The organism is Enterococcus sp. AZ179 (genome assembly GCF_050498885.1).
Classification (GTDB): Bacteria; Bacillota; Bacilli; order Lactobacillales; family Enterococcaceae; genus Enterococcus_D; species Enterococcus_D entomosocium.
Genome location: NZ_JBMHEO010000001.1, coordinates 1,095,001 through 1,325,686 on the forward strand (window position 1 = coordinate 1,095,001; position 230,686 = coordinate 1,325,686).

Genomic DNA, 230,686 nt, shown 5'->3' on the forward strand with positions numbered 1-230,686 from the left:
ATCCGCGATTACTAGCGATTCCGGCTTCATGTAGGCGAGTTGCAGCCTACAATCCGAACTGAGAGAAGCTTTAAGAGATTAGCTTAGCCTCGCGACTTCGCAACTCGTTGTACTTCCCATTGTAGCACGTGTGTAGCCCAGGTCATAAGGGGCATGATGATTTGACGTCATCCCCACCTTCCTCCGGTTTGTCACCGGCAGTCTCGCTAGAGTGCCCAACTAAATGATGGCAACTAACAATAAGGGTTGCGCTCGTTGCGGGACTTAACCCAACATCTCACGACACGAGCTGACGACAACCATGCACCACCTGTCACTTTGCCCCCGAAGGGGAAGCTCTATCTCTAGAGTGGCCAAAGGATGTCAAGACCTGGTAAGGTTCTTCGCGTTGCTTCGAATTAAACCACATGCTCCACCGCTTGTGCGGGCCCCCGTCAATTCCTTTGAGTTTCAACCTTGCGGTCGTACTCCCCAGGCGGAGTGCTTAATGCGTTTGCTGCAGCACTGAAGGGCGGAAACCCTCCAACACTTAGCACTCATCGTTTACGGCGTGGACTACCAGGGTATCTAATCCTGTTCGCTCCCCACGCTTTCGAGCCTCAGCGTCAGTTACAGACCAGAGAGCCGCCTTCGCCACTGGTGTTCCTCCATATATCTACGCATTTCACCGCTACACATGGAATTCCACTCTCCTCTTCTGCACTCAAGTCTCCCAGTTTCCAATGACCCTCCCCGGTTGAGCCGGGGGCTTTCACATCAGACTTAAGAAACCGCCTGCGCTCGCTTTACGCCCAATAAATCCGGACAACGCTTGCCACCTACGTATTACCGCGGCTGCTGGCACGTAGTTAGCCGTGGCTTTCTGGTTAGATACCGTCAAGGGATGAACGTTCTACTCTCATCCTTGTTCTTCTCTAACAACAGAGTTTTACGATCCGAAAACCTTCTTCACTCACGCGGCGTTGCTCGGTCAGACTTTCGTCCATTGCCGAAGATTCCCTACTGCTGCCTCCCGTAGGAGTCTGGGCCGTGTCTCAGTCCCAGTGTGGCCGATCACCCTCTCAGGTCGGCTATGCATCGTTGCCTTGGTGAGCCGTTACCTCACCAACTAGCTAATGCACCGCGGGTCCATCCATCAGTGACGCAAAAGCGCCTTTCAACTTTCTTCCATGCGGAAAATAGTGTTATACGGTATTAGCACCTGTTTCCAAGTGTTATCCCCTTCTGATGGGCAGGTTACCCACGTGTTACTCACCCGTTCGCCACTCTTTTTCTTTCGGTGGAGCAAGCTCCGGTGAAAGAAAAAGCGTTCGACTTGCATGTATTAGGCACGCCGCCAGCGTTCGTCCTGAGCCAGGATCAAACTCTCATAATGATTTGTTTGAATGACCATACGGTCATTAAGCTCATAAAAATTAACTTTGCTAGCTATTGCTTGCATGTATTTGTTTCAATAAATTGAAACGTCCTACACATTGGTTCGTTTGCTTGCTTTGTTCAGTTTTCAAAGGTCTACAGTGCTGTGTTAGCAACTTTTATATCATATCAGAGCGACGTTTGATTGTCAACTCTTTTTTAAAAAGTTTTTTTCGCTCGTTGTTTTTCAACTTCGCAGCGGCTGTCTCAGCGACTTCATTAGAATAACAAATGATTTGTTATTTGTCAACAACTTTCTTTAATTAATTTTGTTGATGTATCAACGTCGATTAACTATTTTAAAATTGCGACTTCGTTATAATATCATCTGTCGAGCTGTGCGTCAACCACTTTTTTCAATTCTTTTTACGAATTCATTTCAGTCATTTGGCACATGTAATAATATACCAACTAAATCCCTTGCGGTCAATCATTTTCTATGGCTTTTTTTAATTTTTACAAACCCGTCTAATCACATTGAATCCAGCTTTTATCGTTCGCATTTAATCCGTTTTCTAGCAATTACCCTGGCTTTTCCCCCTCTAATTCCTCACTGTTTTTCTCCCTGATCCAGTAGACAATAAAAAAGCCGCCCATCTCTTGCGAGTGGACGGAGCTTTTTTATCTCATTGTCGGGAATAATAAAACGTCACGAATCGATTGTGCATCGGTCAACAACATCACTAAGCGGTCGATCCCGATCCCTAATCCACCAGTTGGCGGCATACCGTATTCAAGTGCTTCTAAGAAATCTTCATCCACCCCATGGGCTTCATCATTTCCTGCTTCGCGCTCTTTTTCTTGTCCTTCAAAACGTTCTCTTTGATCGATTGGGTCATTCAATTCCGTGAAGGCATTCGCAAATTCACGACCAACGATAAATAATTCAAAGCGATCCGTAAAGCGTTCATCTTCTGGATTCTTTTTCGCTAATGGCGAAACTTCCACTGGATGACCAAAGACAAAGGTTGGCTGCTGTAACGTTTCTTCAACAAATGTCTCAAAGAATTCATTGATGATATGGCCAACAGTCATGGCATCAGTGATTTCAACATGATGTTCTTTCGCTAAACTACGCGCTTCTTCAACGGACATTGGTTGCCAGAAATCAACACCTGTTTGATTTTTGATTGCATCGACCATATGGATTCGTGCAAAGTCGCTAGCTAAATCGACTTCTTGTCCATCGTATTGGATCGTTGCTGTATGCAAGACTTTTTCAGCAGCATTACGGATAATGCCTTCGGTTAGATCCATCACATCTTTAAAATCTGTATATGCCGTATACGCTTCTAGCATCGTAAACTCAGGGTTATGGGTCGTATCGATTCCTTCATTTCGGAAAACGCGGCCGATCTCATAAACTTTTTCCATGCCGCCCACGATCAATCGTTTTAAGTGAAGCTCAAGAGCGATCCGTAAATACAGATCCATATCTAAAGCATTATGGTGGGTAATGAAGGGCCGAGCCGCTGCACCACCTGCTTGATTATGCAATACTGGCGTTTCGACTTCGATATACCCATGACCGTCAAGGTAACGACGAATTTCGCTGATGATTTGGCTTCGTTTCATGAAACGATCAAAGCTTTCTTTATTACTGATCAAATCCAAGTATCGTTGACGGTAGCGTTGTTCTACGTTCGTCAAGCCATGGTATTTGTCAGGCAATGGACGCAATGCTTTTGATAAAATCACGATTTCTTTGGCTTTGATGGTCACTTCGCCGGTATCGGTCTTCATGATCTCGCCAGATACGCCGAAGAAATCACCTAAGTCTGCGTGTTTGAATACTTCGTAAGGTTCGTCCCCTACTTGGTCTTTACGTACATATATTTGAATACGGCCTTCGCGGTCTTGTAAATGCGCAAAACCAGCCTTTCCTTTTCCACGTTTTGTAACGATTCTTCCTGCAATGCTTGCTGAAAGATTCATTTCGGCTAATTCTTCTTTGGTTCTTTGATCAAATAACTCATGTAACTCGGCAGAATTATGGGTGCGTTCGAATCGCTTGCCAAAAGGATCAATGCCTTCTTCCCGTAGTTTTTCCATCTTTTCACGGCGAACCAACATTTGATCATTCAATTCTTCTTGTGTTTGTCGTTCCTCTGTCACGAGTTTTCCTCCATTCTTAACTTGGGTTTCCTTCTTATAATGCCAATGATGACGCAAAAAATCAAGCCGAACTTTCGAATCGACTTGATTTGTTTCTTATTCCTTAAGAGTTGCTACCGGCTGTTTTTCGGTCTTTTCCACAAATGCATCTAATAAATCAAAAATCGTCTGCTTATCTTCTGCTTGATTGATAGCTGCCTTCACTTTGGCTGCCCGCGAAATACCTTTTAAGTAGTACGCAGCATGTTGGCGGAATTCTCGCGAAGCGATTTTTTCCCCTTTTAGATCAGCCAACCGTTCTAAATGAAGTTTCGCTGTCGAAATTTTTTCTCGTGGTGTTGGTTCCGGCAATAACTCGCCTGTCTCTAAGTATTGCTTGGTGCGGTGGATCATCCACGGATTGCCTAAGGCTGCCCGTCCGATCATCACTGCATCGGCGCCGACTTCTTCCAACATTCGTTTCGCATCTTCAGGGGTTTTGACATCGCCATTGCCCATAAAGGGAATCGTGATACTTTGCTTCACTTGTTTCAAAACGTCCCAATCAGCCGATCCTTCATACATCTGTACACGGGTTCTGCCATGCATACCGATTGCTGCGGCACCCGCTGCTTCTGCGGCCTGGGCATTCTCAACCGCAAAGACGTGCTGCTCATCCCAGCCGATCCGCATTTTGACGGTAACGGGCTTGTCGATCGCACTGGAAACAGCATGAACCATTTCATAAACCTTGTCGGGATCTAAGAGCCACTTCGCACCAGCTTCTGCTTTGATGATTTTGTTTACAGGACACCCCATATTGATATCAATGATATCGGCAGTTGTGTTCTCTGCGACAAATTGCGCTGCTTCTACTAAGGATGCTTTATTCCCACCAAAAATCTGAATACTAAGAGGATGCTCCGTCTCGTCAATAAACAGCATCTCAAGGGTCTTCTTATTACGCAGTTGAATTCCTCGATCACTGATCATCTCACAGACGACTAAACCCGCGCCAAATTCTTTGACTGTCACACGAAACGCAGAATTGGTGATCCCTGCCATTGGCGCAACGACGACGCGGTTGGGAATCTCAACCGAACCGATCTGCCATGTCTGTCTATCTTTCACTTACGCTTCCGCCTCTTTCTTCAACGCCGCCAGTTCCGTTTCATCAAAATGATACTTGTTGCCACAAAACGAGCAGACTGCCTCTGCCCCGTGGTCTTCATCGATCATCGCTTGGATCTCGTCAGCCCCTAAGGTGATGATCGCTGTCGCAAATTTTTCTTTCGTGCAATCACAATGGAACTGAACTGGCATTTTTTCTAGTACTTCGATTGTCGTGTCTGGCAACAATGTCGCTAAGATCTCTTCTGGTGATTGGCCTTCATCGATCAAGGTTGATACTCGAGGCAATTCTCCCAAACGTTTTTCGATGGCATCAATGATCTCTTCACTGGCACCAGGCATGATCTGTAGCATAAACCCACCGGCTGCCCGAATCGAATCATCGGTTTCTACTAATACACTCAGACCAACAGCAGAAGGAATCTGTTCTGACACTGCTAAATAATAAGTAAAGTCTTCCCCAAGCTCCCCCGAGACGATCGGTGTTTGTCCAGAGAAGGGTTCTTTTAGCCCTAAGTCTTTGATCACGGTAAAGATCCCTTGGTCACCCACTGCGCCCCGAACATCCAATTTCCCTTGAGGGTTCAACGGCAGACTGATCTGCGGATTTTTTATGTATCCTTTTACGTCCCCACGACCATTGCTGTCTACGACGATTGCCCCAGCAGGACCATTTCCTTGAATTTTGACGGTCAATTTGTCTTCCCCTTTTAAGGTACTGCCTAATAACAAACTTCCCACCATCGCTCGCCCTAAAGCAGCGGATGCCGTATTCCATGTTTCATGGCGTCGTTGTGCTTCGGCGATCGTTTCTGTTGCCGATACTGCATATGCTCGGACGAAGCCGTCATATGCTAGTGCTTTTACTAAATAATCCTTCATCTTGATTCTCCTTTTTATTCATTAATGAATCATACTAGGAAGCGCCGCTTTTTTCAACTGAATGTGTTTGAATTTAAGGAAAGTCTTCTTAAATAGAAACAAAAAGGCGCCGAGTTTCCTCGGCGCCTTGATACGTCTTGTTTTAGGCGTTATCATCTTTGTTTTCTTGATCAGTCGGTTGGCTTTCGCTATTGCGGCGAACGTCTTCCAATTGTTGATCAAAATCGTTTGATGATGCATCTTCGCTGTGTTTTTCTGCAGCTTGCTTCTCTGCATCTTTTTCTTCCAGCGCACGTTTCGCTTCTTCAAACGTTTGGGCTTTTTCACTAGGATACTCAGAGCTTTCAGTCCCTGCAGGCATTTTGCCTTCTTCAAACAAGGATTTGATTGCTTTAGCATCCAATGTTTCATGTTCAAGTAGTTTTTCAGCGATCAATTTGTGTTGGGCACGATGTTCTTCAATGATTTCATGGGCTTTTTGATGGGCATCCATTAAAATCTTGCGAACTTCTTGATCAATTTCAAAGGCAACTTGTTCAGAGTATGCTTTTGTTTGACCGTAATCGCGACCGACAAAGACTTGATGGTTTCCTTCATATTGAACTGGACCTAATTTATCGCTCATTCCATATTCTGTCACCATGCTTCTTGCAAGAGCAGTTGCTTGTTCAAAGTCATTGGAAGCCCCCGTTGATTGCACACCGAAGATGATTTCTTCAGCCGTACGTCCACCTAGCAAGCCAACGATTTGTTCAAACATATCTTCTTTAGTCATCAAGAATTGATCTTCTTTCGGCAAGGCGATCATGTACCCACCAGCACGCCCCCGAGGAATGATGGTTACTTTGTGTACCACACGGGCACGACTCAAGACTAAACCAACAATGGTATGTCCTGCTTCATGGTAAGCAACCATTTCACGTTCGCGTTTGTTGATGACCCGGTCTTTCTTCGCAGGACCAGCGATCACGCGGTCTTCTGCTTCATCGATATCTGAAGCATCGATTTTTTTCTTGTTACGACGAGCAGCAACTAAGGCGGCTTCGTTCAAGACGTTTTCCAGATCCGCACCGGCAAAGCCCGGTGTTTGTTGGGCAACGACTTTCAAATCAACATCATCTGATAAAGGTTTGTTCCGAGCATGAACACGGAGGATTGCTTCACGGCCTTTCACGTCTGGACGACCAACTAAAATCTGACGGTCAAAACGACCTGGACGCAGCAACGCTGGATCTAGAACATCCGAACGGTTCGTTGCGGCAATGACGATCACGCCTTCATTCCCATCAAAACCATCCATCTCAACCAATAATTGGTTCAATGTTTGTTCCCGCTCATCATGTCCGCCACCCATACCAGCACCACGTTGGCGACCGACGGCATCGATTTCATCGATAAAGATGATGGCTGGTGCATTTTTCTTCGCTGTTTCAAATAAGTCACGTACCCGGCTTGCACCGACACCGACAAACATTTCAACGAAATCTGAACCAGAGATCGAGTAAAACGGTACGCCAGCTTCACCGGCAACGGCTTTGGCTAGCAACGTTTTCCCGGTTCCCGGAGGTCCCTCAAGTAAGACACCTGCTGGGATACGGGCACCTAATTCAACGAAGCGTCGAGGATCTTTCAAGAATTCCACGACTTCGACAAGTTCTTGTTTTTCTTCTTCTGCACCGGCTACGTCTGAAAAACGTACGCGGTTGGCTTTTTTGTCCGCTTCTTTGGCTTTTGATTTGCCAAAGTTCATCACACGGCCGCCACCGCCACCGCCGCCGCCTTGTTGGCTCATCATCATATAGAAGAAGAAAATGATGATCACAAGTGGTAAGAAGCTAACCAAAAGCGATAACCAAATACCACTGTTGGATTCTTCTTCGATGGTAGTTTTGACCCCTTGTGCTGAGGCCAGACTGGTGACTTCGCTCAGCGTAGAATCATTTGGTAAAATGATCGTTGAAAAGCGGGTCGAACTCGCCTGTGTATTGCCTAAAACAGACAAGCTGTTGTCATTGCTGACAGTTTGTTCTTCATTGTATTCACCCACGATTCGATAAACACCGTTAGCGGGTTGGACAGTAAATTGTTTGACCTTCCCGTCTTTCAGTTGTTCTGTAAACGTGGAGTACTCGATCGTTGGGGTCTGCTGATTGCCATTTCCAAAAATGAAATAAACGACCATGACCATCGCCAACAAGACAAGTACATAATATAAGGTATTTTTTACCATACCGTTATTTTTCTTATTCATGCGTACCTCCCTGGCTATTTTGTTTTATCAATCCTGACCATTTAATTGTATCACAATTGATTTAGAACAGTCACTAATTTGACTGATAAACACTAGGTTTTAAGACGCCAACGTAAGGTAAGTTTCGATATTGCTCTGCATAGTCCAGTCCATATCCAACAACAAACTCATTTGGCACATCGAAGCCGACGTAATCAGCATCAATCTCAACAACACGGCCTTCCGGCTTATCTAATAACGTCACGATTTTCACTGATTTCGCTTTACGGTATTTGAATAGATCTACCAGATAAGCCAACGTGCGACCGCTGTCAATGATGTCTTCAACGATCAAAAGATCGCGGCCCTCAACATTTGTATCTAAATCTTTAATGATTTTGACTTCTCCAGATGAAATCATGGCATTGCCATAACTTGAGACATCCATGAAGTCTAACTCCAAGTAACAATCCATCTCACGAACGATGTCTGCCATGAAAGGAACGGCACCTTTCAGTACACCTACGACTAGAGGATTTTTATCCGCATAAGCCGCCGTTAATTCTTGACCAAGTTCCACACAACGATTTTTGATTTCGTCACGGGAAATCAAAATTTTCTCAATATCTTTATCTAGCATAAAGTTCTCCTTCCAACTCTTACTTCTGATATTTATAAAGAAGTATGTAGTGTATTTTATCAGTTTCTGGCGCAATACTCAAATAGGAAAATGCATGAGGTAGTAAGGCAATCACCTGTTTATCAAGGTTTGTGACGACCCAACTTTTTTCTCGCTCTTCATTAGGAATTTTTGAATCGATAAAAAAACGACTGATCTTTTTGGTCAGGCCACGCGCCAAGCGGATTCGGTCTCCTGGCTGACGCTTACGTACGATCAGCTCAGAGGAATAGTTTAGCGGTAAATCTTGGGAAAACTCTGACCAATTTGTGATTTTTTTGGGAATATGCTGTTCATTTATCGGAAAATACCCAATCCATTCCTTTTCAGAAAGATAGATCCCCTCCCCTAAAACCAGACGCTGACTGACTTCTGTCAACGGCGTTGCAGGCTTTTGGGAAACAGCTACAGGTTCCAATAATAATTGGTCATAACTGCGCCGCAGCTGCCACTGTTTGTGCAATGCCAATTGCCATTGCCCTTTATTTTCGTCTAGCAGACGCAATAACTGCGGCAGCTGTTTTTGATTGAGTGGCTGCTTTGTAAAAACTTCTGCTTGATGCAAAAACCCCGCATAGAAAAAATAGCGCTGCGCCGGTGAAAACGTCGGCAGCTGTTGCAGATCGATCACTAAGCGAGTAGCTTGCTGTTGAACGAACGCAGACAACCATTGCTGCTGCTCTTGCTGGATCAACTGATTGGCGAACTGCATTTCTACAGAAAGCTGTTGAAAATGTGGCAGCAGTTGCGGATTTTCTGCTTTTAATGCCGGCACTACTTGCTGGCGTAGTCGGTTTCGCAAATACAGCGGTTCGTGATTGCTTTCATCTTCAAAGTAGGGAATCTGCTGTGCTTGCGCATAGTCGTAAATCGCTGTCTTACTGACACTAAGCAACGGCCGCAACAGGACTCCTGTGTGAAAAGTTTGCTGCTGTTGCATCCCGCCAGCCGATTGCAAGCGGCCTTCTCGCATCATCTTCATCAGCATCGTTTCTACTTGGTCATCACTGTGGTGAGCAGTCAGCAAAACATCATAGCCTTCTTGGGACATGACATCGGCAAAAAACGTATAGCGAAAGTCCCGAGCGCTAGCTTCTATGCCAGTTTCTGGCGGATTTTCCCAGCACCGCTCATAAAAAGGAATGCCGCGTTCTTGGCAGTACTGCCGTAAAAAAGCAGCTTCCTCAGCAGATGCAGGACGCAATTGATGGTTTACATGTGCCACACCAAAGACCTGCTCTTTTTGCATTTCGGGAAACAACTGACAAAAGACCTGCAGCAAGACCATGGAGTCGACTCCCGTCGATACCGCCAGCAAAAAGCGGCGTTTTTTTTCAGGATCGATGGCAGTGAGTTGCCCTCGAACGGTTTGAATGACCATCATTTGCCCTCCTTCTCATTTGGTAGACCCACAAGAAAGAAAGCTGAAACAAAACGAACCAACAGTTTTGTTTCAGCTTTTTCCAACTTGCTATTCATGTTTAGTTACGGCGTCCGCCGCGGCCACCGCGTTTTCCTTCTGTATTTCGACGTAATGATGAAAGACGATCATCACTATCTTTTAGAAAAGAACTCATCAATGAATCGAAGTCTTGTTTATTTACATTCGTAGTTTGATTGCGTGAAAAAGATTTTTTCGGATTTGGTCGATTGAATTCTTTTTTCGGGTATTCACGTTTTTCTTCCGGCTTATCTTCTGCTTTGCGGATCGATAGTCCAATTTTTCCATCGTTGCCGATTGCCGTAACAAGTACTGTCACTTCATCCCCAACAGACAACACGTCGTGAATGTCTTTGACGAATCCGTTTGATACTTCACTGATATGCACCAAACCAGTTTTCCCTTCACCAAGATCAATGAACGCACCAAAATTTGTAATACCAGACACTTTGCCCTTTAGTTTCGCTCCAACTTCGATTGACATATAAAAAATGTTCCTCCTAATTTTTACCCATTTAAAATAATTCAAACTACTGCGCTGAGTAGGTATGACATTGCTTAATCTTGTGACTCTGTGGATGATGATTCTTGTTCGCTTTGCGCAGAACGCTCATTAGTGTTTTGAGAATCCGTTCCATCTGGCAAGACAGGATAAATTTTTTCGCCATCTTTTGAGTAGAAGAATCGGCTGCGGGCCAATTTTGCCACATACTCATCGTCTTGCAATAAGGCAACATCTCGCTCCAATGAAGCCACTTTTTGTTCAGCTTCTTTTTGTTCGGCGACTGTTTCCGCCTTGTATTCCTTTAGTTTTTGCAGGCGCATTTGGTCGTTAAACATCTGAATCCCCACGACTGCAAATATCGCTAATGCCGCCACGAAAAACGCCACCAGCCGACGTCGGCGAAACACGACTTGCCGCCGCTCTTTTTCAAACTTGGCAAATTGCTCTTTCGCATAATCGGTCTGCAATAGTTCTATTTTTTTATTTGATTCTTTTGCCACCTGAACTCGCTCCCGTCGCTGTCTTTGTTTTTTACATTATACCAACATCCGCAAAGCTTGTCTAACTGAAAATGCCGTAAAAATCAAGCATTTTCTGAGATTCTTTCCTCTGAAACAATCTCATACATTTTTGCAGCGTCTTCTTTTTTCGTCGATTCATGCAATTCATTGACTTTTACTTCCAAGACCTTATTCCCGAACTGAATACGCATAGTATCGCCTACTTTGACGTCACTGCTTGACTTGGCTAATTTGCCGTTGATCTGAATGCGTCCCTTGTCTGCCACTTCTTTGGCCACAGAGCGACGCTTGATGATGCGGGAGATTTTAAGAAATTTATCTAATCTCATGTTTTTCACCTCTTCTTAATAGTTTCTTTCCAAATGGAACTAACAGCCATTCGCGAATCGTTAACAATTTGATTTTGATCGCTGCCCCGATAAAGGCTGCGCCTCCCAAACCGACACCGCCTAGGCAAAAAATCAGCGCCTGTAGTCGATGGGTCAAAGGACCGTTCAATAAGATCGCAACGAAGCTATAATATAAGAATAGCACGCTTGCCATGATCCCTAAACAAAGAAATAATTTTTTTCCATAATTTCCTTCATACCAAAAGCGATTGATGCTACTTTGTGCTCGACGCTGTTCGGAAACCACAAAACAGCATAAGGTCGCGCCTAACCCCAACAGCGTACTGATACTTGCTCCTGCAGTCCCATAAGAAGCGGTCAGCGGCCACATCGATAGACATTTGACTAAAAGACCAATTCCCGCAGCGAGCAAGCCGAAGGTATAGGTATTGCGACTTTGTTGAATGCTTTGATAGGCTTGGATCGTCGCCATCAGAGCGATGGAAAAGACAAACAATACCAGCGCCGCATTGCCAGATCCGTCTTTAAATAAAGCAAAGTTGATATAAGGCAGCAAAATCGCTAACCCTACCGCAGAAGCCGAAGCAATCCCGATCGTTAGGCGCAAATACATTTTTGCCGACTTTTCAAACAGCTGCTGATTTTTTACCGTCAAATACTTGGTCAACGTTGGCAAAAACGTCGAGCTTAACGCCATCGCCACCACAAGACCTAGTTGGACGAGGGGTTGTCCGCGATCATAGATCCCTTTCGAAATCCGGGCTGCTTGTGCCGTCAATCCCCCCGCTTCTAGCGCATTGGTCAATAAAAACGAATCCGCTAACTGGAACAAGATCAAATAGCCGCTATAAATCGTCAACAGACCGCCTTCTAAGAAGAACCGTTTTTTCAACGAGGCGGATAAACCAGCGGTATTTTCTCCTGTACGGGTGACTGGTTTATGCCATAGCGATAGGCGTTTGCCGTTGATTTGTCGGCTATAATAACTTAAAATCCACCACGCCGCAAGGCCCCCGACTAAGGCACCCATCATGGCGACAGTCCCCGTTTGATAAATCGTCCAGCCCAATTGCTGGAAAGCTGCCGCAGCACCTAAAATCACACCAACTCTAAGCAGCTGCTCTACAACTTGAGACACTGCGGTTGGCACCATTTGTAGATTTCCTTGAAACATTCCTCGATAAAAGGTCAAGGGTGGGACAAACAAAAAGGTAAAGGAAACGACTCGAATCAAGCCTGCCAGTTGATGGTCCCCCATCACTTGCGCGATTGGACCGGCAAATAAAAAGGTCACAGCCCATAAGCCAATCGCCGACCAAAGCACATAAGACGTCAACGCTTGCAGCCGCTCCTTGCTTTTCAAAGGATCAGGTTCTTCAGCAACAATGCGGGAGATAAACTGCGGCAAACCTGACAACGCCAAAGTCATTGCCAATCCATAAATCGGATAGACCTGTTGATACACATAAAACCCTTCGTCGCCTACCAGGTTCTGAAAAGGGACCCGATAAACGGCACTTAAGATTTTTGCGATAAAGGAAGCGATCGTTAAAATAAACGCCCCTTCCATCGTACGCTTCAATTGTGATTTCGGCATCCCTCTGGTTCCTTTCTAGCCTTGGCTGGCGTATTTTTGTTCCCGTAACGCTTTGACAAAATCTTGGATTTCTAATAGCCAGGTGCTTTCTTTCATCACTGGCGGAATCTGTAATTTAATGGTCATTTGCTCATGATCGACACCCATCGTGGCTTTTAATTTAGTGGCTTTCAATGCTTCAAACAGCTGCTCCACCGAATAATTTTTCGTGCCGACTTTACTCAAAGTAAACGACACCGTCTGTTGCTGCTTGCGGATAGTTTCTAACAAGGCACGATCGCCGTTCATTTTGATCTCGCCCACCGTTAAGAGGTGCGCCACTTCTACAGGGTATTCTCCGAAACGGTCTAATAAATCATCTTGAAGTTCATCAACTGCTTCTTGTGATTCCAGCTCACGAATTCGTTTATAGATCTCGATTTTTTGCCGTTCGTCTTCAATATACGAAGTCGGTAAGTAGGCATCGATCCCCAGATCGATCTCAACGGTCGTTTTTTCTGTTTGGGTATTTTTCCCTTGTTTACGAGTGACTGCTTCCGACAGCATTTGTGAGTACATGTCAAACCCGACTGCATCGATAAAGCCGTGCTGTTGCGCCCCCAATAGATTTCCTGCCCCACGAATCGAAAGATCTCGCATCGCGATTTTGAATCCTGAACCTAACTCCGTAAAGTCCTTAATGGCTTGCAGCCGTTTTTCACTGACTTCGTTCAACACTTTTTGCTGTTCATACATGAAATACGCATAAGCGACTCGATTGCTCCGACCGACACGGCCACGCAACTGATACAACGTCGAAAGCCCCATGTAATCGGCATTTTCCACAAACAACGTATTGGCATTGGGAATATCCACACCGGTTTCAATGATCGTCGTCGTCACCAACACATCGTATTGCCCTTCAATAAAGTCAAACAGGGTATTTTCCAATTGGATCTCGGTCATTTGCCCGTGGGCATAAGCGATTCGTGCATCTGGCACTAACGCCTGCAGTTCTTCGACTTTTCGCTCGATCGTATCGACACGATTATAGAGATAAAACACTTGGCCCCCGCGTGCCATCTCCCGTTGGATCGCTTCTCGCACCGCTCCTGGATTCATCTCCATCACATAGGTTTGGATCGGGTAACGATTTTCCGGTGGTGTTTCGATCACAGATAGGTCCCGCACGCCCAGCATCGACATATGCAATGTTCTTGGGATCGGCGTTGCCGTCAACGTCAACACATCGACTTGCGAACGCAGTTGTTTCAAGCGCTCTTTGTGTTTGACCCCAAAACGTTGTTCTTCATCGATCACCAACAAGCCTAAATCAGCAAACTCGACATCTTTTGACAATAATCGGTGGGTCCCCACCAAAATATCGACTTGCCCTTTGCGCACTTGCTCGATTGTTTCATTCTGCTGTTTTTTCGTCCGAAAACGACTCAGCACCCCAACATTGACGGGGAATCCTTCAAAACGATCGACCATCGTTTCATAGTGCTGCTGCGCCAAGATCGTTGTCGGCACTAAGAAAGCCACTTGTTTGCTTTCTTTGATCGCTTTAAAAGCAGCCCGCAGCGCCACTTCTGTTTTCCCAAAACCGACATCTCCAACTAACAAACGGTCCATTGGCTTTTCTTTTTCCATATCCCGCTTGATCTCTGCCGTACTGCGCAGCTGATCATCGGTTTCCGAATAAGGAAAGGCATCTTCAAATTCTTTTTGATAGGCATCGTCTGGTTGAAAGGCATAGCCTTTTTCTGATTCGCGTTTGGCATACAATAAAATCAAATCATCTGCGATGTCTTCAATTTTAGCCGTCACTTTGCGCTTGGTCTTCGCCCACTCACTGCCGCCTAATTTATTGATTTTCGGTGTTTTCGATTCGGAAGCCACATATTTTTGAATCAAATTCAATTGGGTGACTGGAATAAAGAGCTTGTCTTCGTTTTGGTACAAGATCGTCATATAATCTTGATGGACGCCATCGACTTCTAAGGTTTCCATGCCGATGTACTTCCCGATCCCATGATTCGCATGGACGACATAATCGCCGGCTTTTAACTCATTGTAGCTTTTGAGACGTTCCGCATTGGTGACATTTTGCCGGCGGGCTCTTTTTTTGTTCATCTTTTGGAAAATTTCTTTTTCTGTAACCACCACTAGCTTGTCTTGCGGCATTTCAAAGCCGCTTTGCAAACGTTCCACCACGATTTGGGTGCGTCCCGTAAACAGGCGGTCTTGTTGCGTCTGCACGGCATAGATATCATGATCTCGCAGATCTTGCTCTAACTTCTTGGCCCGTTCTTGGTCACTGACCAGAAAAATCACCGTTTGCTGTTGCTTCTCCCAGCGATCAATCTCAACTTTCAAGAGACCCATTTGGCTGAAAAACTGCTGCATCGGCCGGTATTGGAATTGATGGATCGCTTGGAAGCGAATGTTCCCCATTCCTTTTTGGAATAAAGAAAAGAAGCTGGTCACAAAGGTTTCTTTTTGCAGCAGTTGATGGACATCTATCCCGAATTGCTGTTCAGAAAAGACCCGCAGCTCCGCTAATTTTTGGGTATGCCACTCCGCTTCTTCCCGTTCTATCTCACGATTGGTCTCCATGATCCGAGCATAATCATCGATCATCAAAAAGGCGTCTTCAGAAAAATAATCTAAGACACTCGTTTGCTGACGATAAAGCAAATCCGTGTAATAACGGGCACTTTCACCGGGAATCCCCGCTTGCCATTGGGAGGCCAATTGGCCGAAATAGTCTTCTAAAAAGGCGCGATCGGTTGCTTCTTTGGTGACTGCCAACCGTTTGTTCAATAATTCTTGCAGCTGCTTTTGCCCCGCCGCTAAATCTTCCGCTGAGAAAACCAATTCGGTAGTCGGTAAAATAGCCACTTGCTGCAGCGTTTCCACTGAGCGTTGCGTTTCCACGTTGAAAGAACGCATCGAGTCGATTTCTACATCGAATAACTCGATCCGTACGGGGTATTCGGCATTTAATGGATAAATATCGAGGATGCTCCCACGAATACTGAATTCGCCGGGTTTGCCAATCATTGACTGCCGTTCGTAACCCATCAAGATCAATTGTTGCGGCAAACGCTCTAAATCGATCTCATCGCCGATTTGCCATTGGAATTGGTTGGCTAACCAGGTTTTCTTTTCAGGCAAATACTTTCGCAAAGCCGCCACCGGCAACACATAGATCCCAGTTTTTCCTTGAGAAACAGCATTCAGCGCTGCCACTCGTTCTTCTCGTGCTTCTGGTGAAGAAAAAGCCATTTCGGCTGACAACACTTCGTCCACTGGGAAAACATAGACATCATCCGTCACGTTGCGCAGATCTTCGGCTAGTTGATTCGTATAATACAGATTTGGTGTCACCACGATCACTTGTTTTTGAAATGCCTGATACACACCGGTGATCGCCAATGTTTTTGCCGATCCAGCTAGACCGGTCAGTAATTGCCGGGGGGCCTGTTCACGTAAACCTGCATGCCAAGCCGCCACTGTCGGCACTTTATTTATTAATTCAATTAAATCCATCTCGGCCCTCCTTAGTTAAATCGATTCATTGTGGCAAGAAAGTCGCCGTTGGTCAAGTAATCACTACTTGCCTCGACCGCCTTATCAATACTTTGTAAAACGATGGGCAGATCGTCTTTTGCAAAAGGACTCAGTACATGATTGACCACGGTTTGTCCTGGACGTGGCCGATCGATCCCGATTTTGATGCGGTCAAAGACTGTCGAGTCCAAATGCGCGATCAAACTCTTGATTCCATTGTGTCCCCCCGCACTGCCTTTTTGGCGCAAGCGGATTTTCCCTAATGCTAAATCAAGGTCATCATAGACCACTACTAATTCTTCTTGATAGATGCCAAAATAGGTCATCAACGGACCTACCGAACGACCGGATTCATTCATGAAGGTTTGCGGTTTGACCAAAAGGATTTTTTCACCCTTCAAGAAAAACTCTGCCACTTCTGCTTCAAAAGCCGACTTTTTAAAGGTTGCTTGGTACTTTTGTGCCAAGGCATCCACTACCATAAAGCCAACATTGTGTTTGGTTTTCTCATATTTTTTGCCGGGATTTCCCAAGCCTACAATCATTTTCATTTTTCGATTACGCTCCATTATTTCTAGTTTCAAGCTGATTCTTCATCTATTTTATCGGTTTTCTTATCCAAACACAAAATACTGGGCACACAAATGCGCCCAGTTCTTTTGCTGAAATAATTATAACACGAAATGGACTGTTATGGTGGCGTCCTCTTGCTCAGTTTTTATCTTTCTTAACGAATCTTAATAAAACGTTGATATATCCTCTTTTTGACGTAATAACAAAGAAAGCATTTACAACTGAAACAGCGATATTTTGTGTAATATTGTTGTGCAAATCACATGACAAATATACTTGAAAATGGTAGGATGATAGCGAGTAAAACAATTATGCGGAAGGAATGATACACAGATGACTGCAAAAACGAACAAAAAAGATCACCAAAAGGTAATTCTTGTTGGAGACGGTGCGGTTGGCTCTAGTTACGCGTTTGCGCTGGTGACCCAAAACATTGCGCAAGAAGTCGGAATCATTGATATAAATACAGCAAAAACAGAAGGCGACGCAATTGATTTGTCCCATGCCTTGGCCTTTACTTCCCCTAAAAAAATCTATGCCGCTTCTTATGAAGATGCACATGATGCTGATTTAGTCGTTATTACAGCTGGTGCGCCTCAAAAACCAGGTGAAACCCGCTTAGATTTGGTTCATAAAAACTTGAAAATCAACCGGGAAGTAGTTACCCAAATCGTTGATTCAGGTTTTAACGGAATCTTCTTAGTAGCAGCGAACCCAGTCGATATTTTGACTTACTCGACTTGGAAATTCTCAGGCTTCCCGAAAGAACGCGTCATCGGTTCAGGTACTTCTTTAGACTCTGCACGTTTCCGTCAAGCTTTGGCTGAATTAGTCGATGTTGATGCCCGTAACGTCCATGCCTATATCTTAGGCGAACACGGGGATTCAGAATTCCCTGTTTGGTCTCATGCCAACGTAGCCGGCTTGCAAATCTATGAATGGGTCAAAAATAACCCAGACATCGATGAAGAAGCAATGGTCAACATTTTCTTCAGTGTTCGTGATGCAGCCTACACCATCATCGAGAAAAAAGGTGCGACCTTCTACGGGATCGCGGTAGCCTTAGCACGGATCACTCGTGCGATCTTAGACGATGAAAATGCTGTTTTACCATTGTCTGTGTACATGAACGGCGAATACGGCTTAAACGACTTGTACATCGGTGCGCCTGCAGTTATCAACGCCCAAGGGATTCAAAAAGTGATTGAGATCCCATTGACGGATGGTGAAAAAGACCGGATGGCCGCTTCTGCAAAACAATTAAAAGATATTCTTGATGAAGCTTTTGCGAAACTAGATGCAGAAGACAATCAATAATTTCTTTCACTTCGTTTAGCTAGTCAACTATGCCACTGAACGAACCTTACAGCTCACTCTTTTTCAGAACAATTTGATCAAGATGATTTGCTGCGGTTCGTTCAGTTTTTTTATGCAAAGAAATGCTTTTCTACAGCTTAGCTAAAGATAGTTTAAGAATTTTCTATTTTTCATGGAAGTTTCATTTGCCATATTCGCTTTCTTGGGGGAATATGGTATGATTTAAGCGTTATTATCTATTATGCCATTAGAAAAAAAGGAGTAGTTGAATGACTCGTTCAAACAAACATACTGACGCCAAGAACAATACCAAGAAAATTGTTCTGATCGTTGTGGCTGCTATATTAGTAGTGATCGCTGGCGGCTATACCTACCGAAGTACATATTATGCAAACCGTTTTTTACCAAAGACTGAAATCGATGGGATCGACATCAGCAACAAAACTGTTGCCGAGGCCAATGCCCTGCTGCATGACCGCTATTCGCAAGAAGATTTCACCATCAAAGAAGGCGATAGCGAATGGAAGACAATCAACCTTGCTCAATTTGGGTTACAAACGGATTTCACCGATGAGCTGCAATCGTTAAAAGATGAACAGAACCAGTGGAGTTGGGGAATGGCTTATGTTTCCGCTGCAGAAGAAAAAACACTGGACAATCTCTCGGTGGATCAAGATACGCTAAACAGCGAAACGGATACGATTCAAAAGGAACTAGAAACTTTAAATGAGGATCGTACCAAGTCAGCCGATGCAACATTGGAAAAAGGCGAAGACGGCTTTTCTATCAAACCAGAAGTTGACGGCGATGCCATTGATGTGGACAAAGCAGTAGCGGACTTACAAGAAGCCATCGTCAGTGGCGAAAAGGAATTAAATCTCGTCGATTACGTCACAAAACCAAGTGTGACCGCTGATGATCCTGATCTAACCAAAGAAATGGATTCGTTGAATAAAATCGCCAAAGTAACCGGCAATTATACGATCAACGGAAACACGTTTCAAATTCCAAGAGAATCGATCATGGATTGGCTCTCTTACAAAGATGGCAACACCACGATCGACGAAGACAAAGTAAGAAGTTATGTCGCTTCGATCGGAGAGCAATACAACACCAGCACCAATTCTTCGACCTTCAAGAGTACCAAACAAGGTGAAGTAACGGTTCCAGCCGGCACCCTCAGCTGGACGATCCAAACCGATGCGGAAACAGAAGCATTGATTGAGGCGTTAAAAGCCGGCGAAGACTTCACGCGCACACCGATCGCTCAAGGAAGCACCGATGCTGGCAGCCCGTTATTTGGCAACACGTATATCGAAGTTGATTTGAAAAACCAACACATGTGGTATTACAAAGATGGCGAGCTGGTGCTAGATACGAAAATTATTTCTGGAAAACCAGCCACACCAACGCCAACTGGTGTCTTCTATGTCTGGAACAAAGAAGAAGATGCAACCTTGATCGGTGAAGATTATGCGTCCCCTGTTGATTACTGGATGCCGATCGATTGGACCGGTGTCGGAATCCATGATTCTGATTGGCAAACGGAATACGGTGGTGATCTTTGGAAAACCCGCGGCTCTCACGGCTGTATCAATACTCCGCCAGGCGTGATGAAAGAATTGTACAGCAAAGCCGAAGTCGGGACACCCGTGATCGTGATTTAATGAAAAAAAGAGTCAAACCTTTTTATAGATGAACCAAAAGCCGCAAAAAAAATTCTTTTGCGGCTTTTTTGTTGTTTCCCATATGTTCCTGTTTACAAAGCATCATTTAATTAATATACTTAATTAATCATATTAATTAAAAAGGAGAATCACTTTGGAAAAAGTTGTCTTTATTGATCGTTCTACTTTAGCTGGAAGTCTGATTAAAATTTTCGCCCGCAACATCCAAATGCTGTCCGAGGATCAAATCAGCGTGACTGTTGTGACACCAGAACGTCTGATGAATTATCGTTTTTCGCAAGAAAAAATCGTTTTGGTCGATCCTTTGCTTTCTTTAACAGATCCGATGATCAAGCAGGCCATCCCGCCGCGAATCAAGCGCCTGTCATTTCCCATCAATCATTACAGCGGCATGAATGCTGAAGCCATTCTAGAATTGATCCAACAAGCATAGCCTAAAAAAGGCCGACAGAAACCAATGGTTTCTGCCGGCCTTTTCTCATGCCACTTGCCCTCTGCTAGACAATCGCCTCTTCTTGTTCTAACAAAGTAACTTGTTCTCCTTTGTCTTGTAGCGCAGCGACGTGCATCGTGCCCCACTGGCAAAGGGTATCCAATAAGCTGCCTAACGTTTCTCCATATTCACTCAAGGAATACTCAACTTTGGGTGGTACTTGATTATAGGACTTGCGGGTAACGATATCAGACTCTTCTAATTCCCGCAATTGCTGCGTCAACATTTTCTGACTGATGCCAGGAATTTTTCGCCGTAAATCACTAGGACGCAATGCCCCATGGCGTAAATTACAAAGAATGATTGGTTTCCATTTCCCGCCGATGACATCCATCGTTGCTTCTACACCGATATTATAAATTTTTTCTTCCATTTTTTTCACCTCATCAAGTTTGTAAACACACAAATGTTACCAAAAGGTGTGTATCAAACAAAAAAGTACGTACTATACAACCTTACCTCCTCATTATATGATGATTACAGAAAAAAATAAAGGAGATGTTTTTATGATCGAAAAATTATCGGATACCGTTACACTGAACAACGGCAGCAAAATCCCCGGTTTGGGGTTAGGTGTCTTTCAAATCCCTGAAGCTGAAACAGCAGAGGTCGTGAAACAGGCCATTATCAATGGGTATCGCCTGATTGATACGGCGGCTATTTACGGCAACGAAACAGGAACAGGGGAAGGAATCAAACAAGGCTTACAAGAAACGGGGTTGGCTCGTGAAGAACTCTTTGTCACTTCCAAACTTTGGAACGATCATTTAACTTATGATGAAACGATCCATGCTTTCAATGAAAGTTTGGCCCGCTTAAACCTCGAGTATCTCGACTTGTACTTGATCCATTGGCCGGGAAACCAGGCATTTCAAGAGTCATGGCGCGCCTTGGAAGACTTGTATGCCGCTGGAAAAATCAAAGCAATCGGGGTCAGCAACTTCCAGATTCATCACTTGGAGCAACTATTGGCCGCTGCTAAGGTCGTTCCTGTCGTCAATCAGATCGAACTGCATCCCAAACTTACGCAGCAAGACCTGCGGGACTTTTGTGCTGAAAAGGGGATTGCGATCCAAGCTTGGTCACCTTTGATGCAAGGCAAACTGCTGAAAGAGGAAACCGTCTTGGCGATCGCCGATGCACAGCAAAAATCAGCGGCACAAGTGCTTTTACGCTGGGCTATCCAACAAGGAATCTTAGTCAATGTCAAATCGACACACCCTGAGCGAATGCGCGCCAATGCAGCGATTTTTGATTTCCATTTATCAGAAGATGAAATGGCTCGCTTGAACGCATTAAATGAGGACCTGCGAGTGGGTCCAGATCCAGACACATTCGATTTTCATTAACCAAACGATATACTAAACAAAACCTTAGGAGGAAGTATAATGACAAACACAAACACAGGCTTTTCAATGGTGAACCACGTGGGAATCACCGTCAGCAATCTCGAACGTTCCATCCAATTTTATGAAGCATTAACTGGAAAGAAAATCGCCAATCAAGATACGATCGGTGGCAAACGAATGGCGCAAACGCAAGGTTTAGAGGATACATTGATCAAATACGCCAATCTTCATTTAGACAATCTCAACATCGACCTTTTAGAATACGTCGAACCAAAATCCAACAAAGCTAGCTATTCCAATGAGCAAATCAGTGCCATGCATCTTTGTTTTGAAGTCGAAAATATTGATGAAGCCGTTGCTCGTCTAAAAGCCATCGGGGTTGAACCTGACGGTACCCCAATCGTTTTTGAAGAACAAGATGGTTTAAAAAGCGGCTTCGGGACAGGTGTTGCCTACTTTACAGATCCAGATGGTACCAATCTTGAACTGATTGCACCAAAAGGACCATTTCAACGCGGATAATTGAAAAAGGGATGGCGACTTATAGCGCCCTCCCTTTTTATTTACGCAAAACTATCTATTTTTTCAATAGTTCCCCTTCATAGAACCCTTTACAGCGAGTACAATAAATAGATAATCCTTTTTATTCGCTGATTTTCCCAACAAACCTCGCTTGAAAGGAAGTGATCTCGATCGATATTGGTCTTTTGTTGTTGATTTTTACGGGTATTTTTTTCATCGTCTTCCGGTTCTTTTACCGAGAAGAACCCAATTATATATTCGGCTTTCGCACCAAGCGCAGTACAGCCAGTGTCAGCAATTGGCGTTTTTCCCAGCAGTGGTTCTCCCTGTTGGCGATGCTCTTTTTAGGTGGGGTCATTTTGCTGCAGCGCAACGAGCTGATTGAAGAGAAATTTTACCAGATAGCCGTCCTTGGCAGCTATCTTCTGGCAGCACTGCTGGTAGAAATAGCGCTGTATCTCAAAGATTCACGCTCGAGCACCAAAAAGTAAGACAAAAAGACATTCCGGCGAATGTCTTTTTCTATTCTTTATTTTGACTATGGATCGTGATCCCCAACACCAGGGTTAAAATTCCTGAAACCACCCAGATGGTGCGGTGGAATAAGAAAATCCCCAGCAAGCTGCTTAAAACCGCCCCAAAAAAGAAACCGCCGATGATCAAGGAAATAGAAATGATCTTGGGTGTCACTGATCGGTCCTGCTTAAACCCGCGCAAATACAAGTAATCAGCCAGCGAACGTAAATTGCCAGTGGTCATCGTGGTAGCATAGGGCATCCCTGCCAATCGCCGATAGGCGGCATATTGAATTGCTGCAAAAAAAGATAACCCGGAATCAACCAGGACATTGGGTAAAGAACGCGCAAAAAAGCCCAGAACCAAAATACCGACCGCTTCAAAGATCAATGCAGCATTTTGCCAAACGATCCAACCACCAGTCGGAAAATGATGCTGCAGATAATTCGTCACCACGATCCCCACTAAAAACATACAGATTGGTGGCAGATACCGAAAGGCTTGTTCAAACTGCCCCGTTGAAAGATTGATCCCTAATAAAATAACATTCCCCGACTGCATGCTCGCAAACACTTCACCGTGAAAGAGATAGGTATAGGCATCTAAAAAGCCGCCAGCCATCGCGAGAAGAACCCCCACCGGCAAACTTTCATGCACGACAAACTCGGTTTTGCCTTTGACACTACTCAAACTTTTTTCCATTGGTTTCGCCTCTTGTTTTTTATACTTTCTAACAGCTTAACGCTTAAAAACGCCGACAACTCGTTATGTTTTGCGGCGTTTAGGTGACTTTTTCGATAACTGACAAATCAACCACCCCAAAAGAACGGCGGTCAGTGCTCCAGCTGAATCCAGCATGACATCTTGAAAAAGCGGCGTCCGTCCTCCCGTCAGCATTTGATGGTATTCATCGATCCCAGCATAGCCGGTAGCTGCTAACCAAGCAAAAAAAGCGGCTTGCCAATACGGCGTACGGCGATACACGAGAACGAAGAACAGACTGCCCCCTAAGACAAAATAGGTAAAGAAATGCGCGCCTTTACGAATGAAAAATTCCACAAATGAAAAATAGCCTTTTTCCGCAATACTGATCTCCGAACCAGCATAGGAAAAAGAAATCTTCTCTAGCCACTCTTTCAATGGTTCATTTTTTAAGATTCGTGAAAGCAACCCGATTTGTGATTGCTGCTCATAGGTTTGTGAAGAACTGATAAAGAGGATGACCATAACCGCAAGTGCGATACAAAAGTAAAAATTCGGTTCTTTCAGTAATTTTTTCATAGTTTTCACTCCTCATTTTCCTATCTTACCATTTTCATTTGGTGATGCAACTGTTTTTCCAGCAAACCGTGGTGACATTGCACACACAAAAAGAGTGCTTCCGTGAAGATTAGAAGCACTCTTTCTTTTTAAAAATAGCCATCGGTATGAAAAGCCGTCACCCGTTTGGTTGTGAGATTTTGGGGCTTGTGACGTTCAGCTCCTTCAACGATTCTCAGGGCTGTTTTGCGTTTTTTTCTCCAGTAAACAATGACGAACCCATCTCGTAGCCTTCTACATAATGGTTCAACCGATCGACGACCTCTGCTGCCGCTTCTTGTGACGGCGTGATGATCAATAAAATATCAAACCCTGCAATCGTGCCGACAATTTCTGGTAGCTCCATTTCATCAAGATAATTGGCGATCACATCGGCGCCGTTTTCAGCCGTATGAACGACAACTAAAAAGTCAATCTGCGTAATCTTTTTTAGGTACTCATACATCGAAAACGCAATTCTGTCTTCTAGATCCTGCTCTTTGGATTCAAAGATCGAATAATACGGCCGACCGTTTTTAGCATACGTTTTAGCGATGTTCATTTCCCGCATGTCTCTAGAAATCGTGGCTTGGGTAGCTGAAACATTTTCTTTTTTTAATAAATTCATCAATTCTTCTTGAGACTCAATCCGATGTAGGACAAAGAGTTTTTTGATAATTGCTTGTCGCTCTTTTTTTTTCATTTACTTGATCCGCTCCTCTCAAGTCGCCTCGCTTACTGAAATAGTTGATCCGTCTCGTTCACATCTTGAAACGTAGCTTACAAGAACAACATTGAGAAGATTAAAATGGCAAGATTGGAAATTCCGATAACCAGTAACGGTTTGCGCATAAAGCGGGTCCAAGTGGAATAGTTGACCCGAGCCAGCTCCAATCCCCCCATCACGACGCCAGAAGTTGGTGTGATCAAATTCACTAATCCGCAACCAGCAGTAAAGATCATCACCATGACGTTCGGATTGAGTCCGATGCTTTGCGCCAAGGCCCCCATGATCGGGATCGATACATACGCTAGTCCGGAAGTCGATGGAATCAAGAACGATAAGAGCAGATACAAAATGTAGGCGCCAATCACAAACAGGACAGGTGATAGACCTTCTAAAAGATGGGAAGCCCGATCCAAAATAAACAGATCCAAGTACGTCGTTTGCATAATGTAGGAAGCACCCCGTGCCACAACGATGATCAAGACAACGGATAAAATGTCTTTGACCCCATCGATAAAGTTGGTCACGATTTCTTTTTCTGAGAATCCTTGAATCAACGCAATGATGATACTGATGTAGAAGAACCACATGGCCAAATCACCAAAATACCATTCACCGAAGCTATTGCCGGTCAAAAAGGCGGTCCAACCGTCAAACACATGGATATCAAAGTCGCCCCAAGGAATCAAGGAAACCACCATGATCACAAAGGATAAACCAAAAATCGTCAAAATCAGGCGATGTTTTTGCGTAAACACCAAGGCTTCGTTCGTGTCTTTGACAAAATGTTCTTCCATTTCTTTTTGCTCTTGCAGCGATAAGATCGTGGAGCCTTTGTCGGCTTTGACTTTTTTGGCATAAGACATCACCACAAAGATACAGTATGCGGTCGTGACTAACCAAAGCAATGCCCCGACTACTAAGATCGTGCCATTGTTTGGGGCAATATCGATGCTTCGCAAGGCATCCATCGCAACGCCGGTCGCAAAGGGATTGACGGTGGAGCCAATCACGCCGGCACCAGCACCCAGCATAACGGTTCCTGCTGCGACGATCGTATCAAAACCTGATGCCACCATCGTTATTGCTAATAAGGAATAAAAAGGAATCGTTTCTTCCGCCATTCCATAAGTGGAGCCGCCGATCGAAAACAAGATCATTAAAATCGGAATCAAAATCAACTCATTGCCTTTGAGTTTTTTGACCAAATGCTGAATCCCGGCTTCCAAAGCGCCTGTTCGCGTGACGATATTCAAAAAACCACCCAAACAGAGAATAAACACACAGATCTCGATCGCATCACGAAATCCGTTAAAAGGCGCCATAAAGAAATCAGAAAACTTGGCACCCACCACTTGGCTGACCATCTCTTCTTGGCCTGCTGGTAAAGAAGGCGCAAAAGGCTGCCCTGCTAAGAGCCAGGAAGCGACCGTCAAGGCGATAATGATCAGAAATAAGATACTGAATGATGTCAGCGACTTTTTTTCTTTTTGTTTTTTTTTCATCTGTGTTCCCCCTTTTTTGAATCGATCCTATTTGCTGCCAGCCATTACTTGGCAACATGAGAAAAATAATCTTGGTCATAAATAATGAGTTCTTTGTAGCGATAATAAATCTTTCTTTTATGCACGAGCGCCTTGAGCGTTTGACTGACTGTCTCTCGCGTCGTTCCACTGTACTTGGCTATATCATTGATAAAAACTGGAAAAGGGATGCGAATCTGCTCACCTTGTGTCTGCCCATGCTCGATCATCAAAAGACCAATCGTATTAACGACTCTTGTTTGCGCGCTGGAGGTGACACAATACTCGACACGGCGTCTTTGCTTTTCCAACTGCCGGCTCATTTGCTGATTGAGCCACAGCAACTGACTTGTAGACGAAACGACTAGCGGTTCAAACAGTGACATCGCTGCAAACTGCACGACAATGTCTGTTGCAGCGAATGCCGATACATCATAGTTGTCTCTTTCAAACAAGCCAATCAAAGGAAATAACTGATCTGGCCCAACAAAATCTACATAACAATAGGAATCAGTTCCGTCGGTCTTTTCGATCCGCACAAGTCCTTCTATCACAAGGAATATCCGATCTCTTACGTCGCCTTCATAAAAAAGCACTTGACCTTTTTTGTACGTACGGCAGTAAATATGCTCTTTCAAACGCTGCTGATTTTCTTCTTCCAGCCATTGAAAGCTGTTCGCTCTTGTTGATGGATCTTTTATTTGGTGGTCGATCATTTTTCTCACTCCAATGTTTTGGGTCTTGCTTTGCTGCTTCGCTTACTTCCAGGTGATCTGCGTGCCAGCATCATCGATAGCTGCCAGCTTGTCTAAAGAAGTAATCACTGCCCGTTTTTCCGCCCCCATTTTGACAAAGTTCAAAGCGGCTTGTACTTTCGGCAACATACTACCTGGTGAAAAATGGCCTTCATCGACATAGGTTTCCAATTCCGCGGCGGTCACATGATCCAACCACTGCTCACTTTCCTTGCCAAAGTTCAAAGCGATTTTTTCTACGCCCGTTAAAATGATCAGCTGATCCGCATCGACTAATCGAGCCAATTTTTCAGAAGCAAAATCTTTATCGATCACGGCTTCAACACCCAGGCCATTGTCTAGCACGGGAATGCCGCCGCCTCCTGCACAAATGACGATCGTGTTTTGTTCAATCAGCGCTTTGATGCTGGCAACTTCTTGGATCGCTTGTGGTGCAGGACTAGCCACGACTTTCCGCCAGCCACGACCAGCATCTTCCCGGTAGATGGCATCTGAAGCCGCCATGGCTTCTTTGGCAGCCGTTTCCGTTAAGAACGGCCCGATTGGTTTTGTCGGATGGGCAAATGCTGGATCTTGGGCATCGACTGTAATTTCCGTGACCACAGTCACCACCGGCTTCGCTATTTGTGCTGCTTTCAACTGGATTCTCAGCTCATTTTGCAACCAATAGCCAATACTGCCTTGGGTCATGGCGACACAGGTATCTAAAGGCATTGCTGGGTTTTTGCTAGAATCGCTCGCTTGCTGCTGCAAAACCAGGTTTCCCACTTGGGGACCATTCCCATGAGTAATGATCAAATTGACGTCTTTTCGGATCAAGGGAATCAGGTAGTCCACGGTCTGTTTGAGTCGCTCTTTTTGCCCTTTGGCACTGGCATCTTCTGCTAAGATGGCGTTGCCGCCAAGGGCGACAACGATCGTTGGTTTCTTTTCACTCATCTGCTCACTGCTCCTTCTCACACTCTAGGAATAAATAGATCGCCTAATGTTACTGCCATGATCGCTTTGATCGAGTGCATCCGGTTTTCAGCCTCTTCAAATTGACGACCCCAGTGACTACGGAAAATATCGTCTGTGATCTCCATTTCAGAAATGCCAAATTTTTCTTCGATCATTTTTCCATACGTCGTATTCGTATCATGGAACGCTGGCAAGCAGTGCAGCACGATCAAGCCATCGTCTTGTTTTCCGGTGGCCATCACCATTTCGCGGTTGATCTGGTAATCTTTCAACAGCTTCACCCGCTCTTCGAACTGGTCTTCTTCCCCCATTGACACCCAAACATCGGTATACAAGACGTCTGCATCTTTGACGCCTTTTTGGATATCATCTGTTACCATCAACTGACTGCCAGATTCTTTAGCAAATTTGTTGGCATAGTCTGTCACTTCTTGCGCTGGGAAAAGTTCTTTTGGTGCACAGATACGAACGTTGACCCCTAAAATTGCCCCCGTCACTAACAAACTATTCGCCATATTGTTCCGGCCGTCGCCCACATAAACTAGCGTAATGTTTTCCAAGGTGCCGAAGTTTTCTTTGATGGTCATAAAGTCAGCGATCATTTGGGTTGGGTGCCATTCATCGGTTAAGCCATTCCAAACAGGAACACCGGAGAATTTGGCTAAATCTTCAACGACTTGTTGACTGAATCCACGAAACTCAATACCGTCAAACATGCTGCCTAAAACTTTTGCTGTATCTTCGACAGATTCTTTTTTGCCTAGCTGAATATCATTCGCGCCTAAAAATTCTGGATGGGCACCAAGATCGATGGCAGCTGTCGTAAAGGCCGCCCGTGTCCGAGTCGATGTTTTTTCAAACAAAAGGGCAATGTTCTTGCCTTCTAAATAACGATGAGAAATATTTTGTTTTTTCAATTGTTTTAAATAGATTGAAAAATCAATGAGGTATTCTAACTCGGCTTTCGTAAAATCTTTTTCTGCTAAAAAACTTCTTCCTTTAAATACTTGTTCCATCGATGATTCCTCCTCTGATTTAAATATCTTCTCTAACAAATGGCATGCTCATGCAACGAGGACCGCCACGACCACGAACCAATTCACTGCCGGAGATTTTGTGCAATTTGATACCGGCTTCTGCCAACTTCTGATTGGTGATGGTATTGCGGTCATATACGACGACTTCGCCAGGTGCGATCGTCAAGGTATTGGAACCGTCATTCCATTGTTCCCGAGCTGCTGCAATCAAATCACTGCCGCCGCAACGAATCAATTCAACCGTATTTAGTTCTAGATAGCGACATAAAATATTTTCCAACGTGTCCTTTTCTTCTTTGATCGTCACCCCATCACCTGCTCGTGAGATTGAATAAACCGTCAGCTCTCCTTCGATTTCTGGATGGATCGTAAACTTGTCATGATCGACCATTGTAAATACCGTATCTAAATGCATGAATTTGCGCTCTTGACCAATGTCAAACGCTAGAACATACTCAAAGCTTGGCTCATTTTCGAACACTTTGCGGGCCAGCTGCTCAATCGAAGCGGCATCCGTTCGTTGCGAGATACCAATCGCCAACACATGTTTTGACAGAACTAATTCGTCGCCACCTTCGATGCGGGTTGGTTGGGCGCGATCATAAAGCATATGAGGCGGATTTTGCTGGAACATTGGATGATGAGCAAAAATATATTTGCCGTATAACGTTTCGCGCCGTCTTGTTTCTGAATACATGCGATTCAAGGATACTCCGTTACCAATCGTCGCAAAGGGATCTCGTGTAAAATACAAATTCGGCATTGGATCGATCAGAAATGGGTATTGATCATCCACGGTCCCAGCGAGGCTCTGGGTATTTGGCAGCTCCAGTTCATTTTTGGCTAAACCAGCCATAGTTTTGTCGATCAGTTCCCGATCATTGTCACAAGACATAAAATAATCCGTGACTTCTTTGATGATCTCAGGACTTTGGATTGTAGTTTCCGCTAAATAATCCTTGAGAAATTGCTGTTTGATTTCTGGTGACGTGAGCGATTCAGCAGCTAAATCTTCTAGATACAACACCTCCACATCATTTTGACGTAGGACTTCCGCAAACCGATCATGTTCTGCTCTGGCTTGTTCCAAAAAAGGAATATCATCAAATAGCAGGCGGTTCAAATGATCAGGAACAAGGTTCTCCAATTCCCGACCAGGGCGGTGAAGCATGACTTGCTTCAATCGTCCAATCTCTGAAAAAACATGAATAGCATTTGGCATTTTTCTTCCTCCTTCTTCTGTTTACACCTCTATGCTACCTAATTGTATACGCTTTCGCAGTGGTATATTTCGTGTTCTTTTCGCAAAGGATTTGGCATTATGCATGAAAAAGCGAATATCGCTCATCAGGCGTTTTTTTACTCGCTGTTTTTTTTCATATGTAATATTTATCCATCGATTTTTTTCTAAGAATTTGATGAGGATGTGATAGTTTTTTTATTTTTGACGTTTTTCCGCCCTATCAATAGATCAAGGAGATATACATTCCATTTTTTGTTTTTGGTACAGTTTCATCAAGAACCCTTATTTCATAAGGATTCTGATGGTTGCGACCAAATTTCGTTATGCTATACTTAATAAGATCGAAGGAAAAGAAAGGGGTTTGATAGGAATGACCTATTCAATCAATTGGAATCTGGAAACAATCTTTCCGGGAGGCAGCGATTCTGTTCAATTAAAAGAACGCATGAGCCAACTGGAAGAACAAATTGCAAATTACCGAACAACAGTCGATGCATGGTCGCCCAACAGCGAAGACGATGCAGCAAAATTAGAAGAGTTACTTGATTTATCCGCAACTATTAGTCAAGGATTTTCACAATGCGGCAGCTTTATCAATGCCTTGCTTTCAGCGAATGTCAATGACAGCAAAGCCAAAATCCTGACGGGTGACCTCTACGCAAAATTGCCAGCACTGCAAGCAGCACAAACCGTTTTCTCGAAAAAATTGACAGAAATTTCTGAGGATGATTGGACAGCACTAGTTAAAGCGGAAAACTTAGCACCTGTCGCTTTTCGTTTAAGCGAGATTCGCCGCGACGGCAAAGAATTATTATCCGAAGCAGAAGAGACCATCATCAACACTTTAAATTTAGATGGCTTGAATGCTTGGAGCCAACATTACGATACGATCGTTGCCTCAATCGAAATTCCTTTCCTTCAAGAAGACGGCACGACGATCAAGTTTTCAGCTGGTCAAGCCTTCAATAAAATGATGGGCGATCCTGATCCGGAAGTTCGTGCGCGTTTATTCGACACTTGGGAAAAGACTTGGGCAGAAAAAGAAGACCTCTTTGCGGATACCTTGAACCACTTAGACGGTTTCCGCCTTTCTACCTTCAAACTTCACGGTGTCACTGATTACTTGAAGGAACCATTAGAATACAATCGTCTGCAAAAAGCGACATTGGATGCTATGTGGGGCACAATCCAAAAGAACAAACAGCCAATCGTTGATTTCTTGACTCGCAAAGCCCAGCTTTTCGGCAAAGAAAAAATGGAATGGCAAGACCAAGATGCGCCAATCATCCTTGGGGACATGGAAGAAAGAACCTACACCTTTGATGAAGCAGCTGACTTTATTTTGACCAACTTCCGTAAGTTCAGTCCGAAAATGGCTAACTTTGCCCAAGTTGCTTTTGAAAAAAGCTGGATCGAAGCAGAAGATCGTCCCGGCAAACGTCCTGGCGGCTATTGCACCAGCTTGCCAGAAACCAAAGAGTCACGTATTTTCATGACCTACAGCAATTCAGTCAACGAAGTAGCGACGCTTGCCCATGAGCTAGGTCACGCGTTTCACAGCAGCGTTCTTTGGGAGCTGCCAGAATTAAACCGCAACTATGCCATGAACGTTGCCGAAACAGCAAGTACCTTTGCTGAATTGATCGTTGCTGATGCAACCCTCAAAGAAGCAACGACAAAAGAAGAAAAAATCAATCTATTGGATGCTAAAATGCAAAATGCGATCGCGATGTTCATGAACATCCACGCACGTTTTATTTTTGAGAACAGCTTCTATCAAGCTCGTCAAAAGGGCTTGGTTTCAGCGGAACAAATCACGGAAATGATGACTGCGGCGCAAAAAGAAAGCTATGCGGATGGGTTAGCGACTTATCACCCACATTTCTGGGCAGCCAAATTGCACTTCTTTATTGACGATGTGCCGTTCTACAACTTCCCTTATACCTTTGGTTACCTCTTTAGTATGGGGATCTACGCGTATGCCAATGAAAAAGGGTCTAGCTTTGAAGAAGAATACATTGCTTTATTGCAAGATACTGCTTCAATGACGACGGAAGAACTGGCGCAAAAACACCTTGGTGTCGATTTAACGAAACCAGACTTCTGGCAAGCAGGGATCGACATGGTCCTAAAAGATGTTGCCAGCTTTATGGAATTGACTGAAGACTATATCTAAAAGAAAAAACCCTCTTCCAACAAGACGCTTGGAAGAGGGTTTTTCTATCAGGCATTCAATAAAGTTAAGCCAATCGTTAAGTAGCCGGCGTATAAACACCAAATCAAATAAGGAATAAACAAGTACATCGCTTTTTTGTCGATGCGAGCAAAGAGGATCATACAAATAATCACTGATAACACTAACAAGACAATAATGACCGTTCCTGCCCAGTAAGCATTCCAGCCAAAGAAAACGATACTCCAAAAGAAGTTTAATACTTGCTGGATCGCAAAGAAGATGTAGGCATTCTTTTTAAGCGCTGGATTGACTTTGGCGACGATCAACAGATACAACGCCGTTCCCATAAAGGCATACAAAATCGTCCAAACGATCCCAATGATCCCGCCAGGAGGGGCTAAAAAGGGTTTTTCCATTTGCGCATACGTTCCGGCAATGTCCCCTGCAAACAAACTCGATATGATTCCTGTTGCTTCAATGCCGATTACACAGACCAGCCAAATTAAAAATTTCATGTTCTCCACTCCTTCTTTTTTTCATAACTCACTAGTTTCATCGTACCATCGAATCGAAAAAAAGCAGAATAGAACGCTTAAAAAAAGAAACGGCCGTGTGGACGTTTCTTTCTTATTCCTTTCGATTTATGCTGCTTGTTCCCCTTCTTGGGCTTCTTGCTTGACTAGGCCTGCGTCATAAGAACGAGCGAATGGGAAGTAGATCAAAAAGGCAACGCCTGCACATAAGAAAGCACAAACTGCGGCTTTCCAATCGCCTCCACTTCCAATAAATGCGCCGATGCCGATTGGAGAAGGCCATGGCATTTGGGCGATCATCGGTCGAATGATTTCCAATTCGATCGCAAAATAGGCAATCGATGCGGATGCCATCGGTGCTAAGAAAAAGGGAATCGCTAAGAAAGGATTATAAATCAAAGGAATCCCGAAAATCAACGGCTCGTTAATATTGAATAATGCTGGAATGATCGAAGCTTTTCCTAACACTCTTAATTGTTTTGATTTCGCCAGATAAACCAAGAATAAAGCGAGACCTAGCGTTGCCCCTGAACCACCGACGGTCACATACGCATTGTTAAACTCACCAGCTAATGCAAAATTGGCGCCCTCAGCATTGGCTGTCAAATTGCCTAAGGTGATTGGCGTCAATACAGAGAAAATGATATTTGCGCCATGAATCCCTACTAACCATAATGCACTGACTAAAAAGTAAATCACCATCAAACCTAACCAACTGTTGGTCAAATTGGTAACAAACCCAAAAGGTACCGCAATGATTTGGAAAATATCCGTTCCTGCTGCAACTAATGCGCCATTGATGATAAGAACCGTGAAGGCCACAACAAAGGCGGGAATCAATGCTGTAAAGGCACGGGCAACCCCTAATGGGACTTCTTCAGGCATTTTGATGACCCATTTTTTCGTCACACATAAACGGTACAACTGAACGGCCAACACCGCCATAATGATACCGGTAAATATCCCGGTCGTTCCTAAACGCTCCACCCCGTCGCCACCGATCGCCCAGCCATTGATGATGGCATTTTCTTGATCGGTGATCCGTGACATGTTGCCATCCACAATCATCAATTGTGGGATCGACATGAAAAAGGCAAACATCGATAGTAACGCCCCACTCATAGGCGCAAGATCCAACTCTTCTTCTTCCGCATAGATCTTGGTGTATTCATAGCCGAGAACGATACAAAAATATAATGCCAAAAGTCCCATTGTCGTGCTGTTTGCCAGCATATACAATTCACTGACTCTGAAAAAAGTATTATTGAAGAAATCTTCTAAAAAGGTAAAGGTCTGCGGCAATACATTGATAACTAAAAACATCGAGCCAACGATCGTAAAAGGAATCGAAGCCATCCCAGCAGCCATGATGGCACGTACGATTTTGAACTGTGCCACTTTTCCTAACGGTCCCATGACGGCCGTTTCTAAGAGACTGAACAACTTGCTATTTGATTGTTCCATAATGTAACTACTTCCCTTCAATGAGTTTTTGGTATTCTTTAATATATCCATAATACGTATCTTTTTTGCGACGGATCTTATTCACACGCTGCAAACATAGCGCAGCTAACGTTAGCCCCACACTAAGCCAGAGTGTAAGAATGCCTCGATTGTGCAGTGTATTATCAAGAAAAGGAAAAACGAATGAAAACAGAGGAGAGAAGAAACAAACGGCGCATAAAAGGAGATTCATCGTCAGTTGACAAAGATAAAACAAGCGCGTCCACCGCAGTTTTTCTGCTATTTGCTCTGAGTGGCTGCCATAAAGGCGCACGTATTCTCCAATTGCCGAAATAGCCAAAACCAACAGCGCCAGCGGAAGAATCAGGAGTAGGGCATTGCTGGCCATCGCAGCCAATAACCAATAAAGATTTGCAAAGAAAAACACTGCTAATACATACCTTAGAAATAAAAAGCGATTAAACCGAAAATTTTTTTCTGCCATTTTTTTCTGTTGTTCTTGATTGGTCATTTGTTTCCTTCCTTTCTACCGCTCTCGCTGGTATAACGCCAGCATTTCAATCGCCACTTCTCGCAAAGTCATCGTTGTCATTAGATGATCTTGTGCATGGACCATGATAATCTCCATGTCGATTTTTTCGCCGCTGGCGTATTCTTGTAATAAGCCCGTCTGTGCTTTATGGGCCTCTACTAGTGCTTCATTTGCTTGATCCAGTTTTGCTTGTGCTGCTTCAAAAGTTCCTTGGCGCATCTCTTGGAATGCTTCATGAACGATTGTCCGAGCATCCCCGCTGCTAAGAATGATTTGAAAAGCGGTCTCTTGTAATTTTTCTGATTCCATTGTTCTTTCTCCCTTACATGTGCTATATATGTGCTTCTAGGTGATACCCAATAAAACATTTCATAAAATGTTCAAAATCACCACTTGCTATGAGTGCATCTTTAAATGATTCATCTTCAATGATCGGTACTAACAGTTGGCTGATTTTGTTCAATTCTACTTGCCCCAATCGATCAGGGGAAAGTAAGAAAATCAGCTGGATCTGGTCATGCTCGTCATCCCATTTTATGCCTTGTTTTAGTATAGCAACGGCCGCATAAGCATCATTGGTGATCGGTTCAATGGGGTGCGCCACCGCCAAATGATCCGAAAAAGCTACTGAGCTATAGGCTTCTCGTAAAGCAAGCTGCTTGCCTAGCGCTTCTTTCACTGAACGTTTTTCCAAGCCTTCAATTTTCGTCAGCAACTGATCCATAACAGTTGCTTTGTCAGTCTCTTCCTCTATCAGCAGAAAAAGTTCTGAGCGAAAGCTGGTCTCAATCAATTCCCGCTCCTTGTCAGATAAAGATTTCGGCTGTTGTTTCAGTATGCTACCATACTGTTTTTTGATTTTATACTGCTTCAACTGGCGATTGATTTTTTGGATATCTTTTTTATCTAAAAAAACACTGACGGTGACGATGGGGATATTTAGAACCACATCTGGTACTTTGATGGATGAAATGATCAAATCGATCCCTGCTAGTTTTTGTTCACTGATTTCGTAATAGCTGATCATATCTTCAATCACGATTTTTGAACCAAGTTCGTGTTCCAAACGATTTTTTAACATTTGCGAACTACCAATTCCTGTTGCACAGATCACTATGACCTTGGCTTTTTGTTGATTCGCTAAGCGTTCCATCGCAGCAGTTAAATGGATCGTCAAATAGGCAAGCTCTCCTTCGGTCACTCTATAGGGGGCAAAGAAGGGAACATCAGAAAAATGCCGAATCGTTAACTGAAAAAAGTCACTGTAATCTTTTTTGATGGTCTCTAGCAAAGGATTCTCCATACTCGTACCGTTATTCAATCGTTGCAATAAGGGGGTGATATGCATCATCAGCCCTTCTATCAACAGTGGATCTTCGACTAAGTAAAAGCCGGTTTCTTGATCGATTTTATGCAAAACAGCTAACAGCTGTTGTTTGACCTCGTTATCATCTAAATCGATCTGTTCACGGATAGTTTCGGAAACTAGTTTGTTTTTTAAGTGAATGGCGATATAAAAAGCCTCTTCTGGCGGCAAAGCAATGCCCATCTGTTGGCGAATCTTCTCAACGATCTCTATAGCCGACTGGTATTCTGCTTCTTGTTCCAATTCAGGATCCTGCGGATGCAGCTGGATCTCAAAGCCCGACTGCAGCCGTTTTATCGCTAAGCCTATATGCAGAACGATCGTATAGATCATAAAATCAGAGAGTTTCAAAAAGTATTTACGACAGGTGTCCAAGACGATGATCACGATCTCCTCGATCGCTATCCCCTCTAATAGATGTTTGTACATTGAGAATGCATAAAGATTGTCTTGCAGGCGATTCATGAAAAAGTAATTCATGATGAAATGCCGTAGACTGTTTTCAGATCCTTCGACATAAATGCCTTGGCTGGTTCGATGTTTCAACTCGATCGTGTAAGGCTTTAATAATTGCTTGATTTCAACGATATCATTCGAAATCGTCGAGCGTGAAACACATAGATCCGCTGCCAAATCATCAACAAAAACGGGCTTATGCCCAAATAACAATTGATTTAACAAAAAATATTGCCGGTCATTGGCTTCATTGATCGTGGTTAGATCGTCAGCTGTTGGCCTGAGATTGGTCTTCTCTGAATAAAACAGATCAAAGGAACGCTGGTCCGTGATGTTCAAGCGATACCCCTGTCCTTGCTTGGCACAAATTTGACCAATCTTATGGTTCTTCAGGATAAGTCCCAGACCTTGAACGTACTTGCGAGTAGTCCGATCCGAGACCCCCAGTTGATTTGCGATCTGTTTGCTGCTAGTGTATGTGTTGCGGTTTTGGTAGAGCATCTTTAGCATGATGATTTCTTTTTTACTCAACATTATTCATCAACCTTTTTCATCAACCTATTTTCATCTAGCTACTTATTTGAACTGCTTTGAACTGCTATTTGATATTTTGTTCTACCACAGCAGCTAATTTTTCAATCCCCATCGGTATCGGAACATAGGCTTGGGGCGGAATATTTACGATGGGTCGTTGGTACTTGATGGCAGCTTTTTCAAGATTCGCAAAGTACATCTTAGTTTGAGGGCTGACTAAGTATAGGTCGTATTCATCTTTGGCGATCGTGGCTGCTCCTTGAGAGGCAGACGTTGCATCTAGTTCAATTTCTTTTCCTCGCTCTTTAAAATATTCCGTCGTTTTTTTTGCAATGACCGATGAAGACATACCGCCTGCACAGATGATTAATGCTTTTTTCATATAGTTTTCCTCCTTAACGAATACACTCATTTTCACTATCTATGTTCAGTAGCTGCTAAATAGTGGTGTAGTACTGATTTTCCTTACGTTGAATAAATCAGTTGCTCACCTGATTTAGCATGGCAATGGGTTGATAATGTCATCATAATAGATAGCGCTTTCTTTTTGAACACAAGGTGTTTCCTTATCGATGCGGAAGCAAATTAGATGCGTCTACTTGATTTTACAAGAATTCCCTTCAAAAAATGATCGAAAAAAAAGCTTTACCTGTCTTTTGTCCAAGTAAAGCTTTTTTAATCATACGCTCTTTGATTGTTCCTCTTCAAACTTCCGCCGTTCATTTTCTACATATTTGTATAACGAACCGTAGCGGCTGCGATAGCCTTTCTTCCATGGTTTCTCTTTGCCGCAAAAATGCAGCAGAACGGTATGTTCGATGACCCAATCCAAACTCCATTCCCCTAGGCTGATCGTCTCATACGTACGGTTTTTCCGTACATCATAGTTATAGAGCTGATCAGGAATCGCCAGCACCCGATCACCATATAACCCATTCAAAATATCTTGATCCGGCAAAAAGAGGTTCAAATGATTTTTCTCAATGAAGGCTGCAATTTCTGTTTCTTTGACCTCTTGCCGTAGCTGGTGCACATTCATCAGCAAGACACCTGAATTATAGTAGCCTTCTGACTCATAATTGCGCAAACGGACTTTATTGATGACCGTCGTCACTTCTGTCAGCTTGGAATGACTGGCAGCGGCATACAGAAAATCCCCTAACGTCAGCTCATACAATGGGCGCAAATCATTGATGCACAAAATATCCGCATCCAGATACAGGATTTTTTCCACCTGCTGCGGCAAGTAATTTTGTGCCAACAATCGATAGTAGATTGATTCTGGGTAGCGGTCACTAACTGGTGCCGTTTTAAAGATCGAACCAGAACCGATGATGACGGGATGATAGGTCATCGCCAATTTTTGACAAAAGACCTCTAGCTCTGCACCTTGTCTCAATTCTTTTTCTTGTAAGACATAGACATCGAAAGATGCTGCTGTCGTATGGCGTTTGATTGAATATAACGTTGTTTTTAATTGTTCACTGAATCGATCATCAATCGCAAAAAGTAGATTCATGCTCTTGTTCACTCCTCTGTTACTGGATGCACTCGCTGGGCAAAAAATCGAACGCAGTTGCCCGCATCTTCTGTTCTTCTAGTATACCCGATTTTTAGTCATTCTTTCAGTGAAATAGCCTTTCCAGTGAAAACCATTCCTTGGAAACGCAAAAAAATGCTGCTCCATTCAATGAATGAAACAGCAAATGATCGATGATAAATGGTGACCTCCTAAAACAGATCAGCGAATCGTGGCAAAAGCTTTTGACCACAACAACAATTCATCCAGCATGTCATTGACACCTGCAGCCATGTGCGCACCGGGTTTGAAGGTACTGAAATTTTCAAAATCTGTGAAGAGATTGAAGGCTGGGTTAGTCCGCACGGTGGCAACTTTTTGTTCAGCTAAAACGTTACGCAATTGTTCAGCGGCACGAATCCCACCGCCAGAACCATAACTGACGATCCCAGCTGCTTTATCAAACCATTCTTCCCGTGCAGAGTCTACGGCATTTTTCAAGGAAGCCGCAAAACCGTGGTTGTATTCTTGTACGATGAAGATATAGCCATCTAATTCAGCGATTTTTTTGTTCCACGCCATGTTTGGCTCAGCCGTTCCCATAAACGGTAAATCAAATGCCTTTACATCAACGATCTCAAACTGATGCTCTGACCGTTGAGTAGCAATTTCTTGAATATATGCTCCGACTTGCGGACTTACGCGTCCTTCTCTTGTACTGCCTAAAATAATACCAAATTTCATGATAGGTTCCTCCTAAGATTGTTTTCGTTTGTTTTTTAACGATTGGCAAATGTGTCTGCCCAGTCCAGTAATTCCGTCAACATATCGTTCATTCCTGCCGTCATATGTTCGCCAGGAGTAAAGGTGGCAAAATTTTCAAAATCAGTGAATAAGTTGAAGGCTGGATTAGTGCGCACCGTGGCTACTTTTTGTTCCGCCAAAATCAAGCGAACTTGCTCAGCGGCCCGAATACCCCCTGCTGAACCATAGCTGACGATTGCTGCTGCTTTGTTGAACCATTCCTCGCGGGCGCTGTCTAACGCATTTTTCAAGGAAGCCGATAGCCCATGATTGTATTCTTGTACGATGAAGATATAGCCGTCTAATTCAGCGATTTTTTCATTCCACGCTTGGTTCGCTTCGCCTGTACCCATAAAGGGCAAGTCGTAGTCTTTGATATCAATGATTTCAAATGAGCGGTCGCTATGTGCTCGTGCTGTTTGTAAAACGTAATTGGCTACTTGCGGACTCACGCGGCCTTCTCTCGTGCTGCCAACGATGATTCCGATTTTTTGCGCTTTTTTCTTTTCCGGAGTGCGATACACCTCTTTAATTACTTCTTTTTCAATTATTTGTTCTTTTTTCCCAAATCCAAAGACCATTCTTTTGTACTCCTTTTATTGTGTTTTCTTTAACGATGGACTCAGCATATCAAACTTACTTTTAGTAAGTCAATCATTTTGCTTACTTTTTGTTAGAAAAAAAATCCCAGCTATTTCCTCTTGACATTCGTTCGGCACCGAACTATAATCGACCCATCGATATCATTAGGTACCGAACAATAATTCAAAAGGAGTGTTCTCAATGAGTACAATGACCGATCACTTAATGAAACAGCTTCGTTTTATCAGCGAAGCCAGCAATGCTTTTATGAGTCAAAATAACCAACGCCTTTCTGGACAGCAACGCGTCCTAGCCGTTTTAAATTTAGAAGATGGCTTGGTGCAAAATTACCTCGCAGAAGTTTTAGATTTACGGCCAAGTTCCTTGGCAGAACTATTGAAGAAAATGGAAAGCAGTGGGGATATCCAACGCAAAGAAGATGCAGCCGACAAAAGGATCAAACGAATCTTTCTGACAGAGACTGGACGAAAAAAAGCAGAAAAATTACTGGCACAAAAAGAAGCCGCCAGCAGTCAAACGTTTTTTGCTGGGTTAACAGAGGAAGAACAAACCGAATTTGCCCGTCTGCTTGAAAACATCGCCGCTGGGTGGGAAGCTGACTTTCAGCAACAGACGCAACGCTTTATTGACCCGATGGATCGTCTACAAGCTATGCAGGAGATCCGGGAACAGATGATGAAGCAATGGGGTGGAAATTGGCAGGAAATGACGAATGACGATCGCCGAAAAATGAAGCAACAAATGAAAGATACTTGGCAAGATATGGGCGCTGACGAGCGGCGTCAAATGAAAAAGCAGATCAAAGAAGCCATGCGGCAAATGCCATTTCCTGGACACCGCGGCATGTTTGGCAATCGGCCATTTGGGCCATTTGGGCCATTTGGACCATTTGATAGTAGCGAGGCGAATGACCCACGGGACACATGGGGAAAAGGCAACTTTTTTGATGCCTACGGGTTTGGACAAGGCCGCAAAGCAAGACCTGATTCCGCTTCTAAAGACGAAGCAGCCGAAGATGATTGGCAGGATTTCTAATAGCACCTAATGAAAAAGAAAAAGCTGCAGGCCATCTTGCTTGTAGCGGAGGAAAACGAATGGAAACAACGACACCAACAGTGAACAAAAATAAATTTAAAATGAAAGACTTTATCCACCTGATCGTCAGTGTCAATCCCAAGAAAGGCTTGTTTCTTTTAGGGATGCTCTTTAGCCTGATCACGAGTGCCGCCAGTTTGGTCGTGCCGCAGCTGACGAAAACGCTAGTCGATGCCAGCGGCACCCCCACGTTCAACACCTCCATGCTAGTCGTTTTGATCCTAGCCTTTGTGCTGCAATTAGGCGTAGGCACTTTAGGCGGCTTTCTCTTGCGCTATGTGGGAGAAAGTGCCGTGAAAACATTACGAGAACGTCTTTGGAAACATCTGCTGCATTTGCCAGTCAGCTATTTTGATGACCATAAGTCGGGGGAAAGCAGTTCGCGACTCGTTAATGATACTTCCGTGATCAAAGAACTAGTCACCTCGCAATTTCCCAGCTTTGTCACTGGCTTGATCCAATTGGTTGGTTCGATGATCATCTTGTTTTTGATGGATTGGAAGATGGCTGCGATCATGTTCAGTGCGGTGCCTTTGATCACCTTGATCATGTGGCCGATCGGCAAGATCATGTCGAAACTAGGACGCCAACTACAAGCAGCGACTGCCGATTTCAATGCGGATGCCAGCGAAAAACTCTCAGAGATCCGTTTGATCAAAGCCAGCAACGGAGAAGCTAGTGAACAAGAAAACGGTCGGCGCAACATTGGGGCAATCTTTACCCTCGGTGTCAAGGATGCGAAAGTTAGTGCGATTTTGCAGCCAATTATGACGACGGCAATGCTGGGCTTACTCGTAGGAATCCTTGGTTATGGCGCGATCCGTGTCCAAGCCGGCACCTTGACGAGCGGCGCATTGATCGCTTTTCTACTGTATCTCTTTAATATTATTGCGCCTGTGACGACGTTTGCGATGTTCTTTTCGCAAGTTCAAAAAGCGATGGGTGCTACGGAAAGGATCCAAGAAATTTTGGATACGCCGCTGGAGCCGATTCAGGCAGCACCCAAAGCCGCCATCGATGGCGCTGTCTTACGGGCAGAACAGATCGATTTCAGTTACGATCCCAAACGGCCGATTTTGCAAAACATTTCTTTTGAAGCCAAGCCCAACACCGTGATTGCTTTTGCGGGACCAAGCGGCGGCGGAAAATCCACGATCTTCGCTTTACTGGAACGCTTTTATGAACCCACCAGCGGGCGCTTGCTGATTGGTGAACAGCCGATAGCTGACATTGATCTGCAGGACTGGCGGGCACAGATCGGCTATGTTTCCCAAGACAGTGCGGTCTTTGCCGGTACGATTCGGGAAAACTTGCAATACGGATTAAGCCGAACACTGTCAGAGGAGGAATTGTGGCAAGGACTGGCATTGGCTTATGCCGATCAGTTCGTCCAAGAGTTCCCCGAAAAACTAGAAACACAAATCGGCGAACGCGGCGTCAAACTATCTGGCGGGCAAAAACAACGGATCGCCATCGCACGAGCATTCTTGCGAGACCCCAAGCTGCTGATGCTCGATGAAGCGACCGCCAGCCTAGATTCTCAGTCGGAAGAAAAGGTCCAGCGGGCGTTGGATCATCTAATGGAAGGGCGCACGACATTAGTGATCGCCCATCGCTTGTCGACCATCGTGGATGCCGATCAAATCTACTTTATAGAAAAAGGTACCATTACCGGTCAAGGTACCCATGCAGAATTGATCAACAATCACCCGCTTTATGCTGCCTACGTGAATGAACAAATGATCAATTAAAGAATAAAAACTAGAAAAAAACTGCTTATTGATGGATAAGCAGTTTTTTTCTATTAGCCAACGGCTGAATGTTGCTTCTCTTCACGCGCCACAGGCACTTGATTCCCTCGCTGTAATTCTTTCAGCACCTGGTTTTCTGCCCGCAAAAAATCCCTTTCGCTTTGGGCAGTAGCAAGCTTTCCTTGATAGACCAAAACTTCTTCTTGGTAGGTTTTGGCGGTCTTTTGGACTTCTTCTTCTAACTGATCGATTTTATGGGTCAATTCTTGATTGATCTGTTCATATTTTAGGTAAAGCTTTTGGGCATTTTCGATATTCGTTTGTTCCAAATTCGCTTTGCTGGATACTCGGGTAGCCAAATAAGTAAGTACACCAGTAATGAGTGACGGCAAGACAACTGTTACGATCGATGTATCCATGATCCTCCCCCATTCTTTTCGATACGATTCATATCATCTGTTTCCAGTATAAAAGATACGATTCGTATCGTCAACTGATGTGATATTTTTTATATCAAATAATACAAAAATAGATACAAATTATATCCAACGTGCTATACTACAAAAAAGGAGGCGATCACTCATGCTTGGCGAACGGCTAAGAACACTCAGACTACGAACCAACCAAACCCAACAGCAGATCGCAGATCAGCTAGGGATCACCCGCGCAGCGTATTCGCATTTCGAAAATGATCGTAACGAACCCGATGGCGAGACCATCGTCAAACTCGCGGAGATTTTTCAAGTATCCACCGATTTTTTATTAGGCAGACAAGTCCCGGCAGGCTTTACGCCGCCCTCTGCAAAAGTTCAAACCGTTGCGGCCCATATTGATGATGACGTCACCGATGAGCAGATGGAAGATATCCTCAGCTATATTGAATTTATAAAACAGCGGCACGCCCAAAAGGAATGATGGAAATGGATAAAGTAGAAGAACTGATGGCCGCCTACCCAGACTTGCACTTTATTTTCGATAAGAATATGCCTGATGGTCAGCAAGGATTGTACATCGATCACCATATTTACTTGAACCCTGACCAATCACAAGAAGACCTCTTGAGCACCATCGGTGAAGAAATCGGTCATTATTTGACCAGTGCTGGCGACATTACCGCCCAAGACACCAACGAAAAACGCAAACAAGAACGCAAAGCCCGTGACATTGGTTCTGCGATCGTGGTCACGCCCTATGATATCATCGCTTGTTTTGAAGAAGGCTGCAAAACGTTGGCGGCATGCGCTGATTTTTTAGGTGTCCCCCCACAAACCTTCAAAGACGCAGTCACCTATTATGCTCGCCGCTTTGACGGTATCAAAACCGAAGAAAACTATACCTTGTTTTTCCATATCGACGGCACGATTGAAGTTGTCAAAACCTTTGGCAATCAAGGTTAAGCCTTTTTTGCACAAAAACAGACGTTCCTTTCCTGCTGCTAAATTCAGCGTTGACGGAACGTCTGTTTTTTATCCTTGCATGTTGACCCGCATCAATACGCGGTTCGGTCGATAGTTTTCTGAGGATTGATGAACCAGCGCGCCTTCCTCAAAACGATACAAATTGTATCCATAGCGTTCTTCAAAACGGACCATCCCCTCGCCTTCATCTTCCCCGACAAACGACATACTTGCCACAGTATAGTAAGGAATCCCTGCGATCGTTCCCGTAAATGCATGATGGGTATGTCCACTGAGAATACAAGAGATCTGATACTGCTGCAATAATGCCACCAAACGATTGGCACCGGCCCATGCCGGCGTGCTTGCTTGATAAGGCAACAAATGATGGTGCGTCACAAAGATGATCTTTTTCTCTTTGAGCTGCGCCAGCGTGGCTTGCAGCCATTCAAACTGTCGCTCATCTACGATACCGTCGGCATAGCCGTAACAGGAATTATCGAAAGTCACGACCGCCAATGTCTCCGTTTCATAGACTTGATTAAAAGGTGTATCACTGGCCGTTTCTACTGACTTGCCTTGCCAGCCTTGGCGAAAATGCCGTTTAATATCATGATTGCCTAGCGTTACTACGATCGGCACTGAGCCAAAGGCTTTTTCTAGATAATGCTTCAAAGAGGCATAATCGGCAGGCGCGCCATCTTCGGTCAAATCACCGCTGATCACCACCAAATCAATCGCCCCTCGCGCCTTGGCATCTTGGATACACTCTTCAAGAGGAATCAAGGGATTTTGCATAGCTGCCAGCATTCCTTGATACCCTTCTTCACAAGGCAGGTAACTTTCTCGAAAATGGATATCTGATATATGCAATATATTCATAGGTTTATCTCAATTTCTTTCTGATGATTCCAGTCAACTGGTCTAATAAGAAGACGGTCACAACGACGCCCAACAAAATAATACTTACCTTGCTCCAGGTTCTGGTTTGAATAGCAAAAATCAATGGTGCACCGATCCCGCCAGCACCGACTAACCCTAACGTTGCCGCACTGCGGACCGCAATTTCAAAATGATTCAATGCAAAGGAACTATAGATGGGTGCTAAGTAAGGGACCCGCACGAAAAACATCGTCTGCCAAAAGTTGGCACCAACTGCTTGCATCTCTTCCGTCAAGCGCTCATCCATGGCTTCCATTTCTTCGGTGAACAACTTGCCCAGCATACCAATCTGGTGGACACCGATCGCCATAACCCCAGCAAAAGGTCCTGGACCTACCACACGGACAAAAATAATCGCATAAACTAGCTCTGGAAATGCCCGCAAGATATTGCAGATCATTTTGCCGACCTTCGCGACCCACGGCGCAGAAGCCCATAGATTGGCGGCACTCAGCAAAGTCACCGGTATCGCACAGACTGTTGCGATCATCGTTCCTAAACAAGCGATGCCGATCGTCAGTAACAACAAGCTCCACAGATCTTCCCCACTGCCGTCATAAAAGAAAGACCAGTCTGGCTGACTCAGCCCTTGCAGGACATCTCTTCCCATCGCTAAGGAAAAAGTACTCAATCCGGAATAATCCAGCGTCGCTGCGGATAATGCCAGTAAGATAGCAAAGAGTCCCCATAACAGCCAAGTCGTTTTCTTCACTTCTCTGATCATCATAGGAATGACCTCCTTACCCGCTCACTTAGAAAATCAACGATCGCTACCGTTAGCAAAATCGTCAAGATAATGATTGAGACCCGTTCATAATTCAATAATGCCAATGAGGCGTTCAGGATGACCCCGATCCCGCCGGCACCAACATATCCTAACACCGTCGAAGCTCGAACATTGACTTCAAAGGCATAAAAAGTATAGCTGGCAAACTGGCTGATGACTTGAGGTATGATCGCCCAAACAGTCACTTGAAATTTATTTGCCCCTACCGCTGCCGCTGCTTCGATTGGCGCAAAATCAATGGTTTCGATTGCTTGGAACATCAGCTGTGAAACCATACCAAAGGTAAAGACCGCGATGGTCAAAACACCAGTGGCTTCACCGATCCCAAAAATCGCTACGAACAATGCCGCCAACAATAGGTTGGGAATCGTCCGCACCAGCCCTAAGAGAAAACGCATCGGCACAGAGACCCAACGGCTTTCTGTCACGACTGTCGTCGCCAACAGACTCACCGGTATTGCTGCGACTACTCCTAAAACGGTGCCTAAAAAGGACATCTGCAGTGTCTTGATCAAGGGCATCATCAGTTGCGGTAAATAACTAAAATCCGGATGCAAAAATCGAGCCATGAAAGCTGTCATCTGGCTTCGATTCGACCACACTTGTGCAAAATCAGCCCCCGTGATCCAGGCACTGCTTTGAAAAAAGAGCAGCAATAAAAGAATCAGCAGCAGGTGTTTGTACCAATTAAAATGAACTGTTTCTTTCAGTTTCATCGATTTCTCCTGCCTTTTCTTCAAAAATTGCTTTCCCATAGATTTGTTCTAAACGCTGATCCGTCAAAGCGGCTGCGTTGCCGTCAAAAACGATTGCACCTGCTTTTAAGGCAATGATCCTTGTCGCATACTGACGAGCCAAGGGAATCGAATGCAGATTGATGACAATCGTTTTTCCCATTTCTTGATTGATCTTCTTCAGATCCTCCATCACTTTCTCTGTCGTGATGGGATCTAGCGATGCCACGGGTTCATCTGCTAAAATCACTGGTGCTTGTTGGACCAAGGCACGGGCGATGGATACCCGCTGCTGTTGCCCACCACTCAACTGGTCGCTTCTCGTTTGCAGTTTGTCTGACAAGCCGACAGTCGCTAGTGCTTCTTTCGTTCTTTCATAGTCTTCTTTCGTAAACAACCCTAAAATACTTTTCCATGTCCCGTAATACCCCAAACGACCAGATAGCACATTCTTTTGGACAGTACTACGTTTGACCAAATTGAAGCTTTGGGAGATCAATCCGATTTGTCGGCGAATCAAGCGCAATTCTTTTTTATTGGCTTTCGTGACTGATTTGCCATCTACCCGGATATCTCCTTCAGTGATTGGCACTAAGCGATTGATCGAGCGCAAAAAGGTACTCTTACCAGCACCGCTCAAACCAATGATTGCCACAAATTCTCCTTGTTCAATCGTTACATCTATGTTCTGTAATCCTTTGACCCCATTCGGGTAGACTTTGGATACATTCTCAAAAGTTATCATCTGTCTTCTCCATTATGTAGGGACCGCGGCAAAGTTTCCCCAATCGGTCACGGTCTATCTCACTAAAAAATGCACTGATACTGCGTATTCCACCTATTCCCCTAGTAAATCGCTGCACATCTCCGTGTCCCGTTATCCTTCTACCGCAATCCCTGATTTTTTACTCTGCTGCTCGTTTAGTATAGTCGCGAATGGTATCGTAAGCAGAATCAGCTGCTTCTTCATACCCTTGGTGTCCCCACAAGCTCATTGCTTCGGCGCCTTCTTCATCGTCTGCCATATTCAAGAACACTTCTTTGATCTGCTCTTTTAGTTCAGCATCCATCGTCGGTTGAACGGCAATGGCGTCATTCGGGATGTCCCCTTCGGTTAAGTAAAGAACTTTTAGATCTTCGAATAAATCGTTATCTGGGAAGCTTGACGCAAAGACATTCCGTGCCCCTTGAAACACAAAGGCGGCATCCATCTGACCATTCAAGACTGCAGTGATCTCACTTGGAATATCGTTCACCGTCGTTAATGTAGCATCCGTCGTTGGATCAACTCCTGCATCTTTCAACTCGGCAACTGGGTAAATATAGCCGCTGGCAGAGTTCGGACTCAATGTAGCGATTTTTTTCCCTTTTAAGTCCGTCAATTCTGTCATATCGCTATCCGCACGTACCAAGATCTCCCCTTTGAAGGTATTGGTTTTTTCCCCTTCTAATGGCAAGCCGGTCTCTGGATCATAGGCACCTAATTGAGAAGTCAAAATCGCTTCTGCTGCATCCATATCTTTGGCTTGAACATAAGCGGCTGGCGGCATGATCCCTAAATCAACTTGTCCAGAAGCCATCGCTTCTACGATCGTCGAATAATCCGTTGCTAACGTTACTTCTACTTCACGGTCTAATTTTTTTGATAAATACTCAGCAAACGGTTTTGCTTTGGCTTGCATCGAGCCGTCATTGTTGGTCGGTACGAATTGTACCACCAGCTTTTCTTTTTCGGCTGCGGCACTGCTGTCGCTGCTGCTGCTCCCATTCCCACAGCCGGTCAATGCGGCAACTAACGCAATTCCTAACATTCCTTTAACAATTCGTTTCAATGGCATTTTTTCTCCTCCTAATGGTTTGAAGCTTTCTTACATTCAAATCATACCAAGTATCCCTTCAAAATGAAGTGACACATGTCCTATTTTACCTTATTTTTACATACAATTTACATTAGTTTTTATTTATCGTTCGTGTTGAGTCAAAAGGGGAACTAAGCTATACTTAAAGAAAACCATTCAGGAGTGGCTGATTCCCATGAAAAAAATCGATGATACCGCACGCCTCAGGAATTACATTGACACATACGATCTGCAATCTTATATGGACAATGATTTGTTAGCGATGGCCACTTTGCATTCCTTTGAAAAAGAAGAGCACCTGATTCGAACGGGCACGCCTTCTGAATACTTGTATTTTCTCGTAGAAGGAACCGTGATGGTCTATTCCTTCTCTTCGGATACCCAAACGATTTGTATTGATTACGCCAAGCCGGCTGCACCTTTAGGGGAAGCTTCCTCTTTATGGGAACTCTTGCCGAAAAGCAGTGTCAAAGCCGCTTCTGCTTGCGTCTGCGTCTGCATCCCTTTGAATCGCTACCGCAGCACCTTGCAACAAGACGTCCGCTTTTTGCAAACCATCTGTCAGTTGCTCAGTTCCCGCTTGAATTCGGGGATCAACTTAGCGAATTCATTGACGGAACCTGTAGAGACACGGTTGGCCAAATTTATTCTTGCGCATCAAGAAAACCAACACTTTTCCTTTCAGTTAACCACCTGTGCCGCAATCTTGAATGTCAGCTATCGCCACCTGCTGCGAACCTTTACCAGCTTTCGTGAAGACAAGCTGATCGAAAAACAAAAACAGGGCTATGCAATTCTCGATTTCCCCGCTTTAGAGTCGCTTGCCGAAAATTTAAGCCATGTATAAGGAGCAGCCCATAAGAATGTTCGGATTTTCCCTGAGTACGCGTTCCTGCTGTTGGTCTTGCCCTTAACTAGCGCTGTGACAAGCATTCTCCACCGAAGAAGGCAAGCGAGACCGGCAACTGCGCCTTATTTTCTTACAAAAAACCCGATCCTTGCTGATATTCAGTCGAGGATCGGGTTTCTTTTGCTTATTTTACGATGGCTAAGAAGTCTTCTCCTTGCAAGACATCGGTTTGATTCATATCCATCACATCTAAATATTGCGGCGTATTCGTCACAACGATTGGTGTAATCGTGGATAAGCCGGCAGTTTTGATCGTATCTAGATCAAACTTCACCAACAAATCACCGCGTTTGACTTGATCGTCTTGTTTAACAAAGACCTCAAAGCCTTTGCCATCTAGTTCCACGGTATCCATACCAATATGCATCAAGACTTCTGCTCCATCCGTAGTGGTCAAACCAACAGCATGGCCGGTAGGAAAGAGCGTCGTGATGGTGCCATCTGCCGGCGCATACAAAGCCCCGACGGTCGGTTCGATGGCGATGCCTTTTCCTAATGCACCAGAAGAAAAGACTTGGTCTTTGACTTCTGCTAAGGGAACCACTTTGCCTTCTAACGGACTGCTGAGGATCACTCGTTCTTTAGACGAACTATCTGTGGGTGCTGCTGGCTCTTTTGCTGGTGCTGCACTGGCATCGGTTGCTGGCTGATCTTCAAAACGTAAGAAGAAGGTCAAGACAAACGCGGCGCCAAAAGCGATAGCCGTTCCGATTGAAGCTGCGATCAGACCACTTAGATCTTTCGTATCTTGTGGGATAAAGGAAGGAAGACTTAGTAAGCTGACTAACCCAAAGGTATAGTTTTCGACTTGGCTGAAGCCGATGAAGGCTCCCCCGATGGCACCACTGATACACGCGGCGATAAATGGTTTTTTCAATGGCAAGGTTACCCCATACACCGTCGGTTCTGTGATCCCAAAAATTGAGGTGATCGTTGAAGAAAGGGCCAAGCCTTTCAATTTCACATTTTTTGTCATAAAGAACACTGCTAGCGCTGCACCACCTTGAGAAAGGACAGCTGGCAACAGCATTGGTACCATGGTATCGACACCGGTTTGGCTGAGATTCAACATGATGATCGGTACAAAGCCCCAGTGCATGCCAAACATCACAAAGACTTGCCATAAACCACCCATGACAGCCCCAGCGATCAGTGGGCTGAAGTGGTAAATGCTGTCATAGGCACTACCTAACAAGTTTCCTAAAATCGTTCCTAGTGGACCGACGACAATAAAAGTCAATGGCGCCATAATCAAGAAGACCGCTAAAGGCACACAGATGATCTGTAAGAAGCTAGGAATGACTTTTTTAAAGAAACGCTCCACATAGCTTTGTAAAAAGACCGCTAAAATAATCGGAATGACGGAAGACGTATAAGCACTCGCACCAATAATGACCGGAAGGCCTAAGAAACTCAACGTTTGCCCAGCCAAAGCGGTAATGTCTGGATGAACCAACGCCATCGCTAAGGAAACCGCTAGAAATTCATTGGTACGAAACTTCTTCGCTGCAGTAAAAGCCAACATCACTGGTAAATAGGTAAATAACCCATCGGCAATCGCATACAATACGGTGTAGACCCCAGAATCAGCTGCCAGCCAATTCAAGGTGACTGCCAGCGTCAAGAATCCTTTTAAGACCCCAGCACCTGCCATTGCGCCTAAAAATGGCGTAAAGATCGACGAAATAATATCCACCAGTTGATTCAACAAATTGCCTTTGTCGCCTTTGCTGTCTGCTTCTCCATCGAAGTTCGCTACTCCATTCAATTCACGGTAAACGTCGCTGACATGACTGCCGATCACCACTTGGTATTGTCCGCCGCTTTGAACGACTTGGATCACGTCGTCGTCTTGATTCAAGCGTGCCGTATCCGCTTTGTGCTCATCTTTTAATTTGAAACGCAAGCGGGTCGCACAATGCACCACGCTGTTGACATTTTCTTTGCCGCCCACCGCATCAAGGACGCGAACTGCAATTTCTTTATTTGAACTCATTTTTTCAACACTCCTTTTTTAATAAAAAAACCCAGATTGAAAAAACGACCGTCTAACGAGTTTTTTCCTCGCTGACTGTTGTCTTTTCAATCTGGGTATTGCCTGCCTGACAGTAACAATCCGTTAATGATTGAATGTTAATTGGTTTGATCATTGACGACACGTTCGATGTGGATCGTTAAGTAGATCATTTCTGATTCACCGATCGATTTGTCGTAGGTTTTGATCAAGTACTCGTTGATCCGTTGGACCGTTTGAAACGCTTTAGGGTACTTCGATTGCACAAGGGCGAATAAAAATTCATCTTTTTCCCCCGAAAGTTCATCGCTTAAATAACGCTGCGCAAAATACTGCAAATGCGTGGTGATCCGTTGATAATTCAAGGAATCTGGGTTAAAGACTCGTCCATAAAAGCGACTGATGATCGCCAGTACGTCACGTACGATTTCTACCGCTTGCATCGTGGTTTCCATCGTGCCATTGGCTTGTTCGCTATTGACGATATGAAAGGCGATAAAGCCGATCTCCGATTCTGGCAATGTAATCCCGAAGACTTTTTCAAAATAAGCAACGGCATCTGCTGCAACCGCATACTCTTTCGGATAAAATTTGCGTGTCTCAAACAACAATGGATTCGGCAGCTCAATGCCTTCACGTGCCCGAACCAGCGCATAATGGATATGGTCGGTCAGGGTCAAATAAATATTTGGCGACAGCTCGATCCCCAAGGATGCTTCTGCATCATCCACCACTTGCTTGACGGCTTCGACTTCTTCCACAGGAATGTCTGAAAACAATTGCTGAAACTGATTTGCAGTAAAGGTATCCTTTAACACAAATTCTTTTTCGACAAAGGCTTCATCCACTGGATCGCCGACTTTTTTCTTAAACGCAATGCCGCGACCCATATAGATCACTTCCTGACCGGCATCATTGGTCGAGATGACGACATTATTATTTAAAATTTTTCCAATAATCATCGCTTTCCCTCACTCCAAAATAAAAAAACCTAGAATCTCCCCGTTAGCGCGCTGCGGTCAATTCTGGTTTTGCCTGCCGAACAGTAACAATCCTTGTAACTGAAAGAATAATAACACACCCCCGTGGCAGATGCAACCCTTTTCAAACAAAATTTCTACAACGGGTTTTTCCTTTGTTATACCATTGAAGGGTTCTCCTTGCAACATCCTTCACTACCTAAAATGTTTTGTTTTTTAATAAAAAAAGGAACGGCCCAGCTGCAGCCATTCCTGATGCATCAGAGTTGCTTTCTTTGCTGTCCCATGCGCCGCTCTTTCATCGCCGTCCCTAACGTACCATAGGTGAAGACCGCGATCCCCAGCCAAATAAACGCAAAGGCGGAAAATTGGGCCAGTGAATAGGTTTCGTGAAACAAAAAGATGGCTAACAAAAGCATGATCGTCGGGTTGACGTATTGAATAAACCCAAGCGTAATGTAAGAAACATTTTTCGCGGCTTCCGCAAACAGCAGCAGCGGAATAGCCGTCACGATCCCAGCACCCATCAATAAGAGATTGGTTTGCAAGGGATAATTCATAAAGCCGACGGTTGAAAATCCTAAAATATACACGAGCGCAAAGGGGAAAATCACCATCGTTTCGATCGTTAACCCAGTAACCGAACTAATGGGGATCCTTTTTTTGATCAAGCCATACGTACTAAAGGAAAAGGCCATGATCAGTGAGGCATAAGGAATCGTTCCTGTTTGGATCGATAATAAGATCACCCCGATACTTGCCAGCAGACACGCCAGCATGCCAGTACGACTAAGACGTTCCTTCAAAAAAACGGTCGCTAACAAGACATTGACTAGCGGATTGATGTAATAGCCTAAGCTGGCTTGCATCACGTGGCCCGCACTCACCGCGAAGATAAAGGTGAACCAGTTGATGGAGATCAGCACAGAAGCTAAAACGATCAGTCCAGCAAATGCTTTGTTCTTCCACAGCAGACGTGCTTCTTGTAAAAATTGCGTTTTCTTCCCAGAAAGCACGATAAACAACACCATAAAAACAAAGGACCACACGATTCGGTAGCACATCGTTGCTAATGGCGAAACCCCAACGATTATTTTCCAATATAGTGTGACCAAGCCCCACAAGACATAGGCAGACAATCCAAAATAAACGCCTTTATTCTTCATTTTCTCCCTGATTTTTTTCCATTAAAGCAAGCCTTTAATGAAAAAAAATACTCCTCCTAAACCATAAGTTATCTTATTATATCGAATTTTTTGGTTTTTCATAGAGTTTCATGAAATAAATCAAGAAAAGCACCCTTCAAAGAAAGGTGCCCCTCTTTATTCCAGCGGTTCTTCCGCACCTTCCAGCCACACGGCTTCTGGTTTCTGATCACGAATCAAGAATAGCCCCGTTGCAAACAGCAGTCCAGAAGCGATCGTCATCAATAAGAAAGAAACATTCATCCCATGAAGCAACGCACTCGTTCCTGTTAAGGTCGTGCTTTTTTGCGCCACACTATTCATGATCCCGACAAATAATGCTGTCCCGATGGCGCCTGCCACCGTCCGCAAAGAAGTCAATAACGCTGTTCCATGCGCCGTCAGCTGCGGCGGAATATTTTTATTTCCCCACGTCACGAAGGGCATCAACAAACAGCCTGTGGCGGCACAGCGCAGCATGTTCAAAACCACTGCTACCCAGATACCCGTATGCATATGGATAAAATACATGCCGATGTTGCTCAAGACCAGTGAGCCGCCGCCAAAAAGCGTCAACAGACGGATGCCGACTTTGTCATAGATTCGCCCAGCCACGGGACTTAAAAATGCCGAGACCAGGGAACCTGGCAAAACGACTAATCCCGAGATCGTCGCTGATTTGCCTAAAATCGACTGCACGTAAAGCGGCATCAGCATCGCCGAACCCATCAAGACCAAGTAAAGCATGATACTGCCAAAGACACTGATGGCATATTCTTTTGTTTTTAAGACCCGCAGATCCAAAAATGGGGTTTCCGCTCTTAACTGACGGAAGACAAAGAAGATTCCTGCTACCAAACCGATCCCTAAGGTTCCTAAAACCGGCAAGCTGAAAAAGCCATAGCTGCCGATATTGCCAAAGCCTAAAGTGATCCCACCAAAGGCGAAGGCACTCAAAACAAAAGAGGTCTGATCAAATTTGCTGTTGCTTACTGGCAACACATCATCAAAAACCTTTATGGCCCAAATCAACGAGATCAAAACGATCACGGCAACGATATAAAAAATCGCATGCCAGTTCAAGCGGTCCACGATCACCCCAGCAAGAGTCGGTGCGATCACGGGTGCCGCGGTGATCGATAATCCATACCAGCCCATCACCACACCGATACGATTGATCGGATAGATCGATAAGAGGATCACTTGCGCCATTGCGGTCAAGATTCCATTGCCTACGGCCTGCAAAATACGAGCAAGCATCATGACTAGAAAATTGGGCGCTGTGGCACAAAGCAGCAAGCCCACCAACGCAATTCCTAAGGCAGCGAGATAGAGCTTTTTGGTTGGCACACGATTCATAAGATATGCCGTCAAGGGCATAACGATCGCCATTGCCAAAGAATACCCGCTAGTCAGCCATTGGCCCGTAGTGACGGAAATCTGCAAGTCATTGACGATGGCGGGTAAAGCCGTCGTCAATGCGGTCGCCAACATGGATACGGCAATACATGTAATCATTAAATTAATAAAAATCAGCGTCCGCTGACGTTCCGTTCGTTGGACTGTTTCACTCAATCAACGTCCGCCTCCTTCTCAAGATAAAACTGTTCGATTTTTGCTAAGGCTTGACCAAAGGCTTGTTTTTCTTCTGCCGTCAAATAGGTCAACATTTCTTGGTGCGCCTTGCTGCGTTTTTCTTTCATTCGCTGTGCCTCTTCCTTGCCTGCTTCTGTCAGCGAAATCAAATGACTGCGTTTATCTTTCGGATCGACTTCTTTTTGGATCAGCCCTTTTTCAGCCAGTTTCTTTAGTAGTTCGCCAGTGGATGTCGAACGAATCGCTAAATACGCGGCGAGATCTTTTTGGGTCAACGTGCCTTTTTCGTCCAATACCAGTAAACAATTGAACTGCCCCCGTCCCGGCATAAAGCGTCCATACTTTTGTTCCGCATACCGCCGATTTAATTTATACACTTCAAACAATCGTTCCACGATTTCTTGTTCGGAAACCATCGATCTTCAGCTCCTTTCGCCTCTTCACTATTTAGATAGGTACCTAGTTAAAAGTCCGTTCTCCATTTTACATAGGTACCTATCTATTGTCAAGAAAGGATTGACATTGAGAGCGGATGCAGCAACCAAAAACGAAAAAAGCATTGAAACTTACGCTTCAATACTTTCCTCGTGGTTCTTTTTCTCCGCAAACTCTGCCAGCAGTTGCCGAACTTCATCCGTTGATTTGGTATTCATCAATTTTGCTCGCAAATCACTGGCACCAGGGAAGCCTTTGACATAGATTTTAAAGAAACGATGCAATCCTGCGATCGAGCGTGGCACCATTTTGGCGTAATGATCCTGCAAGTCTAATTGCAGCTGTAGCAAGCCTAATAGCTCTTCTGAGGTATGCTCTTTCGGTTCTTTTTCAAAGGCATAGGGATTCTTGAAAATGCCCCGACCGATCATGATTCCGTCCACGCCATATTTTTCTGCTAGCTCTAAACCTTTGGTACGATCAGGGATATCGCCGTTGATCGTCAGCTTCGTTTGTGGGGCGATTCGGTCCCGCAAGGCAACCACTTCAGGAATCAATTCCCAATGGGCATCGACCTTGCTCATTTCTTTGCGGGTTCGCAAATGGATCGAAAGGTTGGCGATATCTTGTTGCAGGACATGGATCAGCCAGGCTTCCATTTCCCCTAGTTCGGTATAGCCCAAACGCGTCTTGACACTGACCGGCAGACCGCCAGCTTTGGCTGCTTGGATCAGCTCAGCCGCAACGTCCGGTCGCAAGATCAAGCCGCTGCCTTTGCCTCGTCCGGCAACGTTTGGCACTGGACAGCCCATATTTAAGTCAATCCCTTTAAAGCCCATCTCGGCTAATCCGATACTCATTTCACGGAAATACTCTGGCTTGTCTCCCCAAATGTGGGCTACCATCGGTTGCTCATCTTCGGTGAAGACTAAACGTCCCCGCACACTGTCGCGTCCTTCTGGATGACAGTAACTATCGGAGTTGGTAAATTCCGTAAAGAAAACATCTGGTGCGCCGGCAGCTTGAACGACATGCCGAAAAACGACATCGGTGACATCTTCCATTGGTGCTAGAATAAAAAAAGGCTTCGGCAATTCAGCCCAAAAATTTGTTGTCATGATTTACGCTCCATTTCTTTGTCCAAGGATCTTATTTTATGACCCCACTTGCAAAACAAACCCCATTATACTAAGAATGCGTCAAAGAAGCAAAAGAGCAAGACGACACCCGCCGGTGCTTCGCCTTGCTCTTTTGCAACAGATGCTTAATACTGCCGAATAACTGGCGGTTCGTAGGCTTGAATAAAGGCTTCAAGTTCACTCGTTGTTTGCGCAAAGCCGATTTTTTCGCGATCGGCCTGCGTCAAGAACTCATTTTCCACCATGTTGTCATATAAGGCTCTCGTTGCGTGGTAAAAGTTGTTCACATCATAAAAAGCACAAGGATTCGGGTTTTGACCGATTCTTGACCACGAGATCATCTCCGTGATTTCTTCCAGCGTACCCGGACCGCCTGGCAGTGCGACAAACGCCTGCGACAATTCGAACATTTTCCGTTTTCTTTCTGACATCGTCTCGACGACATGGAGTTCGGTCAACCCAGGATGTGCTAGTTCCCGATCTTTTAAAAAGGTTGGGATCACCCCGATCACCTGACCGCCATTTTCTAAGACAGCATCTGCCAATACGCCCATCAAGCCTGCTTTTCCTCCGCCATAAACCAGCGTATTTTTTCGTGAAGCGATCCACTGCCCCAATTCTTGGGCGGCTGTTGCAAAACTAGGTTCATTACCGACACTGGCACCACAATAGACTGCAATTTTCATAAAACTCTCCATCATCCTTCTCAATCATTTTGAAATAGTATATCATGATTCTGATAAAGGTTCTGGGAAAGGATGGAAAAAAATTTATGAACATTGAGGAGTATCAACGATTTATCAGTGACTTCTACAAAGCCCGCAACTGGTATCAATATGATCCGTTTATTCGGGCGAATTTTTTAGCAGAAGAAGTCGGGGAAGTGAGCCGTGCCATTCGGACATTGGAGATTGGCCGTGACCGTCCCGATGAACAAGAAGGCTTGCCGGAAGAAAAACTGGCAAATCTGACGGAAGAATTGGGCGATGTACTGGATAACTTATTTATTCTCGCCGATAAATACGATATTTCTCTGGAAACAATCATGCAAAAACACAAAGAAAAGCTTTTGTCTCGCTATCAAATGAACCAAGAGACAGAAAAAAACAGCTAACGGGCTACTTGTTGCGTAACGGGCAGCGGCAAAGTTTGCTTTTCTTAAATACAAAAAACCAACGTTTCTGTGGTCGATCGGCCAGTGAAACGTTGGTTTTCTTCTATTATATAAAAAGTTGGTTCTCCTTTTTATGCAATAGGAGGTGTTTATTGTGCCATTTGCTCTACCAGTTCTTCCAATCCAGTCAAGGCTTGGTAGCCGTAGCCAAAGAGATAATTGTAGTCCATGCTGTAGACTTGTTTGTTTTTGATGGCTTTCATGCTAGAGAGTTTGTCGTTTTTGTATAAGCCTTCAATGATTTCTTGACCGGAAACACTGCCTTCGATCGTTGCCCAGTCGCCGACGATCAAGACATCGGGATCCGTTTCGATCAAAGTTTCGACACTGACTTCCCCTGAATAGTCTTGAAACACATTGTTCAGTTTGATCATATCAAAGTTGCTATTGAAAAAAGACTCATCTTGAGCGGCATAGACACTGACAACACTAGGATCAGACATAAAGAGATGGGCAAAGGTTTGCTCTTCTTTGTCTGCTACTTTTTCTTCCAAAGCACTCTGGCGATCCTTTAATTCTTTTTCAAAAGCAGCGGCTGCCTCGGGGACATTGAAGAGCTTGCCAAGGTTTTCAATGTCTTGATAAACGGAATCAAATGTTGCTCCAGTGACAGAGGTTTCTTGGACATAAGTCGGAATGCCCATCTCGTTCAAGGAATCAACGGTGCCGACGCCCCAATCTTGGTTATCGAAAAGTCCCCCGCGACCAAAAATCAAATCTGGATCCACACTTAGCGCCGTTTCTTTACTGATATAGTCACTGCCCAGGTCGTTTAGTTCTGCATAATCAGCAGCAACTTCCTCATCAGCGGCACCAAAGGTTGCACCGACACCCGCAATCTGATCCTTGAGGCCGAGATGCAGCAGCAATTCCGCTGCTGGTCGTGTGTTGGCTACGACTTTTTTCGGTGCCTCATTAAAGGTTTGGTCCTTGGCAGTCCACTGCGTACCGCCTTCTGCTTTGGTGTAGTTGCTGATGGTTAAGGGATACGTACTTTCTGCCTGTGAGGAAGAAGCCGAAGTTCCTTCATCCTTCGTATTGCCGCAAGCGCTTAATGTAAAGACTGCCAATCCTACCCCAATCATTTTTCCCCATTTATTCATCTGTTTGCTCCTTTTCAAAATAATAATGAAACCCTAATCCGCCTGTGATCGGATGATGGTAAATACTGCATTTCACGCCATAGATTTCTTCGATCAGTTCTTCTGTCAGCAGCGTTTCTGGCTCGCCATACCCTACGACCCGACCATCTTTTAAGGCATAGATGATGTCGCAATAGTTAGCTGCTTGTTCCAAATTGTGCAGCGCCGCCAACAAGCCAATCTTCAGATGCTTGACGGTTTCTAAGATTTCCAGCTGGTAACGGATATCCAAATGATTGGTCGGCTCATCGAGAATCATAAATTTCGGTTCTTGGGTGATGGCACGAGCAAGGACGACCCGCTGTTTTTCGCCACCTGATAATGAGAGGTAACTGCGTTTTCTGTAGGCACTTAGCCCTGTTTTGGCTAAGGCTTCGGTGACCAGCTCATGATCGGCTTTGGTGTCTTGTTCCAATAAACCCTTGTGGGGCGTGCGGCCTAAAAGCACCATCTGTTCTACTGTTAAATCAAAGCTCACCTCATTGAACTGACTGACGACGCTGACTTGCTGGGCGACTTTTTTTTCGGAACTTTTCAAAATATTCATCTCACCCAAATAAATGTCGCCGCTGTCAGGTTTCAACGTTTTGTAGATAGCTTTTAACAATGTAGATTTGCCGCTGCCGTTGGACCCAATCAAGCCGACAAATTGCCCCTGTGCGGTTTGGACGGAGATGTCTTTTAGTATCTGCTGATCCCCGATCGTTAGATTGAGCTTTTCAACTGCTAATTTCATTCCGTCACCCCCCAAAGTTGTATTGCCGTTTGACAATGATATAGATAAAGATCGGTGCGCCAATCAGCGCTGTAATGATCCCGATCGGCAGTTCGACTCCTTGCAGGGTCGAGCGGGCGATCACATCCGCCCAAATCAAAAACAACGCGCCTGTCAAAGCGGTCAAAGGCATCAACAGGCGATGATCCGACCCGCTGACTCCACGTACGATATGAGGAATGATCAAGCCGACAAAGCCGATCATACCAGAATTCGCAACGATGATACTGGTTAATAGCGCCGCTAACAGCATGTAAAAACGACGATAGAAGGTCAGCTTGACCCCTAAGGTAGAAGCAACTTCATCCCCCAGCAAAAGCGTATTCAAAACACGGTATTGCGTCAGAAAGAACAGCGTGATCAAAGAAACCAGAACCACGATAAAGCCTAATTTGTTCCAAGAAGCCGAGGCTAAGCTGCCCATCGACCAAAACGCTACGGTCTTCATCCCTTCTGCATTGCTAGCCAGATAGATGATCAAGTTTGAAACAGAGCTACATAAGGCACTGACGATCGTCCCCGACAGCACAAGTTTTGTGGAAGTCATTTTCCCACCGATACTGGCAAGCAGCAGCACCAAAATAGTCGCAATCCCCGCTCCTGCAAAGGCGCCAAACGATAAGCCCAGCTGCAAGACTAGCGCCGAGCCGCCAAAACCGACTAAGATGGCAAAGGTCGCCCCTAAGGATGCGCCGGAAGAGATCCCTAGGATATATGGATCTGCCAGCGGATTTTGGACCACTGCCTGCATCACTGCCCCGCTGATCGCTAACCCCATCCCCACAAAAATAGAAAGCAAGACCCGCGGTGCCCGAACAAACCAGACGATATTGATGTTTGCGTCTGAAATGCCTGAAAGATCACCAACCAATCCATGGCTGATTTTATAGAAGAGAATTTGGTAAACTTCGCCAAGGGTGATATTGGCTTGTCCGTTTGCCAAAGCAACTCCTGCAGATAAGAGAATGGCGACAACTAAAACACAGCAAATGATTGTCGACACCATCCAACGATTTGATTTAATCAACCCTACCGACATGTGATTCTCCTTTATTCAGCACGAACTCCTCTGATTTCACAGCAAAAACAACCTTGACCGTTGCCTCGCCGCCATCATAAAAGAAGCATCTGTGCGTTTTTTCGCTTATAAAAGTGCTTCTCATGAAAAGCGCCAAAGCCATGTGCTACTTTGACATCTATTTGCAAATGAGAATCACTCTCAATGAATAGAGTCATTATAAGGAACCTTTTGTGAAATGTAAATAATTTTCTGAAAATTTCCTTAAATAAGAGTTATTCTAATGTTCGTGATTGATTGGGCATTTTCCTTTCCATTGACCTATCGAAAACACGGTACCCGTGAAGAAGCAAATTCTTCGGCAAAATAATCCAGTTTTTTTAATGATGAAAAAAGACAGACTTCATTTCGTACGAAGTCTGTCTCCAGTCTGAAGCCTATGCTTAGGCAGGCTTTTTCTTGCTAGCTTCCCTTTGTTAGCACGTGAAACCTATGCGTTGCCAAGGATTTGCTGATTCAACGAAATCATCTCCAAAAGACCTTGAGCGGCTTCACTGCCTTTATTGCCGGCTTTGGTTCCCGCTCGTTCAACGGCTTGTTCAATCGTTTCAGTCGTCAACACACCAAACATGATCGGAATGTCGGCATTCAGACCAATTTGGGCTACGCCTTTCGCCACTTCATTTGAGATCAATTCATAGTGGGTCGTTGCTCCGCGAATCAAGGCACCTAATGTCACGATCCCATCGTATTGTTTGTGGTCAACGATTTTTTTGGTAATATACGGAATCTCATAAGCACCTGGAACCCAATACACATCGATGTTTTCTGCTTTGACTCCATGACGCACCAAATTGTCTTTGGCGCCTTCCACTAACTTGGAAGTGATAAACTCGTTGAATCGTGAGACCACGATCCCTACTTTGACTGCCTCTCCCTGAAACGTTCCTTCAAATACTGTCATCGCTCATTCTCCTTTGGTTGATTAAATAGATAGGTAATGGTGAAACTTTTCTTTCTTCGTTTTCAAGTAGCTGCTGTTTTCTTTATGCGCGGGCATCTCCAGCGGAACCCGTTCTGCGACCTTGATCCCTAAGCTTTCTAATTCCTTCACTTTGTCAGGGTTATTGGTCATCAGTTGAATCTCCTGCACTTCTAAGGAACGTAAAACATCGGCAGCAAACGTGTAGTGACGAGCATCTGCTGCAAAACCCAATGCAATATTTGCTTCATACGTATCCAATCCTTGTTCCTGCAGCTGGTAGGCACGGAGCTTGTTCCGCAAGCCAATACCGCGGCCTTCTTGGCGTAGATACAAAATCGCACCACGGCCTTTTGCTTCGATCTGCCGCATAGCTTCTTGCAGCTGTTCGCCACAATCACAGCGATGAGAGCCGAAGACATCGCCTGTTAAACACTCTGAATGGATCCGTAGTAACAGCGGCTCGGTAGTATGTTGAATCTCGCCTTTGGCTAGTAAAAGGTGTTCATTGCCGAATTCATCTTCAAATAAGGTCAATTGGAACGCCCCATAAGCCGTTGGCAGATCCACCGTGATAGGTGCAGTTCCTCGTAGATATTCCGCCAACTCATCAATGGTCAAAAACGGCAGCTGCCATTTTTCTGCTAATTTTTTCAATTCTGGGACCCGAGCCATCGTGCCATCTTCATTTAAAATCTCACAAATGTAGGCTGCTTCCACGCTGCCAGCAAGCTTCGCTAAATCCACAGCCGCTTCTGTATGTCCTCTGCGTTCCAACACGCCGCCAGGTTGAGCGGTCAATGGGAAGATATGTCCAGGGCGATAAAAATCCGCAGCCTGTGACGCAGGATCAGCCAACTTTTCAATCGTCACTGCCCGGTCTTTCGCAGAAATTCCCGTACTCGTCATCACGTGATCGACACTGATGGTAAACGCGGTACCAAAGGCATCCGTATTATTGGCGGTCATCTCAGGCAATGCCAGCTTTTCAGCGATCGCTTGTGAGAGGGGTGCACAGATCAAGCCGCGGCCATAAGTCGCCATAAAATTGACGGCTTCTGGCGTTGCGTATTCAGCAATCCCAATCAAATCTCCTTCTGATTCCCGATTTTCATCATCGGCGACAATCACTAAGCCGCCTTTTTTTAACCATTCCACTGCTTGTTCTACTTTATGCATCGTCTGCCTTCTTTCATTTTTGTTGGTATTTGACATATTTCCCAATCATATCCGTCTCGATATTGACCCACTCCCCTTGTTTCAACTGCCCCAGCGTCGTCTGGTCTTTGGAATGGGGGATCAAGCTAACGGAAAAGGCCTGTGCCGTCGTCTGGGTGACCGTCAAACTGACGCCATTGATCGCAATCGACCCTTGCGGAATGATTTCCCCTTGCACACTGGTGGGGTAAGCAAATGTCAAGATCAAGGCATTTTCCAACTGCTTTTTCTGGATCAAACGGGTCGTTACATCAATGTGGCCTGCGACAAAGTGGCCTTCAAAACGCTGCGTCGCTGCCATCGCTCGCTCCAAATTGACTTCGGCACCCACCGAGAGTTGTTTAAAGGTCGTTCGTTGAAAGGTTTCCGGCATGATATCCACCGTAAACGTCATCGCTTGTTTGGCGATCGCCGTCAAACACGTCCCGTTGATCGCCATGCTGTCTCCGATCTGGTAATCCGCCAGCAAGCCTTCCGACGCACTGCAGGTTAGCTGGATCGTGCGGCTTTGCTTGCGGATCTCTTTGATGCGGCCTTTTTCCTGAATCAATCCTGTGAACATTCCTCTTGTCTCCTTCCTCGGATGCAAACATCTTCCCCAACTGCTGTCACCGTCACCTCTGTTAGCTGCTGCAGCTGTTTCGGGGTACGTTCACTGGTAAAACTTGCGAGACTATTGCCCCCAAGAAACTTTGGCGCCACATAGGTAATGCTTTCTTGCCACAGTCCGCTGGCTAAAAAGGCATCATGGATCGCAGCGCCTCCCTCCACGTAAAGCGATTGGACCTGTCGTGTGGCAAGCTCCTTCAACAATGCAGCGATCGTCAACTCTTCCAGCTGGATCACTGAGACATGCGCTGGCAAATCACTGACAGCTGCCTGCTGCGTAAAAATCCACACAGGTGCCGAATCGTCGGCAAACAGTGCCAATTGGGGTTGCGACAGCGTTCGTCCCCGACGGTCTACCACGATGCGAATCGGCGGAAAGCTGGTTTCAATCGTGGTCAATAAGGTGGGATCATCCGTCAACACCGTCTGACTGCCCACTAAGATTCCTTGATAGTCCCCACGTTCTTGATGGACCTTTTGCCAAACCGCTGAACCAGTGATCGCACTGCGGGTCTGCGCATCATGAGCGATCCGACCATCTAAAGTGATCGCTTGCTTCAATGCCACGTAAGGTCGCTGATGCTGATGGTAAAAATTATAGTGTGGATTCAAACGGCGCACTTCTGTTTCTTCGATACCCACCAACACGTCGATGCCCTGATTTTCTAAAAAGCGCATGCCTTGTCCAGCCACGATCGGGTTAGGGTCTAACTGGCCGACGACTACTTTTTTGATGCCGCTGTCGATGATCAGCTGGGTGCAAGGCGGCTGTTTTCCTTGATGGTTGCAAGGTTCTAACGTCACGTATAAAGTCGAATTGATTAGGTCTTCGGAGGAATGGCATTGTTCGATGGCGTTTCGTTCCGCATGGGGCTGCCCATAGACTAAGTGAGCCCCTTTGACAATGACCCGTTGCTCTTTGACGATCACAGCGCCCACTAGCGGATTGGTAAAGGTTTGGTAACGCCCTTTTTTGGCTTCTGCGATCGCCAAACGCATGTATTCGTTATGCATCTTCCTTCCTCCTTTCAATAAAAAAATGCCTCGTGAGAATCTCACGAGGCATAGACAAACAAGACCGGCAAAAAATCAATTTTAGACGCACTGCGCCCCTTGAAATTTTGTGGTTTTTCTTCTCCCATCCAGACTTTCACTGTCGGTGCCAGATTCACACTGGCTCCACCGCATAGCTATGCGGGTCACGGACTTCAAGCATTGTACTTGTCACCGTCGGTCGGGAATTACACCCTGCCCCGAAGAATACTATTCAATTCATGTGCATTTTAGCCCGACCATTTTTGTTTGTCAATAGGCCTGATTACAAGCCAATAGGAATTCCTCTTGGCTTTTTCTTTTAGCAATCCCAAAGCAGCGACAGCAGAAATCCCTTGTCGTTCCACCATTTCCCTAAGCTGCAGCAAGGCGATTTTGCCTGTAAAAAAACACGAGAAAACCTAGGTTAAATATTTTTTCTCGAACGAAGCCATTTATCGAACTCCGTCACGAGTAAGACGACCATCCCAGAAGCTGCTGAGATGACCCAGCCGATCAAGGACATGTCCTCCGTATGAAAGGCGCTTTGCATAAATGGAACATAGGTCAATAACAGTTGCAGAACCAGCATCACACCAATGATCAAGAACGCTTTTGGATTGGTGAAGGAAGCTTTAGAAAACGCTGGTGCACTGGTACGGATGTTGAACAAATAGAAAATCTTACTCAAGACCACGATATTGACCATCATGGTACTGGCAACGGCTTCGCTGACGCCTTGCAGCAAGAGCCAGTCATGGGCGATCAAACTGATGACTGCCATCAAAATCGATACATACGCCATCTGCCAAATATCGTGGCGATTCAACAATTTATTGCCTGTCTTTCGCGGTTTGCGGTTCATGATCCCAGACTCTGCTGGTTCAAAGATAAACGCAAACTGGATCGTAATAGCAGAAACCATGTTGATCCACAGCAGTTGTGTCGCCTGCAGCGGCAATTCTTTTTGCATCATGATCGTAAAGGCAATGATCAGCCCTTCGGCAAAAGATGTCGGCAACAGAAACAGAATGCTCTTTTTGATGTTGTCATAGATCCTGCGTCCTTCGCGAATCGCTAAGGACATGGTACCGAAATTGTCATCGGTCAAGATCATATCAGCAGAGTCTTTGGCTACATCCGTGCCGCTGATCCCCATCGCTACACCAATATCCGCCCGCTTCAACGCAGGGGCATCGTTGACCCCGTCCCCTGTCATCGCCGTGACTTTGCCTTTGGCTTGTAGCGCTCTGATAATGTCCAATTTATTTTTCGGCGTGGTTCGTGCAAAGACTTGATTCGTCAAGGCAGCATCTTGAAATTCAGCTTCACTCATCTGATCCAACTCGGCCCCAGTCACGACGTGAATCTCATCCGCTAAGCCAAGTTTTTCCCCAATCGCTTTGGCGGTCAGAGGGTGATCCCCAGTGATCATTTTCACTTGAACACCGGCTTGGTTCATTTCCTTCAGGGAGGCAATCACTTCTTCTCGCGGCGGATCGATGATCCCGGCGATCCCTAGTAATTGCAGCCCTTGCTCAAAAATCGTTTCATCAATGTGATCAATCGAAACTTTCTGATAGCCCACCGCTACCACTCGTTTGCCTTCTGCCGACAAGCGGCGGACATGGCCTGTCCAATAGGCTTCATCAAAAGGTGCCGCTTGTTTTTGCACCATTTCAAACAATTTATCTGGGGAGCCTTTAACAAATAACAAGCGTTCCCCCGCAGGGTTTGCCACTAGTTTCGCCATGTAGCGGTTGTCCGAATCAAAGGGCAGCATATCCAGTTCTTGGTAAGCGGGTGCTTGCGGATAGGTAAATTGCTTATGATACAGCGTCAAAAAGGAGCCGTCTGTTGGTTCCCCATTGATCGTCCAGTGATTTCCTTCTGGGACCAGTACCGTATCGTTGGCTTCGTAGCCAGCTTCCAAAAACAACTGCAAGATGTCTTGCGTGCGAACGTCCTCCTGCTTTGGACGAATCACGCCCACCGGCGCATAGCCGTCACCCGTCACTTCATATTCCTGCTCAGCCAATACGATGTCTTTGACCGTCATTTCATTTTTGGTCAGGGTACCGGTCTTATCCGTCGCGATCACATCCACTGAGCCTAGCGTTTCAACCGCCGGCAGTGTTTTGATGATGGTGTGCTTGTTTTTTGCCATGTCGCTGACACCCATCGCCAAAACCACCGATGTCGTTGCTGGCAATCCTTCTGGGATCGAGCCGACGATCATGGTGACGACGGCTAAGGACAAGACAGAGATCGCGTAGGTTTGCTGGAACAAACTGACGATAAACAGCAAGACCGCCACGCCCATGATCACATAGGTGATGCCTTTCCCCAGCCCATCGATTTCTTTCATCAACGGCGTTTTTCGTTCTTCCGTTTGATTGACTTCTGTGGAGATTTTCCCGATCTCAGTCGTGGCGCCGGTAGCGATCACGATCCCTTTCCCGCTTCCTGACGTCACGGAAGTCGAAGCAAACGCCAAATTCCGTTGTTCCGCTAATGGAGTTGCTTCATCCATTAAGGCATCTGTTATTTTTTCCACCGAATCGGCTTCACCAGTCAAGGCGGATTCTTGGATACGCAAGTTGTCGGCTTCGATGATCCGCAGATCTGCGGGCACATTGTCACCAGCTTCTAGGAATACGACATCCCCTGGAACGACTTCGGCAGCTGGAATATCTTGCCGAATCCCATTCCGATAGACCGTGGCTTCTGCTGATAGCATCTCTTTGATTCGTTCTAACGCATCGGAAGCATTGGCTTCTTGGTAATAACCGATCAACGCATTGACCAGTACGACGATGCCAATGATCACGGCATCAGAGAAATGCCCCATCAGCAGCGTTAAGATGGCGGAGAAAATCAAAATGTAGATGATCGTGTTATGGAATTGCCGCAGCAGCAACCGCCACTTGGCGGTTTTTTTGACCGCTAATTGATTCAATCCGTAGGTTTCTAACCGCTCGGTTACTTGTGCCTCAGTCAATCCTTGATCGATAGAGGGCACCTGATACTGTTCGATTGTTTCTGACATTGATAATTGAAACTCTTTTTTATTCATTTATTCTTCTTCCTTTTCTTTTTCATTGATGGATAACACAAATAAGCCCCTTATTTAGAAACTGCTCCTAAATAACGCGCTGTTGTTGGTCTCCTATTCAATTAAAAAGTAAGGTAAGTCAAAATAGTGTTTCTGCTCACCGTCACTCGAGTCGCTTGACATTCGTTTACCACCCCCTCTAAAGTTAGCAATAAGCGTAACAAACTATTTTTTCAAAGTCAAGAGTCATCGCTTTCAAAAATGAAAAGTGACTGGCTTCTTCACAAAAAAAGCCGCACGACAACGATTTATTGCCGTGCAGCTTCCTTCAGTACATTCTCTTCAAGCCCAAAGGCACGCCTTAAAGCTGATCCAGTGCCTCGCTGATCGGTGTTTCTCCTGCTTGGACTTTGATGACTTTTTGATAAGTTGCTGGACGCTCCAGCATTTCACCCAACAAGACGGCGACATCCTCGATCGGGATCGCACCAGAGGTCGTTTCACTGATCTCAATCAAACTAGATCCTGGAGTTTCTTTCAACGCACCCGGCTGCAAAATCGTATAGTCTAGTGCGGTATTGTCGATCAGCCAGCGATCAGAGAAAAATTTGGCGATCGTGTAATCCATCAATGACGCCATGCCTTCCCTTTGCCACTGTTCAGGTTCTAAGGCATAGGCTGAGCTAAGGTGGATGTAGCGTTTAATTCCTTTTGATTCGGCGGCTTGCATCACTTTGACCGCACCATACAGATCGGATTGCAGCAAGTCTTTGCCTCGGGAACCCGCCACGAAGTATACCGCTTCCGCATCTTCGAATTTCGCCGCCATCTCTTCCGGTTCCGTGTGTAAATCAAAGAACACGGGCTTGATCGTCTCCGTTTCTGTGATTTTCTCACTGCTGCGCGCACCAGCATAAACGATGTGTCCTTGTTTTTCTAGAAAGTCGATCAATTTTTGACCTACTCGTCCAGTAGCACCAACGACAAAAATTTTCATTTTCTTTGCTCCTCTCGATTCTTTTTCCAACTCTTGCTAGTATCATCGTAGGACAAAAACCAAGATCCAACAACTATTCTGTTCCTAAACGAAAGGGAAAAAGGCACAGCACAAACCAATTCTTGCTATTTTTCCCCATAGAAACCCATGTTTTTTAAAAAACACCCAAAAAAATGAAAAAAATTTTCTCAAACGATTGACAAAGCCTTGACTCTTTTGTAGACTAGGTAGAAATAATTTAAATATTTAGAAAATTCCAAATAAAGAAAAGGACGGTGGCGTATATGACCCGCACCAATGTTAGCAAACGAATTATTTTATTATTATAGCCGGGACTGTTTGATTTTATACATTCAAAGAGTCCCTATTCACATTGCATCCAAAAAGAAGATCAGCTTCTTGAGATGGAGTGTTTTTTTATACCCATTTTCAAGGAAGCGGTCTTTTGCAAACTGACACATTGATGTCAGATAGATCCGAAACGCTCGTTGAACAACTGCTGCCGATTCCCCACGGTTATGCACTGCACTTATTCTAAAGACCCCTTCTGTTTGAACACTTGATTGGTCATGCAGAAAAAGGAAGGATGATTTTTTCTTATGAAAACCGTCAACACGATCGCTGCTTTTGTAAACAAGTATTTGATCTATATCATGATTTTATTGATGATCGTCTCTTATTTTTTCCCGCAACCCTTCTTATGGATTCCGCCTCGTACAACGATTCTTTTGAGCATCATCATGTTTTGTATGGGGATGACTTTAAACGTTGCTGCTTTTAAAATGGTCGTCTTACAGCCTAAAGCATTCATCTTAGGAGTGCTTTTCCAGTTCACCATCAGTCCTTTGGTGGCTTACGGCTTAGCGCAGCTGTTTGGTCTTTCTTCCGGTTTGATCATCGGGTTTGTCCTACTAGGTTGCGTTTCTGGTGGAACCGCCAGCAATGTCATGACCTTTATCGGCAAAGGCGATGTCGCCCTCACCGTTTCTATGACCACGGTATCGACCTTGTTAGCGACCGTCGTTACACCCTTTTTGGTTTACGTCTTGGCTGGACAGTATACCGAGATCTCCTTCTGGGAAATGCTCTTGTCTGTTTTGCAGATGGTGCTTTTGCCGATCATTTTAGGGGTGATCGTTCACAAACTCATTGCCAAGCACATCGAGCGATTTCTGCAATCATTTGTATTGATTTCTTCCGTTAGTATCTTATTGATCGTTGCCGGAACTGTCGCTCGCAACGGTGCCGTGATCGTCCAATCTGGCTTGATCGTAATTTTCTTAGTCTTGCTCCATAACTTGATCGGCTACGGCGCAGGCTATGGTCTGAGCCGTGTGATGGGCGTCAGTGCCACCCAAGCCAAATCCATCATGTTTCAATTAGGAATGAAAAATACCGGCCTAGCGATCTCGTTAGCCAATGCCCACTTTGCCGCCATTGCTGCAGCCGTTACCCCTGCCGCAGTCGGCATGGTGATCCATCAAATTACCGGACCAATTTTAGCCAATCTCGTGGCCAAGAAAGAAGGAAAACAGTATGAGTCAAAGTATCTTTTTGCCAAACTACACAATCGGGGCGGACGCCTACGAAAAAGTAAATGACATCGTAAAACCATACGGCACCAATGCCGTGATCATCGGCGGAAAAACCGCCCTTGAAAAAGCCGAAGACAAGATCAAAGCCGGTTTAACGTCAGAAGTCAAAGTGACGGATACCTTGTGGTACGGCGGCAACTCGACCTATGAAAACGTCGATCAGCTGTTAGCCAATCCAAGCGTCCAAGCCGCCGATGTTCTATTCGCCGTTGGCGGCGGCCGCGTTTGCGATACCGTCAAAGTGGTTGGAGAAAAAGCAGGCAAACCAGTCTTCACCTTCCCAACGATCGGCTCCAACTGCTCACCAGTCACCGCGGTCTGTGTCATCTATAAAGAAAACGGCGAGATGCAAGGGCTGTTTTTCCCTTCGCAGCCGCCAACCCATGCCTTTATCGACAGTGAAATAATCGCCCAAGCCCCCGACAAGTACTTATGGGCAGGAATCGGCGATGCCCTCTCCAAAGAGATCGAGTCGACGTTTTCAGCGCGGGGCGATCAGTTAGATTACACCGATGGGTTAGGCATCCAAATCGGCAAAATGTGCACGGAACGCTTATTGCAATACGGCACACAAGCCTTGAAAGACAGTGCCGCCAATCAGCCGTCTTATGCCATTGAGCAAGTCGTCTTGGATATCATCGTGACCACCGGCTTAGTTTCCGTCTTAGTCATCAATGATTACAACTCCGCCCTTGCTCATTCCTTTTACTACGGAACGACCGTTTTGGAAAAAATGGAAGACTATTTGCATGGCGCTTCCGTTAGTTACGGCGTTTTGGCCTTGTTGCAGCTAGATCAGCAAGAAGCCCTCTTCCAGCGCATCTACGCCTTTATGAAGGAAAACAAATTACCGGTTTGCTTAGCTGATATGGGCCTTAACGACACCAGCGACCTTGAGGCAATCTTAGACAAAGCAATGACCACCAATGACATCGTCCACGTGCCTTATGAGATCACGCGAGAAATGTTCAAACAAGCAATCTTAGACGTAGAAGCCTATCATGCCAAACAAAACCAAGCAGCATTGGCAGCTGCGAATTAAATGAACCCCTCCAGCAACGAATTGCTGGAGGGGTTTTGTATGGCATTTTTCCTCTTGCGTTTGATTGCAATCGGTTTGGATTTTATAAAAATATTCTTAGCAAGTTAATACGATACTACTCATTATCTAGGTCTTTAGAAAATATTAAAAAGCACAATCAGCCTATGATACGACTGAGAGACTGCTTACCTCCCTAATTATCTACTTGTGAATAAAAGCGCATGGAAAAGCAATCCTTGTTATACTTATAAATAACACGAAGTCCATAGTAAAAAGGAGGAATCCTCATGACCCGTTACCAACGATTTCGCTTTGCTCGTTTAGGCGCTATTTTGGTGTTGGGCTTACTCCTCACTGGCTGCAGTGCGGATACGGCACCGATTGAAGAACAACCGACTACCGACACGGTCACTCCTTTTGAACCAGCGGTTTCCTATGAAACTTTTCCATTGCCGCAACCGATCTTAGACGGGGAAACCAGCGTGGCAGAAGCTCTCTTCAATCGGCGCTCGCAACGGGATTTTCAAGACACTGAGCTAACACAAGAACAGCTGGCACAGCTTTTATGGGCCGCTGCCGGTGTCACTACAGAAGATGGTCGCCGGACAGCGCCTTCGGCTGGTGCCTTGTATCCCTTAGACCTCTATGTCGTGGTTACACAGGTAACGGGGCTTGAGCCAGGGCTTTATCTGTATCAACCTGAGCAACATGCCTTAGCAAAAGTTCTTGCCGGCGATTTTCGGACCGCATTGGCGGAAGGTTCGTTGGACCAGCAAGCGATCCAACGGGCACCTGCCACATTGCTTTATACAGTGGTTTATGAACGACTGATCGAGCGCTATGGGGACCGAGGAATCGAACGCTATGCCTATATCGAAGTCGGTCATTCCGCCCAAAACGTCCTTTTGCAGGCCCAAGCGTTAGGCTTAGGTGCTGTGCCGATCGGCGCCTTCACGGATCATGAACTCAAAGAATTATTACAACTGCCGACGGAAAATGAACCCCGCTATTTGATTCCAGTGGGGGTTATTGAGTAGCGCTACTGAATAACAGAGCCCATTTTCGTAGGATTGTCAGTCTTTCATTAGAAAACGGCAACTGGCAAGGTTGATTTTCCCAGCAAAACCAGTAGAATCGAAAAATCACCTGCAAAAACAGCAGGTGGTTTTTCGATGGACTTACAGTTTGTATGCTCGGACTTCTTCTGGTATTTCTTCTAGCGGTAGCTCTTTTACTACCGCTTCGGTACCTGCTGCCATCGCTGTATCGTAGTACCAGCATTTGTATTTGATCGTATTCATCGTTTCTTGCAAGGCTGCCATTTGCTTGGTGACTTCTTCCAAACGTTCATGAAACAGCTGCTGCCGTTTCTGCAAAGACGCATCGCCTTCTTCGCCCCAATCCAAGAAATTCTTGATGTCTTTGATGGGCATGCCGGTATTCTTCAAACAATCGATCACTCTGATCGTCGCCACTTCTTTTTCTGAAAACACCCGAATGCCGCCATTGCTACGGGCCATATTGGGAAACATTCCTTCTCGATCATAGTAACGTAGTGTCGAGATAGGAATGTTAGTCGTTTTTGATACTTCACCAATCGAGTAACTCACTTGCATCGCTCCTAAAAAAAATTTTGTTTATCGCTTGACCTAAACCTAACTTCAGGTTCTACAATAAAAATACACCGCAAGCACTGTACTGTCAATCACCCGTCATCTCGCAGGTTTGGGTTTGGCAGCAGCAGGATTCGATGAAAAAATCATTCACTGGAGGAAAGACAAATGACAGAAATCAAAGAAAAAGTTATCGTAATTATGGGAGCCTCTTCAGGAATTGGGGAAGCAACCGCCGTTAAGCTAGCCGAACAAGGGGCAAAAGTAGTAATCGCCGCCCGCCGCGAAGAGCGCATTAAAGCCCTGGCTGAAAAACTAGGAGAAAATGTTTTGTATCAAACAGCCGATGTCACGAATCGCGAACAAGTCCAACAAGTCATTGATTTAGCCATGACCTCCTTTGGTCGGATTGATGTCCTTTTCAATAATGCTGGCATCATGCCTCAAGGAAACTTGGCAGAGTTGAACTATGACAGCTGGCAAAAAATGCTGGATATCAATATCATGGGGGTATTGAACGGGATCGGCGCTGTGCTGCCCATCATGCAAAAACAACAAGATGGCTTGATCATCGCCACTGACTCAGTTGCTGGACATGTCATTTACCCGGGATCTGCCGTGTACAACGGGACAAAGTTTGCGGTTCGTGCAATCATGGAAGGCTTGCGCCAAGAAGAACGTGAACATGGCATTCGCTCCACCATCGTCTCTCCGGGAATGGTCTCCACGGAATTGTTTGAAACCGTCGGTAATGCTCAACTAGAAGCAGCCTTGAAAGAAACCTCTCGCGTAGAAGGCAACAGCCTAACGCCAGAAGATGTAGCAAATGCAGTGGTTTATGCCATTCAACAGCCCAAACATGTGGCGATCAGCGAAGTCTTGCTGCGCCCAGCAAAACAAACCATTTAAGCTATTTCTACTAGCCCGTGAAACCTGCTATCCGCCTGAGGCGATCGCAGGTTTTTTTGTCGTCAAATACCGCCGTTCTCCTAGGAAAAATTACTTGTTTTTCTTGTAACACCCGCTTGTCCGAGTAATGTAAACCAATCGTTGCTTTATGTAAACGACTAGGTTCTGTTGCTACGGGGGAAATTTTTTTATACTTAGTGCAAAGCTTCCGTATAAAACGACCAATCAGAAACGAACCTACCGTATTTCTCTTATTTATGAATAGCCGAGCATGATTGATATCCCGCCTTCACCGTTGACTTGCAAGTATTATTAGCTGTCCTCTTTTAGTACTTGCTTTTTATAAAAGAATGGAGTGAGTGTATGAATGTGAAACAGCTGCTCGTCATTGCCGAGCAACGAAAAAACATCACGAATCAGAAATTGACCTATGCAGAAAACTTCTTGGCGGCCGGCTACTCTGCTGCCGAATTGCTGGCAGACGAAACCTTTCTCGAATTAGAGCGAAGGGAAACCCAACTGATTGCAGAACGCAATGCTATCTTTTACGAAGAAGTCAGCCACAATTAATCTCACCTGTCCAATTGTAGGCGACGAAAAAGCGAAGGATCAGCAGCACCTTCGCTTTTTTCTATCCCCCTCAAAGGCGTCCTTTGCCCTGAGGATAACGCTGCTTGATCGTCCAATAAAACAGCCCTGCAAAGAAACTGCCGAGAATCAGGAAATTCAAGCCGTATAGACAGTAGAGGAAGAAAAAGTTCAGCTGCCCACTGCTCCAAAAGCCCGTGATTCCCATTAAAACCAGACTGTTGACGCATCCTGTCAACAGACAAACCATGCGACTGCACTCCAAACTTTGTAATAAGTATTTTGTGATTTCATATAACGGACTGACGAGCATTATCCCCAGCATGATTGGCAAAATAGCTGGCAACAAGTCTAAAACAGCGACATCTGTAGTAAACAACTGGAAAAAAGCAGAACGAAAGCCCCAGATCAGACTGGCGATTCCAACATAAGCCACGAAAGAAGAAGCGAAGGCACTTTTTCCCACTGCTAAAATCTTCTGACGATTTTTCTGACCATTCGCCTCACTCGCAAAGACGGTCACTGCGTTGCCATACATCAAAGCAGGCAACCGTGCGATCATCAATCCTTGGCTGCCGATCGCATAGGCGGCCAGCGTACTAACACCCAACCGTGAGACGAAAGCTTCAAAAGCAATAATAAAGACTAAGCCTTCAAAGCATTCCTGAATCATTAAGGGGATCGATTTTTTCAATAAAAAGGCGCGTTTTCGTGGTCTTTGTTTTAGCCCTCTTGCTAGACTTTCTCTTAAAAGAACCCCATAAATCCCCAGCAAGCACAAAGTCGCAAGCATATTTGCGATGCCACTGCCTAAGACCCCCATGGCGGGAAAACCGAGATTGCCGTTGATCAATAAATAGCTAAGCAACACCTGTATCAACGCACTAATGATCGAAACACCGAGGATGTAGTTCGTTTTCTTTTCAATTTTTAAAAGGCTAGTAAAAACAAACGTGACTAACGTAAGTAAAATATAGGGGGACATGATTGCAAGATACAACGTCGCAGTTCCTAGCAGCTCCCCGCTAAATCCGTAGACAACCTGTAAAATGTCTCGTCCAAAAAGCAGGAAAATCAGCAAAAAGCTCACACCGATCGCGACTACTAAAAAAAGAACCGACGACAGATAATCATTTAACTGCGTCTCTTCTCTTTGCCCGACTGCCTTTGCGCCATAAATATTAAAAGCAAGCCCAATCGCACCTATAATACCCGCAAAAGCATAGAGAAACCCGTCGATCAGTGCGATCGCCGCCAGCGCTTCCGTGGATCTTCTTGAAATAATCGCTAAGGAAACTTGTGCAATAATGATTTGAAACAAATTGGAAGCAATCAAAGGCAATGTAAAAGACTGTATTTTTTTGTTCAAGAAGCTCTCCTCTCTCCTTCGTCATAACTGCGCAACACCCACTCGCTTATTGTGATTTTAGTCACAAGAAAAGCGATCGTTGGTCGCTATAAATACTCAACGACCCATCGGGCGTTTTGACGTTTCTCCCTCCATTTAACCATACAGCCTTCTCGGTGTATATTCCTTCATAATAAAAAAACAAAACATACCGACAATCTCCGCTTGTTTCCTCTATTGGTGCCGACAAGCAATCACTGATGAAGAATAAAAAGGTTCAGAAGAACATGCTGCTCTTCTGAACCTTTTCCATGGGATGATAAAAAACGCGACAAACCTTTCAAAAATCCCGCTATTTCTTCACGATCAGCTGAACGGCTTGATCGATTTTCTGCTTTTGGGTTTCCGTGTCGCTGTCTGGATTTTCCAAACAATTTTTCAAATTCTCAGCGACAATGATCCCCATAATACGGTTGACGCTGGAACTGACGGCGGACAATTGCGTGATGACATCGACGCATTCTTTCTCGTCTTCGATCATTTTTTGAATCCCCCGCAACTGGCCTTCGGTTCGTTTTAACCGATTCAAAATATCTTTGTTGCATGCGGTCATCGTTTGATTTCTCCTCTCCATGCTGACATGCCGCCGAGGACATTGGTCACTTGAAACCCTTGCTGGCTCAAAAACTCAGACGCCATTTGCGAACGAGTCCCTGAGTGACAGATGACATAGTAATTTTTATCCTTCTCTAAGTCGCTGATCTGTTCCGTCAGCTCGCTCAACGGTAGGTTTTGTGCTGTTTTGATGTGTCCTTGTGCAAACTCATCAACTTCTCTGACATCAAGGATCTCAAGCGCCTCACGTTTTTCTTTTTGGGTAAATTCCTCCATAGATATGGCTTTAATCATGAATAATCATCTCCGGCTTAATAGTATTATACAACGAAAAGGCACCATCGAGGTTTTGACAATTGATGCCCGCTTGTTTTAAGATGCGTTCGGCAATGTAGCTTCTCAATCCGCTATGACACGTAACAACATACGAAACACTTGGATCCAATTCAGACAACCGATCTCTCAATTCATCTAACGGAATGTGGAGCGCCTCTTGAAAACGCCCATTATTGGCTAATTCCATCTCTGAACGAACATCCAACAACTGCTTACCGTTTTCTAAGGCCTCCGTCAATTCGTGCCATTGGATATTCTCACTGATTCCTTCTGCCAGATTGATCGCTGCATAGCCAATCATATTCACTGGATCTTTCGCTGAGCCAAAAGGCGGCGCGTAGGTGAATTCCAGTTCAGGCAAGTCAAAGATCGTTAAGCCGCCTTTGATCGCTGTTGCCAAAATATCGATCCGTTTATCGACCCCTTTGGCACCGATGCCCTGCGCACCATAGATGTTTCCAGTGTCAGCATCAAAAATCAATTTCAAATAAATATCCGTCGCATCAGGATAATACCCAGCATGGTCTTTGCCTGAAAGATGAACCACCTGAGGATTTAGCCCCGCCAGTTTGGCACTGCGCTCACTCAACCCAGTGGACGCTGCGGCAAGATCGAATACGCGCACGATCGCCGTCCCAATACTGCCTTTGTTTTTGCGAGTCAGTCCTCCCAATACATCAGCCACTTGCCGACCTTGGCGATTGGCTGGTGACGCCAAGGAGATCAGCGTGTCTTCGTTAGTGATTTGTTGTCTCACAACGATGGCATCTCCCACCGCGTAAATGTCTTTCTTGCTGGTTTGGTATTGCTCATCTACCAGGATACCCCCCCGGTGTCCTAATTGGATACCGGCACGTTTTGCCAAATCCGTTTCTGGTTGGACACCCACCGAAAGAATCGTGATATCTGAAGCCAGAACCGTTCCATCCTCCAGAACGATTTCTTGCCCTGCTTTTTCAAAAGCGGTCGCTGACTGCGAGGTCAAAACATTGACCCCTTGCTTGATCAATTCATTTTTGACATACGCCGCCATTTCTTCATCCAAAGGTGGCAATACGTGGGGTGCTTTTTCCACGATCGTTACTTGTAGGCCTTTTTTATGTAAATTTTCAGCGACTTCTAACCCAATAAACCCAGCGCCAATGATCGTCGCTTTTTGAGGCTTTTTGTCTTCAAGATGTGTCATGATTTGGTCTAAGTCAGGAACATTGCGCAGAGAAAAGGCGTTGGTTGCTTCTTCTAGCCCTTTGATCGCTGGTACTAGCGGTTTTGCCCCCGGTGATAAAATCAACGCATCATAAGATTCCGTGAAGACCTGTTCGCCATGTTTGACCGTGACCGTTTTCTCCTCCGGATCGATCGCCAGCACTTCATGAAGAGGCCGCACATCTAGGTTAAACCGTTTTTTTAATGCCTCAGGTGTTTGGACCAATAAGGCGTCTCGCTCTTCGATCTCACCAGAAATGGCATACGGCAGTCCACAATTCGCAAAAGAGACAAAAGGACCTTTTTCAAAAATAATGATCTCCGCTACTTCTTTAAGCCGACGTAAGCGCGTTGCTGCAGACATTCCTCCTGCTACCCCACCGACAATAACTATTTTTTCCATCATTACTTTCCTCCTTTGGTTGTTCCCCGCCATTGATTCATGCCACCGCGAACATTGACCACATCAAACCCCTTTTTATTTAGGATTTTGGCTGCTTGTTTGCTTCGCATCCCTGATTGGCAAATGACTGCCAGTTTCTTGTCACCTTTTTTAGTGAAGCCCGCAATCTTGTTTAACGGTACATTTTTGGCGTAGGCAATGTGCCCGCTACGGTACTCCGCCGGCGTGCGAACATCCAGAATCGTCCATTCTTTGGCTCCTTCTTTTTGTAAATCTGCTGTTGACATACTTGGTATGCGTTTAAATAATGAAAACATTTCTTGCTCCTTTCTTATACCCCTCGGGGTATATTAAACAAGATGTTTCCCTATTTGTCAACTAAGTGATTTTCTTTAAGAAAAGAAACTTGCTGTTGCGTTGCTCCCCACTCGATAAACTGTCATGTATCGAACATGTACCAATCAAGCAAGAGAAAAAACGAGCCACATATTTCCTTCCCCTTAGCCTCAGTGCTATAATAAACAAAATGATATGCAGTAAAAATAACATGCTTCAAGGTCACTTTGTCACAGACGTTTTTCACGACCTCAGAATGAAAACGATGCTCCTCTCAAAAAAATAGCAGATAAAAAGCGACGCAAGCACCACTTTCCCTTGATTTATCAAGAAGCAAGTCCTGCTTTCTTGGAAACAACGCGGGTTTCGACTATGCTTAAGTCACATCAGCGAAAGGAAAAAAAGATGGAATTTGGCGAAAAAATCAAAGAAGTACGCACAAGAAATAACTTGACCCAAGAACAATTTGCCACTCAACTACACGTGACGAGACAAGCCGTTTCGAACTGGGAAAACAATCGCAATTTACCAGATTTAGAAATGTTGATTGCCATCGCCACGATTTTTCAACTCTCGCTTGATGAATTGATTTTAGGAGGAACTCAAGTGAACAAGATCACTGAAAAACTAATCAAAGACGGCAGCGAGACCCGACGCGCCAAACTCAATTTGATCACGACCTTGATCGGAACATTTTTACTACTATTCGGCTTTGCCTGCTTCTTCATCAAAGCAAGCTCCGTGGAATACATCGATCAATCCGGCATTTTACATGAAAATTTCTATCTAATCCCCGTAGGATTTTTGTTCCTATTGGCTAGTTTCGTAGTATTTGCGGGAACCGGGATCAATTATTTTCGAGCTGCTAGAAGAAAATGACGCGAAAAAACTCGATTCCAGATGATGGAATCGAGTTTTTTCTCTGTTCGCTATCTTCCTTCAAAGAATCGGAACAAACAAGCCACTGATTTTTTCTTTTGTTTTCGTCAAAAGGCTTCTGGCTTGCCATTCTTCTTTTTCTACTAATTTTGCATGAGCTAAGTCTTCCATAAATTGCTGATTTAACTCTGTGATTATTTTCGACGGCCCATAGATGAACATAGATAACTCATGGTTAAGGTAAAAACTACGAATATCAAAATTTGTTGACCCGATCGTTGCAGCAAACTCATCGACGATCATATATTTACAGTGAATAAAAGCAGTCTCATCATAGGTGTAGACTTCGACGCCGGCAGATAATAATTCATCAATAAACGAATTCGTGCCATGAAAAGAAATTCCTCGATCCCCTTTTCCCGGCACAATCAATTGCACGTTGATCCCACACCGTGCTGCTCTTCTAAGCGCACCTAAACTTTCTTCATCAGGAATAAAGTAAGGCATTGCGATCTTAATCGAATCCGTTGCCTTTCCAATGAGGTCATTAAAGGAATCCTTAATGATTCGCTCGCTATCATAGGGTCCGCCGTAGATTACCTGAACGATTTCCGAACCGCTTTGAACGTCGGTCTTCAACGGAAAATACGTAGCTGTCTGTGTCAAAAAATGAGTGACCGTTTCTTCCGTTTCATCAAGAAAGAGCCAATCATAAATAAAGCACTCTTGTACTTCTAGAACAGCAGGTCCTTCTATCCGGATGTTTGTGTCTCGCCAATAAGAAAACTTACTGCCTCGCCCACTATATTCATTTCCAATATTCATGCCTCCTGTATGTGCAATCTCACCATCAATAACGACCATTTTACGGTGATTGCGCCAGTTCGCTTTATTACTTAGCCAAGGCGAGTTCAACAAATCATACGTGCGCACCTCTACCCCATTCTTTCGCATCAATAATAATAATTGATTAGGAAAGGCGATCGACCCCACGCTATCATACATAAACCGAACTTCCACCCCTTGTTTGGCCTTTTCGACCAGAACATTTGTCAGCTCCTCCCCTGTTTCATCCCCTTTAACGATATAAAAAAACACATGCACATGATGCTTGGCTTTCTTGATATCTTCTAGCAAAGAAGCGAACGCCTCAGCGCCTTCATTTAATACAGTCAGATGATTATTGATTGTGGGATATTTGCCTGAAAGATGAAAAATCTCAGTGGAGAGATCATGTTTCCCATGAATGACCTCTGAATGTTCTTGCAAAATAGCCGAAACCGTTCGCTGCACTTCCCGTTCATTTTGTATCTGCTGTTTGGGCAACTTCCTTAATCGAGGTTCACGACCAATTAAATAATACAACATGACTCCTACAATCGGTAAAAACAATAAAGCTAAGATCCAAGCAATCTTCGAAGTTCCATCCCTTTGATCAAAAACCACTAAGTAGCCACAAAGAAGAATCGCCAAAATTTCAATGGCCTGCCAAGCATAAATCATCTGATTTAAAAAGAGAATTAATCCAACCGTCACAAGTATCAGTAAAAGCGTTAAAATTTTGTATTGCTGTAATTTGTTTTTGATCATCCTTCACTCCATCCAAATATGCGCTTATTAATAAACGCTAAAGTAAAAAGCCTCACTATATACTATGATTATATACGTTCTCGTTACGCAAATGTAACTCATTTCATCCCCTACTACTCATTTTTTACCTATTATTTATTAAGAAGAGACGATTTGTAGAAACGAAACGGTAAATGACAAGCGCCTATTCAAATCGGTGCACCAATTAAAACAAACCCTGTAAGCATCCCTCGACTTGTTGCAACAGCAATTTTCTTTACGCAATCGCCAAATTTGAATAAATCCCATCTTTCCATTACTATAAACGAAATTCGATCGTTTTTTTGTACGGTTATACTATCAAGGAGGTTTGTATGGCAATTCATGTGATGTGGTTTAGAAAGGATCTGCGCTTAGAGGACAATACGGCGCTTACTGAGGCGCTTTTGTCTCTTCAAGCAAACGACCAATTGTTGTGTGTGTTTCATCTCAATGAAAAGCAGTTTCTCCCCGATGCACCAAGCCATGATTACTTTTTTAGCGCGGTTGCTCACTTTATCGAGGCTGCCAAAAAGCAAAATCTGACGATCCACCTCTTGACGGGGACTTTGACAGAAGCCTTTGATCAGTTGTTCGCTCACTATCCAGAATGGAGCCAACTGTACTTCAACTTTGATAACCGTGGATTTGGTCGTAAACGCGACCTCTATATAAAAGAATTGGTCGAGAAAAAAGGCGTCACTGTCCATTCCTTTGAAGAACATCATCTGCACCAACCAACGGAAGTCACCAAAGAGGACGGGACGTATTACAAAAAATTTACGCCCTATTATAAGAAATGGATCCAGCTGCCCAAACCGGTCTATCAAAAGCAGGCCCTTGATTTTGAAAAAGCCGCTCATTTTAATGATGCCCCTCACTTCAAAGCAGGGACAGCGCTGCTTGCTAAGCTGCTAAAAAATAGAAAGACCGATTTTTCAACGATCGTTGGGGAAGACTATGCACATAAACAATTGCAGGCCTTTGTGCAAAAGCGTTTGGCCGCCTATGAAAAAGACCGTGATCTCCCTTCGATCAAAGGAACCAGCCGCCTGTCCCCTTTCTTGTCTTTTGGACAACTCTCTATTCGGAAGGTTTGGGCCGCTTGCCAAGGGATGCCATCCAGCACTGGCAAAGCGACCTTTTTAAAAGAACTGGCTTGGCGAGATTTTTATCATATGATCTACTTCACTCATCCGGAGCAAAAAAACTATGAACTCATTGAGAAATATCGAAACATGGATTGGCAAAAGGATGAAGAGGCGTTTAACAAATGGCAAGCAGGACAAACCGGCTATCCGATCATTGATGCCGCGATGCGGCAGCTGAATCAAACCGGTTGGATGCATAACCGTCTACGGATGATCGTCGCTTCCTTTCTAACCAAAGATTTACTGATCGATTGGCGGCAAGGAGAAGCCCATTTTGCTCGACAATTGATCGACTACGACGCTGCCAGCAATATCGGCGGCTGGCAGTGGGCAGCTTCGACCGGCACCGATGCGGTTCCTTACTTTCGAATTTTCAACCCCATCACTCAGGGGAAAAAATTCGACAAAGAGGGGACGTTTATCAAACAATTTGTTCCCGAACTCGCCCAGTTGCCGCTAAAATTCATCCACGAACCTTACCTGATGACTGACGAAGAACAAGCCGACCTAAAGGTAGTTTTAGGCACCAACTATCCGTTGCCTATAGTTGATCACAACGAAGCCAGAAAAAGAGCCCTCGATTTGTATAGTAAAATCGAGCCGTAAGCAGCTGTCATGGCCTGCTCTCAAACATTTTCGGTAGAAAAAAACCAGCAAAGACGGGCTCTTACGGAGCGTCTTTGCTGGTTTTTTATTAAACTGATGCGCCGTTTTTCATCTTTCTATAGTGAAAAAAACAACGACACGTCTTATCAAATAGTCTGCTGGTGAGCATACAAAAAAGAAACATTTTCCATGCTGTGTTTTTTTATTAAGGTCTTGTCGCCTGATTCCGCACTTATTTCTAGTCACTCTAAGCAACAATACCCTGACGATTTATAGATAGAACCCTTTATTAGCGGCGTTCCCCACTTTTCCACGACTGGCTAGTAACATTTCTCCTTGCAAAACTGTTCGTCTGATGAAAGGTCATCTATAGAACCATTCTGTTATAATAGCTCCATATTTGAGGATAAGGATGGTTTATATGAAAAAAATAATCGGATTCGTCTTAGTCGTACTTTTAGGGTTTGCCGGATACAAAGGCTATGAATATTATCAATCCACCTACTCAGGACAAACAGCTTACGCGTATGTCCCATCTGAGATTCCCCCTAAGGTAGAACATGAAAGTAAAAGCGGCATCGGCGACCAGTCGCCTTGGTATTCTTACGATTACACGTTAAACTTTGTAAAAGAAGATGGTAGCACACAAACACTCGAGGTTTCATTATCAGAAGATAACGCAAAACCCTTAACCCCAAATTCTTATGTAAAAGCGGTGATCAGTGAAAAGCGTACAATAAAAGGCCCGAATAGCGTTGAAAAAGACGCAATTCCCAAAAAGGTTCTAGAAAAATTAGAAAATCAGAACTAACGATTGCAGACTCACATCATTATGTGGGTCTTTTTTTACATCCTTCCAAAACCCCCATTTTGAATCCCTTCTATTATTTTCACGCTTGTTGTCTTCTGTACGTTATACAAGGATACTGGACACATTTATTTAGCAGAAAGCTGCTTGACTGATCCCTGTTTTCATTCCGTCATCAATGATAAGAGCAATTCAAGTGCCTTTTCCTTTCCCTACTTCGCAGATAATTGAAAAAGCAGCGAATCACCTATCCGTTGACTCGCTGCTTTTCAACTAAAAATGACTGCTCACACCACAAAAGAATGATACTTAGAGTAAGCAATTTGATCGACGATCGCAGAAACCTGGTTGACGTCTAAATCGGCACCAATGGCGGTCACTTGATAAAATTGGTCATAATTGTTCCCTAATTGGGGGAGATTGGCATTGGAAATCAACAAATCAAATGTCTCGTCCGGAGTATAGGGTAAAACAACAACATTTTGCTTGCCTTTTAGTTCATTTTTTAACAAGTAAATCGAAGCATCCGCCAAAAGACTGGAGCACATATTTAAGACCCCGATCCGTACCCGATATTCTTCTTTAGGTGATAACATATAAATTAAAAAGACTAGGCGTTTCTTGAGATAGTTGAGTTTCGTGGGCGTAAACAAGTTGGTCGGTGCAATAATGTGTTCCAGAATATCTGAGATCACTTGATCTCGCAAGGAATTATGAAACATTTTGTGGTAATAATTTAGCGTGACTCGATCGATGGAATAATTCACTCCATGAAAGTAATAAACTTGTGCGATTAAGGAAAAGACATTGGCTTTGATATCGATCGTCGTATGCGAGGTATCAAGACGATAAATGGACTGGATTGCTGCCATGACTTCATCGGTGATCTCAAAGACGGGATTTTTATTAGTGTACAGTCCTAAGCGAAGTTCCTCGTAAGGAATCCCGCCCACCGTAATGAGGAAGAGACAGATAAAGAATGGCACGATCTTCGCTTCATCTACTGAGCAGATACATTTTTTAGAAGCATAGATCTGTCGAATAAAGTGACAGAGGGGCATCTCTTGGCAGCGCTCGATTTTGGTTTGTTCTTCTGGACTTAAACTTCCCAAGGTCGTGTGAGACGTGACTTTTTTCATAATCACATACAACCAGATCTTCAGCTGCTTTTGTTGGGCAATCGATAAGGTTATTTTTTTCTCTAACTCTGCAACTAGGTCATCGATCAAAACAGAATCGATCGTTGTTGCACCCATTTTGAAAAAATTATAGTAAAAATAAATGCGTTGTGTCATCGTTCCAACTAGTTTTTTGTTTCTGATCTTTAATTCAAAATGCTGCAACAACTGATTGCACTCAGCAATCAATCGATTGAGGGTCCCCACACTTATGTTTAATTCATCAGCCAAGACGAAGGCATCATAGCCTGCATGTTGAAACAAATAATGGATGATTTGATATTTAGCAGATTTTTTCAATAGCGTGTCGGTCAAATCATCCAGTGAGACACTATCGGTTACTTGCAGTTCCAACGTATAACGATTGATGATAAATGAGACCTTCTCATTTTTTAGTTGCCGTTGAAGGCTCTCTGATAATTTCGTCAAGGTCGGCATCGTAATATCTAATTCCCGACACGCATCACTTTTTTTGATATGACCGGTCGATAAATACAAAAATTTGAGCAAGATATACTCTAATTTTAAGTCCTTATCCAGTAAGTCTTCTTTATACATGACTGTTTTTCCTCCAGTGTAAATCTATATTCATTCAGAATAGTTACAACCAATTTACAGAAAAAGATAGCAGTACGTTACTTATGAAACAAACAAGCGCAGTAAAAACAGGCCCTTTCTACACATATTTTTCCTTCACTTACTCCCCAACAAACCATGACTGACAAACAAAAACCCTCGATGCAAGACGAATTTCCCTAAGAATTCCCTCACGACAACGTTCTAAGATTTCCTTTTCGTTTATGTAAAACGTTCTTCTCTAAAAAAATATATTTAGACCATAATAATTAATACTATCACAAGTCAGAAATGTCAATAAATGAAATTATCAAGCACTGTTTTTTTACTTTCTCTTAAAAAACGACACTATCAAGTGCTTACCCGTTCTTACAAACAAAAAAATCAAAGGCAGTCGATGCAACCGCCTTTGATTTTTCTATAAACCAAGGTTCATTCAGTCTTGCAAAAAACGTTTCATAAAGGGACTTTTTATTCATTGAAAAAAGCAATGAAAGGGTTTCTAGCGATACCGTTTCTTAATGTGAAAAGCCATAGGTTTGATCGGATGAAACATGACGGCTTGGTCGCTTGTTCAAGCGCTCGATTCCTTCTTTCATGTCTTGCACCAGATCCATTGCCATTTGCATACTTAAATCTGCCCGGCAGACAAAGCGTTGGATATTGATATGTGATAGATTATCAGGTAATGGATAGGTAGGGACTTGCCAGCCTTTCATCGCAAATTCATCCGTCAAATCATACAGATTCCAAGAAATATCGGCATCTTCTTTTAATTTGTAGCAGACGATCGGCAACCGTGAACCATCATTATAAATATCGAAGTAACCCATGTTTTCAATCTCTTTTGCTAAATATTGGGCAACATCGCTGGTCTTTTTGTGGATCAAGCGGTAGCCTTCAAACCCATTGCGGATAAAGGTGTAATATTGTCCGATGATTTGGCTGGCGCTTCTTGAAAAGTTGATGGCCATCGTTGGCATTTCACCGCCAAGATAACTTACTTTAAAGACCAACTCTTCTGGTAAGAAATCTTTTTCTTTCCAAAGCACCCAACCGATACCAGGGTAGACTAACCCATATTTATGTCCAGACGTACTGATGGAACGAACGTTTTTCAAACGGAAATCCCATTCAAGTTCTGGTTCCATAAATGGCGTGTACAATCCCCCACTAGCCGCATCCACGTGGATGTAGACTTTGTAGTCGGTGTGTTTGTTGTATTCCTCTAATTTCTTGTCTAGTGCTTTGATATCATCGTATCGTCCAGTGTAAGTGATTCCTAAAATACCAACGACCCCGATCGTATATTCATCTAAATAGTCCGTGACCTTTTCAACATTAATGCTGCCATGTTCTTCATCGATAGGGATCGTTCGCATTTCAATGTCCCAGTAGACACAGAATTTTTCCCAAACGACTTGATAGGCAGAAGAAATCACTAAGTTTGGTTTTTGTTTATTGATATCTAAGCCAAGTTTTTTTGCCCGATTGCGCCAAGCAAATTTTAAGGCCAATCCACCTAACATACACGCTTCACTTGAGCCTACCGTTGATGTACCGATAAAATCGGACGCTTCTGGGGCATGCCATAAATCAGCGATCATATTGACACAGCGGTTTTCAATTTCTGCTGTCCGTGGGTACTCGGTTTTATCGATGGCGTTTTTATCAAGGGTTTCACTCATAATTTTGACTGCTTCTGGTTCCATGTAGGTTTGACAGAACGTCGCCAAATTTTGTCTTGAGACCCCTTCATCGATCAATTGATCTTTGACTAATTCATAGGCATCCCGCGGTACCAAGGACTCTTTTGGTAATTTGTACATAGGGATCGCTTGATCCATTGCCTCATTCCCATAGATAGGCTCCAAATATTGGGCTTCTTTTCGATTTTTTTTACTAAATAACATGCAGCTCTCCTCCTCATAGGTTGTGCTTTTTATTTTTTATCGCTTGCTTTTTCACCTACATATTTATAGATGACAAACGGTATCACGACAATAATCAGCCAACTGATGATCAAGATGGCTAAATAGGTTCCGCCCTTTCCGGTGCCGATATCGCTCGGTGGAAAGAAGGAAATAAAGAAAGAAAAAATAGAAACAAGCAAACCAACCATCGCAACACCAATTTTCACATTTTTCCCACCAGGAATATGATACGTTCTTGTTAAGTCGTCTTTTTCTTTGACTAATTTAATATAGGAAAGAAACAAGAGGACATAAGCCACCAGATAGATGCAGACCGTCAACGCCATCGCAACGAAGAAGGATAGATTGGCGCCTCCACCGCCTAATGTCAAGACAACCGCCCAAATGGAAACAATGATGCCTTGTACCAAAACGATATTGATTGGGACATTGTGTTGATTGACTTTGGCCATTTGTTTTGGCAGCAAGCCATTTTCAGCTGCTTCAAGCATCGCCGTCGATGGGCCGACCACCCAAGCAGCAATTTCTGCAATGACACCTAAACAGATGACCACGGCAATCAAACGAACCAGCCATTCTCCGCCGCCAAAATGATGGATCAAATAAGAATAGGCTTGAATCACGCCAGTATCAAGAGACAATTGATTTTGGGGAATCGTGGCAGCCACCGTTGCCCCACCTAACGTATCCAAAAGAATCGTTGCTACAACTAAAATCAAAATAGCTTTCGGGTAATTCTTTCCAGGATTGTCCATATCTTTTACGTGACTGGCAGAAGATTCAACCCCTGCATAGGCTAAAATAAAGGAAACAAAAACGACCAGCGTATTGATTTTCGTGAAATCAGGAATCCAAGCGCCTGATCCAAAAGAAACTTTGACGGGATTCCCTTGAGCAATGTAGACAATTCCTAAGATAAAAAGAATGATCCCTGTTGCGACGATCCCCACAAAGAACCCTACTTTGGCAATCTTCGCAGTATTTTTTGTTCCGCCAAATTGCGAGATCGTGATTAGCCAAAAGATCACTAAAGTGGCAATCAGCTTCAGCCAAACATTCGTATTAAGAGCCGGCCAATTTAGGGCATAGGAAAGCGCCCCGACAATAAAGTAAATCATCGTAATAAAGCCTACCGTGATTTGGAACCATTGGAAGAAAATGGCAGCAAAGCCCCATTTTCTCCCTAATGTTTTTGAGACCCAGGTATAGAGTCCCCCTTTTTCCCATCCCTTTACAGTAGCCATCTCCGCAGAGCAAAGGGCTACAGGGATAAACCAGAGGAAACCGCCGACGAGTAAATAAAAAACTAAATTCATCTTCGATGTCGCAAAGGTTGGATACTCATATACCGTCATCACCATTGAAGCAGTTATTGCAAAAAAACTCAACAATGATAGTTTTTTCTTGCTAGTATCCATTTTTTTTACCTCCTATCGTTAGATACTATTTTTCAGCAGCGGAAGATAGATCAATATGGTACGTATGTGTCAAATCTCCATCTGCTTTAAATTCGATTTCGACCGCTTTGATCGCTGGCAAACTTTGTTCTTGCGCCACTTTAAAATGAATAAAGCCATCTTTATGTTTGTCATGGGTCAAAATCTCATCATCTAAGTAGTCCACAAACACTTCCGCTTCTACTTTTTTGCCATCATTCAACACCAAATAGGCTTTGTCAGGTTTGATTTTTTTGTCTTTCGAATCTTCATTAAACAATTGATATTTCAGTGAGAGCAATGTTTTGTATTCTTTGTCTTTGTCTTTGAATTCTTCTACATTCACGATTTTTACATGATTCACTAAAAAGCGAATGTGATCCCAACCAGCATTTTCATAATTCGTTTCATACCAAACGACGTCTTTGATTTTCGGATCGATTCCCTTAGTTACGATTTCTTCAAAATACCCGTCATCACTCAATTTTTCACTTCCCACAACTACTTCATCTGACGAATCGCTGATCAACGTTTCCGTTCCAGACCCAGAGACCACTTCCCCCGATTCTTCCACTGTTGAGCATGCACCTAGAGTAAACAAAACGCCTACACCTAAAACGAAACCTGCAACTAATGATGTTTTCTTCATTGTAAATCCTGTCCTTTCTTTTATTATTTTTATTCCATCTCAGGTATACCATTTAACCCAAAAAAGCGAATACCTAATTTTTTATTTTAAAAACAAAAAAACGCGAAAAATAATTCGCGTTTCGGTGCTATCATGAAGTGCAGATAAGAACAATGACCATTGAAAAGAAAGGACTGAGTTTTTTTGAGAGCGCTTGTGGTCGTCCTAACTGCCGTTTTGTTAAGTATCAGCCCTCTTTCAGCTGACTTTTATCTGGAAAAGACGGACAGACATACTTCTAACGCAATGTTTTCTCGGATAGAAGTTGCCCAAAATGAGTGGGCGACTACTGGATCAAAAAGATTTGTTGGAACGCTGATGCTTCCTGATGCAAAAGGCAGCCTGTTGACAGCTGACGGGCATTTTATGAGAAGACCTTCCAAGCTTGCGACGAATAGACGCGTAGCAATAGCAGCTTGTAGGGTTCAAAAAACACCCAAAATCGCACGGGGCAGTCATCTGTCTCAGCGCTGTAGCTCTTTAGCCCCTACGACTTTGCGGTTAGAAAAAGCGTGTCAGGCACGGCAATCAAACGTCCTTAGCTCTCATCCGAGTATCTGGTGTCGTACATGACGCCTTCATCCACAGGGTTTCCGCAGTGATGGCACATAGGTAAGTCAAAAACAAATGATCCTCAAAACGTTTATCCTCCGGCGTATCCTAGACAAATCTACTTCCCCATCCTGAACAAAAAAATAGCCACTACCTACTTTCCACTTACTTGTGCCATCCTCTGCTTGATAAAATGATCAAAATTTTTTGATTGAAAAGAAAAAATTGCCTATTCTGTTTTGATCATTTTTTTAGTGATCGATCATTACTTAGCTAGCTAAGCCCCCCAAACCTCAAGCAGCCCCCGAAAACAGTTTCGGAGGCTGCTTGGGGTGAGCTTTTCATTCAAATCGGAAAGGTTTTTGGAGGCATTGCAAATGAAGCTGACTTGATTGGGTAGCAGTCTTTCACATTACCAGCGTAATCTAAATGATGACGACCTATAAAATGATGAATGATAGACAGTCGTATATAACGACTGCTGAAAATAAAAAGCTTGTGACGCTTATCTTGTTTCTAAAATCGTCTTCAATCAACCTAATCTTAGTGCTTCTAGGCATACAGCCAAGCAATCCTCAAAAACAAAGAATTAAAAAAACAGCTACTTGTTATCAACTTTCTTCATATACAGAATCGGATAAGGATTTCCTTGTTCGTCTAACTCGCTTCTTTTGTATACCTCAAATCCCATATGCTCATAAAATCCTTTCGCCTGAGGATTCTGTTCATTTACTCCCAGTTCATTTACAGCATAGTTTTCCATCCCGTATGCCAAGAGTTTCTTTCCTAAGCCCTTGCCTCTTTGTTCATTTGCTATAAACAGCATTTCAAGATTTCGATCCGAGATCCCCATGAAGCCAGCTGGCTCTCCATTTTCACTTTCTACGATAATCAAATGTGGCACATGATGCAATGCCTCTGGAATGTATTGCTTAATGGCTTGGATTTCGGTCTCTGACAAAAAGGTGTGCGTCGCCTTAACAGAACTCTCCCATACTTCAATTAATTGTTGCTCTAACTTTTGATTCATACTACTTACTTCTTTTATATTCATGGATAGTCACACTCTCATCAGCTTATTTTCGTTTTTCATAACAAGAATCGCTGTTTCCTTGATCCAAGCTAAGAATTTTCATCATCATCATAACATGAGACGGATTTATTTAAAATCTATGGATATAAAATGCCTCACTCATATAGATAACGAAATAATAAATTCTAAGAGAGTATGACTTGCTTTGAAAAACACTAAGAAAGGAGCTTTCAATACTGATGATTTCTCAAATCATTCTGTTGAAATAAAAATGCTTGAAACTTTTTCTTCCTATATAGTCGTCCTGACGAACAAAATATATTCTTTTAAATAAATAATTTTAAACCACTTGCCCTAGAGTCCACTTCAGGGTTTATGATTACTTATAGAAAAAGATAAGGAGAACCAACGATGAATATAAAAAAAGCAGCGGAAATGTTTGATTTGAGCGTAGACACATTGCGCTATTATGAACGAGTCGGTGTGATTCCACCTGTCCAACGCAATGAGAGTGGCTATCGGGTGTACACAACAAATGATCTAAACTGGATCTATCTAGCAAAACATTTACGAAATGCAGGATTGTCCATCGAATCGCTAATTGAATTTGCTCAATTGGCACAAGTACGTGAAAGTCAAAATGTCGAAAAAGCTCAGAAACAGATTTTAGCCGATCAACTCGAAGAATTAGAGAAAAAGTTAGCAGAAATGCAGGAAGTACGAGACCTACTTATTTATAAGATAGAAACGTATGATGAGCATATCGCAAAATTCAAAGCAGGAAATATGACTCCTGATAAAGTGGAAAAATTATGGGAACGAAAAAAGTAACATCTTTCACTTGCTATAGACCCAACTCCAAGGTTTAGGATAGAACATGTAATGAAAATTAGAGGAGGAAACACTATGCAAACAATCACACTCAATAATGGTGTCACCATGCCGCAACTAGGATTTGGCGTTTATCAAATTCCTTTGGAAGAAACAGCTGAGGCTGTTTACCAAGCAATCAAAGCTGGGTATCGCCTGATCGATACTGCTTCTATTTATGGAAATGAAAAAGAAACAGGCGAGGGAATCAAGCGCGCCATCAGTGAAGGTCTAGTCACTCGAGAAGAACTTTTTGTTACCTCTAAATTATTTATTCTCCAAGCTTCCGAAGATAAAGCGAAAGAAACGATTGAACATTCGCTTGACACAATGGGATTGACATACCTTGATCTTTATCTTATTCACCAACCATATGGAGATATTTATGGTGCTTGGCGCTCAATGGCTGCTGCTCAAAAAACAGGAAAATTACGTGCAATTGGCGTTTCAAATTTCAAATCAGCTAAGATGATCGAGTTTGTCGGCTTGAATGAGGTGAAACCTCAAATCAATCAAATCGAAGTGAACCCTTGGAATCAACGAGCGGAAGATCAGGAATGGCATGAAAAATATGACGTCCAAGTTGAAGCTTGGGCACCCTTTGCAGAAGGACGCCATGACCTATTTACCAATCCGACATTAGCAGAAATTGGCAAGCAATACGGCAAAACGGTTGGTCAAGTTGTTCTTCGCTGGTTGATGCAACGAGGCATCGTCGCTTTAGCAAAAACAGTTCGTCCAGAACGGATGGCTGAAAACATTGCTATTTTTGACTTTGAGCTTTCCCAAGAAGACATTGAAAAAATAGCCGCTTTAGATAAAAAAGAGTCCGCATTCTTTGACCACGATGCCCCCCAACAAGTGGAATGGTTTATGGAGCGGATGCTAGATACTGAAAGTTAATAGATTTTTATTGAAGAAAACTAATACAAGTCCGCTTCCTTTCGTAGTGGAAGCGGACTTGTACTGTTCCTTACTGAGTCGTATCTTGTCTCTTTTCATGGTAATTCTTACAAAATTTTTGGAAATTCTGCCTTGATCAAATAAATGAAAAATCCATCGATTAAACAAATTGCTCTGGAGCACTTTGCTTGTAGCTAAACAACGGACAGCGTTCTGTTACGCTCGCTCTTAAAATCTCTATTGTACGATTTCTATTTACTACTCCCTATTTATCAAAGACAATGATCTTTTTGCCAGTATTTCCGCCTGCTTGGAAATCAAGGTGAGCTTGCTTGATTGCTTCTAATTCAAAGGGATATGTCTTGTCTACAAGGACATCAAGTTTTCCTTGCGCATAAAGATCAATGACTTTTTCCAGCTCTTCAACAGTCATGAACCCCATAGAATACATACCAGTAATTCCTCTACGCTCCGTTTCTTCTTGGTTGATTGGCGCATTAACAGAAGTGACGCGCCCGCCTTTTTTGATTACTTGATAACTGTTCTCCAATGTTTTAGGACCAGTTAAATTAACCACTAAATCGGCATTAGAAACCAATTTTGTGAAATCTTCTGTTTGATAATCGATCGTTTCATCTGCCCCTAACTCCTTCATATAGTCAGCTTGTTCAGCGCTGCCTGTTGCTATGACATACGCTCCGGCATGTTTTGCCAGCTGAACAGCTTTAGACCCGACACCGCCAGCACCGCCATGAATCAGTACTTTTTGTCCATCTTTTGCTTGACCATCACGAATGGTTGCACCGTAGGCTGTGGCCACGCCAAGGAAAAATCCACCTAACGGCACCAAGTCCAGCTCCTTCGGTACAGCAGCAACAACTGCTGACTCGTCTAACAAAATGTATTCAGAATATGTACTCATAAACGCCATCCCAACCACATGATCACCTACTGAAAAGCGGGTCACATCATCTCCGACAGCTGTTACGATACCAGAAAAGTCTTGTCCCAAAGAGTGTGGAAGCACAGGTTTCAATTCTTTTGGCATCGTTGGAAATGGTCCATTCGCACGAATAACAATATCAGGATCATTCACGCCGATCGCTGCGGTTTTGATCACAATTTGCTTAGCAGCTGGCTCAGGGATAGCAGTTTCAACCATTTGCATAACATCTACAGAGCCATATTGATTCAGTATCATTTTTTTCATAAAAAAAACCTTCTTTCTTAAGATGATTTCATTATGACCTGTTACCTCAATAATAAAAAGTACCATATTTTTTGATAGGTACTATCGTTTTCAATAGATTTGTGTAATCATACGGATTTCAGGCACAAAAAAAATCCTTGAACGCTTCAAGGATTGACTACTTTTTCGTTTTCTGACTCATAGGTAGAAGCAAATGTTTCTAAGGCATCCAAAACTGGCATGAATTTATGCCCCATTTCGGTCAGTGAGTATTCAACTTTTGGCGGCACTTGCGGATAGACTTCACGATGAATGAGGCCATAGCTTTCAAGCATGCGCAATTCCTTTGTCAAATTTGCTTGGGTCACCATGGGCATTTTACGACTAAGCGCACCGAAACGAAGCGTTTTGTGCCGTAAAAAGGACAAGATGACCATGGACCACTTGCCGCGTACGACCTTCTGGACGCTAGCCACTGGGCATTCTACAAATAATTCAGTTTCTTCTGTTTGCTGCATCACTACTTCCTCCTATTCGCTCACTTTTGCTGCGGTCTTTCATATCAGCAATACTACCGAAATGATGACGACATACGAAACCATGAAGTATAGACATCAGTATATAACGACTGCAAAAAATAGCAAGCCCGTAACGCTTATCTGAACTCTCAAATCGGCTTCAATCAACCTAATTTTAGAGCTTCTAGGCGTACAACCAAGCCATCCTCAATTCCTTTACGCTTATAGACAGCCACTGCACAGTAATTTTTAGATCAAGATGGCTGCTGCCAGCACAACGAAAGAAGAGACGACATGCGCAATAATCGGTTCTCCACTATTATCTCTGCATCAAAGGCTACCCCTTTATTTCAATTAAATGATAGAAAGAGTGATCAAGGCAATCCCAAAAGTGATGCCATCTAGAACAAACCATTCTTTTTTACCTTGAGACGCCTTGGTAGCAATCAAACAACTTACTCCATAAAGAATCAATAGAATTCCTATGTTTATGGGAAAAGATAACCAAGCTGTCAGGGCATTAACAAATAAGAGAAGCATCAATGGTAAAATATAAAATAATGCATACCACTTTTTTAAATAGTGCGGCAGCTTCTGGTAATTTGAATACATCTATTTATCCTCACAATTCATTTCATATTGGTCATTTATTTCTGATATGAGCAGTAAGTACTTTCGTTATAAAATGAGACAAAACAAAGCTTAGGATGATAATCCCAAAAGTAATAGCAAAAGATAAAATCGTATTCTCCAGTAAATTAGCAAATAAGGGCAGCTTAATATACAAATAACACCCAATTGCCGCAATAATACTACCTGCTAAATAGAAACAAAGCATTTCAGCGACTGTTTTTGAAGAATGAATGTTTCGATCAACTGATGAAAAGTCGCCATTTTGAAAAGGTATTGGTGATCCAGTTTGTGAAGGATCAGATTTTGTATTCATTACGTTAAAGGAATTACTAGATAGATTGCTAATTGAATGTTGTTTTCGATTCTTTTCGTGATTGTTCATAGCTATTCAGACCTGCTTCCCTAAAAAAATTCATTATTTTCAATTCCTTCAAAATAATCTCAATACCATGATTTCATGCATTGTGCTATTGCATCTATTCAAAAAACTCTATATTTTCAAAACCAAGTCGAATCAACAGCACGTTGTAGGGTCGGTCCATGTTTTGCTTCATATATAAAATCTTTTGACTGTAATCCAGTACGCTCCTTAAAAATTTTCTCAAACATAGAAGAATCGTTAATGGGATCGTCATTGTGTGTCAAAGTCAATATATAGTGTTTCTCTTTTGGATTACTCCAGACCCCCATATTACTTAAAGAAGCTAAATCAAGCGGTGGAGTATTAGAAGATAAATTAATCGTATACTGGCGTCTATGCAAAACATCATTTATTTTCATAAAGCACTTCCTTAATTAGTTAGTATTTCCTCAAACATTACAGATCCAAACAAACAATATTTACCTTTTCATTTAAATACAAACGTACATAATATTATATTGCGTTCCTCTTAAGCATTTTTTTTAGATAAGCTTCGTTATCTTTCAAAACTAATTTACAGATGTTACTAGTCAACGCACGTATGATTTCTGTTATAAGTTTCGAGATCCGCACTCTTTCTTTTGTGATGAAAAGTGGTGTTTGTATGAGTGATTTTCCTTTTTAAGGGATACAAAAACAGCTTCAGTTCTTCCTATCTCTAAAATAACAAAAAACCAAATAACCACTCGAGCATACTAACAAAGGAAGCCCGATATAGAGCATACCAGTTCCTAATGGATAATTAATAGCAAGATCAAGTTGGATATTCTTAAGTTCTTCTTTGCTGATTGTGTCAAAATCTTGAATAGGGATCAAAATCGTCTGTAAAAAAAGGCCAACGATCGTCATAAAAAGGCTGATCCCAAAACAGCCAATTGCAAATTTTTTCATAAGAGTCCTCTTTTCAGCATACACTTTCTTACTGTATGTTCTTATTATACATATCAATCATTAAAAAAAGAACCTTAAATTATTTTTTTAACATTAATTTTACCACAATAAAAAGAAAATGAATCAATCAGTGAATAAAAAATTGACAAGACTCAATTAGTACTATATAGTTCTATTATGGCAAATTATAAACATTCAAATAAAAACAGAGTGATCGAAACAGCCGCCAGCCTTTTTCTCAAAGTCGGCTACACGTATACCAGTATGGATGAGGTAGTGCAGCAAAGCGGTGTGTCAAAATCAAATGTCTATTACCACTTCTCAAGTAAGGAGGAATTATTACTAGCAGTGATTGATTTTTGGATCACTGTATACCGAGAAAAACTAGCAGACATTTTGAAACAGACCAATCTAACTTTGGAAGAAAAAATGCTGACCTTTCTACAAAGTTTGGCTGAAGAAATTGAAGAGCGGGACTATCAAGGCAGCTGTCCCTTCATTACTTTCATTATGCAAGCGCCGAAAAATGATTGGCAGGTCCAAGAAAAAATCAATCATTTTTTTGATTATTTAACGCGTATCTGCGAGGGATTGATTCAAGAAGGAATAAATACTAAAGCGTTTCGTGAAGACATCAACGTCAAAGAAACGGCGGAGATTTTTGTGAATAACCTTGAAGGGGCACTCTTTTTAGCAGAAGTAAAAAAAGAGAGTCAGTATCTCACTACTACAGCCAAAAATTTATTTAAATTACTCGTTTAAGAGTAATTTTTTTATATTAAAATAGGACTGAGAAGTTCTAAAAAGGAGAAAATAATGAATATTTTAATTATCGGGGCAACTGGGTTTATTGGCAAAGAAATCGTCAAACAACTCGCAAGGGAAGTTGTTTTCTTAACATTACTTGTCAGAAATCCAGCGAAAGCAAGACCATTGCAAGCATTAGCTCCTGAAAAAATAGCGTTGGTAACAGGCGATTTAACAAAAGAGAACTTAGGCTTAAATGCGATCGACCACGAACGAGCGATGCACTGCAACATGATTCTTCACTGCGGCGGTCCGATGGATATCACCTTATCAGAAGCAGCCGCGAAGAGCTCCTTTTTAGAAGGCAGCAAAAACCTCATGACCCTTGCAACAGAAATCAACAAGAGAAACAAATTGAAAAAAATCATCCACGTAGCTGGGTACATGAGCCCATTCACGGATGATTCTTCTGTCTGGGAAACGACGGATGTGTTCAAAGAGGTGCATCCAGCGTTACTTGGAACCCCGCCCTATGAGCAGATGAAGTTTTTATCTGATATTTATATTCGACAAGAAGCGAAAAAGCACCATATTCCTTTAGCAGTAATCAATCCGCCAACCGTCATCGGTGATGAGCAAACAGGCAGCACCGAACAACTCGAAGGCTTTGGCTTATTTATAAAAATAATCCGAAGTGGAGCCTTACCTGTTATCCCCGGAGGAACCGACTATCGACTGCCGTTGATCAATAAAAATGTACTCGCTCAATTTATTGTCAAAACCATATTCAATGAGACAAAAGACGAAATGACGTATCCCCTTGTTGCCGATAAACACGCCGATAAAGAGATCGTTCAACTGATGGGACTGATTTCTGAAAGTCTTAATCGAAACAAACCTCGGCTGACTGTTCCTTTTGGTTTACTCAAGTTCGTTATGGCAGCTGGCGGAAGCAAATTAACGGGTATTCCTGAAAGCAGTTTAAACTTTTTGACCAATAGAACCTTTGACAATCGGCTGACAAAACGCGATTTTGAATCGGAACTGATTAAAAAAATAGCAGCATCAAACATCCCATTAGCAGTAGCTGACATTGATTTTCGCTTGACCTATGGGGAAGAAAGCCTAACACCCTACACACGAATAGCTGTCAACGAAGCGACGGTCTATCAATTGGAGGGCTCTGCTACTCCTCTCGTGCTTTTGCATGGCTTATTTAGCGATGGTACCGATCTCTTTCAACTGGGGCTAGCATTGAATAAGCAAACAGGCAGAAAAATTATCATTGCAGATTTACCAGGATTCGGAAGATCTCCGTTTATTAAAAAGCAACAGCTGTTGACACCATATCTTGAGTTGATACGCTCACTAAAGAATATCCTGCCTGACGGCTCTGTCTTTATCGGCCATTCTTTTGGTGCCGCCTTGTTATTAACAGCTGCTGAACAGCGCTTCTTTTCAGAGAACGATCAACTGATTCTTTTACAACCACCTGTCCACAAAACCGATTCGGTCCCTGCAACATGGCTCAGTAAACTAGCTTTAAAGCATGCCTCTGAACGACAATTACTCGCCTATTTCACAAAAAAAGGACTGCTGATAGACGAAGCAGCCTCTTCTAGTGAATATTTAAAAAGAGTGAAGAAGAGTGTTCGTTCTTCACGGATAGTCAACACAACACTTCAACTAAATCGGTTGTTAAAAGAAATGACCCTTCACCAAAGAATAGATCCTTCGATTCCAATCGTATGGGGAACCGAGGATAAAAGCTATTTACCGCCAAGAGAAACGACTAAAATAGTCGATCTGCCATTGGGTCATCATTTTCCAATCAGCCATCCGCAAGAAACAGCTAATGTGCTGGTAGAATTGATCGAAGGTTGATTTTAGGGAGGCATGATTTTATCAAGTACGCTAATCTACTTACGAAAATTCCTACTTAATATAATTAGTTATTGAAAGGTGTCCCTCTCTTTGATGAGAATAGTGTCAGTACCTTCCTAACATCCTCCATGTAAGAAGATATGTTCCTCTATGAAATAAATTTACATGGCCTCTGTGAAGGTTTCTATCTCTCAACTATCAAGAAAGAGAAGCTTGGCTGAAGTCTTTTTCAAATAAAATAAAGTACCCGGAAATAATTTCCGAATACTTTATTTTTTAGCCATTACGCTTTATTCGCTTTTCTTTTTTTCCAAAAGAAAATTACACCTGTTAGAAGCACAATTATGACACCTGCTACTAATTCAACTACTGATTTGTTTTCATTTGTTTTAGGAAGTGTTACCTGTTTCTTACTATCAGAAGTTGTTTTTTTCCGATTCTCTTTCTTTTGTTCTGGTGTCGTATGCGTTGAATCATCTTCAGGTTTTTCTTGGCTAGGTTTTTCTTGGCTAGGTTTTTCTTTTACTGTGACTGTAGCCGTTACCGTAATTCCATCATAACTATACGATACTTCGTACCTACCTGCTTTGCTCGTATCAACTTGACTTGCGTCTACTGTCAAGTCTTCGTACACGACTTTCTTTCCTGCTTTGTCTAATGCATTGTCAAAATTTTCTTTTGCCGTCCATTTATCTCCGACATAGATCGTAGAATCATGGACATTGACAGCTGTCATTTTCTCTTTAACTGTGACAATCGCTGTACTCGTTATACCATCGTACGTATACGTGACTTCAAAGCTGCCTGCTTTACTCGTGTCTGCTTTACTAGCATCGACCGTCAGTTCTTGGAAATCTATCGGATTACCATCTTTATCCAACGCACTATCGAAGTTATCCTCTGCTTGCCAGTTATCCCCCACGTAGATTGTTGAGTCATGGACATTGACGGTGGTCATTTTTTCTTTGACCGCAATAACCGCTGTACTCGTTACACCATCGTACGTATAGGTGACGTCAAAGCTGCCTGCTTTACTCGTATCGGCTTCACTATCATTGACTGCAAGATCTTGGAAATCTACTGAATTACCATCTTTATCTAATGCACGATCAAAATTATCTTCTGCTTCCCAGTTATCTCCCACATAGATCGTTGAGTCATGAACATTGACGGCTGTCATTTTTTCTTTGACCGTAATGATCGCTGTACTCGTTACACCATCATACGTATAGGTAACTTCAAAGCTGCCTGCTTTACTCGTATCGGCTTCACTATCATTGACTGCAAGATCTTGGAAATCTACTGAATTACCATCTTTATCTAATGCACTATCAAAGTTATCCTCTGCTTGCCAGTTATCCCCCACATAGATTGTTGAGTCATGGACATTGACGGTGGTCATTTTTTCTTTGACCGTAATAACCGCTGTACTCGTTACACCATCGTACGTATAGGTGACGTCAAAGCTGCCTGCTTTACTCGTATCGGCTTCACTATCATTGACTGCAAGATCTTGGAAATCTACTGAATTACCATCTTTATCTAATGCACTATCAAAGTTATCCTCTGCTTGCCAGTTATCCCCCACGTAGATCGTTGAGTCATGGACATTGACGGCTGTCATTTTTTCTTTGACCGTAATGATCGCTGTACTGGTTATACCGTCGTACGTATAGGCAACTTCGAAGCTACCTACCTTACTCGTGTCGGCTTTACTAGCATCGACAGTTAAAGCTGAAAAATCAACATCGTTGCCATCTTTATCCAACGCACTATCGAAATTATCTTCTGCTTGCCAGTTATCCCCCACATAAATCGTGGAATCATGAACATTGACTGTCGTTTGTTTTTCTTTGACTGTCACGGTTGCTATACTGGTTACACCATCATACGTGTACTTGACTTCAAAGGTTCCTGCTTTACTCGTATCGGCGTTACTCTCATCAACCACAAGGTCTTGGAAGTATATCGAATTGCCCTCTTTGTCTAATGCACTATCAAAGTTGTCCTCAGCTTGCCAGCTTTCTCCTGCATAGATCGTGGAATCATGAACATTGACTGTCGTTTTATTATCTTTTACTGTCACTTTAGAGATACCGCTGACAGAATTAGTAGTATTGGCACTATTATAATAGTACCGATATTCTACTTCATAAACGCCTGGGTAACTTAAGTCTACTTGATCACCAAGGATCTTAATATCATTAGTCAGAGAATATAGTTCATCTCCCAAATCGTCTGAGGCAGAAATAAAACCATCTTGTGGGTTCCAGCTTTCCCCTGTATATAAGGTAATGTTCCTTACATTTAATTTAGGAACTTTCGCCCACATATAGTCGCCAGCCATCGTATCACCATCATAGGTTTTAGTTAGTTTTTCTCTATCATACCTAGCTTTAGTTTCAACATTTATCCAAACACCACCGTAAACTCCGTCATTCGGTGGCGCATTTAAATAATAGCCGCCAAGTACTGTTTTTTTACCTAAAGTTATATAATTCAAGTTAGGAGGAAATGCGCTAGTGTCATACTTCCACGTATCAATATTAGACATATCCCAACTTGAAATATCTAAAGTCGTAAGTGCACTTGAACCAAAAAACATAGAATCCATTGAAACTAAACTAGCCGTATTAAGACCGGATACGTCTATTTGTTTAAGTGCAGGCAGATGTTGAAAAGTACCTATCATAGTTGTTGTGGCATTCGTATTCAAGAAATTTAAATTATCAATTTGAGTTACATTTGTAAGGTACGCAAAAAAATAGTCAAGGTGAGTGCCTGCAATCACCTCTCCCTCCAACACAACTTTTTTAATTGACTGTCCGTAGTCAAACCACGATGGCTTATCACCTCCCGCTGGAAATTCAGGAAGCTTCCCTGAGTAAATATGTAAAATCCCATTTTCATCAATTACCCAAGCACTCGTTCCATTTGTTCCCGTAGCTATGTCGCTAACAGCGGAACTATTTGCTTGCTTCTCCTTGTCATTGCCCCCCTCCTTACTACTTAATTTTTGGTCACTCGAAACTGTCTTACTTTCCGTTGGTTCAGTGTGTTCAACGCTCTCCTTAGTTGCAACGGTTTCACTGACAAAATCAGCCCCATCGGTCTGCGATCCACTTTTTAAAGTATTAGTGTTAACAACGGTCTCTTTACTCATTGTATTACTTTCACAAGTTTTTTCTCCACTATCATCAATGCTTGTTTCATTTGGAGTAAGATTTTCTTCATTTTGTGTTAGCCGATTTTCAATAACATCAGCTACGACTTGGCTGGAATTTATCACAGAAGGGATTGTCAATATAAACATACTAAAAAGTATTACTAATCTTTTTTTCATTTTTAGCGCTGCCTTTCTTTCTTACATTTATCACATATTCAATTTATTAATGAAAATTATTTTCGCACAACATTTATTTGTAATTAATAAATTTATTAGCAATAAAAAAACGTTAGATTATTTTGCGTTTTTTAAATCATGGTGGTATGATAGCACACAGAAAAAGCGCTCGCTATCTACAATTCTGGTATACCAATGTACGGAAATTGTGTTGGAGAAAGGGGGGAATTGTATGATACCTGATTACTTAAGAAGGGAAATATCTGTTTTATTTTTTATCATAAACAAAGAACAAACAACCACAAAAGAAATTGCCGAAAGCCTGCAGATCACTCCTCGAAAAGTACGGGATACCTTAACAATCATCAATAAACATTTTGAGGAATTTCAGAGTATCAATAATTTTATCTTCATAAAAAACTCTGGTGTGGTGCAAATCAACTCTGAATTCAAAGAACATTCAGTCTCTTCCGCCTACTCTCTGAAATTGCACCTATTAAAAAACAATGCAGCTTTTAATTATACAGTGTTATTGCTCACTAGAAGCTCACTGAATAAAGATCATATATTAAATGAGCTCTTTATCTCCCCTAGTTACCTAAACATACTAACCCAAAAATTAAATGAGTTTTTCTCAAGTTTTGATTTCCGCATTACAGTTAGGGAAGGCTACTATACTTTAGTTGGAGATGAAATGAATATTCGCTTGTTCTCTTATCTATACTTGCAAGATTCTTTTCATGATTTAGAGTGGCCATTTCAAGATATCTCCCTTCACAGTATTCGCGCATCAGTTCCCGAAGAAATCCTGGAAGAATCTTACAAACGTTCTTTTACAAAAAATAGATCACTTTATATTTTATATGCTATTTTGCAAACAAGAATCCATAGTAATCATCGTTTGGTTCAACCAGAATCCTTATTGACTCGAACATTGTTTACAATTATTTTTGAAAGTTTTGATGCAGCAGTAATCTTTCAAAAAAACAGCTTCGGATCCCTTGATGATAGTACGAAAAATAACGAGATTCTCTATTTTAATTTTCTTTCCCATCTTTTCATTTCAGACATTATCCCTATAGAAGAAAAGATAAAACTAGGAAAAACTTTTTTCGAATCAGATCATTCTTATTGCACTTTCTCTCGCGACGTTTTGGCAGCTAGTTCTGTTCTAATAAACGACAAACTCTCTGATCAGAACAGGCATCTTGTTCTCTACTATTTAACCTTATTCAACGCTTTTTATTTTTTGATAGGAGATACGATTGACTGCTTCGCCCAACTATTTATTCCACCTTTATTTTTTCGATCAAATGTTCAAAATGACTATATGAATGTCATAAAAAAAACTGTTTCTATCTACACCAAAGATGAAAATCACACCAAATATTTATCAAGTCTGCTCTATACGCTCCACACCGCTAATATAAAGACAGAAGTTTCAATCTACTTACAACTAGTAAAGGACTATTCCGCCAGTTTTTATATTGAAAATAGTCTTATGAACTTCTTTAATAAAGAACACATCAATATTACCGATAATTACGAGATAGCCGATATCGTCGTTACTGATACATTAGTACGATCCGATTCTAAGAAAAAAGTGTTTTATTTGAACTCGATAGAAAATGACGGACGATGGGCTGAGTTACTTTTTCTGATTCAATGTGTTTATTTGGAAAAACAGCACATCCAAAAGGAAAAATTCAGTTTGTAAAGGTTATAGATGTGCATTTTTCTCGGGTACAAATACTCAACATACGATCTATTCATTCATTGTTAGGAAGAAATTTCTTTTTTCAAGAAAGCATGTGAATTATCTATTGAAGTGATACATCTATAATAGAACGGCTTAGTCCATGCCCATACACTGCTCGTTATCTTGGTACTATTTTTTCAATACTCTCTTTAAAAATTGATACTAAATTCTGAGAGTCTTGTGCCAATCATTTTTGACAAATAATAACTTGCGACTATCAGGCTTCATTTATACCTTTGGTTCTGATAAAAATTTATCATACACAAATAAAGTACTTGGGAATGAATCCCAAGTACTTTATTTAATCATTACGATTTATTCGCTTTTCTTTCTTTCCAAAAGAAAACTGAACTCACCAATAACACAATTATGAAACCTGCTGCAAATTCTGCTACTGACTTACTTTCATTTGTTTTAGGAAATGCTTCATGTTTCCTACTATCAGAAGCTCCTTTTTTCTGATTCTCTTTCTGTTGTTCTTGTGAAGTATGCGTTGAATCATCTGCAGATTCTTCTTGGCTAGGTTTTTCTTTTACTGTGATGATAGCCGTCACCATAATTTCATCATAACTATACGTTACTTCGTAATTACCTGCTTTGCTCGGATCAACTTGACTTGCGTCTACTCTCAGGTTTGAAAATGCGACGTCGTTGCCTTCTTTATCTAACGCACTATCGAAATTATCTTCTGCTTCCCAGTTATCCCCCACATAAATCGTGGAATCGTGGACATTGACAGCAGTTTGTTTTTCTTTGACTGTGACAGTCGCTGTACTGGTTACACCGTCATACGTATACGTGACTTCAAAGCTCCTTGCTCTACTTGTATCTGCTTGACTAACATTGACAATCAAATCTTGGAAATCTACTGAATTACCATCTTTATCCAAACCACTATCGAAATTATCTTCTGCTTCCCAGTTATCTCCTACATAAATCGTGGAGTCGTGAACATTGATGGCTGTCATTTTTTCTTTGACCGTAATGATCGCTATACTCGTTACACCATCATACGCATACGCGACTTCAAAGGTCCCTGCTTTACTCGTGTCGGCTTTACTGTCATCTACTGTTATAGCTGAAAATGCCACTTCGTTGCCTTCTTTATCTAACGCACTGTCGAAGTTATCTTCTGCTTGCCAAGTATCTCCTACATAAATCGTAGAATCATGGACATTGACGGCTGTCATTTTCTCTTTTACTGTAACAGTCGCTGTACTCGTTACACCGTCATACGTATACGTGACTCCAAAGCTCCCTACTTTATTTGTATCTGCTTTACTGTCATCCACCATCAGGGCTGAGAATGCCACTTCGTTTCCATCTTTATCTAACGCACTATCGAAGTTATCCTCTGCTTGCCATGGATCACCCACATAAATCGTAGAATCGTGGACATTGACGGCTGTCATTTTTTCTTTGACCGTAATGATTGCTATACTCGTTACACCATCGTACGTATATGCGACTTCAAAGGTCCCAGCTTTACTCGTATCTGCTTTGCTGGCATCGAACGTTAGTTCTTGGAAATCTACCAGATTACCATCTTTATCTAACGCACTATCGAAATTATCCTCTGCTTGCCAGTTATCCCCCACGTAGATCGTTGAGTCATGAACATTAACGGCTGTCATTTTCTCTTTGACTGTCACGATTGCTTTACTGGTTACACCATCATACGTATAAGTGACTTTAAAGCTACCTGCTTTACTCGTGTCGGCTTTACTAGCATCGACCGTCAGATCTGAAAGTGCAACGTCGTTGCCATCTTTATCTAATGCAGTATCGAAGTTATCCTCTGCTTGCCATGAATCTCCCACATAAATCGTGGAATCATGGACGTTCACCGCGGTTTGTTTTTCTTTGACTGTAACAACCGCTGTACTCGTCACACCATCATACGTGTATGTGACTTCAAAGCTCCCTGCTTTATTTGTATCTGCTTTACTGGCATCTACCGTTAGGGATGAAAAATCAACATCGTTGCCATCTTTGTCTAATGCACTCTCAAAATTATCCTCTGCTTGCCATGGATCACCCACATAGATTGTTGAGTCAGAGACATTTATGGCGGTCAGCCGAGGCTTAACAACTATTGTTGCATCCTTGGTTAGATTATTGAGAGTATAACTAATCGTATAAGTACCCGCTGTCTGTGTGTCTACTGTACCAGAAACAATCCCGCCGTTTGCCAAAAATTCCTCATAAGTTAGCTGGTTTCCTTCTTTTGATGAAGCTTCGATAAAGTTATCAACTGGTGACCATGTGTCCTGTGTATAAATAGTACTATCTTTAATCAAAATATCGGTGTAATCAATTTGCGCTTTCTGATAAACATAGGTAACTGTAAACTCACCACGTTTAAATTTTCCAATAGCATCGACAGGTAAATTACTTGTATCTAATTCATATCCAGGAATATCTGGAATATAGTCACTAGTTGAAACGTCATAGGGCTGGTTTGTACTATCATCTATTCTACGTGACGGATAGATTTCATTACCTGATTCATCTACATATTTAATGGTTAAGTGACTGTTTGTAAAACGGATATTATACGTGGCTGTAAATAGGTCATTCCCGTTAGCATCTTTATAAGGAATAACCACAGTAAACCCAAAATATTCAAAATCGTCCGGGCTCCAACCTTGCGTGAAACTACTCCATGGTATTTCTATAGTATTCACCCCTATTACTGGATTGGTATATGATGAACCTGTCATGAAATATTGCTGATCCGATTTGTACTCGTAAAAATTCCCGTCATCCCCACCTAACATAAGATGAAAATATAGTTCATCCTGTATATTTTTTTCAGGAATGGGTAAATCGATTACCAATGGTTTAATATTAAGAGGATCATATTCAACTGTTAAGTCATAAATGAACAACTCTGAAGCTTCCGTTGGAATCATACGCATCTTCGAATCTTTTTTTTGAGTTTGATTCTGGTCAGCATTATCTGTTACACTTTCGCTCGTATCGGATTCAGATGACTGGCTTTCGGACAGTTCTTTACTCTTATCCGATTGCTCCTCATTAATAGCAGCACCTTCTTCTAGACTGCTTGACATTTCATCCACCAAAGGGTTTTCCTTCGCTTCACTTTCAGAAACTATATCTTTATTATCAGACAGCTGTTCCTGAATTCCACTTTTTTCAAAGTTATTCAAAGATTCTGATGAAAGATTGCCCGCTTCTTGTTTCTGAGCGATTTCCGTTCCAAAGGTATCGGTCAAAGCTTGTATTGGATTCGTTACCATAGAGCCTAACAATAACCCGACTAAAAATAGTTGCATATTCTTATTTTTCATTCGTTTCTCCTCGTTTCAATTTAACAAAAGGTATCTTCGCATTAAACTACACATTTTAATTCATCCCCCCCACTAAGGTTAGTACATAAAATTATTTGCTAAATGTGAAGATTTATAATGTGCATATTAAAAGTGTGTAACCTAAAATTCAAAGGGGGCTTAATACCTATTATTTCTTCATCTTAAACATCTCATCCATATAATTATTTAATCAAAAAAAATAATCATACTTTTTCTATTATCCTTTTTTTGTGTGCACAGGAATTTCTATTTTTTTCATGGCATTAAAATATTAGAACTACAGACTTTGGATGCTTCTCACTAGAGAACTAACATTTTGGTATAACAGTGTACGAGAATGGTGTTTTATATCCAAGTATATTATCTGCTTTTCTCATAGGTACTTGACTGTGGGCTACCCGACACGATATTGATATTGGTTTGCTCATAACTAAGGAACGGAATGAAAACGGGTTTTTTTGATGAAGAAAATATCTATAACCCCTATCAGATTCTCGTTTTTAAAAATATTTGCTACAATCAATTTGTAGCTTCTTATATTAGGTTAATTGTGGTGGCAGCCCGTGGAGCCGCGATTGTTCTTGAAGAATAGAGAATCTTGTACGTTTCTATAAAAAGCGTTTCAAAATAAAGAAATCACAGTGCGGATTGCCGTGACCTAATTTATTTCTTTAAGCTAAACGAAGATACCTAAATGAGTTATTACAACATCCGTAAGATTACGCAATGAGAACAGCCGATTTTCAGTTTCTGATTCGTGATTGATTTTTCTTTTGTCCCGCTAAAAAAACCTCTCAAATGGATGAGAGGTTTTCGTTCTATTGAATAAAAATCAATTTATCGATTTATAAATGGCACTTCGTAACGAATACTTAATGCTCTATTCAACTTTTTTTCTGCATCGACTAAAGGTAAATAAAGAGCCCCAAACAATTATCCTAATCTACCATTTCTGTCGAAACCGAGGAAATGGTTCGTTCTCTTTTTTATTTTTAGGGAAGATATAAAAATAAAACACGGAGCCAATGATGATCGCTGGCGGCACCGAGATGCTCAATAATTTTAAAGCAGTGTTTAAAAGTACACCAAATTTTTCTTGAATAGAAAGATTCATAATCGTGCTGAAGTCTTGATTGAACGAAGTAACGATCATCGTGACAAAAAAGAGAAAGCAAAAACTAATCACCCCATACTTGATACTTACTTTTAAATCATCATTGTCTTTCTTAGTTTCTTCCAAAAGTAATGTTTCTAATGAGATATCCAATTCTTCGGCTATTTTGATCATATTTTTTTTGCTAGGGTACGTAGCACCTAACTCCCATTTTGAGATTGTCTTGTCACTTACTTCTAATAATTCTGCTAGCATACTTTGTGTTAGCTTGTTTTTTTCTCTATATTCTTTCAGCTTCATTGCTAATATTGTTTCCTTCATTTCAACAACTCCTCATCGATTTCTACCTTTCATTTTGACATAAAACCTACCATTTAACAGGAATTCTTGAAAAAGAGAGTAGAATAGAGGGGATTTTTTTAGCTACTTCTGGTGATTTTCCTGAAACATACTACCGATTCCTTCCTTTCAACAATAGTTGCTATGCATTCTGATATCTTCTAAATAATATCAAACCAGAAATCATAAGCGTCTGTAAATAATTAAAGGAGACGCAAAAACTTCCCAGTTTTTGCCCTCCCTCATTTCTCAAGAAAATTTGTTAACAGAGGATTTTCTATTTATCATTCTTATTAGAAGAAACCAAAGTATTTTTTCACTTCAATATACACTAAAGGAAAAATGGATAAGCCGATTACCCATAGCCAGTCAACTGCACGAAGAGAAACAAAGCCAAAAATAGTTTGCATGAATGGAATCGTTACTAACAAGATAATGATCAATGCACCTATGAAGGTTGTCATTACTAACAACGGATTGCTCAAAAAACGCAGCTTCAGAATAGATTCTTTACTTCTACAATTAAACATATGCACAATAGTTGATAATCCCAATACAATAAATGTCATTGTCTGCGAAACCTCTATCGATTCTAGACGTCCAATTAGAATCGCGCCTAATGTGACGCCTGTAAAAACAATTGAGATTTCTACAATTTTTACCAATAATCCTTGCGCAAAAATGCTCGTGTATTTAGCGATCGGGGCTTCCATCATTGCTTTTTTATCGACTGGTTCAATGCTAAGACTCATTCCTGGGATTCCATCTGCAACTACTTTTATGATTAACAATTGAACCGCTGTAACAGGTGCTCCCCACCCAACGAGCAAGGAAATTAAAACGATCGTCAGTGCAGAAATATTGCAACCAAGCATCGCGTATAATGATTTTCTGATATTGCTGTATACCCGTCGTCCTTCTTCAACCGCCTGAACAATCGTCGCAAAATTATCGTCTACTAAAACCATATCAGAAGCTTCCTTTGCTACTTCTGTGCCACCTCCCATTGCGATCCCTACATCAGCTGCTTTTAATGCAGGTGCATCATTGACACCATCGCCAGTCATAGCGACAATCTCATCATTTTTTTGAAATGCTTTTACGATTCGAATTTTATCTTCTGGGGAAGTACGGGCAAAGACTCGATAGTCATCAATCACATGGGCTAATTTTTCATCGCTCATTTCATGTAAATCCGCGCCGGTCATTGCTTTTTTCCCATCGGTGAGAATTCCTACATCTTCTGCGATTTTTTTTGCTGTTAGTAAGTGGTCCCCTGTGATCATTACGGTTTGAATCCCTGCTTGTTTTGCAATAGAAACAGCCGTATAGCTTTCGGGCCGAGCTGGGTCGATAATCCCAACAAATCCTGCAAACTCTAACTGACTTTCAAGAATTTCTTCAGTAAGACGTGTAGGTTTTTCATCGTATCTTTTATAAGCAACGCCCAAAACACGGTATGCTTGATTGGCCAACTCATCATGCTTGCTCACGTAGGTGGGGTTGTTCGCATCAATGAGATCCAAGCGATCAAAAGCCCCTTTTGTGACAGAAACATATTGGTTGTTTACTTTATATAAGACAGTCATTCTTTTTCGTTTTGAATCAAAAGGAACTTCATGAATCTGTTCAAAGGTTGAAGCGACTTTACCTAGTTCCTCTTTAGTGAAGAGCGATGCCAGTTTTTTTCTGATCGCCAACTCTGTTGGATTACTAGTTACTGTTGTATTTTCTTCCATCGAACTAGCAAGATAGAAGAGAAATAAGAGATTTTTATCCTTCTCTTCTGTTATTTCTAAGCAGGAAGTCAGTCTATCCTTCATGATAATAACTTCTTTCACGATCATCTTATTTTCCGTAATCGTTCCAGTTTTATCTGAGCAGATGATTGAAACACCTCCAACGGTTTCTACTGTTGAAGGAGTCCTAACGATGGTTTTCTTCAGTGCCATATTTCTCATCCCAACCGCTAGAGAGATTGTTACTACGACTGGCAAAACCTCTGGAATAGCAGCAACAGCCATGGATATTGCGGTCATGATACTGGTCTCTAAAGACAATCCTTTGCTGATTCCTATAGCAATCGCTAGAAAGCCAGAGAGAATAGCGATTAGTCCTAGAACTTTCCCAAGTTTTTGCATTTTTATTTGTAGAGGTGCTATGGTTGTTTCTTCCTTGCTTAATAAGCTCGATATTTTACCAATTTCCGTATTCATTCCTGTCTTTTCAACTCGAACGTTTGCTTTTCCTGTGACTACTAATGAGCCAGAAAAAACCAAGTCTTTTCTGTCCCCTAAAGAATCTTCTTTAGAAGAAATATAGGTGGGATCTTTTTCACTTGGTTCACTTTCACCAGTTAGAAACGATTCATCAACAAAGAAATTACTACTAGTTAAAAGTTTAGCATCTGCTGGAATACGGTCCCCTAATGCCAACTGAACAATATCACCAGGAACAATGTTCAAACTTTCAATCTCTTTTAACGCCCCATCTCTGAATACTTTACTTACGGGAACACTTATCTTATTTAATTCACTTATTGATTTTTCCGCATGTTTTTGCTGTCGAATCGACAAATATAGATTAAGAATGACAATTGAAAAGATGACTATTGGTTCCGTAAAATCATCAGGGTGGTTTTGAAATGCAACGTAACTAGATAAGAGCGTTGCAACGATTAAAATCAAGATGGTAATATCCTTCATCGACTCTTTCAAATAGTCATAAAAATGCTTCTCGTCTTTGCTTTCTATGGAATTAAACCCATATTTTTCTAGCTTCATTTCTGCTTCTTTACTGGAAAGTCCCGACTGGTTAGGGCTCTTTCCTTTTTCTTTCAATTGTTCTTTTAACATCTGCCTATACCTCCTAAAACAAAAAAGAAGTCAGACAAACTAACCATAAAAGCCTAAGGTTAGTTTTTCTGACTTCAATAAGATTTATTCCGGCGAACAAATCTAATGTCATTATTTAAATTCCACCTAATTATTGCACATCCGAATATTTGGGTCAAGATTTTCACGATGACCGATCAATCAAAATGAGAGAATGGTATGCAAAATCGAGAAAAAGTACGTGTACATCCTTATCCTATAGACAAGAAGCTCGCCCTTGCAAAATGATTTCAGGACTTTCTTTACTTAGCACATAATCATTACCTGCTACTTTAAAATACTCTTGAACCAACTGACTTAACTCTTTGATTGCTTCATTCGCCCGAGCCCGTTGCGTTTCATTGATCGATTCAATGAATAAAACAGCATTGGTGGTCTCTTCTGTTAGCATCGTACGTTGAGCTTCCCGCCAATTTAAGCATCGACAGATTGCACCTTTCTCATCATAGTAAATGACTTCCTTTTCCAAGGCTGGGGAATCAGTATCTGCACCTAAGGGAAAGAAAGATTCGCCACCTTTTGCAACGCCTAAATGAAGGTCGCCAACGATTGTATCGAGGTCTTCTCCGCCTAAAGGGACACCATATTTCAAGGAAATACTATTATAAATATCTACTAAAGGATTGATGGGAGAAAATTCTCTGTCTTGATTCACCCGTTTCAACAGTGCTTCGATGGAAGCGCGTACCCCTTTTTTCGTTTTAAATTGCTGAAAAGCACTTCGCCATTCTTGGATCACTTGGTTTTCACTGAAGGTGTCGGTTGTTAAGTAGCGCTTTGCTTGTTCTTTACTACTTTTTAGCAAGTCAGTAAAAAACGTTTCGTGTGCAGCATCGGCAACATTGTTTATATTTTTTACAACAAGGCAGTTGATTTGTGCTTCTGGAAATAGTGCCCAAAATTCTTGATCGATCATTATTTTCTTCACTTTCTCTACACTCCTGTTTAGTTTATTTGAACAAATTCATGTCCTTTATTTTTCAGGATCTCTGTTTTTTCAGCAGACAGCCGAGCTATATCCTTTTTAACCAAATATCAGCTACCTGTGCTTCCTACCCTAGGTAGCATGAATGTACATTCAATCAGATCCAATCTCCCCAGCGGCGTTATTCGTTTAATAGTCTCTTTTGATCCCATTCTTGACGTTGACCCAATCAACTTCTACCGAAGATTTTATTTTTTTCAGCATTTCCGCAAGATTTTTTCTTTCTAAAGCAGATAACTGTTGAATCGCTACTTTATTTGAATAGTTATTTTCTCTTATGATTAATTGAACCGCTTGTTTCCCTTTGGCGGTTGTGTATAAGTGTTTGATTTTTTTATTTTCTTTGTCTGACTCTTTTAGAATAAACCCATTTTCCTCTAACTTTTTTACCGCCCGGGACAAAGTCGTGCGATCAACTTTGATCCGTTCGGCTAATCGTTCAGGAATAATTCCTTCATTTTCAAATATACGAACTAAGTAAATGTATTGTCCTTTACTGAGTTGAACCTCTTTAAATTCAATATTAGCAATGGATTCCAACATTCTACTGATCGAACCTATCTCACGAAGTATATCCTCCACGAACTATCCCCTCCCTATCTAGCACTATAATAGCCCATTATTGTTGCACATGCAACAATAATGGGCTTGATTTACTTTATTACTCACTCTTAGAAAATGGGTGCATGGAATAAGCTTGTTGTTTCTGTTCTCAAAAAAAGCAGGAGAATACAGAGAAAAAATTCTGGCTCTATAATTTATGGGACTGATGAATCAGAATTGATTCTTCAGCCCCATTTTCATTTTAGGTATTAAAAAACATATCGTTCTCTAGTATGATTAAATCACCACAAAATAAACAACTGAGAGGACGATATGCTATATGAATGATTCTATCAAAAAAATGTTGAGAATAACAGAGAAAGATTTGATGATTACAGAGATCTCTTACGAGACCCTTCAGAAGAAAAAGACGTTGGTCGTCGATGCTGTTCTCTCGCCTACTCCTCGTGCTTGTAGAAGTTGTGGTTCTACTGTGGTAGATGGAAACGGGAAAACAATTATAGTGAAAAATGGGAAGAAGGAAACGATTGTCCGTTTTGAACAATACAATCATATGCCTTTGGTTATGCGCCTAAAAAAGCAGCGCTATACCTGTAAAAACTGCCGAACCCATTGGACTGCTCAAAGTTATTTTGTCCAACCCAGACATTCAATCGCAAATCATGTTAGATATAAAATTGCTTCTTTACTGACTGAAAAAGTATCTTTATCTTTTATTGCGAAAAGCTGTCAGGTATCTTTGACCACCGTTATTCGTACATTGAAAGAGTTTAAAAGCTATTTACCAAAGCAATCTAAGAAGATTCTCCCCAGAGTATTGATGGTTGATGAATTTCGTTCGCATGCTTCCATAGAAGATAAAATGAGCTTTATTTGCGCAGATGGCGAAACAGGAAAATTAATAGATGTTTTGCCTACGCGTAAATTACCTCGATTAACAAGCTATTTCTTAGGTTGTACCAATCCAGAAGAAGTAGAATTCTTGGTGACAGACATGAACGCCGCCTACTTCCAGCTCACCAAACGTGTTCTGCCAAATGCGAAAGTAGTGATTGATCGGTTTCATATTGTCAAACACATGAATCAAGCGTTCAATGAGTTGCGTATCCGTGAAATGAATGAACTTCGTAAAGCCGGACAGAAAAGCCAGGCAGAAAAACTGAAAAAGAACTGGCGCTTTTTGCTAAAAAATCGTGCAAACATCAACCATTATGAATACAAAACATGGAAAAGTTTCCGAGCACCAAAATACCCATTTCTTACTGAAGCAATGATGATTGATCGATTGCTTGAGTTTTCTACGCCCCTGAAGGAGGCGTATCCCTTTTTTCATGAATTAGTTGAAGCCTTTCGAGACAAAGACCCTGACTTATTTTTCTCCTTATTGACAGAACTTCCCGAAACGTTAGATGACAGCTTTCGGGAGAAGCTTCAAAACCTTCTGACCTATGAAGAAGGCATCACCAACGCAATGATCTATCCTTATTCCAATGGAAAAATAGAAGCGAAGAATACCCACATAAAGACAATGAAACGAGTATCCTACAGATTTAAATCATTCGAGAACATGAGAATTAGAATCTTTTTGATCAGTCAATTAATCAAAGTGAGATAACAAAAAATCTGAGCCAGAATGAGGTTCATTCTGACCCAGATTTGATTTTGCACAACTCATCAGTCCTTATTGACAAATAGCCATTTTTTCCCTTTAGGCCTCCTTCCACGTAAGTAATCTATTCATTTGTTAGGAGAATAGTTTTTTAAACAAAAAATGAGAACACTTAATAATCCACGTTATTAAGTGTTTTATTTATACAAAAATTAATATATGTCTAAATTTTTTTTTTCGTTTAGCTTATTTCTTTGGTTTTTCCTTCTCAAGAATTATAAGTTATTTTTTAGCGAGGCATTACCTTACGCTCCGAATTGTTATTATAAAGATAATAAACTTTTAAAATGTCTTCGGCTTTCCTATAAATCAGTTTTATATTTATTAATAATATTTGCAGAACAAAAATACCCGATTACGAATGATCGGGCTCAGAGAGTTAGAACGAAGCTTCTAAATTTTAGGGCCGGATAAGTCTAACTGCTTTAAGCAAATTGTACAAGAATAAAGTGTTTTTCCTTCAGGTCAATTACTGAAGAATTTTGATGCGAAAATGAGAGAGAATCAACGTTTTTTCTTTTGATACTAATGAGTAGTCTGACTATTAAAACTGTAGAAAGTGTCCTCTTGTTTCACTCATATCTCATTCCATTTGATTACTGATTTTTAATGTTTCTGTCCCTTTATATTAATTGTCCTAATAATCATAAATCTAATTTTTAATTGAACAATGATTTAGTTACGAGTTTATGTACACAAGAATAGAGCAATAAATTTCAATTATGGCATTTAAAAAGAGTGTTCAGGAAATCGTCACTTTCTTAACACTCTTTGTCGAAAAATTAAGAAGATCAAAAGCTATTAAATTTCTGCCCATCACATAGCTGTTAAAAAAATCATGAACTGAAATTCTTATAAACACCTTTTTTAATTGTTGTTTTTTGTATATCTTTTCAGATGTTTTGCTGTGTATGAATCTTCTAACGTTAATAAGTCTATTGGGTACCCTTGAAACAATACTTTACCTCCAAAGTTCCCCCCGCCAGGTCCCATTTCGATAAGCCATTGAGCCTGACTTATTATTTTGAGATTGTGCTCTAGAACAATCAATGTATTTCCTTTTTGCAAAAGTTTATTTAACAATAATAACAACTTGTCAATATCCGCCTCATGAAGGCCGGTAGATGGTTCATCTAATATTAGACAGTTAGAAGTATCTTGAGCAATTATTTTTGCTATCTTTAAACGCTGAAGTTCTCCACCAGAAAATGTATCTAGCGACTGCCCCAACTTCATATACTCTAGATGAACATCCATGAGAATTTGCATCGTTCTGATCAATAAGCGATCATCAAACAAATCTACTGCTTTTCGAACTGATAATTGTAAAATATCGTAAATAGTGAAACCATGCCATAAAATAGATAAGGCTTCATCGTTATATCTTTTTCCTCGGCATTTCTCACAAACTTGCTCTGCATCCCCCATAAAAGCCAAATCCATTTTTATCACTCCTTTGCCTTTGCACAGAGGACATGCTCCTTTACCGTTATAGCTGAAAAGAGAGGCACTTTTACCAGAACATTGCGCGTAGATGCTCCGAATTTTATCAAAGACATTTAGATACGTGAGAACATTTGAGCGAATGTTGCCATTTATCTGACTCTGGTCTAATATACTTGCTTCAGGATATTTTTTTTTAAAAAGATAGCGAATGAGTGTGCTCTTCCCAGAACCAGCGACTCCGGTTACAACCGTTAATGCTTGTTTTGGCAACACCACAGAAGCGTTTACAACATTGTGCAAACTAACCTCATTTAATTCGTAATAGGAAGAAAATTGTTGTCTTTGTGTATTAACGTTCAACTGATCTGCCAACGCTCTTCCAGTGATGGTGTTCGACTTCAGTAGTTCATCATAGGTTCCTTCAAAGGTGATTTTTCCACCGCTATCCCCGGATCCTGGACCGATCTCAATGATATGGTCTGCAATTTGTATAATATCCGGATCATGGTCAACAAGAACAACAGTATTTCCTTTATCTTTTAACCCCCTAATTATCTTTGCTATTTTTTGAATATCTTCTGGATGGAGTCCAATACTAGGCTCATCAAAAATGTATAGAATATCACTAAGTGCACTGTTAAGATGTTTAACCATTTTTATTCTTTGAGATTCTCCACCAGATAATGTTGCTGTTGGACGGTTAAGAAACAAATAGCCTAGGCCAACCTCCTCCAAACTCTGTAGTTTCTTACTTAAATCTTTCAAAATCACCTGAACAGCAGAAGAATGAATCTCTTTAATAAATTTGTTTAGTTCAGGAATAGGCATCCTCACACAGTCTGCGATCGATTTTCCATTTATCTTTGCAGAGCGAACGAGTTTACTTACTCTAGTGCCTTGACAATTGGGACATTCTTTCACTTGCAGAATGTGATTTAATGGTGCACTATATTGCGTGCTTTCTTTTTCGATAAAATTTTTGGTAATTCTGGGAATGATCCCTTCATAACGTGCAGTTTTTGGCCATTTATTCGTAGGATTACTTGGAGTGCTGCCGAGATCATTTAGTAAACGGTCCAATTCTTCTGCTAGGTAATCTTTAATTTTTTTATTGTTATCGAAATTACCAGATTCTGTATACCTAGACAGGCGCCATCCTCCCGGTTGAAAAGTAGGAAATTGAATAGCTCCCTCTGATAAAGATTTGTCAAAATCGATTAACTTATCGACATCAATCTCTTTGACCTCACCTAATCCCTTACAAACTTCACACATGCCCTTGGGATTATTAAACGAATAATTCATAGAATATCCAATAAAAGGGGTTGCAACCCTCGAGAATAGCAGCCTTAAACTTGAATATATATCTGTTACAGTTCCAACTGTGGAACGTGCATTTCCTCCTAGTTTCTTCTGATTAATCACAATAGACACTGGTAGATTTTCTATTTTATCAACGATTGGTTGAGAATAGTGAGGTAGTAGCTGTTGGATATAACTCGAATAGGTCTCGTTTAGTAATCGTTGGGATTCAGCTGCTAAGGTATCAAATACCAAAGAAGATTTTCCCGAGCCTGAAACACCTGTTACGACAGTTACTTGATACTTAGAAAGTTTCAAAGAAAGATTTTTTAAATTGTTTGTTTTAGCTCCTTCGATAGAAATGAGATCATTCATCATACCTCAGCCTTTCCGTTTTAAGCGCTTCTAAATATTTCTTTGCTAGTTCAGCGAACTGCTCTTTTTCCTTCCGATTAAAAACTGCATTTGCGATTTCAGATAAGTGCGTATGTCCATTATCAATAGTTGTTAATAAATGACTTCCCTCTATTGTCAAAAAAGTGAGTAGTTCTCGACCATCTGCATCATTGGGTTTCTGTTGAATATAATTCATTAATTTTAGCTCTTTTAACGCCTTTGAAAGTTTTGTCCTACTAATTCCTAGCAAAACACTCATTTTTGACGGGCGCATCTCAGTTTCAGAATTTAGAATATTTAAAATATCATATTGAAGCCAACTAATTGTTTTAGGATTTAGTCTGGTTCTTTCCGCCACCAATTCACATTGTAAGTTTACTAATACCTCTTCTAAATTATTCATTGAAAACTTCCCCTCAAATTGATTTCTATTTGGAAACTATATCATTTGGGAAATCAGATGTCAAATAGGTAGTCTATCCATCTGGCGCTTATCATTGTTGTGCGTTGATTCCTGCTTAGTCAAGCAGCCTCTTTCGTAGAAAAACGACAAGTTATTGGAATGGCTAAAAAGGAGTCATGATCCAATGAATTTCTGACACTGGAAAACTTAATTATCGGAAATTCATCGGCCCAAACTAAAAATAGAGTACTCAGAAAATAGATATTTCCAAGCACTCTATGTATTAAAATTCTTTCTTTCACTATCAAAGCAAATGATTTAACTCAAACGATCAATTTGAGCAGGACATGCGTACTTGAATTCATTTGTTCAACAGGTTTCCCTCGTTAACCATGGCTGCTTTTCTTAGTGTATGATTCTAAACTAAATTCAGTTTCTTCATAAGGAACATCTTCCGCATATATGCGATTGTATCGCTGCTTAAATTTTCGAAACCCAAACACCACTAACACTTTCACGATTGCATAAAGTGGTATACCGAAAATCAACCCAAACATGCCGAAAAGTTCACCCATTATCCATAGCACAAAAATAATTGTTACTGGATGGATCACCATATGTTTTCCCATGACCTGAGGTTCGATCAGCTCCCCATTTAATAATTGAACAACGATCCAGACAATGCACAACTGAATGAACATCGTAGGAGACGTCATGATTGCAATGATTGCACAAGGGAAAAAGGCGACAACCGGTCCGATATAAGGAACGATAGCTGTTGCGCCAACAAGAAATGCTAAGCTTCCAGAAAAAGGCATGTCGATAATTAAGAAGCCAATAAAAGTCAATGTTCCTATGATCACACAAACGACTAGTTGGCCCTTTAGATAGGCGCCCACCTGATTTTCCATTGTCCGAATGATTTCTTTGACTTCATGACGTAATCTAGGGGGGAAGATACCTAAAGAATACTCTACAAATTGACGGTCATTTTTCAATAAAAAGAACGTGATGATCGGCACTGTCAATAACAACAATAGGACATGGGTAATCGTTGAAAACACTTGTGAAGCACCGAAAATAATATTGCCCAGATATACGCCCACATTATTAGAAACTTGATTTATCCAATTCGCCAGAACCTCGAGTCCCTCATGATATGCTTGTTCATATCTAGTATTTTGTATAAAAGTTTCTATTACTCGTTCAGCTTCAATCAAATAATTTGGGAAGTTTTCGATCAATCGTTCAAATTGTTGGATAAGTAACGGCAGTGCGAGGGCAGTTGACAAGATGAAGGCAGCAGTAAGTGTGCATAATGTAATAATAATACTCAGTACTTTTGAAAGTCCTAGCCCTACCAAAAACTTTACAACTGGTTTAAGTACAAAATATAAAACGAGCGTCATAGTTAACGGAGGAAGAACCACCTGAAATACTTTAACTACTGGCTCAATCAAAAAGGTAAGATTTTTGAACAGCAATAGTGTTGCGCCACCTATAAACAGGACCGCTAAGATGTATAAGAGTGTAGCCCCACCCAACATTTGTATCACTTTATGTTTCTTTTTCATTTCTTCTCCCCGTTCTTTCATTATCTAAATCAATCTTCTTTTCTTGTAAAGATTAGCTCACCCCAAATGGACCTTTTCATTCACTAATCTCCCCCACTTGAGGATTCGATGCGATTTGAAATGAAGACAACTTTTATTTAATAATCTTACCATAATTAGTCATAAAAATACCTCTAAGCTATATCTCTAGCCTAGAGGTGTTTTTCAGATTGATTAATGAGCTATCTTCTCTATATTATTTGACAAACTCCCTTTATTATTTTAGTATTTTCAGAACTTTTTATAATCATTCACAATAAATAAATTTTAATTATCAATGAAAAATCAGCCTCCAAAAAAATTATACCGTTAGCTTAAATGAACATAATAAAAAGAGCCTAATCAAAAATGAAAAACAGGTGAAACATTAATGAATCAAGAACTTTAAAGTTTGCAATTCCTTAAATGAATTATTCTTATATTTAGCGACTCCTATTTTATCTAGACATAGATTTCATTGTAGGTTTCTATACACAATATCGAATAGTATTATTAGAAATTTGATTCAAAAAGAGTGTCCAGAAACGATCATTTTCTGAACACTCTTTCTTCCTCTTATCGATTACTTCTTTTACGTTTTTTAATTGCTACAAATACGAGTGTGACTAACAAAGCTCCGACACTACTTAAAATCAGTTGTCCTTTAATCTGTTGTCCAGTTTTTGGTAAATGATTATTTGAATTACCATTGTTCTTAGGATTATGCGCTTTAGTGTTATATACGTACACCACTTCTTGTCCTGTATCACTGAAGGTGCCTGAAGCATTATCTGGGGTTTCTACTACATACCACCCTGGGATCTCTTTGGCTTCGCTTGTATATGGTAACCCTACTTTTCCGCTTAATACCGTTGGGTCTGCCAACTGATTCCCTTCGGAATCTTGATATTTCACCGTGACTGGTGCTGCATCGCTGCGTTCGTACACGTACACCACTTCTTGCCCTGTATCACTGAAGGTGCCGGAAGCATTATCTGGGGTTTCTACTACATACCACCCTGGGATTTCTTTGGCTTCGATTGTATATGGTAACCCTACTTTTCCGCTTAATACCGTTGGGTCTGCCAACTGATTCCCTTCGGAATCTTGATATTTCACTGTGACTGGTGCTGCATCGCTGCGTTCATATACGTACACCACTTCTTGCGCTGTATCACTGAAGGTGCCGGAAGCATTATCTGGGGTTTCTACTACATACCACCCTGGGATTTCTTTGGCTTCGCTTGTATATGGTAACCCTACTTTTCCGCTTAATACCGTTGGGTCTGCCAACTGATTCCCTTCGGAATCTTGATATTTCACTGTGACTGGTGCTGCATCGCTGCGTTCATATACGTACACCACTTCTTGCGCTGTGTCACTGAAGGTGCCTGAAGCATTATCTGGGGTTTCTACTACATACCACCCTGGGATCTCTTTGGCTTCGATTGTATATGGTAACCCTACTTTTCCGCTTAATACCGTTGGGTCTGCCAACTGATTCCCTTCGGAATCTTGATATTTCACCGTGACTGGTGCTGCATCGCTGCGTTCATATACGTACACCACTTCTTGCGCTGTATCACTGAAGGTTCCCGTCGGATTACCTTGAACTTCTTTTATAGTATACCCGTCTATTTCTAACTTATACTCTGGCGTTGTTGCATCAAAAGATTCACCAATATTACCGCTAATTTTTTGAGAAGGCTTCAATTCATTCCCTTCAGTATCAATATAACTCACCGTAACATCTGCAGCGGCTTCTTGATGATTGATCGAAAATTGGTGCAAATAGGTTCCTGAAGAAATGGCGTAAAAACTATATCCATCTGGATGAGCATAGGATCCGGCAGGATTATTCAGTCGTGCGTTATACTCCATTGTTTCGATACTTTCAAATTCACTTTGAGTAACCCCAGATACAGTAATCCCATCTTCTGTAATACTTAATCTTGAGGAGGGTACCTGTACACCATTCAAATCAAAGTACGTCTGACTAGTACTATTCGATTTTGTAAAAGGAGGCTGATATCCATCAAAATTTGTTAAACGATTAGGCATAATGGAAAATGGAACAAAAAATGATTGATTATCGGGATCGTAATTTAACTCTTTTGCAGATAATGAAGTAATCGCATCATTTCTTCCTGTGTTTTGGCCATAAGCAGCTAAGTTTGATAATTTGGGAAACTCATTTATCACAGTAAAATCTGTCACGCCACAGAACTGTATTCTTAATTCTGTTAGATTTGGTAATGCAACCAGAGGTGCAATTGTCGTAATATTCATATTGGACTCGAAACTTAGCGACTCTAGTCCTTTCATATTAACTATTTTTGAAAATACAGCATCGGTTACATTTGCGGAACTAAGATTTAATCTAGTTAAATTGGCACCAAAGTTTGGTACATTATCATCCGTTACATTAGCACCCATCAAATATACATAAACTAAGTTATTTAACGAAGTGAGAACGGAAAAGTCAGTAACCTGATTTTGGCCGCTCATATAAAATGATGATAGATTTGTTGCATATTCCAAGCCTGTCAAATCAGCAATAGCGGAATCTGCAGCGTAGATATAGAGAGTCTGAAGTTTGCTCATCTGTTCCTTCGTGATTTCGGACACATCTATACCTAAAGATTTAGCAACTACGGATTGTAGTGCTGGATCCGGAAGCCAAGCTGCAAAATCTTCTTGATCATTATTTACTGCGACCTCAGATGGATTTGCAGAACTTTGACTTGTCGTCTCATTTTCAACTTGGCTATTCCCCTGATCTTCGCCAGAATATTTTGCGTTGTTAGAAGAGCTTTGCGTTGTTGTTTCTTCCGTGGATTCATTATTATCTTCTGTCGAAGTATCAGAAGATTCACTTTGCGTTGTTGAAGAATCCAGCGTTGTAATCGAATTACTCATATTTTCAGATTCTTCATTAGTTGCTTGTGCTACACTTTCTTGTTGCTCATCTGATCGAACATTCACAATGGGAACAAAAAAAGAAGGTACTATTAAACTTGCCAAAGATATGTAGGAAAAAATTTTCTTTTTCATCTGCCAACTCCATCGTGGTATTTTTTTAACCACCTATTTTTATATCTCATCTATTGTAGTAATAATGTATTCTATAGTAAATACTTTTCAAGCAAGGACAGAGTTCCTTCAACCAAAAATAATCATTATTTTTATAAGATACTTGGTATTATGTAATAATAGTTCCTCTTTGTTTTTTAACAACCCCAGAACAAAATTTAAAGAATGAAAGTTTCTATCTTTGTTAAATGATAGTTAGTGAAAGTCTTCCCGATGTGGACCAAACGTCGAAGAGATGCCCAGATTCATGATAAGATAGATCATTTCTGCATTACCTTTGACCAATTCTGCTTTTCCCGTGTCATAGTTGGTAAGTGCATAGGATTCAATAAGCACGTTTAGCTTCTCGCAATTTTTCACGTCTGTCCTCTATCGTTCGGTTAGAAATTTTATTACGTCTTCATAGGATTCCATACCTGACTTCAAAATATATTATAAAAGACTACTTTTCCTTGATTCTTTTTCCAGATCACTTTATTTTAAAAATTAGTGAATGGCTAGTTACATCATTCAATTTATATCCACATAATTCTTTATTGTAGTATGGATAATCTTGTTCTACTATTTTTAACACTTCTTCGTCTGAAAAATCAAAATCTTCAATAGTGATAATGAGTTCTCGTAATAATACTAACTTAGAATCTATTCCCATAATTATTGGAATATCAATCCAAAAATTCGCGGACGTTAATGCTTCTATCAATTCTTTTAATTTTTGAACTTGATTTTCAATATAATTTTTTATCAACGGATGTGCTTTTAACTGCTTTTCTTCAAATTGAAATTCTTTGATATATTCAGATAGATTACTGATTTCGATCATAATTTTCGTCCTTTCCAAAATGAAATCAATACTATAAGCCGGTTTCATTTATTGTTTTTCCCTAGATGAAAGCCTCTGAAAGAAGATGCTTCCTTTACAGGTGAACAATGACCTATTTGAAAATTAAAAGAAAAACGCAAGTTGTTTGTTGCGCTGAACTATACACATTAAAGTTGGTTTGAGGTCTAGTTTTTAAAAAGCAATCGTCCTCTTAATAAATAACTGATATTTCACTCGTTATCCAAATGCCAAGTACTATAAGATCTATAATCTAAGTGGATTGGAAGAACCTTTAAGTATTTGTAAATTTTTATTTATCCTTAGGTAAGAAAGCTCAATTCAATGACAATGCTTTTTTTATAGAAAATGAGTTTCTTTATTCATTTCCTACTACAGCTTATTAATTCCCCTTGAATCTATACCTCATTAATACTACCCTTCGCTTTATTTCAAAATACGAATTTGTTGATTTTTTAAACCTTCAAAATCAACAGTTGGTGATTTATACAAAATAGAAGAATTGCGTTTTTACTTTCATAATGTCCTGACTGATTAGTTGATAGAATTAAAATAATGCATTACTATTCTTTTAAATAGAGTTGAAGAATATGGTCTATTTGTTTATAGTATTTTAGAAAGTTAAGATTACTTTAATCAAATTTCAAAGTCGAAGATGATGTGTTCTACTACTTATATATCTCTATAAGTTACAAAAAAGAGGAGGAATTGTTATCTCAAATAAAAAAAGAACGATAACGGAAATTGCTAATCTATTCAATATTGAACCTTCAACTATACGGTTTTGGGAAAAAAAACAACTAATTTCGTTGAGTAGAGACGAAGAGAATAACTACAGATATTTTGATGCTCATTCTATATTACAGTTAGTTGATATTACTTTTTTTAGAAACTTAGAAATTCCCATTACCGATCTAACCCTTCATTTAAATGGTGATTTGGATCAAAGAAACCAAATATTAAACAATACTCTTATTACCGTTGACAACTGGATCAAACAATTAAATGCTGTATCAAAAGTACTTAATACAAGAATAAAGGATATTGCTCATATCAATCATTGTTTAAACGGAGAGAAAAACCTAAATCTAGAGTTTCCTTTTTCGAAATTTGAACCTCTTGATCTTTACAAAAAAGAACACATTTCTTCTTTATTAAATAATCCAACAAATTTTTTATTATTATTTACTGGAGATCATTTTGATACCATAACAGAAGAAATTGGCATTATAGACATTCCCAATAACACTATTCCTAAAGATCTCCTTGCGGAATCAAGTGAAATATACTTTGGTGGGGCGTTAACTGTTGATAGATACGACTATAGTGAAAATAACTTGAATCAGTTATTGGATGATATACAAGATTCTGCCGATTACTCCAGTGTAGTCGCACAGTACATCGTCGGAGGTTTAGAAAATAATCGGCCTATTGACTACTACTTTTTTTGGCTTCTGTAACTGATCATTATCTATGAAAACAATCAAAGCAGAGGGATTAAAATGAACATTTTCTAAGTAATCATTCCCAAAGTTTCATCATGTATGTAGTATTATTTATCGTAGGAATGATTTCCTAAACACTACACTTTTGCAATCTATTATTTCTCGATTATCAAGATATTCCTTTATAAAATGATGTTAAAACTACTACGTTACTTTAATTGCTTATTATTAAGATATTAAGGTACTATATGTTTCTATTATATTTTTTCATATTGTTAAACACCAAAACATATAGTACCGAAAAAAATCAACTTGTCTTTTCTTTCTTTTTTATTAACCAAACTATTAAGATTACGCTGCCTCCCAAAAAGCTCATTGAAGAAATTACTCCTCCTGTTTGTGGCAGACTCTTCTGAATATCTATTTCTGATGGTTGACTATCTAATTCATTTTGTTCAGAACTTACTGTCTCTTCTCTCTGATAAAATTGTACCCCCGCTTGATTCTCATAAGTAGATGCTTCTACGCTTGGCAAAGAATTTGAATAATTCATATAAAGAGAAATTATACTGAAAAAGAGTACGATTAGTATTTTCTTCATTCGCTTCCTCCCAACGTAGGATCACCCACTAGTTCCCAAGTGATCACTGAGCGATACGTCCCATCATCCACTGGCGTATTCGCCGGCAATCTCAATTGAACGCCTGTCAAAGATCCATTCATTACTTCCCCAATTTGAATCTCTGTTGTACCGTGTTCTCCTTCATATAATTCATTGGGATTGCTCATTGCCCCAACTAACTTCGGAGTGTGGCTCAATACAATGTCTTTTGACGGAACCGTTAACCCCGTATGGACCGTTTCTTGGACACTTAAATCTTTGAGTATCATCGTTGCCCCAGTCAACACTTGCTTTTCTGAATTCACAAATGGACTAGCAGAAACAAAAATGGACCATTGCGTAGTATTGCTGTAATCATCAATCGTAATGGTTGGTGCGTGTTCACCCTTGGCCGCTACCTCTTGATGGCGGCTTGATTGCTCAATGATTCCAAAATTAAAATTTCCATTCGTTACATTAGCCAGCTCCAACCGACCTGGTTCAACCGTAAAAGGCACTTCATAATCACGTAGAATAAATTTCCCAGTACTCAAACGTTCTTCAACACGAATAATTCCGACTACTTGTCCGATTTTGGATGTATCGGGATATTCTTGAAAACCGCTAATCGAGACATGACTGGTGTCAGAAAGATCTAAATATTTTGATATGTTTGCCTCCAATTCTTTTTCAGACATTCCTAACTGAATAGTGGTAGGATTTGGGTGTGCTCGATCAAATGTCAATAGGCTGTATCCATTACTTGTCAATTCAAAATATGCACGATTATTCAAGCTATTTACTCTTTCAGATTCAGAATGGGGGGCGTCATATTTTCTGAGTCGTGTAGGTTCACGATGATAGACTTCGACAATATCGCCAACTTTAGCATTTGTCTCCCCAAAACCGTTCCCAAAGTCAGAAACAGCTGAAGCAATCGTTTGAGTTCCTCTTACATCATACGAATAGGTCAACGTATCAGTGCCTATGACACGCCGCGTGTTATCACCTAAATCATGTATGCTAAAGTTATAATAAATACCAGAAAAATTGTTGTGTACATTTCCTGTCGTGCTTGTCGTTCCTCTTCGAGCAGTGATAATTCCAATGTCGGAATGCCAAGTGTAGATCCCAGCACTATAGTCATTAAACCCACTGAATCTTATGGCGTTTCCGAAAGTAACTGTAATTGGTATCTCGAGTATTAATTGTTGACTAGTTCTGTTATGGTTTAATACTACAGAAGCACTGGTTGTTGTTCCGACAATACTCGTATCTGGAGATTTATTTATATTAAGGGTATACTCATCACTTGATAACAAGCCTCCATTAAGCGAAACATTGGTTATGGCCTGGGTAAGCTGACTTTCCGTCAATCGACCACCTAAATCAATTGTTTGAGGCACAACTTCTGCTGTCAATGCACTCTTCGCATAAACATAGGTCACTTCGATGACTCTTCCTAAAATATAGTTTCCAGAAGCTTCACCTCTGATTTCTAGAAGATAAAATTCGTCCAAATTTAAAGCCTCTGTTGTATATTCCGCCCCTGGCATCCCAAGATTTGACTCAGCATCACCTATCTCCTTTCCAGACTCATCAATATGAGTTACATTGAGTATTCCCCCCAAGGCCATTAAACGTGTACTGGATGTCACATCCGGTTCTCTTCTAACCGTATCGCCACGCATATTTACGACAAATATTCCGAAAGTAAGTTCCCCAAAATCGAAATATCCTCCTAAACCGTCAAAGATAATATCTACAGGCGCATGTTTATTAACAAAACCAAAAATTTCAAGAGTAATCCAACCATTTCCTGGAGAACTATCTGCTCTCGTTCGAAAATCTACATAATCAGACCTAATGTCCGTAAAAAAGGCAGCACTGATATCATTTCCATGCGCATCAACCGCTCGAACACTAAATCTTGAAAACTGATTACTGATTCCATAAACACGTGCCACATTGTACGCTCCGGGATTCACTCCGTTAAACGCAGTCGTAAGTTCCATATTAATAGTAGCGATTAGAATTGGTTCATCTATGTGCCAATCACTTATTGTGCTAGTGACAATGCTAGTTAATCTTTGATTTCTTTGCAATTGATCTTCAATAACTCCCTCGACAGTATCTTCAATTGATGACTCTTCCAGATTTTTTGCACTTGTTTGATCAGAGGATCCATCTGATTCTGTCTCCGATTCTTCTCCCTGCTGCTCCTGATTATTACTAGTTTCTTGGATCTCTTCTTCGTAATCAGATTCACTCGTAGACTCTTCGATCACAGTGGCCACAACGATCGCGGGAAATAAAAAATGAGTTGATAGAACTAGGCTCAACACAAAAACAAGTAAGACTTTTTTCATTGGACTATCCCTTTCTCTTTGGTTTCTGTACTGGAGAATAGGGGACATCCCCTTATTCTCCAGATGCGTTTGTTGGATCCGCGACCAACTCCCAAACTAGTGCAGTTGAGTAAGCCGTATCATTTTTTGTGGTATTGGCTGGAATACGTAAGACAACGCCATCAGTCTGTCCTTCTGCATTCGCATTCCCCAGAGCTAGTGTCCATGCACCGGCACCCTGTGAAGCATTGGCGGTTGCCAAAGTTTGTGCGGCTTCTCCTAATACAATCTCGTTTTGATTCGCAATGGGCGTAGCTGATGTGGGATTCACATAACGCAGACCACTCAAGGTGATCGTTGCTCCTTGCAGCTCATGTCCGCTTGCATCACTCAATTGTTTAGGCTGTGAAACTTGCAGCTCCCAGCCTAATCGATCACTCCCACGACGATCTTCTGTTGCGACAAATGGTACCCGTCCTTCTTCTGATGTACCAGAAAATATATGGTCCAATCGTGCCTCTTGAACGATTTCACTTGAAATATTCGGAATCTTACCAAAATCAAAGTTTGAAACATAATTGATTCTTAGTCGGCCTGGGTGGGGGTTAACTGGTACTTCAGGATCTACTTCTTCTCCTGGATTTTCTGGATCTGGAATCACCGGATTAGATGAATCATTTTCTAAAATAATCACCGTTCCCTCTGTCCTTGCGTTCGTCGCATCCTCATACTCTACTTCTGCTGCCTGACTAATTAATGTACCTAGTCCCATACTTCCCGCTAAAAGTGCTGCTGCTATTGTGATTGTTGTTTTCTTCATTGTTCATCCTCCAATTTTTTTGTTTTTTCTTTGTTTTGTTCGTACGTGTTGCTTTCTTATTCTCCTTTATTCTCAATTGATTTAGTATTTTTCCCCTTCCGGTTTCAGCTGGATGAACACTATAAACCAGCATTTTTTTAGAGCGATTCAGCCTTCTTTCTCCCATTAATTCTAATCCATCTGCCAATAATCAGGAGAATAAGAAGTCCAATTCCCCCTAAAATCAGATAAGATAGATAAGGCGTCCTCTCATCAATATTCACTGCACTTTGGTTTAACTGGCGGGCTTCTGACGCGGCAATCGTGAAATTTTCTTCAAAATGATACTCCTTCCCATCTGCTTTTACCCTCATTTTAAGAACATAGTCCCCAGCCTTTATGGGTCGTTCCCCCGTTGGTATACCAAAATTAAAATTAGAATTGGGCGCCATGCGAAGATCGTAGACATCGTACGTATAAATCGCTGCTTTCCCCCCTTTTTCAGTCACAGTAGATTCAACACTCATATTGCGAACAATCGATGCTGCACTATTTTGAATGTTAGCTTCAATAAAGTTTCGATAATTTCTTTGTCCTGTTGTAATGTCTTTTAAATGCAAGTCATTTTCAACTGTTTCCCCGTCTTTTTTGTTTAACAAAATACCAACGGTGTACGCAACTTCATGAACTACTGTTTGTTCGCTTATATTTTTAACTTCTTCCATAAACCGAATCCCTCCGAGAATGTCTCCCGCCCAGTCTTCTTCTGGGAATAAAACTACTACTTTCATGGTGACAAAACCTAACGCTGGAATCGTACGTTTTGCTTCGTCAATCTTGACCAATTGATCCATTCGATGCGTTAATGAATCATCGTACGTGTCTTCTGCCAAATAACCAGGGATACCATTTTCATTGGTGGAAGCGGGATTCACCGCAGCTTTTACCGTAATTGCTACATCAGACGCATTATAAATCCTAATAGAAACTTCACGTTTTTCTCCCGGCTGACCGTCGAAATGGTAATAGCCTTGCGCATTTACATTTCCATCCTCATCTAACGTTTGAATCGAAAAATTATTCACCTCATCTGCATAGCCTGTTTGATAAAAAAAACCAAGACTTAGGATTACCGTAAATAGAATCCATCGGATTGCGTGTTTCTTTCGTTCTTTCTTTGTTTTCAATATAATTTCCTCATTTCATAAAAGTGAGATAGTTCATTATTAAATATTTAATTCACAAATTAATATACGGGTTAAACCAGGTTTAAGGTCAATGCCTTTTTTTCAAAAAAAAACTACAAAATAAAAAAAAATTCAAAAACAGACTTGTAAATGCTGATTTATTAGGCGTTTTCCTGAAAATAAATTAAAATGATCTTTCTTAATTTTTATAAATTAGCATTTATAATAATCAACAGTCTTATTATTTCCTTTCCCACTTGAAATATATTGAACAATTGATTTAATAAACTCAGCTCTATAGAATCCTTCTCTCTTAACACGTACAATGTACTTTCTGATTGCTTTCAATATCAACTTCTAGCAATCCGTCAAAAATAATCTGAGCGCTCGCCACTTTTTTTCTAGAGGAGCTTTTTGATTTACCGATAGGTTGAATGATAATCCCATCTTTCATTACGTTTGTTGAATTTTGTTCAAAAAACAATACAAAATACGCAACGGTAGTTACGTATTGTTACATATGTTCTTTCCGCAACAATTAAAGTGTCTCTATTTCTATAAACTTTCTTTTTAAATGAACAATATTTTGTATATCAATAGACACAAAACGAAAGCTACGTGCTTCAATTGTCATAAAAAAAGAGGGTCCAGAAACTAGTCATTTTCTGAACACTCTTTTAATAGTTTCATAATGCACATTCCATTATCCGAAATTTATTTTTGCACAACATATTTAGCTGCCAATAATGATTTGTATATTTCATTCGGCAAAAAATCCATGGAATATACTCTACTGTTCTCTGAAATAATACCTTTTTGATCTAGTTATTGAATTACTTAAGGAGTTATGAAATAAGTAACTAGAAAGGATCAAAACCTTTTAAGTTTCTGTTCACTTTTGATGAGCTGTTCTAATACTCACAAATCTGATTTTTAAGTGAACAATGAGTTGTATCCGATTCTATAGATACAAAAATAAGCTACTCGTTCAGAAAATAAACGAGTAGCCTTGAACTGCCAAAATCTCTAAGGTGTAAATTCTTTAATTTTGTAAAAAAATGATTATTGATACAAGAGAATTTCCTTAACAATTTTGATTGAATCTACCATAAAAAACGATCTTCCTACTTAAGTACATAAAAAAGGTATCTAGAGAGGATTCATTTTCTAGATACCTTTCTTTATAAATAGTTCCCAGCGAAAGGAAACATTGCTCCTAAAATATAAGCGTATGTTCACTCGTTTTTCTATTATACACTCAAAAAATTATTCAAGCAGCACGACTATTGCAGGGAAAACCGAATCTATCTTAGAGATTCTATGCTATTTTGCTTTGTTTGCTTCATCGACAGCTTGTTGCGCTTTTTCCTTACTTCCATTGCTGTCATTAGCTTTACTAATTGCGGCTTGCAGTTCACTGTCCACTTGACTCAACGCATCATTGGTATTATCGACGTCTATGGAGCTATCGCTTAAACCGGCGTCCGCAGCAACTGCGTTCGCATAATCCTTTAGCTTCGTATTTGCAGATTCTAAATCTTTTGCATATTGCGCTACCTTATTAACATTGGCGTTCGCACCACTTACAGCAGCAGAAGCTTCACTATTTTGGGCTTGCACGTTTTCGATTGTTTCATTGGCCGCTTGTAAATCACTTTCCGCTTTTGCTTTTGCTGCTTCAGCTTCCGCTTTTTCTTGGACTAGTTGTGCTATTTGGGCTTTTTGACCTTTAATCTCTATCCCCAAAGCGCTTAAAACTTGTGCAATTCTTATGGAATCGTCTTTTGTCCCCAAAAAATGAAACGTCGTTGCAATCGCTGCATAGGCGCCCACACTAAATGAAAAGATCATTCCCAGTGCAGCAAGAGCTAGGACACACCCTTTCTTATGCTCTTCAATATACCTTCCGATCCTTGTTTGTTTCCTTCTTTCTCTCATACACTTCTTCCCTCTCTCATTTTAATTATTTATACTTCTATCTTTCGATAGTTTTTTTATATTGTTTGCTAACTTAGACGATGATAGTCGCTACTCACTCTCTCATTACCCTTTGTTGAACAGCAACTAAAATAAACTCAGTTACAAATCGACTCCATCCCATCCATAAATGAAAAATGGCCAATATCAATGTCCTAGATTTGATTACAAAGTAAATCATCAGAAAACCAGTTCTGCCGGAACACTATTGTGACATTAAGCACAATGTATAGTTTATCAAACCTCGTTTGTTCGAATCATTTTGGTCTGGTATTTCGGACTTTCCAGATTTGCTGAATTCCACTTTCCTTTTATAAACCTATGAAAATAAGCAATAAAAAAAAGAGTTCAAAAACGTTTTAGTTTTTTGAACCTTTGCTTCTGTAATCCCCTATACTTTTTGAACTATATTTACACAAAGCGCCTATCTATGAGTCACCTTGCATGGCGCTGTCTTAAACATTATATTTAGTAGCTTCTAACTTCAACATAGATTTAATACACTGGAATCAGCATGTTACTCCAACAATAACGAGAACATTTTTGATAAAGGTGCTTGATCAAGTTCAACCATGATGTCTAGCATTCTTGTTGCCATTGTTCTTCCCTGCTCCTCATTGACTGTCCTCATAATCAGTAATCCTTCAAAAAATTTGTACAGCGTTCTCGAAAAAAAGTCTTGGAAACTGGTGGATAACAACCCCAATTGGGTAAGTAAAACTTCTGCAAACTCATACTGATTTTTTACAAATGTATATTCAATAATATTAATCAGGAGACCACAATATACTTCTCTGCCTTTCTCAAATTGAATATAATACTCCAGCAGTTTAGAAACTCTTTTAAAAAAGATAAATATAAATTCGTGATCTAAAAAATCTAGTGTATTGGCAAATAAATGTATTTCTTGAAGCGTCCAGCTTTCAATCCCCATTAAATAGGACAAAATCAGTTGCTTATCTTCTTCTAAAACGACAGCGGTATTGTATACTCCATAAACTTCTAAATGCTGTAAAATTCTTATTCTCGAGCGTACCTCAGCCACTCTGATCGCATTTATTTGTCCTGATTTTCTTTCTAGTTCTTTTAAAAGTAACGCTAATCCTTTTATGTCTTGCTTATTAGATAGGTTGGCGTAATGATAAGTGTAATGATTTTGTTCATTTAATTTATAGCCATTGGCAATAAACAAGAACTCGCTAATATCCATAGACAAGTTTTCTAATATCTTAATAAGGACATCAGAAGATATATTATGTTTCCCTTTCTCAAATTCAATCGCATATGATTTTGAGATAATATTTCTATAGACTTCTTTTTGACTAAATCCTTTTTTTAGCCGTATTTCTCTAATCGTTTCTCCAAACATGCATTATCCCTCTCTAAAAACGTGATACATTTCTAAATAAAACTGAGTAATACTAAAGTGCATATCATAAAAAACCATTTCATAAATTATTCTCCTTTTCTATTTTTGATGTTCTATGGCACCTAAAGATTATGCTTTCACTGAGAATCTAGACAAAGACTGATCACAATAGCTTCAGTCTTTGCCTATTTTGATTTCTATACAGTTTCTGCGTACCCGGCAGATGACGTTTGGAGAAAATTATTATCCAAATCAATTAATTAAATTGATTAGTTCTTTGTTTTCTTCACTCTTATGCTAACTACACCTAGGACACTTATAACTAAAAAACCTACAGCTTGTAAAATATTGGAAAATAGCGTACTTTCACCAGTCTTTGGGAAAGTATGACCGTTGTTTTTAGATAAAATATTAGAAAAAGCAGTGTCTTTTTTGATAGCTCTCATGGGAACGCTTTTTTTAGCTGAACTTAAAAACCTAACAGGTTTCGCTACAACATCCGTTTTTGTCTTTTCTTTTGATGTTGATCCATTTGTTCGGTTCGATCCTTTTCCACTAGTTTCGGCTATCCTTGTATCTTCTTCGGACTTTGTTGCTTCTGTTGTGGTTGGTACGGCTCCTTTTTTAATCGTTGTCGTTCCTAATGTCGGATCTGTTGTTGTTGGTTGTTCTACAGTTGCTTCAACGGTCATTCCCGTTTGACTTTCTATTGTTGATTCATTTGTTTGGTTTGATCTTGTCTTTGTGGTACCAGCCATTCTTGTATCTTCTTCGGGCTGTGTTGCTTCTGTTGTGGTTGGTACAGCTTCTTTTGTGATCGTTGTCGTTCCTAATGTCGGATCTGTTGTTGTTGGTTGTTCTACAGTTGCTTCAACGGTCATTCCCGTTTGACTTTCTATTGTTGATTCATTTGTTTGGTTTGATCTTGTCTTTGTGGTACCAGCCATTCTTGTATCTTCTTCGGGCTGTGTTGCTTCTGTTGTGGTTGGTACAGCTTCTTTTGTGATCGTTGTCGTTCCTAAGGTCGGATCTGTTGTTGTTGGTTGTTCTACAGTTGCTCCAACAGTCATTCCCGTTTGACTTTCTATTGTTGATTCATTTGTTTGGTTTGATCTTGTCTTTGTGGTACCAGCCATTCTTGTATCTTCTTCGGGCTGTGTTGCTTCTGTTGTGGTTGGTACGGCTCCTTTTTTAATCGTTGTTGTTCCTAATGTCGGATCTGTTGTTGTTGGTTGTTCTACAGTTGCTCCAACAGTCATTCCCGTTTGACTTTCTACTGTTGATTCATTTGTTTGGTTTGATTTAGATTCTGTGGTACCTACTGTTGTTAACATTTGTTGGTGTACCGATGTTCCTTCATCTTGTACTTGTATTTGAACTAATTCGTTCGGTTTGTCTGAGTCAGGTTCCTTTAGTTCAGGGTAATATGATGAGCCTTGTATTGATTCTAATGAATCGGAGACGATCTTGCCGTATTCTCTTGTTTCATCATTGAACCAGACATTGCCGTCCTTAGACCATCTATCTCCCTTATCATCAACTGCTCGGCTTTCACTTAAACGTGTAACATGATGACCATTGATTGTATCCGCATGAGCTTCCGCTGCAAACACTAGAATAAATCCCGCAGCTAAAGTAGTAGTTATAACTCTCTTTTTCATTATTTACTCTCCTATAAATTTCTAAATAAATGTTTCAGCTGAGCATCATTGTGATAAAAAACACAACCGAAAACATTTTTAAATTCATTCCTAATTTTCTGAAACTAATCTTGCAGTTTTCATTATAGTCTCCTTTAAATAAAATTTGCATTAGGTCTTATATTTGAGACCATCTTATTGGCCATATTTAAAATATCTTAAATATAGATCTTTTATAAATAATTCTGTTTATGAGTTATCCGTAAAAAGGGTCATAAACTATTAAGTTTCTGACCCAATCAAATAATTATTCAATCAACCATAAAATGATTTTTCAATCTAAAAATGAGTGATTTACGATTCTATGGTCACAAAACAAAATGATTGATCTCAATTATTTTATATAAAAAATGAGTTCAGAAATTAAGCATTTTCTGAACTCTCTTTTACACTTACCAATCACCTATATATTATTATCAAGTTATTACTTTTTAACTTATTTTTTACAACTAAATTTTTATTCATCACCAAGACCAGGATTATCCACTTTAAATTCGTCGTCTCTTATTTATCTTTGTAACTTCAATAATTAGTATCTGAATTGATTCAGCAAATCGATAAAATAATATAAACACAGTTACTTTCATACCAACTTTTATACTAAACACTTAATTGAAATCTATTGAAAATTAGATTTATTTAAGTGATATTCTTTTAATTTCCTGTTCCAAAGCTCTTTATCTACTCCATCTATTTCTCTAATTACTCTAGCAGGATTGCCACCAACGATAGTATTTCCAGGGACATCTTTCGTTACTACAGATTTTAAGAATCAGGTTGTGATTAATAAAAATTACACTATCCAATCATTCAACTCTTCAAATTTCCCTAATTTATCAAAGTCTTATCTTAAATATCTTTCGTTCTCAAAAACTGTCAATGTGGAATTCGGTATCACTTTCACTAGATTTAAATTTCCTTGTTCAGTCAAAGCGTTGTATCAGTGTAATTGTTTATCCATAGGTGAACAATAAATTATAGCTTCTCTGTTGCAATATTTTTAGATAAATAGTATTCAAAATTTATATCCATAGATAGTAGCATACCGATAAACTCTTCCTTAGGACAATTAAATTCGGATTCTATCCAAGATTTTATCATAGAAAGAAAGCCACTTATATGATAAACACTATACAGATTCATCTTAAAGCCCACAGCATGGTCTCCATATACTTCTTTCCATTCATCTGAAACAGATTTTTCCAAAAAATTGGTTAAATCTGAGAAGAATTTTGTGTCGTAATCGTTTCTAAATACCATTTTACATACTGATTTATTGTTTATAATGTACTCAACAACATGCCTAAAAAATTCTGTCATTCCATTTTTTTGTTTATCCATTATCTCTTTCAAATCTTTCACAACACTATCTTCAATTTGTTCATATAAGTCATATATATCTTTATAGTGACTGTAAAATGTAGCTCTATGAATATCCGATTTGATACACAATTCTTTAACTGTAATTTTCCTCAACTCTTTGCGTATCATGATTTCTGATAAACCTTCTTGTAAAGCTTTCTTAGTTTTTCTAACACGAGGATCTTCATTAGTGCTTTTCATATATACCTCCATTTGTTTACATATATTCGATGGGAATATTCAGCATAAATATTAACGCTAATATAATTATGTATATAAGAAAATACTTTTCACAAGCTTTTTATTCAGTATTGTACACTACATATAAAGATTGTCTATTAAGCGACACTTGTACTACTTATTGAATATTGTATTGAAAAAATCAGTAGATTAAACTTATGACTATAAACATATTTACTACATAATTATGATTAGGAGTGAAGGGCAAAAATGATAGAATATAAAAAAATGGAGAAATCCTACCTTTATCAAGCAGCTAGAATGAATGCTATTAGTTTTTCTGATTACCCTCTTGTGGGTAAAATTCGCAACGAATTTGAAAGTAACGAAGCTTTTATTGATTTTTTGACTGAAGCTCTTAAAGTTTACATCTATGCTCATAGTAAGAAAAATACAGTCTTTTTAGGTTTTGAAAACAATAAAATTAGATCTTTTGCTATCTTAGTTAGTCCTCGTGATAAAAAAGTAAATTTCTTTGATTATATGACATCTGGTGGAGTAAAACTATTAACAATGGCTCCTATAAGCAAAATTTTCTCACTATTACAACTGTTAAGCACCGGGCATAAAGCTGTAAATAGTTTTGCAGGAAAAACGTGGATGCTAGAATCATTGGCTGTAGACTCTTCCCAACGAGGGAAAAACTATGGAAGTAAAATGATCAATGATTGTCTTTTACCATATATAAAAGAAAATAAGCCCCAAAAAAGAACAGAGTATTTCATCACATTTACTAATACTGAACGAAACAGACGATTCTATTCTAAAAATGGTTTCTTTGAATTCGATTCATCGGTAATTAAAGATGGTAATCAAAATATAGGTAACTGGAGTTTTAAAATGGATATCAACTAATTTATCTAATATAAGTTTCTATCGAAAAGCAATCCGGAGTAAATTTGATTTAAAAAACTATATTCTAAGAATTGAAGCTTGCGGCGAGTTTCATATACTCACAAATTACAACCGAATCTTTAAGTGGTCTCTATTCAAGTTCATTTATCAATGATCTCCACATATAAGGCATCAAACATGAGTTAATAGCAAGAGCGTGCAGCGTTTAAAAGTAGTCAAAATTAAACTATAAGTATCACATATTCAAATAATGAAATACAAATTCTTTATAAACTTAAACTTTACCCATTTCATTAATTGTTATTGTCTAAAATTATGTTCGTCAATTAAAATAAATGATATCCAGTTAATCAATTAATCAGATTGGCTGACAAAAATAGTGTTACATTGGAGGTCCTTATGTCAGTTTTAGTTTTAGGCGGTGCGGGTTACATTGGTTCAAATGCAGTGGATATGCTTATCAATCAGGGATATGAGGTCGTAGTCGTTGATAATCTTTGTACTGGATTTAAAGAAGCTGTTCATGACAGAGCAAAGTTTTACGAGATAGATATACGAAACAAAAAGTTACTGCGTTCTGTTTTTGAAACTGAAAATATTGACTCTGTGATGTATTTTGCTGCCTTATCTCTAGGTCGTGAATCTGTCGAACAGCCCTTAAAATATTTCAACAATAATGTTTACGGAACACAGATTGTTCTTGAAGTCATGCAGGAATTTAACATAAAATATATTGTCTTCTCTTCGTCTGCTTCAGTCTATGGCAATACAGAAATGAATCCTGTTCATGAATTAATACCTACTGCACCAATAAATCCCTACGGATGCTCTAAAGTAATTATGGAGACAATGATGGACTGGGTTAGCCGATCATCCAACATGACATTTGTTTCTATGCGCTATTTTAATGTCGCTGGGGCTAAAAAGGATTTTACACTTGGTGAAGTGCGTCCTCGTCTGATTCCTATTATTCTAGAAGTGGCTCAGAGAAGGCAAGAAAAGATAACCATTTTTGGGAACACTTATACTACTCATGACGGTACCTGTGTACGTGACTACATTCATGTCTTAGATTTAGTTGAAGCACACATATTAGCCTTGGAATATTTAAAATGTGGTGGTGCGAGTGAAATTTTTAATCTAGGATCCTCGAAAGGTTACTCTAATTTAGAAGTGATAAATGCAGCTGAAAAAGTTACAGGGAAAAAAATCCCAGTTGAAATCGTTACGAGTGTCGTTGGAGATGCTTCTTCTTTAATAGCTTCAAACAAAAAAATTAAAACTATTCTTGAATGGGAGCCTAAGTATAGTGGAATTGAGGAAATTATTTCTGATTCTTGGGGATGGCAAAAAAAATACCCAGATGGTTACTCGAATTGATTAGTTAAATAACCTGTTCTTTGACATTTAGTGTTGGTAGAACCAGAAAAATGGTCACATTCATCTCAGCGTGAATGTGACCATTTTCTATTTTCAACATGTGTTCTATCTTTAAAATATATTTATTTTATCACTTTTGAAAGTTATAAAAAAAGATAAGGTAATAATATAAACTAAAAATAAAGGGAAATCATTAATCTTAATTTAAACATCTAAGTTGATTATACTCAGAATCAACCAACGAAATTATTGTGAATATTTTAGAATAATAAGATATTATATATACGGTTATTGAAGTCGCTAATACCAGTTGGACTATTATCAATAAAGTATCTGGTTGCAAATTTGATAAAATGAAAAGGATCTTTTTGGGGAAAAATTTTATAACAGTTTTAGAAACAGGCACCATAGTAATGCAATATAACTTAATTTTTAGAAATATGAGAATAAGAATAATTAAAAGCCCGTATCCCCGAAATAAATTATTTTTAAATCGAGTATTTCTAATTTTAAACACTGCAGAGGTTGCTCTTTCTAGATATGATGAGAAGTAAATTATACCCAGATCCTCAACTTTAAATTTTGTGATAAATTTAAAGTAAATATGTTTAGAAATAAACTTAGTAACAGGTTTTAACATCAATATCGTCTCAAAAAAAATATATGTCGTGACTATTGATTTCAGTTTAAACGTTTTATTAATTAGTATATATATGAAGAAAACTACAATAACTAAAAAGAAATAAATGTATTGCTTTGCTATAGTACTCTCTTTAGAAATATAACTTTGTACTTCAGTAACGTAACTGCTTCTTTGCCTAAAAAAAGCTTTGACACTTTATTAGCTATTTTCTCTCACCTCGAATCTTTCTTTTCTATTTTAAATTAACTAATCTTATTACATTCGTATTCTCAATTTCTATATGGTATCGAAAAAAAGATATAAATGTTAAGTTTCTGACCCTCTTTTCTTGTTCTATAAAAAAAACCGAGAGGAAAGATCCTCTTCGGCTTCTGACAATAATTTTAATTTTGGCTAGACGCAAAATTCCCCATTGAAATGGACACTCTATTCCAACTATTAATTTGAGTAATTAATAGTACTAGTTCAACATATTCTTTTTCATCATAGTAATCGCGTACACGAGCATACAAGTCTTCAGGAACTTTTAAATCTGAAATTAATGTTATAGCTTCTGTAAGCTCCAAAGCGACCTTTTCTGCATCCGTATAAAAATCACACTCTCTCCAAGCACTTATACAGTAGATTCTTTGTTCTGTTTCCCCTAATTTTCGAGCATCGCTGCTATGGAGGTTTAGACAAAAAGCACAGCCATTGATTTGAGAAGCACGAATTTTAATAAGCTCTCGTAGATTTTTATCAATCTCTGTTTTACTTAAGTATTTTTCCATTTCCAACAAGTGTTTCATTCCATCAGGTGCTGTTTTATAATAATCAATTCTTTGTTTCATTTCACTTTCTTCCTTCCTATTGACGCAATCAACCAATTAATTTCTATAAAGTAAATATGATAATTTGTCTTACAATGATATTTAAAAAATTACAAACTATTAGAGGGTGATAAATTTTTCGATCGCACGTAATACGCCATCTTCGTCATTTGATTTAGTAATGAAGTCTGCTTGTATTTTGACTTCTTCAAAAGCATTTTTCATTGCAACACTGATACCTGCTTGAGAAAATAGTTCGATATCATTAAACCCATCACCAAATGCAATCGTCTCAGATTTATCGATGTTCAAAATCGATTGAAGTTGGGCAACTGTTGTTCCTTTATGAACATTTAAGTTCGAAATATCGATCCATGCTGCTTCTGAAGCAACAACATAGGCTCTATCCTGAAATATTGCCAATTCCTTCACTGTTTCAAAAGAGCGTAATTGCGGATCGTATACAGTAATTTTAACGAAATTTTCTGTTATATCAGCAAGATTTTCTAAGGTTTCTAAGATCTCGTATGAGCCTCTCGCCTTTTTGATATCTTGGTCTCTTGTCGTATTTTTTACGTATGCGGCGGTCGGTGTGCAAGCTATAATTACATAGTCGTCTGCAATTTCGTTTAACTTAGCGATAATATCTAAACCTATTTTATTAGGAAGCAATGACTGATAGATATAGTTTCCTTTATGTTTTATCCGTGTTGCACTATCACCTAATATCCATATATCACTTGATAATTCTTCACCAAAAATTTTTTCTACTCTTTCACATTGTTTTCCTGTACATGCAGCAAACGTGATGTACATTCTCTTCATATCTTCATGAATCTTTTTAAAATATTCTTGATTGAACTTACTATCACTATTCAAAAAAGTTCCATCCATATCACTAATAATCAATTTTATCATTACTATTCCTCAATCTCAGTAGTAGATTTGTGAACTAGATCAGTTAGGTCTATACAAAAAGATCCCACTCATAATTCAGCATTTGTTTAGCCTCCATCATAATTTCTGACTCAGACAACAATGCTGTTCCTTGTGCTCTAACAATCCCAAGTCTAGAGAACCCCATGATTTCCTCAAACATCTGCTTGAGATAATTGTATGAGAAGTCCATTTTAGAATATCGGTCATCATTTGTGTAAATACTACCGCTTGCTTGCAGGAAAAGTATCTTATAATCATCGACCATTAAACCAACAGATCCTGTTTCGGTATATTTAAATGTCTCACGAGCAATCAAGATATTATCCATATAGTCTTTCAAACGAGACGTCACATTGAAATTATGAAGGGGGGATACAATCACGATTCTATGATGATCTTTAAATTGTTGTAACAGAGTCGTAGAAGTCTCATCAATTTTCATTTCATCTTGCGTTAAGCTCTCTCCAACTCGTTTTTACTCCCAAATTGCTAATAATTGACCTTGCTCAACTCTTGGAATGTCCATATCATAAAGGTTGATAGTAGTGATTTGATTTGGATCAAATTGCTCATGAAACTTACCTAAAAATAAGTCTTGTAGCTTACTTGAATAAGTTGTTTTTTTGTTGAATTCAGGGTGGGAATTAATTAGTAAAGTTTTCATGTAATTACCTCTTTTCTTTTGATATACTTACTATACTACGAAAAGGTGTCAGAACATGATACCGTTTAAGGAGAGACTATGAAAAAGTCAGAGCGACTAAATAAAGAATTGATTTTTTTAAAGAACAAAAATTTTTTCAACTTAAAAGATCTTATGGAAGAATTTAATATTTCTAAAAGTACTGCTTTACGTGACATTGAATCTTTAGAAGAAATGGGGCTTGCTTTGTACTCCGATTATGGGAGAAGCGGCGGATATCAATTAATGGATCAGTCACTATTAACGCCTATTTATTTTGATCAAAATGAAATTTTTGCGATTTTTTTTGCCTTGAAAGCACTAGAACTGCTTTCTAGCACTCCTTTTGATAAATCCTATACACATATCCAATCAAAACTCATGGTTACTTTAACAAGCAAGCAGCAAAAAGAGATAGAAACACTTTTAACTGTTGTAAAGTACTACAATACAGCGCCATTAAAAACACAAACAAATCTAGCCAAAATACTTGATTCTATCCTAAATGAAAAAGCGATAAAAGTGACCTATGCCCAGTTTGAAGAAATTGAAACAATACTGCAAAGTAATGAACTTTTCTATCGAAACGGGATTTGGTTTTTTAGTGCCTACGATTTTACGACCCACCATTGGGGAACTTACCGAAGTGATTGTGTTGTAGCGAGTGAGATCTTAGAAGAATTTGATCAGTCGTTTTCTATTGAAGAACTAAACCAAATTCAAAAAAAATATGAACAAAATTTTCATGATATACCTTTTCGTTGTCGATTAACGGCATTTGGTAAAGAAATCTTTCATAAACACAACTATCCTAACATGTCCTTAGAGATCAAGGATGGCATTTCTTACATCGTTGGTGGATATAATCAAAAAGAACTTCCTTATATGACTCATTATCTATTACGCTTTGGTAATTGTATAACAGTCGAATATCCTGAAGAGTTAAAGGACAGCTATTTGAAAGAGCTTCAATTGATATTGAAAAAATATTTAAAATGAGAATGATTCAAACGCTCTCAAACTTATTTTAAACTAAAAAAGTATCTTGACCGATATGGGTTAAGAAACTTTTCCCTATGTAATCACAAGCATTGTAATTTTGATATAAGATTGATAACTAAAAACTCTTAAGTTTCTGACCCCGTTAAGAATTTGTCCAAATACTTATAAAAATGATTTTCAAATGAACAATCATTTAATTTAAAAGTTTAAGGACATAAAAATAAAAATCTTCACTGCAATTATGGTATCTAAAAAGAGTGCTCAAAAAATAGTTATTTTCTGAACACTCTTTTAAATAGATTCCTCAACACCTTGATGATTTAATCATTTGGATATTATTAACAAATAAACCACATAATTTGCTGCACTTTTCAACGCACCCCACCATATTCTTCATATAATTTAGTCATCATCCATTGTATCTAACTCTTGGTCTGACTTTAATCTCTCACATATTAGGCTGCAGTTTCATTGGTAAATTCAATGATTAAAGAATGATGATAACATTTTAGACTATATTATGCTATTTAGCAGTTCACCCATAGTGGCTACAATATACATTTCCTCTGTTTCAAAAATAATATTGTTTTTACTAGAATAAACATTATATATCTCGTGTCCTACTTTTTCACTAATATCTATTTTTTTAATACAGCACATAGTTTTATCAAATAAGTAGATGGAATCTTCTGCAAAAACACAAATATAATCATTAAATTGTCGAAGTTCAAATATAGTAGCGTCACACCCAATTTCTTTTACTTCAGTTAAATGGCTATACAAATTACATTTAATCATTATTTGTGTTTCTACATCAGTATATGCGATTAAAAAGATATCACCATTAGCGGATATTGTAGATATAGCCCCTAGATCAATGAATGTCGAAGTTAAATGATGAGGGAGTACCGCATTAAATCTATTTAAATCTATATTGAATTCTACTAATCCATAGTGAGCCCAATCGTTTTCAGCGGATAGTATTCCTTCTTCATTATACGCAACTAATACTCCGCTTGGAGATGGCACTATATTTAGTATTCCATTTCCTAATACAGTAATAGAATTATTTATAAAGATAGCCTCTTCATCAACCATCGAAAAAAATAGATACCACTCATTTTTATACATCATAATCTCATGAATCTTAATTTCCTTTTGTTCGAACAGTTCATGCTCAAAAGTATGAATTATTTTATCTTCTTCAAAAATTTTAATAGTAGATTTTTCTTTTGAAAATATACATAAATTGTTTTCTGTGGGTGTAGTTAAGATTGTTAGGTTATCTTTTAATGGTAATTCTCTCATCATATGCACCTGCACTTTTTTTCGTCGTTGATGATAGCTCTAAGATCTGTGACCGTCCCGCGTTCTTTTAACTAATCGGAAAACATAAAGAAACTCAACAATCCATATTATAACAATTCGAGTAATTTTTATAGCAACGAAAAATCCTACCCAAGTAGTGATTGTTACCGGAATTTATCCATATGAATTAAATTTATTCAATGGATTACTATCCAAGTGGGCATACACATTATAGATTCTCTTAATCGATATTTAGTTAGATAAAAATTCCGTGAGTTAAGTAGGTCATAAAATAATTTTGTACGCCAAATTTTTTGAAGATACGTTAAATAAATTAGTTTTAAAATGAAATCTGTAACCTTTAAAATCTAAAGTAGGTTCATCTAGCAGATTATCGCTTCTAAATGAAAAATTATAATTAAAATCTATTACTCCTTGAAATTTGAGGACGACCTTTGAAGATGTTTCTAGAGAACTCAATAACAATAATAGACTTGCGTTTTCATACATATCACTTTCCATACCTTCTTCACTGGTTAACATACTAACACTAGCATATGATAGCGATCCATCTAAACTTAGTATCATATCCGAGTAAAACTCCATTTTTTCAACAAATGAATCATGAAAATTTCCATACTTTTCATTCAAATATCCTACTTCATCCGAATTATTTATATAACTCCACAATTCACATTATCTCCTTTTATTAAATTTCTTATTATATCTTGGGTACTTTTGGCCATTTACATTTCTATTGTTCCAGCTGTGCTTGTGTGGAACATGGGGATGACGTTTAGCATTACTGTGATTACTGTAATCGATATCAACACGCGGCTTCTTTTCTTTATCAAAAACATTGTTTTGTGTATTCTATCATTTTTTATAGAGATTTTTTTTTGTTATAGTTATAGTTTTTATTCTACATCCCTTAATGCCTTTATAAGGCCTCACGAGCTATAAGAAAGATTTGGTGTAGATTTTTTAATTTTATTAGAAGCTTAAATAATAACCTATACCTGTTCCGGACAACCTTGTTACATTTATATAAATCCTTATGCCAGCTACTATCGAAAAATGCCCATCAGGATCAAGAAAGTCAAACATTACAAGCTATATAATAAAGTGCCATTAAATACTACTTTTAGATTTCAATAGTATTTAATGGCACGCATATCCGTCATAACCCTAAGAATTGATTTTCGCATAATTAACTCTCTTCAATCTGTTTCATGAAAAAGAATATCATAATTCAAAATCATCATTTTTATGGGGTATATTAAAGTGAGAGGTATGCTTGATTCGATCTCAATCTAAATTTCAAAAAATTAATCAAATAGTGCGGTACGATCAAAAATACACTTAATTCCTAATCTTCATCTTTTCGATTTAAAAATACAATTTGTTCAATTGTAATATCCCCTGCTTTCTGTAGTTTATTGAAATCAGTCAAACTAATTGAAAAGTATTGGTCTGGTATATTTTCATTAAGATTTTCCTGCTCTCCTTTTTTTCTTTTAGCAGATAATAGTTGAAAATAAACATTTTTATCATCGATAAAATGAGCTACTGCTCTGAAAGCTGAAGTCGCGGTACAACTCCTAAAAAATCCAATTTAGCTCTACTATCATTTCTTAAGTATTTGATGTCATCTTCTTGCACAACCGATTTCCATTTAAAAACTGCTTCAGAAATATTCTGAACTTCCGCTGATTTTACAACTTCAGGCTCACTTGACACATTAAATAAGATTCCACCTATCAAAGCAAGTGAGATCATACAAAGAACAGCGAATGTAATGATTTTTTTCAAATCTATAGTCCAAAAGCATTGAAGTGGTTTCCGCTTTATACAAAGAAAGTCGAAGAGAAATTACCCTCTTCGACTTTTCTACTTGGAATGAAATTGAAAGGTCATTCAAAACAGCATAATCCATTGGTTGAAAATTAGGCAAGTCCGTTTATTTTTCAAGCTTTGCAACACAACCTCAAAAACCTTGATCAGAATAGATACTTGTTAATTTTTTTAATTTCTTTTTTGTTATATATAATCCCGAAACAAATCTCTGTTGAAGATCTAGATTATTGATATTTGATACCCAAATAAAATCATAGTTATTCTGAAAATCTTCTATACTATTTTTTAACTTTTCAGACTTTATACTTAAAAGGAATATATCTTCAAAGACTGTGTCCATATATAGGAATCTATCAAAATTTTCAGAGAATATCATAAAAGGATACATTGTATCATTTGTATAATTCCCCAAGAAATTTTTTAACAATTTTTTATCGAAAAAACACTTCTTACTATATTTAAAGAAGTAATCATCATAATAAACATAAATATTTTCTTCAGTTTTAAAAATCAATTTTAATATCTTATTTATATCTGCAATTGAAATATTTGAATCACCAAAAAAATTATAAAATTTTTCTTGTTGGAAAAATTTTGAATACATATCTTTTTTTAGATTAAATAATTTATTAAGGTTTTCTCTTATATACTCATAATCTGTCATATTACCACCTACGGACTCTAATTTTAATAACTTTATTTTTACCCTTGGCATTTTTTATTCCGCTAAAATAGTCATAAGTGTGATCTCCTGACTTTGCCTTCCCTCTATAAACATATCTTTTATTACTTTTTGTATAATGTACTACTCGTTTCCCATTAGAATATGTTTTTGTTTGTTTGTAACCACTTTTCTTAAGTGCTTTACCAAAACTTCTCACAGATTTGTTAACTCTGATATTTTTAACACTAGAACCTCGTTTAGTTACGTTAGACCATCTTAGGTTGGAAGCTGATCGAGCAAACTTTAGACCTCTCCCGAGAACTTTGAAAGCACCACCAAAGGCCGCAGAAGTCGCTGCACTTTTCGCCGCTGCCCAGCCAGCTTTCTTCCATGATTTTGTTTTTTTATAAGTCTTATATGCATCATAAGCCGCAAACCCAGCACCAACCGCAAACCAAACCCAATGCCCATCAGGGTCAACATTCATCACCGGATTATTGTCCGCGTAAGTATATCCATTCATGGTCAATGGATCATCTTCGTCCCCTGGATCAGGATCAAGAGAGGTAAAAACTCCATGAGCCGGATGATAATACCGTGCCATTAAATAATACTGTTGGATTTCAGCATCGTACGTATATCCGGCATAACCATAAGGATTGCTTTTCGCTAGTTCCGTTTTTGCTTCACTGGTTAGAACGTTTCCCCACGCATCGTAAGTGTAACTGGCTACTTGCTGGCCGTTTTCGTCCGTCAATGCAACCACATCACCATGCCCATTGTAATGATAGTATACCGTGTTTTTCCCACTCTTCATAGCTAAGCGAATATTATCATCAGAGTAGATATAATGACATAAAACTTGCCCATTCGTATCTGTTTCATACAGCACATCAATACTATCACCATCATAATGGTAGTTCGTTATCTTTCCATTAACCTTCTTAGACAATCGTCGGTTGTCCTCGTCGTAAGTGTATGTGACAAATGGTTGGTTTTCTCCATTTTTCGTCACCCCTACCAAGCGATCCGCTTGATCCCAAGCGTAGTTATATTTTTCATCACTTAGACGATTCCCATTTGCATCATAGGTTAGTGCTTGACCATTGAAGCTAATCAACTGGTTTCCGGCATTAAAAGTTGCTTGATGAGTTGCGTTGTTGATAGTTACACTTGTTCGGTTCCCAAATCCATCGTAAGTGTAAGACCGTAATTCTCCGTTAGGTAAGACTTCTTTAGTCAATTGATTAGTGGAATCGTAACTGTATGTTGTCTTTTTCCCGTCTGTATGCACGATACTCGTCCGATTACTTGTCGCATCATATGCGTAACTCTCTTTTAACACTTGAATATGGTTTTTAGTTCCGATTGCTACTTCTGTAAGTTTATTCGTTTGATCATAACTAAAGTTTGACATAGAACCATTTCCTGCGGTGTAGAGCGTTTTATTTCCAAACTCGTCATAATCAAATCTATACTTGTTGTCGCCATCACTAACACTAGTGTTTTGATCCAACGCATTGTACTCATAGCTAACTTTGCTCGAATACGCTCCCTTATTTATGGTGACATCGGCTACTTTATCTGTCTTTCCTTTATTATCTTTTGTTGGCTTGTCTTTGTACTGATAACTGATGGTTCCCCCGCGCTCTTGAACCTTAGTGATTCGATTTGCATCGTCATATATTTTATCAGTTACTACTTGATTGAGATGATCTGTAACCTTAGTTTGATTCCCATTAGGATCATATTGAAAGCTATAAGCAGGAGTAGCCCCCCACAAAACTTTTGTTTGACGGTCTGCCGAATCATATTCATTCTTAATCTGATTACCGTTGGGCATGTTCACACCAATTTCATTCCCGCTGGCATCATATTCATAAGAAATCTTGCGACCTAATGGATCCTGATACAAGGTTGTTTTATCATCAGCATCGTAACTATACCCATGGCTTTGAGCTATGCCATTCGCAACAATCTCTCGTTTCGTTATATTCCCGTTATCATCATACGTATACTTCACTTCTGTCCCGTTCGCCAATCGAGTAACTACCAATTGATTGTCTTTATCGTATTGAAAATTCTTTTGCTGTCCTTTTTCATCTGTTTCACTTAAACGATTTCCAAATGTATCATAGGTAAAACTTGTTTTTCTAAGTTCTTCATCATATTGAGCAACCACATAATTTCCAGCAACATCGTACTCACTTTCAGTTAGCCTGCTCCCTTCCATGATACGAAGATTGTCAAAATACGCAGTACCAGTCATCTGATTTCGGAACATAAACAATAATTTGACTTCTTTGATTGGCTGTTTTGGTTGTACGGCAATAGCCGCACGGTTCCAATCTTGATTACCTGTCGGAAATTTCTCATGTCTTAATTCTTTCGATCCATCTTGATAGATAATATCTGCCCACAGTGAGTAGTCTTGATGGGCAGCACTTTTATCCCCGGCTTGCACATTTTTGGCTTTAGATAAAGCAGAAATAGTGATTGGTTCAGCTTTCTGTTGATTTAATGAGACGTATTGGGCAATATAGCCATTCCCTTCTGTTCCGCTTTTTCTTGTCATTTCAAATCCTTGTTCTCCAGAGAAAGCTTCATCTGATAACTGCAAGTTCGTTTTCGTTCCAGAAAGAGAGAAATGCTGAATTTCTTGTAACCCTGTTGCTTCCTCTAACCCACTATTTAGTACCGGGTTATATCCAGTATGTGTGCTGCCTTTTTCCAGCTGCACATTATCAAACCAGGCATCGCCGCTGCCAGCTTCATTAGCCAATTGCTCATTTTTCAAATAAATGCCGATACGTCGTGTCTCTTTTGTGGTAGTAAAAGTAACTTGTCTTCGAACCCAATCGCTATTGCCTTGGATTGCCGTTTCTCGGTTATTCCGCCACCCATCACCAGTTTGGTTATCTGATTTAATAAACCATACATCTAAAAAGGCTTGAGAAGCTTTCATATTAGCTGTTTTGATGTCTGCACTGAGCGTATACGTGGTATTTGGTTCGACATCAAATCGTTGGGCGATAGACGTACTGCTATGTGTTTTTCGATCATTATTTGCGGGTTCAGAATGGATCTTGATTGCATATTTCCCGCTTAGCGAACCAGGTGCTCGTTCTTTGGTATCAATACTCATCGATCCTTTGGCACGGGTTTTGTCTTGTGAAAGATACCATTCTTCTGTATTGCCGGATTCAAACCCACTATTTTTCACCATGTTTTCACCCGTTCCCAAAGAAGCACTCTCTTTCAAGATGTTCCCATAGCGATCATACATTGTGAACGAGGAAGTATTTGCATCATTTATCGTTTCTGATAATGCATCTGCTCCATCATATGTAGTAGTAGTTTTACGATTTTCTGTATCTGTTTCTGTAACAATATCGTTGTTCTTATTATATGCGTACGTCTCTGTACCATACGCATCTGTGAAGGTAAGAATGTTTCCTTCTCCATCGTAAGTATACGTTTCTGCTTGTCCTTTTGGATTGATTTCTTTCATTAAGTTATTGGACTCGTATTGATAGGAAGTGGTTAATTTTAATCCTTCGATATCTTCTATCGTCTTCTCTGGATTTCCTGCCTTTGAATAATAATAAGCGGTTTTTTTTCCTTTCTCATTAGTGACAGTAGTAACATGTTCAGTTGTATTATAAGCAATCTGCGTTTTCTTTTGTACCGGATCAATTATCTCTTTGATTTTATTGTCTTCATAAACATATTTAGTCTCTTGGGGATGTTCATCTGTATGTTTTGGCTCGTACAATGAAATTAGTTGCTTTTGCTCATTATAACCATAACCATAGGTTTTCCCTCGGGCCGTCTTTGATTCAATTAATTTCCCTTCGCTATCATAACGAAATGAGAGAGTCTTACTTTCTGGTAATTGGATGCTCTCTACCAAAGAGCCATCTTTCGAGTAGTTTAGAATAACCTCACGATTACTTGCATCTTTGATCTTTATCAGACGGTCTGCGGCATCGTAGGTGTAATTCGTGGTATTTTGATTCTTATCAATTTCTTTGACCAATTTTCCAGTTTTAGAGTAAATGGTCTTTGATTTATCTTCTTCTGTTTTCGTATAAGTTCCATCAGCTTCTTTTTTAATTTCAGAAAAAAGTCCAGGTGGTGCTTGATAAGCAGCTTCTTTTTTCTTAAAAACGTGTTGCTTATTATCCGCTTCCATCCAATAAATTTCATTTTTTTGTACATTATCAATCAGTCTTTCTTCAAAAGTTGAAGACCAACCTTTACCAAATATACCCATTTCTTGATTGAAACTATTAAATGTACGAGTTAAGCCAATCGAGATTCCACGACCTTCTAAGTTAAAATCTTCTTCCGTTACAAGCAAATTTCCATTTACTGCATTGATCTGACCACCACGAACTGGAATACTTGTCCAAAAATCAGTCATACCCAGCTTATCCGCCTGACTATCTGGTATGCTTGGCGTTGCTGCTGCAGAGTCATTACTTTTTACATGTTTATTGTCTTTACGATACCCTCTGACTCGAAACCAATAATTTGTCTTCGCCGCATATTGTGTTCCGGCATTCTTATACACTGGTCGTGGATCTTTGGCTAACTCGGAACCTTTACCATCGGTATGAAGTTGGTACTTTCCTACAGCAATTTCTTCGTTGGTTGGCCAAATACCTTTTCCTTGTGTTGTCCAAGTTAATGTATTTCCTACATCGAAAGTTTGATAATCTTTTCCGTTAAAAACTAATACTTCATAACTATCCGCCAAAGGAACCTCTTCCCAACTTAACTGAACATAACCACTATTTTCTTCAGTTAAATTACTATAGGCTTTTGCAATGGGGCCTTTGGGTGCTCCTATTGGAAGATAGGTACGTACATAATCAGATTGAGGACTAATACCTCCAGGGTAGACTGCAGCAATTCTCACATCATATCCTGATATTCCTTTTAGACTATTTGCAGCTCCTTCTGCATCTACGTTTTCATAAAATTCTCTCGGATCAAGAGCTAAATCAGTCCCTTTTCCATCTGTGTGGTAGCGAGAAATCCCTTCCGCAATTTCTTTATCAGTGGGAAAAATTCCTTTCCCTTTAGTTGAAAAAGAAGTGACATTACCAACAGGAAACGCTAAATTTTCTTTTCCACTTGATAAGATAATCTGATAACTTGTTGCACCGTTTATCTTTGGCCAACTTATTTCTAAATGTCCAGTTTTCTGATTATCATGTGCTATACCTTTGACAGTAGGCTTTACTGGTTTATTATATGCATAAGTAATCTCAAAATATGGAATATTCGTACTATTTTCTGCTGCAACTACTTGTTTCCAATGATCATCTTGATTCTTAGTAGTTAAGCTGATCCCATAATTAACTCGCTTTCCAGTTGACCATTCTTGAACAAGTGTTGTGACATCAAAAGTAGCCCACTGAGCTTTTTTTACATTTGTTTTAGTTATATAAGTGTGCGAAGGTTTGTTGTTCCAGGTAATTTTTTTTGGGTCCCAATTTTGATTAACAGCATTTAGAGACAGCTCATTAGATAAGTTATCATATGAATGCCAAACATTATATACTTTAAACTGCGCTTTTTGAATGGTTGCTTGATTAATCTTACTCATATCTGTTTTAAAATAAGCTTGATTCGCTTGTGTATCTTGATATTTTCCTACCCACAAAGTGTGTGCTTTTAGTTGTGGGCGCCATAAACTTGCTCCGCTATAGTTTGTACCTCCATTCGCTTGTCTAGCATTGGCATCTTGCAGCTTGTTATAAGTAATACTTGGATCAATATAAATGGGAAATACTCGTTCCGTGGACTGAATCCAATCACTATCTACTCGAAGTACAAGCTGATACAAGTTTTTTGTTAACGGAATCACTTCAAAATAATTACTTTCATTTGATATGCCTGACCCCAATTGCTCATCAAAATTTGAATCCGTCATTGTCGGCCGAGGAATCTCATAAATAAATTTGTTGTCTTTCGTTCGAAATGTTACTTCTCCAGTATCCTCTACCTTTGGATTTAGTGATGTTTCGATTTCAAAATAATAACTATGGTAATCGTTTACACTATGGATGATTAAATCTTCTTTTACTGACTGATTAAACACCATTTGACGAAAATCAATTTCTGGCAAAACATTTTTGTAAAGAGCTTCGTTTTCAGAAATTTCAACATCCCGATCTTCTGTGACGATTGATACTTCTTCACCATATATTTTTTCTTGTTTTTCTTCCTGATCATTTATTGTTTCTTGCGTATGCATCTGGCTGTTTGCTGCTGAGCTATCTTCAATTACCTCTCCTGAAGAATCTGCTATTAATTGATTCTTTTCACTCGTTTGTTCTTTACTTTCTTTGGCTACTCCTGAAGCGCCTTTAAATGAAAAGGAGATCTTCTCGCTCCCGTCTCCTACAATCTGATACAATCCTTTTTCCATTTTTGGAAGAAACGTTGTTGGTATTGTCACATTATCTGGTTGAATAACCCCATCTTCTATTATTAGATTGGTCTGTACCTCCTCTAACTTTCCGCTGTTTTCAGCTTCTGTATAAATGGGTTCTTGATAGATTTTCTTTGTGAAAGTACCATCATGATTGTCTAAAACGACTTCATTTTCCGTTCTTTCCTCTATAATTTCTGTTGGCTCTTGAGGGCTAGCTACTTGTTCCTCAGAATCAACTAAATAAGGATATTCAGAGTCCATATATTTTGAATCTATTTCCCCGATACTTTCAGCAACAGCTATTGTAGATGGTATCACAATAGCCGTCAATAGAATGATGACGCTACCAACGATCCCTTTTCTAAAATAATTCTTCTTTCCCTGCACTATTCTCTCTCCCTAAACATTATCCTTCTAAATTGAGTGTTAAGCCAGAAGGTCAATTAAATATAATTTAATTGCATATAAATTGTCAATACATTTTTTAACAATGTAAATACAAGACTTTCTACTACGAAAATTGATTATAATAGCATGCTCGAAGAAAGTTTAGTGCTAGTTAGAAAATAATAGCTAAAATTATACTGCAAACAAGCGGATCTGTTTTTGAAGCAATTAAAGCTCTTGAAACGATAAATTATGTCTCCAGACTAAACGTTTGAAGAGTTCTTTAGGAAAAAAGGTCAAAAACTTTTAAGTTTCTGACCCTTTTTTATTCCCTGAATAGTCTACAAAATATGAAATTTTCAACTATTCTTATTTATGGCATTTTTTCTTTCAATTATAAGATTGGAAAAGTATTCGGTTTGCTTTTTGGTCTTTAAAGAGTTTACTGCATGATTAACTAATTTTTCTACAGCCACTTCCCCATACTCTTCTTTTATAAAATTTATAAAAGGAATACTAGGCCTGTAAGCCCGTGCTAATACGTTCTGAGAATATTTAATCTCTTCTACTTTTAAATACCCTTTATTTAATAAGCTTCTTATCACAGCAGCAGTCGTATTTTTGTTTAGTTCTGGAAGTCTTTCTAATAGTTCGTGTTTAGTTAAAGCCTGATTGAATTCATAAAAATAGTAAAGAATTTGATATTCTGATTTGCTTAATTCTAACATGATAGCCCCTTAACTTTTTTTCGATTATTCTCTATTTGTAAAATATAAAAACGACCACTAGCCAATACACATATTTGATAATATCTATTATAATCCATTGTACCTTGCCATTAGTTGCTTGGGTAGAAAAAAACAACTTATACATATGAAGTTAATGACACTGCTGCTGATAAAGATCACTATAGCCAAACAGTTAAGATTACAACGATTAAAAGTGTATATAGAGCTAACATTTATAACCACGCCTACCACTTTTTCATTATAAAAAAACTTTATGTATAATACGATTGCTGAAGCAAGCTATCATCAAATTAACGCTTAAAAAACATTGAATTTGGTAGAGATGAGTAGACTCTATCAAATAGATTTTCTGAAACAGTTGAAAAGAAATTATATTATTTTAAGTATTAAAAGCATATCGTTTTCTACGAATATTTAAATAACTAAGAAGACGATATGCTATTTGAATGACTATACAAAACAATAAGATTAATTTTCTATTTGAGTTTTAAATTCTATGTTCTCTAATTTATTATCCTTTATTCTATAAACTTTATCGCAGAGTTTATTTATATCTTCTTTATTATGACTAGCTATTAATATAGTAGCTCCTTTAGTAGCTATTTTCTTAAATAAAGAACGCATTTTTTCAACACTTTCCTCATCTAAAGCATTCATAGGTTCATCCAATAAAATTACTTCTTGTTTTTCCATAATTGCTTGAGCAATCCCAAGTTTTTTCTTCATTCCTAAAGAGTAATGTTTAACTTTTTCATCTTTTCTATCGATTAGTCCTACTTCTTTTAGTACTTCAAATATATCTGCATCTGATATCTCATTTTTAATACTAGAAAGTAATTTAAGATTTTCAAATCCCGTAATATCTTCTAAAAAAGGTGGTTCCTCTATAAGTACCCCTAATTTATCAGGTAGTGCATTATTTCTCGTTATATTAATACCATTCACAGATATATTTCCTTTATCTGGAATAATAAATCCAGAAATAAGTTTAAATAATACACTTTTTCCAGATCCATTTTCACCAACGATACCAATTATCTCTTTAGCTTGACACTGGAAATATAAATCTTCGAAAATGATATGCTTCTTAAATTTCATACTCACATTGTCTAATTGTATTACACTTTCTATAGTTTTCACTAATATCACTCCACTCCTAATTTCTTCAGATTAAACAAATTTAGATATCCTATGATTAAATTTTGTATACTAAACCATAAAAGATTTGGCACTAATGATTCTTTTTCCAATAAGAATAAATTAGTTCTGTAAACAGTTAAAATTCCTGTGTTAAGAAATAAAAAATGATTTTTTCCAAAAATGAAAAATGAATATATATAAATTATCAGTAGAAAAACAATGATTCCAAACGCTAATGTCTCTTTTCTTAACTGAGCTTTAACCAGAATAAAAATGTTTATAAGACTAAAACTAGTAAGCATATTTAATAGGCAAAATAGCATTGTTTCTTTTGAAATTAATAAGAAAAAAATTTCGGATAGGCTGCTATTGAAAAGCGTAAAAGCAGATAAATAAACCACAAGAATAGTAACTGCTATTCCCCAATATAGTACGGATAGAATTAAAGAAAAGAAAATAGAGTTATAATACAAATTACATCGACTCTTAAGTCTGATAATGGCTAGATACAAATAGGAATTGTTACTAAAACTAGACGCTGCCGAAAATCCATAAACATAGGTTAGATGTAATACTAAAAATCTTATAATTGTTAAAAAAGAAAAATCTTGGTAGGGAATACCGTTAATGATTGACTTATAAATTAAATCTGGTTGATCACCGACATCTATTAATGTAGAAATATAAATAATTAAAATTAATATAATGCTTGATGCGATAAATTTTTTGCCATTTAATTGTGCGAAATAGATTCTTTGAAACCGTAAATTGCTATGCATTTTAATCTCCTAGTTTAGTATTTTTGTATAGTATATATAGAGATGAATAGTTAGCTACTAAAAGGGATAGCCAATACAAAAAACTTATAGAAATTGAAATAAACTGGCCATTTGCTCTTTCAAAATAAATCAAATAATGATTAATAGGCATCATAATTTTAATTAAGCTATTTGTAGGTGATTTAAAAAAGTACGCTTGCAGCCCAATCATTCCAAATATAATTAAAAAGCTAATTCCTTTCTTTTTTAGTAACACAAACAAAAAATTAAATAAATTCCCAATAGTCAATAAGTATAAAAAGAAAAATAGAAAGGCAAGCCCTGTTTGAAATACGGGAGAATAATTAGTATTTGGTATAGCTTGAAACGTATTTTTAAAAAAAGTAACTAATTCTTGACTCCAACTATTATTAAATCTCAACTCATAGATTCCTAATACTGAACTTATGAAGAAAATCCCAGCCATATAATAAAAAGTAACTTTCAAAACTAAATTGATATCTGAAATAAATAGAAATTTTCTATTAGGTATCCTACTAAGATAAAGATAATTATTAAGGTTAAATGAAAACTGCGAATTTATTATGATTAAATAAAGCAGTGGAAAAGCAAAAATTGTGGAATAAAGATTTTGAAAGTTATAAAGTAACCACATGAAAAAATTTCTAGTTGGTGTTTCCAAAAAAAATTGATAGTAAGAAAAACAAATTATTATTAATAATAAACTTACAAAGAATATAATATGACGATTATTTTTAGATAATCTTATAGCTTCTATTCTTCGAATCATATGTTTAAATTTCCTTTTGCGATTTTTTTATAGCCCACAAAGAAAGTCGATATAAGTAGGAATGCTAACTGCAAAGATACTAAATAGCCATTTGTGGCTGTATTTGAAGTTAAATCAAATGTTGTAACTGGTTCATATTTATCAAATCCCATAAAAGGGAAAATAAAAGATGGTAAAAAATATACGATTAAAGGAAAAAACACACATATATATCGATTTTTAAAGTAGAAAGAAGAAACTAAACCAATGTTGGCATATATAAATCCAAAAATACTGCTATTTACTATAATGACAACAGCATAAAACAATTGATTTTTTGAAAAAATGCTAGAAAATGCTCCTCCTATTACCCCTACATATGCATTAGAATAGTCAGGAAATATTAGTAAATTTATTATTAGTAACAATGTCAATGGGAAGAATAAAGATAGAAAACCAGATAAACCCACACTAATAAATTTTTTAAAGAAATAATCTTCTTTCGATTCTCTAACAAATATTGCTGTAGTCATATTATTCTGAAAATCATTTATAAAAGAATCGGCCATTGGTAAAGCCGCTAACAACGGAGCCAATAAAGGGAGTATTGAGGAAGTGCTTAAACTAAATCCAGAAAAGAAAATAGTTAAACCTTTCTCCATTTCGATAAGCAATATGTTACCAGCTATTCCTATTACAATACTCACAATTGATAAAACTATTGAAAAAACAAATAATTTTGATTTTAGCACTAACTTCAATTCGTAGTGTATATATTTCATTATTAAATCCCCTTTAGCAAAAAATCTGGCGCTATCATATATTTTAATTTACAAATTATTTTTCGTCTGGACTCCAACTTCCTTGAGCAGCAACTTTAACGGTAGTTGTTACAGGAGTTGCAATTCCAAGTGAAGTGTTGCTACCGTTATAAGAAGAACCGCCACCAGAGTAACTAAGTGTAATTCGGTCCCCAGACCCCATATTGTAAGATGGGGTTATATTTGAACTATCCTTTTTTAAACGAATAGAGGTATTGATTCTTTTATTACCACCTATTGCAGAGTTATTATGAACACCTTTCCCTGCAGACTCTTTCTTCAATGAACCAGTAACGATTGCGCCTTGTCTAGGAATCGTTACATCATAGGTTGAAATACTTCTTGCGAAAGAAGGAATTACAAAACCAAAGAAAGATGCGATTATACCAATTGTCAAAACTAGTCTAATTTTTTTCAAAATAATATTCTCCTTTTATTGATAGCGCCATAATTAACTTTATCATTTATATAATCCTATATCAATAATTTTTTAAATTATACAGTCTTTTGACAAACAAATTATAGCTTAAAAATAAAATTAGAAATATTAAATTATTGATTTTTCTTAAAATTATTCCAGTAAAGTTTCAATTTAATCCCACCGATTTATTGTCCAGCTGATACCATGCTTCACCACCACTAGACCATATATCTAATGGTTAAATATTGTATCTCTCACCTTATTTTTTTAAATCATAGAAGTATTAATCAGTAAACAAAATATAGATCTAAGCAATAATTCACTACTCCTCTCTGGATAATCTGCCATCAAATCACATTTTACTATTGATTTCTCATTGGACAAAATTAACCAACGAGCGAAGTTTTCCATCATTTGCAAGTGCTAATAATTTTACGATTTTCTTTTTGGCTTTTTCATCCATTGGATCTCACCTTTTGTCTGATTTTAGTTTACCACGTATTGGATAACGGTTTCACTGATAAGTGATAGCACTTCAATAAAATAGAAAATAAAGTGCAGTCACTTTCTAAGCTCAGGAATCTCAAATCCCGCTTTTTCTTGCTCAAGCAACATATCTAAAGCGATACACATTAATTTCGATTCACTTTTCTTGTACTTGGTGTTCAAGTGCTTCAGTCCCTGCTTCCTCTTTTCATTAAGCGTTACAGGAAGACGTGTGTTTCCTTTTGCAATGGTCATAACTCGCTCTCCTTCATTGAAACGATCAAAGATTTAATCAAAGACGCAGCGAGCGTGTAACCACACTCGCCGCAGCTTTGAACGGACTCTTTTCTACTGATTGTTTTTCATGACTTCCTTTGCTTCTTCTGTAAGGGGAAAGACTTTTGCAACAGCCATGCCACAAGGAATTGCCCCTACAGCTTCCTCACAAATGACACCAGCTTCTATCAGTACATCTTCAATGCCCGTATTTTCAGACCACCCTTTGATTGCGACGAAATCTTGTTTGATTCCGACACTCGTGTTCACCGTAGCCGTAGCAAGCAGCTCTTCTTCAGACTGACCTCTTCTTTTCTTAACCAGTTGAATCGCTACATTGTTATTATCTTCATAGTGATCAAATGTCACAATACATTTTTTCTTATTTAAAACGGCGTTCATAGTTTCTCCTCCTAAAGATAAGGAGTTACAAGGCAAAACCCTGATTATTCAGTGATTTCTTCTTTTAATTGATCCGCAAGTTTTGTAAGCTTTGCAGCGTTATCGAATCGCATTCTTTCTATAGAAGATTTCTTGTGCATCAAATCAGAGACAGTCATTGCTTTGACTTCGGATCTATTCTTGATTTCAGTGATCGAGTGACCGCTTTTAAATAGCAGCCATTCAATTTTTTCTTTATCTGCATACATATTTTTTCCTCCTGAAAGGAGTGTGACAATTAAAGCTTGCCACTACTCGCAATTATGGTATATTTTGAGTAGTAGCGTCCCGTGAAAGGATTTGTTACTGTGCATTTATTCTGTTCCCAGCAGAATAAATGCTTTTTTTGTTCCGTCTATTTTTAATAAAACCCCTCCTTAACCTAAATAAAATAACGGTATACCGTATATTTATTATATCACGGCATACCGTTATTTTCAAGAACTATCTATAATTTTTTACCTTTCGCTAAAGCGATCAAAAGCCGTCGTATCGTTTATTTCGAAGTGCTTTGCTATGAAATAAATGACTGATACAGTAACCGAATTTCCAGCTTGTTTGTACAGCTGACTATTCGAAGTTTCTTGATCGTATCTGCAGTTATAGTGATCAAGCCCGTTACTGATTATTTCTTCAGCAATCTGCCTACTACCGAATTTCGCTGACAAAAAGGTCCAATCAGGAAACAACTGCAGTCGCCAACATTCAAGTGGTGTTAGTTTCCGGATCTGAAAAACATCGGTTACTACGGCTTGCTGATCACTTGTAACGTGGGTATATTTGCTTGCTGATTTCCCACACGTCCCCAACGTTTTGTAGATTTAGGATAAACGAAATTGATACTATCGGCTGGTAGTACTGCAGTATAGCCTTTTTTCGTGGCTGCTTTCACCAGTATTTTGGGTTTGTGGCCGCCACCACTCATGGTGGTAAGTGTAGGGCATAGCCATCTACGGAATGGATCGCTGCAGCTGATCGATAGGAACCATCGATCGACCCTGCCACGATAATTCCGTGACGATCTTGTGTGGTTAAGATAAACATCGGTGTTTCATTTTCCTTCATTCTACGGCCGTTTTGGCGAATAGTGGCTTTATCTGGCATTAGGATCGGAATCGCAATTTTATTTCCTTCCCCTTTGTTTGTGGTGATCGTAGGACTAAGTCCTGAAGCATCATATACTTGGCCATTCATTCCTCCACCGCTTGGATTGACGTTGCCAACAACGATTTGTTTCGGTGTTTTGTAGTCCGTTGCGGTCAAAGTCCCCATCAGACCATCTGTATATTACGTTCTTTCTCGTGTAAATCGACTTAAATCATTCGCTGCATGTGACGCCAGCTAAATGGATCCTTCCTGATTTTTGATCAACTGATCCTTCTTCTCTTGTGATAGGAAAATCTTTTTGGTACCTGCTCCTCTAAGATGTCCGATAATAAATAAACGCTCTCTGTTTTGGGCGACAAACTCTTTGCTTTTAAACAGTTGCCATTCCACGTCATACCCCAATTCATCCAAGGTTCGGAGGATTGTCTCAAACGTAGCCCCTCGTTCATGGTTGAGAAGTCCTTTGACGTTTTCAAGGTATAAAAGCTTAGGTCGCAAGGTAGATGCTAAGCGTGCATTATCAAAAAAGAGAGTTGCTCTAGTATCTGAAAAACCTTTTCTTTTTCCAGCAAGGCTGAAAGCTTGGCACGGAAATCCTCCCGCGATAATGTTCACACGTCCGATTCCTCGAATAAATTCATCTGAAAATTTTGTGATATCATACATTTCTACCTCCTGTTTTGTGTCAGGAATTGATTGATAACTTTTTCTGGCATGGCCATCGATCTCACAATACCCAACACATCGGTAGCCAGCTTGTTCCATCCCTAAACGAAATCCTTCGATTCCTGAAAAAGATCTAAAAAGGTGCCTTTATTTTCTGTTGTACCATTTTCCATTGTTCACTCAGTTTCTTCATGCGCATGAAAGGTATTTCAAGTACCTGATGGATTAAGAATACCGAGAAAATGGATGGTTAAATTGCGGAAAAATGGTGGTACTTAGACCTTTTTAAAGAAAGAAAAGCGATCTTTTTTGCCCTCCACCTTCCAGCTGCTCCCCACCACTTAGGAGGACAAAAAATAGACGTGCAAAGCACGTCTGTAGCGTCAATGATTGATATCTTACTGAAATCTTGCTATAATTACTGTGTAAAGAGGAGTTGCGTCAACAACTCCCCTACAGCACCGTTTAAGACGGTGGCAAGTTTTATATTATTTTAGTAATCAGTCAACTCGCCAAAGTTTAGTGACTGGTTACTTTTTTTTGTCGTTTTTTGCTGCAGTTAGGATGCCAAAGATAATCGTTGCGATTAAAGAACCGAAACTAATCATTAGCCCTAATGCTTCAGCTACAGACAAAAGGCTTCTCCTTTCTAAAGAGTTAGCACTTACTTTCATAAGCACCACCACCTTTCAAAAGATAGCCACCGTCACAAACTTTACTGTCCTACTATTATACCAAAAATCCACGTTAAAAACCGATAGTTATCAAGGTTTTTAGCGTTTTTTCATGCGATAAGAACGGTCTAAGTAAAGGGATTTTTTTCTAGTTTCATCGGTTAAAGAAATCATCCATTCGTCTTGTCCCGCGTTGAAAGATCCCTTTTATTTCAACATCCGAAGAACACACACCTGCACCATTTTTCTCTGACCTTACCTCAAGAAATCCCCACTCCTCACCCTTCCTCCTCCCAGGACAGCTCATCCAAGATCCTAATCAACTTTTGAACCTCTTGATTCAACATCGCACTCTTTAAATAGGCATATTGAATATAAAAAATTTCCTTATCTTCAGGGACTAGCGGTATTTTCACTAAGCCTTCCATTTCTTGAAACACAGGAAATTCCGTCATCAAGGTAATGCCGATATTGGAACTGACCAGCTGGCCAATCGTCTGGACGTCTGAAAAATAAAAGGGGACTTCCGGCTTCTTCTTTGATTTCTCACTTAAATTCTGAAAAGCGCGCATGTGGGTATAGCCTTTTTCCAATAGGATAAAGGGATATTCGGCAGCTTCTTCAAATGAGATTTCCTTTTTCTTAGCTAATGGGTTTTCTTTTGACACAAAAATAAAGAATTCTTGCTGATGCAATAATTTCACCTGCAGATTCGGGTGGACGAGGGGATTGACACTGCCCAGCAAGCTAAAATCGATTTTTCCTGATAATAGTTTTGAAAGCAATTCATTGGATCCCCCAGATACCAAGTGAAATTTCGAAATAAAGCGGATGATCTCTTTTTCATCTAAGAGTTTTGAAAAGACTTTGGAACGAATGATCGGTGGCAGGCCGATGTGGGTCCGATTGTTTTTGGCATGGTCGATGGCTCTGTCTAAGGTCACAAATTCATCTAAGATATATTGTGCATGAGCCTTCAAAATTTCCCCTTCCGTGGTCAATGAGATGGAGCGATGTGAGGCTTCTCGCACGATCAAATCACAGCCATAATGCTCTTCCAAGCGTTTGACAGCGTAGCTGACGGTTGGTTGACTGACCGCAAATTTATGCGCCACTTGGGTAAAAGAAAGCATATCTGCCAAAGCGTTAAAGTATTCTAAATCTCGTATATTCATCGTCTGATTCCTCCCTTAACCGGTTTAAACTAGCAGCGGTTTTGTTATAAATAATTTTTATTATACCACCGATAGTTGACTATAATTCTGTCCGAGGATTAAAGTAGCTAATGGAAATGAACGAGTACTCAAAATATATCCATTGGAGGAACATAATGAAAGCACATGACATCTTAAATAACCCATTTTTGAACAAAGGAACCGCGTTTACACAAGAAGAACGAAAAGAACTAGGGCTGATCGGTTTATTGCCCCCACACGTGCAAACGATCGAAGAACAAGCAGAACAAGCTTATTTGCAATATGTCACCAAAGAATCAGACATTGAAAAACGTCACTTTTTAATGGAAATCTTTAATACCAATCGGACATTGTTCTACTATTTGTTCAATCAACATATCGTTGAATTCAATCCGATCGTCTATGATCCAACGATTGCTGATACCATTGAAAATTACAGCCGCCTATTTGTGGATCCTCAATATGCAGCATACTTAGATATCAATCATCCAGAGAACATCGAAGAAACGTTGAAAAATGCCGCTGGCGATCGGGACATTCGCTTGATCGTAGCCACAGATGCTGAAGGGATTCTTGGGATTGGTGACTGGGGTGTCCAAGGTGTCGATATTTCTGTCGGTAAATTGATGATTTATACAGCAGCTGCTGGGATCGACCCTGCTTCTGTTTTACCAATCGTGATCGATGCCGGTACCAACCGTAAAGAATTGTTAGAGGATCATTTGTATCTAGGCAATCGTCAAGAACGTGTCTACGGTGATGCCTACTACCAATTCATCGATCAATTTGTTCAAACGGCAGAATCATTGTTCCCTAAACTTTACTTGCATTGGGAAGACTTTGGCCGTTCAAATGCTGCAACGATTCTGGACAAATACAAACAAACAATTCCAACTTTTAACGATGACATCCAAGGAACGGGAATCGTTGTACTTGGCGGTATCTTCGGTGCACTGGATATTACAGGTGAAAAATTAACGGATCAAGTCTACTTATGTTATGGCGGTGGTTCCGCTGGTGCCGGGATTGCCAGCCGTGTCCATGCCGAAATGGTCAGCGAAGGACTTTCAGAAGAAGAAGCCTACAATCATTTCTTTATGGTTGACAAACAAGGGCTTTTGTTCGATGATATGTCCGATTTGACTCCTGCACAAAAACCATTTGCCAAAAAACGGGCTGACTTTGCCAATGCTGGCGATATGTCGCAATTGATCAATGTCATTAAAGTCGCAAAACCAACGATTTTGGTCGGTACTTCAACCAATGCGGGTGCCTTTACCAAAGAAGTTGTGGAAGCGATGTGTGAAAACACTGCTCGTCCAGTGATTTTCCCTATCTCGAATCCAACCAAAAAATTAGAAGCAACGGCTGAACAAGTAATCGAATGGTCTGATGGAAAAGCCTTTGTGGCAACCGGTGTCCCTTCAGGAACGATCCAATACAAAGGGGTCGACTACCAAATTGGTCAAGCAAACAACGCCTTGATCTATCCTGGTCTAGGGTTAGGTATGTTGGCTTCAGAAGCCTCTCTCTTGACCGACGAAATGATTGGTGCCGCTGCTCACTCATTAAGTGGTTTGGTTGATTTGAGCCAACCCGGTGCACCTGTTCTCCCACCATTTGAATACGTTGCGGACGTTTCTATCAAAGTGGCTGAAGCAGTTGCCAATAAAGCCAAAGAACAAGGACTAGCCCAAGCGCAAGAAACCGATATGGCAAAAGCTGTCCAAAATCTTAAATGGTATCCAACATACTAGGAAGGTCTGAAAAATGAATAAATTAAAAACGATGACGATTTCGGGAATTAGTCTTCCCTTGTATCTCTTTTTCATGGTTGTCATATTCAGTGCGATTGCCTTAGACAAGTTGCCATTAAATATGGTTGGGATCACCATTTTACTGGTTGCCTTAGGACACCTGCTGTATTTCATTGGGGAAAAACTCCCGATCATGAATTCTTATCTTGGCGGTGGGTCAGTTTTTACCCTGCTTGGTGCCACCCTTTTGGCCTCCTTCCATCTCGTTCCCACGAAAGTCATTGACGCGGTCAGTGACTTCATGGGGGGCGGTTTTGGTTTTCTTGATTTCTATATTGCCGCTTTGATTTGCGGCTCGATTTTAGGTATGAACCGCAATTTGTTGGTGAAGGCTTCTACGAAATTCATTCCTGTTGCTTTGATCACCATGGTAGTAGGCTTTTTCTCCGTCGGCCTTGTCGGTATGCTGCTAGGCAATGGCTTTGCTGATTCGGTGATGTATGTGTCTCTACCAATGATGTCTGGCGGGATGGGGGCGGGAATCACCCCACTTTCACAAATTTATGCTGATGGCTTGGCAAACGGCAATCAAGCCGCCATCTTTTCTCAATTAGCGCCAGCAGTTACTTTCGGGAATATTCTTGCCATTATTGGTGCTTTATTTATCGCAAAGGCCTTTGCTAAAACCAAATACAATGGCCATGGCACCCTGATCAATGCCACGAAAGAAGAATTAGAAAAACCAAAAATAACGCTTGATGTCCAACAAATCGGGGTCGGGATGCTGTTTTCCTTTTCACTGTTGGTCGTTGGTGCGATTTTAAGCGACTTTTTCCCTAAAATTCACGAGTATGCCTTTATGATCGTGATTGTCTTTATTCTGAAAGCCTTGAATATTGTCCCTAAGAAACTCGAAGATTCTGTGGTGATGTTCAACAATGTTGTAATGACGAATTTGACCCACGCGGTTTTGGCGGGGATTGGTTTGGCATTGATCGATCTGTCAACACTGGCCTCTGCCTTTACATGGCAATTTGTCGTGCTTTGCCTAACCAGTGTCGTATCTATGGGGGCTGCCAGCTGGTTCTTCGGGATGGTATTGGGGATGTATCCCGTTGAAACCGCAATTGGCGCCGGTATGATCAACAACTCGATGGGGGGAACAGGTAATATCGCTGTATTGTCTGCCTCTGATAGAATGGAAATGATTGCTTTTGCCCAAATGGCCAACCGTTTATGCGGTGCGATCGTGCTGATTCTAGGTGGAATCTTGATCCGTTTCTTCTATTCTTGATCTAAAACAAAAAACAGGTGCTGCTACGCATGATGCATAGCAGCACCTGTTTTTGCATTCCTCAAACGAATTCGTCCAATTGGTTGCACGAATCGAACAAAGATTCAGCCATTCACTCATAAAAGAGCCAAAAAGAGCAGTGCCTCCGCACTGCTCTTGCTTTCCTGATTCATTCAAGGGTTACAGCTTCTTAAACAAGGTTGGTGCTTGATCAGGAGACCAAGTGGTGTCCCCGTAATTTGAGTGGGTGTTAATCACGACATAATTGCTGCCTTTATGGCTCACGATTTCACCACTTGTATACACTTCTGGTGCATAGAATGTACCTAGTTTCCACACACGGTATTCTGACTCCCCGCCTCCAGGTGTTTCCGTTTCTTCTTTGGCATTGGTTTTCACGCTCAGCTGGTTACTGAAAGCGGATTGTTCGCCCGTTTTGCTGATTGCTTTGATTTGGTAATTGTAGGTTGTATCCGCTGCTAGATTCGTGTCTTCATAGGTTGTTCCTGTGGCCGTAGCAATTTTGACGCCATTGCGGTAAACGTCATATCCAGCGATCCCATTTGTATGAGTCGATGCTTGCCACATTAAGGAAACGCTGCTGTCTGTCACGCTCATTTGGTGCAGGTTGCCTGGTGTCGAAGGGGTTTCGACTTGATTGTCTGCTGAGGTAGTCACTTTCACTGCAGCACTTTTTTCTGAAACTAACGCAGTAAAGCCGACTGCTTCTACTTGATAGCTATAGGTTGTGTTGGCTTTTAATTGTGTGTCGGTAAAAGTTGGCTCAGTAGTCGTTGCCACTAAGGCACCATCGCGATACACGTTGTATTCTTTCGCATCGGTTTGACCGTTCCATGCTAAAGCCACCGTGCTGCTAGTCACTCGTTCTGAGCGGACATTTGCCGGTGCTGCTGGTTTTTCGGGAATGACCGTTGAGCCGGAAACGTTGACGTCGATCACGTTATAAAAGGCATTTGGCGTATCGGCAACATCCCAGACCGCTAAAATGACATGGTAACCGAGACGATTTTCTGGAATGGTAATGGTATGGCTTGGGCTATTGCTGGCAGCCGAACCATCGTGATTCACAGTAGCGATCAATTCCAAGCTATCTCTTGAAAGTGGCGCGTTTTGATCCCAACCTGGTTTCGTGATATAGTAATGCCATTTTGTGGTCTTGTGAGGCGCTGTATAGTGCCAATTGACCCGCAATGGTCCTTGATTGATGTCTTGTTTGGTCCAACGATTGGTTCCTTGTTCATCAAGAACAAAGTCCCCGATTTGTCCGAGTCCACCATCTGCCGAAGCGATACGACCATCTACTGGTCCTGCTTCTGGAAAGCCCTTTTTGGTTTCCAATGATTGTGGGTTTGAAATGACATTGCCATATTTTTCAAACGCAGCGCTCCACCCTAACGTATTGCGATCCAAAGACCCTTGATAGCCCCGACTGACCGGTGATTCCACATAACCATGAGCAAATACTTGTTTCCCCGTGAAGAACAAGGTCCCTCCAAGTAAGATTGCCACCCCGACCGACCATTTTACCAATGCGTTTTTCATACTCTGCCTCCTAAAATTTTTTATCATCGAATAAACCAATCCTATCCGTTTATTCCTTGATTCCGATTCATTGAAAAGCAAACCCTACATTTATAAATAGTTTATTTATATATGTATGATAAACGACTTAATCATTATAAGATTATAATGACTAGTTTTCCGTCCTTTCAGTGAGAAATACAAAAAAACTTGAAACGATTCTCCTCCTAATCACTTAAGAGGATTCGTTCCAAGTTTCTTTCTTTATAGACGATCTTTTTTAGGAAAAAACAGCCGCCTATTTCCCATTTTCTTTCACATAGTCAGAGGATTGCGCGCCTGCTTGGCGACCAAAGACCATAATGTCGGCTACAGCATTGCCGCCGATTCGATTTTGTCCGTGGATACCGCCGGTCACTTCACCTGCTGCATACAAGCCAGTGATTGGTGTGCCATCTTCTTTCAACACTTGGGTCTTCGTATTGATCTTGACGCCGCCCATTGTATGGTGGATCCCAGGTGCAATTTGAATCGCATAGAATGGTCCTTCCGTCAAATCATAGTCCATCGCCGTTTCACGACCGAAATCTTTGTCGGCTTTGTCTGCCACTGCTTGGTTCCATGTATCTAAAGTTTTCTTCAAGGTTGCTGGATCGACATCAATTTTTTCAGCTAACGCTTCGATGGTGTCAGCTTCTACCACTACACCTTGTTCTTTGTAGTAATCGACTTGTTTGGCTCTACCTGCTAACGCATTGTCAAAAATCAAGTAGGCATAGCTTTCTGGCAGATCTGTGATGGCAGCTGAAACATTGTCGCGGGTTTCTAATTCATTGTAGAAACGTTCTCCTTGTTGGTTCACCAAGATGGCGCCTTCTCCACGAACGGTTTCACTGATCAACATCCCTGTATCTTGAACCACTGTTGGATGGACTTGGATTTGATCCATATCAACCGTTGCGCCGCCTAATTCTTCGATCATCTTGATACCATCGCCTGTACTTCCTTCAGAAGTCGTGCTGACATAGCCTTTCAGATCTGGACGGTATTTTTCGATCAGTTCTTTGTTGGAGCCAAAACCACCAGTAGTAACAACAACTGCATCACCAGCGATTTCTTTTTCTTCGCCATTGATTTTCACGTTGACGCCAGTGACTTTGCCGTCTGTTTCATTGATTTTTGTCACATCAGCATTTACAAATAAAGGAATTTCTTGCTCATGAATGTTTCTCAACAGGCCATCCACCAAATACGTACCGACTGCTGAACCGTCATGAGGACGATGGATCCGTTTTACACTGGCACCACCGCTATAGCTGATATTGTCTAAAGTGATCCCCATTGAATCCAACCAATCAATCGCTGAAGCAGAGTTGTCTACTAAATAATGCAGCAGATCTTGATCGTTGGTTCCTTTACCACCTTTTAGTGTATCTTCAAAAAATAGTTCATTGGAATCTTCAATGCCTTGGGCTTCTTGGAACTTGGTTTCTGATGCGTTCATTCCGCCAGAAGATTTCAAGGTATTTCCGCCTGCGATCGGCATTTTTTCTAAAATGACTGGATTCATTCCAGCATCTTTAGCCGACAAGGCTGCTGCCATCCCTGCACCGCCAGCACCAACGATGACGATATCATATTGATCTTTTAACTCTGCTGGATCGGTATACTCTTGTTGGGAAGCACCTGAAGTGACTTCACTTTCTGAAGAAGAGCTTGCCGCACTGCTGCTGGCTTTTGTTCCGCCATCGGCACCACATGCACTAAGCAACAATAATGAGGCTGCCCCAATCACCCATTTTGACCATCCACTTTTTTTCATTTGTTTCCCTCCGTTTTTCTTTTTGCCCTTTTCTCCTCACTGATCCCCGTCATATATGATGAGAAAAGAAGCATTTTTCTTGCGAACCCCGCTTAACTTGTTACTTTATTAACAATGGTAAACATCTTGCGATCGGACTATTTTTCCATTCGATAGCGATAAAAACATTGTTTAAGCAACATTTCAACAGAGTTCTATTTTATTTAACCATTGTAACAAAAAAAGAAACTAAGTGTCTCGTAATAATTTGTGTATATTTTAACTATTCATTCTCATTTTTTTCTAATTTTATCGGAAAAAGATACTATATTTTCCTCGCTAATTTCTGCTATTCAAAGCTGCCACAAAGGTCCCGCTCATAGAATGACCGTTAAGTTCGCGGTCAAAAAGATATTGCCGCGATTGTTCTTTCACTGTTCTTTTCCCTTTGTCCTGCGCCTTCTTTTGTATAATAAAAGAAAAAGCAGAAATGGAGTGGCAAATGGAAAAATTGACCCGGATGTTCGAGCGAGTGATCAGTATATGTATTGATAGCATGTTAGCGATCTTAGTCGTTGTCGTCTTGATTTTTATGGGAAAAGCGATTTTTATGATCAGCACGACGCTCTTTCCTTTAAGTGAAGCGCCCCACCTGTCCTTTTTGATTGAAGAAATTGCCACGTTATTCATTTTGTTAGAAATCATTTTGATGTTGCTGCGGTATATGAAGGACGGACACCATATTCCCGTCCGTTACTTGATTTTGATCAGTATTACTGCGATTTTGCGCGAGCTATTGCTGACGCAAGGCATGGCGAACGATGCCCTATTTTTTGCTCTAGCGATTTTTGTCTTGGTACTGGTCTTGCTAGTCCTGCAAAAAATCAATGCCTTCCAGCATGCCCAAGAAAAAGACCACTGAAACCATCCCATTGGATCAGTTGGGTTCAGTGGCTTTTTCGGGATCAGTTAGAGGAATACCAATATAAAAGGTGGTTCCTTTAGGCGTACTTGTAACATCGATCAACCAGTCGTTTTTTTCCACGATCGAAGAGACAGTAAAGAGTCCTAGACCAGTACCGCCAGTGGCACTCTTGGTCGTGAAAAAGCGGGTAAAGATTTTTTCTTGGATTGCTTCTGGTATGCCGGGACCGTTGTCGACGATTTCGATCAAAGCAAACTCCTGTTGTGCGGAGAAAGCTTGCTTACGAAACGGAAAGGTGGCGCTCTCTGTCGAAGTGTGACTCAATCGAATGCTGCAATCGGCATTTGCTTGGTACACATTCATCAACAAATTGTAAATGATGACTTGCAGATCGATCTTCTCGTAGACGGCATATCCTACTTCTTGGATATCATACGTAAGGGAAAAGGCTTTTGGCAACAGTGCGCGCATAGTATCGATGGCTTCTGTCAAGGTAGTAGCAATCGACTGCACAGTTTTATCGGCACTTTCGAGTTTCGAAAAACGCAGCACATTGCTGGATAACTCTTTGCCTTTTTCCGCCGCTTTGCAGACTTCTTGCAAGTCCTCCACTAAGACTTCATCGTGTTGGTTTTCCTCGATCAGCAATTGCAGATGACCAATCATAGGCGTCAAAAAGTTGTTTAGGTCATGGACGATTGAGGTCGTTAGCAAGCCAATGGTTTCCAGTTTTGATTCTTGCAAAATGTTTTTTTCGATTTCGTGCTTTTCTTTTAACAGCCGTTGTCGTTCTTTCAATGCTTGGTTTTCGACATAGGCTTGATTGCGTTTCATGTAGTTTTTGATCAGTACGGTCAATAAAATCATAATGACAAACAACAAACCCAGCAGGCCGATCAAAATCAAGTTGTCTTGTAAGAAGAGACCGCTTTGCTCCAAAAAATCGGCATTGCTGGCGACGATCAGCCGACTGTCGCCGATGGTGATCCATTGATAAGCAGCCAATTTCAGCACTTTTTGCAGTGTTTCTTCGTTCCACCAATAAGAATAATAGACGGAGGTGCCTTCTTCATTGTCGATTTGTTCTTGCTCCAAGCGCTCAAGATCGGTGAAATCCAGCTCTGGAAATTCTTTTTTGCGGCTCTCAACGATGGAAAAACCAATTTGTTCGTCCGATGGGTGCATAACGATCCGCATATCGGCGTTTTTGACCATCGTATAGCCGGAAACATTGCGATCGGTGGTAAATTCATGATGATACATGCGCTGCAGATTCAAAGGCATCACAAGAACCGCTTCTTTGTCGTCAAGGGTTAGGGACTGATACACATTTAAATAGGCCTCTTTACCATCGAAATAGACTTGCCCATTTTGTACCTGCCGACCCGCCAATACTTTGTCTAAGGATGGATCTTTAAATAACAGTTCCTGCATCGTTGGATCTTGTGGTTTATTTATAGACGTTGCGGTATTTTGGGCGATGACCTGACCTTGTTGGTCGATCAAAAACAATCCGACCATGGCATTGTTCGCAGAATTGATCACTGGTAACGTTAAGGGGCGCTGCAAATCAGCCAAGGCGGCGCCTTCGAGGTGGTCATCGGCATAATTGGTAAGAGCCATGTGGTACGATTCGATACTGCGGCTGATCAGCTTGATCGCCGCTTGATTGACCGTTTCCAACTGCCGCAACCCGACGGTTTCAGCTTGTCTTTGTGCGCTTTTATAACTTGTAAAGGTAAAAATAAGTCCAATCAGTGTAATGAATAAGGTAGCGACCACACTTAAATACAGCCAAAACTTTGATGGCGGTTTCATTGTAAACCCCTTTCATATTTACTATAATACTATTGATACAGGAGGCGGATATTTTGCGAGATGAAAAAATTTTAATCGTTGATGATGACCCTGCCATTCGGCGGCTGATTTGGAAATCTTTACAGTCGACGGGTATTCTGATCTACCAGACCGATTCCGTTGAAAAAACGATTGCGATCAACTCTCGTGTCAGCTTTGATCTTTTTTTACTGGATATCAGTTTAGAGCATGAAAATGACGGCTATCATTTGGCACAACTGATTCGGGAAGAAAACCCCACGGTGCCGATCGTTTTTTTGAGCGGAAAAAGTGACGAAAAAGACATGATCAACGGCTATGAGATTGGCGCCGATCACTACATTACGAAGCCTTTTTCACCGGCACTCTTAAAAGCACAAATCGTTTCGATTCTTGATCGCCGCAACGTGCTGCGAGAAAAAGGGATCGCCAAACCGGAAGGCGATCTGTGCAGCGGCATGTTTCGTTTTGACCAAAAACGCTATCAGTTTTTCAAAAATGACCAGCCCATCAAGTTGTCTTCAAAAGAAATCATGCTGATGCGCTTTTTCATGGAAAATCCGGATCAAGTGTTCTCGAAAGAACAGATTTACAGCAATGTTTGGCAAGATGGCCAATTCGATGCCAATACCGTGATGGTTTTTATCAATCATCTGCGAAACAAAATTGAAGATGAGCCGAAGCAAGCCCGTTTTTTGAAAACCGTTTGGGGGATCGGCTATACCTTTTTACCAGAAGGAGACGCCTTCTAGCTGCAAGAAATAAAGGGCCAAGGCTAAAAGATCCGCCGACCCGCCAGGACTCAAATGGCGTGCGATCAATACTTGATCATACGTCGTTAATTCACGAAGCAAGTCTGTATCCGACAGATTGGCTTGGTGAATTTTTTGCATTTCCTGCTGCACGGTCTTCATCGCCTCGTAGCCGCCTCGGTGGACGAGGTTGCTGTCTTCGGTTTCACTCATTAGATAGACCAACCCTCGCAACAAGGAAACGGAGGTTTTTTGTGGTTGCTGCCGTAAGTACTCCAGCAATTTTTTAACCGTTGGATAACCAGCTGCGGCTTCTCCACGAATCCCCATCGTGCCGTAGGTCAAATAATTTTTTTCTCCGTAAGACAACTGGTCTTTGTGGGTGATTTGCTGCAGGTCTTGCTTGACCAAATGCTGGCAGATGTTGGCGGCAAGCCGCAGGATCTGATTAGTATCTTCAGCCGTCAGCACAGCCTTGTCATGCTGTTGATAATAGACTCCTGTCGCCCCCAACAAAACTGCAAAGGAAAAGTTCGCCCCTTTGTGGGTATTGATGCCTTTGGTTGCCTGAAGCATCGCTTCTTCTGCTTCTTGACCGATCCCACGTAACTGGTCAAACAGCTGGATCAGGGCGCCTGTATGGGCAAAGCCAGCTTGGCTATAGCGCTGAAAAAAAGGCGCCAAACAAGTGATACTGTTGATAAAGGTAAACACATTCATGTCCTGATGCGCACCAGAGGAGCAAGGATCTACTAAACCAGGCTTGGGTGCTAACGCTACCTCATAATGCAGCGCATTGACTGCATAGCTGCTGGCGATAAAAAGACGGGAATCAGTCAATTTTTCTTCGCTCCATTTCAGCAAGAATAAATTGCAGGGAGTGATCCAAATGTTCATGGGTCAACAACGTGATCTGTTCCGTGTCATTGGTTCTCATGCCGCGATAAATCAGCCAATGTTCCGCCAATGCCGCATCCCTTCTTCTAGAAGAGCGAATCGCAATGTCACGAAAATACACGAGGTACGCTTGCAGATCCAGCACGATACTTTTTAACCGCAGCATCTGGCTTTTTTCGTAAATAAACGCATTGAAGTCAGAAAAGTTTTTCAAGACCCCATCCACATCATCCTCACGATTCAGCTGTTCGCCATGTTCTAACAAGCAGCGCATCTCCCGGAAATCTTCCTCACTCATCAAGGCCATTGCTTTGATAGTCGCCAATGTATCCAATGATTTGCGGATATCGTAAATCTCATAAGCATCTTTGATACTGATCCCTTTTACGACGATGCCGATTTTTGGTACGTGTTCCACCAGTTTTTCAGCCACCAGCTGAGTCATGGCGTAACGAATTGGGGTCCGGCTGATGTTTAACGTATCGGAAAATTCTTTCTCATTGATGCGAGAGCCTGCGGGAATGTCTCCTAAAATGATGGTTTTTTTGAACGCTTCATAGATCAAATCTTTTAATGGTTTATTTTTGGTCAGATCCAGATTTTTATTTACTGCATCAATAATTGGATTCATGATTTACTCCTATCATACTAAAAACAAATGAGATTTTTGGGAAAAAATAGATATATCGATAAACAAGGAAAACTACCGAGCAAAATGGCAGCCTGCTCGATAGTTTCTTTATGAAGTTACTGTGGAATATAAAACGGCATATGACCTAATAGTACGATCGTAACGACAAAGATCACGAAAATCCCCAGTGCGTATTTCGCCGCTTCTTTTTGCCATTGCCCCATATCTAAGCCAGTCAAGCGCAATAGCAAGTAGATGAAGGCAACCAATGGACTTAACAAGTGGAACGCTTGGCCCATTAAGGACGCCAAGGCCATCTGCATATTGGTGAAGCCATACGAACGACCCGCTTCTGCTAAGACCGGTAGAACCCCAAAGTAAAACCCATCATTGGAAATAAAGAAGGTCCCAGGTGCGGAAATCAGGGCGATAACTAACCCCCAGAAACCAGCCAATTGTTTAGGAATGATTTGCGTGAAACTATTCGCTAAGGCAGTAGCCATCCCAGAGCCTTGGAACAAGCCCATGAAGACGCCCGCTGCAAAAACTAAAATTACGACTTGCACAGCGTCGCCGCCGTTGGCACCGATCCGTGACGATTGATCTTTCAAAATTGGGTAGTTGACCATCAATGCGATACAAGTACCTACAAGGAATAACAAGATTGGTGGTAAAGCGATACTAGAAATAAAGGAGCTTGCTACTAACCAGCCAATCAAGACGATCGTTAAGATACCGTTGAAGACAAAGTTTTTCGGACGGCGGATCGCTAATGTATCAGGATCAGTCACAGTCGTCATTTCTAATATCTCATCGTTCGTCAGTTCCGTAACCCCTAAACGTTTCCGTTCTTGGATCCCCATTCTGCGAGCCACGAAGAAAATCACATATAACAGAGACAAAATCATTCCTGGCAACAAATAAGAAAGAATATCCGCATCAACTTCCAGCACGGCCATTGCTCGGGCAGTCGGTCCGCCCCATGGCAATAAGTTCATGATGGTGTTTTGCAAAATGATCAAGACACCAAGGTTCATCATTTTCATATTCAGCTTCTTGTAGATGGGAATAAACGCAGAACAACAAATCAAGGTAGTGGTCGTTCCATCACCGTTCAAAGAGACCGCAGCGGCAACGACTGCCGTTGCCATCAAGACTTTCATCGGATCGCCTTTAGCAAAATAAATCATTTTTTTCGTGATTGGATCAAACAAACCGGCATCCAACATAATGGAAAAGTACAAAATCGCAAACAGCAACATGATTCCTGTGTTGGCTGTTGTCGAGATGCCCTCAAGGACAAAATCACCGATGTTGCCTTTTTCGGAAACACCAGCAACCATCGCAACGAGGGTAAATAGTAATGGGATAATTACTAAGGATGTAAAGGGTGACATTTTTTTCTTCATGATGACAAACATGAAGACAATAATCATGGCATAGGACAAAATTGTTAAGAACATTTTCTTCTTCCTTTCATGCATCGAAATGTGTAAGCGTTATCAAAAAACATTTTAAAAAAATTACAGGCCCGTAATTTGTTAGCGACAAGCGTCACTAGTTTGTGAATATTTTTCTTTTCTTAAAGGAAATAATGTTATTGAATGCTTTACACGTCTAAGAATAAACAATCAAGAAATAGAAAAAAAGACCCGTTTAAAAAAAGAACAGCAAAAAAACAATTTCTCTTTTCAAATCTTATTTTTCGTTTAAAAAGTTCTTAACAGAATATTAACGCAAGAAAAACCTTGATAAATCAACGTTTATATCGGTTTTTCACTCTTTTCTCAAAAAAGGAACACTGAAAAAACAATTTTCAGCCGAAATAAATCTCGCTGATTGAACGGGAGTTTCTATAATGAAAGGGAACGAATCATTGAGAAAGGAGAAACCCATGAATCTTATTAAAAGATTGTTCAAAAAAACGCATGATGAACCAGATGCGCCTGTCAGTCCTCCTCTGAAGCCAAGGGAAATGATAGCGGACCCACCCGCGTCTGATTGGCAAGAAGTGTCGGGCTATCAGCCGGCGCCTGCAGAAGATTATCCGTTAGTCAGTCTGATAGCCGCCGCACTAGGTGCCGAGTGTTCCCCTGAAAGTCAGTTTGTCATTCGAAGAATTGAGAAACGCAATCCTGAATTTAAGCGAGTCACCCTGATTGCCGCCAGTATCGCCGCCGGAGAGCTATCAGATTCTCAGTTCACAATCAAAAAAAAGCCAAAAAAAATGAAAACAAGTGAGGGAAAAACATGTTACGTAAATTTAAAATAGCGATCGATGGGCAAGAATACCTTGTCGAAATGGAAGAAATCGGTGCCCCGCAACCTACCGCTCCTGCCCCAGCAGTGCCAACACCGGCTCCAGCAGCGGCACCTGCTCAACCAGAACCAGTCAGCACACCAGAACCAGAAGTAGCACCACAGCCAGCGCCAGCTACGCTTCCTGCTGACGGCGAGCCGATTCATTCTCCAATGCCGGGAACGATTTTACGTCTCTTGGTCAATGTGGGGGATACTGTGCAAGAAAACCAATCATTGATGATTTTAGAAGCCATGAAGATGGAAAATGAAATCGTGGCACCAAAAGCAGGAACCGTTGTTGCCATTGCAGTCAATGCGGGCGACATGGTCAACCCAGGAGAACTGCTGATTACGATCGGCTAATTTATTGAAAAGGAAGTGACGTAGTGGAAACGTTAATTGAAGGTGTAGTCGGGTTAGGATCGGAGCCGGGACGGATCGTTATGATGCTCATCGGTGGTCTATTGATGTATTTGGGGATCAAGAAAGAATATGAACCAACCTTGTTGGTCCCTATGGGATTGGGCACGTTGTTAGTGAACTTCCCGAACTCAGGTGTGTTAAGTGCTGGTGGAGAAGCTGGCCCGTTCCAAGTATTGTTTGATATGGGGATCTCAACTGAATTGTTCCCTTTGCTTTTGTTTATCGGGATTGGTGCGATGATCGACTTCGGTCCATTGCTGCAAAATCCATTTCTTTTGTTGTTTGGTGCCGCTGCACAATTCGGGATCTTCTTTACGATCATCGTTGCCGTGCTGCTTGGCTTTGATTTAAACGACGCGGCTTCCATCGGGATCATCGGTGCCGCTGACGGACCAACGTCGATTTTTGTCGCAAATACGCTGAACTCGAAATATATGGGTGCGATCATGGTGGCAGCTTATTCTTACATGGCGCTAGTACCAATCATTCAACCGGTAGCCATCAAAGCAGTGACGACCAAGCATGAACGAAAAATCCGTATGACGTATCGTGCCGGAGAAGTTTCGCAAACGGCAAAAATTTTGTTCCCGATCGTGATCTCGATCGTAGCAGGGTTGATTGCTCCTGTTTCATTGCCATTGGTCGGATTTTTGATGTTCGGAAATCTCTTGCGGGAATGTGGTGTCTTAGATCGTTTGTCCATCACCGCTCAAAACGAACTGGTGAATATCATCAGTATCCTCCTAGGTTTATCAATTTCTGTGAAAATGCAATATGAAGAATTTTTACAAGTCGATACATTGATGGTTATTGGTTTAGGGCTGGTTGCCTTCATTATGGACTCGGTCGGCGGCGTGTTGTTTGCGAAAGTGCTGAACTTGTTCCGTAAAGAAAAAATCAATCCAATGATCGGCGCAGCCGGAATCTCTGCGTTTCCAATGTCTAGCCGGGTCATCCAAAAAATGGCGACAGATGAAGATCCGCAAAACTTTATCTTAATGCATGCAGCCGGTGCCAACGTTTCAGGACAGATTGCTTCGGTCATCGCCGGTGGCTTACTGCTGGCACTGATTGCTTAGGTCACTAGAAAGGAGAGGAAAATTATGAGTCAAGATTTACTGACTTCATTTGAATTGTTGTTATTCGGTTGGGGCGGCGTCTTTGTCGTGATCCTGATCATCTACTTCGCATCCTTGCTTTTGTCGAAGCTCTTCCCAGTAAAAAAATAAAGAAGGCATTGTATGTATACCCTAAAAAGAATCTGGCTGCAAAAAGATCCGGAAGTCTTTTTGCAATGGCAAAAATTGATCACCCGTGCTGGCTTAGCCGTCGGTGAAGAAGTTGCCTATACCGTCGGCATTTTTGACCAGCAAACCTTGATTGCTACTGCTTCTTGCTATGCCAATATCATCAAGTATGTGGTGGTCTGTGAAAAAAAACGCTCCGAACAGCTGTTGACGCAATTGATTTCGCACCTTAGCGATCATATCAAAGACGAGGGCTATACCAAGTCCTTCGTCTATACAGCACCGAAAAATCGTCTGTTTTTTGAATCTCTCGGGTTTCGTGAAGTGCTCGCTGCGCAAGACATCTTGTTCATGGAACAAGGCGTTCCTTCTTATGAAAGCTATGCCCAACAACTGCAACGGCAGCGAATCGGACAAAACAACGGCGCGATCGTGATGAACGCCAATCCTTTTACCAAGGGACATTTGTACTTAGTTGAAACAGCTGCGAGTCAAAAAGAGCAGGTTTATGTGTTCGTTTTGTCAGAAGACCGCTCACAGTTTTCTGCCAGTGAACGGCTGCAGATGGTGACGGAGGGCTTGGCTCACCTGTCAAATGTAACGGTGCTGCCGACCAACAACTATCTCGTCTCTTCAGCGGTCTTTCCCAGTTATTTCTTAAAAGAGCAAGCACCTGAGGCGATTGCCAAAAAACAAGCCGCCTTTGATGCAACCCTCTTCAAAGAAAAAATTGCCCCGCTGTTGGCGATCACCACGCGTTTTGTAGGCTCAGAGCCTTACTCACCCGTGACCCAACTCTACAATGAGGCAATGGCTGCCGTTTTTTCTCCCGAGCTTGAACTGATCGTGATCGACCGTCTGAAGATCAACCAATCAACCGTTTCGGCTACTAAAGTTCGGAAAGCGATTGCAGAAAAAGATTTACTTTCCTTGCAGCAATTTTTGCCAGAAACAACGTTCTCATTTTTAATGCAGCATAACTATATTTAGAGGTGATAATAAGTGGAAATCAAAAAAAGTGCGGTTGCTGGCTCTGTTGAATCCAGTGATATCTTGATCGCGATCGAGCCCACCACAACCCAAACCATCGAGCTGACCCTCGATAGCAGTGTCGAAAAACAATTCGGCAAACAAATTCGCACCGTCATCCTTGAGACGCTGAACCATCTAGGCGTGACACAGGCCAAAATCACTGCCACCGATAAAGGCGCATTGGACTGTACCATCAAAGCCCGAACTCTGACCGCCGTTCATCGGGCCGCCGAACAAGAACAGTATGCTTGGAAGGAGATCGACACATGGAACGTTTAAGAAGAACGATGATGTTTGTACCAGGAGCCAATGCTGCCATGCTACGGGATGCGCCATTGTATGGCGCCGATTCCGTTATGTTTGATTTAGAAGATGCGGTCTCCTTGAATGAAAAAGACTCTGCTCGGACCCTGGTGCATTTTGCCTTAAAAACCTTTGACTATTCTGCCATCGAAACCGTCGTGCGCATCAACGGCCTCGACACGGTGGGTGCCCTTGATATCGAAGCGATGGTCCTAGCGGGGGTCAACGTCATTCGACTACCGAAAACCGAAACCGCCCAAGATATCATTGACGTTGCCGCTGTGATCACACAAGTAGAAGAAGAAAACGATCTGCCTGTAGGAACCACCAAAATGATGGCTGCCATCGAGTCGGCCGAAGGCGTTTTAAATGCCCGAGACATCGCCACAGCTTCCGACCGCTTGATCGGGATCGCTTTAGGGGCAGAAGATTATGTCACCAATATGAAAACCCGTCGCTACCCAGATGGGCAAGAGTTGTTGTTTGCCCGCAGTATGATTTTGCATGCAGCTAGAGCTGCGGGGATCGCCGCCATCGATACCGTCTTTTCTGATATCAATGACACAGATGGCTTTATCGCTGAAACGACCCGCATCAAGCAGCTTGGTTTTGACGGAAAATCAGTGATCAATCCCCGGCAGATTCCCCTAGTTAATGGGATCTATGCGCCTTCAAAAGCCGAGATCCAACAGGCCAAAGAAGTGATATGGGCCATTCGTGAAGCCGAAAGCAAAGGTTCTGGTGTGATCTCCTTGAATGGCAAAATGGTCGATAAACCAATCGTTGAGCGAGCGGAACGCGTGATTGCCCTTGCCAAAGCAGCGAAATTGATTACCGAGGAGGAAGTGTAATTATGGTGTTAAACAAAGCAGGAAAAGATATCCCTGAATGCTATGCCACCCAATACGGGGTCTTCGAAAATGAAACAGCCAATATCCATGCCTACAAAGAAGCGAGTCGCAAGATCGAGCCAGTCCTGCCGGGCAAAAGCAAGGTCTTGGGCAGTATTCGTGAAGCCATTGAAAAAACAGGGTTAACGGACGGCATGACGATCTCCTTCCACCATCATTTTCGCGAAGGGGATTTTATCATGAATCTCGTTTTAGACGAGATCGCAAAAATGGGCATCAAGAATCTTGCGATTGCCCCTAGTTCCATCGCGAATGTCCATGAACCATTGATCGGACATATCAAATCTGGGGTCGTGACCAATATCACCTCCAGCGGGCTGCGGGACAAAGTCGGTGCCGCAATCTCCGAAGGCATTATGGATGCCCCAGTCATTATCCGTTCTCATGGCGGTCGGGCTCGTGCCATTGCCGCCGGCGATATCCACATCGATGTCGCCTTCTTAGGGGCCCCTAGCTCAGATGCGTATGGCAATGCTAATGGCACCGTCGGAAAAGCAACCTGCGGCTCACTAGGCTATGCGATGGTCGATGCAAAATACGCCGATCAAGTCGTGATCATCACCGACACCCTGGTGCCGTTTCCAAATACCCCAATCAGCATTCCCCAAACGGATGTCGATTATGTCGTGGAAGTCGACGCCATCGGTGATCCTGCAGGGATCGCAAAAGGCGCGACCCGTTTTACCAAAAATCCAAAGGAATTACTGATTGCTGAGTATGCAGCCAAGGTCATCACCAGCTCGCCTTACTACCAACAAGGCTTCTCCTTCCAAACCGGAACAGGCGGTGCCGCATTAGCCGTTTCTCGTTTTTTACGCGAAGCGATGATCAAAGATGAGATCAAAGCCAGCTTTGCCCTCGGCGGCATTACCAATGCCATGGTGGAACTGTTAGAAGAAGGATTAGTGGAAAAACTGATCGATGTCCAAGACTTTGATCATCCTTCCGCGCAATCGCTAGGGAAAAACGCCAATCATTACGAGATCGATGCCAATATGTATGCCTCACCGTTAAGCAAAGGGGCGTTTATCAATCAATTGGATACCGCCATTCTTTCCGCACTGGAAGTCGACACGGATTTCAACATCAATGTCATCACCGGTTCTGACGGTGTGATCCGCGGTGCCTCTGGCGGCCACTCAGATACTAGTATGGCGTGCAAAATGAGCTTAGTGATCGCTCCTCTTGTGCGGGGACGGATCCCAACGATCGTCGATACCGTCAACACGATCGTCACTCCGGGCGCCAGTATTGATGTTGTCGTTACGGAAATCGGGATCGCCATCAATCCTGCTCGCAAAGACTTGATCAGCCATTTTGAAGCATTGGATATTCCCCAATACACCATTGAAGAGCTAAAAGAAAAAGCCTACAGCATTGTCGGTCAACCCGAACCAATCAAGTACGGGGAAAAAACCGTCGCTTTGATCGAATACCGCGATGGCACGATCATTGATGTGGTCAAAAATGTCTGATGCCCTATTTTCAGGAACCCCTGTGACGCTAATCGACATGCTGCAGGCACGAGAAAATAGAAGCTCGCTTCAACGGGAGCTTCTCGCTGCGGATGAAAAAGCGGCATTGCTTGTTGCCACCATGAATATTCCCGGTCCCGTGAAAAATTCTGCCCCATTGACCGCCGTTTTTGAAGAACTCATTACGGAAATCGAAGAGGCCGTCAAGGAACTGATTCCACTGGCAAACCTCTACCGTAGTTTGGAAACTGGACCGGAATATTATCTCGTACTACCCACAGATCCTTATGAACTAAAACGAATGATGGTTCAGATTGAGACCCATCATCCTTATGGTCGATTGGTGGATCTGGATGTCTTAGCCAAAACCCAAGACCAGCTTTTACCTATCAGCCGCACCGAAATCGGACTGCCGACAAGAAGCTGCTACGTCTGTGAACAAGATGCCAAAGTTTGTGGCCGTTCTAGAACTCATAGCGTAGCAGATATGCAGCAGCAGATCCGTAAAATCATTCAGGAAAGAGTGAAAGAATGAAAAAAATCCAATTTACCGAAACCGTCTTGCGGGACGGCCAACAAAGTCTGATCGCTACACGAATGCCTACCAGCGATATGCTACCGATTTTAAAAACCATGGATCAAGCAGGCTATCATGCCCTTGAAATGTGGGGCGGCGCAACCTTCGATGCTTGTCTGCGTTTTTTAAATGAAGACCCATGGGAAAGATTGCGCGCAATCCGCAAAGAAGTGAAAAAGACCAAACTACAAATGCTCTTACGGGGACAAAATCTCTTAGGCTACAAAAACTATGCCGATGACGTCGTTGCTGACTTTGTTACCAAATCGGTTGAAAACGGCATCGACATTCTTCGTTTGTTTGATGCCTTAAATGATGTCCGCAATTTAGAAACCGCCATCCGCGCCACAAAAGCAGCCGGCGGACACTGTCAAACAGCAATCTCTTATACTACTAGCCAAATCCATACGGTGGATTACTTCGTCGACCTTGCCCATAAAATGGCAAACCTCGGCGCCGATTCCATCTGTATCAAAGATATGGCAGGCGTTTTGACACCGCAAACTGGCTACGAGCTGGTCAGCCGAATCAAAGATGCCGTCGATCTACCGCTAGAAGTCCATACCCATGCCACCAGCGGCATCGCTGAGATGACTTACTTAAAAGTTGCGGAAGCCGGTGCAGACATCATTGATACCGCCATCTCCTCCTTTGCTGGCGGCACCAGTCAGCCAGCAACCGAATCTGTGGCAATCGCCTTAGAAGATTGCGGCTTTGCTACGGGACTTGATTTGCAGAAAGTCGCTGAGATTGCTGAACATTTCAATCCCGTTCGTGATCGCTTCCGTGAAGAAGGACTGCTGAATCCAAAAGTCAAAGATATTGAACCTAAAACCTTGATCTATCAAGTACCTGGTGGCATGTTGTCAAACCTACTCAGCCAATTGACGGAACAAGGATTGCAAGACAAGTATGAAGAAGTCCTAGCAGAAGTACCAAAAGTCAGAGCAGACTTGGGCTATCCGCCACTAGTGACCCCATTGTCGCAAATGGTCGGTACCCAAGCCTTGATGAATGTGATTTCAGGAGAACGTTACAAACTTGTCCCAAGTGAGATCAAAGATTACGTCAAAGGACTTTACGGTCAATCGCCAGCACCCATCACCGACGAAATCAAAGAAACAATCATCGGAGATGCCGAAGTGATCACCGTCAGACCAGCTGATTTACTGGCACCGCAACTGCCAGCCTTTCGGGAAGAAATCGCTGAGTATGCCAAAAGCGAAGAAGACGTGCTGATGTACGCCCTCTTCCCTCAACAAGCCCAAGACTTTTTAGGCCGACGAGAAGATCCCTTTTATGATGTCCCCGTACAGACCGTGTCTGTGAGGATTGCGGTGGATTAGCAACGAAGCCAGAAACAGAGAAAACGACTTAAAGTGACCCTCACAAATTCGCTTGCTTGAGCAAATTTGTGAGGGTTGTTAGCATTTACGGATATTTTCATCTTCATTTTTACTAAACCGCCAAGCTCGAAAGCCCCGCGCTGTATCCACCTCGCCAATAATCTTGTATTAGTCGTTTCTCGCTCACGTATTTTGGGTAGCTGAGAAGCCAGGATTGTGCTTCCGCTCCATCCATTCTATAATCAGCTAAAAGAAGGGGTTTAAAGGAGGGGTTATCCATGCAACGATACATCGCTTTATTAAGAGGCATCAATGTCGGTGGAAAGAACAAAATTTCTACGAAAGAATTGAAAGCCGGTTTTGAAGAATTGGGGTTTAGCAATGTGGTCACTTATTTGAATAGCGGCAATGTGATTTTTTCCAGTGAAGAGGATGATCCACAAGCCCTTGTCGAAATGATTCAAGCAATGATCAAACGGTACTTTTCCTTTGATATCGCTATTTATATCATTCGCCAAACAGAGCTGCAGGAACGCTTGACCCATATACCTGACTGGTCAGGAACGGAAGATAAAACCATCTATGACAACCTGATCTTTTTGATGCCTTCACTGTCCTACGAGGTGTTATCTGAAAAACTCGGGGCTCCGAATGCCACCCTTGAACAGGTTTTTCCTTACAAAGACGTCGTCTTCTGGTCTTACCTCCGCAAAGACTATCAAAAAACCAATTGGTGGAAAAAAACAGCCAGCACCAGCGTCGGCAAACAGATTACGATTCGAACCATCAATACCGTACGGAAGATTGCGGAGCTGTGAGGACATTCTAAAAAATATTCCTGTTTCAGCTTATAAGAAAAACCGTCAGAAGGAGTCCCTCTGACGGTTTTTCTTTGACTATCGAATCGTCTTTTTCGCTTGATGGATTTCAATAAAAAGTGCCAGCAGAAACGTGAAGGTTACGATCCAAATTGAATATTTTTTCAAAATAAGACTGATAAAGGCTAGTAAACAAGCACCAATGACAAATGAGAGCACGACGATCGTATAGTTATGGGCATTGCGTTTTTGAAGCGACGTTTTATTCCGTGAGGTCAGATACAGATACCATTCATTTAGCATTTTCCGATAATTTCCTGAGGTCATCATGATCGTATAAGGATTTCCTTCGATTTGCGTTCCAGTAAACGTCAGCATCAGCAAGCCACTGCCAAAAGCAAGCAGACCAATTTTAAAAAGGTGCAAGTTTTGAGACAACAATGGAATGATCAAGCTCGATAAAATAACAGGTAGCATGGTGTAACTGCGCCAATAATGACTGAAATTGCTGCGCTTTAGAAGAATACCTAATAAAAATCCTACCGTAAACAAAATGATCGATACGATTTTAGGCAGCATTTGCTGCCAATTATATTGGGATAAATTCGAAGCCATCAAAATAATGTTCCCCGTCTGAGTAGCAACTAATCCATGAAAGTAATTATGAGAATAGACATCTAATGCCCCACCTGAAAAAGCCATTAAAATCGCAAACAGACGACTGTTATTCGAGACAGAGACAACTTTATAAATTTTTTTTTGCATAGTAGATTCCTCAATCGCTTGATAATTTTGCTAATAGCATTTGTTTTAGACGCTTTTCTTCTATTGATACATGAAAAAGATCGTTTATCCTTGAAATGGAGTTTTTTTCAATAGTAAGTATAACAGAATCAACATCTCCTCTTACTTTAACGAAAAGGAAATATATAGCAAGTAAAGAAGCCCAACGAAATTTGCTTCGTTGGGCTTTCCTTATAGGATGTTCGAAAAGAAACCTTTCGCTATCTTTTCAACCAGAAACCAATAGTTCAAACGTACCTGCTTCTTATATGCTACTGGTTTTGCATGGCGGGCAGATCATTCTTATTTAGTTTATTTAGATAAGGAATCATCATTAAGACACCCGCAACAAACGCGATACCTTCTGTAATCGTCATTGACCAAATCAATCCATCCAATCCATAGAAATGATGCAGCAATAAAACGATCGGAATAAAGAATGTTCCTTGAATCGTGGACATCACTCCGGTCTGAGCACCTAGTCCAGATGCCTGAAAGATGCCCGTGAATAAACCAGAGAAACCATTAAAGATCGAAGAAACCAACTGTGCCCCTAAAATCGTTAAGCCAACTTGGATCACACGAGGATCACTTGTAAATAACCCCAGCACAGGCACTCGCAACCAATACACAATCAATGCAAAAAGGATGGAGATCCCACCTATCCACAAAGATACTTCTTTCAGTGCTTCTTTCACTCGTTTCGTGTTATGGGCAGAGAAACTGTAGGCAAATAACGGTATGACGCCCAAAAATAGACCCATTGTTAAAAATTCCGGTAATTGCGTGATTCGAACAGCGATACCAAAGCTAGCCACAACATTGTCTCCATATTCAGCAGAAAAATTGTTCAATAATAATGTGGTGACGATCATGAAAGCTGATTTAAACAGCTCGGATATCCCTATTTTATAAACTTCTAGCTGATCTTTGATTGAAAGTTTCATGTTCTTTAAAAAGCCCTTCAATGTCTCGCTTTTCGTTTCTAGGAACCAGACATAATACGTTGTTGAAGCGATATTCGCAATCACCAGTGATAGCCCTGCACCGATCACATGTAGGTTAAAGACGAGAATCAATAATGCATCAAGTAGGATACTCACTGCAACACTGACAAACATGCCATACATTGATTCTTTTGATGCCCCTTCTGAACGCACCAATTGTTCCAAAGCAAAATTTAAAATGAACGATGCTCCACCAACAAACAAAATCAGTGAATATTGTTTTGTATACAAAAATGTCTGCCCACCTGCTCCTAGTAAATGAATAAATGGATCCATGAAAATTACTGCGACAATCCCTATGATTACACCGAGCAGGATGCTCGAGTAAAACGCATAGCCGGCAACTTTCTTGCCCTTTTGAGTGTCTCCATTGCCTAGTAGTCGTGTGATATAGCTTCCTCCACCAACACCCAGCATGTTCCCAACGGCCATCAACAGAATCGTAATGGGCATCGCCAAGGTAATCGCCGACATCATATTGGTATCATGGATCAATCCAATAAAATAGGCATTAATCAAATTATAGATCGTCGTGGTTGAAATACCAACCATCATCGGGATCGATAAATGGGCAATTGCCTTTCGCACCGGACTTTCGCTTAAGTAGTAAATATTGGATTCATTCATTGTGACTTCTTCCATGATGATTCCTCCTTCTATTAGATAGTTAACTGTTAGAATTCTAACTTTAAGGCAATAAGCAGTGATTGACTGCTTATTGCTCATAGACTTTGATCGATTTTTCTTAACAAACGAGTCAGTTCTTCGACTTCTTCTGCATTCAGTGCTTGGATCAGTTCTTTTTCTGCCGCATAAAAAGCTTCATTGGTTTGATCAATCAACGCTTTTCCTTTAGGTAAAACGTATATATTTTTTTGCCGCTCATTATTTTTTGGGATGCGGCGCTCGATATACCCTTTTTTTTCTAACCCTTGAAGCATACTTGTGATGCTGGCATCACGACGTTGAAACACTTGGGCCAAATCCTTCTGAATCAAGCCTTTGTCTTCATTTTGTGCGATATACGCAATCATTCTTCCTTGCTGTTGACTGATATCCAGGTCTTTTATACGCATTTCCATCGATTCCCGTGACTTATTCATAATGGAACGCATCAAATTCGATACGATCAGTTCCTCCAAAACGACTCCCCCTTTGCCAAATGTTAGATATCTAACTATTCGAAAAGAATATACACCGGTTAAAAAGGAAAGTCAATAAAAAGATTCGCTATCTAATAATTAGTTCTCTAATTATTTTCAAATCCAATAATGGTAGTAAGGCTCAGGGAGTTCCACACTGTGGAAAAGTTACTCACAAAAGCAGACAACAAGGGACTTTTTATTGCCTTTGTAGTAAACGTGTATAAAAGAGACTCTGGGTTCATCGATTTTTTCCCCTCATGGTATCAAAGCCAATTAGAAAAGTAGGCTTTATTTTCCGCTCTTGCTAGCGAAAAAAAGAAAGCTTATCCAGAAATCATTTTCTGAATAAGCTTAAACTGATTTATCGATCTAATTAAAAAAATTTTCGTCAACTAAGATCGGCTTCAATACTGTAGTAGGTATTATGAACTCTTGTGTCCCCATGTATCCAGCCGAAACTTCATATTTATCAAACGAAATAACTAGTTCATGATTTTCATTAATATAAAAATTCGGATCATTCTCCAACCAATTTGTATCATTATAGTCTAAAACCCAATATTTGATATCGCTATTTACTCTCATCCGCTCTTTCATTTGGTGCTCAATTTCCTGAGCCAGCACCTCTAAATAGTTTTCCGTTTTAAATAACATCTTTAATGATAATGAGACCTCGTTCTTTTTATCGAATGTATCAAATCGATGTTCGACATTGGTGCTCCCCACTGTCTCTTCAAATGTACGGTCGATTACTAAAAATCGATTATCATTGACTTTCACATCATAGGTACCACTGACATACATTTGTTTTTCGTCCACCTTATTTATTACGTCTATATAACTTTGATATGCTCGTTGTCCTTCACGGAGATATTTTTCATTTAATTGCGAATACACTTGATTTTCTTCTGTTATCTTAGGCACATCAATAGTGATTTCTGCCTCCTCTTGACTGAACAGAAGCGTTTCCCCAGTTATAATTGATACCAAATCCCCCAAAATAGGTATTTCTGATGCAAAACCTCTAAAGGTAGTATTTTGAAGCATAATCAAAAAACTAAAAACCACCAAGATCACGCTTTCGACGCCTCTTCTAAGTACTTTTCGCTTCTTTTCTTCGTATACCTTTGCCTTTTCTATTTGAAAACGTGCAACTATTTCACGCTTTAATTGTTCTTGGTTTTCTTCATCAAACGTATGCTGTTTCATTTCGCTCATTCTCCTTTTCATATCTTGTTTTTTTAATTTAAAAGATGCTTAAATTGAACAAGAGAACGGTACATCTTCGTTTTCACCGTATTCTCATTTAAATTAAGTATTTGAGCAATTTCTTGCAAGGTAAATCCATCAAAATATTTTAAAATGATGATATCTCTTTCCGGACTAGGCGTTCTCTCTAGAATTTCCTTTAGTTCAAGAAATTCACTTTGATCGAAACGAAAATGACTTAGTTCTATAGTTTCTTCAAAGGCTAATCCAAATGGTCTTAGTCTCTTCACTCGCCATTGATCAATCGCGGTTCTTACTAAAATTTTATAGAACCATGCTTGAAAATTATCAATTTCTACTGTGTTTCTAAAGCTTTTTAACGCCTTTTGAAAGCTATCTTGCAGGACATCTAAAGCATCTTCATGATCATAAACATAACTGTAGGCAATTCGATACATTTGATCATATTTACCTTCTATCAGTTCTTCCAGTAGATGCTCATAATAGCGCACTTTTTTTGTTTGACTTCTATTCTTAAAAATAAAGATCACTCCTTCCACAACTCTCCAAGGGACTAGAAAAGACTGCTATTTAATTTCTCTTTGGTCAGCTAAACCAAAATACTGATTTAGTGGTTTTTGTCCATAAGAGAGCAATTCGCTTATAGTCACAAACTCATAGCCTCTTTTTCTTAGTTGACTTACCATTTCTGGAATGGATTCTACGGAACGTTCATGGATATCATGAATCAAAATGATTGATCCATTTTCTACAGTATCAATTACCTTATTTACAATCAAATCTTTATTTTTGACTTGCCAATCTTCAGAGTCTACATTCCATTGAATAATAGGCAATCCGATGGTTTTGGCAACGGCGCCGTTTACTGCTCCGTAAGGTGGTCGAAAGAGTTTTGGCAATACCCCTGTAGCATGAAATATTGCCTTATCAGTCTTCAGTACTTCTTCTTTGACTTTATCCAGGGTTACTTGAGTCAAGTCTGGGTGAGTGTATGAATGACTGCCAATTTCATGCCCCTCTCCCACTATTTTTTTCGCGACCTCTGGGTTCTTATCAACCATCTGACCTAAAACAAAAAAAGTCGCTTTGATCTTTTCTTTTTTTAACTCTCCTAGTAATTTTTTCGTAGACGTATCGTTAGGTCCATCATCAAAGGTGAGCGCGACATAGTTTCTTTTTTGGTCTAAGGATTTTTTTGGCAGATTATTATCAGAAACGATCGCTGGATCAATAAAAGGCAGAATTTTTTCAATGTCGACATTCATCTTTGTCACCCCTAAGACCTCTTTATCAAAAGCGATTTGTATTGAGTGAGGGAGAATGGTTATCTTACTATCCTTGCTTAAAAAGTCATTTGTTAACACTTGATCTAATTCTTCTTCATCAATTGTCGATTTTAATTTAGTTCGAGTACTAAGTAGCTGTTCTTGTACAATTCTGTTTATCGCAAGCAAGTCTGATTCATCGTTGACAATATCTTTTAATCGAGGCTCATTTCGATTTTTGGATAAGAGTATTTCAGATAATTCTTTTAATTCACCTAAATATTTCAAAGACTTTGTTTTATCATCCCAAATATATTCCTTTGTTACTAATTGTCGATTAATAAGGGCATCATTCACCTTTTCCTCATTGACATAGGAAAGCACCATTGACCGAGAATCCTTCAATTGTTTCGAAGCAACCTGAGTTTGAGCTTCCAATTGTTTTATAATATTTTTATTTTCAGTCGCAGAATAGTACAGGTAATATTTGTTGTATTGATTATCGCCACTCTTTGATTCTTCAATCTGAGTGATATCACGATCAAAAAATTCAGTTTTAATTGTTTTTTCGACTTGCGTTTCAAAATTTGTTTGTTCTTCTCCATACACTTGACTCATTAGATACTTATACGTGACACCCACTACTAACGTAAGAATCAGTGCACAGAATATAGCTATTAACAATAATTTTTTTCTCATAGTATTTCCTCTCTTTCGTTGTTCTATAGGGTATGACGAAAGAACAGGTCAAATAGTTTCATTTATTAGCAAGTTTTTATCAATCGTGAACTTTCTTAATCGTGATTCCTTTATCTCCATAATGTTGCTGTCTAAATTCATTAGCGAAAAATAGTAACTTCCCAATTATTCGTTTTTTTCCTATCTTTTCCTTTAAGGTTTAGCTTTGACATCAGATCTTTACGTTTTCCCTTAACTATGTCATTAGACAGTAGCGTCAGTTCTTAATCTTAATACTTGCGGAAAACAAAAAAAGGCTTCAAAAAATTTTTTTTGAAGCCTTTTTTAAGATAATTTGTATTTATGCAAACTCTATGACACATTGAATACGATAGAATTCTTCTTTTCTACACTTAGATCATAACCACAGATTTCTTTGAAATATGTCTTGATTTGTTTGATATTTCCTTTAACTATTGGTGGCATGACGCTTAGTTTCTCTTTTAATTCTTTGTTCGTCATGGCTTGACTTTCTTTTGAATGAACCAGGATCATACACGAACTATTCATCTTTTTTCGAACCAATCTAGCCGTCTTATTAATAAATGGCAGAAAAAGGAAAAAAGAAATTTCTCTTTTAATTATCAGGAATAGCATTCAATTCCCATATCAGGGTTGTGGAATAGCTTGTGGCTTCAGGATTTGAACCTTTCGGTACGTTGAGCGTAACACTTTCCCTTGCGGTATGCTCATCTCCAAAACGATAGATCCATGTGCCTGTTCCTTCAGTATCTTCTGCACGAATCAGTGCTCGCTTGTTTCCTGGTACCAACGTTAACGGGTTGGCTGTCTGTAAAGAAGGGGTATCGCCACCTTGAGCGGTCACTAATTGTTGATTTGAGAAAGTAATACTCGCACCTGTAAGCTGTTGATTTTTTAATCCTTCAAATTGTTTCGTCTGGGTAACCGATAGCTGCCAGCCGTTACGCTCAGTAGCTGATCGACGATCGCTGATCTGAACATAGTTAGGGCGCTCTTCCATCTCATTTACAGTTCCGTCTTCATCCAATAAACGTTGTGGTTGCGCGTAATAGGTTTGGTCATGAACTGAAATAGGTTGTGAGCCAAAGTTAAAGGAGGAAATGAAGTCAATACTCAGAAGCCCTTGATTTTCTGGCAGCTCTGGTTTATTTTCTGGGTTCACTTCTATTTCAGGATCCAATGGATCTACTGGTGGCATGGAGCCCTGTAAGATATAAACGAGCCAATAATTTTGTTGCTCTCGAGTAAATACCGTATTCAATAATTGATTGTCTCTTTCAAATAAAAACTTGTAGTTTTCTATTTCTTTAATCGTTACTTCTAGCTCCTCATTCACATAACCAATGATTGTATCAGATGGCGAAATAACTGTCCCGGCATCATCAATGTAATGAATTGTCACCTCGGACTCAGCACGATTAAAAAAGTAAGTAACATTCCGACGCTCAGCCTCTGGTTTTATCGTATTGTTTGTTTCATCGAAATAAAGTGCATCTGTCTCAACATGACTATAGTCATAACCAAGAAGGTACGGTTCATCATCAATCCCTGAATTTGGATTAAGAACTGCCTCTGATTTAAAAGGAATTTCTAACAATTGACTAGGTATTATTTCTTCATTTGTAGCTGCATCACGATAACTGACTTCAACTTCTCCTGTCCCTATTACATAGTCCATCTGTTCAAATATAAAGCTATGAACATTGTTTCTTGCACCTGTACTTCCTGAGATTAAAAAAGATAATGCAGTAGTATCGATTCCTTGCCAATCGGATATATCTCGTTCCCAGGTTTCTCCTTTATAGTTAATACGGAAAATATTTGCTTCTTCACTTGGCAGATACTCAATGACTATATCATCGTAAGCGCCATTCAATGTCCCTGTTCGCTTTGCTGGAGCATCGCTTCCCATATAAGTAGTCAATAAACCATTCGTCTCATGATAAACGTATCCAGCAAAAGGAGCCCCACCTAAAGCAGCCGGATCTCTAGCTGCACCCGCTCCCTGAGTTGTATTAAAATTTGAATCCAATTTGAATCCAAAGCCTCCTGTTAGGCCAGCAATCCCCATACCGTTTCCACTATTTCCAACAGCAGAATTTTCAGATCTATGGAAACCAAAAGCCATACCATCTGCACCATTCGTATTAGAACCAATACTTGCCTTCCCTGTCAAAACAAATGGATAATTTACACTTAATTTTTCCTTCAATGTAACATTTCCAACTTGATTATTACTAGCTGTAGTTAAGGTTACTTCCCCTGTTTCTGAATCATACGTTGCAGAACCCTGTAAGTCAAAATGCTGCAAAAAATTATCTTTTGTGACGGTAGCATTTGAACTGTATTCATTATCTAAACTTTGTGATGGCTGCTCCTTCATTTGATTCTCTTCTACTGCATTCTCTTTCGCTTCCAGATCCGCTTGTACTGTTTGAGCATCATCAGAAGCTTCTATTCCTTCAGTAGGGTTCTCCACAATACTATCTTCTTGTTCACTGATTTCAAGATAAGCCGTTGCTCCTCCCACAGACAGTTCATAGCGTCCCGCCTGTTCAAATACTAAAGGAAGAACAAATGTATTTTGCGCCCGTTTTGACTGAACCAGCCATTCCTGAGACTGCTCTATCTGTTCGACTGATCCCCCTGCCGGTAACTGCTCGTTGATAAGCGTTGCTTCTTCAGGTAAAAATACTCGTGCCTCTGACACTTCTTGATCAGAAAAGAAGGTTACTTGTATGGTTTCTTCTACCGTGCCTTGCATCCGCGCCTGAGTAAAGAAAAAGCGCGCATCACTAGCCTGTTCTTCTTTTAGAAGGTTTTTCATGGATGGGTGTTCTACCTGTTTTTGTTCCTCAGTGTCCATCGTTGTCTCAGCGTAGACCATGCCAATCGATAGAATCAATGCTTGCATCATTAGAATAGACGCCCCTAATAGAAGCAGCGGTCTTCTTAATCTCGTGGTCATTCCATTCACTCCTTTTTACTACTCTTGTTCGCTTCGGTTTGCTTTCTTTTTTTGAATAAGTAGATAAAGAATGACCCCCAGTAAAAGAACAAGTAAAATGATTGCGCCAATCATCCACCAATTCATACTTGAATCAATGGTCACATCTGCTTGATTCAATGCCCTGGCTTCATCTGCTTTAATTGTGAAGGGTCTCTCCCATACCCACTCATCTTCACCAGATATTGCTATTAATTTCAATACATAGTCGCCACTTTGAAAGCGATCGCCTTCTAACGAGATTGGAAAATCAAAATTAGAATTAGGCGCCATTTGCATCATTTCTTCACTCGCTTCATAAAGAACCTCGTTTTCTCCTGCTCGTTGTACTGTCGCTTCCACCGCCATTCGATTGACAAAGGTAGGCGTGAAGTTTTGGATCGTTGCACTAATCACATTCCGATAATTCAACTGATCTGCAAAAACAGCTAATAAATCGAGATCCGGTTGAACTGAATCCCGAGAATTGCTGACAACAATCCCAATCACATAGGCAAATTCATTTTTGATCGCTACGCCTTCTTCATTGATTGCCGTTTCTTCTTGCTCCTCTTTGACTTCCGAAATCCGTAGACCTCCCGCTAAAAATCCCTCAAACGATTCTTCTGGCATATGTAAAGGAACACTAATTGTTTGGGTTTCATTTCCTGCCAGTTCAATGACGCCAGATGAGTCAATCAATTCGTCCAATGAATAAGTAAGGCTACTATCTGGTTCTTGGGCATCTTTTCCGTACTCAACGACTCCATGAACATTGGTATACGCTGTATGAGGGGTTACTTGCACTTGAATTGGGTCACTACTAACATTTTGCAGTTTCAATGCTAAGGTTTCTGTTGCTCCAGCTGCTAGATTCAAATCGAAATAACTATTTGATCCTTCTACCTGGCTTTCAGGAAATTCAGGCGTGACATAAAATGACAGTGTTTCCTCCGCTTGAGCTACTGATGGAAAAATTCCAAAAAGAAGAAAAAGAAGCGTAAGTACCCACCAAGAGGCTCTTTGAGAACGATGAGCTAAAGTTGTTTGTTTCAAGGTTACGTCTCCTTTCTTAGAAAAACAGCGTCACAATTTTACTGTGACGCTGCCGAGAGTTTCAAAACAAATGGTTACAAGGCTTTTATAGTTCGTCTCCAGGTGTTAAGTTTAATTCCCAAGTTAGCGTTGACGTATACGTTGTCGCATCTTTGGCTGTTGAACCTGGAATCGACAATTGTATTGCGTTGTTTTCTACAACGTCTGTCTCAGGATTAAAGCCCTCTGCTTCAAATTGGGCAGTCAAGTCTGCTTGGTCTCCCCAGATAACTGAAGAAGCTCCTGCACCTTGTCCTTGTGCCGCAGTCATCACTGAACGCGCTGCACCATTAGGAAGTAATGTTAGTCCAGCCTGGTGCACTGTAGGTTCGTTATCAGTATTGCTACCTTCATAATTTAACTGAGCATTAGCAAAGGTGATTTGCGCTCCCGTTAGAATTTTATTTTGTGCTTCTGGAGCTTCAAAATCACTTAAGCTCACTTTTAGATCCCATCCAGCATTGGTTCCACGAACGTCTTGTACTTGAGCAAAACTAATATATGGAACGTCAGTAGGTCCACCTTCTTCTGGATTAGCGAGTTCAGCAGTCTCTGCAACCATATTATATGTTTGATCTTGGTTGGAGATGACCTGAGTACCAAAGTTCATTGTAGGTGCCTGTACGATAGACAATGGACCTGTAACTGGATCGATAATCGGTGGAATAATCACATCCGGATCAGGTACAGGAGGGATGACTTCCAGATCACCGTCTTCATCCGCTGTAAACTGGATTTGACCTTCGGTTGTTACTTCTCTCATTTCATCGGCAAAAACAGAAGCTGCTCCTCCTGCTAAAATAGTAGTTGATAGTGCGGCAATTGTTGCTAAACGAATAAATTTCATTTGATTATTCCTGCTTTCTTATTGTTTTAGATTTTTATTATGATTTCTTTTTTGTTTCCATAAGAGGAAGACGAAACTGATTAGAAAAACGCCTAGCCAAGCGTGCCATGAATGTCCTATTTCGTTTGTTTGTGGCAACGTACCATCTGGTTTGGCCACTTCGGTAATTGGTGGTCTGACAATAGTTTCGGGCGGCGCTGGATCAGGTGTACCAATGGGTTCATAGACACCAGTAAATCCAATGGTCCCATTTGTTTCAACTTGCTGGACTTCTGCAGCGTTTACCAACGGTAATGATAAAACTGAGAGTATTCCCATAAATATTATCCACCTTTTTGTTTTCTCAATCATGATCCTCCCCTTTGTTGTATCTCAAAATTCTTCGTTTTTGGGTTGACGACAAAAAAAGACATTCGATCGGATCGAATGTCTTGGAAAAGTTATTAGATTAGGTTTTCTATTTTAGAGAATACATAACAAATATCTATTCTAAAAAACGAAGGTTTTTGATACTTTTATTTGTAAGTTTGTATGCATACCTTTTTCTTACATGATTAAGGTTACCTGATTTTTTGGTCAAATTGGAATCAACATTTTCATAGACAGATGAAATAAATGAAAAAAAACACTCGTTAATACTTTTAACGAGTGTACGGAGATTAGAGAAATGGTTTTCGATACGGATCAATTTTTCTTTCCAGATTCCGCCAGTCATGCTCATCTGGGACAGCTTTCAATAACAAGTAATCTGTTTCAATAATATAGTCTAAGAGGTACCGATTATAGTTTGTGACAATCAAATCAATATGAGCGGCATTTAATATTTCTTGTGTCAGATGTTGCAATGGCAAAAAGGTCAACGTGTGCTTTGTACCAAACTGTTGCATTGCACGAGTTCGAATCTGTTGGCAGATGAAGTGATCACCTTCTAGAAGAAAATAAATTCTTTTTGTCGGTGAATAAAAATCAAAAATCAAATCACTGTAGATCGTTAAACTTACACAAATATCTTCAAGATATGGTGCAGCCAAAAAGTCTTTTCTTTGATGCTTCTTTAAAAATCGTAAATTCCGTTGATAGTTTTCATTGTCAGAACGCATGAGAGATTCTTTGATGTCCTGTGCCTCTTTGTTCAATGCAGGAGCTAACGCATAGTTCACTTTTCTAGACAAAAAGAAGGATTGCAAGAAAATTTTTATCTTGGCATAGCTCTCATTTGTGAGCTCAAACTCTTGTAAGTAAGCCTCCGTAAGTTTGGCAATTTCTGATCCTTGATGAAACTGCTGGTAGAACTTTTCCTCCGATGCTTCTCGATCTAAGGTACGTTTACAAATAGTAACTAAATAAATCCATGCAAATTCTTCCTTCGCTAGTTCTACGCCGTAAAGCTTGTTGATTCCGTCTTTTAAAGAATACAGGAGGGAGAAGCTATTTCCTTTGTAGGCTAATTCAATCAAGTATTTCGGGACTGTTATCGGAAAACCAAGGCTCGCCCGTTTGATTGCAATAAAAAAAGTATAGTAAAAAGCAGCTGGTGTTGTTCCAGAGCCAATATCATATTGTCCTAGTTTGTTGTTTAACTGGGTTAAGACCAACTCATGCAATGCGGGGTCGGGAACAAGGGTATGGGCAGTATCAATCCCTTCGTAATAAAAGTCTTTGAAGAATTTCCGTAAATCCGCTTCGCTCCCTTCAATTGTCAATGGATTCGACACCCATTTTAACCGATAACTGCTCAATATTTTGTTCGATTGACCCAACAACCGTCGAAACGTGCTCTCAGAAAAATGATAATGATGGGCCAACTCGTCAATATCCATCAATTCCCCTTGAAAAATATGACCGATGATTTCAAATAAACACTCATTTTCTAGCAAATCTTGTTTCTTTTCTTGGTACACGGAAGGTTTTTTCTCTTCAAAAAGAAAGCCACTATTCCCCGAAATTAGGGTGATACAATCACCAAAATAGTCTTTCACATACTTGAGATCATTTGCAATTGTGCGTTGTGTGACTTGCATCTTTTCTGCCATTTCACCAATTGTAAATAAACGATCTCGCTCCATCACACTCAAAACTCGAAATAAGCGCTTAGTTGTGCGATTACTGATAAATGCTAACTGTAAGTCTCTCATATTCTCCGCCTCATATCTCACTACGTCTTTTGTCTAGATGTTACATACATAACACAACAACAAAAAATGAGCAAGACACGGCTCTTAATCACTTCATAAAAAAATAAGCTGCTTCTAAACACAAAAAAGGATCAAATGCTCTTATGCTTTTCCATTATTATCTATTTGCTTACAGAACATTCTAATCTCCTTAGCGATGGTGGAGAAAAGGAATGCTCTCGAGCTTCTTTCATTGCAAAAATCTCCTTTAAATGGTTTAATGGTTTAAACTTTTAAACGATTTGGGAGAGACAATTATGATAGATTATGCCAATCTGCAACAAGATTTTTCTGAGTTAAGTGATTTTTTAATCGCGCTAGGTGACAAAAAAAGACAAGCTATCATCATTCGGTTGCTGGAAGCGGAAAATTGTGCTGGCTTACAGGTCACTTCCTTATTAGAGGCCACCAATTTATCTAGACCCGCCATTTCACATCATTTGAAAATCTTGAAAGAAGCCAAAATCGTGAATTTCAGGCAAGAAGGAACAAAAAATTATTACTATCTCGATCATGAGCAAACAGAAATAAAAAAACTCCAATCCTTTTTAACGAAAGTCATTCACATTATGAACGAGAGGGATCATTCATGAAGAAAGTATTAGTTGTTGAAACAAACATTCAAAAATATGCTGGCACGAACGAGGCTACCGGACTTTGGTTGGGAGAAAGTGCCGAGTTTCTAGATGAAGTCTATCAACAAGGGATTGATGTTGATTTCGTAAGTCCATTAGGAGGCTTTGTTCCTCTAGATCCAAGAAGCATGAAATATATAAATCAAGCCATTATGAACATTTATCTGGAAGAAAATTTCATTCAAAACGGCTTGATTCAAACGAAAAAACCCGCAGAAGTAAATCCAAATGACTACCATGCGATTTATTTTACCGGAGGGCATGGTGTCATGTGGGATTTTCCTGATAATAAAGAGCTTCAAGAACTCGCTTTAGCTATTTATGAAAACAATGGGTATATTTTATCTGTTTGCCACGGAATCGCTGGTTTACTAAATATAAAAGATAGAGAAGGAAGCTTTTTGATTTCTGGAAAAAAAATCACAGGATTTACGAAAACCGAAGAATTTCTCGCCGGGAAAATGAACAAAGTTCCTTTCTTTAATCAAACCGCCGCAGAAGAAAGAAACGCTCAATTCAAAAAAAGACGCTTTTATAAAGCATTTGCCCTAAAAGATGGGCGGATCATCACTGGCCAAAATCCTTTTTCTGTACGTGCTGTAGCAAAACTATATCTTGAGGAGGTACAGTCATGCAAACAATTTTAGGAAGCAATGGACAAATCGGCTATGAACTAGCAAAAGAACTATACAAAAATTACACAAATGAGCTTCGGCTAGTTAGCCGGAAGCCTCAAAAAATCAATCCTACAGATCAGATCGTTTCCGCAGACTTGATGGACTTTTCGCAAACGAAAAAAGCGATTGAACATAGTGAGATTGTTTACTTCACTGTTGGGTTACCGATGGATGCTGAGCTGTGGGAAACCAATTTTATGAAAATCACAGAAAATGTCATTCGCGCTTGCCAAGAAGCACAGAGCAAACTGGTTTTTTTTGATAATACTTATATGTATTCAAAGGATCGTACACCCCAAAAGGAAGACACGCCATTTTTTCCAGCAGGCAGGAAGTCCCTCGTGCTCTCTAAAATGGCTCAATTGGTTTTATCCGAGATGGAAAGTGGCCGTTTAGATGCGGTGATTTGTCGAGCCCCAGAGTTTTACGGCCCAGGCAAGACCCAGAGCATTACCAATACACTCGTCTTAAACAATATAGTCCACAATGCTCCCGTCAAAATACCTGTCAATAAGGACACTTTACGCACACTTATATGGACACCTGATGCTAGCCGAGCAATGGCCCTTATCGGAAATACGCCTAGTGCCTATGGCCAAACTTGGCATTTGCCCTGTGATACACCTCATAGTTTCCAAGACATGATCGATCTCGCCGAAAAAATTGAGGGCAAACCATTGAAATACCGCGTCATTCCTTTGTGGCAATTTAAACTTGCTAAGCTATTCAGTAAAAACGCGCGCGAACTAAGTGAGTTATTACCTAGATACACGATGGATAATCTTTTTTGTCTCTGATAAATTCAAAAAGGCATTCCCTTATTTTAAGATCACAACGTTTGAAGAAGGCATTAGGAAGGTACTTGTTGAGAATAGGGCAGGATGACTGACAACACTTTATTAACCCCAATGAAGAGAATGACTGATGAGAAGCTACCCAGCTTTTAGTAAATCAAATTCAAAGGATGTTCGCGTTAGTAGAAAGTTGAATCTTTACCGTTAGCAAAACCGTTCATTACACCGTCACTATTATTAATAAAAAGGATATTCATCCCACCCAAACACAATTAGCACAGGAATATAGAAAGCCAATTAGGCGTAGGCCTAATTGGCTTTAATAAGACATTCTGTTTCCTTTTTCTTTGCTCAGGCTAATAGAAAAAAAACAAGCACTAAGAAGTAATTTTGAGGCAGCTAGACAACAATATAACTGAAGACGAGAACGAAAGAAAAAATTCTTATTTGCGACATTCGATTACGCAAAAAATATATATGAACATCTATTATTAGCCATCCTTTTTTCTAGCTCTCATTTTAGTTAACCTTTTTATCTATCCTAACTGCTATAAAAACTCTCTCACACGTTCTTTAACATGCTGCTATTGTTCCAACTTCTTTATTGCTAAAGCTAAGCAGCCGATCAAACCTGCATCGTCAGCAAGCATTGGAGTTAGTAGGTATTCTTCGAGAGTGGGCGTATCCACGTAGGAACCCATTTTTTCTTTAAACGCTTGGTGAATCAACTCGAGTAGTTGCGGCTGTTTCATTACACCCCCGCCTAAAATTATTACTTCCGGTGCATATAGTAACGTTGTGTTATACACACACTGAGCAAGATAATCTGCCTCAATCGTCCAATAAGGATGATCAAATGAAATGGTCTGGGCTTTTCCTCCAAAGCGCTTTTCAATCGCGGGTCCTGAGGCTAACCCTTCCAAACAATCATGATGAAAAGGACAGATTCCTTCAAATTGATCTTCATTATGACGTTGTAAGAGCATATGTCCCATTTCAGGATGACTGAAACCTGCGACTATTTTCCCACCCACTACAGCACCACCACCAACACCAGTACCAACGGTGTAATACAGAACACTATTTTTACCTTTTCCATAACCTGCCATATATTCTCCATAACAAGCAGCATTTACATCGGTAGTCCAATAGATGGGAACCGACAAGGCGTTTTCCAAAGCTCCGACAAAATGATAATTTTGCCAAGCTAACTTCGGTGTGTTGGTGATATATCCGTAAGTTCTTGATTCGATTTGAATATCAATAGGCCCAAATGCTCCTACACCAATTGATGCGATATTTCCTTTGTACTTATCAAAGAAATCAAACACTTGCTTCATCGTTTCTTCTGGTGTTATGGTAGGAAAACTTTTCCGTTCTATCACTTGTAATTGTTCATTACCAATCCCACAGACAAACTTTGTTCCACCAGCTTCAATTCCACCATATAACATTTTATCTACACCTTTCATTCACTTATCTTCAAAAAAAGAAACGTATTTGCACTAAGCAAAATCGTTTCTCACTAAAGGTTTCGTTGTGCCACCTTCGCCAAATTCAATCGGCAATACGGTACGTTTTTCTACTGTCTCTCCATTAATGACAGCAATTAATTTTGCCACTGCCACTTCCGCCATTTGCTTTGTAGGTTGGGCAATTGTTGAGACGAGATAAGGGTCTCCTTCTGTCATCTTTTGACCATCAAATCCGATAACTTGGACATCCTCTGGTACGTTTTTCCCTATTTTTTCAAGCATACCAATGACAGCTAATGCCATCGGATCGTTGATCGTAAAAATCCCATCGATATCAGGATTCTCTAACAAAAAATTTGTTACACGTTCTGAGAGATTGTCTAAAGGTTCTAACATATCTAACGCTTTATAGGAAATCCCCAGTTGACGGCACTCGATCTCAAAATATTTTCGACGACTCTTCGTTTCATTCGGTGTTTCTTGGTACCCACCGATATATGCTACATTCTGACATCCTCGGCGATAAAGTTCATTTGCAGCCAAACGTCCACCGGCCGCATTGTCAGCGGTCACATAAATCACCTCTTCAGTGAAATAACGGTCAATACTAACAAAAGGCAGATTACTCGAAATGTATTCATCGATATCTGAATAAGTAATTCCAATGATGCCGTCTACTTTATTTTGGCTGACCATCTGGATATATTCTTGTTCTTTTTCACTATTCCCACTGGAGTTACACAAATAAAGCTTGTAGTTTTGTCTTTCTAATGCTGTTTCTACATGGTAGGCAAATTCGCCAAAAAATGGATGCCATACAGTGGGTAGAATCAAAGCAACCGTATTCGTATGCTTCATCTTTAACCCCCGGGCATAAAAATCTGGTTGATAGTTTAACTCTGTCATTGCTGCTTCAACTTTTTCTCTAGTAGAAGCTTTAACAGAGCCGTTATTCAATACCCGGGAAACAGTTCCTACTCCGACACCTGCTAATTTTGCGACATCTTTCATTGTTGCTTTCATAGTTGATCCCTCACATTTCTGCACAAGTTTAGTATAATGAATTTTGTCATAAATTACTAATTTTTTCAAAATACTAATAGCAAAGCCATGGGAAATCTAGCTATCTGTTCTTTTCTAAAAAATTATCCTTCAAAACCTATTAAATAATTGATTCATCGCCTAAGCAATCAAACATTTATTTCACACTCGCTGTTTCAAAAGCTTGAATACGACTTTCTCCGATCGAATGAAATAAGATATCTCGAGCTTTTTCCAGCTCATAGAAAGTAGCCGTCATAACTTCTAAACCATTAATAAAGACTTCAACTGATGAGGTATCTCTAAAAATCTCAAGAACGAGCTGATTATCAATCAAAGGTATTTCAACTTTTCGGACATTCAGAGGGTCTTCTTCCGCCCCTGTAAGCTCTCTTCCTAGTTTCTGACGATCCAATTCAAAAACCTGTTTAGCAGTGTCATAAGTTAGTTTGAGACAATCCGTCTTAGACCGCAGTAATTCAATTGTAAAAACTTCTGCTTTCTCCAAATCTGCGACTAGATGTAAATATGAAGAATCAGACAGCGCGTTTCGAAATACGACTGATGTGTCAGTCACTGCAATATTTTCACTGCCTTGTTGATAAACTAAATGACTATATACAGTTGAGATGGGTTTTTGTACCAATCGATTTTTTTTCACTCTTAACTCTCGGGGCAAACTCATAGAGCCTGCCCAAAGATGGCCTAACTCATGTGTAGGCAATGTACGATCCCACATCTGCATCCAAGCAATCATCACCCGTCCACCATTAGGATCTGTTGTTGTTTGTGGTGCATAAAAATCCATTCCAAAATCCATTTCATGGAAATTATCAACTATCATCTGACCTGTTTCCCAGTCTACCTCACCAATACAAGCCATGGTAGAACTGATATTATGATATTCCAGTCCGTTCTTCTTAATTTGTATCGGTGACATGATTAAGACATCTCGTCCGTCTAAATGGAATAAGTCAGGACATTCCCACATTATTCCTTGCTCTGAAGTCCCTTCTACCAACACAGAGTAAAAGTGCCAAGTATACAAATCTGACGATTGAAACATCACTATTCTACCAGTAGACTGTGTAGATTTAGTAGCTACTACCATATAGTAAGCATCGTTGTGAACAATTACTTTAGGATCACGAAATTCTTGTATCAGCCCATTCTCACCTAGCTGTTTTTCTGCTACCACAGGATTACCACTGTATTTGCTAAAATGAATACCATCTTCAGAGACCGCCAAACATTGATGCTGATGGCTAATACCATCAATTTCTTGACAGCCTGTATAAAATAAATATAGTTTTCCGTCTCTTTCAATTGCACTTCCTGAGAAACACCCGCCGCTGTCATAAGGTTGATCTGGGGCTAACGCTACTGGTAGATCTTCCCAATGGACCAAATCACTACTGCGCGCATGCCCCCAATGCATGGGCCCCCATCGACTATCGTAAGGATAGTATTGATAGAAGAGATGGTAATGCCCTTTGTAATATATAAACCCATTGGGGTCATTTATCCACCCGATGGGTGCGGAAAAATGATAGTTTTGTCGATACTGAGGGTTAACTTTTCCTCGCATCATTTCAATAAATCGATTTGCTTTATCCAAAATCGCCGTTTCTTCTACTAACACTTATTGTGCTCCCTTCAAAAAATTATCATAGCCAGTTTGTTTTATTTGAATCCATTCTTCCAAACCTACACGTTCCAATTCAGCAAGGTATTCTTCCCATTCTTCATCGATTTTACCGCCGGTGATCCACTCTGCTCTTTTGCGATAGATGTAATCCCACATATCTGTTTCAATTTTTGCTAATCGATCTGTTTCTTCTTTTTCTAAAAAGACACGTGGATAACTATTGTCTTCTGTAATATATGGCAAATACGTGTCATGCATCAAATCTAAACGCCACTTCGCATCATCTGGCATAGTAGTGACTGTGCCGTAATAAGAATCAAGAACTGCTAATGGTCCTCCAGCTTCGGTTTTTTGTCTTAGTTCCCCCGGTGCTGTCCCCTCTAAAGGCAAATGTTTTAACATACCATCCTTTAATTCAAAAATATTCGCCTGTGCTTCATCACCGTACGTTCCCCAGTTATTTTGGACAGACTGTAACGGTTCATACATTTTATCTATCCACCTAGCTGTAAGTTCCAAGTTTTTATTCGCACTAGTAATTACGAAACGATCTCTTGAGAAACCCATGCCATTCGTACGAGTAACGTGTTTCGTTCCATCTGGTCCCGCTAAGACTGGCAAAACGTCATAACTATCATCTGCACCCGTGATATTTGCTTTATCCCAAGTAAAGTACACGCCATACTTATGTTCTTTCCCTTTGGCAACATACGTATTCCAATCTTGTTCGAAAGCCTCTTTATCAATAAGACCTTTATTGTTCATTTCATTGAAATATTTGATGGCTTCTTTATACCCTTCTTTGTTAGCAGTAAATTGTACCTGGCCATCGTTATCAACGACTAAGTGGTCATCATTATCACCTAGACCGAATGCCCCCATTAAAAATTTTAAGTCTTCGTTTCCTCCATTGTTAATAAAGCTAAAAGGAATTTCATCTGCTTCACCATTACCATTTGGATCTTGCGTCTTGAAAGCCTCCAACACAGTCATCAACTGATCAGTGGTTTGCGGCATTTCAAGACCCAAATTATCCAACCACTCCTTGTTGATCCAAGCCATCCCATTTACTGTATGAATCGACTCTTTTCCTTCGCCTAATTCTTCAATCCAAGGCATAGAGTAAATGTGACCATCAGGCGCAGTAGACATTTGTCGGTATTCGGGGTTTTCATCAAAAATTTTCTTCAGATTTGGCATATAATCTTCGATCAAATCTTCAATCGGTACAATAACACCACTTTCCGCCCAGTTTAATAAATCATAGTCACCTGCAGCGGCGTTGAAGATGGCATCTGGTAAATCACCACTAGCGATATCCAAATTTCTTTTTTCGGCAAAATCACTACTGTAGTTTGTCCAATCAATATGGAGATTGGTCTCTTCTTCTAATCGTTGGAAAATCAATTTGTCATTAGGATCATTGGGAGCCAAAGGGGCACTTTGAGACATCATTTTTAAAGATACTTTTTCTTTCAATGGAAAAGAGACATTTTCTAGTTCATAATCAGGGCTTGATTTACTCTTTTCTTTTGAGCCTCCACAAGCCCCCAAAATTAGTACGGAAGTAAAAACGATTGGCAGCATCCATTTTGCTTTCATCTTAAAATCTCCTTTATAATTTTTATTCATACAAATAGTGAACAATTCTTACCCTTTAACAGAACCAACTAAAACACCTTTATCAAAATATTTTTGGAAGAAAGGATACATTATGATTAATGGCAGACTAGAAATGACGATCGTTGCGTATTTGATCAACTCAGCAATTTGTTTCATTTCTGCCATGGCAGTATTGGCTCCCACCATGTCTTGTGAGGGTTGGTTTTGGATCAAAATATTTCTTAATACGAGTTGCAACGGCTGTAAGTCGGGATCTTTGATGTAAATCATGGCATCAAAATATGAGTTCCATTGCCCAACAAAGGCATATAAAAACAATACGAACATAATTGGTTTAGCTAATGGAAGCATGACTTTGAACAGTATTTGCAAGTCATTGGCGCCATCGATAGTAGCAGCTTCAGAAAGTTCTTTTGGCAAAGCACTAAAATAGGTACGGGCTAAGATAATATTCCACACATTTATAGCACCTGGTACGATAATCGCCCATACACTATCTAACATGCCCAAGTTCTTTACCAATAAATAGGTAGGTATCAAGCCGCCACCCACGAACATTGTAATGACAAAAAAAGTCATAATGATCTTTTTCCCCGCCAAGTTAGGTCGAGACAAAGGATACGCAGTGATCATCGTAATAAATACAGTCAATAAGCTGAAGCTAAAAGAGTAAAACAACGAATTTACAAAACCGCGTAAAATGGAATCATCTGCAAATACCCGTTGATATCCTTGTATTGTCCAATCTTTCGGATTGAAGCTTATACCTTTATTGATCAAAGTAGCTGGGTCCATAAAAGAAGCTACCAGTACATAAATCAGCGGAACAATGGTGATGACGACTAAAAAAGTTACAATCACTCGATTCAACCATAAGATTTGACGGTCGATTTTTGATAAAGCACTATTCATAATTTTCTCCTTTCATTACAAGCCTTGACCATCGTTTAGCCGCTTGGTTATATTGTTGACAATCAGTAATAAAACGACATTAATAATCATATTGAACAGACCAACAGCAGCAGAGTAGGCATAATCACCTGATTGCAAGCCGACTTTGTATACATAAGTGGAAATGATTTCTGAGGCAGGGATGTTCATTGAAGTTTGCATCAAGTAGGCTTTTTCATATCCTACATTCATAATACCGCCGGCGGCCAAGATGAAGCTGATCACCATCACAGGCCTCAATGCAGGCAAATCGATATGCCAAATCTTTTGTAAAATATTTGCCCCATCGATATTTGCTGCCTCATATAAATCGGTACTGACTCCCGCCAGCGTCGCGGTGTAAAGAATGGATGACCAGCCGATTCCTTGCCAAATTCCCGATAAAATATAAATCGTTCTGAAATAAGCTGGATTAGACATGAACATAATTGGTTGCCCCGTAACCTTTTCTACTAACCCATTAATGGGTCCATTTGCGGATAGGAACAAAAACAGCATCCCCACGATAATAACTACTGAGATAAAATTCGGCGCATATAGAATCAACTGGATTTTCTGTTTTATTTTTTTATTGACAATTTGATTCAAGCTCAGTGCTAAAATAATTGGTGGAAAAAAACCTAACAATAAACCATAAATGCTAATTTTTAATGTGTTGCTCAGCAAAAGCGTAAAATTTGGTGAACTGATAAATTCCCTAAAGTGATCTAGTCCTACCCAAGGACTTTCCAAAATTCCTAGCATAGGATTATAGTCTTTAAATGCAATCACAGCACCGTACATTGGCACATACTTAAAGATAAACGTCATGATGATACCTGGTAAGAGCAACAAGTACATCCACTTATCACGACGCAACTGTTTCTTTAATTTTTCCCACTTCGAGATATTTTTTTTATCCCGTTGTACCGCCCTTATCTCACCACCTGGTCCCAATGTCTTTTCCAATTCAATCTCCTCCCAATACATTTTAGAAACGTTTCCATTTTCGTTTAAAAAAATAAAAATTTAACGAAGATGCATTTTGGAAACGTTCCCACTATTTTCGTTTATAGATTACCATAGCCATTTTTTTAAGTCAATATTTTTTTGTAATTATTCTTTCACCCACACTAAGCTTCCTTCAATTCATTTATGGTTTTCGAAAATTGTAAAAAAATAAGGATCTCGATTATTTCATTAATCCTATTTTTCTCTACTTTTCTAGCATTCTTCTTTTATGAGTTTACTTATCACAACTCGCATCCTCTAATCTCTTTTCTACCAATCATTCACTATTTAACCGTTCCAATCGGAAGATTATCTGGTTAATTATTTAAAAATAGCTCGGATTCACCTTTATTTTTTGCGTTTTAACTAACTAAAAGCGAAAAGATAAGAGTTAGATATGTAAATGTATATAAGGTTAGGAGCTGTTAGATGAGCTTTTTAGGGGAATCTCAGAAAACTAAGATCGCCAATCAGGATTGAAAAAAAATGCAGCACCTAAGGGTATCCACTTTTTCATCCGCCAACTGAAAGAAATTAGCGAAAAAGAGTAAACTCACAAAAAATGAGTTTACTCTAAATCAATATAATAATTAACTGCGCCCTTCCTCATCCATCTCTCGATAATCAAATTCATAAAACACAGCTTTTGTGTCATAGCCTGCATAGTCAACCGCTGCTAGTCCGACAAATGCTCCGGTGAAGAAGCCGCCGCAAGTTTGTAACACATAATCATCCGAGAGAATAGCAGAATCAAATTCGATTGGTAAATCATGCCATGTTTCTCCATCAAAGGAATACGCATATCTATAGGTCTGCTTGCGGACTTTTGTTTTGAACCAGACAAAATCCACATCATCTGGAATGGTAATCGCATTTTCTCTTAAGTAGGACGTATAGGTTCCTTGATTGTTTTCAGCTACTTCAATTACTTTTCCATTTTCTTCATTCCAAGTGATAAAAATGAAGGACCAGTGTTGGTCATTATAGTAATTGGTTAGTCCTGCCATTTGTTGGTAAGAAAATGGATCAAATTTTACTTTTGTTGTTGCATCAAAATAAAAGGTTTGCCAACGGCGTGCGATCATTGAAAGATCATGGCGATTTGTTAAGCTTCCTTTTCCAATTAGTTCTAGTTTCTCATCGCCTACACTGCCCATCTCTGCTGAAAATGGTACACGAAGGGTCTGCCAGTTTTTATTGAGCTGCTTCTCACTAAAGTCATCATAATGAGAGCGGCTACTCAAAACTTCGGTAGGTGCTGCATCTTTAGGTGCCTCCACGCTTGTTTGTCCCCCATGTCCACCAACGATTCTTGGCCAGTCTTCCGAATCCCATTCAACTTTTTGAATGGCGGTCTCACGTCCTAAAGTTGACCATCCGCGAGGATTTGTCACCGACTCGTTTTCTCGATGTAAGGGTCTGGCACATAGCGATGCATAGTACCATTCGCCTGACGGAGTAGACACAAGTGCCCCATGTCCTTGCTTTTGCAAGTATGAATGAGGCGTATCGTAATTGGTTAGAAAAGGACCATGAGGATCGGTTTCGAACGAATCAGCTTCCAGTGAAGAGGACCTAGCTACGACTTCTTGATGGGTAAAGACAGTTCCACCTTCTGCCACAAATAAATAGTAACGCCCATTTATTTTGTATAGATGCGGCCCTTCAACTAATCCTACATTCGTTCCTTCATAAATCATTCGAGCAGTTTCTGGTTTCAACTGCATGGTTTCTACATCAAATTCGGTCAGTGTAATGCCATTGAAAGGATTTTTATACTCTCGATGATCCCACGTCTGTTGCACGAGGTATTTTCTGCCATCCTCATCATGAAACAGAGAGGGATCAAAGCCAACGCCATTCAATCGAATCGGTGTAGTCCACGGTCCATGGATGTTCGTTGCGGTGGTCAAATAGTTGGTCATGTCCTTAAATTCCCCATCCACAACTTTGACGTCGGTAAACACCAACCAAAATTTGTTGTCTGCATAGGATAAGTCTGGTGCCCATATTCCACCAGACGACGGATTTCCCTTCATGTCTAGCATCTCTACTGAATCGAGAGGAGCATCCAGCAGTTTCCAATGGACCAAATCTTTTGATTCGTGCAAACGAATTCCAGGGAACCATTCGAACGTTGAATTAGCTATATAGTACGTATCTCCTACTCGGATGATGGACGGATCAGGATGAAAGCCGGATAAGACAGGATTTTTTATTTTCATAAGAAGACCTCTTTTTTTTAATTTAAGCTACAGTTTTTGATTAGTATTCATTTCAAGCCGTTCGCCCTTGTTGCCCCACTCCTCAAAAAACAAATCAAGTGAAAATCGTCGAATCAAATTACGATACACGCCGTAATTGATTGCACCACTAAGAAAACAAAGATACGCCAAAGAGAAATACTGCATTAACAAAATTGACAGTCCAATAAATGCACTATTATAAACCGTGACTAAAGGCAAACGGTAGCTTATCAGCAACGACCATTCTATTTTCTTCTTAAATGGGATTTGAGTGACGCGAGAATCGCTTGAGATCAGTAAGACAAAGAGCATACTGCTTAATAAAAAACAGCTCGTAAGGACAAATGGCAAAAACATAACAGATCGTTGATATACTATCAGTATTTTCAGTCCAAAGAGGATCAAGAGAATGATCAGAGAATACAAGAAATATAATCCCCAGTTTTTCTTCAAGCATTCTCGATAGTACTGAGAATAGTTCTTTCTATTCGAGAAATGCTCTGGGTTGTTAAATAAGCCGAATTGAGCGGACAGACTTGCAATAAAAAATACTAGGGGTACCCAAAAGAAGACAATATTATTCAGCGTCAATCGAAGAAAAAACAAGTGCATCAGGAGTAAACTATTCGACAGGATGAAATACAGCTGATAAACCAAAAGCCGATAGGCTGAGTGGACAATGGCAACGGTCCACTCAGAAATAGCGTGAAAGAAAGGATTCATACTTACCTCCTATCCTTTGATACCCGAACTTGTGACACCTTCGACAAAATACTTTTGCGCGCTGAAGAATAAGATGATTGCTGGCAACAATGAGATCACCGACATTGCAAACACTTGATTCCATGGGGTATTAGTAGATGGATCAACGTTGAGCCGCAACGCAAGAGATACTGGGAATTTGTCTTGTGAAGTGATATAAATCAATGGACCTAAGAAATCACTGAAACTCCAAACGAATTGAAAAATCACACAAGAAATCAGGGCAGGTTTTAATGCCGGAATCAGGACACGCCAGAGAACACCGAAAGAAGAACAACCGTCAACGATCGCTGCTTCATCGAGATCCCTTGGAATTGAACGCATAAACTGGATCATCATGAACACGAAGAAGGGTTCTTGTCCTAAAAATGAATTGGCCAGTAACGGAACATACGTATCTAATAGATCCAAGCGATTCCAGAAGAGATACAAAGGGATTCTGGTTACGACTTGAGGTAAAAACATCGTTGCCATTAACAACGAGAACATGATTTTCTTGAATGGAAAGTCAAACCGAGCAAACCCATAGGCTGTAAGAGTCGCCGAGACAACGGTAAAAAGAATCTTTGGAATGACGTATTTAAAGGTATTGATAAAATACAAGGTGAACGTATAATCGCCCTTGGTGTTCCAACCATCAATATATGCTTGGAAATCAATCGTTGAAGGAATGAAGCCGATTGATGTGAAAATCTCTGTGTTTGTTTTGAAGGACGCTCCAACCATCCAAATAATTGGATACAGCATAATCAGTGCAACGACCGTCAACAAAACATAGCGAATCAGTGCTTGATCATGCTTATTCGAGTGCTTCTTTTTTGCAGATGCTACAGGGGTTGCCTCCATTTATTTCCCACCTCCATCAGAATAATAGACCCATCGTTTTTGGCTCGTGAAAAGAAGAACCGTTGAACAAACAATCAACGCAAACAACACCCAACTTGCCGCACTTGCGTAGCCCATATCAAATTCTTTAAATGCTTTATCATAAATAAACATCGAGGAAAGATACGTGGCATTGAGGGGACCACGACCGGTGACAATAAAAGGACCGTTAAATTCTTGAAAGGCATTGTTCAGTTGCATCACTAAGTTGAAAAAAATGGTTGGTGTGATCAAAGGAATCGTAATTTTGAAAAACTGGGTCACCCTTGATGCGCCGTCCAAACTCGAGGACTCATACAAATCCTGGGGGATTTCCTTCAATGCAGCTAAGAAAATCAACATTGAGGAACCAAATTGCCACACTTTCAAGAGAATTAAGACGACCATTGCGCCTGTAGGTGTCGATAACCAGTTAATTGGCTCGATGCCAACGGTTCCTAGAAAAATATTCACCAAACCTTCTGGTTGAAACATTGATCGCCAAAGCACACCAACGGCCACGTTTCCTCCTAGAATCGAGGGAATATAATACGCCGTCCGATAGAAATTGATGGCTTTTAATTTGAAATTCAGAATAAACGCAACGAACAACGCAAACCCTAGTTGAAAAGGTACAGTAAACACTGTATAAATTAATGTCGCCCGCATCGAATCAAGAAACGTTTGATCCTTAAAGAGATTCACATAATTTTGAATGCCTAAAAATGCAGGTGTCTGTCCGACACGAGCCAAAGAATAATCGGTCAGTGAGTAATAAAATGAAGACAAGATCGGCCAAGCGGTCAACAGTAAAAAGCCAATCAGCCAAGGGGTTACATAGATCAAGCCCACTTTTTCCTTTTTCATAAAATCCCTCCAATCTTTTTGACAACGATTCACGACACTTCATGGAAGCAAACAAAAGCCATTCACCCCCATAAAGTATGCGGATAGTTGTCTATTGCAATTTATAGTCTTTCGCAAGCTTTTCGGCTTGTTCTTTTGTTTTCGTGTAAACGTTGCGAGCAGCTGTTTCTAAATCCGTTCGTCCTAATTCGACAGCTTCCATTTCTGCAGTGTAAATAGTCGTTAAGGTACCATCTTCATAGAACGGCGTCTGGTTGATTTTTGCGACACTTTGGGCGTACTCAAAGCCTTCTTTCATCACACCTGATAATTGTCCATCTTCCGTCAATACTTCGATCGCTTTGCTAGAAGCAGGAATCCCTCTGGAAAGACCCAAAATTTTATTTGCTTCCTCGCCATTTAAAAATTCATTTAAAAATGTGCCTACTTCTTCTGGATGCTCGACATTTTTACGAACAGCAAAAAGCAGTGAAGGTTTTGACATTAAATTCACCTCGGTGCCGCCGTCTGCGATTGGGTAGTCAACGACGACCATTTCATCCCCTACTTCTTTCAATGCTTCATAATTAGAAGACATACTGGCATTCCAATCGATGCCACCCGCATATTGTCCTTCAATCCACTTTTTGTTGGTGGCTAAGGATACAGGTTCCGAGCCGACATTTTCTAAATAATCTTGTCTTGAAACGAAGACCCCAGCATCTGCCATTTCCTTATACCAAGTCATCGCTTCTAAATAGTCTTGTTCTGTCCAATTCATATTTCCTTGTTCATCAAACTCAGACGTTCCAGTCTTTTGTTGCAACCAAATGGTTACCGGAAAACGCCAAGTTGGGGATACGACACAAAAGGTCCCTTCTGGTAACTTCTTAGCGGCTTCCACATAATCGTCCCACGTCTTCAACGTAGTGACATCAATACCATGTCTTTCATATTCGGATTTGTTTAAATACATAACTAAAGTATTTTCCCCATAAGGAACGGCAACCTGCTTTCCATCAACTTGTCCGAATGCCAAAAAATCAGGATCATAGGTGGACAGATCCAAACTATCGATTGTATTAAGATCATAAAACCCGTCATTTTGCCCGAATTGCGGCACCCAATTGTAGAGTAAAGTCGTGATATCCGCCAAAGTATTGCCAGCATACCTCGTCGTGAAGGCTTGATCCAAATCGCCAAAGCCGCTCGGCTCTCCTTTTACTGAAATTTCAGGATGCTCCTTTTCAAAATGAGCGATCATTTCCTGGGTTGCCTGATGACGATCATCATTTCCCCACCAACTAAAGCTGATTTCTACTCGATCACCACTCCCCGTTGTCTCAGTCTTTTTTCTCCCAGCATTGCATCCAGCCAACACCAGTGATACCGAAAGCAAAGAACCTACCACTATCAATTGTTTTTTCCATTTTTTCATCACTCTTCCTCCTGATTCTTTTTAGTAAGTTGGATAAACTAACTTATATTACAAAAAATTTATCTCTGGTTGAAATCTTTTTTCTTAGTGATCTAAACGAGCTATTTCTTCTTTGAAACCTAGCACTTATTTCTCTTTTTACGCATAAATTTGACGTCCATGTGCATCTGGAATGCCGCTTTTACGATAAAAATACGTGTTGATTTGATCCCGCCAATCTCTAGCAGAACGAACTTGTTCTTGCAATCGTTCGGCGACATTTTGATAACTTTCTTCATCGATTTGTCCTTGTAAGGAAGCCCACTCGGTAACATATTCCTCTACTTTTTCATAGCCTTCGAAATGCGTGTCATAGATATGTTGAATGATCGTTTTGCCGCTTTGTAAGACATGGTCGTATGGCAGATGATGGAAAAATAAGACAAGTTCATCTGGGCAAGTTTCTACATTTTCGTATGTTTCACACCAAGCATCCGCATACTGACTTACATAGCCGGTGCCGTCTTTTAACGTTCGATTGACGCCAATGCCCTTTCTATCCGCAAAGTGATACGTCCCCCATCTATCATATTCGTAGCCATCGACATCAGGCCCATAGTGATGATTGGGACGAACCATAAAACCGATACCTAGTGGGGCAGTATAATTTTCATAGGTCTGATAGGACGTAGCGAGGATTGCAAGTAGTCGTTTTTTAGCAGAATCATCTAACTCAAAGGACAAATCGATCCATTCGCAAAGGATAGCTTCCGTGCCTAATTCATTGTTCCAAATCAATCTGCCATAGCCAAAAAGGTTCGCTTGCCCTAGCTTGTGTCCGGTCCAATTATCATCCATGCCGACATTGACGACTGCTGCCACGCCAGAGTATTTAGGATTTGGACTTTGCTCTGGTAGAATCTTCTTTACTGTAGCGTGTTCAAGTGGATGCTTCGTATTAAAATCTAGCACATCTTTCCACATCGGTAGTAAGCAGCAAATGTGCTTTTGTTGTCCGGTATACTCTTGCGTCACTTGGAATTCCAACATTTGATTGGTGTATTTTAACGCGCCAAAAAGCGGCGTCACGGGTTCTCGTACTTGAAAATCAATCGGTCCATTTTTGATCTGTAAAATAACATTTTCCTCAAACGTACCGTCTAATTTCATAAAGTGGTCGTAGGCAGCTTTGGCACGATCAATTGAACGATCTCGCCAATCCTGTAAACAGTCATAAACAAAGCAGCGCCATATCAGTAGCCCTCCATAGGGTTGCAACGCCCGTGCCAGCATATTGGCACCATCATTATGGTCACGCCCGTAAACAAACGGTCCCGGTTCCCCTTCAGAATCAGCTTTGACTACAAACCCACCAAAATCCGGCATCACCTGATAGATTGTATCTGCTGTTTTTTGCCAAAATGCAATAACTTCCTCAGCTAACGGATCGGCGGTCATTAGTCCTCCAACGGATAAAGGTGCCGCAAAGTTGATACTTAAAAACGTCCGAATCCCATAGGCAGCGAATGTATCTGCGATCTTTTTAATCTCGATCAAATACGGTTCCGTAATAAACCATTTGGCATCTCCGCGAACATTCACGTTATTGATAGAAACCGCATTCATTCCGATGGAAGCTAAGAAACGCGCATAGTCGCGTACCGTTTCATGGTCTTGCCGAAACTGATTGTTTGAAAAGAAAATCGATTTTCCAGCGTACCCACGTTCGATCGTCCCATCAAAATTATCCCAATGATTGACCATACGAATGGCTTGATTGGGAATCGACCTCAGATTTTCTGGCAACTCAGTGGTTCGAATCACATACTTGTAAAGTTCAAAGAAGCCATATAACCAGCCTTTACTAGCATTCGCATAAACGACTGTCTGATTGTGCTCATAACTGATCTCAAATCCTTCATCCCCAAGCAGCGCATCCGTTGCCTTTTTGAAATATAACTCTGCATTTGCCTCTTCCACACAGCGGCACATTGGAAATAATGTCTGCATCTCTCGTTTGATCGTATCCGTCAATTGGTCCGACTGCTCGAAACTATATGTCGAAACTACATCAGTTGCTACACGCTTTTTTAGCCAACACTCGTCTTTCTTTCTCATTGCTTCATCCCCTCTTTTATCTAAAAAATCCCTTCCGGCAGTTTCCAAGCAACTTCACTTTCTATGTGAATCCCTCCTCAGAACTTTTTGATTATTTGATAGACGAATAGAAACCGAGGCTTGCCGACACTTTATTTTATAAATGAAATGTGTCAATACCTGTTATTTTAACTTCCCCATCTAAAACACAAAAAAAAGGATTGGACGACTGTCCAATCCTTTTGACATAGCGAAATAAGCATAAGGCATCCTGCATAAAATACCATAAAATCTGCTTTTCCTACTAGAAAAAGAACAGAATATTAGGTACAATAAACAGGTCGATACCTTAGGGTATTGACTATGGCAACTTGATTAGTCAGTGTGTTTGACTTTTCAAGGCCTCGTATTGGAGCGCCAACTCTGATACGGGGTGCCTTTTTTTATTCGGTTTCTATTCCCCTCTATTGTATAGAAACCCGTTTTGGAAAGCAAGACCAAATCTGAGGGAAATGATTTAATAACAGAATTGATTTATGGTTTTTTGATGTTTCCTTATGCTTTTTGATGGATAATGTAATCGAGTGTGTACAATTTGTTATTATGCTGTAATCTCTTTGACCGTATTAACGGTATCATACGGGGTGATTTTGTGTATCATAGAATTCGAGACTTACTCGAAGACAAAGACTTGAATCCAGAACAACTTGCTAAACTACTGAATATCAGCCAAACCACTTACTCCCGCTATGAGTCAGGGAAATTAGACATTCCTACTCAACTTTAATATCCTCGAGATATCATCAATCTCCAACGCATCTGCAATCCTTTCAATGTGTTCTAAATAAATTTTTTGTCTTTTTCCATTTGCCAAATTGCTTAAATTTGATGGCTCAATTCCCGACAACCTTGCGAGTTCTCTTAAAGACATCTTACGTTCTGCTAATAAATCGTTGATTAGCACTTCCACTTTTCTATCACCTTCATTTTCGTTCATTTGTATTTCCTCCTTGTGTTGTCTATATAAACATGGTATAGTACAATAATTTTAGATTGTTGTTCGTATAGACATGAAGTTAATAAATATAGAAGAAGGTACCCTTAAGACATCGGAAAATGAAAATAAAGAATTCCTGACAAAGAAGAATCAACCGATTAAAACCATTACTCAACAAGATATCAATGCGCTATAAACAATACATGAGCAACTTCGATCATGGTCATCGATGCTAGAGGTATTAATCAAATTATTTGGTTGTAAAAAGAACCGATTAATAATGAAAAAATTACTAAAACTGACCATTTGATACGAAAAAAGACACTCTCCAAAAAGAGAATGTCTCGAATCTTCGATAAAAAGATTAACGTTTTGAGAATTGTGAAGCTTTACGAGCTTTCTTGAGACCTGGTTTTCCCTTCATACCTTTGAATAAGTATGAAACAGCTTGATATTACAGAATTTCTACAGATTTAGTTTTTAATGAATTTGCTTATTTTATGTGTTTTGAAAATGTGTTCTAAAAGAGGTAGTATATTTCGTTATTACTTATATATTTTTAGAAACATTTTACAGTAAAGATTGTGTGGAATTCCTATCCATTTTAACATCGGCCGCAAAACTAGGATAATAAACTTTTAGATGGTCTTTACAAAAGGCTTGTTCTTTCAAAATCGTTTACATGCTATTATATTTGGCTTGGTAGTCTTCTTAATTTTTTAGATGCATTTTGTACGAACTGCATCTAGCTTTAATTTAGAGTTATACCGTTTCAATACTCCATGGATGCTTTTAAGCTATATTAAAGTGCAAATATTAAAAAAGATTTACTTATTTATATCATTAGTAAGTCAATAACTATCCCCTTAAAAAGAACTCACGTTCGCATTTTGTGGTATAATGATAATATCCCAATTGTGATTTTGCATCCATGGCAAGACTAAAAAAGACTGGTGTGTTATAAGTTATAGAATTTTTGTTTATTTAACAACATAGATATTTTCAAAAACGGACAATAAAGTCCCATTTTTATTGTTTTTGTCCCAAAGTGTGCTATAATGTTTTTAGAAAGGAAGTGGCTTAAGTATGAAGAAACAGAATGTATTAAATTTAATTAAATATCACTCAGAAAAAAATGATGCCCAATTTAGAAATGAAGCGATCGAAATTGCTCGATATTTCGATTCAATAGGTGACCATCAACTTTCTGAATACATCATGAGTTTGTTATCTACTGTCAATACGTTTATTCCTCAAAGTGAAGTATTTGAAAGTTTGTTCTTCAAAAAAGTCGAGCCCAATGTTGAACCTCTCCCACTTCCTGAATCTATAGCAGAGGATATTCGTGGCATCATAAATGCTGTAAATCATCATGTAGGAATTAATAAGTTTCTTTTCGAAGGCGCTCCTGGTACCGGAAAAACAGAATCAGTTAAACAAATTGCTCGATTATTAGATAGACAGTTGTATATGGTCGAATTTAGCGAGTTAATTGATAGTAAAATGGGGCAAACAGCTAAGAATGTAGTTTCAGTATTTAATGAAATTAATCGTTTGGCGCACCCTTCAAAGGTACTAATACTATTTGATGAAATAGATGCCATTGCTCTTGATAGAGTCAATTCCAATGATTTAAGAGAAATGGGACGTGTCACTTCTACTATATTAAAAGAATTAGATAAGCTTAATGAAGAGGTAGTTTTAATTGCTACAACTAATTTATATGAAAAATTCGATAAAGCTTTAATTAGAAGATTCGATTCAGTAATAAATTTCAATAGGTATGAACGAGACGACTTAATTGAAATAGCAGAAATTATATTGAATTCACTTTTGAAAAAATTCAAATATGCTGGAAGAGATATGAAATTATTTAAAAAAATAATCAAAAACATGAAAGAAATTCCAAATCCTGGAGAGCTAAAAAATATTATCAGAGTATCTCTTGCCTTTAGTGATCCAACCAACGAATTTGATTATTTAAAAAGATTACTAAAACTCATTGTAAAAAATTCTAACAACATAAATTTAAAAGAACTTCAACTTATGGGATTTACTGTTAGAGAAATTGAGGTATTGACTGGTATATCTAAAAGTCAGGTTTCAAGAGAGCTGAAGGAGGGATAAAATGAATGATATTTTACAATTAAAAGGAAGATTTGAACAAAAGTCTCGTGATTCGGGTCCTCCTGTTAAGAACTTACCTAAAGGAGCGATTGTTACTAGTTCAAAAATTGAAAGTTTGTGCAATGATTTAACTGAAATGGAAAGATTTTGGAGTACACAAACTATCTTTAATGGCGGATTAGTAAGTGCTTATTATATAAAAATAGCTGCTAAAAGTAATAGAATTAGTGAATTTTTATCCTATAAAGGAAAAACACCTAACGATACTATTGTTGGTGCAAAATTTTCGAGTGGTAAAAAGAAAAAACATATTATCACTCATTATGTTTCTATTGAATCCATAAGAGAGTCCATATCAAAAGGAAAAAAAGCTCTGAACGTTTTGAATATGGAATTCGGTGGTGAAATTACTGATAGTATTCTTAATCCTAAAGGAAGTTTAGATCGTATAAATTTTGAACCTTACGGAATTGCAAAATCATCTTTTCGAAAAATAATTGTTGATTCTTTTTATTTAGAAAAATTTGACACTGAGAATAGTGATTTTGATTTCAAAAAGAATTCCATCGTAACTATCTATGAAACTGGTAATGATACTCAAAATCTTTTAAATAAGTTAGGTATCAAAGTTTTTAATGATCAAATTATAAATGATACAACAATTTTATTAGATGCTAACTATTTAGAAATTCTTATGCAAAAAGCTCCATTTCTTGTTTCTATGGCCACTGAAAATCTAACTGAACTAGCACCTAGTGATTTTATAGAAACTTTTGATTCTGACACATCAATGATTCCCAAGCCTAAGGATGAACCAACAATTGGTGTCATAGATACATTATTTGATGAACGTGTTTATTTCAGCGATTGGGTAGAATTTCATACTATGATTGATCCGAACATCCCAATAGAACCTGAGGATTACAGACACGGTACAGCTGTTAGTTCACTAATTGTAGATGGTCCAAGTATCAATCCTTTATTAGACGATGGATGTGGTAGATTCAAGGTCAGACATTTTGGTGTAGCTACTCAAAGAGCTTTCAATTCTTTCACAATTATTCGATCAATTAAAGAAATTATAGCTAGCAATAAAGATATCCGTGTTTGGAATCTTTCTTTAGGTTCTAATGAAGAAGTGAACAGGAATTTTATTTCTGCGGAAGCTGCTATTCTTGATCAAATACAGTTTGAAAATGATGTTATTTTTGTAATTGCTGGCACAAATAAAAAAACTAGAGACGAGGAAAAAAGAATCGGTGCACCTGCAGATTCGATCAACTCGATGATCGTAAACTCTGTTAACTTAGATAAACAACCCGCAGAATATACTCGTCAAGGAGTAGTCCTCTCTTTCTTTACAAAACCTGATGTTAGTTACTATGGGGGTACTACGGATAATTATATGACTGTTTGTGAACCTTTAGGCAAAGCTTATGTAACTGGTACCTCTTATGCTGCACCGTGGATTGCTCGTAAGCTCTCTTATTTGATTGATATTATGGGGCTAAGTAAAGAAATTGCTAAAGCTTTACTAATTGATTCTGCTATCGGTTGGCAAAATGATTCTAGTTTTGAAAAACTGTCTCTAATCGGACATGGAGTTGTTCCAATCAGAATAGAGGACATAATCAATTCTCCCGATGATGAAATTCGCTTTCTTGTAACTGGGATATCTGAAAAATATGATACCTTCAATTATAATTTCCCAGTCCCTATTCATAATAATAAATATCCTTATGTTGCAAAAGCTACTTTATGTTACTTTCCAAAATGTTCAAGAAATCAAGGCGTAGATTATACGAATACAGAGTTGGATATATACTTTGGGCGAATTAATAATAATGATAAGCTGGATAGCATTAACAAAAATAAACAAAGTATAGAAGAGGAAACACATTATCTATATGAGGAAGATGCTAGAAAAACATTTAGAAAATGGGATAATATTAAGCATATCAGCGAAAAATTTACTCCGAGATCACAAGCAAAAAAAGTATATGAAAATAGACTTTGGGGAATGAGTATTAAAACCAAAGAGCGATTAAATGCCAATGATGGTGAAAATATTCATTTTGGCGTCGTGGTTACATTAAAAGAAATTAATGGCGTTAATAGAATTGATGACTTTATCCAACAGTGCAGTTTAAAAGGTTGGTTAGTAAATAGAATTAATGTAGAAAATAGAATTGATATTTATCAAACAGCTAATGAACCTATAGACTTTGAATAAATAGGTTGGTTTAACAAGCTTTAGCTTTCAACAAAAAGAGGAGGAGGAAAAGTATGGCCAAACATAGTGGTGGAAAAGTTGGAAAAGCAGGTAAAACTTTATCTTCAAAAAGTAGTAGTAAATCAGCAAAATCTAAAGCTGGTAAAACTTTAAAAACTCATCAAGATAAGAAACATTAATTATGATAAGCATCTAGAAATCGCGTAAAAACAAGGTTTCACCTCACAATGAATTTGAATAGAATTTTCCATATGCGTTCTAAAATAGGCAGTAAATTTCATTATTGCTTTAATCTATTCAATTTCTCATGTTCTCAAAATGATTAACTTGAGCCATGCCTTTTATTGATAAGGATGGCTTTTTTATACTTAGCTCGCATAATACGCACACAAATCTCCACATAAATTACGTCATACTTTTGTAATACTCGCCAAGCACAGCGGAGCAAACATTAGTCAAATCTCTGCAACTTTGACATATTCGAATATATCTACTACAAAAATATATGAAAATACAGCAAATGTTGTAGATTCAAAAGTTTACGAAGCATTTAATAGTGTGCCAAATAAAGAGCAATTAAAATAAATATGCTCCAAAGTGTGCTTTAAAAATCAAAAAAAGACACCTGCCAAATGGCAGATGTCCAAAATCGTTGATATACCAACGATTAACGTTTTGAAAACTGTGAAGCTTTACGAGCTTTCTTAAGACCTGGTTTTTTACGTTCAACCATACGTGCGTCACGAGTAAGTAAGCCAGCACGTTTAAGAGCTAAACGGAAATCAGGATCAACTTGTAACAATGCGCGTGCGATACCGTGACGGATTGCACCTGATTGTCCAGCGTATCCACCACCATTTACGTTTACAAAAACATCGTATGAACCTTTAGTTTCTGTAACGCCGAATGGTTGGTTGATTACTTCACGCAAGTCTGCGTGTGGGATGTATTCTTCAACATCTTTTTTGTTAACAGTAATTTTACCAGTACCTGGTACTAAACGTACGCGGGCTACTGCATTTTTACGACGGCCAGTGCCGATATATTGAGCTTGTGCCAATGAAATTCCCTCCTATTAGATTAAGTTTGTGATGTCCAATACTTCTGGTTGTTGTGCAGCATGTGGGTGTTCAGCGCCAGCATAAACATGAAGTTTCATTCCTTGTTTACGGCCTAAAGTGTTTTTAGGAAGCATGCCTTTTACAGAAGTTTCGATCAAACGACGAGAATTTTTAGCACGTAATTCTCCAGCAGAGACTGATTTCAATCCTCCTGGGAAGTTTGAGTGACGGTAATAAATTTTATCGCTTGCTTTGTTACCTGTTAATTTGATTTTTTCTGCATTAATGACGATTACGAAATCGCCTGTATCCACATGAGGTGTGAATGTTGGTTTATTTTTACCACGTAAGACAGATGCTACTACTGCTGAAAGACGACCCATAGGAACATCTGTTGCATCTACTACGTACCATTTACGTTCTACTTCGCCTGGTTTGGCCATATATGTTGTACGCACAATTTTTTCCTCCAATTCAATTTCACGAATGTTTGACATACACTTGAGTTTCCGGGGCTCTTGTGGGGCAAACAATACCATATAACATAATACCTTCTATAAAGCCTAATGTCAACGTAATTCCGCCTCTTTTTGAAAATTTTCTCCATTCGTTTTCTGCCATTTTCTCTGAAAAACGAAACTTGTTGTTGCAAGCTTCTAAAACTGAATAACTTTATGAATATCATGTATAAACTTTCATTAACAAAGTGAGCATCCTCTTCTTTTCCTCAATCACCGATAATAGTATAAAAACCTGATAATCGCCACTTTTATGTATAAATATTTAATTTTGCCCTTGATTTATTATTTTTATTCTGATAAGATAGCTTCAATCACTTGAAAACACGCGGAAAAGGAGTTAATAAGTATGAAAGAAAAAGTAATATTGGCCTATTCTGGAGGATTAGATACCTCCGTTTCAATTAAATGGTTAACGGACCAAGGATATGATGTGGTGGCTTGCTGCCTAGACATCGGTGAAGGTCGCGACACCCAATCCATTAAAGACAAAGCTTTGGCAGTTGGCGCGATTGAATCTTATGCCATCGATGCCCGCGAAGAATTCGCCCAAGATTTTGCTTTGATCGCTTTACAAGGCAATACTTTTTATGAAAATTCTTATCCTCTTGTTTCCGCTTTGTCTCGTCCATTGATCGCCAAGAAATTGGTAGAGTTGGCATTAGCGACTGGCGCAACGACCGTCGCCCACGGCTGTACTGGTAAAGGCAACGACCAAGTTCGGTTTGAAGTGGCGATCGCTGCTTTAGCGCCTCACTTGAAAGTCATCGCACCGGTTCGGGAATGGAAATGGTCCCGGGAAGAAGAGATTGCCTATGCGGCTGAAAAAGGAGTGCCGATTCCCGCTGATTTGGACAATCCGTATTCCATCGATCAAAACTTGTGGGGACGTGCCTGTGAGTGTGGCGTCTTAGAAGATCCTTGGGCAACGCCGCCAAAAGGGGCCTACGCTATCACGCAAGAATTAGAAGATACTCCTGACGTACCAACGATCGTTGAGATCACCTTTGATCAAGGGGTACCGACCGCCATTGATGGCGAAACGATGAATCTAGCAGAATTGATCATGAAACTGAACCGGGTGGCTGGCGAACATGGCGTTGGTCGGATCGACCATATCGAAAATCGTCTGGTGGGAATCAAATCACGGGAAGTTTATGAATGTCCGGGAGCGATCGCTTTGATGACGGCTCATAAAGAATTGGAAGATTTGGTCTTTGTACGGGAATTGGCGCATTTCAAACCAATCATTGAGCAGCAATTAGCCCAAGTCATCTATGATGGTCTTTGGTTCAATCCATTGACGGAAGCTTTGATTACCTTCCTGAAAAGCACGCAAGTCTACGTCAACGGAATCGTGCGTTTGAAATTATTCAAAGGCAACGTTATTTGTGAAGGACGGAAATCTGAAAACAGCTTGTACGATGAAAACTTAGCAACGTATACTTCTGCAGATACCTTTGATCAGCATGCGGCCATCGGCTTCATCAAATTATGGGGACTGCCAAGCAAAGTGCACGCTGAGATCCAAGCGCAACAGCAACTAACAGAAACATTGATTTAAGTATGCACGGCTGAAGCTGCCGCTTCAGCCGTAATCTTTTTTTGAGGTGAGAATATGGCAAAATTATGGGGCGGACGTTTCGATGGGAAAAACGAAGCATGGATCGATGCTTTTGGGGCTTCCATCACGTTTGATCAAAAGTTAGCAAAACAAGACATTCTTGGCGGTTTGGCACATGTCAAAATGCTGGTTCATACGGGCATCATCAGTCAAACCGATGGCGAAGCGATCATTGGCGGCTTGACCACGATTCAGCAGCAATTGGCCGCTGGCGAATTGACCTTCACGATTGAAAATGAGGACATTCATTTAAATATCGAGACGTTCTTGCATGAATTGATTGGACCAGTGGCAGGCAAACTGCATACTGCCCGTAGTCGTAATGACCAAGTGGCGACCGACATGCATTTGTATTTAAAAGAAGTCGTGCAAGACGTGATCACTTTGATCGCTGAATTGCGAGAAGTGCTGGTTTTACAAGCCGAAGCCAACATCTACACCATCATGCCCGGTTATACCCATCTGCAGCATGCACAGCCGATTTCTTTTGCCCATCACCTCTTAGCCTATTACAGTATGCTGACGCGTGACCAGGAGCGTTTCAGTGAGAGTTTAAGCCGCATCGATGTGATGCCTTTAGGCAGTGCTGCTTTGGCAGGAACTACCTTCCCTATCGATCGTGCTTTCACTGCTCAAGAGTTAGGGTTCAGCAATATTTACAGCAACAGCCTAGATGCGGTCAGTGATCGTGATTTTATCTTGGAATTTTTAAGCAACGCCTCTTTATTGATGATGCATCTGTCTCGTTTTTGTGAAGAGCTGATTCTTTGGTGCAGCCACGAGTACCAATTCGTGGAACTGACCGATACCTTCTCCACCGGCAGCTCCATTATGCCTCAAAAGAAAAACCCTGACATGGCGGAGCTGATCCGTGGAAAAACAGGACGTGTCTATGGGAATCTCTTTGGTCTTTTGACGGTCATGAAGGGCTTGCCGCTGGCGTACAACAAAGATTTCCAAGAAGACAAAGAAGGCATGTTTGACAGCGCCGAAACCATCACGAAAAGCTTGCAGATCATGACAGGCATGATCGCAACGATGAAGGTCAATCAAGCACGGATGCAAGAATCCACTGAAAAGGATTTTTCCAACGCAACAGAATTAGCGGATTACTTAGCTGGCAAAGGCGTGCCTTTCAGACAAGCCCATGAGATCGTCGGCAAGCTCGTCAGTGAGTGTTTGAGCAAAGGCATCTATCTGCAAGATGTTTCCTTGGAAGACTACCAAGCGATCCATCCTGCCATCGATAGCGATATTTTTGAAAAACTTGATTCCTATACCGCCGTCAAAAATCGCCATTCTTATGGCGGCACCGGTTTTGATCAAGTGGCACAGCAAATTGAAGCCGCCAAAGGGCTATTAGCAAGCAAGTAAAAAAACCAGCGAAGAAAATTCTTCGCTGGTTTTTTTGTGGATTAATGACGTACGCGAGATTTCGCTGGATCGATCAATGGCGCTTCGCCTAAGTGCGCTTGGATCATCCAAATACGTTTTTCGATGGCTGTTTTGAAGCCGATGAAGATATCTTGGGTTGGATCGTCGCCTTCTTCACCAGATACTTCGATCCCTTTTTGGTATAAGTCCGCTAAGTAACGGTAGCCTTCCACCAATGTAGCTAAGCGTTCTGGAATCGTGCGGTCCCAGTTACCCACTTCATCAGGGATTTGAGTGTGTTCAGCCATTTCACGCAAAGTTGAATATGGTGAACCGTCTAATGTAATCAAGCGTTCAGAAACTTCATCCAATTGCTCATTTAAATCATCCATGAATTCGTCCATCATTGGATGCAAGGTCAAAAAGCCAGGTCCACGCATGTACCAGTGTGTTTGGTGAACGACCATAGCCATTTGGCTTAAATCAGCAACAAGTTGGTTTAATACTTCTTTTGTTTGTTCAAATTTCATAACGATTCCTCCTCTAAATTATCTATTTTAAGGATAATACGAAACAAATAAAAAGTACAACAAAATCATCTATTTGAGAAAATTTCTCACTCTCTTACGTATTTCTTTATAAGGAGGATCGAAAAATGACGATTTTCGTGTTTTTTTTAGGCGCTTTACTCGGCTTCTTTTGGCTTTTGCTCTTACAAACCCTGTTTTGGAATCCGTCAAAAAGTGATTCTCGTTCTCATTACCAGAAGGTGAACAAAGTTTCGGATAACCATTGTTTTTTTCTCCTTCCTACAAAACGGCTTTTACCCCTGCTTTATTGGACCATCGTCTGCTTGTGCTATGGCGGACTTTGCGTGGTTGCCTTTCATGATTCAGAAAGCTTCCTGGCTTTTGTCTGGCTGACCAGTGCCTTTTTACTCAGCTTGACCGACTTGATAGACTATAGCGTCTACCCGCAACTGCTGTACCCCGCCCACCTACTGCTAGCGCTGGCACAGCTTAGAAGCGGCGCTTCTTTTCAATGGCTGTCTTTAGGCTTGCTGGTTCCACTGGTCTTTTTTGTCTGGCAGGAAAAAATGGGCGGCGGCGATCTCTTAGTACTGGCAGGCTGGAGCATTTGGCTAACGCCGTTGACACTTTTGGCCCTCTTACTAGTAGCCAGCAGTCTCGGGCTTCTCGCTTTTTTTAGCTATCAAAGCATCTGGAAGAAACGATTGGCGCAGTTGCCCTTCGTCCCCTTCTTGAGTCTGGGTTTGCTGATTGTTCGTTTTCTAGCGTTTCATACTTTTGACGCTTTTTTTCTTTGAAGTGAAGAAAAACAAGGCAGGAAAAAGCGGGACAAGTTGGACTCATCCCGCTTTCTCTTTCTGCTCTGTTGCTTCCCCAGCCTATGATAACGGCGTCCGTTTTTTGCGCTCAAGGTAGATGCCTACTGCGATCACTACTAACAACAGTCCCAAGACGACCCAACCAGCGGTCGTGGTGTCATTGGTTTTCGGTAAGTTGTCAGTTCCCGGCTTCGTTGTTTTGCCTTCTTTGACACGGTTGTTGAATACCATGTCTGCCGTTTGTTCCGCTTCAGCCACTAATTTTCCTGCTTGCTCTTTGACGGTGACCGTTACTTGATAGGTGGTTTCATCATAGATGATCGTTGCATCGTTGCCAGCTTTTTCACGAATCGTGTAACGATGTTCCCCAGCATCGTCATACGTCATTGCATCAAAAGTAATCGTTCCATTTGCGTCATTGCGTTGGGTTTGCAGAACCTTTCCAGCTTCATCCACTAATTCAAATGCGAATTCGTTGGCTTGCAGGTCTCTACCCGTCAAGACTTTCTTCGCACTTAGTACGACACTGCCAGTTTTTGGTTGGTAGCTGTTTTCAAAGACTTGATCGCCTTCGTATTCCGCCACTGCGGTCAACTGTCCCGCTTCATCGGTGACGGTCACAACTACCGCTAGCTCTTTCGTATCGTACGTGATGGTGCCATCAGTTCCTGTTTTCTCACGAATGGTGTAGTGGTACTCACCTGTTTCATCATAGGCGAGAGCGTCAAAGTAGATCTTGCCAGTGGCATCATTGGCTTTTGTTTGAAGTACAGTTCCATCTTCATCGACTAGTTCAAAATCGAATTCGTTTGCTTGTAATGTACGACCAGTTAAGACTTTCTCAGCACTCAGTACGACACTACCAGCCTTTGGTTGATAACTGTTTTCAAAGACTTGGTTGCCTTCGTATTCCGCAACTGCGGTCAACTGTCCAGCTTCATCGGTGACGGTAACGACTACTGCCAGTTCTCTCGTATCGTAAGTGATGGTGCCGTCAGTTCCTGCTTGCTCACGGATGGTATAGCGGTATTCGCCAGCTTCCTCATAGGCGAGAGCGTCAAAGTAGATTTGTCCGGTTGCATCATTGGCTTTTGTTTGAAGAACAGTTCCTTCTTCATTGACTAGTTCAAAATCGAATTCATTTGCTTGTAGCGTACGACCGGTCAAGACTTTCTCGGCACTCAGTACGACACTACCAGCTTTTGGCGTATAGTCGTTTTCAAAGACTTGGTTGCCTTCATATTCCGCAACTGCGGTCAATTGTCCGTCTTCATCGGTGACGGTCACGACTACCGCTAGTTCTTTCGTATCGTAAGTGATGGTACCGTCAGTTCCTGCCTTCTCACGAATGGTGTAGTGATACTCACCGGCTTCCTCGTAAGGGAGCGCGTCAAAGTAGATCTTGCCAGTTGCGTCATTGGCTTTTGTTTGAAGTACAGTTCCATCTTCATCCACTAGTTCAAAGGCAAATTCGTCTGCTTGTAACGTGCGGCCGATCAAGACTTTTTCGGCACTCAGTACGACACTACCAGCTTTTGGTTGATAGTCGTTTTCAAAGACTTGATTGCCTTCGTATTCGGCCACTGCGGTCAACTGTCCGTCTTCATCAGTGACGGTCACAACTACCGCTAGTTCTTTTGCATCGTAAGTGATGGTACCGTCAGTTCCTGCTTTCTCACGAATGGTGTAGTGATACTCACCGGCTTCCTCGTAAGGGAGCGCGTCAAAGTAGATCTTGCCAGTTGCGTCGTTGGCTTTTGTTTGAAGAACAGTTCCTTCTTCATCTACCAGTTCAAAGGCAAATTCGTTGGCTTCCAGCGTGCGGCCGGTCAATACTTTCTCAGCATTCAGCACCACTCCGCCAGCTTTTGGCGTATAGTCATTTTCAAAGACTTGGTTGCCTTC

196 protein-coding genes, 1 rRNA gene, 6 pseudogenes and 1 riboswitch (2 of these 204 running past the window's edge) are annotated in these 230,686 nt (G+C 40.5%); of the genes and pseudogenes, 57 read left to right on the plus strand and 146 right to left on the minus strand.

Features of this window, described 5'->3' with window-relative positions; genetic code table 11:
• From IGI88_RS05290 to pth, 13 genes are all read right to left on the minus strand, one after another.
• Positions 1-1,375: ribosomal RNA gene (locus tag IGI88_RS05290) — 16S ribosomal RNA — on the minus strand; it reaches 185 nt to the left of the window's first position.
• 662 nt (positions 1,376-2,037) lie between these two features.
• Positions 2,038-3,531 carry a lysine--tRNA ligase gene (gene lysS / locus IGI88_RS05295; RefSeq protein ID WP_005230758.1) on the minus strand — a complete coding sequence of 498 codons (1,494 nt, stop codon included), beginning with the start codon at positions 3,529-3,531 and terminating at the stop codon, positions 2,038-2,040.
• Positions 3,532-3,627: 96 nt separating this feature from the next.
• A complete protein-coding gene (gene dusB, locus IGI88_RS05300) occupies positions 3,628-4,641 on the minus strand; it encodes a tRNA dihydrouridine synthase DusB (protein WP_077452381.1) in 1,014 nt (337 codons plus the stop codon).
• Positions 4,642-5,523, minus strand: a complete 882-nt coding sequence (gene hslO, locus IGI88_RS05305) for an Hsp33 family molecular chaperone HslO (protein ID WP_005230756.1) — start codon at positions 5,521-5,523, stop codon at positions 4,642-4,644. It abuts the gene before it with no gap.
• A 142-nt stretch (positions 5,524-5,665) separates the two neighbouring features.
• Positions 5,666-7,774, minus strand: coding sequence for an ATP-dependent zinc metalloprotease FtsH (gene ftsH, locus IGI88_RS05310; protein WP_005233354.1), 2,109 nt, complete (start codon positions 7,772-7,774; stop codon positions 5,666-5,668).
• Between the two features lie 73 nt (positions 7,775-7,847).
• Positions 7,848-8,393 carry a hypoxanthine phosphoribosyltransferase gene (gene hpt / locus IGI88_RS05315; protein ID WP_005230750.1) on the minus strand — a complete coding sequence of 182 codons (546 nt, stop codon included), beginning with the start codon at positions 8,391-8,393 and terminating at the stop codon, positions 7,848-7,850.
• Positions 8,394-8,412: 19 nt separating this feature from the next.
• A complete protein-coding gene (gene tilS, locus IGI88_RS05320) occupies positions 8,413-9,813 on the minus strand; it encodes a tRNA lysidine(34) synthetase TilS (protein WP_429960841.1) in 1,401 nt (466 codons plus the stop codon).
• 100 nt (positions 9,814-9,913) lie between these two features.
• On the minus strand, positions 9,914-10,357 hold the full coding sequence (locus IGI88_RS05325; protein ID WP_005233352.1) for a S1 domain-containing RNA-binding protein: 444 nt from the start codon (positions 10,355-10,357) through the stop codon (positions 9,914-9,916).
• A 74-nt stretch (positions 10,358-10,431) separates the two neighbouring features.
• Positions 10,432-10,878 (minus strand): FtsB family cell division protein, encoded by a 447-nt coding sequence (locus IGI88_RS05330; protein WP_005233351.1) that lies wholly within the window; start codon positions 10,876-10,878, stop codon positions 10,432-10,434.
• An 83-nt stretch (positions 10,879-10,961) separates the two neighbouring features.
• Positions 10,962-11,228, minus strand: coding sequence for an RNA-binding S4 domain-containing protein (locus IGI88_RS05335; protein ID WP_005230745.1), 267 nt, complete (start codon positions 11,226-11,228; stop codon positions 10,962-10,964).
• Entirely contained in the window at positions 11,215-12,846 is a 1,632-nt protein-coding gene (locus tag IGI88_RS05340; protein WP_008380151.1) for a putative polysaccharide biosynthesis protein, read from the minus strand. The genes IGI88_RS05335 and IGI88_RS05340 overlap by 14 nt, the downstream gene beginning before the upstream one ends.
• Positions 12,847-12,861: 15 nt before the next feature.
• Positions 12,862-16,380: a transcription-repair coupling factor gene (gene mfd / locus IGI88_RS05345; RefSeq protein WP_016611990.1), complete on the minus strand. Its 3,519-nt coding sequence runs from the start codon at positions 16,378-16,380 to the stop codon at positions 12,862-12,864.
• A gap of 11 nt (positions 16,381-16,391) precedes the next feature.
• Complete coding sequence (gene pth, locus IGI88_RS05350) at positions 16,392-16,952, minus strand: aminoacyl-tRNA hydrolase (protein ID WP_008380153.1); 561 nt, start codon at positions 16,950-16,952, stop codon at positions 16,392-16,394.
• 355 nt (positions 16,953-17,307) lie between these two features.
• Between pth and IGI88_RS05355 the strand changes: the two genes are divergently transcribed.
• From IGI88_RS05355 to IGI88_RS05365, 3 genes are all read left to right on the plus strand, one after another.
• The gene (locus IGI88_RS05355) at positions 17,308-18,291 is read left to right on the plus strand and encodes an L-lactate dehydrogenase (RefSeq protein ID WP_005230720.1); all 984 of its coding nucleotides are present in this window, start codon (positions 17,308-17,310) and stop codon (positions 18,289-18,291) included.
• Between the two features lie 269 nt (positions 18,292-18,560).
• On the plus strand, positions 18,561-19,958 hold the full coding sequence (locus IGI88_RS05360) for a L,D-transpeptidase family protein (RefSeq protein ID WP_429960255.1): 1,398 nt from the start codon (positions 18,561-18,563) through the stop codon (positions 19,956-19,958).
• 154 nt (positions 19,959-20,112) lie between these two features.
• The gene (locus tag IGI88_RS05365; RefSeq protein ID WP_005233340.1) at positions 20,113-20,412 is read left to right on the plus strand and encodes a hypothetical protein; all 300 of its coding nucleotides are present in this window, start codon (positions 20,113-20,115) and stop codon (positions 20,410-20,412) included.
• Positions 20,413-20,476: 64 nt separating this feature from the next.
• Here IGI88_RS05365 and IGI88_RS05370 read toward each other — a convergent pair whose 3' ends face one another.
• Positions 20,477-20,845 carry a winged helix-turn-helix transcriptional regulator gene (locus IGI88_RS05370; RefSeq protein WP_420681993.1) on the minus strand — a complete coding sequence of 123 codons (369 nt, stop codon included), beginning with the start codon at positions 20,843-20,845 and terminating at the stop codon, positions 20,477-20,479.
• 97 nt (positions 20,846-20,942) lie between these two features.
• On the opposite strand from IGI88_RS05370, the gene IGI88_RS05375 reads away from it, so the two are divergent.
• The 3 genes from IGI88_RS05375 to IGI88_RS05385 all read left to right on the plus strand — a co-directional run bounded on the left by IGI88_RS05375 (position 20,943) and on the right by IGI88_RS05385 (position 22,834).
• Positions 20,943-21,821 (plus strand): aldo/keto reductase, encoded by an 879-nt coding sequence (locus IGI88_RS05375; protein ID WP_016611992.1) that lies wholly within the window; start codon positions 20,943-20,945, stop codon positions 21,819-21,821.
• 39 nt (positions 21,822-21,860) lie between these two features.
• Positions 21,861-22,343, plus strand: a complete 483-nt coding sequence (locus IGI88_RS05380) for a VOC family protein (RefSeq protein WP_005233337.1) — start codon at positions 21,861-21,863, stop codon at positions 22,341-22,343.
• A 161-nt stretch (positions 22,344-22,504) separates the two neighbouring features.
• A complete protein-coding gene (locus IGI88_RS05385) occupies positions 22,505-22,834 on the plus strand; it encodes an SdpI family protein (protein ID WP_429960256.1) in 330 nt (109 codons plus the stop codon).
• 31 nt (positions 22,835-22,865) lie between these two features.
• Here the strand turns inward: IGI88_RS05385 and IGI88_RS05390 are convergent, their stop codons facing one another.
• The 8 genes from IGI88_RS05390 to arcA form a co-directional block, all read right to left on the minus strand.
• Positions 22,866-23,561 (minus strand): YoaK family protein, encoded by a 696-nt coding sequence (locus IGI88_RS05390; RefSeq protein WP_005233335.1) that lies wholly within the window; start codon positions 23,559-23,561, stop codon positions 22,866-22,868.
• 63 nt (positions 23,562-23,624) lie between these two features.
• Positions 23,625-24,140: a VanZ family protein gene (locus IGI88_RS05395; protein WP_429960257.1), complete on the minus strand. Its 516-nt coding sequence runs from the start codon at positions 24,138-24,140 to the stop codon at positions 23,625-23,627.
• Positions 24,141-24,354: 214 nt separating this feature from the next.
• Complete coding sequence (locus IGI88_RS05400; RefSeq protein ID WP_005233333.1) at positions 24,355-24,861, minus strand: arginine repressor; 507 nt, start codon at positions 24,859-24,861, stop codon at positions 24,355-24,357.
• Positions 24,862-24,938: 77 nt separating this feature from the next.
• Positions 24,939-26,390 (minus strand): YfcC family protein, encoded by a 1,452-nt coding sequence (locus tag IGI88_RS05405; protein WP_008380167.1) that lies wholly within the window; start codon positions 26,388-26,390, stop codon positions 24,939-24,941.
• Between the two features lie 44 nt (positions 26,391-26,434).
• Positions 26,435-27,124, minus strand: coding sequence for a Crp/Fnr family transcriptional regulator (locus tag IGI88_RS05410; protein WP_005233329.1), 690 nt, complete (start codon positions 27,122-27,124; stop codon positions 26,435-26,437).
• 42 nt (positions 27,125-27,166) lie between these two features.
• Positions 27,167-28,102 (minus strand): carbamate kinase, encoded by a 936-nt coding sequence (arcC, locus tag IGI88_RS05415; protein WP_005233327.1) that lies wholly within the window; start codon positions 28,100-28,102, stop codon positions 27,167-27,169.
• 17 nt (positions 28,103-28,119) lie between these two features.
• Entirely contained in the window at positions 28,120-29,139 is a 1,020-nt protein-coding gene (gene argF / locus IGI88_RS05420; RefSeq protein WP_008380172.1) for an ornithine carbamoyltransferase, read from the minus strand.
• Between the two features lie 19 nt (positions 29,140-29,158).
• Positions 29,159-30,382, minus strand: a complete 1,224-nt coding sequence (arcA, locus tag IGI88_RS05425; RefSeq protein ID WP_061053384.1) for an arginine deiminase — start codon at positions 30,380-30,382, stop codon at positions 29,159-29,161.
• A gap of 391 nt (positions 30,383-30,773) precedes the next feature.
• Between arcA and IGI88_RS05430 the strand changes: the two genes are divergently transcribed.
• A complete protein-coding gene (locus IGI88_RS05430; protein ID WP_101699441.1) occupies positions 30,774-32,579 on the plus strand; it encodes a M3 family oligoendopeptidase in 1,806 nt (601 codons plus the stop codon).
• 47 nt (positions 32,580-32,626) lie between these two features.
• Here IGI88_RS05430 and IGI88_RS05435 read toward each other — a convergent pair whose 3' ends face one another.
• From IGI88_RS05435 to IGI88_RS05475, 9 genes are all read right to left on the minus strand, one after another.
• Entirely contained in the window at positions 32,627-33,094 is a 468-nt protein-coding gene (locus IGI88_RS05435; protein WP_005233316.1) for a TspO/MBR family protein, read from the minus strand.
• 126 nt (positions 33,095-33,220) lie between these two features.
• The gene (celB, locus tag IGI88_RS05440; protein WP_008380179.1) at positions 33,221-34,576 is read right to left on the minus strand and encodes a PTS cellobiose transporter subunit IIC; all 1,356 of its coding nucleotides are present in this window, start codon (positions 34,574-34,576) and stop codon (positions 33,221-33,223) included.
• A gap of 7 nt (positions 34,577-34,583) precedes the next feature.
• Positions 34,584-35,087 (minus strand): hypothetical protein, encoded by a 504-nt coding sequence (locus IGI88_RS05445; RefSeq protein WP_008380180.1) that lies wholly within the window; start codon positions 35,085-35,087, stop codon positions 34,584-34,586.
• Between the two features lie 15 nt (positions 35,088-35,102).
• A complete protein-coding gene (locus IGI88_RS05450; RefSeq protein WP_016620318.1) occupies positions 35,103-35,417 on the minus strand; it encodes a PTS cellobiose transporter subunit IIA in 315 nt (104 codons plus the stop codon).
• A 22-nt stretch (positions 35,418-35,439) separates the two neighbouring features.
• A complete protein-coding gene (locus tag IGI88_RS05455; RefSeq protein WP_121260595.1) occupies positions 35,440-37,464 on the minus strand; it encodes a BglG family transcription antiterminator in 2,025 nt (674 codons plus the stop codon).
• A 64-nt stretch (positions 37,465-37,528) separates the two neighbouring features.
• Positions 37,529-37,846: a PTS cellobiose transporter subunit IIB gene (locus tag IGI88_RS05460; RefSeq protein ID WP_008380187.1), complete on the minus strand. Its 318-nt coding sequence runs from the start codon at positions 37,844-37,846 to the stop codon at positions 37,529-37,531.
• 297 nt (positions 37,847-38,143) lie between these two features.
• Complete coding sequence (locus IGI88_RS05465) at positions 38,144-38,983, minus strand: glycosyltransferase family 8 protein (protein WP_008380189.1); 840 nt, start codon at positions 38,981-38,983, stop codon at positions 38,144-38,146.
• Positions 38,984-39,205: 222 nt separating this feature from the next.
• Positions 39,206-39,727: an NADPH-dependent FMN reductase gene (locus IGI88_RS05470; RefSeq protein ID WP_005233313.1), complete on the minus strand. Its 522-nt coding sequence runs from the start codon at positions 39,725-39,727 to the stop codon at positions 39,206-39,208.
• Between the two features lie 35 nt (positions 39,728-39,762).
• The gene (locus tag IGI88_RS05475) at positions 39,763-40,368 is read right to left on the minus strand and encodes an NADPH-dependent FMN reductase (protein WP_005233311.1); all 606 of its coding nucleotides are present in this window, start codon (positions 40,366-40,368) and stop codon (positions 39,763-39,765) included.
• Between the two features lie 202 nt (positions 40,369-40,570).
• Here IGI88_RS05475 and IGI88_RS05480 point away from each other — a divergent pair, with 202 nt between their 5' ends.
• On the plus strand, positions 40,571-41,425 hold the full coding sequence (locus IGI88_RS05480) for a MarR family transcriptional regulator (RefSeq protein WP_429960258.1): 855 nt from the start codon (positions 40,571-40,573) through the stop codon (positions 41,423-41,425).
• A 59-nt stretch (positions 41,426-41,484) separates the two neighbouring features.
• Positions 41,485-43,236: an ABC transporter ATP-binding protein gene (locus IGI88_RS05485; protein ID WP_207490813.1), complete on the plus strand. Its 1,752-nt coding sequence runs from the start codon at positions 41,485-41,487 to the stop codon at positions 43,234-43,236.
• 53 nt (positions 43,237-43,289) lie between these two features.
• On the opposite strand, the gene IGI88_RS05490 is transcribed toward IGI88_RS05485, so the two are convergent.
• Positions 43,290-43,655, minus strand: a complete 366-nt coding sequence (locus IGI88_RS05490; protein WP_008380201.1) for a hypothetical protein — start codon at positions 43,653-43,655, stop codon at positions 43,290-43,292.
• Positions 43,656-43,818: 163 nt separating this feature from the next.
• Between IGI88_RS05490 and IGI88_RS05495 the strand changes: the two genes are divergently transcribed.
• Complete coding sequence (locus tag IGI88_RS05495) at positions 43,819-44,151, plus strand: helix-turn-helix domain-containing protein (protein WP_005230670.1); 333 nt, start codon at positions 43,819-43,821, stop codon at positions 44,149-44,151.
• A gap of 5 nt (positions 44,152-44,156) precedes the next feature.
• Positions 44,157-44,633, plus strand: coding sequence for an ImmA/IrrE family metallo-endopeptidase (locus IGI88_RS05500; protein WP_034858679.1), 477 nt, complete (start codon positions 44,157-44,159; stop codon positions 44,631-44,633).
• A 69-nt stretch (positions 44,634-44,702) separates the two neighbouring features.
• Here the strand turns inward: IGI88_RS05500 and IGI88_RS05505 are convergent, their stop codons facing one another.
• The 5 genes from IGI88_RS05505 to IGI88_RS05525 all read right to left on the minus strand — a co-directional run bounded on the left by IGI88_RS05505 (position 44,703) and on the right by IGI88_RS05525 (position 48,934).
• On the minus strand, positions 44,703-45,515 hold the full coding sequence (locus IGI88_RS05505) for a metallophosphoesterase family protein (RefSeq protein ID WP_196044152.1): 813 nt from the start codon (positions 45,513-45,515) through the stop codon (positions 44,703-44,705).
• Between the two features lie 4 nt (positions 45,516-45,519).
• The gene (gene phnE, locus IGI88_RS05510; protein ID WP_005233297.1) at positions 45,520-46,302 is read right to left on the minus strand and encodes a phosphonate ABC transporter, permease protein PhnE; all 783 of its coding nucleotides are present in this window, start codon (positions 46,300-46,302) and stop codon (positions 45,520-45,522) included.
• Positions 46,299-47,078, minus strand: coding sequence for a phosphonate ABC transporter, permease protein PhnE (gene phnE / locus IGI88_RS05515; RefSeq protein WP_008380208.1), 780 nt, complete (start codon positions 47,076-47,078; stop codon positions 46,299-46,301). Before phnE (IGI88_RS05515) ends, phnE (IGI88_RS05510) begins: the two co-directional genes overlap by 4 nt.
• Positions 47,050-47,841 (minus strand): phosphonate ABC transporter ATP-binding protein, encoded by a 792-nt coding sequence (gene phnC, locus IGI88_RS05520; protein ID WP_005230661.1) that lies wholly within the window; start codon positions 47,839-47,841, stop codon positions 47,050-47,052. Before phnC ends, phnE (IGI88_RS05515) begins: the two co-directional genes overlap by 29 nt.
• 160 nt (positions 47,842-48,001) lie before the next feature.
• On the minus strand, positions 48,002-48,934 hold the full coding sequence (locus tag IGI88_RS05525; protein WP_008380209.1) for a phosphate/phosphite/phosphonate ABC transporter substrate-binding protein: 933 nt from the start codon (positions 48,932-48,934) through the stop codon (positions 48,002-48,004).
• Between the two features lie 196 nt (positions 48,935-49,130).
• On the opposite strand from IGI88_RS05525, the gene IGI88_RS05530 reads away from it, so the two are divergent.
• Positions 49,131-49,802: a cyclic nucleotide-binding domain-containing protein gene (locus IGI88_RS05530; RefSeq protein WP_008380210.1), complete on the plus strand. Its 672-nt coding sequence runs from the start codon at positions 49,131-49,133 to the stop codon at positions 49,800-49,802.
• Between the two features lie 187 nt (positions 49,803-49,989).
• Here the strand turns inward: IGI88_RS05530 and IGI88_RS05535 are convergent, their stop codons facing one another.
• The 7 genes from IGI88_RS05535 to IGI88_RS05565 all read right to left on the minus strand — a co-directional run bounded on the left by IGI88_RS05535 (position 49,990) and on the right by IGI88_RS05565 (position 57,899).
• The gene (locus tag IGI88_RS05535; protein ID WP_429960259.1) at positions 49,990-51,861 is read right to left on the minus strand and encodes a beta-glucoside-specific PTS transporter subunit IIABC; all 1,872 of its coding nucleotides are present in this window, start codon (positions 51,859-51,861) and stop codon (positions 49,990-49,992) included.
• Positions 51,862-51,998: 137 nt separating this feature from the next.
• Positions 51,999-52,841: a BglG family transcription antiterminator LicT gene (gene licT / locus IGI88_RS05540; RefSeq protein WP_016608476.1), complete on the minus strand. Its 843-nt coding sequence runs from the start codon at positions 52,839-52,841 to the stop codon at positions 51,999-52,001.
• A gap of 278 nt (positions 52,842-53,119) precedes the next feature.
• Positions 53,120-54,025 carry an EamA family transporter RarD gene (rarD, locus tag IGI88_RS05545; RefSeq protein WP_005230654.1) on the minus strand — a complete coding sequence of 302 codons (906 nt, stop codon included), beginning with the start codon at positions 54,023-54,025 and terminating at the stop codon, positions 53,120-53,122.
• Between the two features lie 156 nt (positions 54,026-54,181).
• Positions 54,182-55,618: an MDR family MFS transporter gene (locus IGI88_RS05550; RefSeq protein WP_275626508.1), complete on the minus strand. Its 1,437-nt coding sequence runs from the start codon at positions 55,616-55,618 to the stop codon at positions 54,182-54,184.
• Positions 55,615-56,055: a MarR family winged helix-turn-helix transcriptional regulator gene (locus IGI88_RS05555; RefSeq protein ID WP_005230651.1), complete on the minus strand. Its 441-nt coding sequence runs from the start codon at positions 56,053-56,055 to the stop codon at positions 55,615-55,617. Before IGI88_RS05555 ends, IGI88_RS05550 begins: the two co-directional genes overlap by 4 nt.
• A 150-nt stretch (positions 56,056-56,205) precedes the next feature.
• Complete coding sequence (locus IGI88_RS05560) at positions 56,206-57,192, minus strand: tRNA dihydrouridine synthase (RefSeq protein ID WP_429960260.1); 987 nt, start codon at positions 57,190-57,192, stop codon at positions 56,206-56,208.
• 146 nt (positions 57,193-57,338) lie between these two features.
• Entirely contained in the window at positions 57,339-57,899 is a 561-nt protein-coding gene (locus IGI88_RS05565; RefSeq protein WP_429960261.1) for a TIGR00730 family Rossman fold protein, read from the minus strand.
• Between the two features lie 86 nt (positions 57,900-57,985).
• Here IGI88_RS05565 and IGI88_RS05570 point away from each other — a divergent pair, with 86 nt between their 5' ends.
• Positions 57,986-58,327, plus strand: a complete 342-nt coding sequence (locus IGI88_RS05570) for a MazG nucleotide pyrophosphohydrolase domain-containing protein (RefSeq protein ID WP_034872892.1) — start codon at positions 57,986-57,988, stop codon at positions 58,325-58,327.
• A gap of 149 nt (positions 58,328-58,476) precedes the next feature.
• Here the strand turns inward: IGI88_RS05570 and IGI88_RS05575 are convergent, their stop codons facing one another.
• From IGI88_RS05575 to IGI88_RS05615, 9 genes are all read right to left on the minus strand, one after another.
• Complete coding sequence (locus IGI88_RS05575; RefSeq protein WP_016612009.1) at positions 58,477-59,490, minus strand: ABC transporter substrate-binding protein; 1,014 nt, start codon at positions 59,488-59,490, stop codon at positions 58,477-58,479.
• Entirely contained in the window at positions 59,483-60,265 is a 783-nt protein-coding gene (locus tag IGI88_RS05580; protein WP_429960262.1) for an ABC transporter ATP-binding protein, read from the minus strand. The genes IGI88_RS05575 and IGI88_RS05580 overlap by 8 nt, the downstream gene beginning before the upstream one ends.
• A 4-nt stretch (positions 60,266-60,269) precedes the next feature.
• Entirely contained in the window at positions 60,270-61,343 is a 1,074-nt protein-coding gene (locus IGI88_RS05585) for a FecCD family ABC transporter permease (protein ID WP_005233272.1), read from the minus strand.
• A gap of 469 nt (positions 61,344-61,812) precedes the next feature.
• Positions 61,813-62,286: a 6,7-dimethyl-8-ribityllumazine synthase gene (ribH, locus tag IGI88_RS05590; RefSeq protein WP_005233264.1), complete on the minus strand. Its 474-nt coding sequence runs from the start codon at positions 62,284-62,286 to the stop codon at positions 61,813-61,815.
• Between the two features lie 21 nt (positions 62,287-62,307).
• The gene (gene ribB / locus IGI88_RS05595) at positions 62,308-63,519 is read right to left on the minus strand and encodes a 3,4-dihydroxy-2-butanone-4-phosphate synthase (RefSeq protein WP_142437233.1); all 1,212 of its coding nucleotides are present in this window, start codon (positions 63,517-63,519) and stop codon (positions 62,308-62,310) included.
• A complete protein-coding gene (locus IGI88_RS05600; RefSeq protein ID WP_142967693.1) occupies positions 63,497-64,084 on the minus strand; it encodes a riboflavin synthase in 588 nt (195 codons plus the stop codon). Before IGI88_RS05600 ends, ribB begins: the two co-directional genes overlap by 23 nt.
• Positions 64,069-65,145 (minus strand): bifunctional diaminohydroxyphosphoribosylaminopyrimidine deaminase/5-amino-6-(5-phosphoribosylamino)uracil reductase RibD, encoded by a 1,077-nt coding sequence (gene ribD, locus IGI88_RS05605; RefSeq protein ID WP_142437235.1) that lies wholly within the window; start codon positions 65,143-65,145, stop codon positions 64,069-64,071. Before ribD ends, IGI88_RS05600 begins: the two co-directional genes overlap by 16 nt.
• A 112-nt stretch (positions 65,146-65,257) precedes the next feature.
• Positions 65,258-65,396: riboswitch (FMN riboswitch) on the minus strand.
• A gap of 194 nt (positions 65,397-65,590) precedes the next feature.
• Positions 65,591-68,239 carry an HAD-IC family P-type ATPase gene (locus IGI88_RS05610; RefSeq protein WP_429960263.1) on the minus strand — a complete coding sequence of 883 codons (2,649 nt, stop codon included), beginning with the start codon at positions 68,237-68,239 and terminating at the stop codon, positions 65,591-65,593.
• A 340-nt stretch (positions 68,240-68,579) separates the two neighbouring features.
• Complete coding sequence (locus IGI88_RS05615) at positions 68,580-69,215, minus strand: NAD(P)H-binding protein (protein WP_142437237.1); 636 nt, start codon at positions 69,213-69,215, stop codon at positions 68,580-68,582.
• A gap of 599 nt (positions 69,216-69,814) precedes the next feature.
• Between IGI88_RS05615 and IGI88_RS05620 the strand changes: the two genes are divergently transcribed.
• From IGI88_RS05620 to IGI88_RS05630, 3 genes are all read left to right on the plus strand, one after another.
• The gene (locus IGI88_RS05620) at positions 69,815-70,816 is read left to right on the plus strand and encodes a bile acid:sodium symporter family protein (protein WP_008380241.1); all 1,002 of its coding nucleotides are present in this window, start codon (positions 69,815-69,817) and stop codon (positions 70,814-70,816) included.
• Entirely contained in the window at positions 70,752-71,852 is a 1,101-nt protein-coding gene (locus tag IGI88_RS05625; RefSeq protein ID WP_142437238.1) for an iron-containing alcohol dehydrogenase family protein, read from the plus strand. Before IGI88_RS05620 ends, IGI88_RS05625 begins: the two co-directional genes overlap by 65 nt.
• A gap of 287 nt (positions 71,853-72,139) precedes the next feature.
• Positions 72,140-72,889, plus strand: a complete 750-nt coding sequence (locus tag IGI88_RS05630; protein WP_142437239.1) for a SagB/ThcOx family dehydrogenase — start codon at positions 72,140-72,142, stop codon at positions 72,887-72,889.
• Positions 72,890-73,030: 141 nt separating this feature from the next.
• On the opposite strand, the gene IGI88_RS05635 is transcribed toward IGI88_RS05630, so the two are convergent.
• Positions 73,031-73,468, minus strand: a complete 438-nt coding sequence (locus tag IGI88_RS05635) for a MerR family transcriptional regulator (RefSeq protein WP_005233239.1) — start codon at positions 73,466-73,468, stop codon at positions 73,031-73,033.
• Positions 73,469-73,633: 165 nt separating this feature from the next.
• On the opposite strand from IGI88_RS05635, the gene IGI88_RS05640 reads away from it, so the two are divergent.
• Both IGI88_RS05640 and IGI88_RS05645 read left to right on the plus strand, forming a co-directional pair.
• Positions 73,634-74,374, plus strand: coding sequence for an SDR family oxidoreductase (locus IGI88_RS05640; RefSeq protein WP_142437240.1), 741 nt, complete (start codon positions 73,634-73,636; stop codon positions 74,372-74,374).
• 363 nt (positions 74,375-74,737) lie between these two features.
• Positions 74,738-74,944 (plus strand): hypothetical protein, encoded by a 207-nt coding sequence (locus IGI88_RS05645; protein ID WP_005233234.1) that lies wholly within the window; start codon positions 74,738-74,740, stop codon positions 74,942-74,944.
• Positions 74,945-75,014: 70 nt separating this feature from the next.
• Here the strand turns inward: IGI88_RS05645 and IGI88_RS05650 are convergent, their stop codons facing one another.
• The 5 genes from IGI88_RS05650 to IGI88_RS05670 all read right to left on the minus strand — a co-directional run bounded on the left by IGI88_RS05650 (position 75,015) and on the right by IGI88_RS05670 (position 79,187).
• Complete coding sequence (locus IGI88_RS05650) at positions 75,015-76,331, minus strand: MATE family efflux transporter (protein WP_005233233.1); 1,317 nt, start codon at positions 76,329-76,331, stop codon at positions 75,015-75,017.
• 331 nt (positions 76,332-76,662) lie between these two features.
• A complete protein-coding gene (locus tag IGI88_RS05655; protein WP_005230585.1) occupies positions 76,663-76,923 on the minus strand; it encodes a metal-sensitive transcriptional regulator in 261 nt (86 codons plus the stop codon).
• Positions 76,920-77,219 (minus strand): rhodanese-like domain-containing protein, encoded by a 300-nt coding sequence (locus tag IGI88_RS05660; protein WP_005233232.1) that lies wholly within the window; start codon positions 77,217-77,219, stop codon positions 76,920-76,922. Before IGI88_RS05660 ends, IGI88_RS05655 begins: the two co-directional genes overlap by 4 nt.
• Entirely contained in the window at positions 77,212-78,870 is a 1,659-nt protein-coding gene (locus IGI88_RS05665; RefSeq protein WP_252708860.1) for an FAD-dependent oxidoreductase, read from the minus strand. Before IGI88_RS05665 ends, IGI88_RS05660 begins: the two co-directional genes overlap by 8 nt.
• 2 nt (positions 78,871-78,872) lie before the next feature.
• The gene (locus IGI88_RS05670; RefSeq protein WP_104010357.1) at positions 78,873-79,187 is read right to left on the minus strand and encodes a rhodanese-like domain-containing protein; all 315 of its coding nucleotides are present in this window, start codon (positions 79,185-79,187) and stop codon (positions 78,873-78,875) included.
• A 424-nt stretch (positions 79,188-79,611) separates the two neighbouring features.
• On the opposite strand from IGI88_RS05670, the gene IGI88_RS05675 reads away from it, so the two are divergent.
• Positions 79,612-80,085: a DUF3955 domain-containing protein gene (locus IGI88_RS05675; RefSeq protein WP_052533231.1), complete on the plus strand. Its 474-nt coding sequence runs from the start codon at positions 79,612-79,614 to the stop codon at positions 80,083-80,085.
• A gap of 60 nt (positions 80,086-80,145) precedes the next feature.
• On the opposite strand, the gene cls is transcribed toward IGI88_RS05675, so the two are convergent.
• Complete coding sequence (gene cls / locus IGI88_RS05680) at positions 80,146-81,675, minus strand: cardiolipin synthase (RefSeq protein ID WP_005233225.1); 1,530 nt, start codon at positions 81,673-81,675, stop codon at positions 80,146-80,148.
• Between the two features lie 353 nt (positions 81,676-82,028).
• On the opposite strand from cls, the gene IGI88_RS05685 reads away from it, so the two are divergent.
• Positions 82,029-83,450 (plus strand): cryptochrome/photolyase family protein, encoded by a 1,422-nt coding sequence (locus IGI88_RS05685; protein ID WP_429960264.1) that lies wholly within the window; start codon positions 82,029-82,031, stop codon positions 83,448-83,450.
• 421 nt (positions 83,451-83,871) lie between these two features.
• Complete coding sequence (locus IGI88_RS05690) at positions 83,872-84,261, plus strand: YxeA family protein (RefSeq protein WP_034871925.1); 390 nt, start codon at positions 83,872-83,874, stop codon at positions 84,259-84,261.
• 284 nt (positions 84,262-84,545) lie between these two features.
• Here the strand turns inward: IGI88_RS05690 and IGI88_RS05695 are convergent, their stop codons facing one another.
• The 5 genes from IGI88_RS05695 to IGI88_RS05715 all read right to left on the minus strand — a co-directional run bounded on the left by IGI88_RS05695 (position 84,546) and on the right by IGI88_RS05715 (position 91,676).
• Positions 84,546-85,994 (minus strand): helix-turn-helix domain-containing protein, encoded by a 1,449-nt coding sequence (locus IGI88_RS05695; RefSeq protein WP_429960265.1) that lies wholly within the window; start codon positions 85,992-85,994, stop codon positions 84,546-84,548.
• A gap of 536 nt (positions 85,995-86,530) precedes the next feature.
• The gene (locus tag IGI88_RS05700; RefSeq protein WP_005233215.1) at positions 86,531-87,925 is read right to left on the minus strand and encodes a glutamate decarboxylase; all 1,395 of its coding nucleotides are present in this window, start codon (positions 87,923-87,925) and stop codon (positions 86,531-86,533) included.
• 29 nt (positions 87,926-87,954) lie between these two features.
• Positions 87,955-89,364 (minus strand): amino acid permease, encoded by a 1,410-nt coding sequence (locus tag IGI88_RS05705; RefSeq protein ID WP_005230559.1) that lies wholly within the window; start codon positions 89,362-89,364, stop codon positions 87,955-87,957.
• Positions 89,365-89,389: 25 nt separating this feature from the next.
• Positions 89,390-90,031, minus strand: coding sequence for a hypothetical protein (locus IGI88_RS05710; protein WP_005230557.1), 642 nt, complete (start codon positions 90,029-90,031; stop codon positions 89,390-89,392).
• 1,192 nt (positions 90,032-91,223) lie between these two features.
• Positions 91,224-91,676 carry a GNAT family N-acetyltransferase gene (locus IGI88_RS05715; protein ID WP_140966164.1) on the minus strand — a complete coding sequence of 151 codons (453 nt, stop codon included), beginning with the start codon at positions 91,674-91,676 and terminating at the stop codon, positions 91,224-91,226.
• Between the two features lie 390 nt (positions 91,677-92,066).
• Here IGI88_RS05715 and IGI88_RS05720 point away from each other — a divergent pair, with 390 nt between their 5' ends.
• Both IGI88_RS05720 and IGI88_RS05725 read left to right on the plus strand, forming a co-directional pair.
• Entirely contained in the window at positions 92,067-92,486 is a 420-nt protein-coding gene (locus IGI88_RS05720; RefSeq protein WP_016608514.1) for a MerR family transcriptional regulator, read from the plus strand.
• A 75-nt stretch (positions 92,487-92,561) separates the two neighbouring features.
• Entirely contained in the window at positions 92,562-93,428 is an 867-nt protein-coding gene (locus IGI88_RS05725) for an aldo/keto reductase (protein ID WP_429960266.1), read from the plus strand.
• A gap of 265 nt (positions 93,429-93,693) precedes the next feature.
• On the opposite strand, the gene IGI88_RS05730 is transcribed toward IGI88_RS05725, so the two are convergent.
• The 6 genes from IGI88_RS05730 to IGI88_RS05755 all read right to left on the minus strand — a co-directional run bounded on the left by IGI88_RS05730 (position 93,694) and on the right by IGI88_RS05755 (position 97,080).
• The gene (locus IGI88_RS05730; RefSeq protein WP_429960267.1) at positions 93,694-94,638 is read right to left on the minus strand and encodes an NADP-dependent oxidoreductase; all 945 of its coding nucleotides are present in this window, start codon (positions 94,636-94,638) and stop codon (positions 93,694-93,696) included.
• A 146-nt stretch (positions 94,639-94,784) separates the two neighbouring features.
• Positions 94,785-95,135: a winged helix-turn-helix transcriptional regulator gene (locus IGI88_RS05735; protein WP_015510556.1), complete on the minus strand. Its 351-nt coding sequence runs from the start codon at positions 95,133-95,135 to the stop codon at positions 94,785-94,787.
• 354 nt (positions 95,136-95,489) lie between these two features.
• Entirely contained in the window at positions 95,490-95,747 is a 258-nt protein-coding gene (locus tag IGI88_RS05740) for a hypothetical protein (protein WP_005230538.1), read from the minus strand.
• 31 nt (positions 95,748-95,778) lie between these two features.
• Complete coding sequence (locus IGI88_RS05745; RefSeq protein WP_005230536.1) at positions 95,779-96,150, minus strand: hypothetical protein; 372 nt, start codon at positions 96,148-96,150, stop codon at positions 95,779-95,781.
• Positions 96,151-96,266: 116 nt separating this feature from the next.
• Positions 96,267-96,548, minus strand: coding sequence for a hypothetical protein (locus tag IGI88_RS05750; RefSeq protein ID WP_429960268.1), 282 nt, complete (start codon positions 96,546-96,548; stop codon positions 96,267-96,269).
• A 283-nt stretch (positions 96,549-96,831) separates the two neighbouring features.
• A complete protein-coding gene (locus IGI88_RS05755; RefSeq protein ID WP_005230532.1) occupies positions 96,832-97,080 on the minus strand; it encodes a hypothetical protein in 249 nt (82 codons plus the stop codon).
• Between the two features lie 177 nt (positions 97,081-97,257).
• Between IGI88_RS05755 and IGI88_RS05760 the strand changes: the two genes are divergently transcribed.
• Both IGI88_RS05760 and IGI88_RS05765 read left to right on the plus strand, forming a co-directional pair.
• Positions 97,258-97,842: a TetR/AcrR family transcriptional regulator gene (locus IGI88_RS05760; RefSeq protein ID WP_429960269.1), complete on the plus strand. Its 585-nt coding sequence runs from the start codon at positions 97,258-97,260 to the stop codon at positions 97,840-97,842.
• Positions 97,843-97,896: 54 nt separating this feature from the next.
• On the plus strand, positions 97,897-99,711 hold the full coding sequence (locus IGI88_RS05765) for an alpha/beta fold hydrolase (protein WP_429960270.1): 1,815 nt from the start codon (positions 97,897-97,899) through the stop codon (positions 99,709-99,711).
• 283 nt (positions 99,712-99,994) lie between these two features.
• Here IGI88_RS05765 and IGI88_RS05770 read toward each other — a convergent pair whose 3' ends face one another.
• Complete coding sequence (locus IGI88_RS05770; protein ID WP_429960271.1) at positions 99,995-102,874, minus strand: bacterial Ig-like domain-containing protein; 2,880 nt, start codon at positions 102,872-102,874, stop codon at positions 99,995-99,997.
• Between the two features lie 412 nt (positions 102,875-103,286).
• On the opposite strand from IGI88_RS05770, the gene IGI88_RS05775 reads away from it, so the two are divergent.
• Positions 103,287-104,771 carry a helix-turn-helix domain-containing protein gene (locus tag IGI88_RS05775; protein WP_429960272.1) on the plus strand — a complete coding sequence of 495 codons (1,485 nt, stop codon included), beginning with the start codon at positions 103,287-103,289 and terminating at the stop codon, positions 104,769-104,771.
• Positions 104,772-105,121: 350 nt separating this feature from the next.
• On the opposite strand, the gene IGI88_RS05780 is transcribed toward IGI88_RS05775, so the two are convergent.
• The 5 genes from IGI88_RS05780 to IGI88_RS05800 all read right to left on the minus strand — a co-directional run bounded on the left by IGI88_RS05780 (position 105,122) and on the right by IGI88_RS05800 (position 114,062).
• Positions 105,122-108,127 carry a bacterial Ig-like domain-containing protein gene (locus IGI88_RS05780; RefSeq protein ID WP_429960273.1) on the minus strand — a complete coding sequence of 1,002 codons (3,006 nt, stop codon included), beginning with the start codon at positions 108,125-108,127 and terminating at the stop codon, positions 105,122-105,124.
• Positions 108,128-109,091: 964 nt separating this feature from the next.
• Positions 109,092-109,583 (minus strand): helix-turn-helix domain-containing protein, encoded by a 492-nt coding sequence (locus IGI88_RS05785; RefSeq protein ID WP_429960274.1) that lies wholly within the window; start codon positions 109,581-109,583, stop codon positions 109,092-109,094.
• A 311-nt stretch (positions 109,584-109,894) separates the two neighbouring features.
• Entirely contained in the window at positions 109,895-112,456 is a 2,562-nt protein-coding gene (locus IGI88_RS05790; protein ID WP_016620264.1) for a cation-translocating P-type ATPase, read from the minus strand.
• 235 nt (positions 112,457-112,691) lie between these two features.
• Positions 112,692-113,411 carry a B3/B4 domain-containing protein gene (locus tag IGI88_RS05795; protein WP_086298847.1) on the minus strand — a complete coding sequence of 240 codons (720 nt, stop codon included), beginning with the start codon at positions 113,409-113,411 and terminating at the stop codon, positions 112,692-112,694.
• Positions 113,412-113,609: 198 nt separating this feature from the next.
• A complete protein-coding gene (locus IGI88_RS05800; protein ID WP_086332754.1) occupies positions 113,610-114,062 on the minus strand; it encodes a MarR family winged helix-turn-helix transcriptional regulator in 453 nt (150 codons plus the stop codon).
• Between the two features lie 301 nt (positions 114,063-114,363).
• Here IGI88_RS05800 and IGI88_RS05805 point away from each other — a divergent pair, with 301 nt between their 5' ends.
• Positions 114,364-115,659: an ISL3-like element ISEfa11 family transposase gene (locus tag IGI88_RS05805; RefSeq protein ID WP_086332755.1), complete on the plus strand. Its 1,296-nt coding sequence runs from the start codon at positions 114,364-114,366 to the stop codon at positions 115,657-115,659.
• 921 nt (positions 115,660-116,580) lie between these two features.
• On the opposite strand, the gene IGI88_RS05810 is transcribed toward IGI88_RS05805, so the two are convergent.
• The 6 genes from IGI88_RS05810 to IGI88_RS05835 all read right to left on the minus strand — a co-directional run bounded on the left by IGI88_RS05810 (position 116,581) and on the right by IGI88_RS05835 (position 124,768).
• Positions 116,581-118,836 (minus strand): ATP-binding cassette domain-containing protein, encoded by a 2,256-nt coding sequence (locus tag IGI88_RS05810; protein ID WP_086372947.1) that lies wholly within the window; start codon positions 118,834-118,836, stop codon positions 116,581-116,583.
• Positions 118,829-119,260, minus strand: coding sequence for a MarR family winged helix-turn-helix transcriptional regulator (locus IGI88_RS05815; RefSeq protein WP_016612169.1), 432 nt, complete (start codon positions 119,258-119,260; stop codon positions 118,829-118,831). The genes IGI88_RS05810 and IGI88_RS05815 overlap by 8 nt, the downstream gene beginning before the upstream one ends.
• 386 nt (positions 119,261-119,646) lie before the next feature.
• On the minus strand, positions 119,647-120,855 hold the full coding sequence (locus IGI88_RS05820) for an AI-2E family transporter (protein WP_016612170.1): 1,209 nt from the start codon (positions 120,853-120,855) through the stop codon (positions 119,647-119,649).
• Between the two features lie 573 nt (positions 120,856-121,428).
• The gene (locus tag IGI88_RS05825; RefSeq protein WP_429960275.1) at positions 121,429-123,771 is read right to left on the minus strand and encodes a MucBP domain-containing protein; all 2,343 of its coding nucleotides are present in this window, start codon (positions 123,769-123,771) and stop codon (positions 121,429-121,431) included.
• Between the two features lie 369 nt (positions 123,772-124,140).
• Positions 124,141-124,305 carry an N-acetylmuramoyl-L-alanine amidase gene (locus IGI88_RS05830; protein WP_223347136.1) on the minus strand — a complete coding sequence of 55 codons (165 nt, stop codon included), beginning with the start codon at positions 124,303-124,305 and terminating at the stop codon, positions 124,141-124,143.
• Between the two features lie 109 nt (positions 124,306-124,414).
• The gene (locus IGI88_RS05835; RefSeq protein WP_008381652.1) at positions 124,415-124,768 is read right to left on the minus strand and encodes a DUF7006 family protein; all 354 of its coding nucleotides are present in this window, start codon (positions 124,766-124,768) and stop codon (positions 124,415-124,417) included.
• Positions 124,769-125,529: 761 nt separating this feature from the next.
• Here IGI88_RS05835 and IGI88_RS05840 point away from each other — a divergent pair.
• Entirely contained in the window at positions 125,530-126,246 is a 717-nt protein-coding gene (locus IGI88_RS05840) for a MerR family transcriptional regulator (RefSeq protein ID WP_086372438.1), read from the plus strand.
• 292 nt (positions 126,247-126,538) lie between these two features.
• On the opposite strand, the gene IGI88_RS05845 is transcribed toward IGI88_RS05840, so the two are convergent.
• The 8 genes from IGI88_RS05845 to IGI88_RS05880 all read right to left on the minus strand — a co-directional run bounded on the left by IGI88_RS05845 (position 126,539) and on the right by IGI88_RS05880 (position 137,775).
• The gene (locus IGI88_RS05845) at positions 126,539-126,832 is read right to left on the minus strand and encodes an LPXTG cell wall anchor domain-containing protein (RefSeq protein WP_016612618.1); all 294 of its coding nucleotides are present in this window, start codon (positions 126,830-126,832) and stop codon (positions 126,539-126,541) included.
• A complete protein-coding gene (locus IGI88_RS05850) occupies positions 126,829-129,201 on the minus strand; it encodes a WxL domain-containing protein (protein ID WP_223347137.1) in 2,373 nt (790 codons plus the stop codon). The genes IGI88_RS05845 and IGI88_RS05850 overlap by 4 nt, the downstream gene beginning before the upstream one ends.
• Before the next feature lie 52 nt (positions 129,202-129,253).
• A complete protein-coding gene (locus IGI88_RS05855; RefSeq protein ID WP_016612620.1) occupies positions 129,254-130,000 on the minus strand; it encodes a WxL domain-containing protein in 747 nt (248 codons plus the stop codon).
• Between the two features lie 137 nt (positions 130,001-130,137).
• Complete coding sequence (locus IGI88_RS05860) at positions 130,138-131,166, minus strand: DUF916 and DUF3324 domain-containing protein (protein WP_086298853.1); 1,029 nt, start codon at positions 131,164-131,166, stop codon at positions 130,138-130,140.
• A 1,323-nt stretch (positions 131,167-132,489) separates the two neighbouring features.
• Positions 132,490-133,104, minus strand: a complete 615-nt coding sequence (locus IGI88_RS05865) for a hypothetical protein (protein ID WP_008381639.1) — start codon at positions 133,102-133,104, stop codon at positions 132,490-132,492.
• A gap of 556 nt (positions 133,105-133,660) precedes the next feature.
• Positions 133,661-134,512: a helix-turn-helix domain-containing protein gene (locus IGI88_RS05870; RefSeq protein ID WP_016612623.1), complete on the minus strand. Its 852-nt coding sequence runs from the start codon at positions 134,510-134,512 to the stop codon at positions 133,661-133,663.
• 269 nt (positions 134,513-134,781) lie between these two features.
• Positions 134,782-136,173 (minus strand): hypothetical protein, encoded by a 1,392-nt coding sequence (locus IGI88_RS05875; protein ID WP_144330865.1) that lies wholly within the window; start codon positions 136,171-136,173, stop codon positions 134,782-134,784.
• Positions 136,174-137,187: 1,014 nt separating this feature from the next.
• Positions 137,188-137,775 (minus strand): TetR/AcrR family transcriptional regulator, encoded by a 588-nt coding sequence (locus tag IGI88_RS05880; RefSeq protein ID WP_051154589.1) that lies wholly within the window; start codon positions 137,773-137,775, stop codon positions 137,188-137,190.
• Positions 137,776-138,024: 249 nt separating this feature from the next.
• On the opposite strand from IGI88_RS05880, the gene IGI88_RS05885 reads away from it, so the two are divergent.
• Together IGI88_RS05885 and galE are read left to right on the plus strand one after the other, a co-directional pair.
• Positions 138,025-138,669 (plus strand): GNAT family N-acetyltransferase, encoded by a 645-nt coding sequence (locus IGI88_RS05885; protein WP_016612626.1) that lies wholly within the window; start codon positions 138,025-138,027, stop codon positions 138,667-138,669.
• Between the two features lie 399 nt (positions 138,670-139,068).
• Positions 139,069-140,049, plus strand: coding sequence for a UDP-glucose 4-epimerase GalE (gene galE / locus IGI88_RS05890; RefSeq protein ID WP_086332767.1), 981 nt, complete (start codon positions 139,069-139,071; stop codon positions 140,047-140,049).
• Positions 140,050-141,075: 1,026 nt separating this feature from the next.
• Here galE and IGI88_RS05895 read toward each other — a convergent pair.
• From IGI88_RS05895 to IGI88_RS05905, 3 genes and pseudogenes are all read right to left on the minus strand, one after another.
• Positions 141,076-141,522 carry a carboxymuconolactone decarboxylase family protein gene (locus IGI88_RS05895; protein ID WP_086316665.1) on the minus strand — a complete coding sequence of 149 codons (447 nt, stop codon included), beginning with the start codon at positions 141,520-141,522 and terminating at the stop codon, positions 141,076-141,078.
• 99 nt (positions 141,523-141,621) lie between these two features.
• The gene (locus IGI88_RS05900) at positions 141,622-142,419 is read right to left on the minus strand and encodes an HAD-IIB family hydrolase (protein ID WP_086298856.1); all 798 of its coding nucleotides are present in this window, start codon (positions 142,417-142,419) and stop codon (positions 141,622-141,624) included.
• 49 nt (positions 142,420-142,468) lie between these two features.
• Positions 142,469-143,104 (minus strand): annotated as a pseudogene (locus IGI88_RS05905) (FMN-dependent NADH-azoreductase).
• 78 nt (positions 143,105-143,182) lie between these two features.
• On the opposite strand from IGI88_RS05905, the gene IGI88_RS05910 reads away from it, so the two are divergent.
• Positions 143,183-144,121 (plus strand): helix-turn-helix transcriptional regulator, encoded by a 939-nt coding sequence (locus IGI88_RS05910; protein ID WP_086332768.1) that lies wholly within the window; start codon positions 143,183-143,185, stop codon positions 144,119-144,121.
• Positions 144,122-144,637: 516 nt separating this feature from the next.
• Here the strand turns inward: IGI88_RS05910 and IGI88_RS05915 are convergent.
• From IGI88_RS05915 to IGI88_RS05925, 3 genes are all read right to left on the minus strand, one after another.
• Complete coding sequence (locus IGI88_RS05915; protein ID WP_223347138.1) at positions 144,638-145,432, minus strand: SufE protein; 795 nt, start codon at positions 145,430-145,432, stop codon at positions 144,638-144,640.
• Positions 145,433-145,717: 285 nt separating this feature from the next.
• Positions 145,718-146,122 (minus strand): hypothetical protein, encoded by a 405-nt coding sequence (locus IGI88_RS05920; RefSeq protein ID WP_086332769.1) that lies wholly within the window; start codon positions 146,120-146,122, stop codon positions 145,718-145,720.
• An 876-nt stretch (positions 146,123-146,998) separates the two neighbouring features.
• A complete protein-coding gene (locus tag IGI88_RS05925; RefSeq protein WP_429947882.1) occupies positions 146,999-147,244 on the minus strand; it encodes a hypothetical protein in 246 nt (81 codons plus the stop codon).
• A gap of 11 nt (positions 147,245-147,255) precedes the next feature.
• Between IGI88_RS05925 and IGI88_RS05930 the strand changes: the two are divergent.
• Positions 147,256-147,363 (plus strand): annotated as a pseudogene (locus tag IGI88_RS05930) (IS6 family transposase); the annotation flags it as partial.
• A 56-nt stretch (positions 147,364-147,419) separates the two neighbouring features.
• On the opposite strand, the gene IGI88_RS05935 reads toward IGI88_RS05930, so the two are convergent.
• From IGI88_RS05935 to IGI88_RS06005, 15 genes and pseudogenes are all read right to left on the minus strand, one after another.
• On the minus strand, positions 147,420-147,953 hold the full coding sequence (locus IGI88_RS05935; protein WP_086332771.1) for a hypothetical protein: 534 nt from the start codon (positions 147,951-147,953) through the stop codon (positions 147,420-147,422).
• 1 nt (position 147,954) lies between these two features.
• On the minus strand, positions 147,955-154,788 hold the full coding sequence (locus tag IGI88_RS05940) for a DNRLRE domain-containing protein (RefSeq protein ID WP_429960276.1): 6,834 nt from the start codon (positions 154,786-154,788) through the stop codon (positions 147,955-147,957).
• A gap of 359 nt (positions 154,789-155,147) precedes the next feature.
• Positions 155,148-155,516: a BlaI/MecI/CopY family transcriptional regulator gene (locus tag IGI88_RS05945; RefSeq protein ID WP_005233113.1), complete on the minus strand. Its 369-nt coding sequence runs from the start codon at positions 155,514-155,516 to the stop codon at positions 155,148-155,150.
• A 489-nt stretch (positions 155,517-156,005) separates the two neighbouring features.
• Positions 156,006-156,668, minus strand: coding sequence for an ABC transporter ATP-binding protein (locus IGI88_RS05950; RefSeq protein ID WP_172634725.1), 663 nt, complete (start codon positions 156,666-156,668; stop codon positions 156,006-156,008).
• A 14-nt stretch (positions 156,669-156,682) separates the two neighbouring features.
• Positions 156,683-157,456 (minus strand): hypothetical protein, encoded by a 774-nt coding sequence (locus IGI88_RS05955; protein ID WP_005233111.1) that lies wholly within the window; start codon positions 157,454-157,456, stop codon positions 156,683-156,685.
• A 1-nt stretch (position 157,457) separates the two neighbouring features.
• Positions 157,458-158,246 carry a hypothetical protein gene (locus IGI88_RS05960; RefSeq protein ID WP_005233110.1) on the minus strand — a complete coding sequence of 263 codons (789 nt, stop codon included), beginning with the start codon at positions 158,244-158,246 and terminating at the stop codon, positions 157,458-157,460.
• Positions 158,243-159,007, minus strand: coding sequence for a hypothetical protein (locus IGI88_RS05965; protein WP_005233108.1), 765 nt, complete (start codon positions 159,005-159,007; stop codon positions 158,243-158,245). Before IGI88_RS05965 ends, IGI88_RS05960 begins: the two co-directional genes overlap by 4 nt.
• Before the next feature lie 55 nt (positions 159,008-159,062).
• On the minus strand, positions 159,063-159,464 hold the full coding sequence (locus IGI88_RS05970; RefSeq protein ID WP_005233107.1) for a hypothetical protein: 402 nt from the start codon (positions 159,462-159,464) through the stop codon (positions 159,063-159,065).
• A gap of 564 nt (positions 159,465-160,028) precedes the next feature.
• Positions 160,029-160,208 carry a hypothetical protein gene (locus IGI88_RS05975; protein WP_005233106.1) on the minus strand — a complete coding sequence of 60 codons (180 nt, stop codon included), beginning with the start codon at positions 160,206-160,208 and terminating at the stop codon, positions 160,029-160,031.
• Positions 160,209-160,301: 93 nt separating this feature from the next.
• Entirely contained in the window at positions 160,302-160,631 is a 330-nt protein-coding gene (locus IGI88_RS05980; RefSeq protein WP_005233105.1) for a hypothetical protein, read from the minus strand.
• A gap of 44 nt (positions 160,632-160,675) precedes the next feature.
• On the minus strand, positions 160,676-160,879 hold the full coding sequence (locus IGI88_RS05985; protein ID WP_005233104.1) for a hypothetical protein: 204 nt from the start codon (positions 160,877-160,879) through the stop codon (positions 160,676-160,678).
• A gap of 249 nt (positions 160,880-161,128) precedes the next feature.
• Positions 161,129-161,909, minus strand: a pseudogene (locus IGI88_RS05990) (DNA cytosine methyltransferase); the annotation flags it as partial.
• A gap of 155 nt (positions 161,910-162,064) precedes the next feature.
• Positions 162,065-162,542 (minus strand): annotated as a pseudogene (locus IGI88_RS05995) (DNA cytosine methyltransferase); the annotation flags it as partial.
• A gap of 431 nt (positions 162,543-162,973) precedes the next feature.
• A complete protein-coding gene (locus IGI88_RS06000) occupies positions 162,974-163,117 on the minus strand; it encodes a putative holin-like toxin (protein ID WP_086298857.1) in 144 nt (47 codons plus the stop codon).
• 278 nt (positions 163,118-163,395) lie between these two features.
• A complete protein-coding gene (locus IGI88_RS06005; RefSeq protein ID WP_008381857.1) occupies positions 163,396-164,292 on the minus strand; it encodes a LysR family transcriptional regulator in 897 nt (298 codons plus the stop codon).
• A 116-nt stretch (positions 164,293-164,408) separates the two neighbouring features.
• On the opposite strand from IGI88_RS06005, the gene IGI88_RS06010 reads away from it, so the two are divergent.
• Together IGI88_RS06010 and IGI88_RS06015 are read left to right on the plus strand one after the other, a co-directional pair.
• Positions 164,409-166,070 carry a malolactic enzyme gene (locus IGI88_RS06010; RefSeq protein WP_278251807.1) on the plus strand — a complete coding sequence of 554 codons (1,662 nt, stop codon included), beginning with the start codon at positions 164,409-164,411 and terminating at the stop codon, positions 166,068-166,070.
• 13 nt (positions 166,071-166,083) lie between these two features.
• On the plus strand, positions 166,084-167,364 hold the full coding sequence (locus tag IGI88_RS06015) for a 2-hydroxycarboxylate transporter family protein (protein ID WP_086298859.1): 1,281 nt from the start codon (positions 166,084-166,086) through the stop codon (positions 167,362-167,364).
• A 180-nt stretch (positions 167,365-167,544) separates the two neighbouring features.
• Here the strand turns inward: IGI88_RS06015 and IGI88_RS06020 are convergent, their stop codons facing one another.
• Together IGI88_RS06020 and IGI88_RS06025 are read right to left on the minus strand one after the other, a co-directional pair.
• Positions 167,545-168,927 carry a lytic polysaccharide monooxygenase gene (locus tag IGI88_RS06020; RefSeq protein WP_429960277.1) on the minus strand — a complete coding sequence of 461 codons (1,383 nt, stop codon included), beginning with the start codon at positions 168,925-168,927 and terminating at the stop codon, positions 167,545-167,547.
• 277 nt (positions 168,928-169,204) lie between these two features.
• Complete coding sequence (locus IGI88_RS06025; protein WP_015510577.1) at positions 169,205-170,728, minus strand: flavocytochrome c; 1,524 nt, start codon at positions 170,726-170,728, stop codon at positions 169,205-169,207.
• A gap of 481 nt (positions 170,729-171,209) precedes the next feature.
• Between IGI88_RS06025 and IGI88_RS06030 the strand changes: the two genes are divergently transcribed.
• A complete protein-coding gene (locus IGI88_RS06030) occupies positions 171,210-171,629 on the plus strand; it encodes a phosphate-starvation-inducible PsiE family protein (protein ID WP_008381850.1) in 420 nt (139 codons plus the stop codon).
• A gap of 15 nt (positions 171,630-171,644) precedes the next feature.
• On the opposite strand, the gene IGI88_RS06035 is transcribed toward IGI88_RS06030, so the two are convergent.
• The gene (locus tag IGI88_RS06035) at positions 171,645-173,450 is read right to left on the minus strand and encodes a sensor histidine kinase (protein WP_086332775.1); all 1,806 of its coding nucleotides are present in this window, start codon (positions 173,448-173,450) and stop codon (positions 171,645-171,647) included.
• Between the two features lie 53 nt (positions 173,451-173,503).
• Here IGI88_RS06035 and IGI88_RS06040 point away from each other — a divergent pair, with 53 nt between their 5' ends.
• Positions 173,504-174,220, plus strand: coding sequence for a response regulator transcription factor (locus IGI88_RS06040; RefSeq protein WP_008381846.1), 717 nt, complete (start codon positions 173,504-173,506; stop codon positions 174,218-174,220).
• Here IGI88_RS06040 and citG read toward each other — a convergent pair.
• The 3 genes from citG to IGI88_RS06055 form a co-directional block, all read right to left on the minus strand.
• Complete coding sequence (gene citG / locus IGI88_RS06045) at positions 174,197-175,060, minus strand: triphosphoribosyl-dephospho-CoA synthase CitG (RefSeq protein WP_260605075.1); 864 nt, start codon at positions 175,058-175,060, stop codon at positions 174,197-174,199. The two genes, IGI88_RS06040 and citG, sit on opposite strands and share 24 nt — an antisense overlap.
• Positions 175,053-175,748, minus strand: a complete 696-nt coding sequence (locus IGI88_RS06050; RefSeq protein WP_005233081.1) for a GntR family transcriptional regulator — start codon at positions 175,746-175,748, stop codon at positions 175,053-175,055. The genes citG and IGI88_RS06050 overlap by 8 nt, the downstream gene beginning before the upstream one ends.
• Before the next feature lie 116 nt (positions 175,749-175,864).
• Complete coding sequence (locus IGI88_RS06055; protein ID WP_034872423.1) at positions 175,865-177,211, minus strand: CitMHS family transporter; 1,347 nt, start codon at positions 177,209-177,211, stop codon at positions 175,865-175,867.
• 431 nt (positions 177,212-177,642) lie between these two features.
• On the opposite strand from IGI88_RS06055, the gene IGI88_RS06060 reads away from it, so the two are divergent.
• From IGI88_RS06060 to IGI88_RS06110, 11 genes are all read left to right on the plus strand, one after another.
• Positions 177,643-178,020, plus strand: coding sequence for a hypothetical protein (locus IGI88_RS06060; RefSeq protein ID WP_429960278.1), 378 nt, complete (start codon positions 177,643-177,645; stop codon positions 178,018-178,020).
• Positions 177,999-178,412: an acetyl-CoA carboxylase biotin carboxyl carrier protein subunit gene (locus tag IGI88_RS06065; RefSeq protein WP_140966066.1), complete on the plus strand. Its 414-nt coding sequence runs from the start codon at positions 177,999-178,001 to the stop codon at positions 178,410-178,412. Before IGI88_RS06060 ends, IGI88_RS06065 begins: the two co-directional genes overlap by 22 nt.
• Positions 178,413-178,435: 23 nt before the next feature.
• Positions 178,436-179,551 (plus strand): sodium ion-translocating decarboxylase subunit beta, encoded by a 1,116-nt coding sequence (locus IGI88_RS06070; protein WP_005233072.1) that lies wholly within the window; start codon positions 178,436-178,438, stop codon positions 179,549-179,551.
• A gap of 24 nt (positions 179,552-179,575) precedes the next feature.
• Entirely contained in the window at positions 179,576-179,701 is a 126-nt protein-coding gene (locus tag IGI88_RS06075; protein ID WP_008381833.1) for an OadG-related small transporter subunit, read from the plus strand.
• A 12-nt stretch (positions 179,702-179,713) separates the two neighbouring features.
• A complete protein-coding gene (citC, locus tag IGI88_RS06080; protein WP_086332776.1) occupies positions 179,714-180,709 on the plus strand; it encodes a [citrate (pro-3S)-lyase] ligase in 996 nt (331 codons plus the stop codon).
• Positions 180,710-180,721: 12 nt separating this feature from the next.
• On the plus strand, positions 180,722-181,030 hold the full coding sequence (gene citD, locus IGI88_RS06085; RefSeq protein ID WP_194188583.1) for a citrate lyase acyl carrier protein: 309 nt from the start codon (positions 180,722-180,724) through the stop codon (positions 181,028-181,030).
• Complete coding sequence (citE, locus tag IGI88_RS06090; RefSeq protein WP_005230463.1) at positions 181,018-181,905, plus strand: citrate (pro-3S)-lyase subunit beta; 888 nt, start codon at positions 181,018-181,020, stop codon at positions 181,903-181,905. Before citD ends, citE begins: the two co-directional genes overlap by 13 nt.
• A gap of 2 nt (positions 181,906-181,907) precedes the next feature.
• Positions 181,908-183,440, plus strand: a complete 1,533-nt coding sequence (gene citF / locus IGI88_RS06095; RefSeq protein WP_016613723.1) for a citrate lyase subunit alpha — start codon at positions 181,908-181,910, stop codon at positions 183,438-183,440.
• Positions 183,433-183,975 carry a citrate lyase holo-[acyl-carrier protein] synthase gene (citX, locus tag IGI88_RS06100; RefSeq protein WP_223347143.1) on the plus strand — a complete coding sequence of 181 codons (543 nt, stop codon included), beginning with the start codon at positions 183,433-183,435 and terminating at the stop codon, positions 183,973-183,975. Before citF ends, citX begins: the two co-directional genes overlap by 8 nt.
• Positions 183,972-185,363 carry an oxaloacetate decarboxylase subunit alpha gene (locus tag IGI88_RS06105; RefSeq protein WP_101699532.1) on the plus strand — a complete coding sequence of 464 codons (1,392 nt, stop codon included), beginning with the start codon at positions 183,972-183,974 and terminating at the stop codon, positions 185,361-185,363. The genes citX and IGI88_RS06105 overlap by 4 nt, the downstream gene beginning before the upstream one ends.
• Positions 185,364-185,641: 278 nt before the next feature.
• Complete coding sequence (locus IGI88_RS06110; protein WP_142437246.1) at positions 185,642-186,181, plus strand: DUF1697 domain-containing protein; 540 nt, start codon at positions 185,642-185,644, stop codon at positions 186,179-186,181.
• A gap of 78 nt (positions 186,182-186,259) precedes the next feature.
• Here the strand turns inward: IGI88_RS06110 and IGI88_RS06115 are convergent, their stop codons facing one another.
• From IGI88_RS06115 to IGI88_RS06165, 11 genes are all read right to left on the minus strand, one after another.
• Entirely contained in the window at positions 186,260-186,946 is a 687-nt protein-coding gene (locus IGI88_RS06115; protein ID WP_142437247.1) for a YoaK family protein, read from the minus strand.
• A gap of 290 nt (positions 186,947-187,236) precedes the next feature.
• The gene (locus tag IGI88_RS06120; protein ID WP_142437248.1) at positions 187,237-188,613 is read right to left on the minus strand and encodes an MATE family efflux transporter; all 1,377 of its coding nucleotides are present in this window, start codon (positions 188,611-188,613) and stop codon (positions 187,237-187,239) included.
• 80 nt (positions 188,614-188,693) lie between these two features.
• Positions 188,694-189,074 (minus strand): MarR family winged helix-turn-helix transcriptional regulator, encoded by a 381-nt coding sequence (locus IGI88_RS06125; RefSeq protein WP_429960842.1) that lies wholly within the window; start codon positions 189,072-189,074, stop codon positions 188,694-188,696.
• Positions 189,075-189,485: 411 nt separating this feature from the next.
• Complete coding sequence (locus IGI88_RS06130; protein WP_429960279.1) at positions 189,486-190,325, minus strand: RsiV family protein; 840 nt, start codon at positions 190,323-190,325, stop codon at positions 189,486-189,488.
• A 32-nt stretch (positions 190,326-190,357) separates the two neighbouring features.
• On the minus strand, positions 190,358-190,876 hold the full coding sequence (locus tag IGI88_RS06135) for an RNA polymerase sigma factor (protein ID WP_005233050.1): 519 nt from the start codon (positions 190,874-190,876) through the stop codon (positions 190,358-190,360).
• Positions 190,877-190,912: 36 nt separating this feature from the next.
• Positions 190,913-192,310, minus strand: coding sequence for a polysaccharide deacetylase family protein (locus IGI88_RS06140; RefSeq protein WP_142437252.1), 1,398 nt, complete (start codon positions 192,308-192,310; stop codon positions 190,913-190,915).
• A gap of 616 nt (positions 192,311-192,926) precedes the next feature.
• On the minus strand, positions 192,927-195,299 hold the full coding sequence (locus IGI88_RS06145; protein ID WP_429960280.1) for a WxL domain-containing protein: 2,373 nt from the start codon (positions 195,297-195,299) through the stop codon (positions 192,927-192,929).
• A gap of 18 nt (positions 195,300-195,317) precedes the next feature.
• Positions 195,318-196,373: a DUF916 and DUF3324 domain-containing protein gene (locus IGI88_RS06150; protein ID WP_142437254.1), complete on the minus strand. Its 1,056-nt coding sequence runs from the start codon at positions 196,371-196,373 to the stop codon at positions 195,318-195,320.
• Between the two features lie 85 nt (positions 196,374-196,458).
• Positions 196,459-197,259, minus strand: coding sequence for a WxL domain-containing protein (locus IGI88_RS06155; protein ID WP_008381814.1), 801 nt, complete (start codon positions 197,257-197,259; stop codon positions 196,459-196,461).
• A gap of 18 nt (positions 197,260-197,277) precedes the next feature.
• A complete protein-coding gene (locus IGI88_RS06160; RefSeq protein ID WP_082741604.1) occupies positions 197,278-197,577 on the minus strand; it encodes an LPXTG cell wall anchor domain-containing protein in 300 nt (99 codons plus the stop codon).
• A gap of 341 nt (positions 197,578-197,918) precedes the next feature.
• Positions 197,919-199,394, minus strand: coding sequence for a helix-turn-helix domain-containing protein (locus tag IGI88_RS06165; protein WP_142437255.1), 1,476 nt, complete (start codon positions 199,392-199,394; stop codon positions 197,919-197,921).
• A gap of 296 nt (positions 199,395-199,690) precedes the next feature.
• Here IGI88_RS06165 and IGI88_RS06170 point away from each other — a divergent pair, with 296 nt between their 5' ends.
• From IGI88_RS06170 to IGI88_RS06180, 3 genes and pseudogenes are all read left to right on the plus strand, one after another.
• On the plus strand, positions 199,691-200,026 hold the full coding sequence (locus IGI88_RS06170) for an ArsR/SmtB family transcription factor (RefSeq protein WP_142437256.1): 336 nt from the start codon (positions 199,691-199,693) through the stop codon (positions 200,024-200,026).
• Positions 200,023-200,715, plus strand: a complete 693-nt coding sequence (locus IGI88_RS06175) for a type 1 glutamine amidotransferase domain-containing protein (RefSeq protein ID WP_142971916.1) — start codon at positions 200,023-200,025, stop codon at positions 200,713-200,715. Before IGI88_RS06170 ends, IGI88_RS06175 begins: the two co-directional genes overlap by 4 nt.
• A pseudogene (locus IGI88_RS06180) lies at positions 200,700-201,630 on the plus strand (NAD-dependent epimerase/dehydratase family protein). Before IGI88_RS06175 ends, IGI88_RS06180 begins: the two are co-directional and overlap by 16 nt.
• 493 nt (positions 201,631-202,123) lie before the next feature.
• Here the strand turns inward: IGI88_RS06180 and IGI88_RS06185 are convergent.
• The 12 genes from IGI88_RS06185 to IGI88_RS06240 form a co-directional block, all read right to left on the minus strand.
• Positions 202,124-202,993 carry an ROK family protein gene (locus IGI88_RS06185; protein ID WP_142437289.1) on the minus strand — a complete coding sequence of 290 codons (870 nt, stop codon included), beginning with the start codon at positions 202,991-202,993 and terminating at the stop codon, positions 202,124-202,126.
• Between the two features lie 51 nt (positions 202,994-203,044).
• A complete protein-coding gene (locus IGI88_RS06190; RefSeq protein WP_142437259.1) occupies positions 203,045-204,037 on the minus strand; it encodes a LacI family DNA-binding transcriptional regulator in 993 nt (330 codons plus the stop codon).
• Between the two features lie 175 nt (positions 204,038-204,212).
• Positions 204,213-205,697 (minus strand): glycoside hydrolase family 32 protein, encoded by a 1,485-nt coding sequence (locus tag IGI88_RS06195; RefSeq protein WP_142437260.1) that lies wholly within the window; start codon positions 205,695-205,697, stop codon positions 204,213-204,215.
• Positions 205,698-207,305 (minus strand): ABC transporter substrate-binding protein, encoded by a 1,608-nt coding sequence (locus IGI88_RS06200; RefSeq protein ID WP_142437261.1) that lies wholly within the window; start codon positions 207,303-207,305, stop codon positions 205,698-205,700. It lies immediately after the preceding gene.
• A gap of 48 nt (positions 207,306-207,353) precedes the next feature.
• A complete protein-coding gene (locus IGI88_RS06205; protein ID WP_005230433.1) occupies positions 207,354-208,238 on the minus strand; it encodes a carbohydrate ABC transporter permease in 885 nt (294 codons plus the stop codon).
• Between the two features lie 15 nt (positions 208,239-208,253).
• Positions 208,254-209,246 (minus strand): ABC transporter permease, encoded by a 993-nt coding sequence (locus IGI88_RS06210; RefSeq protein ID WP_086298875.1) that lies wholly within the window; start codon positions 209,244-209,246, stop codon positions 208,254-208,256.
• Positions 209,247-209,857: 611 nt separating this feature from the next.
• Positions 209,858-211,492, minus strand: coding sequence for a glycoside hydrolase family 43 protein (locus tag IGI88_RS06215; protein WP_142437262.1), 1,635 nt, complete (start codon positions 211,490-211,492; stop codon positions 209,858-209,860).
• A gap of 27 nt (positions 211,493-211,519) precedes the next feature.
• On the minus strand, positions 211,520-212,236 hold the full coding sequence (locus IGI88_RS06220; protein ID WP_142437263.1) for a hypothetical protein: 717 nt from the start codon (positions 212,234-212,236) through the stop codon (positions 211,520-211,522).
• Positions 212,237-212,245: 9 nt separating this feature from the next.
• On the minus strand, positions 212,246-213,121 hold the full coding sequence (locus tag IGI88_RS06225; protein WP_086298878.1) for a carbohydrate ABC transporter permease: 876 nt from the start codon (positions 213,119-213,121) through the stop codon (positions 212,246-212,248).
• On the minus strand, positions 213,122-214,006 hold the full coding sequence (locus IGI88_RS06230) for a carbohydrate ABC transporter permease (protein ID WP_016621141.1): 885 nt from the start codon (positions 214,004-214,006) through the stop codon (positions 213,122-213,124). It abuts the gene before it with no gap.
• Positions 214,007-214,097: 91 nt separating this feature from the next.
• On the minus strand, positions 214,098-215,423 hold the full coding sequence (locus tag IGI88_RS06235) for an ABC transporter substrate-binding protein (RefSeq protein WP_142437264.1): 1,326 nt from the start codon (positions 215,421-215,423) through the stop codon (positions 214,098-214,100).
• Between the two features lie 138 nt (positions 215,424-215,561).
• Positions 215,562-217,520, minus strand: coding sequence for an alpha-glucuronidase (locus IGI88_RS06240; protein WP_142437265.1), 1,959 nt, complete (start codon positions 217,518-217,520; stop codon positions 215,562-215,564).
• Positions 217,521-218,151: 631 nt separating this feature from the next.
• Here IGI88_RS06240 and IGI88_RS06245 point away from each other — a divergent pair.
• Positions 218,152-218,280 (plus strand): annotated as a pseudogene (locus IGI88_RS06245) (helix-turn-helix transcriptional regulator); the annotation flags it as partial.
• Here IGI88_RS06245 and IGI88_RS06250 read toward each other — a convergent pair.
• Positions 218,263-218,496 (minus strand): helix-turn-helix domain-containing protein, encoded by a 234-nt coding sequence (locus IGI88_RS06250; RefSeq protein WP_142437266.1) that lies wholly within the window; start codon positions 218,494-218,496, stop codon positions 218,263-218,265. The pseudogene IGI88_RS06245 and the gene IGI88_RS06250 overlap by 18 nt on opposite strands.
• A 1,086-nt stretch (positions 218,497-219,582) precedes the next feature.
• On the opposite strand from IGI88_RS06250, the gene IGI88_RS06255 reads away from it, so the two are divergent.
• The 3 genes from IGI88_RS06255 to IGI88_RS06265 are packed head-to-tail and all read left to right on the plus strand — an operon-like array spanning position 219,583 to position 223,035.
• Positions 219,583-220,623 (plus strand): ATP-binding protein, encoded by a 1,041-nt coding sequence (locus IGI88_RS06255; protein WP_142437267.1) that lies wholly within the window; start codon positions 219,583-219,585, stop codon positions 220,621-220,623.
• Position 220,624: 1 nt separating this feature from the next.
• Positions 220,625-222,856 (plus strand): S8 family peptidase, encoded by a 2,232-nt coding sequence (locus IGI88_RS06260; protein ID WP_142437268.1) that lies wholly within the window; start codon positions 220,625-220,627, stop codon positions 222,854-222,856.
• Positions 222,857-222,909: 53 nt separating this feature from the next.
• Complete coding sequence (locus IGI88_RS06265; protein ID WP_256662170.1) at positions 222,910-223,035, plus strand: hypothetical protein; 126 nt, start codon at positions 222,910-222,912, stop codon at positions 223,033-223,035.
• 488 nt (positions 223,036-223,523) lie between these two features.
• Here IGI88_RS06265 and rpsI read toward each other — a convergent pair whose 3' ends face one another.
• Together rpsI and rplM are read right to left on the minus strand one after the other, a co-directional pair.
• The gene (rpsI, locus tag IGI88_RS06270) at positions 223,524-223,916 is read right to left on the minus strand and encodes a 30S ribosomal protein S9 (RefSeq protein ID WP_003128901.1); all 393 of its coding nucleotides are present in this window, start codon (positions 223,914-223,916) and stop codon (positions 223,524-223,526) included.
• Positions 223,917-223,931: 15 nt separating this feature from the next.
• A complete protein-coding gene (gene rplM, locus IGI88_RS06275) occupies positions 223,932-224,378 on the minus strand; it encodes a 50S ribosomal protein L13 (RefSeq protein WP_301280258.1) in 447 nt (148 codons plus the stop codon).
• 406 nt (positions 224,379-224,784) lie between these two features.
• Between rplM and IGI88_RS06280 the strand changes: the two genes are divergently transcribed.
• Positions 224,785-225,999, plus strand: coding sequence for an argininosuccinate synthase (locus IGI88_RS06280; RefSeq protein WP_005230386.1), 1,215 nt, complete (start codon positions 224,785-224,787; stop codon positions 225,997-225,999).
• A gap of 54 nt (positions 226,000-226,053) precedes the next feature.
• Positions 226,054-227,433: an argininosuccinate lyase gene (argH, locus tag IGI88_RS06285; RefSeq protein ID WP_429960281.1), complete on the plus strand. Its 1,380-nt coding sequence runs from the start codon at positions 226,054-226,056 to the stop codon at positions 227,431-227,433.
• A gap of 41 nt (positions 227,434-227,474) precedes the next feature.
• Here argH and IGI88_RS06290 read toward each other — a convergent pair whose 3' ends face one another.
• On the minus strand, positions 227,475-227,963 hold the full coding sequence (locus tag IGI88_RS06290; RefSeq protein WP_005230382.1) for a Dps family protein: 489 nt from the start codon (positions 227,961-227,963) through the stop codon (positions 227,475-227,477).
• Between the two features lie 125 nt (positions 227,964-228,088).
• Between IGI88_RS06290 and IGI88_RS06295 the strand changes: the two genes are divergently transcribed.
• Positions 228,089-228,760, plus strand: a complete 672-nt coding sequence (locus IGI88_RS06295) for a prepilin peptidase (protein WP_429960282.1) — start codon at positions 228,089-228,091, stop codon at positions 228,758-228,760.
• Between the two features lie 81 nt (positions 228,761-228,841).
• Here the strand turns inward: IGI88_RS06295 and IGI88_RS06300 are convergent, their stop codons facing one another.
• Positions 228,842-230,686 carry the 3' portion of a Spy0128 family protein gene (locus IGI88_RS06300; RefSeq protein WP_429960283.1) on the minus strand. 4,347 nt of this gene lie beyond the right edge of the window, so 1,845 of the gene's 6,192 nt are visible here — the last part of the coding sequence; the start codon falls outside the window, past its right edge; the stop codon is at positions 228,842-228,844.

Bases quoted from the DNA above. Each gene is read 5' to 3' on its own strand.
- IGI88_RS06240 (WP_142437265.1), bottom strand. From the start codon at position 217,520: ATGAGAAAGAAAGACGAGTGTTGGCTAAAAAAGCGTGTAGCAACTGAT.
- IGI88_RS05325 (WP_005233352.1), bottom strand. From the start codon at position 10,357: ATGTCAATCGAAGTTGGAGCGAAACTAAAGGGCAAAGTGTCTGGTATT.
- IGI88_RS05390 (WP_005233335.1), bottom strand. From the start codon at position 23,561: ATGGAAAAAAGTTTGAGTAGTGTCAAAGGCAAAACCGAGTTTGTCGTG.
- citF (WP_016613723.1), top strand. From the start codon at position 181,908: ATGGTGTTAAACAAAGCAGGAAAAGATATCCCTGAATGCTATGCCACC.
- IGI88_RS05755 (WP_005230532.1), bottom strand. From the start codon at position 97,080: ATGAAAAAATTTGCAATTGGCTGTTTTGGGATCAGCCTTTTTATGACG.
- IGI88_RS06025 (WP_015510577.1), bottom strand. From the start codon at position 170,728: ATGAAAAAAAGTGGATGGTCAAAATGGGTGATTGGGGCAGCCTCATTA.
- IGI88_RS06030 (WP_008381850.1), top strand. From the start codon at position 171,210: ATGGAAAAATTGACCCGGATGTTCGAGCGAGTGATCAGTATATGTATT.
- IGI88_RS05555 (WP_005230651.1), bottom strand. From the start codon at position 56,055: ATGGTTTCCGAACAAGAAATCGTGGAACGATTGTTTGAAGTGTATAAA.
- IGI88_RS05560 (WP_429960260.1), bottom strand. From the start codon at position 57,192: ATGACAACAAATTTTTGGGCTGAATTGCCGAAGCCTTTTTTTATTCTA.
- IGI88_RS05380 (WP_005233337.1), top strand. From the start codon at position 21,861: ATGACAAACACAAACACAGGCTTTTCAATGGTGAACCACGTGGGAATC.
- IGI88_RS05790 (WP_016620264.1), bottom strand. From the start codon at position 112,456: ATGTTAAAAGAACAATTGAAAGAAAAAGGAAAGAGCCCTAACCAGTCG.
- ribD (WP_142437235.1), bottom strand. From the start codon at position 65,145: ATGCATAACGAATACATGCGTTTGGCGATCGCAGAAGCCAAAAAAGGG.
- argF (WP_008380172.1), bottom strand. From the start codon at position 29,139: ATGGAACAAGTATTTAAAGGAAGAAGTTTTTTAGCAGAAAAAGATTTT.
- IGI88_RS05445 (WP_008380180.1), bottom strand. From the start codon at position 35,087: ATGACCAATCAAGAACAACAGAAAAAAATGGCAGAAAAAAATTTTCGG.
- IGI88_RS06035 (WP_086332775.1), bottom strand. From the start codon at position 173,450: ATGAAACCGCCATCAAAGTTTTGGCTGTATTTAAGTGTGGTCGCTACC.
- argH (WP_429960281.1), top strand. From the start codon at position 226,054: ATGGCAAAATTATGGGGCGGACGTTTCGATGGGAAAAACGAAGCATGG.
- IGI88_RS05730 (WP_429960267.1), bottom strand. From the start codon at position 94,638: ATGAAAAAAATGATACTGAATCAATATGGCTCTGTAGATGTTATGCAA.
- IGI88_RS05485 (WP_207490813.1), top strand. From the start codon at position 41,485: ATGGAAACAACGACACCAACAGTGAACAAAAATAAATTTAAAATGAAA.
- IGI88_RS05635 (WP_005233239.1), bottom strand. From the start codon at position 73,468: ATGCAAGTGAGTTACTCGATTGGTGAAGTATCAAAAACGACTAACATT.
- IGI88_RS05360 (WP_429960255.1), top strand. From the start codon at position 18,561: ATGACTCGTTCAAACAAACATACTGACGCCAAGAACAATACCAAGAAA.
- IGI88_RS06225 (WP_086298878.1), bottom strand. From the start codon at position 213,121: ATGGAGGCAACCCCTGTAGCATCTGCAAAAAAGAAGCACTCGAATAAG.
- IGI88_RS05570 (WP_034872892.1), top strand. From the start codon at position 57,986: ATGAACATTGAGGAGTATCAACGATTTATCAGTGACTTCTACAAAGCC.
- IGI88_RS05505 (WP_196044152.1), bottom strand. From the start codon at position 45,515: ATGAATATATTGCATATATCAGATATCCATTTTCGAGAAAGTTACCTG.
- IGI88_RS06060 (WP_429960278.1), top strand. From the start codon at position 177,643: ATGAATCTTATTAAAAGATTGTTCAAAAAAACGCATGATGAACCAGAT.
- IGI88_RS05855 (WP_016612620.1), bottom strand. From the start codon at position 130,000: ATGAAGAAAACAACAATCACAATAGCAGCAGCACTTTTAGCGGGAAGT.
- IGI88_RS05745 (WP_005230536.1), bottom strand. From the start codon at position 96,150: ATGAACAATCACGAAAAGAATCGAAAACAACATTCAATTAGCAATCTA.
- IGI88_RS05980 (WP_005233105.1), bottom strand. From the start codon at position 160,631: ATGAACGCCGTTTTAAATAAGAAAAAATGTATTGTGACATTTGATCAC.
- IGI88_RS05865 (WP_008381639.1), bottom strand. From the start codon at position 133,104: ATGAGAGAAAGAAGGAAACAAACAAGGATCGGAAGGTATATTGAAGAG.
- IGI88_RS05870 (WP_016612623.1), bottom strand. From the start codon at position 134,512: ATGTTTGGAGAAACGATTAGAGAAATACGGCTAAAAAAAGGATTTAGT.
- IGI88_RS05615 (WP_142437237.1), bottom strand. From the start codon at position 69,215: ATGAAAATTTTTGTCGTTGGTGCTACTGGACGAGTAGGTCAAAAATTG.
- IGI88_RS05775 (WP_429960272.1), top strand. From the start codon at position 103,287: ATGATACCTGATTACTTAAGAAGGGAAATATCTGTTTTATTTTTTATC.
- IGI88_RS05495 (WP_005230670.1), top strand. From the start codon at position 43,819: ATGCTTGGCGAACGGCTAAGAACACTCAGACTACGAACCAACCAAACC.
- IGI88_RS05720 (WP_016608514.1), top strand. From the start codon at position 92,067: ATGAATATAAAAAAAGCAGCGGAAATGTTTGATTTGAGCGTAGACACA.
- IGI88_RS05660 (WP_005233232.1), bottom strand. From the start codon at position 77,219: ATGATTAAAGCCATATCTATGGAGGAATTTACCCAAAAAGAAAAACGT.
- IGI88_RS06165 (WP_142437255.1), bottom strand. From the start codon at position 199,394: ATGAGAGACTTACAGTTAGCATTTATCAGTAATCGCACAACTAAGCGC.
- IGI88_RS05880 (WP_051154589.1), bottom strand. From the start codon at position 137,775: ATGAAAAGCACTAATGAAGATCCTCGTGTTAGAAAAACTAAGAAAGCT.
- IGI88_RS06020 (WP_429960277.1), bottom strand. From the start codon at position 168,927: ATGAAAAACGCATTGGTAAAATGGTCGGTCGGGGTGGCAATCTTACTT.
- IGI88_RS05770 (WP_429960271.1), bottom strand. From the start codon at position 102,874: ATGAGTAAAGAGACCGTTGTTAACACTAATACTTTAAAAAGTGGATCG.
- IGI88_RS05805 (WP_086332755.1), top strand. From the start codon at position 114,364: ATGAATGATTCTATCAAAAAAATGTTGAGAATAACAGAGAAAGATTTG.
- IGI88_RS05640 (WP_142437240.1), top strand. From the start codon at position 73,634: ATGACAGAAATCAAAGAAAAAGTTATCGTAATTATGGGAGCCTCTTCA.
- IGI88_RS05500 (WP_034858679.1), top strand. From the start codon at position 44,157: ATGGATAAAGTAGAAGAACTGATGGCCGCCTACCCAGACTTGCACTTT.
- mfd (WP_016611990.1), bottom strand. From the start codon at position 16,380: ATGGATTTAATTGAATTAATAAATAAAGTGCCGACAGTGGCGGCTTGG.
- IGI88_RS05945 (WP_005233113.1), bottom strand. From the start codon at position 155,516: ATGTTAGAATTAAGCAAATCAGAATATCAAATTCTTTACTATTTTTAT.
- IGI88_RS05395 (WP_429960257.1), bottom strand. From the start codon at position 24,140: ATGAAAAAATTACTGAAAGAACCGAATTTTTACTTTTGTATCGCACTT.
- IGI88_RS06145 (WP_429960280.1), bottom strand. From the start codon at position 195,299: ATGACCACGAGATTAAGAAGACCGCTGCTTCTATTAGGGGCGTCTATT.
- IGI88_RS05460 (WP_008380187.1), bottom strand. From the start codon at position 37,846: ATGAAAAAAGCATTAATCATCTGTGCAGGCGGTATGTCTTCATCGGTC.
- IGI88_RS05900 (WP_086298856.1), bottom strand. From the start codon at position 142,419: ATGATAAAATTGATTATTAGTGATATGGATGGAACTTTTTTGAATAGT.
- IGI88_RS05455 (WP_121260595.1), bottom strand. From the start codon at position 37,464: ATGTTGAGTAAAAAAGAAATCATCATGCTAAAGATGCTCTACCAAAAC.
- IGI88_RS05795 (WP_086298847.1), bottom strand. From the start codon at position 113,411: ATGATCGATCAAGAATTTTGGGCACTATTTCCAGAAGCACAAATCAAC.
- IGI88_RS06130 (WP_429960279.1), bottom strand. From the start codon at position 190,325: ATGAAACAGCATACGTTTGATGAAGAAAACCAAGAACAATTAAAGCGT.
- arcA (WP_061053384.1), bottom strand. From the start codon at position 30,382: ATGCCAAATGCTATTCATGTTTTTTCAGAGATTGGACGATTGAAGCAA.
- IGI88_RS06120 (WP_142437248.1), bottom strand. From the start codon at position 188,613: ATGGAAGAAGTCACAATGAATGAATCCAATATTTACTACTTAAGCGAA.
- citX (WP_223347143.1), top strand. From the start codon at position 183,433: ATGTCTGATGCCCTATTTTCAGGAACCCCTGTGACGCTAATCGACATG.
- IGI88_RS06235 (WP_142437264.1), bottom strand. From the start codon at position 215,423: ATGAAAAAATGGAAAAAACAATTGATAGTGGTAGGTTCTTTGCTTTCG.
- IGI88_RS05655 (WP_005230585.1), bottom strand. From the start codon at position 76,923: ATGACCGCATGCAACAAAGATATTTTGAATCGGTTAAAACGAACCGAA.
- IGI88_RS05370 (WP_420681993.1), bottom strand. From the start codon at position 20,845: ATGGAAGAAAAAATTTATAATATCGGTGTAGAAGCAACGATGGATGTC.
- IGI88_RS06210 (WP_086298875.1), bottom strand. From the start codon at position 209,246: ATGTATTGGGAGGAGATTGAATTGGAAAAGACATTGGGACCAGGTGGT.
- IGI88_RS05685 (WP_429960264.1), top strand. From the start codon at position 82,029: ATGGCAATTCATGTGATGTGGTTTAGAAAGGATCTGCGCTTAGAGGAC.
- IGI88_RS05985 (WP_005233104.1), bottom strand. From the start codon at position 160,879: ATGTATGCAGATAAAGAAAAAATTGAATGGCTGCTATTTAAAAGCGGT.
- IGI88_RS05725 (WP_429960266.1), top strand. From the start codon at position 92,562: ATGCAAACAATCACACTCAATAATGGTGTCACCATGCCGCAACTAGGA.
- licT (WP_016608476.1), bottom strand. From the start codon at position 52,841: ATGATTATTGGAAAAATTTTAAATAATAATGTCGTCATCTCGACCAAT.
- IGI88_RS06000 (WP_086298857.1), bottom strand. From the start codon at position 163,117: ATGAAAGTAAGTGCTAACTCTTTAGAAAGGAGAAGCCTTTTGTCTGTA.
- IGI88_RS05610 (WP_429960263.1), bottom strand. From the start codon at position 68,239: ATGAATAAAAAAGAGTTTCAATTATCAATGTCAGAAACAATCGAACAG.
- IGI88_RS06205 (WP_005230433.1), bottom strand. From the start codon at position 208,238: ATGAATAGTGCTTTATCAAAAATCGACCGTCAAATCTTATGGTTGAAT.
- hpt (WP_005230750.1), bottom strand. From the start codon at position 8,393: ATGCTAGATAAAGATATTGAGAAAATTTTGATTTCCCGTGACGAAATC.
- ftsH (WP_005233354.1), bottom strand. From the start codon at position 7,774: ATGAATAAGAAAAATAACGGTATGGTAAAAAATACCTTATATTATGTA.
- IGI88_RS05600 (WP_142967693.1), bottom strand. From the start codon at position 64,084: ATGTTCACAGGATTGATTCAGGAAAAAGGCCGCATCAAAGAGATCCGC.
- IGI88_RS05955 (WP_005233111.1), bottom strand. From the start codon at position 157,456: ATGCATAGCAATTTACGGTTTCAAAGAATCTATTTCGCACAATTAAAT.
- IGI88_RS05670 (WP_104010357.1), bottom strand. From the start codon at position 79,187: ATGTTTTCATTATTTAAACGCATACCAAGTATGTCAACAGCAGATTTA.
- IGI88_RS05620 (WP_008380241.1), top strand. From the start codon at position 69,815: ATGAAAACCGTCAACACGATCGCTGCTTTTGTAAACAAGTATTTGATC.
- IGI88_RS06265 (WP_256662170.1), top strand. From the start codon at position 222,910: ATGGCCAAACATAGTGGTGGAAAAGTTGGAAAAGCAGGTAAAACTTTA.
- IGI88_RS05530 (WP_008380210.1), top strand. From the start codon at position 49,131: ATGAAAAAAATCGATGATACCGCACGCCTCAGGAATTACATTGACACA.
- IGI88_RS05715 (WP_140966164.1), bottom strand. From the start codon at position 91,676: ATGAATATAAAAGAAGTAAGTAGTATGAATCAAAAGTTAGAGCAACAA.
- IGI88_RS05895 (WP_086316665.1), bottom strand. From the start codon at position 141,522: ATGAAACAAAGAATTGATTATTATAAAACAGCACCTGATGGAATGAAA.
- IGI88_RS05335 (WP_005230745.1), bottom strand. From the start codon at position 11,228: ATGAGATTAGATAAATTTCTTAAAATCTCCCGCATCATCAAGCGTCGC.
- IGI88_RS06170 (WP_142437256.1), top strand. From the start codon at position 199,691: ATGATAGATTATGCCAATCTGCAACAAGATTTTTCTGAGTTAAGTGAT.
- IGI88_RS06110 (WP_142437246.1), top strand. From the start codon at position 185,642: ATGCAACGATACATCGCTTTATTAAGAGGCATCAATGTCGGTGGAAAG.
- IGI88_RS06175 (WP_142971916.1), top strand. From the start codon at position 200,023: ATGAAGAAAGTATTAGTTGTTGAAACAAACATTCAAAAATATGCTGGC.
- IGI88_RS06065 (WP_140966066.1), top strand. From the start codon at position 177,999: ATGTTACGTAAATTTAAAATAGCGATCGATGGGCAAGAATACCTTGTC.
- IGI88_RS06075 (WP_008381833.1), top strand. From the start codon at position 179,576: ATGAGTCAAGATTTACTGACTTCATTTGAATTGTTGTTATTCGGTTGG.
- pth (WP_008380153.1), bottom strand. From the start codon at position 16,952: ATGAAAATGATTGTAGGCTTGGGAAATCCCGGCAAAAAATATGAGAAA.
- IGI88_RS05565 (WP_429960261.1), bottom strand. From the start codon at position 57,899: ATGAAAATTGCAGTCTATTGTGGTGCCAGTGTCGGTAATGAACCTAGT.
- IGI88_RS05885 (WP_016612626.1), top strand. From the start codon at position 138,025: ATGATAGAATATAAAAAAATGGAGAAATCCTACCTTTATCAAGCAGCT.
- IGI88_RS05470 (WP_005233313.1), bottom strand. From the start codon at position 39,727: ATGAAATTTGGTATTATTTTAGGCAGTACAAGAGAAGGACGCGTAAGT.
- IGI88_RS05630 (WP_142437239.1), top strand. From the start codon at position 72,140: ATGACCCGTTACCAACGATTTCGCTTTGCTCGTTTAGGCGCTATTTTG.
- IGI88_RS06185 (WP_142437289.1), bottom strand. From the start codon at position 202,993: ATGTTATATGGTGGAATTGAAGCTGGTGGAACAAAGTTTGTCTGTGGG.
- IGI88_RS06200 (WP_142437261.1), bottom strand. From the start codon at position 207,305: ATGAAAGCAAAATGGATGCTGCCAATCGTTTTTACTTCCGTACTAATT.
- IGI88_RS06005 (WP_008381857.1), bottom strand. From the start codon at position 164,292: ATGAATATACGAGATTTAGAATACTTTAACGCTTTGGCAGATATGCTT.
- IGI88_RS05960 (WP_005233110.1), bottom strand. From the start codon at position 158,246: ATGATTCGAAGAATAGAAGCTATAAGATTATCTAAAAATAATCGTCAT.
- citC (WP_086332776.1), top strand. From the start codon at position 179,714: ATGTATACCCTAAAAAGAATCTGGCTGCAAAAAGATCCGGAAGTCTTT.
- phnE (WP_005233297.1), bottom strand. From the start codon at position 46,302: ATGATGATCAGAGAAGTGAAGAAAACGACTTGGCTGTTATGGGGACTC.
- rarD (WP_005230654.1), bottom strand. From the start codon at position 54,025: ATGAAGAATAAAGGCGTTTATTTTGGATTGTCTGCCTATGTCTTGTGG.
- IGI88_RS05475 (WP_005233311.1), bottom strand. From the start codon at position 40,368: ATGGTCTTTGGATTTGGGAAAAAAGAACAAATAATTGAAAAAGAAGTA.
- IGI88_RS05435 (WP_005233316.1), bottom strand. From the start codon at position 33,094: ATGAAATTTTTAATTTGGCTGGTCTGTGTAATCGGCATTGAAGCAACA.
- IGI88_RS06255 (WP_142437267.1), top strand. From the start codon at position 219,583: ATGAAGAAACAGAATGTATTAAATTTAATTAAATATCACTCAGAAAAA.
- IGI88_RS05700 (WP_005233215.1), bottom strand. From the start codon at position 87,925: ATGTTATTTAGTAAAAAAAATCGAAAAGAAGCCCAATATTTGGAGCCT.
- IGI88_RS05400 (WP_005233333.1), bottom strand. From the start codon at position 24,861: ATGAAAAAAAAAGAGCGACAAGCAATTATCAAAAAACTCTTTGTCCTA.
- IGI88_RS05820 (WP_016612170.1), bottom strand. From the start codon at position 120,855: ATGAAAGAACGGGGAGAAGAAATGAAAAAGAAACATAAAGTGATACAA.
- IGI88_RS05355 (WP_005230720.1), top strand. From the start codon at position 17,308: ATGACTGCAAAAACGAACAAAAAAGATCACCAAAAGGTAATTCTTGTT.
- cls (WP_005233225.1), bottom strand. From the start codon at position 81,675: ATGATCAAAAACAAATTACAGCAATACAAAATTTTAACGCTTTTACTG.
- IGI88_RS06140 (WP_142437252.1), bottom strand. From the start codon at position 192,310: ATGAGAAAAAAATTATTGTTAATAGCTATATTCTGTGCACTGATTCTT.
- IGI88_RS05915 (WP_223347138.1), bottom strand. From the start codon at position 145,432: ATGAGAGAATTACCATTAAAAGATAACCTAACAATCTTAACTACACCC.
- IGI88_RS06015 (WP_086298859.1), top strand. From the start codon at position 166,084: ATGAATAAATTAAAAACGATGACGATTTCGGGAATTAGTCTTCCCTTG.
- IGI88_RS05490 (WP_008380201.1), bottom strand. From the start codon at position 43,655: ATGGATACATCGATCGTAACAGTTGTCTTGCCGTCACTCATTACTGGT.
- galE (WP_086332767.1), top strand. From the start codon at position 139,069: ATGTCAGTTTTAGTTTTAGGCGGTGCGGGTTACATTGGTTCAAATGCA.
- IGI88_RS05645 (WP_005233234.1), top strand. From the start codon at position 74,738: ATGAATGTGAAACAGCTGCTCGTCATTGCCGAGCAACGAAAAAACATC.
- IGI88_RS05780 (WP_429960273.1), bottom strand. From the start codon at position 108,127: ATGAAAAATAAGAATATGCAACTATTTTTAGTCGGGTTATTGTTAGGC.
- IGI88_RS05480 (WP_429960258.1), top strand. From the start codon at position 40,571: ATGAGTACAATGACCGATCACTTAATGAAACAGCTTCGTTTTATCAGC.
- arcC (WP_005233327.1), bottom strand. From the start codon at position 28,102: ATGAGTGAAAAGAAACCAACGATCGTTGTCGCCCTTGGCGGCAACGCC.
- IGI88_RS05465 (WP_008380189.1), bottom strand. From the start codon at position 38,983: ATGAATCTACTTTTTGCGATTGATGATCGATTCAGTGAACAATTAAAA.
- IGI88_RS05710 (WP_005230557.1), bottom strand. From the start codon at position 90,031: ATGAAGAAAACATCATTAGTTGCAGGTTTCGTTTTAGGTGTAGGCGTT.
- IGI88_RS06125 (WP_429960842.1), bottom strand. From the start codon at position 189,074: ATGAATAAGTCACGGGAATCGATGGAAATGCGTATAAAAGACCTGGAT.
- IGI88_RS05525 (WP_008380209.1), bottom strand. From the start codon at position 48,934: ATGCCATTGAAACGAATTGTTAAAGGAATGTTAGGAATTGCGTTAGTT.
- IGI88_RS05625 (WP_142437238.1), top strand. From the start codon at position 70,752: ATGAGTCAAAGTATCTTTTTGCCAAACTACACAATCGGGGCGGACGCC.
- IGI88_RS05850 (WP_223347137.1), bottom strand. From the start codon at position 129,201: ATGAAAAAAGTCTTACTTGTTTTTGTGTTGAGCCTAGTTCTATCAACT.
- IGI88_RS05750 (WP_429960268.1), bottom strand. From the start codon at position 96,548: ATGAAAATAAATGATGTTTTGCATAGACGCCAGTATACGATTAATTTA.
- IGI88_RS05430 (WP_101699441.1), top strand. From the start codon at position 30,774: ATGACCTATTCAATCAATTGGAATCTGGAAACAATCTTTCCGGGAGGC.
- IGI88_RS05760 (WP_429960269.1), top strand. From the start codon at position 97,258: ATGGCAAATTATAAACATTCAAATAAAAACAGAGTGATCGAAACAGCC.
- IGI88_RS06250 (WP_142437266.1), bottom strand. From the start codon at position 218,496: ATGAACGAAAATGAAGGTGATAGAAAAGTGGAAGTGCTAATCAACGAT.
- IGI88_RS05375 (WP_016611992.1), top strand. From the start codon at position 20,943: ATGATGATTACAGAAAAAAATAAAGGAGATGTTTTTATGATCGAAAAA.
- IGI88_RS05935 (WP_086332771.1), bottom strand. From the start codon at position 147,953: ATGACAGATTATGAGTATATAAGAGAAAACCTTAATAAATTATTTAAT.
- IGI88_RS06280 (WP_005230386.1), top strand. From the start codon at position 224,785: ATGAAAGAAAAAGTAATATTGGCCTATTCTGGAGGATTAGATACCTCC.
- IGI88_RS06230 (WP_016621141.1), bottom strand. From the start codon at position 214,006: ATGAAAAAGGAAAAAGTGGGCTTGATCTATGTAACCCCTTGGCTGATT.
- IGI88_RS05675 (WP_052533231.1), top strand. From the start codon at position 79,612: ATGGAATTTGGCGAAAAAATCAAAGAAGTACGCACAAGAAATAACTTG.
- IGI88_RS05735 (WP_015510556.1), bottom strand. From the start codon at position 95,135: ATGCAGCAAACAGAAGAAACTGAATTATTTGTAGAATGCCCAGTGGCT.
- IGI88_RS06055 (WP_034872423.1), bottom strand. From the start codon at position 177,211: ATGTTCTTAACAATTTTGTCCTATGCCATGATTATTGTCTTCATGTTT.
- IGI88_RS06010 (WP_278251807.1), top strand. From the start codon at position 164,409: ATGAACGAGTACTCAAAATATATCCATTGGAGGAACATAATGAAAGCA.
- IGI88_RS05845 (WP_016612618.1), bottom strand. From the start codon at position 126,832: ATGAAGAAAATACTAATCGTACTCTTTTTCAGTATAATTTCTCTTTAT.
- IGI88_RS05580 (WP_429960262.1), bottom strand. From the start codon at position 60,265: ATGAAATTAGCAGTTGAAAAGCTCAATCTAACGATCGGGGATCAGCAG.
- IGI88_RS05665 (WP_252708860.1), bottom strand. From the start codon at position 78,870: ATGGAAAAAATAGTTATTGTCGGTGGGGTAGCAGGAGGAATGTCTGCA.
- IGI88_RS05765 (WP_429960270.1), top strand. From the start codon at position 97,897: ATGAATATTTTAATTATCGGGGCAACTGGGTTTATTGGCAAAGAAATC.
- IGI88_RS05695 (WP_429960265.1), bottom strand. From the start codon at position 85,994: ATGTATAAAGAAGACTTACTGGATAAGGACTTAAAATTAGAGTATATC.
- celB (WP_008380179.1), bottom strand. From the start codon at position 34,576: ATGGAACAATCAAATAGCAAGTTGTTCAGTCTCTTAGAAACGGCCGTC.
- IGI88_RS06155 (WP_008381814.1), bottom strand. From the start codon at position 197,259: ATGAAATTTATTCGTTTAGCAACAATTGCCGCACTATCAACTACTATT.
- tilS (WP_429960841.1), bottom strand. From the start codon at position 9,813: ATGGTCATTCAAACCGTTCGAGGGCAACTCACTGCCATCGATCCTGAA.
- IGI88_RS05740 (WP_005230538.1), bottom strand. From the start codon at position 95,747: ATGTATTCAAATTACCAGAAGCTGCCGCACTATTTAAAAAAGTGGTAT.
- IGI88_RS05835 (WP_008381652.1), bottom strand. From the start codon at position 124,768: ATGATCGAAATCAGTAATCTATCTGAATATATCAAAGAATTTCAATTT.
- citE (WP_005230463.1), top strand. From the start codon at position 181,018: ATGGAACGTTTAAGAAGAACGATGATGTTTGTACCAGGAGCCAATGCT.
- IGI88_RS06105 (WP_101699532.1), top strand. From the start codon at position 183,972: ATGAAAAAAATCCAATTTACCGAAACCGTCTTGCGGGACGGCCAACAA.
- IGI88_RS05810 (WP_086372947.1), bottom strand. From the start codon at position 118,836: ATGAATGATCTCATTTCTATCGAAGGAGCTAAAACAAACAATTTAAAA.
- IGI88_RS05585 (WP_005233272.1), bottom strand. From the start codon at position 61,343: ATGTCGGTAGGGTTGATTAAATCAAATCGTTGGATGGTGTCGACAATC.
- IGI88_RS05535 (WP_429960259.1), bottom strand. From the start codon at position 51,861: ATGAGTTCAAATAAAGAAATTGCAGTTCGCGTCCTTGATGCGGTGGGC.
- IGI88_RS05975 (WP_005233106.1), bottom strand. From the start codon at position 160,208: ATGACCATTGCAAAAGGAAACACACGTCTTCCTGTAACGCTTAATGAA.
- hslO (WP_005230756.1), bottom strand. From the start codon at position 5,523: ATGAAGGATTATTTAGTAAAAGCACTAGCATATGACGGCTTCGTCCGA.
- IGI88_RS05705 (WP_005230559.1), bottom strand. From the start codon at position 89,364: ATGGATACTAGCAAGAAAAAACTATCATTGTTGAGTTTTTTTGCAATA.
- IGI88_RS05690 (WP_034871925.1), top strand. From the start codon at position 83,872: ATGAAAAAAATAATCGGATTCGTCTTAGTCGTACTTTTAGGGTTTGCC.
- IGI88_RS05575 (WP_016612009.1), bottom strand. From the start codon at position 59,490: ATGAATAAATGGGGAAAAATGATTGGGGTAGGATTGGCAGTCTTTACA.
- IGI88_RS05410 (WP_005233329.1), bottom strand. From the start codon at position 27,124: ATGATCGACCACCAAATAAAAGATCCATCAACAAGAGCGAACAGCTTT.
- IGI88_RS06290 (WP_005230382.1), bottom strand. From the start codon at position 227,963: ATGAAATTTGAACAAACAAAAGAAGTATTAAACCAACTTGTTGCTGAT.
- IGI88_RS05785 (WP_429960274.1), bottom strand. From the start codon at position 109,583: ATGAAGGAAACAATATTAGCAATGAAGCTGAAAGAATATAGAGAAAAA.
- IGI88_RS05340 (WP_008380151.1), bottom strand. From the start codon at position 12,846: ATGCCGAAATCACAATTGAAGCGTACGATGGAAGGGGCGTTTATTTTA.
- phnC (WP_005230661.1), bottom strand. From the start codon at position 47,841: ATGATAACTTTTGAGAATGTATCCAAAGTCTACCCGAATGGGGTCAAA.
- IGI88_RS06295 (WP_429960282.1), top strand. From the start codon at position 228,089: ATGACGATTTTCGTGTTTTTTTTAGGCGCTTTACTCGGCTTCTTTTGG.
- IGI88_RS06050 (WP_005233081.1), bottom strand. From the start codon at position 175,748: ATGAATCCAATTATTGATGCAGTAAATAAAAATCTGGATCTGACCAAA.
- IGI88_RS05405 (WP_008380167.1), bottom strand. From the start codon at position 26,390: ATGAAAAAAAAACAAAAAGAAAAAAAGTCGCTGACATCATTCAGTATC.
- IGI88_RS05965 (WP_005233108.1), bottom strand. From the start codon at position 159,007: ATGAAATATATACACTACGAATTGAAGTTAGTGCTAAAATCAAAATTA.
- IGI88_RS06160 (WP_082741604.1), bottom strand. From the start codon at position 197,577: ATGGGAATACTCTCAGTTTTATCATTACCGTTGGTAAACGCTGCAGAA.
- IGI88_RS06115 (WP_142437247.1), bottom strand. From the start codon at position 186,946: ATGCAAAAAAAAATTTATAAAGTTGTCTCTGTCTCGAATAACAGTCGT.
- phnE (WP_008380208.1), bottom strand. From the start codon at position 47,078: ATGAAACTGAAAGAAACAGTTCATTTTAATTGGTACAAACACCTGCTG.
- IGI88_RS05910 (WP_086332768.1), top strand. From the start codon at position 143,183: ATGAAAAAGTCAGAGCGACTAAATAAAGAATTGATTTTTTTAAAGAAC.
- IGI88_RS06190 (WP_142437259.1), bottom strand. From the start codon at position 204,037: ATGAAAGCAACAATGAAAGATGTCGCAAAATTAGCAGGTGTCGGAGTA.
- IGI88_RS05875 (WP_144330865.1), bottom strand. From the start codon at position 136,173: ATGAAAAAGAGAGTTATAACTACTACTTTAGCTGCGGGATTTATTCTA.
- ribH (WP_005233264.1), bottom strand. From the start codon at position 62,286: ATGACAGTATTTGAAGGAACGTTTCAGGGAGAGGCAGTCAAAGTAGGG.
- IGI88_RS05815 (WP_016612169.1), bottom strand. From the start codon at position 119,260: ATGAATAATTTAGAAGAGGTATTAGTAAACTTACAATGTGAATTGGTG.
- ribB (WP_142437233.1), bottom strand. From the start codon at position 63,519: ATGTCAAATACCAACAAAAATGAAAGAAGGCAGACGATGCATAAAGTA.
- IGI88_RS06260 (WP_142437268.1), top strand. From the start codon at position 220,625: ATGAATGATATTTTACAATTAAAAGGAAGATTTGAACAAAAGTCTCGT.
- IGI88_RS05825 (WP_429960275.1), bottom strand. From the start codon at position 123,771: ATGAGTAATTCGATTACAACGCTGGATTCTTCAACAACGCAAAGTGAA.
- IGI88_RS05450 (WP_016620318.1), bottom strand. From the start codon at position 35,417: ATGGAATCAGAAAAATTACAAGAGACCGCTTTTCAAATCATTCTTAGC.
- IGI88_RS06215 (WP_142437262.1), bottom strand. From the start codon at position 211,492: ATGAAAATAAAAAATCCTGTCTTATCCGGCTTTCATCCTGATCCGTCC.
- IGI88_RS06220 (WP_142437263.1), bottom strand. From the start codon at position 212,236: ATGAATCCTTTCTTTCACGCTATTTCTGAGTGGACCGTTGCCATTGTC.